Genomic DNA, 208,381 nt, shown 5'->3' on the forward strand with positions numbered 1-208,381 from the left:
CCATCTCGTCGATTTCGTTCTCGATGTCTTCTTGGAAGATGGACGGCAGGACGATGGCCGCGGCGCCGCAATCTTCCAGCTTTCGCACATTGCCGATGTCGAGGGCCAGCGGCGAGGCGGAGACCACCAGGGGATTCTTGAGGGTCAGGCCGAGATAGCGGGTGGACATATCCATGGAGCGATCCTCTCATTCGTCGGTCATGCGCCGACCATTTCATAAGGCTAACTTGGGCGCGCCCGACAGGCAAGTCGCCCTGCATCGACAAGCACCAACTTAACCATTATGGTTGCCGCCGCCTTGGCACGGATAGAGCAAGTCCTATGACCGCATCGGCCCGTCGCCACCTTTGGCTGGCCCTCAGTCCGCATGGCTTCGGACATGCCGCCATGACCTCGCCGGTCATTGCCGCCCTGCGCCGACGCTGTCCCGATCTCCGCCTGACCATTCAGACCGGGGCCATTATGGCGCCCGAGTTCCTGCGCAGCCGCTATGGCGATGATTTCACCCTGGTGGCGGATATCCCCGATTTCGGTCTGCGCATGCGGTCCTCGGTGGAGATCGATCTGGATGCCTCGGCGGAGGGGTACCGGCGCCTGCACGCCCATTGGCCCGAGGTGGTCGAGCGCGAGGCCGAACGGCTGCGCCGGGCCGCCCCCGATTTGGTCCTGGCCAATATCCCTTATGTCACCGTCGCCGCCGCCGCCCTGGCCGGTATTCCGGTGGTGGCGATGAGTTCGCTGCAATGGGCCGATATGTATCGCCATTACCTCTCAGACCGGCCGGAGGCGGCGACCATCCTCGGCCAGATGGTGGAGGCCTATGACAGCGCCGACCTCTTCTTGCGGGTGACGCCCGCCATGGAGATGCCAAGCCTTGCCCGCATTCGTGATATCGGTCCGGTGGGAGTCTGCGGCCAGAACCGCAGGAACGAGGTTGGCCGTGCTCTGGGCTGCAGTGCTGACCGGCGGGTGGGGTTGATCGCCTTTGGCGGCATCGACCACGAATTTAACCTTGGACGCTTTCCCAAATTGGCGGGATGGAGTTGGCTGACCACCCTGGACAGTCCCGAAGATCGGGGTGATATCCGGCCGTGGCGTGCCGCCGGGATGGCGTATGTCGACATGGCGGCTTCGGTGGATGTGATTATCACCAAGCCGGGTTACGGTACCTTCGTCGAGGCCGCCATGGCCGGAATTCCGGTGCTCTATCTGGAACGGGAGGATTGGCCGGAATGCCCCCATTTGGACGACTGGTTGAAATCCAATGGCCGCGCCCTGGCGGTGACGGAGGCCGATTTGGTGGGCTCACGCCTCGAGGAACAACTGCGAAAGTTGTTTTCATTGAAAAAACAAGATGTTGCCTTGCCCCGGGGAAATGAAGAAGCGGCAAGCCTTTTGGCGGCTATGCTGGATGACCGCGCCATGATCTGCGAACGCAGTTGAAAAATCGGAAATTTGTCACGACGGGGTATCGAAATCCGTTCACGGAATTATTATCTCTGTGACGTCGGTTGGCCGTGCCGTGGTACGCGACCGCTGAGGCGCCGCTGGTCAACTCCTCTTCCGGCGGCTGCCGATCCAGACTAAGCGGGGCGGCTTTTCGTGCGACAGAGCTGCTCCGCTTTTCTTGTGTTTTCAGGGGGATAGAGGATGGATCGCAGTCTGATCTACATTGCCGCGCCTGACCGAGACGCCGCCTTGGCCCTGGCCCGCGCCCTGGTGGAGGCCCGTCTGGTGGCCTGCGCCAATGTGATGGACGGCGCCACCTCGCTGTACTGGTGGGACGGCAAGATCGCCGAGGACTCCGAAGTGGTGATGATCTGCAAGACCAGGACGGCTCTGGTCGAGGCGGTGGTCGCCAAGGTCAAGGAACTGCATTCCTATGACTGCCCCTGCGTGGTGGCCCTGCCCATAACCGGCGGAAATCCGGCGTTTCTGGACTGGATCGGGGCGGAATGTCTTCCAGGCAAGAATTTTAGCCACAGATAAACACAGATGAATTTCTTATCTGTGTCCCGCGTAGCGGGAATCTGTGTTCATCTGTGGCCGACTTTCGTCCTATCCGCCTGAATGTCCATTGGCCTTAAATGCTCGCCATTCCCGCGAAAGCGGGCATGACGGACTGATTTTCACCTCGGCAGCCAGACCGAGGCCATGGCCTGGGCGGCGATGCCTTCCTTGCGGCCGGTGAAGCCGAGTCCCTCGGTGGTGGTGGCCTTGACGCTGATCCGGTCCTGGGAAATCCCCAGGATTTCCGCCAGCTTGGCCGTCATGGCGGCGCGCTGGGGGCCGACCTTGGGGCGCTCGCAGATGATGGTGACATCCGCATTGACGATGCGGCCGCCCTTGGCGGCCACCAAGGCGGCGGCATGGGCCAGGAAGCGCCAGGATTCCAAGCCCTTCCACCGCATGTCGGTGGGCGGGAAGTGATGGCCGATATCGCCGGCGCAGATGGCGCCCAGAATGGCGTCGGTCAAGGCGTGCAGCGCCACGTCGGCGTCGGAATGGCCCTTCAGCTTGCGGTCGTGGGGCACCAGGATGCCGCACAGCCAGCAGCCATTGCCCTCCTCGAAGGCATGCACATCGAAACCGCTTGCGGTGCGGACCTCGCCTGCGCCCTCGAACAGGCGGCGCGCCCGCTCAAGATCGGCGGCGGTGGTCAGCTTGACGTTGTCCTCGGCGCCCGCCACCAGGGCCACGGCGAATCCCGCCCGTTCGGCCACGGCGGCATCGTCCGTCAGTTCCTCGCCGATCACCGCCTGATGGGCGGCCAGGATATCGGCGTAGCGGAAGCCCTGGGGAGTCTGGGCGCGGAACAATTCGGTGCGGTCCACCGTATCGGCCACGAAGCCCTTGGCGCCTTTCTTCAGGGTGTCGGCCACCGGCACCACCGGCAGGGCGGCGGCGTGAGTGTCCAGGGCGGCGACCACTCGGCCGATGGTTCCGGCATCGATGAAGGGCCGTGCCCCGTCATGGATCAGCACCTTGGACACACCGAGCTCGGCCAGACTTTCCAGCCCGAGCCGGACGCTGTCCTGGCGCGAGGCGCCGCCGGGCACCGGCTCCAGGATGGGCAGACCGGCGGCGGCGATGTCGTAAAGCTGGCGGTCGTCGGGATGGATGACGGCGCGCACCGCGTCCACTTCGGGATTGGTGGCGAAGGCGGCCAGGGTATGGCGCAGTACCATGCGGCCGGCGAGGTCGTGGTACTGCTTGGGCAGGTCGCCGCCGAACCTGCGCCCGCGTCCCGCCGCCACCACCAACGCCACCGTCTTGCCCATGATCCGTCTCCGCCTTGCAAAGAGGGGCAGACTATGAGGGATGGCGGCATAGCTCAACCTCTTTGCGTTGCGGCAAAGGGTGGTATAGTCGCGCCATGTCGATGCTGGTTCTCAATTTGATGGTCCTTGCGGCGCTGCTTCCGGCGGCGGCGGCGTGCCTGCGGTCCGACGCCGCCCGGGACAGCGCCTTCTGGGCGACTCTTGTCTTGGCGGTGATGGGGCCTTGCGCCGTGGCACTGTCCCTGGTGGGTGGCGAGTGGCAGACCAGCCTGTCGGCGGCGCTGTGGATCAGCATCGCCGCCAGCCTCCTCCTGTTCGCCCTGCTATCCGCCATTGCCGTCCAGGCCTGGCGATTGACGCCCCTGCTGATGCCGTTTCTCGCCGTGTTGGGGCTGCTTGCCGCGCTGGTCCATGAGGTGGAGGCGCCGCGTCCCCTGTCGGGCATCGCGCCCGCCGCGTGGCTGGACCTGCATATCGTGGTATCGGTGCTGACCTATGCCTTGCTGACCCTGGCGGCGGTTGCGTCGCTAGGGGCCTTCCTGCAGGAGCGTTCGCTCAAGCGCAAGCGGCCGACCCGGCTCAGCCGCATGCTGCCCAGCGTCGCCGACGGCGAACATCTGGCGGGACGCCTGCTGATGGCCAGCGAGGCGGTCCTGGGGCTCGGACTGGTGAGCGGCATGGCCACCCAGTATTTCGAGTCCGGCAGCCTGCTGGTGTTCGGCCACAAGACGCTGCTGTCCCTCGTGGCCTTCGGCCTGATCGGGGTGTTGCTGATCGGTCACCGGGTCTGCGGCGTGCGCGGCCGCATGGCGGCGCGGGTGGTCTTGGCCTCCTATCTGCTGCTGACCCTGGCCTATCCCGGCGTGAAATTCGTCACGCAAGTGCTGCTTTCCTAATCTGCATTATCCTTTAGCAGCATTGGACCTTGCGCAGATGGCCGTCTGCATAATAAATAAGCACCCATGAGTGCAATTCGACGGCAATCGCTCCAAATTGGTCCGGTCACCCTGGACAATCCGGTTATCCTGGCCCCCATGGCCGGAGTCACCGACATGCCCAATCGTCGGCTGGTCAAGCGCATGGGGGCGGGCATGGTGGTCTCGGAGATGATCGCCAGCCAGGCCATGATCCGCCAGAACCGCCAGACCATGAAGATGGCGTCCCATACGCCGGAGGAATTTCCCATGGCGGTGCAGTTGGCCGGCTGCGAGCCCGAGGTGATGGCCGAGGCCGCCCGGCTGAACCAGGATCTGGGCGCCGCCATCATCGATATCAATATGGGCTGCCCGGTCAAGAAGGTGGCGCTGAAGGGCGAGGCCGGCTCGGCGCTGATGCGCAACGAAAATTTGGCGGCCCGCATCATGAGCGCCGTGGTCAAGGCCGTGGATATTCCGGTCACCCTGAAGATGCGCACCGGCTGGGATCAGACCAGCCGCAACGCCCCCAGTCTGGCCAAGGTCGCCGAGGATTGCGGCATTCGCATGGTAACCGTCCACGGCCGCACCCGCAGCCAGATGTATACCGGCTCGGCGGATTGGAGCTTCATCGGCGAGGTCAAGCGCGCCGTCTCCATTCCTGTCATCGGCAATGGCGACGTGGAAGGCATCGACGACGCCCAGCGCATGCTTGAACTGTCGGGCGCCGACGGGGTGATGATCGGAAGGGGCACCTATGGCCGCCCCTGGCTGCTGGGGCAAGTGGCCCATTTCCTCGCCACCGGAGAGCGGCTGGCCGATCCGACCCTGGCCCGGCAATTCCAGATCCTGCTGGAACATTTCGAGGAGATGCTGGTTCATTACGGCTCCGTCGCCGGGGTCCGCAACGCCCGCAAGCACATCGCCTGGTATTCCAAGGGACTGCCCGGCTCGGCCGAGTTCCGCGCCCGCATCAATGGCTTGGCTGAGGCCGAGGCGGTGCGCGCCGCCATCATCGGCTTTTACGAGCCTTTGCTGCAAAAGGATGCCGCCTGATGGCCCTGGCAGCGGTTCGCGCCGGAACGACCTTCGATCCTGGACTGGTGCTGGGCGCCATGGGCGCCGCCGTCATCGCCATCGACCGCGACAACGTCATCCGCTATGCCAATGGCGGAGCGGAGCAGATGTTTTCCTGCGGTGCCAACCATCTGTGCGGTCATCCCACCACCGAATTCCTGCCGCCGGACTCGCCGGTCCTGGCTTTGCTGGAACAAGCCCGTGGCAACGCCATCTCGGTCGCCGAGCATGGCATCGTCCTCGATACGCCGCGCACCGGCCATCGCACCGTCACCGTTCAGGTCTCGCCCATCGTCGAGATGCCCGGCAGTGTGGTGGTCAGCCTGCATGAGCAGTCCATCGCCCTTAAGATCGGCGCCCAATTGACCAGCCGCAACGCGGCGCGCTCGGTGACCGCCATGGCTTCCATCCTGGCCCACGAGGTCAAGAACCCGCTGTCGGGCATTCGCGGCGCCGCCCAGTTGCTGGAGCAGAACGCCAACGAGGACGACAGCATCCTGACCCGGCTGATCTGCGACGAGGCCGACCGCATCGTCGCCCTGGTGGACCGCATGGAAGCCTTTTCCGACAAGCCGACGGTGGTGCGCCAATCGGTGAACATCCACCGGGTGCTGGAGCATGTTCGGCGCATCGCCGAGGCGGGGTTCGCCCGCAATCTGCGGATCATCGAAAGCTACGACCCATCGCTGCCGGAAGTGCTGGGCGACCGGGACCAATTGATCCAGGTGTTTCTCAACCTGATCAAGAACGCCGCCGAGGCCGTGCCGGAGGAGGGGGGCGAGATCATCCTGTCCACCGGCTATCAGCACGGAATCCGCCTGGCGCTGCCCGGCAGCGACGCCAGAAGGCATCTGCCGCTGGTGGTCAGTATCCAAGACAACGGCCCGGGCATTCCCAATGACTTGCGGCCCAATCTGTTCGACGCCTTCGTCACCACCAAGACGACGGGCACCGGTTTGGGGCTGGCCCTGGTGGCCAAGATCGTGGGTGACCACGGCGGCGTGATAGAATTCGACAGCGTGCCTCGGCGGACCATCTTCCGCGTCATGCTGCCGATGGTTCAGGATGGGGACGTATGACCACCACCATGACGACCACCGCCACCATCCTGGTGGCCGACGATGATCGCGGTATCCGTACCGTTCTGGCTCAGGCCTTGGGGCGCGCGGGCTACGAGGTACGAACCACCGGCAATGCCTCGACGTTGTGGCGCTGGGTGTCCGAGGGCGACGGCGATCTGGTGATCACCGACGTGGTGATGCCCGACGAAAGCGGTCTCGACCTGCTGCCGCGCATGAAGAAGATCCGCCCCGACCTGCGCATCATCGTCATGAGCGCCCAGAACACCCTGCTGACGGCGGTCAAGGCCACCCAGCGCGGGGCGTTCGAGTATCTGCCCAAGCCGTTCGATCTCAAGGAACTGGTCAATGTGGTGGGGCGCGCCTTGTCGTCGCCCAAGGCGCAGCCCTCCGACACCGCTGTCGCCGATGACGAGGAAAAGCTGCCGCTGATCGGCCGCTCCGCCGCCATGCAGGAGATCTACCGCACCCTGGCGCGCCTGATGGGCACCGACCTGTCGGTGATGATCACCGGCGAGTCCGGCACCGGCAAGGAACTGGTGGCCCGCGCCCTGCACGATTACGGCAAGCGCCGCAACGGGCCGTTCGTCGCCATCAACATGGCGGCCATTCCCCGTGAACTGATCGAAAGCGAGCTGTTCGGCCACGAAAAGGGCGCCTTTACCGGCGCCACCCAGCGGGCGTCGGGCCGGTTCGAGCAGGCCGAGGGCGGCACCTTGTTCCTCGATGAAATCGGCGACATGCCGCCCGAGGCGCAAACCCGGCTGCTGCGGGTTCTCCAAGAGGGTGAATACACCACCGTCGGCGGCCGCACACCCATCCGCGCCAATGTGCGCATCATCGCCGCCACCCACCGCGATCTCACCCAGCTGATCCGCCAGGGCATGTTCCGCGAGGATCTGTTCTACCGGCTCAACGTGGTGCCCATCCGCCTGCCGCCGCTGCGCGAACGTTCCGAGGACGTGCCGGAACTGGTGCGGCACTTCCTGACCCTGGCCAATGCCGAGGGCCTGCCCGCCAAGACCATCGACGCCCAGGCCATGGAGCGGCTGAAGAAGCATCGCTGGCCCGGCAATGTGCGCGAGCTGGAGAATCTGGTGCGGCGCCTGGCGGCGTTGTATTCCCAGGAAGTCATCGGCATCGACGTCATCGAGGGTGAATTGGTAGGTGGCGCGCCCATGGCCGACGCCATCGGCGGCGGCGTCGAGGGCGAGGGGCTGTCGGCCACGGTGGAACGCCATCTGCGCGACTATTTCGGCAATCATGGCGACGGATTGCCGCCGGCCGGGGTCTATGACCGGGTGCTGCGCGAAGTGGAGAAGCCGTTGGTCACCATCGCGCTCGAAGCCACGCGCGGCAATCAGATCAAGGCGGCCCACCTGCTGGGCGTCAATCGCAATACGCTGCGCAAGAAGATCAAGGATCTGGATATCCAGATCAGCCGTGGCTTGAAGTAGTCATGGCGGCCGGGCGCCATCAGACCGCCATCCGGTTGCGGCTTTGGGCCCGCCGGGTCGATTTGCCTCGGATTTTGGCCTATGGGCTGACTTTCGCGGCGGTTCCCTCGGTCATTGCCACCGTCTGGGCCATGGGGGTGGGCGGCGGCGGCGCTCCAGACCCCCGCACGGTGCTCGGTCTGCTGTTGCTCGATTGCGTCCTGCTGCTGGCCCTGGGCGGCGTGGTGGCCTATCGGGTGCTGGGCGTGCTGAAGGCGCGTCGCCAGGGATCGTCGGGGTCCAAGCTTCATCTGCGCTTCATCATGCTGTTCGCCCTGGTGGCGGTAACGCCCTCGGCGCTGATGTCGGTGGGATCGGCCGCCTTCTTCCGCTACGGCGTCGAAAGCTGGTTCTCCGACAAGGTGCGCACCGCCTTGCAGGCCTCGTTGGAAGTGGCGCACGCCTATCTGGAAGAGCACAAGCAGATCATCGGCGGCGATGCCCTGGCCATGGCCAATGACATCAACCGCGAGGGCGGCATGCTGTTGCGCTCGCCGCAGGCCTTCGCCCAGTTCGTGGGAACCCAGGCGGCCATCCGGGGCCTGTCCGAGGCCATCGTCTTTGATTCGCGGGGCACCATCCTGGCTCGCTCGGGCCTGATTTTCGCCGTCGAAGCCAATATCGACCAGATTCCCCAATGGGCCTATGACAAGGCGCGCGGCGGTGATGTGGCGGTCATGACGGGCCAGGGCGGTGATGATCGGGTTCGCGCCCTGGTCATGCTGCCGGGGCTGTTCGGCGAGACTTTCTTGTATGTGGGCCGCTTCGTCGATCCCAAGGTTCTCGGCCATATGGAGCAGACCTCGGCGGCGGTGGCCCAGTACGAGCGGCTGGAGGGCCGTCGTTCCGGGCTGGAGACGGCGTTCTCCCTGGTCTTCGCCGTGGTCGCCCTGCTGCTGGTGCTGACCTCGGTCTGGGTCGGCCTGTCCATGGCGACCCGGCTGGCAACCCCCATCGCCCGGCTGATCGACGCCGCCGAGCGGGTGCGTTCCGGTGATCTTGACGCCCGTGTCGCCGAGGATGCCGCCGACGAGGTGGGCGTGCTCAGTCGCGCCTTCAATCGCATGACCCATCAGTTGGGCAGCCAGCGCGCCGAGTTGATGGAGGCCAATCGCGAGTTGGACGAACGCCGCCGCTTCACCGAGACCGTGCTGGCCGGCGTGTCGGCGGGCGTCATCGGCCTGGATCGGGAGGGACGCATCCATTTGCCCAACCGTTCCGCCAGCGAATTGGTCGGCCGCGCCCTGGACGATTCCATCGGGTCCGATCTGCGCGGCGTGCTGCCGGAACTGGCCGAGGCGCTGGACGAGGTGGTTCGCCGCCCCGACCGTCTGGTCCAGCGCGAGGTGCGGCTGGAAATACCGGGCAGAAGCGCGCGCATTCTGTTGGTGCGGGTCGCGGGCGAGCACCTGGACGGCGAGGTGATCGGCTATGTGGTCACCTTCGACGACATCACCGAACTGGTCTCGGCGCAGCGCAAGGCGGCCTGGGCCGACGTGGCGCGGCGTATCGCCCACGAGATCAAGAATCCGCTGACCCCCATCCAGCTATCGGCCGAGCGCCTGAAGCGCAAATACCTCAAGGAAATCCACAGCGACCCCGAAACCTATGTGAAGCTGATCGAGACCATCGTGCGCCAGGTCGAGGATATCGGTCGCATGGTCGATGAATTCTCGTCCTTCGCCCGCATGCCCGCGCCGCAGATGAAACCGGCCGACCTGGCCGATATCTGCCGCCAGGCGGTATTTCTTCAGCGCACCGGCGCGCCCGACATCCAGTTCGTCTCCACCATTCCCGACAACCCGGTTGTCACCGTTTGCGACGGCCGCCTGATCGGCCAGGCGCTGACCAATCTGCTGAAGAACGCGGTGGAAGGTATTCAGGGCCGCGACGCCCCCGATGCCCCGGCCGGGCGGATCACCTTGATCCTGACCGCCCATGCCGACCGCACGGTGGTCGAGGTGGAGGACAACGGCAAGGGATTGCCGAAGGAAAACCGCGAGCGCCTGACCGAACCCTATGTCACCACCCGGGCCAAGGGCACCGGATTAGGTCTTGCCATCGTCAAGAAGATCATGGAAGACCATGGCGGTGATCTGTATCTTGAGGACGCGCCTGAGGGCGGCGCGAGGGTCGGGCTGATCTTCCCCGCGGCCGAGCCGCCCCTCCAGGCCTCCGACAAAGCGACGGAAATCCATGGCGCATGACATCCTGATCGTCGACGACGAAGGCGACATCCGCGCTCTTATCGCGGGCATCCTCGAAGACGAAGGCCACAATACCCGCGAGGCCGCCAATGCGGACGAGGCGTTGGAGGGGATTCGCGCCCGTCGGCCCAGCCTTGTCATTCAAGATATCTGGCTGCAAGGCTCACGCCTCGACGGTCTCGGCATCCTGGACGCCATCAAACTGGATCACCCGGAAGTGCCGGTGGTGATGATTTCCGGTCACGGCACCGTCGAGACGGCGGTCCAGGCCATCAAGCAGGGCGCCTACGACTTCATCGAAAAGCCCTTCAAGGCAGACCGCCTGCTGTTGGTGGTGGAACGCGCCATCGAGGCTGCCCGCCTGCGCCGCGAGAACGAGGATCTGAAACTGCGGGCGGGCGCGGCCGCCGAGATGATCGGTGCCTCCTCGGCCATCGCCCAGGCGCGCCAGTCCATCGACAAGGTGGCGCCCACCAATTCCCGCGTGCTGATCACCGGACCGGCGGGATCGGGCAAGGAAGTGGTCGCGCGGCTCATTCACGCCCGGTCGCGCCGCGCCGATGGGCCGTTCGTGGTGCTGAACTGCGCCGCCATGCATCCCGACCGCATGGAGATCGAACTGTTCGGCACCGAACACGGGCTGGACGGTCCCGATACGGCCCGCAAGATCGGCACCTTCGAGCAAGCCCATGGCGGCACCTTGCTGCTGGACGAGGTCGCCGACATGCCGATCGAGACCCAAGGCAAGATCGTGCGCGTCCTGCAAGACCAGATGTTCGAGCGGGTCGGGGGCGGCAAGCGGGTCGAGGTGGATGTGCGTGTCATCGCGACAACCAATCGCGATCTTCAGACCGAAATGGCGTCGGGACATTTCCGCGAGGATCTGTTCTACCGCCTCAACGTGGTACCGGTGAAGGTGCCGTCGTTGCGTGACCGCAAGGAGGACATTCCCGCCCTGACCAGGCAGTTCATGCAACTGGCCGCCACGGTGGCAGGCGTGCAGCCGCGCCCGATCTCCGAGGACGCCCTGGCGGCGTTGCAGGCCTATGATTGGCCGGGCAATGTGCGCCAGTTGCGCAACGTCGTCGATTGGCTGCTGATCATGGCGCCCGGCGATTCCCGCGAAGCGGTCCGGGCCGACATGCTGCCCTCCGAGATCGGCGCCATCACGCCCGCGGTTTTGCGCTGGGAGAAATCCAGCGAGATCATGACATTGCCGCTGCGCGAAGCCCGCGAGCTGTTCGAGCGGGAATATCTGCTGGCCCAGGTGAATCGTTTCGCAGGCAACATCTCACGCACCGCCGCCTTCGTCGGCATGGAGCGCTCGGCGCTTCATCGCAAGCTGAAGCTGCTGGGCGTCAACACGGACGAAAAGAAATGAAAGTCATCGTCTGCGGCGCAGGCCAGGTCGGCTTCAACATCGCCCATTATCTGGCGGGCGAGAACAACGACGTCACCGTCATCGACCAGCGTCCCGACCTGATCCGCAAGATCAGCGACACCCTGGATGTCCAGGTCGTCCAGGGCTTCGCCTCGCATCCCGCCGTGCTGGAACAGGCCGGTGCCGCCGATGCCGACATGCTGATCGCGGTGACCGCCGCCGACGAGGTCAACATGATCGCCTGTCAGGTGGCCCATTCCCTGTTCAACGTACCGACCAAGATCGCCCGCATCCGCTCGCAAAGCTATCTCGCCCCCATCTGGTCCAACCTGTTTACCCGTGAACATCTGCCCATCGACGTGATCATCAGCCCGGAAATCGAGGTGGCCCGCGCCATCTGCCGCCGCCTGGAGGTTCCCGGCGCCATCGACGTCATTCCGCTGGCCAATGACAAGGTCCGCCTGATTGGGGTGCGCTGCACCGAGGAATGCCCGCTGATCAACACGCCGTTGCGGCAATTGACGGTGCTGTTCCCGGACTTGGCCATCGTCATCATCGGCATCGTGCGCGACGGCAAGGCGCTGGTCCCCACCGGCGAGGACATGATGCAAGAGGGCGACGAGGTCTATTTCGTCGTCGATACGAGCCATGTGGATCGGGCGCTGGCGGCGTTCGGCCGCGAGGACAAGGAAGCCCGCCGGATTATCGTGTTCGGTGGCGGCAATATCGGCCTGTTCCTGGCCCAGCAATTGGAAGCGGCGCATCCGGGCACCTCCATCAAGGTGATCGAGACCAACAAGGAGCGCGCCGAATTCATCGCCAAGACCCTGAACCGTACCGTTGTCTTGAACGGCGACGTGCTGGACCCGGAAATCCTGGAAGAGGCTTCGGTATCGGCGGCGGAAGCGGTGGTCGCGGTCACCAATGACGACGAGACCAATATCCTGGCGGGCCTTCTGGCCAAGCGCTATGGCTGCCGCCGTGCCCTGACCCTGATCAACAAAGGAACCTATAGCGCCCTGATGGGGCCATTGGGCATCGACGTGGTGATTTCGCCCCGTGCCATTACGGTTTCCAACATCCTCCAGCATGTGCGGCGCGGCCGCATCCACGGTGTCCATTCCCTGCACGAGGGATTCGGCGAGCTGATCGAGGCCGATGCGCTGGAAACCTCGTCGCTGGTGGGCAAGCCGCTGCGCGAGGTCAAGCTGCCCACCGGCGTCCTGATCGGCGCCGTCGTCCATAACGGCCAGGTCATCAGCCCGCGGGGCAGCACGGTGGTTCAGGCCGGTGACCGTGTCATCCTGTTCGCCACCGCCGAGGCGGTGAAGAAGGTGGAAAAGATGTTCTCGGTCCGGCTTGAGTATTTCTAAAATTAATTTTAGCCATAGATGAACACAAATAAGCACAGATACGCTCTGGATTCGGATCGTCATCCCGATCAAAAGCGAGGGATTTCCGTTTGGGCTATTGATGCCGGTTCTGAGCGGTCACGTCCGCATAAGGAATAAATATGATTGATCAATTTATCTGTGTTTATCTGTGTTCATCTGTGGCCCATGACTCATCGGTGTCGCCGTGACGAAACTTCCCCGGCCGCGCGCCGTCATCTTCGACTGGGACAATACGCTGGTGGATTCCTGGGAGTGCATCCGGGAATCCTATAACCGCACCTTCCGTCATTTCGGCATGCCCGACTGGAGCATGGAAGAGACCCAGGCCCGCGTCGCCGCCTCCATGCGCGATTCCTTTCCCGCCATGTTCGGCGAACGCTGGCCCGAGGCGAGGGATGTCTTCACCGCCAGTTTCGAGGCCATCCATCTCGACCATCTGCACCCGCTGCCCGGCGCCGACGACATGCTGCAAGGCTTGAAGTCCGCCGGCCTCACCCTGGCGGTGGTCAGCAACAAGCGCGGCTCGTTCCTGCGCAAGGAAGCGGAGTTGATCGGTTGGGCGCCGCTGTTCTCCCGTCTGGTGGGCGCCGACGATGCCGAGGCCGACAAGCCCGACGCCGCTCCGGTGCGCATGGCCTTGGAGGGAAGCGGAATTTCCCCCAGCGCCGAGGTCTGGTTCGTGGGCGATTCGCCCATCGACATCCTGTGTGCCGTCAACGCCGGATGCACCCCCGTGCTGATGCGGCCGCATCCCCCATACGAAGGTGAGTTCGCCCATTCTCCCCGCCGATTCCTGCCGTCTTGCAGGGATTTGGCCGATCTGGTCCGCGAACTATAGGTTCCAATCCGGTCATTTTGGTGATAACGAATCGGGTTCATCGGGGAGGAAGCTTGCTTTCCCCCTAAAAACAATATGGACCAATAAGAACGGATTCCCCCCATGTCCGCAGAAAAGTCCCAAAATGTGCAGGATGTGTTTCTCAACTTCATCCGCAAGAACAAGACTCCCGTCACGGTCTTTCTGGTCAACGGCGTCAAACTTCAGGGCATCGTCACTTGGTTTGACAATTTCTCGGTGCTGCTGCGCCGGGACGGGCACACGCAATTGGTGTATAAGCACGCCATCTCCACGGTGATGCCGTCCACCCCCATTTCGCTTTTCGAGCCGCCCATCAAGGAAAACGGCGAAGAGTAAAGTGGTAGGGTCCAGCCCATCGGGCTCGCCTCGACAACGCGCCATGGTCGTTCATCCCGTCCTCAAGACGGGTGACGGCCTGCGCGCGCCTGATGCCCGCCTTGCGGAAGCCGTCGGCCTCGCCCAAGCCATCGATCTGGACATCATCGCTGCCGAGGCGGTCAATGTCGCCAAGCGCCGCCCCGCCACCCTGCTGGGCAAGGGGGCGGTGGAGCGTCTGGCCGAGGAGATCGAGGCCAAGGAGATCGGCCTTGCCGTGGTGGACGGTCATTTGTCGCCGGTCCAGCAGCGCAATCTGGAAAAAGCCTGGGGGTGCAAGGTCATCGACCGCACCGGCCTGATCCTGGAAATCTTCGGGGCGCGGGCACGCACCCGCGAAGGCACGCTTCAGGTGGAACTGGCGGCGCTCAGCTATCAGCGCTCGCGGCTGGTGCGGTCCTGGACCCATTTGGAGCGTCAGAGGGGCGGTTTCGGCTTCCTGGGCGGTCCCGGCGAGACCCAGATCGAGGCCGACCGCCGCATGATCGGCGAGCGCATCGTCAAGCTGGAACGCGAGTTGGAAGAGGTCAAGCGGACCCGTGACCTTCACCGCAAGGCGCGGCGTCGGGTGCCTTATCCCATCGTGGCCCTGGTGGGCTACACCAATGCCGGCAAGTCCAGCCTGTTCAACACCATCACCAAATCCGATGTGATGGCCAAGGATATGCTGTTCGCCACCTTGGACCCGACCATGCGCGATTTGATCCTTCCGTCGGGGCGCAAGGTCATCCTGTCCGACACGGTGGGGTTCGTCTCCGATCTTCCGCACGAACTGGTCGCCGCCTTCCGCGCTACCCTGGAAGAGGTGTTGGAAGCCGATATCGTGGTCCATGTGCGCGACGTCTCCCATCCCGACAGCGAGGCCCAGGCCGCCGACGTGGAAACCGTTCTGAAGGAATTGGGCCTCGCCGAGGTGGTGGATCGCGGTCTGGTGGAGGCGCTCAACAAGATCGATCTGCTGGATGAGGCGCGCCGTGCCGAGGTGATCAATCAGGTCAAGCGGCGGCCCGACCGTCTGGCGCTGTCGGCCCTGACCGGCGAGGGCGTGCCGGAATTGCTGGCCGAACTGGACCGGCGGCTGGGAACGGGGCGCGAGGTTCTGGACGTCTCGCTGGACCTGTCCGATGGTGCCGCCATTTCCTGGCTTTATCGCCATGGCGAGGTGGTGGCACGGCGCGACGACCAATCTCACGCTTTCATGCGCGTTCGGCTTGACGCCGCCGATATCAAACGCTTCCATCAACGCCAGGCAGACGGACGAGGTGGCGCATGAGCAAGAGTTTCGACCCGGAACGCGTCGCCGCCATTATTCGCGAGACGGCGGAGTCCGAAATTCTGCCGCGCTTCGGCCATCTCGCCGAAGGCCAGATCCGCGAGAAGAAGCCGGGCCAGTTGGTCACAGAGGCCGATACCGAGGCCGAAAAGGTGCTGTCGCGCCGACTCATGGAGTTGCTGCCGGGTTCGCTGGTGGTGGGCGAGGAGGGGGTCGACGCCGACCCGATCCTGCTTCATCGCCTGGACATTCCGGGAACCGTCTGGGTGATCGATCCGGTGGACGGCACCGGCAATTTCGCCAAGGCCAATCCGCGCTTCGCAGTCATCATCGCATTGGTGAAGGACGGAGTAACCACCGCCGGTTGGATTTACGATCCGGTCACTGGCCGCATGATCGCGGCGGAACAAGGCGGCGGCGCTTGGCTTGGGGGCCAACGCCTATCGGTGCTGCCATCGGTGCCGCTTGACCAGATGGATGGCTCGGTCAAGCGCTCGGCCCATATGGCGTCCAGGGTTCGCAAAGTCGGCCGCAGGGGCAGCGCCGCCCACGATTATATGGATCTGGTAACGGGTGTTCTGCACTTCGCCCATTTCAGCAAGCTGATGCCTTGGGATCACGCCGCGGGCGTGCTGATTCACGCCGAGGCCGGAGGCTACGGCCGGTTGATGACCGATCGACCCTACCGGCCGGTGGCGTCGAGGGATGGCTTGCTGCTGGCAACCGGCGAGGGCTCGTGGCGCTCGCTGAAGGCTATTATTTCTCAGGAATAGATCTGGCTGGTGGCCTTGGGGGAGGATGGGGATGGCCTGGTTCCATTGGGGCCGATCACCGAACCGGTGAACAGGCGGAATCCCAGGGATGCCGCCCGCTTCACTTCCTGCGAGATCGTGGAATTCCACAGGCACAGATGGTAGCCCAATCCCTGGACTTCATGGGTGGTCACGGTAAACAGGGCCAGGATCGCCGACGGGGTCAATCCCGCCAGCATCATCTGTGCCTCGTTGAGGCAGAGAAACGAAGCGCCACAATCGCGGAGGAACTTGGCGGTCTCGATGTCGGGCATGGTCTGCACCGCCACCTGCGCCTTTGCCGCCTTTATCGCGCTTATGACGTTTCGCAGCCGAGGATGCCCGATGGAACCAACCGGGCCGCATAATTCCACCACCAATTTGCCATTGCCGCCAGCGGTGATATGGCCGATTTCCTCGGTGATCCGGGCTTCATCGGTCATGGAATAGTCGTTGATCAACTGAGGCAGGAAGAGCGGCGCCTGAAGATGCCCGGCGCGCAGGGCCGCGCCCTGCAAGATTCGGTTGGCATCGGCGGCCAAAGGATCATTGGCGCCCCCGAACAGGGCGGCGGTTCCGAAAATGTCATGTTTGTTGAAATGGCGATGGATCCGGAGGCGATTGCCGATAACCATCTGTTCCTTGGCGTCCCAAATCGGTTGAAAGACCGCGTTCAAGCGGATTCCCGATTCGGTGGCATGGCAGGAAAGCACGGCTTCCATGGTCTCGGTGGACGTGGCGGCCTCGCGTGAGCGCAGGCGGGACAGAGGCAGCAGTTGGACCGTGACATCCAAGGCGGCGTCGTCTTTGCCGAAAAGCCGTTCCCTGATCTCGCGGGCGATGGCATTGGCCTTAACCATGCCCTCCGCTTCATTCAGCTTTGGAAACAAGAGCATGTATTGCCCTGGGTCCAATTGGAGGCAAGCATCCTCGTTGGATAGCCGGGATCGGAGAATGCGTTCGGCCAGAATCAATATCTTCGGAAGGCGGGATTGCCAGACGGCCTCATCGTTCCCGTGGTCGATGGTGACCAGATGCAATTTGCCGAACGACCCGGAATCGCCACTCTTGACCAGGGCATCCACCAGGCCTTCGAATCGAGCGCGTTCGTTGAGATTGGTGGTGCTCGGCATCATCGCGTTCTAGATATCTCCATCAGTCCAGGGGGGGGCTTCGTCATTGCTGGGACCGGTTTAGGAGGGGCATGGGACCAGTCCGCACGGTGCTACTCCATGTTGGAGCCGCAATTCGGGCCGATATTCGCGCTGCGCGTTCTGGTGCCGGGGATTTGGTCAAGGTGACAGGCCACCTGATCCCGTTTCCTCGTGATGGCCGCCTCGGATCGTTCCAGGGTTTTGAACTGGCGGAGGAGGTCGATAATGCGGTGCAAGGCTGACATGGTTTCGGACTGGATTTGCGCCATGTCTTTATGCATCTGGCGAATTTCGGCAAGGACGGATTGATGAATGTCATAATCAGCCGACTAGGTTGCGGTACCTATGTAGCTAACCATACAATAGTAATGCTGATATTGCAAAAGATATATATGCCTGCCGCGTACATCATTTGCCGCGGTTGCGATATAAACCTATTAATTCGTTTGTGGTGCCATGAAGAATACACCTAGACGCGATGTTTTTGCCTTGATTCTATTTCGGTGCTGTGGGTTTCCGCCATTCTGGCGGCGCGGGTGTCTCGCCCGCCTGCGGATCGCTTCAAATGACGAGTGGTATCAAAACCTCAGACGTCCCGATGCACCGCGAAGGCGGCGGAGGCCTGGCAGACCGGCATCAATTCGATGCGATTGATATTCACATGGGCGGGCAGGGAGGCGGCCCAGTAGACAGCCTCGGCGATATCCTCGGAGGTCAGGGGCGTGGTGCCCTCGTAGACCTTGGCGGCCTTCTCGGCGTCGCCCTGGAAGCGGACCAGGGAGAATTCGCTGCTGCCGCACATGCCGGGCTCGATATTGGTGACGCGCACCTTGGTCTTGACCAGATCGGCGATCAGGTTGAGGGAGAACTGGGTGACGGCGGCCTTGGTGGCGCCGTACATATTGCCGCCGGGATAGGGATAGGTTCCGGCCACCGAGCTGATATTGACCACATGGCCGCGATTGCGTTCCACCATGCCGGGCAGCACGGCACGGGTCATATACATCAATCCCTTGAGATTGGTGTCGATCATGGTCTCCCAGTCGTCCAGGGAGGCATTCTGGGCGGGCTCCAACCCCAAGGCGAGGCCCGCATTGTTGACCAGCAGATCGATCTTCTTGAATTCATTCGGTAAATTGTCGATGAATGACGTGGCGGCGGTACGGTCGCGCACGTCCAGCGGGCCCGCGTAAGCCGGGGTTGTCAGTTCCGCCTTCAAGGCGTCGAGACGATCCTGGCGACGGCCGCAGATCACCAGACGGGCGCCGTCGCGGGCGAAGCGGCGGGCGATGGCTTGGCCGAAACCGGCGGTGGCGCCGGTGACCAGAACGGTGCGATCAGTCCACATGGCTAGTTGCTTTCAGACGCGCGGGCATTGAGCGGGCGGCCGGGGTCATCCTCGCGCAGCATGACCAGATGGGGCATGGGCGAGAGCGGATTCTCGACCTTCCAGATATAGACCTTGGCCTTGCCGAAGGGGCGGACCTCGGTGGCGTTGTGCTCCACCACGTTGGCGTCGGTGGTGATGCGGAACTCGCCTTCCATGTTCAGGCCCATCTCGGCCATGATCTGGGCATCGGAGGGCTTCATGGCATTGGCGTGGATGGCGATGGCGCCGTTTTCCATGGAACGCATGGCCAGCAGGCGGGCGTCGCGACGCAACAGGGCGATCAGCTGGACCCGCTCCAACCGGCCGGTCCGTTCGTATTCCACCGTGAACCGCCCGCGACCTCGGCTGTCGATCTTGCGCACGGCGATGTCGCGCGACAGATCCTTTTTGATATTGGCGATCTTCTCCGGCTCGTTCTCCGGGGTGATCTTGCCCTTGCGATAGTCGTCCAGGATGGGCGCCCATAGCAGGTCGCCCTTGAAGGTCAGCGAATAGTCGCCGTATTTGGACAGCCGCAGTTCGCTCTTGAACTTGTCGGGGATATAGCACGACGACAGCAGCAAGACCGCCGCCAGCACGCCCACCCGCTTCAACCAATCACCGATCACCGGACCCTCCGGACTTCTCCAGTACCTTGGCAGCCTGCCACAGCGCTTCCATTTCGTCGAGCGACGCGCGTTCCGGCGAGCGCCCCTGGGCCTTCAATTCGGTCTCGATATGGCCGAAGCGGCGTTCGAACTTGGCGTTGGCGCGCTTCAAGGCCCGTTCGGGGTCGATGTCGAGCTTGCGCGCCAGATTGACGCAGACGAACAGCACGTCGCCCATCTCGTCCTCCAGCCGGTCGTGGGGGGCTCCGGTCTTGATCTCGTGGGCGATTTCAGCGGCTTCCTCGGCCAGCTTGTCCAGGATAGTGACCGCCTCGGCCCAGTCGAAGCCCACGCGGGCGGCGCGCTTTTGCAGCTTCAAGGCCCGTGTCATGGGGGGCAGGGTGCGGGCGATTCCGGCCAAAACGCCCGGCGCTTCCTCCGACTTGGCGGTGCGCTCGCGGGCCTTGGTCTCTTCCCAGGCGATGGTTTGACCGGCACTGTCGCGGCCGTCGGGCTGCCCGAACACATGGGGATGACGGCGGATCATCTTGTCGGCGATGGCTTCGGCGATGGCGTCGAAATCGAAATCGCCGTTTTCCTTGGCCATCTGGGCGTAGAACACAACCTGAAACAGCAGGTCGCCCAATTCGTCCTTCAGGGCGGGCATGTCGCCTTGATCGATGGCCTCGGCCACCTCATAGGCTTCCTCGATGGTATAGGGGGCGATGGTGGCGAAGCTCTGCTCCAAGTCCCAGGGACACCCGGCCTTGGGATCGCGCAGACGTGCCATGATATCCAGCAGCCGGTCGATGGAACGCATCTCAGGCTTCAGGCTTGGCTTCGGCGGCGAAGTCGGCGCCGCGTCCCCAGGGATCGTCCATCATCAGCCGGGGGCTCATGGCGGCGTAGGTGGCGGTGATCTCCTCGAAGGGCACATCGGTGAAGCTGCCCCTTTGGTGGACATATTCCATGTGGCGGCGGTCATGGGCATCGAATTCGTGGAACACTGAATCCGTCTTGCCGTCCCATTCCAGCGGATGGACGCCGAATTTCTCGCACAGCTTCAGATTGAAGGCGGGCGTCGCCTTGACCCAGCGCCCATCCAGCCAGACCTCGGCGAAGGAGTGCCAGCACAGCACGTCGCCGCCGTTGACCTCCAACAGCTTGGGCGTGGCGAGGTGGTTGCGCACATCGGCGAAGCCGAGGCGGGCGGGAATGCCCACCGCCCGCAAACAGGCGGCCAGCAGCGCCGCCTTGGGAATGCAAAAGCCGCTGCCCTTGGCAAGCACGTCCTTGGCCGAATAGCTTTCCGGCGCGTTGAACCGCACATAAGGATCGTAGAGCACCTGATCGCGCACCGCGTAATAGACCCTTATCGCGGTATCGCGGGGATCGGTACCGCCCTCGGCCGCCTTTCTGGCGAAAGCGATGATGGCGGGGTCGTCGCTTTGCACGAAGCGGGCGGGGGCCAGGGTGGCGGGGTCGACGGTCATGATGCTCCCATCTGCGGTCAGCTCTCCGCGCAGGATATATGAAAAAAGAGGCGGCTTCCGTCAGGAAACCGCCTCCTTCATTCAAAATCCCTCGATCAGCCCAGATTGGCTTCCACGAAGGCCCAATTCACCAGATTGTCCAGGAAGCACTGGACGAAATCGGGGCGGCGGTTCTGCCAGTCGAGGTAATAGGCGTGTTCCCACACATCGACGGTCAGCAGCGCCTTCTGGCCGTGGGCCATGGGCAGGTCGGCATTGGCGGTCTTGGTGATCTTCAGCTTGCCGCCGTCTTCCACCAGCCAAGCCCAGCCCGAGCCGAACTGGGTGACGGCGGCATTCTTGAAGTCTTCCTTGAACTTGTCGAAGCCGCCCAGATCGGATTCGATCTTGGCCAGCAGCTTAGGCCCAGGCTTGCCGCCGCCGCCCGCCTTCAGGCAGTTCCAGAAGAAGGTGTGGTTCCACACCTGGGCGGCATTGTTGAAGATACCCTGCTTGGCGGGCAGATCGGCGGCCGCGATCTTGATCACCTCTTCCAGCGACTTGGACGCCAGATCACTGTCCTTGGTCAGGTTGTTGAGGTTGGTCACATAGGCGGCGTGATGCTTGCCGTGGTGAAACTCGAAGGTCTTGGCGGAAATGTGGGGCTCCAGCGCGGTGGGCGCGAAGGGCAGGGGCGGAAGCTCGAAAGCCATGGGATCACCTCTATCTGGTCAAGGGGTTCTGAGGGGTATTGGAAAATCTCTAAACGATTGCCTGAAACATATGGCGTCACCGCCTCGATGTGAAGGCCCTATCTGGCGAAAGACAGTTGCTTTCTTCCCAAGGCGAGGCGCGCCGCCTCCAGACCGCTGGCGATGGCGGCCTCGATGGTGCAGGGCCAGGGCGAGGCCAGCCAGTCGCCCGCCAGCAGCAGATTGGGGTGCTGGGTCAAAGGGCCGGGGCGCTTGGCGATGGTGGCGCGATCATGGGCCAAGGTGGCGCGGCGCTCCTTCATGATGCGAAAGCACGGCGGCGCCGAGGGTGCCATTCCCAAGGCACGGGCGGCTTCATCCCACAATTGGGCGGCGATGTCGTCGTTGGAACGCTCGGCCAGGGCATCGGCGGCCGATACCGTCACCGACAGCACGTCGCCACGGGCGAACAGCCAATGTCCGGCGGCATGGACCAGCCCCAGGAAATGGGAGTCCCCGGGCAGCACAACCGGGTGGTCGAGGCGGAAATGGGCGTTGACGATGGGGCGCGTCGCCATCTCGTCCACCGATCCGGGCAGGACCGAGGCCAAGGCCCAGGGCGGCAGCGCCAGAATGACCTTGTCGTCGGGACCAAGCGCGATGTCGCCGTCGTCGAAGCTCAGCCTCTGGGGCGATGCCTTGATCAGGCGACGGCGGAACCGGACCTCGGCACTGAACATGCCCAGTGTCGCCAGGGCTGGCGCCACCAGTGCCGCCGACAGGCCCAGCGGAAAGGTCCAGGGGATCAGGGCGCTGGCGCCGCCCAGCAGGGCGCGGCGCATGGTCCAGGCGAACATGCGGGCCGAGGCTTCCTCGGGGGCGGTGTTCATGATGGCTTCGCACATGGGTTGCCAAAAGCGGGTGAAGGACCGCGCTTGGCCTAATCGGCTGGTCACCGTCTCATGCTTGCCGGTCCAGGGCAGGCCGAGCGCGCGCAGGATCTCGCCGATCCCGGCGGGAAGCCGCTGGGGCGTCACCATCCAGCGGGCGCCGGTGGCGATGTCGACGAACGGAAAGCACGGCGAGGCGGGAACCATGGCTTCCAAGCCGCCGGTGGCCTGGGCATAGGCCAGGGCGGTGCGGTTGGCGCCCAGCACCAGATGGCTGCCGTTGTCGATGACCCGGTCCAGCCTTTCGTCACGGAACGAACGGCAGCGGCCACCCGCATGGCCCGCCGCTTCGTGCAGCACCACCTTTTGTCCCGCCTTGGCGGCGGCGACGGCGGCGGCCAAGCCGGCAAGCCCGGCTCCGACGATGTGCAAGGTGCCGCTCACGCCATCAAGCCGTGATAGAGCCCGGTGACCAGGATCAGGGCGGAATCCATGCCGGTCAGTTTGACCCGCTCGGCCAGCGGGTCGCCGGTCCGCAGGCGTCGCGACAGGCGTTCCGCCACCTGGAAGGTCATGGCGGCCTGGATGCGCATGCGGGTGTCCTGGATCATGGCGGACAGGGGACGGGCCAGTTCGATCAACCCGTCGGTGGCGTCCAGGGTCCGGTCGATCACCTGGCGCAGTTCCGGGCGCAGGGCGGAGGCCTCCAGCACGTCATTGGTCAAGCCCACGGCCAGCATCCAGTCGCGGGGGATGTAGACCCGGCGCAATTGGGCGTAGTCCTTGCCGCAATCCTGCAAGTGATTGAGGACTTGAAGGGCGGCGCACAAAGCGTCCGACGGCAGGAAGGTGTCGTGGGATTCGCCGTGCAGATCCAGCAGGAAGCGTCCGACCGGCGCCGCCGAATAGCGGCAATAGGTCATCAAATCGCCCCAGTCCTCGCAATAGTCGCGCACGGCATCGCGGCGAAAGGCGTGCAGCAACTGCGAGGCATGCTCGATCATGGCGGGGGCCTCAAGGACTTCATGCCGATAGGCGAGGGCCAGTTCCAGTCCGGGCGAAGACGTGTCCCGGCCATGCAGGGCGGCGTCCAGGGCATCCAGTCCGGCGACCTTGTCTTCCGCCGACAGGGAAGGCGAATCGGCGATATCGTCGGCATGCCGCGCAAAGTGGTAATAGGCCATGATGGTGGCGCGCTTTGACGCGGGAAGCAGCAGGGAGGCGACGGGAAAGTTCTCCTCGGTGGCCTTCTTGCTCGGAGCATGGTGGGCGACGGCGCGGGACAAAACGGCTCCTATGTCATGGCGCGGGGAGGCGAGGGGCCATATATATGCCATGGTCGGAACCGGAGAAACAGAAGCTTGATGGCCCAAACGCCCAACTTGTCCCACTGCGCCGGGCTGGTGCGCGACTTTGATCGCGACCGCTTCATGACCGCCTTGTTCGCGCCGCCCGACCGGCGTGAAGCCTTGATGGCGCTTTATGCCTTTAACGTGGAGATCGCCCGCATCCGCGAAAGCGTGCGCGAACCCATGGCCGGGCTGATTCGATTGCAGTGGTGGCGCGACACCTTCACGGCGGCCGAGCAGGGGCGCAAGATCGACCGCCACCCGGTGGCTTTGCCGCTGGTCGAGACCATCCGTGAGAGAGGGCTATCGTTCGACGCCCTGGAGACGATCTTGACGGCCCGCGAGGTCGATCTTGAATCATTCGGACCTGGGGATCTCGCGGCGGTCGAGTCCTATGCGGAAAACACCTCAGGCATCTTATCCCGATTGGCGCTCGGCATTCTTGGAAGCGAGGACGATGGCGCCCTCCGTGCCGCCCATCTGGTGGGAACGGCCTGGGCATTGATTGGGCAGGCCAGGGCGGTTCCGTTTCATCTGTCAATGGGTCGGTTGACGCTGCCGGAAGACGTGTTGGTTGGTGCCAAGAGCAGCGGTGCGGAGATGCTTGCCGGACAAGCGCCACCCTCCGCCATTGCTGCCGGGGTGAAGGCGCTTGGGGAGCGAGCGGCCGAACTTCTTGGCGCCGCAAGGCGATTGCCGGTGGCTCGAGAAGCGCTGCCAGGCTTGCTTTTGGGTATTCTTGCCGATTGTCACTTGGCTGTGCTTCGCCGTTGTGGTTGGAATCCCTTCGATCCCAGGGTATCCCTGCCGCGCCATCGTCCGTTGCGGCTGGCATGGGCGCGGTGGCGGGGGCGCTTTTAGGCAGGCCATTCCTGGATGTTCGGATATCGTAATGACACGTTGCGTTTTCGCAATGAGATTCCGGTGGGTGCGGCGTCAACTCTAGATGACACTCCATAGTGACTCTATGGTTGAGAAATGCGCCTCGAAAAATTGACATCCGAACCAAAATCGGTAAAGTGGTACCGAAATAAGCCTTATCAAACAATCGAGGCGGAAACAGGGGCGGCTGCTTGCATAGGCGGTTGCGCAATGCTCTTCACGACAGGTGGCCAATGGCGTCCGCGAAGGAAAAGGAAGAGGTTCTTCAACGGTTTGCCAGCGAAGCGGGCGGATTGGGCATCCAGGTGGTCGAGGTCATCGGCAAGGTCGAGGATGTCTCGCGCCATGTGGGACGCCAGTCGGAATTGATGGGGACCATCGAGCAGCGCATGGCCGCGTTGGACCACGAGACCAGCAATATCGTGGTGACCGCCGGCCGCAGCCATGCCCTGTCCGAGGAGGCGGTTTCCGCCATGGGCGCCTCCAAGCAGGAGATCGCCCGCTCGCTGGGCGACATCAATCAGCTGACCGAGATGGTGGTCGCCGGTATGGGCCGCATCGCCACCTTGCAAACGGCCCTGCAGCAGGTGGGACGGGTGGCGGCCTCCATCGAGGCCATCGCACGCTCCACCAATATGCTGGCGCTCAACGCCACCATCGAGGCGGTGCGTGCCGGTGAATCCGGCCGGGGCTTCGCCGTGGTCGCCAGCGAGGTCAAGGAGCTGGCGCGCCAGACCGCCGACAGCACCGCCGAGATCCGCCGCACCCTGGACGCCCTGCAATCCGTCGCCGTCAGCCTTGCCCAGGACAACGAGGCCAGCGCCGCCCGCGCACGGGTGGTCAATGACAGCACCGCGACCATCGGCACCCATGTGGATGACATCCGCGATATCGTGGAGCGCATCGCCACCGACCTGCGCTCGGTCTCCGTCGAGGCCGAGGCCGTCAACACCGATGGCGGCAACCTGCTGACCGCCGTCAGGGAGGCGACCTCCGGCATCGCGGTTTCGGCGGGAAACCTGGAAACCGCCAAGGGTTTCCTGAATTCCATGCGTCAGTCGGGCGAGCGGCTGATCGCCATCACCTTCGATTCCGGCTGCGACACGCCCGACATTCCCTTCGCCGAGGAAGCCTTGCGGCTGGCCTCCGCCGTCAGTGCCGCCTTCAATGATGCGATCGACAAAGGGGCAATCACGCTGGCCGATCTGTTCGACGAGGATTACCGCGCCATCGCCGCTACCGATCCCGTCCAGCACATGACCCGGTTCACCGCCTTCACCGATCAAGCCTGTCAGGCGATCCTGGACGGGGCGCTGGGCTTCAACGCGCGGGTGGTGTTCTGCTGCCTGACCGACCGCAACGCCTATATCCCGACCCACAACACCAAATTCTCCCAGGCACCGGGAAACGATCCCCAGTGGAATGCCTCCCATTGCCGCAACCGCCGCATCTTCGACGACAAGGTGGGAATCGCCGCCGCCCGCAATACCGACCGGCTGTGGCCCCAGGTGTATTGCCGCGACATGGGTGGCGGCGAGACGGCGGTGCTGATGGACGTATCGTCACCGGTGTTCTGTAAGGGACGCCATTGGGGCGCGGTTCGCCTGGGCTACAAGACCGACTTGGCCGCCTATGGCGCCTCCGATCGCGGCACCGCCGACGAGGCCATGGCCATGGTCGAGCAGGCGGGAGCGCACTATGTCGCCCAAGGCCGCGACAGCCTGTTGGCGGCCGTGGTCGACAAGGCCGGACCGTTCAACCGGAAGGATCTCTACGTCATCGTTCAGGACCGCGACGTCCGGGTTTTGGCCCATGGCCGCAATCCCAATCTGAACGGCGCCGACGGCAACAGTCTGAAGGACGCCAACGGCAAGCAATTCGCCCGCGACATGGTCGTATTGGCGCGCGAGAAGGGGGCGGGGTGGGTGGATTATGTCTGGGCCAACCCGGCCACCAAGGTGCTGGAAAACAAGTCTTGCTACGTCAAGCTTTTCGACGATCTGGTCATGTGCGTCGGCATCTATCGGGTCTGAGCCGCCAGTAGGGCGGCATCACCGCCCAAGGCGGCGGTATTGATGCTGACGCAGTGTTCGGTGGCGTAGCGCGACAGGCTGTTGGGTCCACCGGCCTTCGGCCCCGTTCCCGATAATCCCCGACCACCGAAAGGTTGCGAGCCCACCACGGCGCCGATCATGGATCGGTTGACATAGACATTGCCGACCCGTGTTCGTGCCAAGATATGGTTGATGGTGGCGTCGACGCGGCTGTGAATGCCCAGCGTCAGTCCATAGCCGGTGGCGTTGACGGCATCAATGGCGGCGTCCAATTGATCGCTCCGCCAGGGCGCCACATGAAGGATGGGGCCGAAGACCTCGCTTTCGGGCATGGTCAATTCGGCTATTTCATAGGCACGCGGCGCGAAGAACAGCCCGCCTTCGCCACCCGGCGCCCGCGCCACCAACCGTGCATGCCCGTCCAGCCGTCGCGCATGGGCGTGGAGGCGCTCAATCGCCTCGCCATCGATCACCGGCCCCACATCCGTGGATAGCAGTGCCGGATTTCCCACCACCACTTCCCGCAGGGCGCCCGCCAGCATGGGTTCCAGCTTGACCCAGGCCTCGCGCTGAATCAGCAGGGCGCGCAGCGCCGAGCAGCGCTGTCCGGCGGAGCGGAAGGCGCTTTCCATCACGTCGATCAGCACCTGATCGGGCTGGGCGGAGCTGTCGACGATCATGGCGTTGATGCCGCCGGTCTCGGCGATCAGCGGCACGATGGGGCCATCCTTGGCCGCCAGGGCACGATGGATGCGGCGCGCCGTCGCGGTGGAGCCGGTGAAGGCGACGCCCGCCACGTCGGGATGCTCCACCAGGACAGCCCCCGTGTCCGGCCCACCGATGCAGAGGTGAAGCACATCCCTCGGCACTCCCGCCCGGTACAGCAAACGCACCGCCTCTGCCGCCATGCGCGGAGTCTGCTGCGCCGGTTTGGCCACCACGCAATTGCCGCAGGCCAAGGCGGCGGCAACTTGGCCGGTGAAGATGGCCAAGGGAAAGTTCCATGGCGAGATGCAGACGAAGACACCGCGCCCATGCAGGGTCAGCAGATTCCGCTCGCCCACCGGACCCGGCAATGGGGTGGCGGCGCCCAACAGGCGGCGGGATTCGGCGGCGTAGAAGCGCAGGAAGTCCACCGCTTCGCGGACCTCCGCCAAGGCATCGGTGATGGTCTTGCCCGCCTCGACGATGGCCAGATGCATCAGGGCGGCCCGGTGTTCCTCGAACAGGTCGGCGGCCCGCTCCAGCAGGACGGCGCGCGCATCGGCGCCAATTCCATCCCAGGCGGGAAAGGCCGCCAGGGCCTGGGCGATGGCTTGCGTCGGCGGATCGGAAGCGGGAAGAGGGGGAAGGGGCCGATTGCCGAGGGACTGGTCGAGGGCCATCAGCTCCGCCGGATCGGCCAGATCGAGCCCGGCGGAATTGCGGCGGCCGGGAAACAGATCGCGGGGCAGCGGAATGGCGCCGCCCCTGGGCAGATCGTCCAGCGGGTCGCTCACCAGCCGCTCCACCGGCAGCGAGGCATCGGACAGCCGATTGACGAAGGAGGTGTTGGCGCCGTTTTCCAGCAGACGCCGCACCAGATAGGGCAGCAAATCCTCGTGGCTGCCCACCGGAGCGTAGGTCCGGCAGGAATGCATGGGAACCAGGTGGTGATACAGAGCCTCGCCCATGCCGTGCAGGCGCTGGAACTCCCAATCCTTGCGTTCTCCCGCCATCTCCATCACGGCGGCCATGGTATGGGCGTTGTGGGTGGCGAATTGGGGGTAAAAGGCGTCGGGGGCCGCCAGCAGGTCGGCGGCGCAGGCCAGATAGGAAATGTCGGTGGCGGCCTTGGTGGTGAAGACCGGATAGCCGGACAGGCCGCGCTCCTGCGCCCGCTTGATCTCGCTGTCCCAATAGGCGCCCTTGACGAGGCGCACCATCAGCCTTCGACTGGTCGAGCGCGCCTGGTCGGCCAGCCAGGCGATCAGCACCCGCGCCCGCTTTTGATAGGCCTGCACCGCGAGGCCGAAGCCCTCCCAGCCCGACAGGGCAGGGTCGGCCAGCACGGCGGCGATGATATCCAACGACAGATCAAGCCGGTCGGCTTCCTCCGCATCCACCGTCAACCCGATATTGACGGAGCGGGCGAGGTGGCACAGCTCCAGCAGGCGCGGCGTCAGTTCGGCCAGGACGCGGTCGCGCTGCGCCATCTCGTAGCGCGGATGCAGGGCCGACAGCTTGACCGAAATGCCCGGCCCCAGGAGGGGGCCGCGACCGGCCGAGACGTGGCCGACCCGAGCGATGGCGTCGGCATAGGCCCCGGCGTAGTGCCGCGCCGCGTCTTCCGTGCGGGCCGCCTCGCCCAGCATGTCGAAGGAGTGGCGGTATCCCTTGGCCTCCCAGCCCTCAGCGGTCGCCAAGGCTTCGTCCATGGCGCGGCCCATGACGAACTGACGCCCCAGAACGCCCATGGCGGAGATCAGGGCACGGCGCACCATCGCGTCGCCCAGGCGGCCGACCAGGGACCGAGCGGCGTTGACGGGGCTGTCATGATCGAGGCGAACCAGCCCCGCCCCGAACATCAGCGCCCAGGTGGATGCGTTGACGAAGGCCGAGGGACTATGCCCGAGGTGATCCTCCCAATGGGCCGAGCCGATCTTGTCCTTGATCAGCAAATCCTGGGTGCCGCTGTCGGGAATGCGCAGCAGCGCTTCCGCCAGACACATCAGCGTGACGCCTTCCGGCGTGGAGAGGCGATATTCGGCCAGGAAGCCATCGAGGTCGAGCAGATGCGGATGGTGGTGGCGGGCTGTTTCCGCCAATTCCCGTGCGGTGGACAGGACGCGGGCGCGCTGATCGGCGGTAAGCGGGACCGCCCGCGCCAACACTCTCACCAGGGATGGTTCGTCCGCCGCCTTCATCTGGCGAATGGCGGTCCGTCCCGGATCCCTGGCGAAAGCGGAGGCTAGGATCATTCAACCTCGCGAAAGATGTCCTATTCGGTCTTGCAGGTTTTGAAGCCCAGCAGGGTATAGGCCGGGCACCAGCCCATCAGCGCGGTCAGCAGCGGCACCACGCCGATCCAGGCCCACCACCCGAGCATGCCGGTGGCGGCCAGGACGATCAGCGCGAGGCCGACGACGATACGGGCGATGCGGTCGATGCCGCCGACATTCTTGCTCATGATAGGGCTCTCCTCTTGGGATATGGCGATTGCGTGAGCGCATTAAAGCCATCCCAAGGCGCCTGCGTCCGTGATCAAGTCACAAAGGCCCGGCGACGCCGACCAGGGCTGCATGATTCAGGACTTTCAAGGAACCACGGGACAATTCCACCAAGCCGCGCCGCTCGAAATCCTTGAGTTGGCGACTGACCACCTCGCGGGCGGTGCCCAATTCCACCGCGATTTCCTGATGGGTGGCCTTGATGGCGGTGTCTGCCTCGGCGCGCGATGAAAGCCAACCGGCCAGACGGGCGTCGATGCGACCGAAAGCGACCTCCTCGATCAGCATCAGAAGATCGGAAATGCGCACCGCGAAGGCGGAAAACACGAAATCGCGAAAGGTTTCGGACTTGGCGAGCAGGGATTTGAAGGTGGAAGACGGCAGGATGATCAGGTCCACCGGGGTTTCAGCAATCCCTTCCGCGCCGTAATTCTCGTTGGCGATCAGGCAATTGGTGGTCAGGACGCAGGACTGGCCGCGCTCGACCCGGTAAAGCACGATCTCGCGGCCGCCTTCCGACAGCTTGTGGACGCGGATGGAGCCGTTGACCACCAGGACGTAGTTGGAGCATTCGGCGCCATCGCGGAACATGACGGTTCCGGCCGGGACCGACATGGGCCGGGCGGCTTGGCGGAACGCCCGCGCCGAATCGGAGTCCAAGTTGGCCAGGCCGGGAAAGGCGGCAAGACCATCCTCGGCCATCAGACGGCATCCACCGCGCAGGACAGGTTCAATTCGCCCGCCGTATTGGCGATGGTGGCGAGGCAGGCATCCACCCGCGCCGGGATGGAGACGGAAAAACGGGTGACATAGACGCCTTGTTCCGGGATGCGTTGGGCGTCCATGCGCACGATATTGGCCTGGAACTGGCCGAACACCTCGGACAGTCGCGCGACAAGGCCGGGGCGGTCGCCACCCGAGACCACGATGCGGTGGGTGATGCGCCCCAGCGGGCCGTGGCTGGCATCGAGGCCGAAGGGTTGGACAGAGATGCGGGCACCGCTCAATTCGGGAAGCGCGGCCAGATCGGCCGCCACCTCGGCCGCTTCCGTGTCCTTGGGGATGTCGCAGACCGAGGTGAATTCCGCCCCGGCGCCCAGCATGGCGAAGCTGGTGTCGCCCAGATTGGCGCCGATCTCGAACAGCCGCCCGGCGATGGCCGCCACCAGACCGGTGCGATCGGGACAGAACACGGAAATAAGCACGGTGGACATGGCGGCCTCGTTGTCTGGAACTCTCGGAACGCCATCATGGGCCAGCCGCGCCGGTTTGTTAACCCTGAGAGATGAGTCTATACTCCGCGCCATGAAACGAGGCCTCATCATGGTGGGAATCGCCCTGGGCGCGGCGGCTTTGGCCGGTGGCTGGATATGGCTGCGGGCCAAGTCCAGCGGCATCGACTATACGGATTCGGCCCAGGTGGCGCAGGGAAAGGCGCTTTATCTGACCCATTGCGCCTCCTGCCACGGCGAGCAGTTGCAGGGCGAGCCCGATTGGCAGACCAGGAAGCCCACCGGCGAACTGCCTGCGCCGCCCCATGATTCCAGCGGACATACCTGGCACCACCCGGAACAACAGTTGTTCGCCATCATCAAGCACGGCATGGCGCGTTTCGCGCCGCCGGGTTACAAGACCGCCATGCCGTCCTTCGTCGGCGTGATGACGGATGCGGAGATCCGGTCAGTGCTGGCCTACATTGAATCCACCTGGCCGCCGGAAATCCATCAGCGGCGCGCCGCCCTGGACAAACGCTAGACGGAAGAGGTTCCCTTGGCAGCCAAGATCAAGATCGGCAATTACGGCTATACCTGCCAGCCGCGCTGGGGATTCGGGCGACCCAGCCATCCCCGCCTGACCGAGATCATCTTCCGTCACCGGGCCGAGTATTCCCGCCAGATCGACCGGTTCGTCGAATTGGCCGATCTGTTCGCCGCCATTCCCATGCAGGCCGAGGAAGACGCGCCGACGCCGCGCTGGGTCAATCCCTGGTTCACCGCCCTGGACGCCATCGCGCTCACCGGCATGCTGGTGCGCCACGATCCCCGCCTGATCATCGAGATCGGGTCCGGCAATTCCACCAAATTCGCCAGCCACGCCATCACCACAAGGCGGCTGCGCACCAAGATCGTTTCCATCGACCCGGAACCCAGGGCCGAGGTGGACGCCCTGTGCGACGAGGTGATCCGGGCGCCCGCCGAATTCGTCGACCCGGCGGTGTTCTCCCGTCTGAAACCGGGCGATATCCTGTTCATCGACAGTTCGCACCGCAGCCTGGAAAATTCCGACGTCACCACTTTGTTCCTTGAAGTCCTGCCGGAATTGCCGCCCGGCGTCATCGTCCATGTGCACGATGTCTATCTGCCCTATGACTATCCGCCCCAGTCCGAAGGCCTGATGTATAACGAGCAGTATCTGTTGGCGGCCCTGCTGTTGGGCGAGGGCAAGTGGCTGGAACCGTCCTTCCCCAATTACGCGGTGATCCAGGATCCGCAACTGTCGGCCAAGCTTGATCCCATCTGGCGGGCCTTGGGCACCAATGCCTTTCCTGCGCCGAGCAATTCGTTCTGGCTTAACATCAAGAAGCATCGCTAACGCGTTATATTGTCTGCCTTCTTTCCGGACGCATGGCGTGCCCAGATCTGGTCGTAAGCCTGTTCGAGATCGCGAGCGAACCGGGTGGGATCGAATCCCGGCGCGGTGGGCAGCAGGCTCGACAGTCTTGCGCGAAGCTCCGACAAACACCCCCGGTCACGCCCCAATTGGCTTGCCAGGGCCAGGAATTCATCCGGGGTGTTCATCACCAGCTCGGGCAGCCCGACGGCATGCAGCAGCGACGCCGCCACCCGCGAGGCCAAACGCTCGCCCGCCACGGTGATCAGCGGCACCCCCATGCGCAGCGCGTCGGCGGCGGTGGTGTGGGCGCCGCAGACCAGGGCGTCCAGGAACAGGTCGGCGGCGGGAATGCGGGCCAGATGGTCGGGCCGTGGCAGCATGGGCGCCCAGATCAGGCGGGCGGGGTCGATTCCCGCCGTCTCGGCCGCCTGTTCGAGCCGTGCCTTGGCGGCGGGCGGCGGCGCCAACTGCCACAGCACCGAGCCGGGCACCGCGTTCAGAACTTGCATCCACAGCATGAAGCTGGCGCGGTCCAACTTGCGGTGGCCGTTGAAGGAGCAGAACACCACCGCATCCTCGGGCAGGCCGAGGTTCCGGCGGTCGGGCCGCGCCGTAATCGGGGTCCAGGCCAGATTGGCCTGATAGCTATGGGGCAGGCGGATCAGTTTTTCCGAAAAATGCCCTTCGTGGGAATCGGGCACCAGGATCTTGTCCACGATGGCATAGTCCAGCCAAGGGGCGCCGGAACTGGCGGCGAGACCCAGCCATACCGCCTGGATCGGGGCGGGCCGCAGTGCCGCGATGCCGGGCCGGGCGTGGCGGGTGAACACCGACATGTCCACCAGGATATGGACGCCGTCGGCGGCGATCCTGGCGGCGGCGGCGCGGTCGCCCATGGATGACAGATCGACGAAAGCATCGCAATCGCGGGCCAGTCTGTCTCGCCAGTCCGACCCGTCGTCGGGGCCGACCGAATAGGCCATGGGTCGCACCTTTGCCCGATCGTGGCGGCCGAAGACATCGCCCGCCAGATGCATGGTCGCGTGTTCGCGAAAGTCGGGCGACAGATAGCCCACCACCAGAGGCGGCGGCGCCTTGGCCTGGGGACGGAGGACCGGACGCGGCTGTCCGGGTACCCGGAAGGCGGCTTCGGCCGTGGCGATGCGGCGCAGTTCAGCCCCGGTGAAGGGATAGAAGATGGCGTCCTGGGTGGCGACCGCCAGTTGGCGGCGTTCGGCGGCGGCGGCGAGACCGGCGCGGATCTGGGTGAACAGGGCCTCCTCGGCCTCCCAGTCGGCGGTCTCGCGATAGGCGCGCAGCAGGTGGCCCTTGGGCGGCGCCAGATTGGGATCGATGCCAAGGGCCTGCTTCAATCTTTCGATGGCCTCGTCGTGGCGGCCCAGGCGCAACAGGGTCTGGCCCAGCATGGCCTGAAGCTCGGCCACCTTGGGATGCAGGCGGACGGCGATTTCCAGGGCGGGCAGGGCGGTCTCGGGCTGCCCGGCGGCCAGCAGCTGGCAGAGATTGAGATGTCCGCCCACCACGCCGGGCGCCACTTGGGTGAGGCGTTGGAAGGCGCCAGCGGCCTCGGCCGTGCGATTGAGGACGCGGTAGGCATTGCCCAGCGCCAGCAGGCTTTCGGCGTCGTTTCCGGCGGCAAGACTCTCCAGGATGGGCAAGGCCTCGTCGGGACGGTCCAACGCCAAAAGCCCCTTGGCCTTGCTGAACAGCGACGGCTGATGGCGCGGATCGGTCGCCAGTATTCGGTCGAGATGGGGCAGCGCCTCGGCGTGGCGGCCCGCCATCAGCATGAACAGCGCCAGATTGTAGCGGATGGCCACCGAGGACGGCGCCGCCTTGACCAGACCCTCCAGGATGGCGATGGCGGGCTTCAGCTTGCCTGCCTGGGCCAGCTTGATCGCCTTCGCCATGTCTTGATCGGTGTTCATCCCGCCTTTGTCGCCGAGGCCAGGGGTTGTTTCAAGGCGGAAACACATGGGAGGGTCTGGGAATCACCCGCCAGGCGTTTGATCTCTTCTCGAACCAATGATGGCGGATGGTGTGGAAGATGTCGCCGCTCCAGCCCTGAATGCCCACTTCCATGTGGTCACCGTCCAGCCGCACCAGGCAATAGCCGTTGGAATCCTCGCGCAATCGGGTGGAGCAGGCGGTGGTGGCCTGGACCAGCACCAGGGAATGTCCGTGGGGGCCGTTGATCAGCTCCACATGGGCGTGGTGGACATGGCCGGTCAGCACCAGATCGATGCCGTGATCCAGCAAGGCTTCATAGGGATGGCCGCTGGCGGCGGTGGCGGGCGGGTGGTGCATGAACACCACGCGGGAGGCCTCGGCGGGCGCCTGGTCCAGCGTCGTCTCCAGATGCTCCAGATGGGCATCCTTCAGCGCGCCGGATTTCCAGCGCAGGCTCCGCGTGCTGTCCAGGCCGATGGCCACCACCTCGTCGTCGCTCCACACAGGCATCTCGTCATGGCCGGGCAGGTTGCGGTGAAACTTGGCGCGCGGCCGGAAGATGCGCGCCAGCGGCCGGTAAAGCGGGTAGAGATCGTGGTTGCCCGGAACCACCAGGGACGGCGCCGGAACGTGGGCGAGAAAGGCCCTTGCCTCGGCGAATTGGTGGGATCTGGCCCGCTGGGTCAGGTCGCCTGAAATGATCACCAGATCGGGCCGGTGCCGGTGCAGATCGTTGAGCAGGGCATTGACCACCTTGGCATCGGTGCGGCCGAAATGAAGATCCGAGAGATGGGCGATGGTTTTCATGCCGGGGTTCCGCCCTTCGGCATCAGCACCCTCAACGCTTTGGGCCGCGCCTTGAACACCAGGGGCGAGGCCATCACCGTCACTTCGCCGTCCAATGACACCATCATGCGGTGCTTTTCGCTGGTGACGCGGACTTCCTTGGCGATGAAGGTCTGGATGCGGCGGCTGCCCCGCCAATGGCCGAGAACGGTTTCGGCCATCAGCCACAGCAGCGACAGCCGAGTGCTGCAGGCGGCCACATGGATGACCAGGGTGCCGGCATCCAGGGATTCGCGGGACAACGGCGGCGTCTCGTCGCGCCAAGGATTGTTGGTGATGAACAGCATGGGAGTGGTGACCGCCCTTGGACCGTCCTTGAGGTCCAGCACCACGTCGACCATGGGATAGCGGCGCAAGGCGCGGAGCGCGGCCAATGCCATGGCCCGCCATTTGCGCATGCCGTCCCGTTGCAGGTGGTCCCGGCGGCGCACGAACCAGGGGTGCATGCCCAGCGAGGCCCAGATGGCGAAGGGCAGGCCGTTGACCTCGGCGAGGTCGATCTCGGTGGCGGAGAAGTCGAGACATCGGGCCGCCTCGATGGGATCGGCGGGCAGGCCCAGATCGCGGGCGAACAGATTCAGGGTTCCCATGGGCAGGATGCCGAGCGGCTTGTCGCGACCCAATCCCGCCACCACGGCGGTCAGGATGGTGCCATCGCCGCCACCGACCACCACGGCGTCCAGATCCTGGCGGCTGGCCAGAACCGAGAGGGTACGGGCAAGGAGGCGGCGGCCGACCAGATGGGTTTCCGTTTGATGGCCCGATTGGCAAAGGGCGTCGGCGACGGCGGTTGCCGTGGCCTCGGGCGATGCGGCGCGGAAACGACCGGACGAGCGATTGATGACGAGGGCGAGGCGCATGGCATGACAGCAGCGCGGAATGGCCGCCGCTGTCAAGGACGAGTCAATCCTTGGACGGAAAGACCGGCAGGGTGAAGGAAAAGGTCGAGCCCTGCCCGATATCGGACTGGACCCAGATGCGGCCGCCATGGCGCTCGACGATGCGTTTGCACAGGGCCAGGCCGATGCCGGTGCCCTCGTAGCTTTGGGCGCCGTGCAGTCGCTGGAACATCACGAAGATCTTGTCCTTGTACTCGGGATCGATACCGATCCCGTTATCGGCGACGCTGATGACCCAATCCTTTCCGTCCACGACGGCATTGATACGGATTTTCGGCGACTGTCCTGCCTTGTGATATTTGATGGAATTGGCGATCAGGTTTTCGAACAGGCAAACCATCTGGCGCCGGTCGGCCTCGACCATGGGCAATGGAACCGCATCCACCGTGGCGCCGCTATCCGAAATGGTTTGCTTCATATTGGTCAGGGTTTGGGTCAGAACCTCGTCGAGCGCGGTGGGCGCCAGCGGTTCACCTTGTACCGTCACCCGGGAATAGGCCAGCACGTCCTGGATTTGGTCGTGCATGCGCTTGGCGCCGTTGACGATGAAGGTCATGTATTCCTCGGACTGGACGTCCAAGATATCGCGGCAATGCTGTTGCAGCAGTTGGACGAAGCTGGTCACCGTGCGCAGCGGCTCTTGCAGGTCATGGGAGGCGATATAGGCGAATTGCTCCAGATCGGAGTTGGATGCCGCCAATTGTCGCGCTTTTCGCTCGCTTTCCACCTGCAATTCCGTCAGGTGGCGGGTGCGGTCGGCCACCTGGCTTTCCAGCACGGCGGCTTGTTCCAAGAGACGCGCCGCCAGAACGGCCCGGAGATGCTCGCGCCGGTCCGACAGGGTGGCCAGCCAATACAGCGCGATCGCCAGGATGAGCACCGCAGCGGCAAGCGAGGACGTCTCCGTCCTGAACTTGGCATATGCGGTGTGTTCCGTGATGCCGACCGTGGCCACCAACGGATAATTGCCCAGGGTCCGGTAGCCGACGATCTTGGCATTGCCGTCCGCCACCGACACGAAGCGGGCGACCCCGGATGGCGCATTGGCAAGGTACTTGGTGAACAGCTGGCTGGCCGCGACCGAGCGACCGAACGAGCCGTATTGATCGGGCAGACGTGCCAGGAAGATGCCGTCGCGGCGGATCACGGAAATTCCGCCGCCGTCCTCGATCAGGAGGGATTCCATCGACTTGACCAGATAGAGCGGATCAATTCCGACGGCGACCATTCCCTTGAACTGGCCTCTGGCGTCGACGATTGCTCGCGACAACGGGATGATCTGGCGGCCGTCCAGCCGGTCGGTGATGGGATCGCCGATAATCAGCTTATCGGCGCCATGACCGGCCCGATGGGCGCGGAAATGCTGGCGGTCGGCAACGTCGATGGCGGTTCCCACCAAGCCGGTGGCGGACAGTCCCGGACCGGCGGTAAGGCCATCATGTCTCGCCACGATCAGATTGCGGGCCTCGGGAAAGGCGACAAGGCGGCTTTGAAACCAATTCAGCAAGGCGGGCTCGGGCCAGCGGTCCGGATCAATGCGCTGGCTTGCTTCCGCCAGCAGATTGTCGATGCTGCGAAAACTGGCCTCGGTCTGAAATTCCAGCGTCTTGGTCAGGGTGGCGACCAGAGCCTCGGCGGCGGCGTCATCGTCCTTCCAGCTTATCCATGTATGCCAAGCGGCCAGGACGATCATGAGCGCGATCAGGGCAAGGCTCGCCCTGCGGGCGGTGGTGCGCTCTCGCGGCAATTGGGCGATCGGTTGCTGACGTGGATCGGAAGGCAAGGCGGGGGGAGCTCCGGACGGCACCATACCGGGGTACCATGTTTGACGGCGAAATCAACCATTATCCCGGTTCTGGAAAGCTTGTTCAGCCCGAGCGCAAGGTGCGCACCGCGGCGTCGCGTTCGAATAGATAGAGCAGGATGCGCAGGGCTTCACCTCGCCGTCCCTTCAGATCGGGATCACGATCCAAGATTAGTCTTGCGTCGTCGCGGGCGGCGGCCAGCAGTTCGCCGTGCAGGGAAAGGTCCGCCAGGCGGAATTCGGGCAGGCCGCTTTGGCGGGTGCCCAGCATCTCGCCGCCGCCGCGCAGCCGCAGGTCTTCCTCGGCGATCCTGAAACCGTCCTCGGTGGCGCGCATGATCTCGAGACGCGCCTTGGCCACCTCGCCCAAGGGATGGCCGTAGAGCAGCAGGCAGCGCGACGCCTTGTCGCCGCGACCCACCCGCCCGCGCAACTGATGCAACTGGGCGAGTCCGAAGCGCTCGGCGTGCTCGATGACCATGACGGTGGCCTCTGGCACATCGACGCCCACCTCGATGACGGTGGTGGCGACCAGGATCTGGAATTCTCCGGCGGCGAATTTCTCCATCACCGCGTCCTTGGCGGTGGGCTTCATGCGGCCGTGGACAAGGCCGACCCGCTCGCCGAACTGCTGGGACAGGTCGCGGTGGCGTTCCTCGGCGGCGGCGAGGTCCGAGGTCTCCGATTCCTCCACCAGGGGACAGACCCAATAGACGCGGGCGCCGCCGTCAACAGCGCGCCCCACGGCGGCGGCCACCTCGTCGAGGCGGGCCAGCGGCACGACGCGGGTATCCACCGGCTGGCGGCCGGGCGGCTTCTCGTCCAGGCGGGAAACGTCCATGTCGCCATAGGCGGTCAGCAGCAAGGTGCGGGGAATGGGGGTGGCGGTCATCACCAGCATGTCCACCGCGACGCCCTTGGCCGCCAGTTCCAGGCGCTGATGCACCCCGAAGCGGTGCTGTTCGTCGATCACCGCCAGGGCGAGATCCTTGAAGGCGACATCCTCCTGGAACAGGGCATGGGTGCCCAGCAGGAGATCGACCTCGCCCGCCGCCAGGGCCTGGAGAATGCGCTCGCGGGGTTTGCCCTTGTCGCGGCCGGTCAGCAGGGCGAGGCGGATGCCGGCCGCCTCGGCCAGGGGCGAGATGGTGGCGAAGTGCTGGCGGGCCAGGATTTCGGTGGGCGCCATCATGGCGGCCTGGGCGCCGGTCTCCACCGCCGTCAGCATGGCCAGCAAGGCGACGACGGTCTTGCCGCTGCCCACATCGCCTTGGAGCAGCCGCAGCATGCGGGATTCGGTGGCCATGTCGGCGTCGATCTCGGCCAGCGAGCGGCTCTGGGCGCCGGTCAGGGTGAAGGGCAGGGCGCCCAGCGCCTTGGCCCGCAGATGCCCATCTCCGACCAGGGCGCGACCTTTCAGGCGGCGCATCTGGGCGCGCACCATGGCGAGGGCCAGCTGATTGGCCAGCAATTCGTCGAAGGCGAGGCGGCGGCGGGCAGGCGTGTCCTGGGTGGCGGCCCATTCGTCGACGGGACTGTGCAGGCTGTCCAGGGCTTGGTGCCAACTGGGCCAGTTCTGGCGGTCCAGCCAGGCGGCGTCCTGCCATTCCGGCAAGTCCGGTGCCTTGGCCAGCGCCGCCCTGATGGATTTGGTCACCAGCCGCCCGGTCAGCCCGGCGGTCAGGGGATAGACCGGCTCCACCGTCATCACCTCGGCCAATTGTTCCACCGGCACGATGTGGTCGGGATGGGTGATCTGGATCTCGTTGTTGAAATGCTCCACCACGCCGCTGATCACGCGGGTCTCGCCCACCGGCAACTGCTTGCGCAGCCAGTCCTCGCGGCCGTGGAAGAACACCAGATGGAGAAAGCCAGTCTCGTCCGACAGCCGCACCCGATAGGGCCGCTTGGGGCTGTCGGAGGGGTAATGGGCATCCACCTCGACCACCAGTGTCGCCACCTTGCCGTCGGGAGCATCGGCGACCTTGGGGCAGTAACGGCGGTCGATGACGCCTGACGGCAGGTGCCACAGCAGGTCCACTACCTTGGCCCCGGCCAGCTTTTCGTAGAGCGGCGCCATGCGCGGTCCTACCCCCGGCAAGGCGGTGACCGGCGCGAACAACGGATTCAGGCAATCTGGACGCATGGGAAAGGCTGACAGGAGGGAAACGAGGGGCTATATCCTAAGCCTCTCCGAAACGGACGCAATGGCCTATGGACAGCTCTCACTTCAAGCGCGTGATGCATCGGGCCCATTACATGGGCTCCAATGAGAACGACATCCTGTTCGGCGGCTTCGCCGAGCGCTATCTCGCCACCCTGACGCCCGAGCAATTGGGCCGCTTCGAGGCCTTGCTGGCCGAGAACGACACCGACCTGTTCAATTGGGTCACCGGCAAGCAGGACGTGCCGCCCCAGTGGGACGACGAGGTCATGGCCATGATCAAGTCCTTCGTCCAGACGGAAGCCGCACGCCGTTGAGCGAACTGAAGACCCTTCTCTCCCAGCCGGGACGCATCACCGTCGCCGGATCGCCGGAGGGGCGCGACGCGCTGCTGGCCGCCGATCTGGCGCGGGAAAGCGGCGACCTGCTGTTCGTCGCCCGCGATGACGGCCGCATGGCGCGCATGGCCGAGGCGGTGGCCTTCTTCGCCCCCGACCTGGACATCATCGAGTTTCCCGCCTGGGACTGCGTGCCCTATGACCGGGTGTCGCCCAATGTGGATGTGGTGGCGCGCCGGGTGGATGCCCTGGCCCGGCTGGCGGACGGCGGCCGAAATGGTCCCCGGCTGGTGCTGACCACCGTCGCCGCCCTGGCCCAGCGGGTGCCGCCGCGCGAGGCCTTGGCGCGGGCCACCCTGACCGCCAAGGCGGGGGCGCGGCTGTCCATCGAGAAGCTGGTGGCCTTCCTGGGCGCCAGCGGCTATGTGCGGGCCGACACGGTGATGGAGCCGGGTGAATTCGCGGTGCGCGGCGGCATCGTCGATCTGTTCCCGCCCGGCGCCGCCGAGCCCATGCGGCTCGACTTCTTCGGCGACGAGATCGAAGCGGTGCGCAGCTTCGACCCCATGACCCAACGGACCACCGGCAAGGTGGAGGGCTTCGCCTGCCGTCCGGTCAGCGAGGTCGGGCTCGACGAGGCCTCGGTGGCGCATTTCCGCGCCGCCTATCGCGAGATGTTCGGCGCCGTCCAAGGCTCTGATCCGCTGTACGAGAGCATTTCGGCGGGGATCAAGTTCACCGGCATGGAGCATTGGCTGCCGTTGTTCCATGACGGGCTCGACACCTTGTTCGCCTATCTGCCCGAGGCAGCGGTCATTCTGGATCATCAGACCGACGAGGCTCTGACCGCCCGTCATGCCGTGGTGCTGGAATACTACGACGCCCGCGTCTCCATGACCGGGTCCGGTCTGGCCGAGTCCGGCATGGTCTATCACCCGGTGGCGCCGCCAAAGCTCTATCTGGAACGTGACGAATGGGACCGCCTGCTGGCGGTGCGCCCGGTGGCGCAACTGTCGCCGTTCGACAAGGTGGACGGTGTCAGCCGGGCGGTTGACGCCGGAGGCCGGTTGGGCCGCGACTTCTCCGACATCCGGGCGCGGCCGGGGGTGAATCTCTACGACGCCCTGCGCGAGCATGCGGAGGCCGAGACCAAGGCGGGGCGCCGGGTGGTGGTGGCCGCCTGGACCAATGGCTCGCGGGATCGCCTCGCCGGGCTGATGAAGGATCACAAGCTCAAGGGCGTCGAGACGCCGGAGACCTGGGCCGAGGTCCAGACCCTGCCCAAGGGGGCGGTGGCGCTGGTGGTGCTGGGGCTCGACCACGGCTTCGTCGCGCCCGATCTGGCGGTGATCACCGAGCAGGACATCCTGGGCGACCGGCTGGCGCGCCCTGCCCGCAAGAAGAAGAAAGGCGCCCAGTTCATCGCCGAGGCCTCCGCCCTGTCGGAAGGCGATCTGGTGGTGCATGTGGAGCACGGCATCGGCCGTTACGACGGCTTGGTGACGCTCCAGGTGGGCGGCGCCCCCCATGACTGCCTGCGGGTGATCTATGACGGCGGCGACAAGCTGTTCGTGCCGGTGGAGAATATCGACGTCCTGACCCGTTTCGGCTCGGAGCAGTCGGGAGTGTCGCTGGACAAGCTGGGCGGAGCGGCGTGGCAGGCCCGAAAGGCCAAGCTGAAGAAGCGCATCCGCGACATCGCCGACCAGTTGATCGGCATCGCCGCCCAGCGCCAGTTGCGCCAGGGCGAGACGCTGGTCCCGGCGGAAGGCCTCTACGACGAATTCTGCGCCCGCTTCCCCTGGGCCGAGACCGATGACCAACTGCGCGCCATCGAGGACTGCATCGCCGATCTGGGCTCGGGGCGGCCCATGGACCGGCTGATCTGCGGCGATGTGGGCTTCGGCAAGACCGAAGTCGCCCTGCGGGCCGCCTTCGTCGCCGCCCTGCAAGGCTTGCAGGTGGCGGTGGTGGTGCCGACGACGCTGCTGTCGCGCCAGCATTTCCGCACCTTCACCGAGCGGTTCAAGGGCCTGCCGGTGCGGGTCGAGCAGTTGTCTCGCCTTGTAACGGCGAAGCATGCCTCCGAGGTCAAGGCGGGCGTCGCCGATGGCTCGGTGGACATCGTGGTTGGTACCCACGCCGTGCTGGCCAAGGGGATGAGCTTCAAGCGCCTCGGCCTCCTGATCATCGACGAGGAGCAGCATTTCGGCGTCGCCCATAAGGAGCGGCTGAAACAGCTGAAATCCGATGTCCATGTGCTGACGCTTACCGCCACCCCCATTCCCCGCACGCTGCAAATGGCGTTGTCCGGCGTCAAGGAGATGAGCGTCATCGCCACGCCGCCGGTGGATCGCCTTGCGGTGCGCACCTTCGTGATGCCCTATGACCCGGTGGTCTTGCGGGAATCCATCCTGCGCGAGCGCTATCGCGGCGGACAGGTGTTCTATGTCTGTCCGCGTCTGGCCGATATCGACCGGGTGGCGGAACGGCTGGCCAAGCTGGTGCCCGAGGTCAAGACCGCCGTCGCCCATGGCAGGCTGGCGCCCGCCGATCTGGAAGAGGTGATGGTGGCCTTCGGCGACAAGCAGTACGACGTGCTGCTGTCCACCAACATCATCGAATCCGGCCTGGACATGCCCAGCGTCAACACCCTGATCATTCATCGCGCCGACATGTTCGGCCTGGGGCAGCTCTATCAGCTGCGCGGTCGGGTCGGGCGCGGCAAGACACGGGGCTACGCCTATTTCACCCTTCCCAACGACAAGCTGCTGTCCAAGGCGGCGGAAAAGCGCCTTCAGGTCATGCAGGCGCTGGATACGCTGGGGGCGGGGTTCCAGCTGGCCAGCCACGATCTCGATATCCGTGGCGCGGGCAATCTGTTGGGCGAGGAGCAGTCGGGCCATATCCGCGAGGTGGGTATCGAGCTGTACCAGCAATTGCTGGAAGAAGCCGTCGCCGCCGCCAAGGGGGGCGCGGGCGTCGAGGCGACGGAGGAATGGTCGCCGCAGATCACCATCGGAACGCCGGTGCTGATCCCCGAGACCTATGTGGCCGATCTGTCGGTGCGCCTGGGACTCTATCGCCGCATCGCCGCCCTGGACGATCAGGCCGAGATCGAAGCCCTGGCCGCCGAGATGATCGACCGGTTCGGCAAGTTGCCAGTCGAGGTTCAGAACCTTCTGGAAGTCGTTGCGATCAAAGCACTTTGTAAACAGGCTGGTATCGAGAAAGTGGATTCCGGCCCCAAGGGCGCGGTGGTCACCTTCCGGGGCAATGTCTTCGCCAATCCGGTCGGCCTGGTGCAGTTCATCAGCCGGGCAGGGGGCTCGTGCAAGCTGCGGCCGGACCACAAGCTGGTGTTCCTGCGCGCCTGGGAAGACCCCAAGCAGAGGGTTGTCGGCTTGCGGAACGTGGTCGGCAAAATGGCGGAATTGGCTTTGGCCTGAAAAAGGAGTATAGCCGCAGGCCTGTTTTCTTAGGAACCACCATGAAATACCCTCAGCCTCCCTCGGTCGTGTCCCTCGACGAAATCCTTCCCGACGAGCCCCTGTTGATGATGGGGGCCGGTCCGGTGCCGATTCCGGCCAAGGTGGCTTTCGCCAATTCCCTGGTCATCAATCACCTGGGCGACACCATGAACCGGGTGGTGGAGCAGGTGAAGACCATGGGCCGCTACGTCTTCCAGACCGAATCCGGCCATGTGATGGGCGTCGCCGGTCCGGCCTCGGCCGCCATGGAAATGGCCATCGCCAATCTGGTGGAGCCGGGCGCCAAGGTGCTGTCCATTTGCAACGGGCTGTTCAGTTCGCGACTGGCCGAGATGGCCGGGCGCGTGGGCGGCGAGGTGATCCGCTTCGATGTGGCCGAGAAGCAGAGCGCCAGCCCCGCCCAGGTGGAAGCGCTCCTCAAGGCGGGCGGCTTCAGCGTGCTGACCGTGGTCCAGGGCGAGACCTCCAATACGGTGTGGAACCGCGATCTGGTGGAGATCTGTCGGCTGGGCAAGCAATACGGCTGTCTCAACATCGTCGATGCCGTCTGCACCCTGTCCACCATGGAAATGGAAATGGACGGATGGGGCGTCGATGCCATCATCACCGGTGGCCAGAAAGGCCTGTCCTCCATTCCCGGCGTGTCGCTGATCGCTTTTTCCGAGGATGCGTGGCGCCATATCGAGAAGCGCAACGCCCCCATGGCCCATTGGTGCCTGGACGCCCGGCTGGCCGATAATTTCTGGAACAAGCACGCCTATCACTACACGGCGCCGGTCTCGGGCATCCTGGCCCTGCACGAGGCGCTGCGGCTGATCTGCGACGAGACCCTGCCCAACCGCTTCCGCCGCCATGCCGTCTGTTCGGCGGCCCTGCAGGGCGGCATCGAGGCCATGGGCCTGGACCTGCTGATCCCGGCCGCGTCGCGCCTGCCCTCGGTGGTCGGCATCACTGTTCCCGACGGCGTTTCCGCCGATAAGGTCCGCCATGTGATGAGCCAGGTCCACAAGGTGGAGATCTCCGGCGCCTTCGGTCTCAACATCCTGCGCATCGGCCAGATGGGCGAGCAAAGTCGCACCCACAACCTGTTCCGCACCCTGCACGCGCTCGGCACCTCCATGCGCGTCTCGGGCGGCAAGGTGGACCTTCCGGCCGGCATGGCGGAGCTGGAGCGGGTTCTGGCGCGGGGGTAGGACCATGCGGCCGGGACGGCCGCACTCCATAAATCGAGACGGCCGGGACGGCCGCGCGCTCCATAAATCAAGGAGCGCGGGCGTCTCGCCCGCTTCCGGTATTCAGAAAATCGGCTTGTCGCCAAAGACCAGACTGATATCGCCCGGCAGGATGGCCCGGTCGCGGCCCGACCGCTTGGCCTCGTACATGCGCTGATCGGCCAGCTCGATCAATTGCGGCCAATCATGGGCGTTGTCGTCGCCCCGTTCGGCGACGCCGATGGAGGCGGTCAAGGGCGCGCCGTCGGGGCGGACGCCGAAACCGGCCGCGCGCAGGCGCTCTATGGTGATCTTGGCGCCTTCGGTGTTGGTGTCGGTCAGGATGGCGACGAATTCCTCGCCGCCCCAGCGCACCAGCACATCGCCGCGCCGCAAGCCTTCCCGCAGCTTGTCGGCCAGATTGCGAAGCGCCTTGTCGCCTTCCTCGTGACCGAAGGTGTCATTGATGGACTTGAACTTGTCCAGGTCGAAGAAGGCCACCGACAAGGCGGTGTTGCGCATGGCGGCAAGCCTGAACTGCAAGTCCAGCGCCTCGCCGCCGGACCGCCGTGTATAGGCGCCGGTCAGCGGATCAATCATGGCGCGGTTCACCAGGGCGGTGATGTAGTGCAACTGGCTCATACCGGAGAACATGGCCACGCCCATCACCAGCACCATCAGCCATATCATGGGGCCATGCTGGTCAAGCGACAGCGTTTCGCCGCCCATGACGAGGCCGAGGACCGCGAAAAAGAAAGCCGGGGCCGAGAACACCAGAACCTCGAAGGCGGTCAGCGGGAAGATGGCCAGACCGGCCAGCACGATATTGGGCATCAGGGCATAAAGCTTGGTGACCAGCAGGGCGGTGCCGGTGACATGCAGGGCGGCGGTGATCTCGATGGACAGAATGTAGAAGACCGGCGGCACCAGCAGCATGGCCATCAGCATGGCGTCGGCCTGGAGGCGGGTCTTGGTCATCTGCCACGGCCATGACAGCAGGAAGAAGATGATGCCCGAGCCCAAGCGCAAGGTGGTCATCATGGCCCATTCGGGCCAGGGAAAGACGAACCAGTCGATGATCGACCACAGCGGCACCATCACCGCGAAAATGGCGGCCACCAATTGAATGCGGGAAATGATCACCGAGGCGGCATGGCGGCGGATATGGGGCGAGTGGCGCAACGGCACCAGCAGGTCGAAGAACTGCCCCCAGGTGATCTTGATGGGGGCGAACAGATGGGAGGCGAAGGAGCGCCAGCCCTTAGGCTGGTCCTGGTCATCGGAGATGATGTCCGGTTGTATTTGTCCGAGTTGGTTCATCGCCGAGCTCCATCGATCCGAGACCGACCATGTTAGTCCGCCCCCAATGACCGGGAAAAATAGTAAAATTACCAATTTTTTACAATGGATATTGCCCGGTTCCGAAATTAGAACAGTCCTAGATTATCGGACTATCAATCCTTTGGCTTATGTAACTGGTCTGGTCCTACCAAATTTGACCTAACTCAAATTGGGCTGTATGTTCAGCGATTCGATTGCCTGAGTGCCAACCGATGAACAGAGTGACCGCCGATATGCCGCCCAAACCGCTTTCCGTCATCCATCAGGGATTGGCGGAACGGCTTCTCTCCATTCATGGCGATATCAAGGACGACGACGGGCTGGCGGCGCTCAGCCGGGTCGCCATCGCCCTGTATGACGAACGCACCGACATCCTGAAGACCTTCATTCATTCCAGCGAAGGCATCAGCCCGCTGGATCATTCCTCGGCCACCCTGGCGAATCTCCCAACCTTGAAGCATCTCGCGGAGACCGGCGAGCGCCGGGTCATCAACGATCTGGAGGCGGTGGCCGCCACCGGGCAAGAGCACGCGGCTCGGCTGGTGTCGTTCGGCTACCGCGCCAGTTTCACCCTGCCCATCCGCTCCAAGGATTGGTTCTTCGGATTCCTCTTCCTCAATTCCATGGAGAAGGATTTTTTCACGCCACAGGTGGTGCACCGGCTGCGGCCCTATGCGGAGCTGATCGCCCAAGTGGTGATGCGCGAGTTGGATCTGGTGCGCATGATGCAGTCGGCGGTTCGGATCATCCGGCAGGTCTCAACGGTGCGCGACGAGGAAACCGGCGCCCATCTGGCGCGCATGGCGCGCTACGCCCGGCTGATCGCCATCAAGCTGGCCGATCGCCATCAATTGTCCGACGAGTTCATCGAATATCTCTTCCAATTCACGCCTTTGCACGATGTGGGGAAGATCTCGGTTCCCGATAACATCTTGTTCAAGCCGGGCAAGCTCGATCCCCACGAATACGAGATCATGAAGGGCCATGTGGGCAGGGGGCTCGAAATCATCGACCTCATGGCCGATGATTTCGGCATGCAGTCCATGGCCTATTTCAGCGTCTTGCGGAACGTCATCGCCTATCACCACGAGGCGCTTGACGGCAGCGGCTATCCCCATGGGCTGCGAGGCCGCGAAATCCCGTTGGAAGCCCGCATCGCCGCTGTGGCCGACGTGTTCGACGCCTTGACCTCCGACCGGCCGTATAAGAAGGCTTGGAGCAATCAGGCCGCCATCGACCTGTTGGTGGACCAATCGGGCACCAAGTTCGATCCCGATTGCGTCGCCGCCCTGATTCAATGTGAGGCCGAGATCGCCGAGATCCAGTCCCGCTTCGAGGAAACGGTGTTCGATTGAGGCTGCTGCTCGTCTTCCTGATGCTTGCCGTCGCGGGCAATCAATCCCTGGCCGCCGAAGTCATCGGGGGACCGGCGGCGGGCTGTCTGCGGGGGGGGCAGGCGCTGGCGTTGGATAGCGCCGATTATCAGGTTCTGCGGCAATCGCGGCAGCGGTTTTGGGGGCATCCCGCCACCGTGCGGCTGGTTCAATCCCTGGCGGCCGCCAATGCGGCGGACGGGCAGGGGACGCTGCTGATCGCCGACATGGCCCAGGCCAGGGGCGGCCCCATGCCGTCTGGCCATGCCAGCCACCAGAACGGCCTTGACGTGGATATCTGGTTCCGGCTGGCGGCGCGGCCGCTGGCCAAGGCGGATTTGGACGCTCCAAGGCCGTTACCCATGGTGCGGGTCGGCGGCGTTACCGAGCATTGGAGCGAGGCGCAGGCGCGTCTGCTGGAACGGGCCGCCCGGACGCCCGAGGTGGACCGCATCTTCGTCAACCCGGTGATCAAGCAGGCCATGTGCCGACGGGCCAAGGACGGCGAGCGCGATTGGCTGGGCAAGCTGCGGCCCTGGTGGGGCCATGATGAACATTTCCACGTTCGCATGGTTTGTCCCGCCGACAGTCCCGACTGCGAGGGCCAGAAGCCGTTTCCCGAAGGCGACGGCTGCGGCGCCGAGCTTGACTCCTGGATGGCCAAGCCCACATTCCCGGCACCGCCGGAACGTCCCCATGTCCAGGTCCGGCCCATGCCTGAGGCCTGTGTCGCGCTTCTTGGGACGAAACCGTAACTTCGCTTGCAAATTCGCGCGCAAAGGCGTAAGAACCCGCCACCAATCCACACGCGGGATCGCGGCGGCGGCATGTCTGTGTCGTCTGTTCGCTCCGGTGTCAGGCCCAGCCTGACGACTCCCGCGGAGGTTCAACCGGAGAAGCAAAGGATTTTTCCGATGGCTCTGCCCACGTTCTCTATGCGTCAGCTCGTCGAAGCCGGCGTCCATTTCGGTCACAACACCCGCCGCTGGAACCCGAAGATGTCGTCGTACCTCTTCGGCATCCGCAATGGCATCCACATCATCGACCTGCAGCAGAGCGTGCCCATGCTGCACCGTGCCATGCAGGCCGTGCGCGACGTGACCGCAGGCGGCGGCCGCGTTCTGTTCGTCGGCACCAAGCATCAGGCGTCGTCCATCGTTGCCGAAAGCGCTCGCCGTTGCGGCCAGTACTTCGTCAACCACCGCTGGCTCGGCGGCATGCTGACCAACTGGAAGACCATCTCCAACTCCATCAAGCGGCTGCGCGAGCTGGACGAGCAGCTGCTCTCCGGCGCCCTGGCCGGCCTGACCAAGAAGGAACAGCTGGTCCTGCAGCGCGAGCGCGACAAGCTCGAGCGCGCCCTGGGCGGCATCAAGGAGATGGGCGGCCTGCCCGACATCCTGTTCATCATCGACACCAACAAGGAACAGCTGGCGGTTCAGGAAGCCAACAAGCTGGGCATTCCGGTGGTGGCGATCATCGACTCCAATTCCGATCCGGCCGGCATCACCTATCCGGTGCCCGGCAATGACGACGCCATCCGCGCCATCCAGACCTATTGCGATCTGATGGCCGGCTCCGTGCTGGACGGCATCTCCGCCGAGATCACCCGCAGCGGCGGCGACGTCGGCGCGGCCGCCGAAGCCCCGGTCGAGCAGATCCCCGAGGTTGTCGAGGCCGCCGCCGAAGAGGCACCCGCCGCTTCGGTCTAAGCCGTTCTTGTGAAGAAGAATGGCGGCGACACACCATCGCCGCCATTCACTTGATTGCCCCTCGCCGGGCGCGCCCGTTCGGGCGCTTGGCCGCCGCCTCGATGGCGGCTACAAACCGGCGAACGAGGCGTTCACCGGTTTGACAATACCACTGTTTCCAAGGGCTCGACACGCGAGCCCAAGTCCGAGAGAGGAAGACCAATGGCCGAGATTACCGCTTCGCTGGTCAAGGAACTGCGCGAGAAGACTGGCGCAGGCATGATGGATTGCAAGAAGGCGCTGGGCGAGACCGCTGGCGACATCGAAGCCGCCATCGACTGGCTGCGCACCAAGGGCCTTGCCGCCGCCGCCAAGAAGGCCGGCCGCGTCGCCGCCGAGGGTCTGGTGGCCGTCGCCACCGCAGGCACCAAGGGTGTCGCCGTCGAAGTCAATGCCGAGACCGATTTCGTCGCCCGCAACGAGCAGTTCCAGGGCTTCGTCGCCGCCGTCGCCACCGTGGCGCTGACCAAGGGCAGCGATGCCGAGGCCATCAAATCCGCCGAATGCCCCGGCGCGGGCAAGTCGGTGGCCGACCAGCTGACCGCCCTGATCGCCACCATCGGCGAGAACATGAACTTCCGCCGCGCCGTTCGCCTGGAAGTGCCCAACGGCGTCGTCGCCTCCTATGTCCACTCGTCCATCGCGGCGGGCCTGGGCAAGATCGGCTGCCTGGTGGCGCTGGAATCCACCGGCGATCAGGCCCGTCTGGCCGAACTGGGCAAGCAGATCGCCATGCATGTGGCGGCCGCCAATCCGCTGTTCCTTAATCCCACCCAGGTGGACACCGCCGCCCTGGAGCGCGAGAAGGCCGTTCTGACCGAGCAGGCCCAGGCTTCCGGCAAGCCCCCCGCCGTCATCGAGAAGATGGTGGAAGGCCGCATCCGCAAGTACTACGAGGAAGTCTGCCTGAGCGAGCAGATCTTCGTCATCGATCAGGAGAACAAGATCTCCAAGGTGCTCGATACCGTCGGCAAGGAAATCGGCGCGCCGATCAAGCTGGCCGGTTTCGCCCGTTTCGCCCTGGGCGAAGGAATCGAGAAGGAAGAGAAGGACTTCGCCGCCGAGGTGGCCGCCCAGCTGGGCCGCTGATCGACGACAGGGTCAGGGGCCGCTCGCCGTCTCGGCGGGCGGCCCTTTGCTTTTTACCCCCCACAAGGGGCGCGACAGGCGGGCGGAATGGTGTATGATCGCCGCCGCTCGGGCCGTGAAACATCGGCACGGAACAGCACCGCCATCACCAGACCTGAGGGAGCCCATGGCTCACGTCGCCAAATTCCGCCGCGTTCTCCTCAAGATTTCCGGCGAAGGCCTGATGGGAACCCGTGAATACGGTCTCGATCCCGCCACGGTGGAACGCATCGCCCGCGAGGTTAAGTCGGTCCGTGACCTCGGCGTCGAGGTCTGCGTCGTCATCGGCGGCGGCAACATCTTCCGTGGCGTCTCCGGCGCTTCCAGCGGGATGGAGCGCGCCGCGGCGGACAACATGGGCATGCTGGCCACCGTCATCAACGCTTTGTCGGTCCAGAACGCCCTGGAACGGGTCGGCTGCGAGACCCGGGTGCAGTCCGCCATCGTCATGCCGACGGTGTGCGAGGCCTTCATCCGTCGCCGCGCCATCCGCCATCTGGAAAAGGGCAGGGTGGTGATCTTCGCCGCCGGGACCGGCAATCCGTTCTTCACCACCGATACCGCCGCCGCGCTGCGCGCAGTGGAAATGGGCTGTGGCGCCCTGCTGAAGGCGACCCAGGTGGACGGCGTCTATTCCGCCGATCCGAAGAAGGTCAAGGATGCGGTGCGCTACGACCATCTGACCTTCAACGACGTCATCGCCCGTGATCTCGCCGTCATGGACACCTCGGCCATCGCGCTGTGCCGCGAGAACAAGGTTCCCATCGTGGTGTTCGACCTGCACCGTCCGGGGGCTTTCGCCGAGGTGGTGTCGGGCCAGGGATTGTTCACCATCATCAGCAACGACTAAAAAGGGGAGTTGATCGTGTCCGCTCCGACCAACTGGGGTGACCTCAAGAAGGACGTCACCCGCCGCATGGACAGTGCCTTAGAGGTGCTGAAGAAGGAATTCTCCGGCCTGCGCTCCGGCCGTGCCTCCGTCAATCTGTTGGACCCGGTGGTGGTCGAGGCCTATGGCCAGACCATGCCGCTGTCCCAATGCGGCACCGTCGGCGTGCCAGAGCCGCGCATGTTGACCGTGCAGGTGTGGGACAAGAGCCAGGTGAAGGCGGTCGAAAAGGCCATCGCCAATGCCGGTCTCGGGCTTAATCCCCAAGCCGACGGCCAGATGATCCGGGTGCCGATTCCCGCGCTGAACGAGGAGCGCCGCAAGGAATTGCAGAAGGTGGCCGGTAAGTACTCGGAACAGGCCCGTGTCTCGGTGCGCAATGTGCGGCGCGACGGCATGGACTCCTTGAAGAAGATGGAAAAGGACGGCCACATCTCCGAGGACGAGATCAAGAAGCACGAAAAAGAGATCCAGCAGATCACCGACGACATCATCAAGAAGATCGACGAGCATCTGGCTCACAAAGAAAAAGAAATCATGCAGGTCTAGAAGGCAGGATGGAACCCGTACCGTCTCACGCCGCGCCGCCGCCGCCGCCCGCCCATATCGCCATCATCATGGATGGCAATGGACGCTGGGCCAAGGCGCGTGGGCTGCCCCGCACCGCCGGTCACAAGCGGGGCGCCGAATCGGTGCGCCGCACCGTCGAGGCGGCGCGCGAGATGGGGGTTTCCTATCTGACCTTGTATGGCTTCTCGTCGGAGAACTGGAAGCGTCCGGCGGGCGAAGTCACCGACCTGATGGGACTGTTGCGCCTTTATCTTCGCAACGAGGTCAATCATCTGCATAAGAACGGCATCCGCCTCAAGGTGATCGGCGACCGCGAACGCCTGGGGCCGGACATCGTCCGGCTGATCGAGGATGCCGAAGCCAAGACCGCCGCCAACTCCGCACTGACCCTGGTGTTGGCGCTGTCCTACGGTGGACGTCAGGAGATGGTGGAAGCCGCGCGTCGGGTAGCGGCGGATGTGGCGGCGGGACGGCTCTCTCCGGATGCCATCGATGAGGACGTGGTCGGGAGCCGCCTCTTCACCGCTGGCATTCCTGATCCCGACCTGATCATCCGCACCAGCGGCGAGAAGCGCATCAGCAATTTCCTATTGTGGCAGGGCGCTTACGCCGAACTGGTGTTCATCGAAACCCTGTGGCCCGAGTTCGGGCGCGCGGAATTGGAAAGCGCCATCCAGGAGTTCCACGGCCGCGACCGCCGCTACGGAGCCACCCGGTGATCATAGCGTGCTGAAAACTCGCGTCATTTCCGCCGTGGTCATGGCGCCGCCCGCCTTGCTGGCGGCCTGGATGGGGGGCTATGCCTTCGCGGTGCTGGTGGCCGTGGCCGCCGCGCTGATGTGCTGGGAATGGCATGGCATGCTGACCAAGGGCTTCGGCCCTTCCGGGCGTTTGGCCGCCGTCGCCTGCTTCCTGGCGGCGCTGTTGGCTGTAAGCCAGCCGCATGCCGCCGTGGTGATGGTGGCAATATGCGCGGCCATGGCGGCCTTGCTGGCCAAGCCTGAACAAGATGGGCGCCTTTGGGCCGGGCTTGGCGCGCTCTATGTGGGATTGCCGTCGGTGGCGCTGGTTTGGCTCCGCGAAGACCCCGCCATGGGTGCCGCCGTGGTATGGTGGCTCTTGCTGATGGTATGGGCGACGGATATCGGCGCCTACGCCTTCGGGCGGATGATCGGCGGACCGTTGCTATTGCCCGCTGTCAGCCCTAAGAAGACTTGGGCGGGCCTGGTGGGCGGCATGATCTGTTCCGCCCTGGTCGGTCTTGGAGTGGCGGCCGTGTTCGGGCTACCCGCCGTCTTTACCGTGGCGCTTCTCAGCGCGCTGGGGGCGGTGGTGGCTCAGGTCGGCGACTTGTTCGAGTCCTGGGTCAAGCGCCGTTGCGGCGTCAAGGATTCGAGCTCTATCATTCCTGGCCATGGCGGCGTGCTTGATCGCGTCGACGGCCTGTTGTCCGCCGCCTTTGTGGTGGCGGCCATGACCTTGGCGAGCGGCCAGTCGGTTTTGGCCTGGTAAGGTTGACGAGCCAATGAACATGTTCATTGGAGAGAAGTTGCGGGCGAGGCTTAGGCAGCGCCACATGGCGCGGGAGCCAAGGGATTCAGAGAATCCCGCCCGGTGATTGAGGGACGGCAGGCGAGCCACGGGAGTGGATCGCCGTCAAGATAGAGGAAATGCGATGAGCGCAAGGCGGGGCGTCACCATTCTGGGATCGACCGGGTCGATCGGGTGCAACACGGTGGAATTGATCGAGGCGCGGCCCGATCTGTACCGGGTCGAGGCGCTGGTGGCCAATTCACGGGTGGACATCCTGGCCGATCAGGCCCGCCGCCTGAAGGCCAAGCTGGCCGTTGTCGCCGACGAGGCGGCTTATCCGGCCTTGAAGGAAGCGCTGGCCGGTAGTGGCATCGAGGCCGCCGCTGGCGCCCGATCCGTCGTCGCCGCCGCCGAGTTGCCGGCCGACTGGGTCATGGCCGCCATCGTCGGCGCCGCCGGTCTGGCCCCCACCTTGGCCGCCGTGCGCCGTGGCGCCGTGGTCGGGCTGGCCAACAAGGAATGTCTCGTCTGCGCCGGTCAGTTGATGATGGCCGAGGTGCAAAAGCACAAGGCCACCTTGCTGCCGGTGGATTCCGAGCACTCCGCCATCTTCCAGGTGTTCGAGTTCGACCAGCACGACAAGATCGAGAAGATCATCCTGACCGCCTCGGGCGGCCCGTTCCGCACCAAAAGCCGCGAGTTCATGGCCGATGTGACGCCGGAACAGGCGGTGGCCCATCCCAACTGGTCCATGGGCGCCAAGATCTCGGTGGATTCCGCGTCCATGTTCAACAAGGGGCTGGAACTGATCGAGGCCCATCACCTGTTCGACATGCCCGAAGACAAGATCGATATCGTCGTCCATCCCCAGTCGGTAATTCATTCGCTGGTGGCCTATGTGGATGGCTCGGTTCTGGCTCAGTTGGGCTCGCCCGACATGCGTACGCCCATCGCCTATGCCCTGGGCTGGCCCAACCGCATCGAGGCCCCGGCGCCCAAGCTGGATCTGGCCGCCATCGCCACCCTGACCTTCGAGCAGCCCGATCCCGTGCGCTTTCCGTCGCTGCGTCTGGCGCGTGAGTCGTTGCGGGCGGGCGGTTCGGCGGCGGCGGTGATGAATGCCGCCAACGAAGTGGCCGTGGCGGCCTTCCTGGGTCGCAAGATCGGCTTCCTCGACATCGCCCGCGTGGTGGAAAAGACCCTGGAGCGCGTCCCCCACGAAGAGATCAACTCCATTGACGACGTACTGGCCAAGGATGCCGAGGCCCGCGCCTTCGCCTCGGGTCTGATCGAGGACAAGGCCTGATCATGGATTTACCCACGCTGCTCAATAGCGTCATCCACGGCGTTTGGTATTACGTGATCATTTTCCTGGCCATCCTGACGGTGGTGGTGTTCATCCACGAGATGGGCCATTTCCTGGTGGCCCGCTGGAATGGAATCCGGGTGGACGTCTTTTCCATCGGCTTCGGCCCCGAGATCTGGGGCTGGACCGATCCGTCCACCGGGACAAGATGGAAGTTCAGCGCGGTGCCGCTGGGTGGCTATGTGAAATTCTTCGGTGACGCCGACGCCGCGTCCGCCCTTCCCGACGACCGCGAGATGACGGACGAGGAAAAGGCGGTGGCGTTCCAGCACAAGCGCGTCGGCCAGCGCGCCGCCGTGGTGTTCGCCGGTCCCGCCGCCAACTTCATCTTCGCCATCATCGGTTTGGCGGCCATGTTCATGTTGTTGGGTCAACAGGTCACCGAACCGGTGGTCGGCATGGTCAATCCCGGTTCAGCGGCCGATGCCGCCGGTTTGAAGGCGGGCGACCGCATCACCGCCATCAACGGCGCGGGCGTCGAGCGATTCCAAGACATTCAGCGCATCGTTCGCATCGAGATCGAGCATCCGCTTGACCTGGCGGTCTTGCGCGCGGGCGCGACGCTGTCCATTACCGCCAAACCCCGCGTCATCCAGCGCAAGGGCGTGTTCGGCGACATGGAGAAGGTGCCGGTCCTGGGCATCACCGCCGATTCCACCAAGACCACGGTCATCAATCACGGTCCCATCTCCGCCATGGCGGAATCGCTGCGCGAGACCGAAGGCATGGTGCGCTCGACCTTCATCGGCATCGGCCAGATGATCAATGGCACCCGCGATACCGACGAATTGGGTGGCCCCATCAGGATTGCCAAGGGGGCGGCCGAAGCCGCGCAATTGGGAATGGCCAGCGTGGTGTTCTATACAATCTTGCTGTCGCTGAATCTTGGTCTGATCAATCTTTTCCCAATTCCAGTCCTAGACGGCGGGCATCTTCTCTTTTACGCTTTTGAAGCCATCCTTGGCCGTCCACTCGGTGAGCGGGCGCAAGAATATGGTTTCCGAATCGGGCTGTTTCTGGTATTGGCCTTGATGGTATTCGCCACGAGAAACGACATCGTCTCGTTACCGATTTGGGAAGTGGTGAAACGGCTGTTTTCGTGACCCGAGTCCGCGATTCGGCGCTGCGGACTCGAAGGGGGGCTTCGATGGGTTTCTTGCGGTGGACCGGTCTGCTGGTTGGGGCCGTTATCATGGTCACCCTGCTGGCTGTCGGAGCTCCTGCCGGAGCCCAGGAGGGCGGTCGCATCCGCTCCATTTCGATCCAGGGCACCCAGCGCATCGAGATCGAGACCGTCAAGTCCTACATGGCCATCACCGAGGGCGATGTCTACGACGCCGACCGTGTCAATCGGTCGTTGAAGGCGCTGTTCAACACCGGCCTTTTCGCCGACGTGGCCATTCGTCGCGAGGGCGATCAGCTGGTGGTCCGGCTGGTGGAAAACCCCATCATCAACCGCATCGCCTTCGAGGGCAATCGGCGCATCAAGGACGAGCAACTGAATACCGAGGTGCAGCTGCGCCCGCGCACGGTCTATACCCGGACCAAGGTGCAGACGGACGTCAAGCGCATCCTCGAGCTTTATCGCCGCAGCGGGCGCTTTGCCGCCACCGTCGAGCCCAAGCTCATTCAGTTGGAGCAGAACCGCGTCGATCTGGTCTATGAGATCAGCGAAGGCCAGCCCACCTATGTGCGGCGCATCTCCTTCGTCGGCAATCATCGCTATGACGAGGATCGGCTGCGCGAAGTGCTTCAAACCAAGGAAGAGCGCTGGTATCGCTTCCTGTCCTCCGACGACACCTACGATCCAGACCGCGTCACCTATGATCGCGAACTGCTTCGCCGCTTCTATCTGAAGCGCGGCTTCGCCGATTTCCGGGTGGGGTCCGCCATCGCCGAATTGACGCCCAATCGGGAAGGCTTCTTCATCACCTATACCATCGACGAAGGTGAGCGTTATCGCTTCGGCGATTCGACGATTTCGGCCAGCCTGAAGGATCTCAAGACCGAGGAACTCAAGCCATTGGTGGTGAGTGAACCGGGCGATTGGTATAACGCCGATCAGGTGGAAGACATCGTCCAGAAGCTGACTGACGCAGTGGGAACCAAGGGCTATGCCTTCGTCGACATCAAGCCGCAGGTCAATCGCAACCGCGAGACCAAGATCGTCGATGTCACCTATGAAATTCAGGAAGGCCCGCGGGTCTTCGTCGAACGTATCGACATTACGGGCAATGTCCGCACCCTGGACAAGGTCATCCGCCGCGAATTCCGGCTGGTGGAGGGCGACGCCTTCAATTCCGCCAAACTGCGCCGGTCGCGGCAGCGGTTGAAGGATCTTAATTTCTTTGAAAAGGCCGAAGTCACCAATGTGCCGTCGGAAACGGCTCCGGACCGCACCATCATCAAGGTGGATGTCCAGGAGAAGTCCACCGGCGAATTGACCTTCGGTGTCGGCTGGTCCAGCCAGATCGGTCCCATGATGGAAGCCGCGATCCGTGAACGCAATCTGCTTGGACGCGGACAGGATCTACGCCTGAGCGGCATGATCGGCCTGCGCCGGACGTCCGTGGATTTGTCCTTCACCGAACCGTATTTCCTGGATCGCGAACTGGCCGCGGGCTTCGATGTCTTTGCCATCGATCGGACGCTCCAGCAGCAAAGTTCCTACAACTCCATATCCTTGGGTGGCGACCTTCGCATCGGTTACATGCTGACCGACAATATGCGTCAGGACTGGAAATACACGCTGAAGCGCGACGAGGTTAAAGGTGTCAACTCGACATCCATCTATGTCATCGATCAGATCGGGACCAGTGTGACCTCGTCGGTGTTCCAGATGCTGACCTATGATCGGCGCGACAGCCGAATCGAGCCCACCGAAGGCTATTTCGTTCGTGGCTCGACGGAATTCGCGGGCCTTGGCGGTACCGTCCACTTCCTTCGTGGCGGTGCCCAGGCTGGGCAATACTACACCTTGGCCGAACGCATCGTTCTGGGGCTGACCGGTTCTGGCAGCTATGTTTACGGGCTTGGCGAGCGCGTGCGCATCACCGACCGCGTGTATGCCGGCGGCGACAGCTTGCGTGGCTTCGCGACCGGTGGTGTCAGCCCCCGTGATAAGAATACCGGTGATGCCATTGGCGGTGTCTGGATGACCACGGGTTCGGCTCAGGTCAAGTTCCCCATCGGTTTGCCCGAGGAGTTTGGTGTGCTGGGCGAGGTGTTCACCGATGTCGGTGCCGTCGGGCCGACCGATGTGGCCAATGCAAGCGGTGTCGATCAGGCGAGCTCCCTGCGAGCCTCCGTCGGTTTCGGCGCTTCATGGAAATCGCCCATGGGCCCGGTTTCCGTGGATCTTGGCTTTCCGCTCATGAAGGAAAGCTTCGACAAGACCGAAATGTTCAAGTTCAATTTGGGAACGAAGTTCTAGTCAAGCGCACATCATTGGAATGGCCGTGCCAGCCACGCCTAATCGGTATGGATGAACCAGGAATGACACTCCGCTCCCTCGCTAGGCAGATCGCGGTCGTGACCGTATTCTTGGCGGCTGCGTTTATCGGCCCGGACGCCTTCGCGCAAAAACGTGCGGTGCCGCCGGTGGTGGTGATCATCGTCGATGTGCCCCAAATTCAGCGGGATTCCCTGGCCGGTAAGGCGCTGATGAGCCAGCGCGATAAGTACCAGCAGAATTTTCAATCGGATTTCAATGCGGCGCGTCTGCAGTTGCAGTCCGCCGATCAGGAATTGGCCAAGCAAAAGGGAACCGTTGCCCAGGAAGCCTATGATCAGAAGGCCAAGGCGCTGGAACAGCAAGTGGTCGCTTTTCAGCGCCGAACCCAGGTTGCGGTGCGGGCGCTGGAGAAATCCACCGAGACCGCGGCCGCCGAGTTGATGAATGCGATCCTGACCATCACGGGCGAAGTCGCCAGTGAGATGGGCGCGAATCTGGTGGTTCCGAAGCAGCAGGTCGTGCTGCATGAACCCAGCATGGACGTGACCTCTCTGGTGATCGAACGGCTCAATCACAAGCTACCGTCTGTCAACTTTCCCGCGCCAGTGGTTGACGAGCCGGGGCTGCCGTCTCAGAGCACTGCAAAACCAGGTAAGAAGTAAGCATGGCCGATCCAAGATTTTTCACGGTCGCGGGACCGTTCACCCTTGCCGCTCTCGCGGAAATTTCCAAGGCGACGCCATCGGATGGCGCCGACCAGGCTGCTTCCTATCAGGATGTGGCGCCGCTCGAGGTCGCTGGGCCGGGCGAGGTCTCCTTCCTGGATAACAAGAAGTATGTCGCCGCTTTCCAGGCGAGCCGGGCCGGCCTGTGCGTGGTCGCGCCGGAGATGGCGGATAAGGCGCCGCCCGGCATGGCGCTGCTGCTGTCCTCTGATCCCTATCGGGCCTATGCCCGTATCGCCCAGGCTTTTTATCCGTCCGTGGCGCCCGAGGCTTGGATCGCGCCGACCGCTTGGGTCGATGCCTCGGCCAAGCTGGGACAGGGATGTCGCGTCGAGCCGGGTGCGGTGATTGGCGCCGGTGCCGAAATCGGCGATCGCTGCCGGATTGGCGCCAATGTGGTGATCGGGCCAGGGGTCGTCTTGGGCGAGGACTGCATTCTCGGCGCCAACGCCACCATTTCCCATGCCTTGGTGGGACGCAGGGTCAACATCTATCCCGGCGCCCGCATCGGCCAGGACGGCTTCGGCTTCGCCATGGGCGCGGAAGGTCACCTGAAGGTGCCGCAGTTGGGTCGCGTGGTCATCGGCAATGGCGTCGAGATCGGCGCGAACACCACCATCGACCGTGGCGCAGGACCGGATACCGTCATCGGCGACGGCTGCATGATAGACAATCTGGTCCAAATTGGGCACAACGTCCAATTGGGACGCGGTTGCGTGATCGTGGCTCAAGTGGGCATCTCGGGATCGACCCGGTTGGGCGATTTCGCCGCTGCCGGTGGACAGGCGGGAATCACCGGCCATCTGAAGATCGGCGCGGGCGCCCGCATCGCCGCCCAGGCCGGCGTCATGCGCGACATCCCGCCGGGCGAAACCGTCGGTGGCGCTCCGGCGGTGCCCATGGCGGACTGGCTGCGCCAAAGCGCGCTTTTGGCCAAGATGGGCCGCAAGAAGACCTGAACAGAGCGGCGGGGGAAGCCTCGCCCGACACCTTGAGATCAAAGTACAGGATCGTCATATGGACAACGCCACCTCCGACCAAGGCAAGGTCATCGACATCAACCGGATCATCCAGATGATTCCGCATCGCTATCCATTCCTCATGGTGGATCGGGTGGTCGATGTGGTGGCCAACGAAAGCGCGGTCGGCATCAAGAACGTGACCATCAACGAGCCGTTCTTTCAGGGCCACTTTCCCTCGCGTCCGGTGTTTCCCGGCGTGCTGATCATCGAATCCATGGCCCAGACCGCCGCCGTCCTGGTGGTGGAAACCTTGGGGCAATCGGCCGAGGGCAAGCTGGTCTATTTCATGTCGGTGGAGAACTGCCGTTTCCGCAAGCCGGTGGGACCGGGCGACCAGTTGCACATCCATGTGCACAAGGAGCGCAGTCGCGGCAATGTGTGGAAATTCCGCGGCGAAGCCAAGGTCGACGGCGTCCTTGTCGCCGAGGCGACCTATGCCGCCATGATTTTGGACGAATAGGGCATGACCGACATTCATCCCACTGCCGTCATCGATCCCAAGGCGAACATCGCCGCTTCCGCCGTCATCGGGCCATTTTGCGTGGTCGGTCCCGATGTGGAACTGGGCGAGTCCGTCGAATTGCTGTCCCATGTGGTCGTCGCCGGACGCACCAAGATCGGCGAGGGCACCCGCATCTTTCCCTTCGCCTCCATCGGGCATCGGCCGCAAGACCTGAAATATCACGGCGAGCCCTCTACCCTGGAGGTTGGCCGCAACAACCAGATCCGCGAGCATGTCACCATGAACCCCGGCACCGAAGGGGGCGGCATGATCACCAAGGTCGGTGACAACTGCCTGTTCATGGCCAGCGCCCATGTGGCCCATGACTGCGTGCTGGGCGACAATGTCATCATGGCCAACAACGCCACCCTGGCGGGCCACGTCACCGTGGGCGAGTTCGCCTTCCTGGGCGGGTTGTCGGCGGTGCACCAATTCGTGCGCATCGGCCGCCACGCCATGATCGGCGGCATGTCGGGTGTCGAGGCCGACGTCATTCCCTTCGGCACCGTGATCGGCAATCGTGCTTATCTCAACGGGTTGAATATCGTGGGTTTGAAGCGCCGAGGTTTTTCCCGCGACGACATCCACACCCTGCGCAACGCCTATCGCCTGCTGTTCGCGCCGGAAGGCACGCTTCAGGAGCGGTTGGCCGACGTGGAAGAGCAGTTCACCGGGAATGCGGCGGTCATGGAAATCGTCGAATTCATCCGCTCGGATTCCTCGCGCTCGCTCAGCACCCCGAAATTTACCGGCGATGGGGCCTAAACTCGGCATCGTGGCGGGCGGTGGCGAGCTTCCAGGGCTCGTGGCCGACGCCTGCCGGGCCCAGGGCCGTGACTTCCATTTTCTTGCCTTGCGCGGCCATGCCGATCCCAAGGTGATCGGCGACGGCCCCGCCGACTGGATTCGCCTGGGCGAGGCGGGAACCGGTTTCGAACGGCTGCGCCAGGCCGGTGTCGCCGACGTGGTCATGATCGGCCCGGTTCGCCGCCCCACCATTTCGGAACTGGCCCCCGATCTGCGCACCGCCCGGTTCTTCGCCAGGGTGGGGCTCAAGGCGCTGGGCGACGACGGCTTGCTGCGGGCGGTGGCGGCCGAGTTGGAGCACGAAGGATTCCGCGTCGTCGGCGTCCATGAGGTACTGGCCGATTGCCTGGCGGTGGCCGGGGCTTATGGCCAACTCTCTCCCGATGCCCAGGCCGAGGCCGATATCGCCCGTGGCGTCGAGGTGGCCAAGGGGTTGGGCGCCCTGGATGTGGGGCAAGCCGTGGTGGTGCAGCAGGGGCTGGTCCTCGGGGTGGAAGCCATCGAGGGTACCGACCGGCTGTTGGCCCGCTGCGGCGAACTGGCCCGTGACGGCGTCGGCGGTGTTCTGGTCAAGCTTCGCAAGCCCGGCCAGGACCGCCGCATTGATCTTCCCACTATGGGAACCGCCACCTTGGCCGCCGCCAAACAGGCGGGCTTGCGCGGAATCGCGGTGGAGGCGGGGGGCGCCCTGGTGCTGGGCCGCGAGGCGGTCGCGGTTGAGGCCAACCGGCTGGGACTGTTCGTGATCGGCATCGAGATCGTAGCATGACCGCGCCACGGCTGATCTACATCATCGCCGGTGAGCCCTCGGGGGATTTGCTGGGCGGACGGCTGATGGCCGCCTTGAAGGCGCGAACCGGTGGGCAGATTCGTTTTGCCGGTATCGGCGGCGAGGCCATGCGGGCCGAAGGTCTCGACAGCCTGTTTCCCATGACCGAATTGTCGGTCATGGGGTTGGTCGAGGTGCTGCCGAGGCTGCCCAATATCCTCCGCCGCATCAAACTAACTCTTTCCGATATCGAAACGAAGCGGCCGGATGCCGTCCTGACCATTGATTCCTGGGGCTTTACCGGCCGTATTCATGGGGGGCTCAAGAAGCGCGGCTCGACCATCCCCCGCATCCACTACGTGGCCCCCATGGTCTGGGCCTGGAAGTCGGGACGCACCAAAACCCTGGCCCGGGTGCTGGATCTCCTGCTGACCCTGCTGCCCAACGAGCCGGAATGGTTCGAGAAGGAGGGCCTGCGGTCGGTCCATGTGGGCCATCCGGTGATCGAGGGCGGGGCGGGGAAGGGCGATGGCGCCGCTTTCCGCGCCCGCCACGGCATCAAGCCCGATGCCAAGGTTCTGTGCGTGCTGCCGGGCAGCCGTCATTCCGAGACCGGCAAGCTGCTGGGGCCGTTCGGCGAGACCTTGGCCCTACTGGCCCGCGCCCATCCGGGGCTGGTGGCGGTGGTGCCCACGGTGGAGACCGTGGCCGATGAGGTCGAGGCCGCGTCGCGGTCCTGGCCGCTTCCCGCCATGGTCATTCGCGGCGGCGCCGAGAAGCATGACGCTTTCGCCGCCTGCGACGTTGCCCTGGCGGCTTCGGGAACCGTGGCGCTGGAACTGGCCATGGCCGGGCTTCCCGCCGTGATCACCTATAAGGTTTCCCGGCTGTCGGCCTTCATCGCCACCCGCTTCCTCGGGCTCAGCCTGAAATTCGTCACCCTGGTCAATATCCTGGTGGACGCGCCGGTCATGCCGGAACTGTTGCAGGACCAATGCCGCCCCGACCGGCTGGCGGCCGCCGTCACCCATCTGCTCGAAGACGAAGACGCCCGCCAGTCACAGGTGGCGGGGGCGCGCCGCGCCTTGGAAAAGCTGGGTCTCGGCGGCGAAAGCCCGTCCTTGCGCGCCGCCGACACCGTTTTGGACTTTATCGGAGGACGATCATGAGCGATTGGCGCTTGCTCCACACCATGATCCGGGTGGGCAACCTGGACCGATCCATCGACTTCTACACCAAGCTGCTGGGCATGAAGCTGTTGCGCCGCCAGGATTATCCCGAGGGCCGCTTCACCCTGGCCTTCGTCGGCTATGGCGACGAGGCGGAGCATACGGTGATCGAGCTGACCCATAATTGGGATACCGCCAGTTATGAACTGGGTGGCGGCTTCGGCCATCTCGCCCTCGGCGTGCCCGATATCTACGGCGCCTGTGAGAAGATGGCGGCATCGGGCGCCAGTATCACTCGCCCGCCCGGCCCCATGAAGCACGGCAAGACGGTGATAGCCTTCGTGGAAGACCCCGACGGCTACAAAATCGAACTTATCGAGAAGAAATAAGGTCCAGCCAGGGCGTCAGGGCCTCACGGGCGCGGTCGGCATACAGCTTCTTGCGATCACGGCCCTTGATCTTGCGGCCTTTCTCGTCGCGCTCGGGCGGCGGTGGGAACAGGCCGAAATTGATGTTCATGGGCTGGTAGGTCTCGGCGTCGCCGCCGCCGGTCACATGGGCCAGCAGGGCGCCCAGCGCCGTGGTCAGGGGCGGGGCGGCCAGTTCGCCCCCCAAGGCCTCGGCCGCCGCGAACAAACCGGCCAGCAGGCCGATGGCGGCGCTCTCCACATAGCCCTCGCAGCCGGTGACCTGACCGGCGAGGCGCAGGCGGGGCTGGGCCTTGAGGCGAAGGCTGCCGTCGAGGACGCGGGGGCCGTTGACGAAGGTGTTGCGGTGCAGGCCGCCCAAGCGGGCGAATTCGGCGTTTTCCAGGCCCGGAATGGCGCGGAAGACTCGCATCTGGTCGCCATGGCGCAGCTTGGTCTGAAAGCCCACCAGATTGTACAGAGTGCCCAGCGCGTTATCCTGGCGCAGTTGCACCACCGCGAAGGGCTTAGGGCCGTGCGGGCTGGTCAGTCCCACCGGCTTCATGGGGCCATAGGCCAGGGTGTCCTTACCGCGCGACGCCATGACCTCGATGGGCAGGCAGCCCTCGAAATAGGGCGTGTCCTTTTCCCAATCGTGGAACTCCACCTTGTCGCCCTCGATCAGGGCATCGATGAAGGCGTAATACTGTTCCCGCGTCAGCGGACAATTGATGTAGTCGGAGCCGGTCCCCTTATCGTAGCGCGACTGGAACCATGCCTTGGAGAAGTCGATGCTCTCCTTGGTGACGATGGGGGCGATGGCATCGAAGAAGGCCAGCGAGTCCTCGCCGGTCAGCCCGCGCAGCCCCTCGGCCATGGCGGGCGAGGTCAGGGGGCCGGTGGCGATGATCACGCTGTCCCAGTCGGCGGGCGGCAGACCGGGCACTTCTTCCCGTGCGATGGTGACCAGGGGATGGCCCTGCAACGCCGCCTGGATACCGGCGGAAAAGCCGTCGCGATCCACCGCCAGGGCGCCACCCGCCGGAACCTTGTGAATATCTGCCTGGGCCAGGATCAGGGAACCGGAACGGCGCATTTCCTCGTGCAGCAGCCCGACAGCGTTGTAATCGGCATCGTCGGAGCGCAGAGAGTTGGAACAGACCAGCTCGGCCAGCCCATCGGTTTGATGGGCCGGTGTCGGCCGCACCGGGCGCATTTCGTGGAGAATGACGGAAAGACCGGCCCGGGCGAGTTGCCAAGCAGCCTCGCATCCGGCCAATCCGCCGCCGATGACATGGACGGTCTTGCTCATGCCCCGTCACATAGACGGTCCGGCCGTGGCTGTCCAGTATGGGCTTAGTATTTTGGCGAAACCGCCAACTGGGTCAGCCAGCCGACCGAGCCACCGGTCGCCGATGCGATCGAGGTATTGCCGGTGGCGGCCTTCTTCTTGACGCCTTCCACATCGGTGCCTTTCTTGCTGTCGGGCAGGTCCATGGGACCGAAGGCATAGGTGGCGAAGGCGCTGGACGGCCCCGAAGCCGCCTTGCGGGTCGAATGGCTGGCCGGATTGTCCTTGCGGTTCAGCAGGATGTGCGACGACGCGCCGGAAAGTGCTTCCATAACGAAATCTCCGATGGAGAGTGGCTGCCCTCAACTCTGCATGCGCCATGCCAACTGCGAATTCGCGGCTTTCCGCCGTTCCAGCCCATGGCCAGGCGGCAAAAGCTGCCGGGTCGCCATGCGCGCAAGGACATTCCTTCCCGGCTCCCGATGGGGTATAAGCACGCCGCCACACTCCTTTCGGATGGGAAAGAGACTACCCCATGGCCAAGCTTTATTTCGTTGTCGGCGGCGAATACGCCGATACTTCGTTCTCCGTCATCGCCCCCGGTCATTCGGAGGAGCGTTTCGGTCCCTTTGATGAACGGGAAGCCCATATTTGCTGGCGTGCCCTCACCGGCAAGTCGGTGGACAACGCCATGGTGCGGTATTTCATCCGCGCCGGAGAAGACGCGGCTGAGGAAACTTGGTACGTGGTCGGCGGCGAATACTCCGACACAACTTTCCAAGAGATCGCGCCCGGTCGCACCAAGCAGGTGGTCGGCCCGTTCAGCCGTAAGGAAGCGCTGGACAAGTGGCGGGAACTGACCGGCAAGACGGTGGACAACGCCCTGGCCCGGTTCGATCTGTGCACCGGCGAGGAACTGAAGCGTCAGGGTCTTTAAACCCTTACAAAGTACCGGTGATTGCGGTATTCGTTGTAAGCATTCTAATTTTGACGGGAGATCATCCGTGTCGCACTACCCCAACAAGTATCATGCCTTCGTCTGTGGCCAGCGCCGTCCCGACGGGCATCCGCGCGGCTGCTGCACCAGCAAGGGCGGCGGCGCTCCGCTGTTCGAGCGTCTGGCCGGGAAGGTCAGTGAATTGAACCTCTGGGAGCAGGGTGTCAGCGTCGCGACCGCCAGCTGCCTCGGCTTTTGCAAGGCTGGTCCCTTGATGGTCGTCTATCCCGAGGGCATCTGGTACAAGCCCGAGAACGTGGCCGATATCGACGAGATCGTTCAATCGCACTTCGCCAATCACAAGCCGGTCGAGCGGCTGATGGTCACTCCCGGCAAGTGATGCCGTTCAGATCTTGGACGTGGTCAGCATGTCCTTGATCAGACCGAAGAAAATCCTGGGCTCGGCGGCGCCTTCGTAACGCCAGCCCAGGTGCGCGCCACAGGCACGGCAGGCGGCCAGCCGCCATAAATATCCCGAAAACCATGTGAACACCCCCGACGCCGCGCCGTCGGCCGCCGCCCCCGTGGCGTCGCGGAAGCATAGGATACGGAATAACAGTCCGGCGGGATTGAAGACCACATGCTCGTGGTCGCCGTTCATGCGCATTTCCCAGGTGCCACGGGTCACCAATGAATGGCACCGGCTACAGTAATAATCAATATCATCGCGCCAAGGCGTCGTGGTGACTTCTGACTTGGTGGCATCACGGGGCATTTCGTTTGTCGTCACTCGTGCATGTCAGCGCTGGCTTGGGTCGCAACATCGTTTTGATTAGGTTCACCTGATCGAAGGTATAAGCCGCTTATCCCATTACCTTTTTTACATTCATATGCCGCTAATTTAATGTCGCATTAAATATAGGGCATTCGAGGCGAGGACGGCATGTATCAGGACGACGCCAGCGCCATAGACCGGCTTACCGCGCTGCTGGACGATGAAGCGCAGGGGCTGCCTTTCGACGTGGAAGAGGCGGCTCGCCTTGCCCAGGAAGTTGCCCGAATCATTCCCGAGGTCTCGCCCTATATGCGGCGCATCGCCGAGCGGCTGAAGGCTCGCCAGGGCAGGACCAGGGCGGCCTAGTCCGTCCGCTGGATGAGATGATAGCCGAACGGTGTCTCCACCACGCCGCTGGTTTCACCCGGCTCCAACTTGAAGGCGGCCATATCGAATTCCGGCACCATGGCACCCTTGGGAAAGAAGCCCAGATCGCCGCCATCCTCGGACGAGGGGCAGTCGGAATATTGGCGGGCCATCGCGCCGAAATCGGCGCCTTCCCTGATTTCCTCCATGATCTCGGAAATGGCGGACAGCGCTTCCTCCTTGGTGCGGCTGGCCTGCGAACGCATGGAGCCCTTGTACATCAGCAGGATATGGGCGGCGCGGATCTGGTCGGACATGGAACGGCTCCGAAGGAGGGAAGGGAAGGTTCACTCTAGGCCGAACGGCGGGCCTTCGCCAATTCATGAATCAGGATGGCGGCGGTGGCCGCCACGTTCAAGGACTGGATGCGGCCAGTGCCCATGATGGTGGCGATCTCGTCGCAGGCGGCCAGGGTGGCAGGCGGCAGACCGCTTTCCTCATTCCCCAGAATCATGGCGATGGGCTTGGCCGACGGAGCTAGACAGTCGGTCAAGGGGCGACCGGCGCCCAGGGCGGTGCCGACAATTCTGTGGGAATCCCTCAGCCGTTTCAAAGCCGGAATAAGTTTCGGGGTGTGAAAGACCTCGATCCATTCCAGTCCGCCCTCGGAGACCCGGAAGGCGGCTTCCGACGGCAGGGCCTGGGCGGGATTGTCCGAGACGATCAGCCGCTCCATGCCGAAGAAGGCCATGGTCCGGGCGATGGCGCCCAGATTGTGCGGATTGCCGACGCCGTCGAGGATCAGCAGCGGCGCGCCCGATTTGGCCCATAGCCGCGCCTCGGCCGGATCGAACACGGCCAGCGGCTTGGGTTTCGCCACCACCACGATGCCGCCGTGCAATTGGGTGCCCGCGATCTTGCTGAGTTCATCGGTGGGCACCAGCCGGTAGGGCTTGTGCTGCTTGGCCATCAGGGTGCAGAACCCCCCGACCAGCGGCTTCATGCGGTCGTCGTAGAACAGGCGTTCGGCCCGGCGGGGATCGTGCTCGAACAGCGCCTTGACCGCCGGCAGGCCGGTGATGCGGTCGGTGTCGTCCTTCGGGGGCTTCTTGTGTGGAGCCGGGGCTCGTGCCATGACAGGGCCTAATCTTCAGTGTGGAGAGTGTTGTGCCTCGGCTGATCCTGTTCAACAAGCCTTATGACGTGCTGACCCAGTTCACCGACCGCGAAGGCGGACGCGCGACCCTGAAGCAGTTCATCGACGTGCCCGGGGTCTATGCCGCCGGACGGCTGGACCGGGATTCGGAAGGGCTGCTGGTGTTGACCGATTCCGGGCCGCTGATCAAGCGTATCAGCGATCCCCGCGCCAGGCTGCCCAAGACCTATTGGGCCCAGGTGGAGGGTAGCCCCACCGAGGAGGCCTTGGACCGCCTGAGGCACGGCGTGACGCTGAACGATGGGCCAACGGCGCCCGCCCAGGCATGTTTGATGGAGGAACCGGCCGATCTTTGGCCGCGCCATCCGCCCATCCGTTATCGCGCCGCCATTCCCACCGCCTGGATTCAGCTGATCATCACCGAAGGCCGCAACCGCCAGGTCCGGCGCATGACCGCCGCCGTTGGCTTCCCAACCCTGCGGCTTGTTCGCTGGGCGGTGGGGGAGTGGACCCTGAACGGGCTGAACCCTGGCCAGTGGCGAGACGAAACACCCTAAGCCGCGCTACCGCCCAATTGAGGCGGGGTCCGGGTACAAATCATCAGGCGGTTCCAGGCGTTGATTTCGGCGACCGCGAATGAAAGATCGGCCACTTCCTTTTGTGTGAAATGGCGACGCATCTCGTCATATACATCGTCGGCGACATCGCCCTTGCACAGATGTGTCAAGGCTTCCGCCCAGTCCAGGGCCGCGCGTTCCTTCGGGCTGTAGATCGGCGCCTCGCGCCATGCGGCGAGAAGGTGCAATTGGTCCTCGGTTACCCCATGCTTTCGCGCCAATGGAACATGCATGGCGATACAGAAGGCGCATCCGTTAAGCTGCGATACGCGCATCTTGACCAATTCCAGCAGGCCCAGCGATATCCCGCTGTTTTGCACGTAAGCGTGCACCCCCAGCATGGCCTTATAGCCCTCGGGAGCGACGATGGTCAGGTCGAGACGTTGGTCCATTGCTTGGTCCTCTAAGTGGGTATCGAGTTGGTAAGGGCGGAGGCACTCTAATCCGTGTCGCTGCCACCGCGACGGCTTGATGTACGCCCCTCCAGCCACTGGGCGATCTGGCGGGGGAACTCTGCCGGAGCCTTGACGGCCACCTGCGCCGCGAGCTCCGCCAACGAATGGCGGGCCAATTCGTCCTTCATGCGCTTTTCCGCCATCAGCATGATGGCGTTGATGGAGCAAACGCCGCTGGTGGCCCAGTCCGGCGCCCCGGCATTGAAAACGGCGCAGCGTTCGCGAATTTCTCGACATTCAAAGAGCCGCTTATCTCCGTCGATGGCTTCGACCACATCCAGGAAGGTGATTTCATCGGCCGGGCGGGCCAGGGCGAAGCCTCCACGCACTCCCTCGGTGGCCTGGACGAGGCCTGCCTTGGACAATTTGGTGAAAAGCTTGGCGAGATAGTCGGAGGGAACGCCCTGAAGCTGGGCGAGATCGCGGACGCTTGGGGCCGGTGTCTGACGTTCCGATCCGGTCAGATACAACAGGCAGTGCAGGCCATACTCAACTCCGACACTGACGAACGACACGGGAAACTCCGATGTATTGGATCGTAGTTACTGAGCCTAGGGCGCCCGCCGTGAAGAGGCAAGGAGATTCGCCCCCATGACAAAAATCGACAGTGTCCAGAAATCATGATTTCGCCCCAATTCCATCCCGAATGCCGCCATGATCGCCCCCTAGGCTGTTTCCCGGTTCAAACAACGGGGAAAGCCCAGATCATGTCGAGCACCAGCGTTACCACCGCCTCACAGCCGTCGGAGCAAGAGAAGAAGGCCCTGGCCGTCAAGGAGGCCATCGAGGCCTTGCGCCAGCGCCGGGCGCAGATCGCCGCCTATATCTGAGCTACCAATCGCGCAGTACGATATTGGCGACATCGGCGACGCAGACCGTCCGCATGACACCCGGGCGGTCTGGCGACAGCGGACAGACGGTGAAATCGCCGTAGGCGGCCTTGGAGCAGGGCATTGCCGAGAACATCGTCTCGTCCAGCCAATGGGGAAGAATCTTCTCGCCACCGTGTTTGGCGTCGGCATCGGCGACGCCAAGCACGCGCTTGGTGCCGATGACCCACAGCCGGGCATTGGGAATTCCGGTGCAGGTGGTCAGGCGGGCATGGACCGTGACGCAGTCGCCGACCCGCAGGGCACTCCGCAGGCAGGCGCCGGACCGATCATCGGCGTGAAGCGGTGAGGCAAGGGTCAGAAAACCGATCGTGGTGGCGATGGCTCGCCAGGTCACGGCGCTAGCGCTTCGGTTCCCAGGTGACTTCGGCGCGGCGGTTGCGCTGTTCCTTGACGTTGTTCTTGGTGGGAACCGCCAGCTTTTCCTTGCCGAAACCGACCATATCGACGGTCACGCCGTCCACGCCCAATTTCCTGAGCTGATCGGCCACCGCCTTGGCGCGTTTTTCCGACAGGCCCTTGTTGTAGGGCTTGCCGCCCACCGTATCGGTGAAGCCGTGAATATGGATGACCGTCGGCTTGGCCGCCTTCAGAGCCGGGGCGGCCTCATACAAGGTTTGCATGGCGGCGGCATTGATGTCGGACTTGTTGTAATCGAAAAAGACCACCAGCGGCTGGGGCAGAGACGGGGCCTCGACCACCGGAGCGGGCGGCTTCAATTTGGGTTCGGTATCCAGGAAGACGTTCTTGCAACCGGGATCGTTCTCGCGCTCCCACTCTTCCTCGATCCAGCAATCCAGCGACACCTGGGCCTTGGCGGCCAGGGCGGGAACCCGCTCGCGGGCGCCCTTGTCGAAATCGTCCATCAAGGTGGCGCGGGCCGCCGACAGTTCCGGGAGATTTTCCACCGGCACGTCCCACTTGGCGGGATCTTCCGGCGGCACCACCTCGCCCGAGGCGGCGCGAACCGACTTGCGGGCATAGACCACCGCGTGACGCCACTCGTACTCGTCGAGGGCTTCGTGGCGGGTGGCCTCCTTGTATTCGTCGGCGAGAGCCTTGGTGAACGGCGTGCCCACCGTGGGGCTGGGGGCGGCCAACACATCTTGCACCTCGACCACCTCGAACGGGGTGGCGCAGGCGGAGACGGCGGCAAGGGCCACCAGGGCGGTCAGGACACGGACGATCTTCATGGCAGGTCTCGTCAAGCAATGGGCGACCCGATCCGGTCAAGGCTCAGGCACCATTCCAATCTTGCAAGACGAAACACAATTGTCCAGAAAAATACTTCACGCCGTTTGGCGCATGGAAAGTAAGTGGCAGGAAGGAGTCAGACTAGACTTAAATCACCGTCTTAAATGCATCGGATTCGCTTCGTGATAAAATCGCTTAAAAACAATGCGCTACCCGCTCTTCCTAGGTTTCTTCGCCAACATGGAAGAAAGGTAATGGCCGGTATAACTGTCTTTCACCCGGGCCACGTCTTCCGGCGTTCCCGCCGCAACAATGCGGCCGCCGCCGTCGCCACCCTCGGGGCCGAGATCGATGATCCAGTCGGCGGTCTTGATGACTTCCAGATTGTGTTCGATCACCAGGACGGTGTTGCCGGACTCCACCAGCGCCTGAATCACTTCCAGGAGTTTGCGCACATCCTCGAAATGCAGGCCGGTGGTGGGTTCGTCGAGGATATACAGGGTGCGGCCGGTGGCGCGGCGCGACAGTTCCTTGGCCAGCTTGACCCGCTGGGCCTCGCCGCCCGACAAGGTGGTGGCCTGCTGGCCGAGATGGATGTAGTCCAGCCCCACCCGTTGCAGGGTGATCATCTTGTCGCGGATGGCGGGAACCGCCTTGAAGAAGTCGGCCGCCTCCTCGACGGTCATGTCGAGAACATCGGCTATGTTCTTGCCGCGAAAGGTTATTTCCAGGGTTTCGCGGTTGTAGCGCTTGCCCTTGCAGACATCGCACTGGACATAGACGTCGGGCAGGAAGTGCATTTCGATCTTGATGACGCCGTCGCCCTGGCAGGCCTCGCAGCGGCCGCCTTTGACGTTGAAGGAGAATCGGCCGGGCTTGTAGCCGCGCACCTTGGACTCGGGAAGCTCGGTGAACCAGTCACGGATAGGGGTGAAGGCGCCGGTATAGGTGGCGGGATTGGAGCGCGGCGTGCGGCCGATGGGGCTTTGATCAATGTCGATGATCTTGTCCAGATGCTCGACGCCGTCCATGCGGTCGAACGGGCTGGGCTGCTCGCGGGCGCCCATCAAACGCCGCGCCAGGGCCTTGTAGAGGGTTTCGATCACCAGGGTGGACTTGCCGCCGCCCGACACGCCGGTCACGCAGGTCAGCGTCCCCAGCGGGATCTTGACGGTGACGTCCTTGAGATTGTTGCCGCTGGCGCCCGCCAGGGTCAGCTTGGTGCCGCTGCCCTTGCGCCGCTTGGCGGGCACCGGGATCTGGTCCAGGCCCACCAGATAGCGGCCGGTGGAACTGGCGGGATCGGCCATGACCTGGTCGGGGGTTCCCTGCGAGACCACGGCGCCGCCGTGAATACCGGCGCCCGGCCCCATGTCGATCAGGTAATCGGCGGTACGGATGGCGTCCTCGTCGTGTTCCACCACGATGACGGTATTGCCGATGTCGCGCAGCCGCTTCAGCGTCGCCAGCAGGCGGTCGTTGTCGCGCTGGTGCAGGCCGATGGAGGGCTCGTCCAGCACGTAGAGCACGCCGGTCAGGCCCGAGCCGATCTGGCTGGCCAGCCGGATGCGCTGGCTTTCGCCGCCCGATAGAGACCCGGAACCACGCGAGAGCGTCAGGTAGTCGAGGCCGACATCCACCAGGAAGCCCAGGCGGTCGTTGATCTCGCGCAGGATGCGCCTTGCGATTTCCTGATCCTTGGGCCGCAGATGCCGGTTCAGATCGGCGAACCAGTCGCGCGCCTTCAAGATGGAGACATCGGCCGCCTCGGTGATGTGCAGGCCGCGGATCTTGACCGCCAGGGCCTCGGGCTTGAGCCGGGCGCCGCCGCAGGCCTCGCAGGGGGCGGCGCCCTGGAAGCGGGACAGTTCTTCGCGCACATAGGAGGAATCGGTTTCGCGGAAGCGGCGCGCCATGTTGGGGATGACGCCTTCGAAGCTCTTCTCGGTGTGATAGCCGCGAAAGCCGTCCTCATAGGCGATGCGGATTTCCTCATTGCCCGAACCATGCAGGATCACGTCGCGCACATGCTGGGGCAGGGCGCTCCAGGTCTTGTCCAGGTTGAATTTATAGTGCTCGGCGAGGCCTTGCAGGGTCTGGATGTAATACTGCGAGGTGGAGCCCGCCCAGGGCGCGATGGCGCCTTCGCGCAAGGAAATCTCTGGGTTCGGCACGACCAGTTCGGGATCGAAATAAAGCTTTATGCCCAGTCCGTCGCAAGACGGGCAGGCGCCGAACGGGTTGTTGAACGAGAACAGGCGCGGTTCGATCTCCTCGATGGTGAAGCCGGATACCGGGCAGGCGAATTTGGCGGAGAACACCGTGCGCTCGCCGTTATCGGCATTCTCGGCGATGCACAGACCGTCGGCGAGGGACAGCGCCGTCTCGATGGAATCGGCCAGACGATTCCCCAGGCCGGGCTTCACCACCAGCCGGTCCACCACCACCTCGATATCGTGCTTCTTCTTCTTGTCGAGGGTGGGAACCTCGTCGATCTCGTAGAGGGTGCCGTCCACCTTGACCCGCTGGAAGCCCTTCTTTTGCAATTCCACCAGATCCTTGCGGTACTCGCCCTTGCGGCCGCGCACGAAGGGGGCCAGCAGGTAGAGCCTTGTTCCCTCCGCCATGCACTCGACCCGGTCCACCATCTGGCTGACCGTCTGGCTTTCGATGGGCAGGCCGGTGGCGGGGGAATGGGGAACGCCGACCCGCGCCCACAGCAGGCGCATATAGTCGTAGATCTCGGTGACGGTGCCCACGGTGGAGCGGGGGTTCTTCGACGTGGTCTTCTGCTCGATGGAGATGGCGGGGCTCAGGCCCTCGATGCTCTCCACATCGGGCTTTTGCATCAGTTCGAGGAATTGCCTTGCATAGGCCGACAGGGATTCCACATAGCGGCGCTGCCCCTCGGCATAGATGGTGTCGAAGGCCAGCGACGATTTGCCCGATCCAGACAAACCGGTGATGACCACCAGCTTGTCGCGGGGAATGTCGATGTCGATGTTCTTCAGGTTGTGCTCGCGGGCGCCACGCACCCGGATAAAGCCGCTCATGGGGGAAGGTTCCTCATCACCGCGTTCAGGCGGCGGATGTTAGAAGCTTTCGAGAGGCGGATAAAGCCCTCAGGCCCCTTCGCTGATGGGTTCGGCATGGACGACCACCCGCGCGATACCGGGAACCGTGTCGCGCAGCCGATGTTCCAGCCGCGCCGTCGCCTGATGGGCTTGGCCGATGGGGACATCGTCGGGGAACAGGCAGTGGAACGAGACGTAAAGGCCGTCCTCGCGTTCCTGAACCTCGAGATGGTGAACCTTGTCCACCAATCCGTCCGCCAGCCCGGCCAGCGCGGCGCGGATTTCCGCTTGGCGATGCCCGGCGGGCTGAGCGTCCGTGAAGACTTCCTTGCGGCGCGGGTCGATGTGGCTGTCGATGGTGACCTCGGCCCCCAGCTCCGCCTTCAGCTCGTCTTCCAGGGTGGTGGCGATGGCGTGGGCGGCGGCGATGGTCAGGCTCTCATCCACCTCCAGGTCGAAGCTGACATGGGGATGGCCGTCCATGGCGGCGACGCCCACATGGTGGACGGCAAGCCCCCGGGTGGCGGCAAGGCCCCGGACGGTCTCGGTGATGCTTTCATCGTCCAGGGTCAGGGGCTCGGCGATGACCATGGGCTGAACCTCGGGCAAGTCGCTTTTCAACCGCTCGATCACGGCGCGCCGCAAGGCTTCCACCTGTTCCAGATGCATGGTGCGGCCGACCTTGACCACCACTTCGGCGAAGACGGTGGGGCCGGCGGGGCGGGCGCGCACCGCGTCCACCCGCGCCACGCCGGGAACCTTGGCGGCGACCTCCTCGACCCGTTCGGCGATGCCTTGGGGCGCGGCATCCACCAGCACGTCGATGGTTCGACTGCCCAGGCGCCAGCCCGCCAGGACCACGAAAGCAGCGACGCCGAGGGCCGCCACCGCGTCGCCCTTGGGCCAGCCCAACCAAACCAGCCCAAGCCCGATCAGCACCGCCGTGGAGCTGAGGATGTCCGAGGAGAAGTGCAGGGCGTCGGCTTCCAGCGCCTGGCTGCCGGTTTCCTTGGCGACCTTGGACAAGGCGCGGGAGCGTCCTATGTCGATGATGATGGAAGCGACGATGACTCCTACCGACCACCAGGTGGTTTCCACCTCGACGGCGGGCGCCATCAGCCGGGTGACGGCTTCCTTGACGATCCAGGCGGCCGTGACGAACAGCAGGCCGGTCTCGATCAGGGCGGAGACGCTTTCCACCTTGCCGTGGCCGTAGGGATGGCGCTCGTCGGCGGGTTGGTCGCCGATGCGCACGGCGAACCAGGTCAGAATGGCGGCGCCCATGTCCAGCAGGGAGTGGGCCGCCTCCGACAGCACGCCGAGGCTTCCCGTCATCAAGCCGACCGCCAGCTTCATGACCGTCATGGCGGCGCTGGCGAATACCGAGCTAAGAGCGACGGCGCTTTTGCGGTCATCGGACATGTCTGGGCGGCTCCATAAGAAATGCATCGTCATTCGTATAGCAAGGGGGGGCTTTATGAAAGGCGAGACAAAATCTAGATGACGAATATCTGCCGCAAATACCTTTGACAATCAATTGCATGTATCCGCATGGGCGCACCGCCACTTCAGGAGCTTTTCCATTCGAAAACCTTATTGCGCCGTCTCGGCCAGATGGCTATGCTGCGGCCGTCATTGGGGAGTAGCCGCCCTCGGGTTCAGAGGGGGATGCGTCAACACAATTGGGACCACCTTCAACGGGAGGCGGCCCATGGCGCATCAAGGAAAGTGGCGAGACCTTTGGCTGGCGTCCCTCGACATTGGGGTCGGGCGGGACACCAGGCCATTGGTTCAATTGCCCGATCCCCCAGGATGATCTTCATGGAAGCGGTTCTGATTTCCCTTGCGGTGGTGGCCGCCGCCGAGATTGGCGACAAGACTCAACTCCTGGCCTTGCTGCTGGCCGCCAAGTTCCGCAAGCCGGTGCCGGTGGTGGCCGGAATCTTCGTCGCCACTCTCTTGAACCATGGCATCGCCGCCGGAGTCGGGGTGGCGGTGGCCCAATGGATGGGGCCGGAGATACTGCGCTGGATCATCGGCCTGTCCTTCCTGGGCATGGCGGCATGGACCCTGGTTCCCGACAAGATGGACGACGACCCCAGGATGTGGGAGCGGGCGGGGGCCTTCGTCGCCACCACCGTCTCATTCTTCCTGGTGGAAATCGGCGACAAGACCCAGGTGGCGACGGTGGCCTTGGGGGCTCGCTTCGGCGATATGGTGTCCGTCACCATGGGAACCACCCTGGGAATGCTGATCGCCGACGTTCCGGCGGTGTTCATCGGCGGCGCCATGGCGGATCGCCTGCCGCTGCGTTTGGTGCGCACCGTCGCCGCGGCGTTGTTCGCCATTCTCGGTGTTCTGGCCCTGATGGGATACGGCGGCGACCTGATGTAGAAAAAGGCCTCCTCCAAGGGAAGAGGCCTTTTGATTTCAATCCTTTGGACGGCGAAACTCAGAACGGGATTTCGTCGTCCATGTCGGCGGGCGGTTCCCAGCCCTGACCGCCGCCACCGCCACCGCCGCCACCACCGCTTTGGCGACCGCCGCCGCCGCCGCCCTGGCGACCACCATCGTCATAGCCGCCGCCACCACCGCCGCCGCCGTCACGGCCGCCCAGCAGGGTGAGTTCGCCCTTGAAGCGGCCGATCACCACCTCGGTGGAGTATTTCTCCTGGCCCGATTGGTCGGTCCATTTGCGGGTTTGCAGCGCGCCTTCAACATAGACCGAGCTGCCTTTCTTCAAATAGCGCTCGGCGATGTCGGCCAGATTGGGATTGAAGATGACGACCCGGTGCCACTCGGTCTTTTCCTTGCGCTCGCCAGAGGCGCGGTCCTTCCAGGATTCCGAGGTGGCGATGTTGAGATTGACGATCTTGGACCCGTCCTGCGAGGTGCGAACCTCGGGATCGCGGCCCAGATTGCCCAAAAGAATGACCTTGTTGACGCTGCCGGCCATGGCGCTGTGGCTCCCCTTGAAAATGCAGGGGCGGATGGTACTGCATGAGGTGCGCGGGTGAAAGAGACTAATGCTTGGCCTTGGACGGCGAGGCGGGCAGCAGTCGGCCCAGCAGCGATGCCAGCGCTTTCACATAGGCGGCGGCGCCCGTGCGGTGCATGCGCAGATTGATCTCGCCGCCCTTGACGAGGCGAAAGCCCAGGGTGAGGAACTCCTCGTCGGCCTCGGGGCGCACCGTCCATTTCTCCACCTGGATGGAAGGCGCCGGGGGGCGCGCCGAGGCCGGTTCGCCATCGGCCAAGCGCCCGGCCTGTTCCAGCCAGGACGACAGGATGGCCAGTTGGTCCAGCGGTAGGGTGACCACGGTTTCCTCGCCGGATTCGTCGAGCAGGACAACCCGGACGCCGTCTCCGGTATCGGAGGTCCGGGCGGACAGAACCTGCTGGGCGGCGATGATTCTCTTCATTCCAATGGCCCCCTTGGTCACCTTGGCATTATGCCACACCCACACGGTTGTCGCACTGCACGATATCTGGTAGCGTGCGCCACCGTGGCACTCCAGCCACCCCAAACTCTGGTTTCCTTTAGAAAACCGACGGGAAGAATTCGTTGACCACGCCGCCTGCGTCGCCACAGTTCGATATCACTCCGGTCACCATCGAAGACGAGATGAAGCGCTCCTATCTCGATTACGCCATGAGCGTGATCGTGAGCCGGGCGCTCCCCGATGTCCGCGATGGGTTGAAGCCGGTTCATCGCCGTATCCTCTTCGCCATGAAGGAAGCGGGATACGACTATAACAAGCCGTTCCGCAAATCGGCGCGCATCGTCGGCGATGTCATGGGTAAGTATCACCCCCATGGCGATTCCTCGATCTATGACGCCATGGTGCGCATGGCGCAGAACTTCTCCATGCGCCTCATGCTCATCGACGGGCAGGGCAATTTCGGCTCCATGGACGGCGATCCGCCAGCCGCCATGCGCTACACCGAGGCCCGATTGGCCCGCTCCGGCCATGCCCTGATCGAGGATATCGACAAGGATACCGTCGATTTCCAGGCCAATTACGACGAATCCACCCACGAGCCGGTGGTGCTGCCCGCCCGCTTTCCCAATCTGCTGGTCAATGGCGCGGGCGGCATCGCCGTCGGCATGGCCACCAACATCCCGCCCCATAATCTGGGCGAGGTGATCGACGCCTGCTGCGCCTATATCGACAACCCGGATGTGACGGTCGAACAGCTGATGGAGCTTGTTCCCGGCCCGGATTTCCCGACGGGCGGCACCATTCTCGGCCGTTCCGGCATCCGCGCCGCCCAGACCACCGGGCGCGGCTCGGTGGTCATGCGCGGCCGCGTCCATATGGAGGAAGTCCGTAAGGACCGCGAAGCCATCGTGGTCACCGAGATTCCCTATCAGGTCAACAAGTCGCGCATGCTCGAGCAGATCGCCGAACTGGTGCGCGACAAGAAGATCGAGGGCATTTCCGACCTGCGCGACGAATCCGATCGCGACGGCGTGCGGGTGGTGATCGAGATCAAGCGCGACGCCATCGCCGACGTGGTACTGGCCCAGCTCTACAAGTTCACCCCGCTGCAGACCAGCTTCGGCGTCAATTCGCTGGCGCTGAACGGCGGGCGTCCCATGATGATGACGCTGCGCGACATCGTCGCCGCCTTCATCGCCTTCCGCGAGGAGGTGATCACCCGGCGCACCATCTTCGAACTGGGCAAGGCCCGCGACCGCGCCCATATCCTGGCCGGTCTCGCCATCGCCGTGGCCAATATCGACGAGGTCATCCGCCTGATCCGCGCCGCCCCCGATCCCGGTACCGCCCGCGAGCAACTGATGGGGCGCGCTTGGCCGGTGGGCGATGTGGGGCCGCTGATCGATCTGATCGACGAACCCGGACGCGGCATCGTCGATGGCAAGTATTCGCTGTCCGAGCTTCAGGCCAAGGCGATCCTGGATCTGCGCCTGCACCGTCTGACCGGCTTGGAGCGCGACAAGATCGGCGACGAGCTGCGCGAGATCGGCCACCAGATCGAGGAATACCTGCGCATCCTGTCGTCGCGGCCGCGCCTGTTCGAGGTGATGAAGGGCGAGTTGCTGGAAATCCGCGAGCAGTTCGCCACGCCGCGCCGCACCACCATCGAGGAAAACGAGTTCGAAGCCGATATCGAGGACCTGATCGCCCGCGAGGACATGGTGGTGACGGTGACCAATACCGGCTACATCAAGCGCGTCCCCCTGTCTGCCTATCGTGCCCAGCGGCGCGGCGGCAAGGGCCGGTCCGGCATGAACATCAAGCAAGAGGATTTCCTCAACCAGGTGTTCGTGACCAGCACCCATACGCCGGTGCTGTTCTTCTCGTCCACCGGTATCGCCTACAAGCTGAAGGTCTACCGCCTGCCCTTGGGCAACCCCCAGGCGCGCGGCAAGGCCATGGTCAATATCCTGCCGCTGGATGAAGGCGAAACCATCTCCACCGTCATGCCGCTGCCCGAGGATGAAAGCACCTGGGGCGACCTGCATGTGGTGTTCACCACCTCGTCGGGCGATGTGCGACGCAATCTGCTGTCCGACTTCACCGAGGTGCGCGCCAACGGCAAGATCGCCATGAAGCTGGGCGAGGGTGAACGCCTGATCGCGGTGCAGACCTGTTCCGAGGCCGACGACATGCTGCTGGCCACCCGCATGGGCAAGGCCATCCGCTTCCCGGTCCCCGAGGTCCGCGTCTTCAAGGGCCGCGATTCCACCGGCGTGCGCGGCGTCCGGCTGGAGGCGAGCGACGAAGTCATCTCCATGTCCATCCTGCGCCATGTGAACTACGATTCCGAAACCCGCGACTCCTATCTGCGCGGCGATATGCCCGCCGACCAGATCGAGAAGATGGCGGCGGAAGAGCAATACATCCTGACCGTGACCGAGAACGGCTTCGGCAAGCGCACCTCGTCCTACGAGTATCGCATCACCGGCCGCGGTGGCCAGGGCATCGCCAATATCGACATGACCGACAAGACCGGCCCGGTGGTGGCCTCGTTCCCGGTCGATCACGAAGACGAAATCATGCTGGTGAGCGACGGCGGCAAGCTGATCCGCATGCCGGTGGATGATATCCGCATCGTCGGACGCCGCACCCAGGGCGTGACCCTGCTGCGCACCGCCGAGGGGGAACGCGTGGTATCGGCCGCGAGGCTGTGCGACATCGCCGGCAATTCCGATGACGGCGAGGATTCCGACGAAGGAGCGGAGGATGCACCCGAGAGTTTGGCGGGAGGCGAGGATGCCTAAGCGCGTCGGCCTTTATCCCGGTACCTTCGATCCGGTCACCAATGGCCATCTCGACATCGTCGCCCGCGCCGCCCGCGCGGTCGATCACCTGATCGTCGCGGTGGCTGGCAATGCCGGTAAGGGACCGCTGTTCACCCTGGCGGAACGCCTCGAAATGGCCGAGGCCGAGATGGCCGACCTTGCGCGCAATATCGGCGCCAGCATCGAGGTTCGCTCCTTCGACACGCTTCTGGTGGATTTCACCGCCCAATGCGGCGCCAATCTGATCGTGCGCGGCCTGCGTGCCGTCTCGGATTTCGAATACGAATTCCAGATGGCCGGCATGAACGCCCGGCTGTCGCCCGAAATCGAAACCATCTTCCTGATGGCGTCGGAGCGCTGCCAGTTCATCTCGTCGCGCTTCGTCAAGGAGATCGGCCGTCTCGGCGGCGATATTTCCCAGTTCGTCAGCCCACGGGTGAAGGGCAAGCTGGACGAGAAGTTCGGTTCGTAAGAAACCGCCAAGAGCAATGGAGGACCGCGTGGACGCCGAAAACACCCTGTACCTGGACCTGAAGGACGGCCGCGTCGTCATCGAGCTGCGCCCCGACCTTGCGCCCAATCATGTGGCGCGGATCAAGGAACTGGCACGCGAGAAGTTCTATGACGGCCTGAAATTCCATCGGGTGATCCCCGACTTCATGGCGCAGACGGGCTGCCCCAAAGGCACCGGCACCGGCGGTTCCGGCAAGAACCTCAAGGCCGAGTTCTCCAAGGAAAAGCATGTGCGCGGCACCTGCTCCATGGCGCGCGCCGCCAGCCCGGATTCCGCCGATTCGCAATTCTTCATCTGCTTCGGCGACACCCCGCATCTCGATCGTCAATACACGGTCTGGGGCTTGGTCACCGAAGGCATGGACTTCGTGGATTCCATCAAGAAGGGCGCCGGTCGCGGCGGTTCGGTGGACAGTCCCGATTGCATCGTCCGCCTGCGCGTCGCCGCCGATTCCGAGGATTGATCCGCCATGACCACTCTGTTCAAGCGCATTGCCATCGCTGCCGCCGCCCTGCTGTTGGCCGCCCTGCAACCGGCCCAGGCCGCCAGCCCCGAGGATACCTGGGTGCTGGAACTGTCGTCGGGCAAGGTGGTGATCGAGTTCCGCCCCGATCTCGCCCCCAAGCATGTGGAGCGCATCAAGGAACTGACCCGCAAGGGCTTCTATGACGGCACCCCGTTCCATCGCGTCATCGACGGCTTCATGGCCCAGGGCGGCGATCCCACCGGCACCGGCACCGGCGGCTCGGGCACCAAGATCCGCGCCGAATTCACCGGCGAGCCTTTCGTGCGTGGCGTGGTCGGCATGGCGCGTTCCGCCAGCCCCGATTCCGCCGATTCCCAGTTCTTCATCATGCTGGGCTCGGCCCCCAGCCTGGACGGCAAGTATACCGCCTTCGGCCGGGTGGTCGAGGGCATGGAATTGGTCGATCGGATCAAGAAGGGCGACTCCAGCGAAAACGGCATCGTCTCCAAGCCCGACAGGCTGATCCGCGCTCAAATCCTGGCCGACGCCAAGAAGTAGATCCCGCATTGACGAGGGGCGTTCGCCTGCCTATGGTGAGCGCCCTTCTCAAAAGGGCCCGTAGCTCAGTTGGTAGAGCAAGCGACTTTTAATCGAGAGGTCCCGGGTTCGAGTCCCGGCGGGCCCACCACTCTCGTCTCGATACCGCAAGGGGTTGACGCCATGTCAGCCCCTTTGTCATGTCTGCCCCTTCGTTACATCTGGCCCGGCTTGGAGACGACGAAGGCCGTCAAGACCTGGACGGGGGATTCCACCGCGCCGATCAGGTCCTGGGCGATGGCGATCACCTCAAGGCCGTATTCGGCACCCTTGCCCGTCAGCTTTTCATAGAAGTCGAGATTCCAGCCGTTGGCCAGCATCTGCAATTGCTGCGCCTTGGAATGGGGTGCCGAGGCGTTGACCTGAAAGCCGAACGGTTCAAAGAAAATACAGGTGACGCTGCCCTTGATCGCCGCGATGGCCTTGAAGATATCCGTGTTGAACGGCTGGCTGTAAATCATTGTCGCGGCTGAAAAAAGCAGGATGTTCCCATAAGCATCCAGGTTGGGAAGGACCGGATCGCGCAGGTCGAAGGCGGCGGTCTCGAACTGAAGTTCGGGCTCCAAGCGCGCCAGCCGCGCCGCCAAGGCGAGGCCGGAGCGGGAATAGTCGCAGGCGATATAGCGTGCGGTCTTCGTCGCCCCGGCCAGCCACATGTCGAAGATCTGGCGGCCATATCCGGCCCCCAGCTCGATGACGCAATCCATCTCCTTGGACATGCGGGCCAGCAGCCGGTCGCGCCGGAAGTCGAGAAGGGCGGGGGCGCGAATGGAGGTTCCGGCGACGATCAACTGGTCGTTGATTTCCAGGGTGGAAATGGCATCCGGCGGCGGCGGTCCCTCCACATAAAAGCTGGTGGCGCCGTCGCTCTTCATCTGGTGATGGCGTTCGTAGTCATCGAACCGGGCCTGGACGCGGGCGAGGGAATGCTCCTCGGCCAGTATTTCGTCAAATACCTTGGTTCTGGCAGTCCAGAAGAGGTCATAACGCGTGGCCCAATCCTGCATATCCGTCCTCTTTCGCCCTACGTCCGTCCGATCATGGCCACCATGATACGTTCCGCCCGCTCGGTCCAGGTATGTCCGGCCTCGTAGGCGGGAAGGGCGGCGGCGGCCATGGCTCGGGCCTGATCGCCGCCCAAGGCGATCTCGACCAGGTCTCCCACCTGTCGGGGGTCATCGTAAAACAGGATCGACTCCCCGTGAACGAAGTCCTCCGCCAGGAACGAGGACCGGTTGGTGACCACGGCGCAGCCCGCCGCCATTCCGTACCAAATCCGCTCATGGGATCCGGCGGGAAATTTCTGGGTGACGTTAATGACCACCTTGGCACGGTGCATCAAGTCGCGCCCCTGGAAGAACGACCGATCGAAACCATGCAGGATGGCACCGTCGGGCATTTGCTCCACCAAATCGTCCGGCACATAGCCGACGACGTGAATACGCGCCGCTCGGATGGACCGCAGGGCGGCGAGCCGGGCGAGACGTTGCGATTCATTGGTGGCGAGATCGAGCAAGGGCTTGATTTCCAGCGGATCAAGTCGACCGAACTCGGCGAGGACGGCCGAAAACGGATCGGTGCAGGATAGGGCGATGCCTCGCCCGATCTCTACGGCGCGGGCCTCCATGGGCGTTCGAGGAATCGCTTCACCGAGCAAATTGCCCACGAACAGGACATCAATGTCCCTGGGTGAAGCCGCGATGACGTCCGGCGGTGGCCCGCCATGGGGAATAAAGACGGCGGGAGCCCTTAGGTAATCTCCGATCCGACAATGCTCCCGATCGATAAGGCCAAGCACCGTCCGAGCGCCGGGGGCCAGCAGGCGCGGATGACTGACCGGGTGATCGACGATCAGCGAAAGTTTCGGAAAATCGCCGGTATCGATCTTGGCATTGATATCGACGGCGAAGGATCCGCTTTGTCGAATGACGGCAGGATCCAAGGCCAAAGGCGTGCGGCCGTCGAGCATGGTCAGCAGGCAGGGCTGTTCCAGGTCGCGAAACCCCTGGGCAAGATCCCTCAAGAACTGGTTTACGGTATCGGCGCTGTCCGCATGGCCGAACAGCAGAACGGTTCCGGGCACTGGCGCTCTCCATGGACCGGCGTGGGGACGTAAGCTTAACAGGCCGCATTACCATGCGCGAGCGCGGGCTTTTGCCTGCGAACCGGTGTTAATCCCATCTTCACGCGTAACTGCTACTCTATAACGAAGCTCAATCCCCATGGTGGGGACGCGCTGCCGTCAGAATGACGGAGGTTGCCATGATCCCGCGTCTCATGCTCGCTGCTGTCGCCGCATATCTCGCCGTTGAAGGCTATTCCGTCCTGACGGCCCCACCCGGCCTTATCCGTGAAGCGCTGGAGAAACTTCTGGCCCGAGAACTGGCGGATTCGGAAAGCGCGCATTGCTGATTTGCCTTGGATGAACCCCCGACCTATGATCATCGGCCTATGCATTATGCGGCTGGGTGATGGCTGATTTTTCCGGATTTGATACGCCTCATGACGAAGGGGCCATTTGGCGGGACAGTCTTCGGGACTGTTCAATCTTTACCTCCCATCTCTATGACAATTGCGTCGGTGCTTATCACGCCTTCGACGGATTGCCGAAGCTGGTGGAGGGATTGCGCCTGCTATCCATCAATGCCGGTCTGGTGTCGGCGCGCGCCGGTGATTACGGCAGATCCGTCCGGGTTTTGACCAATTTCGCCACGGAATCCGTAACCCGACTCCAGCAGGCGCTGCCGCGCATGCTGATGCTGAAGCGCGACACCTACGAGATTTCTGGCGGAATCATGCGCGCCATCAACGATATCGACAAGATCGAGGCCGCCGGTACCTTGATCCTGCGGGGGCAGGGCGGGCAATCGGCGGCACTTACCGCCATGGGTCGCGCTTGGCGTGTTCGGATTCGCGCCATCGGTGATGCCGCCAATGGGCTGCGGCGCACCAATGATCAGTTCGCCGCCATGGTGAAACTGGCCCGAGAGGTCATGCTTCAGACCGAACTCATCGCCGCCAATATCGCCATCGAAGCCACCGATGCCGGGCCATGGGAGGTCGAATTGACAACCATCGCCGATACCATTCGGGCACAGATGGAGGATTTGCGGCGCATGGTGGACGAGGCCGGGCGCAATTTGCGAAACGCCACCGAAACAATCGTCGCGCTGGCGAGTCTGGGCAGCCGCGGGCAATAGGGAAGGGACTGTCTGAGCCATGAAATGCACCGAGCTTTGGGCACAAGGCGACCACCGCTGGCTGGCTTTCGCCGATGACCCCGCCAAGCCGGACAACGTGATCGACACCAACCAACTGGTGGTGGTCGGCGCGCAGGGCTGCATGCTGATGGATCCCGGCGGCGTCGAGGTGTTCCCCGCCATGGTCGCGGCGGTTACCCAGGAAGTGTCGGTGGATCATATCCGGCATCTGTTTCTCAGCCATCAAGACCCCGATGTATCCTCGGCGCTGCCGCTGTGGCGGCAGGTCTGTCCGTCCGACTTGACGACTCATGTCTCGTGGATGTGGACAGGATTCGTCAGCCATTTCGACCGGGCCGCCACCTTCGATGCCATTCCCGACGAAGGTTGCGAAATCGAAATATCGCCCGAGCTGCGAGTCCGGGTGCTGCCCGCCCATTACCTTCATTCGCCTGGGAACTTTTCCATTTACGACCCGGCGGCCAAGATCCTGTTTTCCGGCGATATCGGCGCCGCCCTGGTGCCCAGGGACAAGCGCACCAGCATCTTCGTGGAGGATTTCACCGGCCATATTCAGTATATGGAGGCGTTCCACCGGCGCTGGATGGGATCACCGGCCGCCCGCGACAAATGGGTCGCCATGATCCGCCGACTCGACGTGGATATTCTCGCCCCCCAGCACGGCTTGCTGTTTCGGGGGCCGGATGTGGGAAAGTTTCTCGATTGGCTGGCGGAGTTGCCCCTTGGCAGCGGTCTTGACTCCTTCGACGTGGCGATCGCCAAGCTGGATTGACATTTGACGCCGTCAACCGCACTGTCAACGCAGTGTTGACGGGGGCGACGTGGATCTCTTCGAGCAAATAAGCGAGGACCGCCAGGACAAGGCGCTGGATCGCCTTGAAACCATGCTGGCGCTTTACGAGGCCGAAAGCGAGATCGAACAGGATCTGGCCCTGGAACGGGCCACGGCCTATTGCGAACGTGAATGGGGCAGCTACGCCGCCGGGCTCGATGGTCTGGCCACCCGCACCGAAGCGCGCGGGGCGGGGGCGGTCGAAACCGCCATGACCTCGCTACGGCTGCGGGAGGAAGGCGACACCCCCGGCTCCATCATCCAGGCCATGCGCCAACAACGACGACGCGAGCGCGGCCTACTGGGGGAGCGCGAGGCGGTGATCGCGCTCTATGGCGGGGAGGAAGCGGTGGCATCCCCCACGCCGTTCGAAACCATCTTCATCGCCGCCTGCGCGTCCCTGGCGGAGGAGGGGGCGCAAACTGACCCCTTCGCTCCCTTGGCCGGTTGGCAGTTGCCCTGGCATCCCCTGCCGGACACTCTGGCGGTGGCGGTCACCACCGCTTTTCCCCTGCCCGGGACGGTGGTCGCGGCCCGCGCGGAATGCCTGAAATGGGAGGAACGGCTGCGACATCTGGAACTGTTGTTTCAGTGTCCCGGATCGGGAACGCTGCCGACCGCCTGCGCCGCCCGCCGCAAGCTGGTCGAGGATCTGTGGCGTCGTGACGTGAACGCGGCCAGTTTGGACGATTTTTCGGCGAGGCTGGATTATTGGGCCGAACGAGGCGGCGATGACGGAGGAGGATACGCGGTTCTTCTTCGCGATTTCGCCGCCATGGCCCATGGACTGTCGGCGAAGAGCTCGCGCGAAAGCACCAAGGACCGGGCGCGACGCCTGAAGTCGGAGCATCCCGAATGGTCGCTGGCCACCATCGGCAAGCAGCTCGGCATATCCCGCCAAGCCGTTCATAAGCACCTAAAGGGCTTCAACACAGCGGTATGACCGGTTGGCGTCCGTGGATTTGATCTGTATGGTGCTTAAATCCGCCCTCTGATACCGGATTACAGGTCTAGTACAACGGGTCGCCAAGGGGGCGGCGGTATGGACAATTCCATGGAAGTGAGGCTCTGAGCCATGGCCCGTAAGCCCTTGCCCCGCCACGTCATCGGCGCGATCAGCGTCGCCATCGGATTTTTCGGCGGCATCGCCTTGCTGCTGATCCTGCCGCAGAAATTCGGGGTTTCGCCCAAGCTGACTGGTTTCATCGCCCTGGGGGTGTGGATCGCCTCCACCTGGGTGTTCTGGACCGGCGGCAAGGAGAAGCCGGCCGCCAAGGATGAGACACCGCCCCCGCAAGCCGGATGACCGCCATGCGCAACCATGCCTGGACCGCCGCCATGCCGGGAGTCTTCGTGCTGTTGTGGAGCACCGGCTTCATCGGCGCCAAATTCGGGCTTCCCTATGCCGAGCCTTTCACCTTCCTGGTGGTGCGCTTCGTTGTGGTAGTGGTGCTTCTCGGCGCCATGGTCGCCGCAAGCAAGGCCGCGTGGCCCCGCGACCTCAAGTTGGTCGGGCATCTGGCCGTATCCGGGCTGCTGGTCCACGCCATCTATCTGGGCGGCGTATTCGGCGCCATCCGCCTCGGCGTTCCCGCCGGACTGGTGGCCTTGGTGGCGGGGTTGCAGCCGCTGCTGACCGCCGCCGTGGTGGGGCCCCTGCTGGGCGAGCATGTGGGGTGGCGGCAATGGCTGGGTCTGGGCCTGGGGTTGATCGGTGTCGCCATGGTGCTGTCGACCCGCCTGACGGGGGTCAGCTTCGACGGCTTCGGCTGGGACGGCATGGCTTTCGCCATCGCCGCCTTGCTGGGCATCACCGCCGGAACCCTCTATCAAAAACGTTTTTGTACCGGAATGGATTTGCGGACCGGGACTCTGATCCAGTACCTGGCGGCCCTTGCGGTCTCGCTTCCGGTTGCCATGACGTTCGAAACCATGGAAATCCGCTGGGCCATGCCGTTCGTTCTGGCCCTGGGTTGGCTGGTGCTGGTGCTGTCGCTGGGCGCCATCAGCCTGCTGATGACCCTGATCCGCCTGGGCGAGGCGGCCAAGGTCGCCAGCTTCTTCTATCTGGTGCCGCCCATGACGGCGATCCTGGCCTTCCTGCTGTTCGGCGAGGCCCTGACGCCGCTGGCCCTGGCCGGAATGGCGGCGACGGCGGTGGGAGTCGCCCTGGTGGTGCGGGCGAAGGCTTAGCGTTCCGTCATGTAATCCATCAGACGGCGCAGGAAGGTTTCGCACTGGGCGACCTGATCCAGGGTGATGAACTCGTCCGGCTTGTGAGCCTGCTGGATGCTGCCGGGGCCGCAGACCACGGCGGGGACGCCTGCGCGTTGGAACAGCCCCGCCTCGGTGGTGAAGGCGACCTTGCTGGTGTCGTTGTTGCCGGTCAGCGCGCAGACCAGGGCGACCGCCTCGTGGTCCGGGCTCATATTGAGACCGGCGGTGCTGTTGTGCTCGTCCAGCATGATGCCGGAATCGGGGGAGACCTCCAGCATCTCGGGCACCAGATCCTGGGCCCAGCCGCGCATCTCCGCCATCAGTTCTTCCGGGTCGTGATCGGGAAGATTGCGGATCTCGAATTCGAAATCGCAGACCTTGGGCACGATGTTCAAGGCGGTACCGCCGCGAATGGTCCCGGTGTGGATGGTGGTATAAGGGGGCTGGTAGCCGGGATCGAAGGGTCCGCTCTCGCGAATGCGTCGTTGCAGTCCACGCAGGCGCGACACCAGTTCGGCGGCGATCTCCACCGCGTTGACGCCCTTGTGATTGAGGGCGGAATGGCATTCGTGGCCTTCCACGTGGCAGCGCACGCTCTTTTTTCCCTTATGGCCGATCACCGCCTTCATCTCGGTGGGTTCGCCGACGATGCACAGGCGAGGGGGGATGGCGAGATGGCCCAGATCGTCGATCAGGCGCCGCACGCCGACGCAACCGATTTCCTCGTCGTAGGAAAAAGCGAAGTGAACCGGCATGGACAGCCGCCGCGCCGCGAATTCGGGGGCAAGCGCCAAGCAGACGGCAATAAAACTCTTCATGTCCGAGGTGCCACGGCCGAACAGCTTGCCGTCGCGTCGTGTCACCGCGAATGGGTCGGAAGTCCAGTCCTGGCCGTCCACCGGCACCACGTCGGTATGGCCCGACAAGACGATGCCGGGACGGTCGGACGGCCCGATGGTGGCGAATAGATTCGCCTTTTGGCGCGCATCATCCCAGGTCAGGTGAATTTCCGCTCCAAGTTGCGACAAAACGTCGGATGCGAATTCAGTTAACATTAAATTAGACTTGTAGCTCGTAGTATCGAACGCCACTAAATGTTCGATCATGTCGATGCTGGAAAAGCGTTGTGCCGCCGCATGGTTTTTCAAGGACGTATTCTCGCTGGTGATGGTCGCCGGTCGCACTCCTCGGGGAAGCCGCCGAGAATTGGACCATGCCGCCATTCTAAGTCTGGAAGACGGTGCGACGCCAGGATATCCGCCGCGTCTACCCAGATTGGGCTATGGCCCCGGCCATCGGAGGACGGTATTCTGTCGCTATCGCAGATTTTTGGGGATGGGCGGTTTGTCAAGGTTCGGAAAGGGAGCGTGGGTTCGATCGCCCGCGACGCTTTGGCATGAGTGATACAGGCGAGGGGCGGGCGGAAGGCGCCAAGACGCAAACCATCAGCATCGCCTCTCTCTCCACTTTGAAGGGCAACTTGTTCGACCTCACCATGGGGTCGTTGTTTCTCAATATCCTGGGCCTGGCGCTTCCCATGGCGCTGTTGCAGGTTTACGACCGCATTCTGCCCAACAAGTCGGTCGGCACCATGGTTCTGCTGATGGGCGGCGTTCTTGGCGCGCTGATGCTTGAATCCACCCTCAACTTCTGCCGCTCCTATATCACCGGCTGGGTCGGCGCCAAGTTCGAGCACAAGGCGGGTTGCACCGCCCTGGATCATCTGGTGATGGCGGGCATCGACGATTTCGAGAAGGACGGTTCCGGCGCCCATCTGGAACGCATGGGAGCGCTGCCGACGGTCCGCGAATTCTATGCGGGCCAGGCCATGCTGACCCTGCTGGATCTCCCCTTCGCCGTATTGTATCTCAGCCTTGTCGCCATGATGGGCGGATGGCTGGTGCTGGTTCCCATCGCCTTGCTGGTAGCCTTCGCGGTGACCGCCATCGCCATCGGCACCCAATTGCGCGGGTCGCTGCAAAAGCGCATGGTCGCCGACGACCGCCGCTTCAATTTCATCATCGAGGTGCTGGGCGGCATTCACAGTGTCAAGGCTTTCTCCATGGAAGCCCAGATGGTGCGCCGTTACGAGCGTCTCCAGGAAGCCTGCGCCGAGGGCGCCTACCGGGTTGCACTGCACAGTTCCACCGCAATGGGCGTTTCGTCCTTCTTTTCCCAGGCCACCACCATCTGCGTCGCCATGGTCGGCGCCCTGGTGGTGATGGACGGCGATATGACCACTGGCGGTCTGGCGGCCTGCTCCATGTTGGCCGGTCGCGCCATGAGCCCGCTGCAAAAGGCCCTGGGCGTATGGACTCGATTCCAGTCCTTCATGCTGGCGCGCCATCGCCTGACCGAATTGTTCACCCTGCGGCCGGAAGCGCCGAAGGGCTTGCCCAAGGTCGGTCAGATCAAGGGCGCCCTGGAATTGGAGGGCGCCAGCTTCCGCTATGGCGAGAAGCTGCCCTTTATCATCAAGGACGCCAATATCGCCATTCGGGAGGGCGAGTGCATCGCCATCTCGGCCGGCAATGGCGCAGGCAAGACCACCTTGCTCACTCTCTTGCAGGGAACCCTGCGTCCCACCGTGGGACGGCTTCTGGTGGACGGCGTGCCTGCCTCTGATTTCGAGCCGCAAAGCATGCGCGACCAGATCGCCTATCTGCCGCAGGCAGGCGAGCTGTTCCAGGGCACCATCCTTCAAAACCTCACCATGTTCCGTAAGGAATTCGATGACGTGGCGGTGGAAACCGCCGGTCTGCTGGGCCTGGACGAGGTGGTGGCCACCATGGCGCTTGGCTTCGATACCCCGGTGGGCGACGGCGCCTATGATTCGCTGCCACGCGGCATCAAGCAGCGCATCGCCATCGCCCGTTCGCTGGTGAACAATCCGCGGGTGGTTCTGTTCGACGAAGCCAATACCGCCGTGGATACCACCGGCGACAATTTCCTGCGCGTCTGGTTGGAGCGGGCCAAGGGCAAGCGTACCTTGGTGCTGGTGACCGCCCGCCCAAGCTTGGCCAAGATGGCGGATCGGGTGTTCGATCTGAATGCCGGTGTCCTGACCCCCAAGGCGCCGCGCGAGGATCGCGGTGGCGCCGCGCCCCAGACAAGCATGCCGCCGGGGCTGCTTCCCCAGGGAGGTCCGGCATGAATAAGGCGCTCGCCACCTCCAGCACGCCGTCCAAGCCCAACCAAAGGGCTATCGAGCAATACGAACAGCAACTGGCGCAAAACGCCTTGGGCGGGTTCTCGGCCGCGTCCGATCTGGCCGCCTGTCTGCTGCCGCTGCTGAAATCGCTGGGCTGGAAGGGCGATCCCCGCCATGTGGCGGAATCACTGCCGCATTTCGCCAATGACCTGGATCTGACCGGGTTGCGCAATGTAATGGCGACGCTCAACTTTTCCAGTCGTCCGGAAAAGCTGGCGCTGGAGACGATCGATTCCCGCCTGCTGCCTTGCCTGTTCCTGCCCGATGACCTGCCCGCCATGGTCATCAAGTCCATCACCGACGAAGGCGAGGCCGAAGTGTTCGACAGCGCCGAGGGCGCCAGCCGCACGGTCGATCTCAGCACCTATAAGGGAACCGCGTATTTCTTTACCAATTTGGGCGGCGATGCCGCGGCCGCCAAACCGGCCAGCTGGTTCAAAAGCGTGTTGGAACGCTTCCGTCCGCTGTATTGGCAGGCTTTCTTCGTCACGCTGATCTTGAATGTGTTCTCCCTGTCGACACCGCTGTTCGTCATGTCGGTCTACGACAAGGTGATCGGCGCCTCTTCGCTGTCCATGCTCGCCGCGCTTTCCATCGGCGTGACGGTTGCCTTGATCGCCGACGCGGTATTGCGTGAAGTGCGCGCCCGCGTGCTGGCCTTCGTCGGCGCTCGGCTCGACAACATCATGGGCAACAATATCTTCCAGCATATCCTGGCATTGCCGCCGGGCTTCACCGAGCGCGCCACCATCGGCGCCCAGGTGGCCCGCATCAAGGACTTCGAGTCGGTCCGGGAGTTCTTCACCGGCCCGTTGGCCACCGTTTTCATGGAATTGCCTTTCGCCTTTTTCTATTTCGCCGTCATCGCCATGCTGGGCGGCGTTATCGCCATCGTCCCCATGATCGCCACCGTTATTTTCCTGATCGGCGGCTATCTGGTGATGCCCATCGTGCGCAAGAATGTGGGCATCGCGTCGCGGGCCGCATCGCGCCGCCAGGAATTCATGGTCGAGACCCTGGGCAAGATGCGCGCCGTCAAACTGGCCTCGGCGGAACATACCTGGGTCAAGCGCTATCGCGAGATGTCGGCACGGGCGGCCTATGGCGGTTTCAAGAACGGCCTTTTCGCCGCCATGATCAGCACATTGTCCAATATTCTCATCATCTCGTCGGGCTTGGCCACCATCTCGGTGGGCGTCCTCGGCGTTATCGACGGGGCCTTGACCATCGGCGGCCTGATCGCCGCCATGATGCTGGTGTGGCGGGTGTTGTCGCCCATTCAGACCGGCTTCACCATGATCCAGCGGGTCGAGCAGGTGAGGGGGTCCATCCGTCAGATCGACGGCTTGATGGGCATCAAGCCCGAACGCGACCCAAAGGCCATTGTCGCACCGCTGAAGAATGTGAAGGGCAGGGTGGTCTTTTCCCGCGTTTCGTTGCGCTACACCAACGAGGCTGATCCGGCTTTGGTCGGCGTCTCGTTCGAGGTGGAGCCGGGCGAGGTGGTCTGCGTCACCGGGCGCAATGGCTCGGGCAAGTCCACGGTCATCAAGCTGTTGCTGGGCCTATACGCGCCGCAGGCCGGCAATATCAAGATCGATGCCGCCGACATTCGCCAGATCGACCCCATCGAGTTGCGGCATATGATTTCCTATGTGCCCCAGGTTTGCAATTTGTTCTTCGGCTCGGTGGCCCAAAATCTGCGTCTCGCCAACCCCACGGCCACGGACGCCGATATCCGCTGGGCCTGCGACCAAGCCGATGTATGGGATGAAATCGCCGAACTGCCGCGTGGTCTCGAGACGCGGATTGGCGAAGGTGCCGCCGACCATCTCCCCACCAGTTTCATCCAGAAGCTGTCGCTGGCACGCGGCTATCTGAAGCGCAGCCCGATCATGCTGTTCGACGAACCCGTCAACGGCCTGGATTTCGAAGGCGACCGCACCTTCATGCAGGCCGTGGAGAATTTCCGCGGCCAGTCGACCATCTTCATGGTGACCCACCGTCCCAGCCATCTCCGCATCGCCGACCGAATCTTGGTGTTCGACGGCGGCTATCTGCGACTCGCCGGTCCCGCCGAAGAGGTGAGGGCACGCATACCCCCGGATCTGATATGAGCAATAGCCAAAGCCTCGCCAATATTCCCAATCCGGAAAACCTGCCGCAACCCGTGGCGGCCAAGCCGGCCATCAAGATGTCATCGCGCCAGTCGCGCCATTTGGCCCAGGCCGTGGTTCTGGAGGAAAGCGGAACCTCGGCCCTGGTGCGCTTCACCATGATGGTCGCCAGCGCCACCACCTTAGCCTTCGTCATTTGGGCTGCTTTCACCGATGTACCGGAAATCGCATCGGCGGAGGGCCAAGTGATTCCCAGCGGACAGGTGCAGTCCATTCAACATCTGGAAGGCGGCATCGTTCAGGAAATCGTAGTCAAGGAAGCCGAAGTCGTCGAGGCTGGCCAGATCATCCTGAAGCTTAATCCCGCCCAGGCCATCTCCGACTTGGAACAGACTCGCGCCCGCGAAGCCACTTTGCTGATCAAGGCGGAACGGCTGCGCTCCTTCGCCGAGGAACGCAAGCCCGACTTCAGTTCCATGCCGGCCGGCTATGACCGTTTGGTCGCTGACAATACGGCAATTTTCAACAGTCAAAATCAGGCCCGTGACACCGCCCGATCGGTCATCAGCTCCCAAGTCGATCAGAAGCGATCCGACCTGCGCCTATTGCAAAGCCAGGAACAGTCGCTGCGCGAGCAAATGGGGCCGTTGCAGGAAGAGATGACCATGCGCCAGGAACTGGTCGCCAAGGGTCTCGTCTCCCGCGTGGTCTATCTCGATACCAAGCGCGAATTATCGCGGGTCCAGGGCGAAGTCGCCCGCCTGGTGGGACAGGAAGTCACCGCCAGGGGTGCCCTGATGGAAGTGGAAAACCGCCTGATCGACAGCAACTCGGCGCTGCAAAAGCAAACCATGGACGAGCTGGGCGTCACCGTGAACGAATTGGCCCAGGTGCAGGAGAGCATCGGCCGTCTCGAAGACCGCGTCAAACGGCTCGACGTCATCTCGCCGGTTCGCGGCATCGTCAAGGGATTGGCGGTCAAGAACCAAGGCGCCGTCATCCAGCCGGGCGGGCAGGTTTGCGACGTGGTTCCCATCGAGGAAGAGATGAAGATCGACGCCAAAATCAACACCAAGGATGTCGGCCATTTGAAGGTCGGCCAGCCGGTGAAGGTCAAGGTCACCACCTACGACTTCGCCCGTTATGGCGCGGTTGAGGGGACGCTGACCAAGATCTCGGCGTCCAGCTTCACCGACGAAAAGGGCAATCCTTATTTCAAGGGGGTCATCGCGCTCCACAATAATTTTGTCGGCAAGGTCTCGGGCCGCTACATGGTGCAGCCCGGCATGTCGGTCACGGCGGAAATCATCACCGGCGACAAGACCCTGCTGCAATACATGCTCAAGCCGATCTTTACCCAGATCCAACAGAGCTTCCATGAGAGATAAGGACGTGACCGAGGCCGCTTCGCTGATCCCCAAGCCGGGGATCAGCGGACGCCTGCGGGCCTATTTCTTCGCTGGCATCCTGGTGTCGGCGCCCATCTCCATCACGTTCTACATCGCCTGGAAATTCATCAGCTTCGTCGATGGCCAGATATCGCCTCTGATACCGCCATCGCTCAATCCTCAGGATTGGGCGCTTCCCGGTTTCGGGCTGGTGATCGCGGTGGTGGGGCTGACCTTGATCGGCGCGGTGACCGCCAATTTCGTCGGACGCCTCGTGGTCCGGCTTTCCGAGGCCATACTGGACAGAATGCCGGTCATCCGGGGCATCTATTCGGCCATCAAGCAGATTTTTCATACGGTGCTGGGCCAAAAGGCGGATGCCTTCCGCGAGGTCGTACTGATCGAATATCCCAGGGCAGGGGCCTGGACGCTGGGTTTCATCACCGGCGCAACCGGCGGCGAAGTCCGGGCCTGCTTCGACGAAGAGATGGTCAACGTCTTCGTCCCAACCACGCCCAATCCCACCTCTGGCTTTCTCCTGTTCGTGCCCAGGACGCAGGTGAGGGTGCTCGACATGGGAGTCGAGGACGGCATCAAGATGGTGGTATCGCTGGGAGTGCTGTCGCCGCAAATGGACCAAACGGCCCCTTGAAGGCAGCCTATTTGGTGGCGATGGTGGGCAGGTCTTCTTCGAGAATACTGATATTCAGCGAATAGGACACTTCGCCTTCGTCATCGTCGCGATGAAGCACGCCAATGAACTCGCCGGCGATGGAAACCTCGATGGGGGCGCCACGCTTCTTCGGCGCTTCGATCTTGATTTTGGCGTTGCCGAAGGTGGCCCGCAGATAGGCCTCGACCCTGGCAATTTCAATGGGGGTCATATGTGCACCGGAACAGACGATGGAAACGGGGAGTTGGGATAGAGAGACGTCGGCGGCATGACTGCCGCCGACGTCACAGACGCCTTAGAGCGCCTTCAGATTGACCGCGGAGGTCTTGCCCTTGCGCGGGTCACGCTCTTCTTCGAACGACACCTTCTGGCCGTCCTTCAAGCCGCTCATCCCAGCGCGCTCGACGGCGGAGATGTGGACGAAAACGTCGGCGCCGCCGTTATCGGGAGCGATGAAGCCGTAACCCTTGGTGCTGTTGAACCATTTGACAGTGCCGTTCGGCATTTGATGTCTCCAATCATGAGCAAAGCCCGGCGTACAAGCACACCGAGCATCAAGTGCCGAGCGATTCTGGTCGTTTCGAAAGGCAGGTTTGATCGAGGCACTGTCGTCTGTTCTGTCGCCAAAGGCAAGCAAAAGAAGAGGCGGGGCGCCGCTTAGCAGGATGGCGCGAATGCTTGCCCTAGTTCTTCCGAACACCCTTGCACCCGAATGTCGCATAATGTATATTATGGCGACAAGCCATAACCTGTTAGGAAACCTCGATAATCATGCCGTCATAGGCCGGCTCCACCCACGGCGGCAGTGTCCGGCACAATGTCTGATAATCCAAACGGGTTCCCATATGGGTAAGGATCGCCCGGCGCGGCCTTACTCTTTCGATCCACTCCAATGCTTTTTCCACATGGGCATGGGTGGCGTGCGGATAGTCCACCAGACAGCCGATCACCCATACTTCGACGCCTTCCAGACTCTTAAAGGACTCTTCTGGAATTTCGACCACATCGGTGCTGTAGGCGAAATTGCCGAATCGCAGGCCGAGGGTTCGGGAATAGCCGTGATCCTGATCGAACGGCACCACGGGGATATCGCCGATACGAAACGCTCCATCGATCACATTGGCGGTCAGGAGCGGCCGATAGACGATTTCGCCGATGCTTTCCATGGGTTCAAAGGCGTAGCCGAACCGCTGACGCGCCGTTTCCAGAACTTCCGCCTTGGCCCAAACCGGCAGCCATTGCCGCGTCACGCGGTTGATTTCGCGCAGATCATCGATGCCGTGCAGATGGTCGGCATGATCATGGGTATAAATCAGGCCATCGATGATGCGTATTCCGGCATCAAGTAGCTGGTCGCGAAGGTCGGGCGTGGAATCCACCAGAATGCGGGTATCGCCGTCCTCCACCAAAATGGAGGACCGCCGCCGCTGATTGCGCGGCTCATTGGGATCGCAGGCGCCCCATCCCATGGAAATGCCGGGAACCCCAGAGGCTCCGCCGCATCCCAGGATGGTCACCTTCACCGAGGCACCTTACTGAACAGGCGGTGGAAATTGGCGGTGGTGGCGCGTTCCAATTCACCCAGGGGCACATTCTTGACGGCGGCCAGTCGCGCGGCCGTATGGGCCACATAGGCGGGCTCGTTGCGCTTGCCCCGAAACGGAATGGGCGCCAGATAGGGCGCGTCGGTCTCCACCAGCAGCCGATCCAACGGAACCCCGGCCAGTGTCTCGCGCAACGCATCGGCGGTCTTGAAGGTCATGATGCCGGATGCGGAGATGAACATGCCTAATTTCACCGCGATATCAGCGAATTGCAGGCCAGAACTGAAGCAGTGCACCAGGCCGGTGAAGGCCCCCTTCCCCATCTCTTCCGTCAAAATGGAAGCGGTATCGTCGTCGGCGTCGCGGGTATGGACGATGACCGGCAAGCCGGTCCGGCGGGCCGCCTCGATATGAATACGGAAGGAGTCACGCTGGCGGTCGCGTGGGCTCTTATCATAGAAATAGTCCAGCCCAGTCTCGCCCAGCCCCACGACCTTGGGGTGTGACGCCAAGCGCACCAGGGTTTCCACATCGGCGAAAGGCGCCACGCCCGCCTCGTGTGGGTGGACGCCGACGGTGCAGTAGACGTTGGAAAAGCGCTCGGCCACCGTCAGAACCTGCTCATGCCGGGTGATATGGGTGCCGATGGACAGCAATACCCCAACCCCCGCCTGTTCGGCGCGTCCCACCACGCCGTCGAGATCATCGGCGAAATCGGGAAAATCAAGGTGGCAGTGGCTGTCGACCAGCATTTAGGCGGGACTCTCTTCGACGAAACGCGGAAACACTCCCTGCGGCGACGGCAAGGCCGTTCCGCTTCCCAAGGCACCGACCGGACCGAAGCTGGCGAAGCTGCGCTGGTTGTCGGGAACCGCCAGTTGCTCAAGGATCCGTGCCGATGATGTGGGCATGAAGGGCTGGGTCAGCAAGGCGAGACAGCGGATGGTCTCGGCCAGGGTCCACAGCACCGTGCCCATGCGGGCGGGATCGGTCTTCTTCAGCGCCCACGGCGCCTGCTTGTCCACATAGCCGTTGGCGGCACGCACCACCACCCAGACGGCCTCGATGGCATCGTGGTAGAGCTGGCGATCCATGGCGGCGCGCAGCTTGTCCAGCAGGCCGTAGGCGGGGTCCAGCATCTCGCGGTCGTCATCGGTGGCGGGGCCGCGTTCCGGCACCACACCGCCGCAATTCTTGCCGATCATGGACAGAACCCGCTGGACCAGATTGCCGTAATCGTTGGCCAGTTCGCTGTTCATGCGGCCGATCATGGCGCGATGGCTGAAATCGCCGTCATTGCCGAATGGCACTTCGCGCAGCAGGAAATAGCGCACCTGATCCAGGCCGTAGGTCTCGATCAGGCTCAGCGGGTCGATGACATTGCCCAGGGACTTGGAAATCTTCTGGCCCTCGTTGGTCCACCAGCCATGGGCGAACACCCGCTTGGGCGGAGGCAGATCGGCGGCCATCAGGAAGGCGGGCCAGTAGACGGCGTGGAAGCGGACGATGTCCTTGCCCACCATATGGATGACGTTGGGCCAATAGCGTGCGAAGTCCCCCGAAGTGTCGGGATAGCCCAGCGCGGTGATGTAGTTGGTCAGGGCGTCAAGCCACACATACATGATGTGGGCGTCGTCGCCGGGCACCGGAATGCCCCATTTGAAGCTGGTGCGCGACACCGACAGGTCTTGCAGGCCACCCTTGACGAAGCTCATCACCTCGTTGCGGCGCGAATTGGGGCCGACGCAATCGGGATTGTCCTCGTACCATTTCAAAAGGCGGTCCTGCCAGGCAGACAGGCGGAAGAAGTAGCTGGGCTCCTTGACCCATTCCACCGGCGCCCCGGTCGGCGCCAGCTTGGTCTCGCCCGGCCCCTTGATCAACTCGTCCTCGGCGTAGAAGGCCTCGTCGCGCACCGAATACCAGCCCTCATAGGCGCCAAGATAGATGTCGCCCTTCTCCACCAGCTTGTTCCACAGCGCCTGACAGGCGGCCAGGTGGCGGGGCTCGGTGGTGCGGATGAAATCGTCGTTGGTGCAGCCCAGGATGCGGGCCAGTTCGCGGAAATTGCCCGAATTCTGATCGGCCAGCACCAGCGGCGTCATCCCCGCTGTTTCGGCGGACTTCTCCACTTTCTGGCCATGCTCGTCAGTGCCGGTGAGGAATTTGACGTCGAAGCCGTCCAGCCGCTTGAAGCGGGCCAGCACATCGCAGGCCAGCGTCGTATAGGCGTGGCCGATATGGGGCTTGTCGTTGACGTAATAGATGGGCGTGGTGACGAAGAAGGTGTTGGCTCCGCTCATGGCGTGCTCCTTGTTGGTCTTGCCTGTGCCTCGCGGATCAGCGGCGGGCCAGCCTCTCCACCGACAGGAAAGCGCCGAGCACCGCCTGCTTGCGGTCCAGGTGGACCGCCTCGGCGCGGGCGAACAGGGTGCTGATCTTTTCCCACACCTCCAGCCAATGTTCAAGGCTGGCCGCCGTCAACAGGCGCCCGATCAGGGCCGCCTCGCCCGGCACCACCTCGGTCATCCCCCTGCCCTGGCGGCCACCGGCGCGGACCAGACGGGCAAGCCACCACACCAACAGTTCGGCGACGGTGCGGAACGAAGCATCGTTTTCCGGCCGCGCCACCCGGTCGCCAAAGGCATGCAGGGCGGGAATATCCAGTCGCGGCAAGCCGTTCAACAGGCCCACGACCTCGCGATACAACTCTAACCCGCCTTCATCGGCCAGGGCCAGCGCCTTGCCGATGCTGCCCTCGGCCAGCCGGGCCAGCGCCGCCACATCCGCCTGCGCCATCTCGGGACGATGATGCACCAGCAGGTCGGTGACGGCGGTTTCCGCCAGGGGCTGCATCAGCAGGCGGCGACAGCGCGACCGGATGGTGGGCAGCAACCGGCTGGGAGAGTGGGAAATCAATATGATCAAGGCGTTACGCGGCGGCTCTTCCAGAACCTTCAGCACCGCGTTGGCGGCGTTGCGGTTCATCTCGTCGGCGGAATCGATGATCACCATGCGCCAGTTGGCGTCGGCGGTCTGGTGGAACAGATCGTTGATCTTGCGCACGTCGTCGATGACGATCTCGGAGCGCAGCTTGGCTTTCTTGTCGTCGGTCCAGCCGCGCTCCACCACTTTCAGGTCGCGATGGCCCTGCGAGGACACCTGGTGCACCACCGGGTGGGAACGCCCGATCTCCAGGCTGTCCGGCGGACCGCCGAACAGGCCCCCACCCTCACCGCCACCGGCCAGCACGAAACGGGCGAAACGGTAGGCCAGCGTCGCCTTGCCGATGCCCTTGGGGCCGCAGAACAGCCAGGCATGGGCCAGCTTGCCCGAGTTCCAGGCATCCAGCAGCGCCTTCTCGGCCGGGCCGTGGCCGAACAGTTCGGCGGTATCGCGGGGATGCGGCGTGTCCGTCATAACAGGCGCCTGAAGGGGTTTCTGCGCCCGGATTTCAGCCACGGATGAACACAGATAGACACAGATGGATTTGTGATCTGTGTCCCGCGAAGCGAGGATCTGTGTTCATCTGTGGCCATTTTCATGGTGTTGGAAGCCGGGCTCTAACCGTCGCCAGAATGTCCTTATGGACCTCCGCCTGGGTGCGGGCGGCGTCGATGACGGCGCAGCGCATGGGATTGCTCGCCGCGATGCCGAGGAAGCCCTGGCGCAGGCGCTGGTGAAAGCCGAGCCCCATGCGTTCGTAGCGATCCTCGCCGCCGCCGCGAATCCCCGCCCGTTCCAGCCCCTTCTCCACCGGCATGTCCAGCACCAGGGTCAGGTCAGGGGCGAAATGTCCCACCGCCACCCGGTACAGGCTGGCGATCACATCGGGGTCGAGACCGTGGCCGAAGCCCTGATAGGCCAAGGTGGAATCGGCGAAACGGTCCGAGATCACCCAATGGCCGCGCTCCAAGGCGGGCCAGATGGTCCTGACCAGATGATCGCGCCGCGCCGCGAAGTGCAGCAGCGCCTCGGTCACCCCATCCCAGCGCTCCACCTCGCCCGAAACCAGCAAGGCGCGGATCGCCTCCGCCCCAACCGAGCCGCCGGGTTCACGGGTGGTCACCACCATCAGGCCGTCCTCGCGCAAGGAGTCGGCCAACAGACGCAGTTGAGTGGACTTGCCCGTCCCCTCGCCGCCTTCGAAGGTGATGAACCGTCCCCGTGCCGGTCCGCTGCTCATGGGCTACTTCTTCGCTCCCCAGATGATGCGGCGGATGGCGGCGGAAACGCGACCGCCAAAGCCCAGCTTTTCCACATTGCCGACGGCGACCAGTGGCATTTCCACCGGGGCCATGCCCGGCGCGGTCACCACGATCTTGCCCAATTCGGCGCCCGCCTTGATGGGGGCGGGCAACGGACCGGTGAACACGGTGGAGACCTTCATGTCGAGGCGGTTACGCCGTTGCATGGAGACTTCCAGGTCGCCCTTGGCGGCCAGCGCCACGGTCTCGGCCTCGCCCAGCCAGACCTCGGCATCGGGAACCACCACCTCGCCCGCCTTGAACAGCGGATAGGTCTCCCACTCGCGGAACGCCCATTCGGCCAGCCGTTGGGCTTCCTCGCCCCGCTCCTTCATGGAGGACATGCCGTTCAACACGATGATGATGCGCCGGGCGCCCCGCTTGATGGAGGCGGTCAGGCCATAGCCAGCCTCCTCGGTATGGCCGGTCTTGAGGCCATCGGCGCCGGGCGTATTGTAGAGCAGCGGGTTGCGGTTGCCCTGCTTGATGCCGTTGAAGGTGAATTCCATCTGGCTGAACAGCGGGTAATAGTCAGGAAAATCACCGATCAGGTGGCGCGCCAGCACCGACAGATCGCGGGCGGTCATCACGTGGCCGGGCTCGGGCCAGCCGCTGGCATTCTTGAAGACGCTCTTGGTCAGGCCCAATTGGCGCGACTTGCGGGTCTCTTCCTCGGCAAAGGCTTCCTCGCTGCCGGAATGGGCTTCGGCCAGCACCGAGCAAGCGTCGTTGCCCGACTGGATCACCACCCCTTTCAGCAATTCGTCCACCGAGGCGGTGGAATTGATGGGCAGGAACATCAACGAACCGCCGGACTTGTAGTGCTTCTTCCAGGCGGTTTCGCTGACCGGCAGTCGGTCGCCTGGCTTCCAAGCGCCGGACTTGAGCTTGTCGAAGACCATGTAAACGGTCATCAGCTTGCTCATGGAGCTCGGCACCATCAGCTCGTCGGCATTCTTCTCCATCAGCACCGCGCCGCTGGCGAAATCGATGATGACGGCCTGTTTGGCGGCGGTCTCGATCGTCTGCGCCAGAACGGGCTGGCCGAGGCCGAGCGCGACGGCGATAACGGCTGCCACAGTGGAACGATGGAGAATCTTGGAGATCATCAACGTCTTCGACCTGCTTAAGTTGAAAGGAATAAACTTCAATCGACCACCACGCGGGCGTCTTGGGTTCCGGCCGCCATGACCGCATCGAGCATGCGGTCGGCGTCCTCGACGCTTTGCAGCGGTCCAAGTCGGACGCGGAAGACCGGCTTGCCTTGCACATTGGCCTGGCTCACCTGCGCCTTGCCGACCGAGGTCAGACGGGCGGCCAGCCGGTTGGCGTTGTCGTGGCGCGAAAATGAACCGGCCTGGACATAGAGATGGGTGGTGCGCACGGGAACCGATTTGATCTCTTGCGCCGCCAGCTCGCGTTCCACCGCCTCCACCGTCAGCCCACGCTGCGGCTTGCCCGGATCAGAGGAGGCCAGTTCGGGCGTCGAGGTCTGGGACTTGGCGCCGGGAGGCGGCGGCAGGCTTTCGGCCTGGACCGAGCCGCGTGGAGCCGCCTGGGCGACTTTCGGCTCGTTGCCCGCGGCATCCGGCTTTATCTTGCCTGCCAGGGCGCGGCTTTCCTCGCTCAGGATCTGGACCCGGACCTTGGCGGTACCCTTGCCCTCCATGCCCAGCAATTGGGCCGAACGACGCGACAGATCCAGAATGCGGCCGTTGACGAAAGGGCCGCGATCATTGATGCGGACGATGATGGACCGTCCGTTCTCCAGATTGGTGACGCGGGCGACGCTGGGCATCTGCAAGGTCTTGTGGGCGGCCGACACCGCGTTCTGATCGAAGGTCTCGCCATTGGCGGTCAGCTTGGCGTGGAAATCGGGGCCATACCAGGACGCGATACCGGTCTCGTCATAGGCAAAGTCTTCCTGGGGGTAATACCATATCCCCGCCACCTGATAGGGCTTGCCGACCTTGTAGTTGGAGGAAGCCGAGGCCGAGGGCGGTGGCGACTCACCTCCCATGGCCGACTTGGCGCCATGGGCGAACAGATTGAGCTCGGAACAACCGGCCAGCATGGTACCGCTTAGCAGCAGCATGGCCAATCGGCCCCCCCGCGACGCCATTCCCATCATCTAGTCGTCTCCATGGCTCAACCACCGAACATGTAGTCTACTTGCCGCCGATGCGGTCCGCAAGATGGCCGACCGCCAGGGCGAAGAAGGTGGACCTGTTCCATTTCATGATGGTACGGAAATTGTCGTAGACCAGGAAAGGCGGCCCCTTCCCCGCTTCCGCCAGAACGATGGAGCCCGACAGATCCTTGACCGGCAGCGGCTTGCCGTCGTTCCCCTTGACGCCGAGGGCATTCCATTCCGCCAGCGACTTGCGGGTGTCGAGGCCGACCAGCTTGGCGTCGAACCCCTTGGGCAGCTTTACCGAGCGTCCCCAGGTCTGGTCGCCGCGCCAACCTTCCGAGGACAGGTAATTGGCCGCCGAGGCCAGGGCGTCGGCGCGATTGGTCCAGATGTTGCGCTTGCCGTCGCCGTCCCAATCCACCGCGAATTTCAGGAAGGTGGAGGGCATGAACTGGCATTGCCCCATGGCGCCCGCCCAGGATCCGATCATGGCCGACGGCGCGATATGACCCTGATCGAGAATGGTCAGTGCGTTCATCAGCTCGCCACGGAAAAATTTCGTGCGCCGCCCGTCATAAGCCAGGGTCGCCAGCGAGGAAATGACCGACATGCCGCCGGTATTCTTGCCGAACCCGGTCTCGATGCCCCACAGCGCCACCACGAAACGCGGCTGCACCCCGAAGCGTTGTTCGATCTCGGTCAACAGGGCGCGGTTCTCCGCCAGCTTGCGCCGTCCCTCCTCCACCCGCGACGGGGTGACGATGCGCCCCAGATACTCGTCGAAGCTGAGGGTGAATTCGGGCTGCTTACGGTCCAGCTCGATGACGCGGTCGATGTGCTGAACCCCGCTCAGGGCGGCGTCCAGCGTCTCGGCGCGCAGGCCCTTGTCCAGGGCCTCGGCGCGAACGCCGGTCAGGAAGGCGGAGAAACCGTCATTGGCGGCATCGGTCTGCGCCGCCGCCGTCGGCTCCTCGGCGGAAGCAGCGCAACCGGACAAGACCAGACAGCAGGCCGCCAAACCGACCAACGCCCAAGATTTCGTCACCCCAGCCATGGCCAATGCCCCAAATATGGTGTTCGCTGGGAAAGTTGTGCCACATTCCGCCCTGTCAGGGCAACCGCTGCCTCATCCCGACGAGCCAATGGCGAGGAGTTGCGGCCAAGGGCCGACGCGCCTCGTGGCGCGGGAGCCAAGGAATTCGGAGAATTCCGCCCGGCGATTGAGGGGCGAAAGAAACTACGGATGGGGCATGATCGCTTGGTGGCGGTAAGCCGCATAAACAAGGTCGTCATTCCCGCGAAAGCGGGAATCCATGCCGCAACCGGCGTGGCGTTGGGTAGGACAGACTCTTCATTTCCACCATGGATCCCCGCTTTCGCGGGGATGACGAGAGACGTGAAGGAGTAGCCACTTCACGCTATTACCCTGCTCATGGATGGGGCAGGAGTTCGTCTGTCCAGCCGGACAGCCGGTACCCGATCAGCCCCATGGCCTCGTGGGCCAGGGTCTGCATACCGCCCAAACCGGCGACGATGCTGAACCGCAGATCGGACCATGCGACCTCGCCCCTGCCGGTGGTTCGGTAATCCACCGGATAGGCGACCACCGGCCAGCCGACGGCGCGGAAGCAGCCCACCGAGCGGGCCATATGAAAGGCCGAGGTAATCAGCAGCCAGGTCTCGCCCGGCTTCGGGGCGGCGATCTCCTTGCTGAAAACCGCGTTCTCTCGGGTATTGCGTGATTGACTTTCGAAGATCACCCGCCCGGCATCAAAGCCGATTTGTTCATAAAATTCCTTGACGTATGATGCTTCCTTAAACTCCTGCTCAAGGACGGATCCCGAGCCGCCGGTGAAGATCAGCCGGGCATCGGGATAGCGCTTCGCCAGTGGAATCAGCGCGGTCATGCGGGCGGCGGCGCTGTTGATGGAAGGCTGCCCCCGGGCGGCGCTGATGGCCGGATTGAGGCCGCCACCCAGCACGATGATGCCGTCCACATGATCGGGCAGCGGGCGCGGCGGGGGAAACCGGTTCTCCCAGGCCTCCACCATCGGCTGCTCCACCGGAAACACCGCGAGGGCGGTGACCACCGCGAAGCTTCCCACCAGCAGTCGACGTCCCCAAACGCGCGCCCGCCGAATCAGCAACAGCAGACCGCCCATGCCGACGGCGAGATAGAACAGGGTGAACGGATCGGTCAGGACGCCGACCAGTTTGGACAGGATGAACATCCCCACTCCGCCATGGGTTGGTTTCGCAAAGGCTGGATTGGCCGCCGGGCGCCATCATATGCTAAGTCCAGTATAACGTCGCCCTTGATGGTCAAGACCGCATGGAAGCCCTTCTCGCCGCCGCCATCGAACGCCATCGGCGCGGCCTCGTCGCCGAGGCCGAGGCCGAATATCGTCGCATCATCGCGGCCCATCCCGGCTTCGCGGAAGCGCATAACGCCCTCGGCATCGCCCTCCAGCAACAGGCGCGCCCGGCGGACGCGGTTGCCTGCTTTCGTCGCGCCGTTGAATTGAAGCCGGATTACGTTGCCGCCTTCGGCAATCTGGGGGCCGCCTTGCTCGCCCTGGGACAGCGGCGAGATGCGATCGCGGCGCTGGACGCGGCTCTGGTGCTGGACCCGGCCAATGCGGAAGCCCATTACAACCGGGCCTGCGCCGCCCAGGAAGACGGCGCCCTGGACCGGGCGGCGGAGGGGTATGGCCGCGCCGTCGCGCTCAACCCCAATCATGCGGGGGCCTTCAACAATCTCGGCATGACCTTGCGGGCGCTGGGGCGGCTAACCGAATCCCTGGCGGCTTACGAGCGGGCGACGACCCTGGCCCCGGCCAATCCCTTGATCCGCTATGGTTTCGCCCAGGCCCTGCTGGAAGCGGGAGATTTCCAGCGCGGATGGCGCGAACACGAATACCGCTTCGCCGCCGGAATCGCCCATAAGCGTCACCAGCAATATCCCCGCTGGATGGGCGAGGATATTGCCGGAAGGACGATCCTGGTCTGGGCGGAACAGGGATTGGGCGACACCATTCAATTCTGCCGCCATGCGTCCATGCTGGCCAAGCGCGGTGTCCAGGTGGTGCTGGAGGTCCAGCCGCCGCTGGAACGGCTGTGCCGCGGTCTTGCCGGTGTGACGGTGGCGGCGCGCGGCGATCCCCTCCCCCCCTTCGAGCTTCAGGCTCCGCTCATGAGCCTGCCCCTGCTGATGGAGGCCGAGCCCTTTGCCGCCGGTCCCTATCTTGGCGCGGGAAAGGACTGGACCGGGCGGTTTGGCGAACCGTCCGGACGCCGCGTCGCCCTGGTCTGGGCGGGAAGCCCGACCCACAAGGACGACCACAACCGGTCGCTGCCGCCCGATGCCTTGCGGGGCCTGCTGACAATTCCCGACGTGGCGTTCTATTGCTTCCAACTGGGGCAGGCGCCGGACCTGCCCGGCTTACGGAACTTGCCGGGCCCTATTGGGGATTTCGCCGACACCGCTGGCGCCTTGCTCGAAATGGATCTGTTGATCTCGGTGGACACGGCGGTCCTGCATCTGGCGGGCGCCCTGGGACGTCCCGCCTGGGCGCTGTTGCCCTACGCGCCCGACTGGCGCTGGCAGCAAAGCCGCGACGACAGCCCATGGTATCCGAGTCTACGCCTGTTCCGGCAAAGCCGCCGCCAGGATTGGGACTCGGTGCTGGACCGCGTGGCGATGGCGTTACAATAGGCTTTCCAAATGCTCGGCCAGTTTGGTCAAGGCACTGGACAGCAGGCGATGGTCATGGGCATCGACCACCACCGCCATGACGGATGCCGCTTCCTCGCCCAACAGGCCAACGGCCAGCATGGCGGCCAAGAAGCCATCGGCATCGAGGGCTTCCTTGGCGGGGCGGAAGGCGCGGTTGCGGCCGCCCTTGGATTCCTGGTCCAGCACCTCGGCCATGGCCTCGTCCGCGGGCAGCTTGCGGTGGATTCGGAATGCCAGCGCCTTGAGCACCCGAATCTTATCGTCCTCGTCAAGATCGGTGCCCTTGGCCATCACGCTGTCTCGCTTCCTGCAAATATGGCGGCGATCTCCGCCGGTGTGAGCAATCGCCACTCGCCCGGGGCCAAATCGCCGAGCCCCAAACCGCCGATGGCGACCCGCCGCAGTCCCTCCACATGGTTGCCAACGGCGGCGAACATGCGCTTGACCTGATGGTATCGTCCCTCGACGATGGTGATATGAGCGCTTTGCGGTCCGATTTCCACCAGTTTCGCTGGCGCCAGTGGCGTGGTCTCGGAGCGGAGCATCAAGGTTCCGGCGGCGAAGATCGCCGCCTCCTCGCCACTCAACGGCCGAGCCAGGGCAACTTGGTAAGTCTTGGGAACGTGGGAGCGTGGCGCGGTGATCCGGTGCGACAGCGCCCCGTCATCGGTCATCAGCAACAAGCCGGTGCTGTCGCGATCCAATCGCCCGACCGGCGCGACCAGCGGCGTGCGGTGGGCAAAGCGCGGCGGCAGCAGTTCGTAAACCACCCGGCCGGGGTCGGAGGTGGAACAGGTGAAGCCGTCGGGCTTGTTCAGCATCAGGACCAGCCCACCCGGCGGGTCCAACGCCTCGCCGTCCAGCCGAATGAGGGCATGGTCCACACGGGCGTCGTCCTTGAGAACATTGCCCTCGGCATCGGTCAGCCTTCCGTCGCGGACCATGCGACGCACCTCTTTCTGGCTGCCATAGCCGAGATTGGCGATCAGCCTTACCAGCCGCATGATGGCTCACCGGTCATGACGGTTGCTCGACAGATAGACCTTGAACCCGTCCTTCTGGGTCAGCAGGGTCACCTCGCGGAAGCGGCGCCGCAGGTCCGCCTCGTAAGGCAGCGTCTGGTTGGCGACCAGCAGGAATTTGCCACGCCGCCGAATGGATCGCCAGGCGCTGGTGATGAAGGCTTTGCCCATGGCGGGATCGGCCTTGCGGCCTTCATGGAACGGCGGATTGGCGATGATCCAGTCATAGGGCGCCACCTCGGGCAGACCGGCGCAGACATCCAGCCAATGGAAACTGGCCTTGTCAGCGTCGGCGGGGGCCAGCGCGGCCATATTGGTTCCCGCATCCTCAAGGGCGAGCGCCTCGGCCTCGTAAAGGTCGATTCCGGTGACGGCGGGGAAGCGCCGCAACAGGTCCACCGACAGATAGCCCCAGCCCGCCCCCAAATCGGCCACCCTCCCGGCCATACCCTCGGGGAAGCACTCCGCCAAAACCGCCGAGCCGCGATCCACATGGCCCGAGCTGAAACAGCCGGAACGGGCCACGAATCCGCTGTCTCCCACCGCCATTGCGCCGCCCGCCGCCAGCCACTCGGTCAGAATCGGCGGCATGTCTCCGTCACGATGGAACCAGAAGACTCGGGCCTGATGCTTGGACATCTGGCCGTCGAGACCGAAGACACGCTCGACCTCGCGTTCGATGCTGGCGCCTCCCAACGCCTTGGCGCCGCAGCACACCAACACGCCGCCCGGCTCCAGCAGCGTCCAGGCACGGGCGATATTGGCCAGGGTCTCCGCCTTGTGTTTGGTGATCAGGCACAATCCCATGGGAAAGGCGCCGTCCAGGCGTTGGGCGACCCGGAACCCGGCCTTGCTCAGCGCATCGGCGGCGGGTTTGAAGCTTTGTTCGCAGAGCAACCGCCCCCGCCATTCCGGGCCGAGCCCGTCGCCGCTTTCGGCGCGCATGAGAAAAGCGCGCTCCGGCAAGGGCAGCAGCCCCTTATCGAACGGCAGCAGCAGGGCTTTGATGTGTTCAGGCTGATCCATGGCGGCAGGGTGTAACACGCCCGTTCACTCTAGCCAATTGCCTTGGTCTGGACTAAAAGAACCCCATGGATGGGTGGCAGAGTGGTCTATTGCACCGGTCTTGAAAACCGGAGGGGCGCAAGCCTCCGTGGGTTCGAATCCTACCCCATCCGCCATAGCCCGTGCTTTGTCGGCCTTTTCGGCGATGAGCCATGCGCCGGAAAGGCTTGCGGAGGGATTGACCTCGGTGGCAGGGTCCAAATTGGAATTTTTCCAAGGGCTGGAGGCTCATGGATACGTGCATCCCGACCACAGCGGTGAATGAAAGCGATTTCGGCGGCTATCGGTCGCTGTTCGAGAATGCCGTCGAAGGGATCTATCGAACCACGCCCGACGGCCGCTATCTCGACGCCAATCCCGCCCTGGCCCGCATCTACGGCTATGACAGCCCAGAAGAACTGATCGCCGGTCTGACGGATATCGCTCGCGACCTTTACGTCAACTCGGTTGACCGCGCTCTTTTCAAGGAAGTCCTCGAGCGTGATTCGGTGGTGCGCAATTTCGAGGCGCGGGTTTACAACAAGGATCGCCGGATCATCTGGATCTCGGAAAATGCCCGCGCGGTCAGGAATTCCGCAGGCCAGGTCGTCTGTTACGAGGGAACCGTCCAAGACATCAGCGAGCGCAAACGCTCGGAAGAATCCCTGCGGTTGGCGGCCGCCGTGTTCGAGACCGTCGGCGAAGCCATCGTCGTCACCGATTCCAATCAGAACATCCTGGCCGTCAACGCGGCTTTCGAACGCATGACCGATTGGACCGCCGCCGAGGTGGTCGCCAAGCCCTGCGATATTTTCGCAACCGAAATGATCGGCTTTGCCGAGATCGCAGAGATCTGGCGATTGGCGGCAAGCGGCGGCCTGTGGTCGGGAGAAACCTGGATTAGCCGTAAGGATTCCGACCCATTCCCGGCCGCGCTCGCCATGTCCGCCATCCCCGGCGAAGACAGCAAGGCCGACCGCTTCGTCTTGCTGCTGCGCGACATCACCAGCCGCCGACGCGACGAGCAGCGCATCAAATTTCACGCCTGCCATGACAGCCTGACCAAGCTTGTCAACCGCCGCACGGTCATGGAGAGCCTTGCAGAATCCATGATTCGCGCTGAACGCAACGGTCAGCGGCTCGCGGTTCTCTATCTGGATGTCAACCGTTTCAAGGATATCAACGACAGCTTCGGCCATGGCGTGGGCGACGATCTGTTGCGTCAGGTGGCCCGGCGGCTGAAGGCTTGTGTTCGGGCCAGCGATATCATCGGCCGCCTGGGCGGCGACGAATTCGTCATCGTCTTGCCCAGCGTCGCCGATCGCGGCACCGCCGAGGTCTGCGTCAACAAGGTGACCTATGCGTTCACCGAGCCCTTCACCATCAATGAATTGGAACTCTATTCGTCGAGCAGCATCGGGGTGGCTTTGTACCCCGACGACGCCGACACAGCCGAGACACTGCTGTCACGCGCCGATGCCGCCATGTACCACGCCAAGCGCAACGGCCTTCATTTTTCCTTCTTCGACATCGACATGGACCGTCAAGCGGCAGACCGCGTCAATTTAGAGAACGATCTGCGCCACGCCTTGGCCACGAAGCAGTTTCAACTGGCCTATCAGCCCAAGGTCGATGTGGGCCAGCGTCGCATCATCGGCGCGGAGGCGCTCATCCGTTGGCGTCACCCCGAACGGGGAGCGGTGTCTCCCGCGGTCTTCATTCCTGTCGCCGAGAGGGCCGGCCTGATCGGGGCCATCGATGATTGGGTTCTCAGCGAAGCCTGCTCGCAAATCGGCCGTTGGCGAGAACGCGGTCTCGATCTTCCTGCCATCAGTGTCAACATTTCCCCCGCCCAGTTCCATGATGGACGCCTGACGGATAAGGTCAGGGCCGGTTTGGACACGTCCGGCTTGGACCCGACCATGCTGGAATTGGAGATCACCGAAACCATGATGGCCAGCGACGTGGACCGCGCCATCGAGATTTTGGGGCAACTGACCGCCATGGGAGTCAAGGTGTCCCTGGACGATTTTGGCACCGGCTATTCCTCCTTGGCCTATCTCAAGCTGTTTCCGGTCTCGACCTTGAAGATCGATCGAACCTTCGTGGATGACCTTCCCGACGACGTCAAGGATGGCGCCATTATTTCCTCGATTATCGCGCTGGCGGAAAATCTGGGCTTCGCCGTCATTGCCGAGGGCGTCGAGACTCCGGCCCAGGCGAGATTCCTCCGGGAACGCGGGTGTACAGCCATGCAGGGGTTTCTGTTCAGTCGTCCGCTGGACGGCGAGCAATTCGCCCGATTGCTGGAAACCGGGATCGACGTGCTGGAGAGCTTTGGGCCGTGACGCAAGGCCGTCATGCCGACCGTTAGCGCTTCGAGTGACAGCCCTTCTCCGGCGGAATAACCGCCAGACCGAGACGGACCGGATCCTGGAAGACCGGACCATGATAGCCGAGAACAACCTCTGGCAGAGTGGTGATGGGGCCGAAACGCTGCTCCATGGCGGCAATTCCGGGAAACCAGTCCATGGGCTCACCGGCCTTGGGCGGATCCTGATGGTCGATATCGCGGTAACGACCGCTAAGATCCATATCCCACACGATGACCGCGCCGCTGGCCCGCACCTTGGCGTCGGATAGCCACGGGGCCATATAGGGATCGGCTTCCGTGTAAACCCGTGGCCGATCCGCCGATTTATAGGCAGCGGTCCCCGCCAGCCAGCTATCCCCCACCAGGACCGGAACCGGCCCATCGCAGACCTGCGCCCAGGCATCGGTCACCTTGGCGGCGAGAAGCTTGGCGGGGAAGCGCGCCCACTTTGATTCCTCGACCACAGGCGTGACCCCGATGAAGATCAACAGGTAGGTGGTTGCCATGGCGACCGCCAACCCACTGGACCACGCGAGAAACCGGCCCACCTGCATATGCCCCGGCGCGGAATAAACCCAGCGCATCAGAACCAGCGGCAAGGTCAGAAAGAACGTCGTCGCCCATTCCAGCCGCATCTCGCCCCCCGTCACGGCCGAGAGCAGCAGTACCAGCCCGACGGGACCGAAGGTCGCCAGCAACAAGAAGCCGTCCTGACTGGACATGGCGCGTCGGCGCAACTTCGGCAGCCCAAGGGCGCCGAGCATGACGATCATCGCGGAGACGGACATGCCGACCATGCCGCTCAGGGCATCCAATGGATTGAGAATATGCCGCGAGAAAAAGCTGCTGGCGGCATCGGCAAGACCGGCACCGTCGCGGAAATAGCGCAGTGGCGCCAGATCATTGGCAACGACCCAATAGATATGGGGAGCGGCGACCAGAAAACACAGCCCAACCGCAAGCCATGCGCGCGGCATCAGCAGCAAGGCCCGGTGACGCGGCGTCCACACGACATGGATCAGGAACAGGAACGGCAGGATCAGAATGGTGTATTTGGACAAAATGCCGATGCCGATGGAAAGGCCCAGCAGCGGCCAAGCCCAGGCCCGACGCTCCTCGACGGCCAGATAGCCGAACAGGATGGTCAGGCACCACGGCAGCATCAGAATGATGTTGTGGTCGAAATGGGGAACGATGAAGCTGTAAAAGCCGAAGGCGGGCAGCGCCACCACCGAGATCAGGGCGGCATCGGGGCAAACATAGCGACGGGCCAGATGATGGATGGCGGCGAAGGACGCCAACATGATGGACGCGCTGAGGGCATAGATGGCGACATCATGTCGGCCGAACAGGAAGATGACGATTTCCGTCAGCCACGCGATCAGCGGCGGATGCTTGAAATAGCCCGCCTGCCACTCCTGGCCCCAATAAATGATCTGGATGGTGTCGCGCCCCAGGCTGGTATTGGCCGCCGAAGGCAAAAGGGTCCAGGTGAGGCCGTAGACAACGAATACCAGAGCATAAACCGCCTTTCGCTGAAGCAGCGGCAACCCCCTCGCAACTATCGCTGGAAATCCACCCTGGGTATTCAATTTCTACTTACCAAGCGATTCGAAAAACGGATGGGGCGCAGCCCAATCGAGGTCAACATAGTCAAATTTGGTCAAGATGAAAAGAAAATCCGTCGATGGGCTGTATCTGAGTCGACTAAAAATCACAATCTGTTGACTTTCCAAGATTTCAGCCGAGCCGTTCTGCCAAATCTGTCAATGACATTGGTCGTCCCAACAAAAACCCTTGGACGATGTCGCAGTCGCAGGCCCGCAGGAAATCCAGCTGTTCGGCGGTTTCAACACCTTCGGCCACGGTTTCCAGCCCAAGACCGTGGGCCATGGTCACGATGGTCTCCACCAACCGAGCCGCGTTGGGGTCGCGCACCGCGCCAACCACGAAGGACCGGTCGATTTTCAACGTGTCGAAGGGATAACGCTGAAGATAGCCCAACGACGAATAACCGGTCCCGAAATCGTCGATGGAGAGCCGAACGCCCAGATCACAGAGTTGCCGCAGGGTCTCCCCCACTTCCGGACTATCGTCCATCAGGACGCTTTCGGTAATTTCCAATTCCAATTGTTCCGGCGACAGCTTTGCCTCCGTCAACTGGCGGCACACCCAATCACCGAAGGCGCCACCGCGCAACTGGCGCGGCGAGACATTGATGGCGACGCGAAACCCCTTCGGATGCCGCGAGAACAGATGGGCGGATTCCTGGCAGGCGGTGGTGATCACCCAGTCGCCGATTTCGCCGATCAGCCCGACCTCCTCGGCCAGAGGAATGAAACTCCCCGGCGGAATGATGAGGTCAGGCGGCCGACGCCAGCGGACCAGCGCTTCCATTCCCACCGGACAATCGGTCCGCAAGTCGTAGAGCGGCTGATAATCCAGCCGAAGTTCGCCCCGCCCGGCGGCCCCGCGCAGTTGGCTTTCCATGGCCAAGCGCGCCTGTGCTTTCTCGTTGATCTCGCGGGTAAAGAACTGGTAGCGGCCCCGCCCCTGCTCCTTGGCCTTGTACATGGACAGTTCCGCATTGCGCAGCAGCACCTGCCCCTCGTTTCCATCGGCCGGAAAGATGCCGATGCCGATGCTGGCCGAGACGAAATGGTCCTGCCCCGCGATGCCGAAGGGGGGCGTGAAGGTATCGACCACCCGGTCGGCCACTTTCTGGACGGATACGCCGTCCTCGACGCCGGGGAGAATGATCACGAATTCATCACCGCCCATGCGGGCCAGGGTGTCGCCCTCCCGCACGCATTCCGTCAATCTGGCGGCGGCATCCTTCAGCAATTGATCACCGGCGGCATGGCCCAGCAGATCGTTGACGTTCTTGAACCGATCGAGATCGATATAGATCAGAGCCGTCATGGTTTCCCGACGATGGGCCACCGCCAATCCCTGCTCCAAGCGGTCGAGCATCAATAGTCGATTGGGAAGTCCGGTCAGATCATCGTAATTGGCCTGGCGCAAAAGCCGTTCCTCATAGCTGCGGCGCGCCGTGATGTCCTCCTTGACCGCCACGAAATTGGTGATGACTCCATTGCCATCCTCCAGCGGCGACAAGGTGGCGTATTCCCAGAACAATTGGCCGTCGCGGCGCTGATTGCAGAATTCGCCCCGCCATTCCTGACCGGCCCGGATATTGGCCCACATGGCCTTGTAGGTTTCCTCGCCGGCATCCTTGCGATGAATGAAGTCTATGGGGCGACCGATGGCCTCGGCGGCGGGATAGCCGGTCGCCTTGACGAATTTAGGATTGACGTAGCCGATGATCCCTTCCCGGTCGGTAATGACCACGGAAACCGGGCTTTGCTCGATGGCCAGGGACAGCACCCGCACCCGCTCCTCGGCGTCGCGGCGCTGCGCTCGTTCATGGCAGTCGCGAATCTCGCGCTCGATGGCGGGAACAAGGCGCGCCAAACTGGCCTTGTCGAGAAAATCGTGGGCCCCCCGCTTCAGCAGGATCACCGCGTCCTCGGCCCGGACCACGCCGGACATGATGATGAAGGGAATGTCGCGTCCGCTCTCTTGCAGGGTCGCCAACGACGCCTCGGCGCTGAATCGCGGAAGATGATAGTCGCTGAGGACAAGATCCCACACGGTCGGCGACGCCAGGGCCGCCCTCATCTCGTCGGCGGTCTCGACACGCCGGACGGACGGCGTGAAGCCGCCCCGCAGCAGTTCCAGCTCCAACAATTCCGCGTCGTCGGGCGAGTCTTCGACCAGCAGGACTTGCAGGGGTTTTCCCATGATAAAAGTCCTCAGGCTGGCGGCGCGACGTTGGTGACAAGCCAATAGTGTTCGAGCTGCTTCACCATTTGGGCGAAGTCCGCGTAGCCGACCGGCTTGCGGATATAGCTGTTCACGCCGCGGTCATAGCCCCCAATGATGTCGTTTTGATCATCGGAGGTGGTCAGGATGACCACCGGAACACGCTTGGTCTCGGGCCGCTCGCGCAACCGGCGCAGAACCTCAAGGCCGCCGATGCCCGGCAGTTGGAGATCAAGCAGCACCAGGGCCGGTAGCTCCCGCGACGGCTTTACGGCATGACGGCCCGTGGCGAACAGGTAGTCCAGCGCCTCCTCCCCATCGCGAACGACGGTGATGTCTGGCGACATGGCGCTGCCACGAAAGGCGTGCAGCGCCAATTCCACATCGTCTTCGTTGTCTTCGACCAGCAGTACGTGGGGATTCTTACTCATCAAACACCTCTTGTCATTCCGGCGCCCGGACATTGGTCAAGACCCAATAGCGTTCCAACTGGGCGACCATGGCGCTAAACGCCGCGAAACCCGTGGGCTTATGCACAAAGCTGTTCGCCCCGAGATCGTAGCCCGCCATGATGTCGGTGGCGCGATCAGAGCCTGTCAAGATGACGACGGGAATTCTCCGCGTCTTCGGTTCTTGCCGCATGGCGCGCAATACGTCCAACCCACCCATTCCGGGCAAGGCGAGGTCCAGGATGACCACCACCGGACGGTCGGCGGCGTCGCGCCCGGCATGGCGTCCGGTGGCGAACAGATATTCCAAGGCCTCTTCGCCGTCGGCGACCACCACGAGGTCGGAATGCAGCCGAGTGGCATCGTTGGCCCTGAGGATCAAATCGGCATCGTCGCGATTGTCTTCAACCAGAAGAATCTTAGGATTTGCCATCGGCGACGCCTCCCTCCCACAAGGTGAAGCGGAAGACGGCTCCCTTGCCGATGGCGCCCTCGGCCCAGATGCGTCCGCCGTGACGGGCAAGAATGCGCAAGACCGTGGCCAGTCCGATTCCGGTTCCCTCGAATTCCTCGGCCCGGTGCAACCGCGAGAATGGCATGAACAAGCGGTCGAGATAATTCATGTCAAAACCCGCGCCATTGTCGCGCACCACATAGACCAACCGCCCCTCCGCCATCTCGGTTCCAAAGGAAATGGTGGCCGACTTGTTATGGCGGGAATATTTCCAGGCATTTCCCAGCAAGTTTTCCAGCACGGCATCCATCAGCCGCCGGTCACCCTTGGTCATCAAATCGGGCGCGATTTCAATGGAAACAGAGCGTTGCGGGTCTTTCTCCCGCAATCGGGAAGCGACCTTGTGGGCGATGTCCGACAGGTTGATGGGTTCAACCGTCAACTCGCTACGAGTCGAGCGGGACAATTGGAGAAAGCTGTCGATCATCTCGGCCATGTCGCGGGCGCCTGCCCGAATACGGGTCAGATAGTGACCGAATCGCTCGTCCAGCGAGCCTGAATATTCCGTATCGAGAATCTGCCCGAATCCCTCGATCCGCCGCAGCGGCGCCCGCAGATCATGCGATACCGAATAGGTGAACGCGTCCAGCTCCTTGTTGCTGGCTTCCAATTCGGCGGTGCGCTGGCGCACGCGCTGCTCCAACTCGGCATTAAGACGCGTGACCTCCTCCTCCGCCTTGCGACGGGCGGCGATGTCTTCCTCCAACTCCGCATTGACGTCGCGCAGTTGGTGATAAGCCTCGCGAAGCCCCGACGACATGGAGTTGAAGGCGCCGACCATGCGGTCAAGCTCATCTTCCTTGGAGGGCCTGTGCCGGGTCAGCGCCAATGGCTGGGTCACGTTGAGGTTGAACCGGCCGACATAGCCGGCGATGGCGATCAGGTGACGGGTGACGAGTCGATAGACGATATAGAGAATGAACATGGACACCAGGAAGGTTTTCACTCCCTGGCTGATCAGGATGACGACCGCCTTGTCCACCAGACGGTTGTAAACACCGGTCAGCGTCGCTTCCATGTAAAGAACGCCGATGGTCTGCTCTGTGGAGCGATCCTTGGAATCCGCATAGACGATTGGAAATTCCTGGGTCAGGACGGGGCCGACGCCCCTCTCGCCCACCGAAACCATGACGCGGCGCTTCAGCGAGCGGCCGACTTCACGGACTTCAAGGTATTGCATGTCCGGAAGACGCTTGATCCCCTCGATCTGCAATTGAAGTTGATCGGTATCGAGGCTCCACATGGCGCCGCCAAGGCTGCCGAGATTGGCGTTTTCCACATCGCCGAAACGATCCCGGATCTCTTGGATCTGGCCGCGGTAATCCACGTAAAGCTCGAAAACGGTCGTGGCCAGGGTGACGGCGGTGCTGAACATAAAGATGGCGGCCAGCAGGCGCAGGCCGATGCCATGGACAAGAGGCGATGCGCGCGATCCGCCACCGTCCATCTCCGCCGCTTCATTCGGTTCGTCCTGTCGGACGCCACCCCTGTCGGTTTGGCTCATCAACGCCCTCCTCACCCTACAGTACATCGGTCATGGACAGTGGTGAAGCCGTTTAGGGTGCTTGATGCTCATATGAACGAATGCCTGCCCCTTTGTTATTCGAGTGATTTCGCGTGTTGCGTTGGGCGCCTCCATTGCCAGGTTGATGAACCATATCAATTACGTCCATTACGAGCTGCGTACTTATGGAATAGCGCGCATTGCATGCCGTATTGTCAGGGGATGCTTCCCCAACTCCTTCCATCCATGGAGCCAAAGACAATGCTGGTTTTTGAAGACTTCGGCACGGCAAGCCCCAAGCTGCCTCCCTCGCATCCATCCTCTTCCATTGCCGATCAGGTCCGGGGCGTGGTCGGTTTGTGGGACGCCACGCCGTCCGGCTTGGCCGGTGTGGCCGAACGCTTCCTGAGCCTGACCGGCCAGATGAAGGAACAGGTCGGGCTTGCCCCAGGCCTGGCGGTGGAGCAGGCGGCGGAACTGATCCGAGTTCTGGCGTCTCCCCCGATCCAAGAGCCCGGAACACCGCGGACGAAAGCCGAGGAGGAGAAGATCAAGCTCGGCTCGCCCTTTATCGGCTCCATTGGCGCGGGAGACATTGCCGCCACCATGGCCGAGCTATATGGCCGACTCGGCTCGCGCCCCCAGGTGGTGATGGAGGAGACGGGGCGGTATCTTGCTCAATGGGGCCGCCTTCTCTCTGGCAAATCGGACCTAAGTCCGCCAAAGGGGGATCGGCGCTTCGACGATCCCGCCTGGCGGGAGAATCCAATCTATCGCCTGTCGCTTCAGGCTTATCTGGCCTGGAGCACCGCCATCGACCGCTTGGTGGACAAGGCTGGCGCCGACCATCGCACCACGGAACGCATGCGCTATGTGGCGTCACTCTTCACCGAGGCCCTGGCCCCCAACAACGCCTTGATCTGCAACCCCTCGGCCATGAAGCGGTTGCTGGAGACCGGCGGCGGCAGTTTGGTCGAGGGCATGCGCAACCTCATTCGCGATGTCGCCACCAAGAACGCTACTCCCGCCCAGGTGGACAAATCGGCCTTCCAGGTGGGCGAGACCCTGGCGGCCACTCCGGGCGCGGTGGTGTTCCGCAACGAAATCCTCGAACTGATCCAATACGCCCCGACCACCGCCGAGGTTCACGCCGTTCCCATCATGATGGTTCCGCCCGTGGTCAATAAATTCTACATGATGGACATGGCCCCCGGCCGCAGCCTGATCGAATTCATGGTGGGGCGCGGTGTTCAGGTCTACATGATCAGTTGGCGCAATCCGAAGCCCGAACATGGCCACTGGGACTTGGACACCTATGTGGCAGCCATGATGGAAGCGGTCGACGCCATTCGCGACATCGCCGCAAGTCCCGAGATCAACACCTTTACCATCTGCACCGGCGCGGTGCCGCTGGTGTCGCTGCTGGGCCATCTGGCGGCCAAGAGAAACCCGGTGGTCCGTTCCACCACCATGGTCGTCTCGGTGGTGGACAGCAACGAAGGCCGCTCGCTGGGACTGTTCGCCACCCCCGCCACCATCCGCGACGCCAAGCGCAAGTCTGCCGAATCCGGTGTGCTGAGCGGCGAGGAGATGGCCAAGGTGTTCACTTGGATGCGGGCCAAGGATCTTGTCTGGAACTACTGGGTCAACAATTACCTGCTCGGCAAACAGCCGCCAGCCCTGGACATCCTTTATTGGAACAACGATCCCATTCGTTTGACGGCCGCCTTGCACGCCCAGTTGCTGGACATTTATTCCCAGGATCTTCTGGTCAAGCCGGGCGCCATGACCATCCTGGGCACGCCCATCGATCTGGCGGACATCCGTCACGACACCTATGTGGTGGGCGGCATCACCGATCATATCAGCGTGTGGAAGGGTGTTTACAACTCCGCCCGCAAGTTCGGTGGCACCATGGATTTCGTTTTGCACTCCAGCGGCCACGTCCAGTCCGTCATCAATCCGCCGGGAACCCCCAAGGCCAAGTATTGGAGCAATGATCACACGCCGGATTCCCCCGAGGAATGGCTGGCCTCGGCACGGATCAACTCGGATTCCTGGTGGCGGCACTGGGTGGAGTGGCTGGGCCGCCGATCAGGCGAAAGGCTCCCTGCCCCACCCATGCTGGGCAATGATCGCTACCCGGCAGGGGCGCAGGCCCCGGGCCCCTATGTGCGAGAGCCCTAGGAAGGGGAGTTTTTAGACCGGATTTAGCCGGCCTCCTTGGCGCGGGTGGAATAGGTCGGCCACTGCCGGGCCACCACCTCGCCATCGGAGGCGAAGGCGTGGCAACTGTCGATCAGTTCGGGCCGTCCGGAACGGTCGCCCCGCTCGGCCCTCAGAACCGGATAGATGGTTTGAAACGCCGTCGTCGCCATGGCGCCCAGCAGGTCGCAAACATGGGTGCAGCCGTGAACGCCGCCGAATTTATGACGCAGCTGCTTCATGAAACCGGTGCCGAGATTCAGTCCGACCACGTCGGCAAACGCGGATGCGATATTTCCGCACATTGGAAAAGGAGAGTAATCGATCACTGCCTCCGCTGATTGAACAGTCATATCATCGGAGACCACAATTCGTGCGCGAATATCGTGTATCGGTTCCCCGGCGGGTATATGATGGCGATACAGCCCCCTGAGGTCATAGGCCTTCACGTCCAGTAAATTGCCTTCAATCTCCCACAAACCATCATCCCTGCTATATCCATCGATCGTGATTGTGCGAGTGTGGATTGGCCTTCTTGCACCGGCGCTGCTAAGTGGCATCGAGTAGCACTCCATCATGTAATATATTCGATAACGAGTATTGCCGTCACGGCGAAACCCTTAAAAGCACACATCGCCCAAAAGGTCAAATAGTTGAGGACGGAAGTTAGATCAGTTAGGATGTATTCAAGGATGGAGCAGGGCCGAATTAGGAATTAGGCGGCACATCTCCCACGTTAGCCAAACGCCCAAACACAATGAATAGTATAAAAAACGTACTTCAGGAGGGGCATTTGATGTTTAGAGGCAGGCTTTCGGGACTCTATTTGGCCTTGGCGGGGGGTGTTGCCGTATTGGCGACCCCGGCAATTGCCACTGCTCAACCCGCGTCCAAGTCGGCAGTGCGGGAGTTGGAATACGCCTATCCCGACCAATCCGTCTGGACCACCAAGATCGACGAGCGCGGCGACCCAGAAAATCCGCTGCTGAGACTGGCGGCCGTGATGTTCGAGAAGGCCGGGATTCCCTGGCATGGCAAACGCTATCCAGCCGCCCGCATGTTCAATTACCTGAGCGACGGCACCGCCGAATTCTCCATGCTGGTGGACGCGCCGGTGTTGAAGGAATGCTGCCTGATGGGCAAGGCACCGGTAGCCGCCACCGAGTTGCGAGTCTACCGCATGTCCGGCAAGCCCATGATCAAGTCCAAGGAGGATCTTGTCGGCAAGAAGGTTATCACCATACGCGGCTATAGTTACGGCGGATTGCTGAACTTCCTGTCCGATCCGGTCAATGCCGTCACCAACAACACCGCCATCAAACACGAGGCGGCTTTCGCCATGTTGGAGGCGGGCCGTGGCGATTATCTTCTCGATTATACCGGCCCCGCCGTGGAAGTTCTCACCGGGCGCCCCATTACCGGGGTGCAATACGATGTCTTGTCCAAACTGGAAGTGTACCTCGTTCTGGCCAAGTCCTATCCCAATGCCGCGGCGGTATTGAGCCGCCTCGAATCCATCGTCCAATCGCTCAACAAGGAGGAAATCCTCGGCGTTCCCCTGCACTGAACGGGATTCCCCCTTAAGAAGATGCTCAATCCGTATTATGCTGGGGTATTGACGCTCTTGCGCGAGGCCTAGGTCGAATGATTCGTCTGGCTGATGTCTTAATCGCTCATACCGACACCACCGCCGCCGAGGCTTTTGCGTCACGGCTTTCCCACAACGGCTATCACGCCGTTATCGCAGAGAGCTTGGATCAGGCCATTGGCGCCGTCCGTAGCGGTCACTTGGATCTGATCATCATCGGCCGAACCGCCATGGCCCCGGTGGCGTTTGCCGATGCGTTTCGGAGCCAGCCCGACTGCGCCGATATCCCCATCGTCTTCGCCGCGACCACCGTGGATGCTGGCATGGTTCAAGATGCCCTGGCCGCAGGCATCGACGACGTCATCACCTGGACCTGCGACGACGTCGAGTTGTTCGCCCGATTGCGGCCCCTGGTGCGCCTGGCCACCATGCACGCCGAACTGGACCAACGCGACCTTGTGGCCAGAGCCATGGGGGTTATGGCCGCCCCTTCGGCGGGGCAAGCCGATGCCGCCCACCCGTCCATTCTGGTGGTTGGAAATGACGCGGACGGAATGGCCGCCATTTTCCAGGACATCGCCCGAATCGTCTCGACCCAGAATCTGTATGACGCGGAAGGACTGCTGGAGAAGCAGAATTTCGACGCCGCCATCCTATGCGCCGGGGGCGAAGGCGCGGCGTTTCTCGCTTTCTCCTCGCAAGTGCGTAACAATCCACGCCTGTTCAATCTTCCCCTGGTGATGGTTCTCGAAAAACCCGAGACGATGCCCGCGGCCTATCGCCACGGAGTCAGCCGGGCAATTGTCCGCCCCATCGCGCTCGATCTGTTCCGGGCCTCGGTGATGACCCTGGTCCGGCGCCAGCAGTTGCGCTGGGCCATTCGCTCGGCCTTGGTGGACAGCCTGAAAGGCCCGACCAAGGATGATCTGACCGGACTATACGGCCGCGACTTCCTTGATCGCTATCTGGAGTCCCGGCTGAATATCGCGCTCACGCACCAGCGTCATTTGGCGGTCGTGTTCTTCGCCATCCCCAATATCGACGGGGTCCGTTCCCAGTTCGGAGACGACGCCGCCCAGCACCTGACTCAGCAACTGGGCCAATGGATCGCCGGATTGCTGCGGGCCGAGGATGTGACCGCCGTCTACGGCAAGAACGAATTCTGCGTCGTCCTCCCCGATACTCCGCTGATCGAGGCCGAAGTGGTGATGCATCGCATCGCAGGAGTTCTGGCCTATACGGATTTCGCCGTCCGCGAGGTCTATCAACCGATCAAGGTTTGGGTTCAGGTCGGCTGCACCGACGCCAGATCTGGCGATACCCTTGACGGTCTCGTCGCCCGCGCGCGCGCCAAGATGGACTGAAACCATGCGCATTGAATACGTGTTCGATACCGTCTGCCCCTGGTGCTATGTGGGCAAGCGCCGGTTCGAGAAAGCCTTGGCGTTGCGCCCGGATGTGCGCGCGGCCATCCATTGGCGGCCGTTCCTGCTGAACCCGGACCTGCCGCCCGAAGGCATCGACCGCCAAGTCTATCTGGACCGTAAGTTCGGCGGTGGTGCCAGGGTGCAGCGGGTCCATGCCGCCGTATCCGCCGCCGGTCTGGCCGAGGGAATCGACTTCAGGTTCGATCTGATCGAGAAGACGCCCAATACACTGAATTCCCATCGTCTGATCCGCCATGCCGCAGGCAGGGGATGCGAGGGCGAGGTGGTGGAAGGTCTCTATCGCGCCTATTTCGTCGAGGGTCGCGATATCGGAGATATCCAGGTCTTGGCCCAGATCGCCACCCAAGCCGGATTACCGACCAACGAGACCCGGGAGTTCCTGGAATCCGACATCGATGGAGCGGTCGTGCTCAACGACAACGCCCGCGCCCATCGGCTGGGTGTCAACGGTGTCCCGTGCCTGATCGTCGATGGTGTCTATGCCCTTGCCGGTGCCCAGGAACCGGAAATCCTGCTGCGTCTGATCGATATCGTGCGCGAATCGGAAACCGAAGCCGCCTTCAGCCCTAACTGAGATTACACCGCGATCAGGGCCGCCGCGACCCGACGATCCTCGGCCAGAAGGACGTTGAAGGTGCGGCAGGCGGCGCCGGTGTCCATGACCTCCAGCTTCACCCCAGCCCCCCGCAGGAAGGCGCGCAATTCGCGCGACGGCGGCACCAGGGTCGCACCGCAGCCCAGCAAAAGAAGTTCAGGCGCGGCCTCGACAACGGGCGCCAGCGAGGCTTCCGTCACCTCCGACAGATCCCCGACGGACCAGGACAGCGTCCGGTCGGGAAACACCAACACGGAGCCTTCCCAGCGCACCGCGCTGATGGTGAAGCCATGATCGCCATAGCCCTTGATAAGCTGGCGGCCGGCGGGAATGACCGGGGTGATGTCCATCAGGGGGCCGGTTCGGCGGCTTCCTCGTCCAAGGCCCTATCCTTGCCCGTCCGCAGATTGAAATAGACCAGCATGGGCATGGCTACATAAACCGAGGAATAGGTGCCGATGATCAGGCCCCACAGCATGGCCACCGAGAAGCCGTGCAGCACCTCGCCGCCAAAGAACAGCAGCGCCAGCACGGTGACGAACACCGTCGACACCGTCAGGATGGTCCGGGCCAGGGTCTCGTTGATGGACAGGTTGAGCAGATCGTACAGCGACATGGTCTTGTACTTGCGCAGATTCTCGCGCACCCGGTCGTATTCCACCACCGTGTCGTTCACTGAATAGCCCGCGATGGTCAAGACGGCCGCCACCGTGGTCAGGTTGAACTCCATGCCGGTGATGGCGAACAGTCCGAAGGTGGTGATGACGTCGTGGAAAGTGGAGATCAGGGCGCCGACGCCGAACTGCCATTCGAAGCGGAACCAGACGTAAAGCGCGATGGCCAGCAGCGACAACAGCACCGCCAGCACGCCGTCACGCACCAGTTCGCCGCCCACCTTGGGGCCGACGATCTCGACGCGGCGATAGGTGAATCCCTCGCCCAGCGTGGCCTTGACCTTGCCCAATGCCGCCATCTGCAGCTTCTCGTCGCCGTCCTGGCGCTGGACCCGGATCATGACGTCGCGGCCGCTGGTGCCGAATTCCTGCAGGGACACTTCGCCCAGGCCCAGATTGCCCAAGGCCTGGCGCATGGTGTGCAAATCGGCCGGCCCGGTGGTGGACTGCGCCTCGATCAGGATGCCACCGGCGAAATCGATGCCGAAGTTGAAGCCCTTGACGGCAATGGCGGTCAGCGAGCCGACGATCAGAATCGCGGTGATGCCGAAGGCGATCAGGCGATGGCGGATGAAGTCGTAATTGGTGCCGTGGGGCAGGATGCGGTCGATCAGTCTCATCTTTGCGGATCCTTAGGCCAGCGGCAGCGTCTTGAGGCGGCGCCACGATACCCAGCTGAACACCAGGATACGGTTGACCAGAACCGCGGTGTAGAGCGAGGCGAGCAGGCCCAGCGACAGGGTCACGGCAAAGCCGCGCACCGGACCGGTGCCGAACTGGAACAGCAGGGCGCCCGCCACCAGGGTGGTGACATGGGCATCGAAGATGGTGGCGAAGGCGCGGTCGTAACCGGCCTGCATGGCCGACATGACGGTCCTGCCATTCCTCTGTTCCTCGCGCATGCGCTCGTAGATCAGCACGTTGGCATCAACCGCCATGCCCATGGTCAGCACGATACCGGCAATGCCCGGAAGCGTCAGGGTGGCGCCCAGGAAGGACAAGGAGGCCAGCAGCAGGATCAGGTTCAGTACCATGGCCAGATCGGCCAACAGCCCCAGCGTGCCGTAGATCACCACCATCAGGACCACCACCAGCACAAGGCCAAGCAGGCTGGCGATGGCACCGGCCTTGATGGAATCGGCGCCGAGATCGGGACCGACGGTGCGTTCCTCCAGCACTTGCAACGGCGCGGGCAGGGCACCGGCACGCAGCAGAAGGGACAGATCCTGGGCCTGCTGAACGGTGAAACTGCCCGAAATGATGCCTGAGCCGCCCAGGATAGGCTCGTTGATGCGCGGCGCGCTGATGACCTTGTCGTCCAGCACGATGGCGAGGAACTTGCCCGAGGCATCGCGGGTGGTGTCGCCGAATTTCTTGGCGCCAGCAGCGTTGAAGCGGAACCCGACCACCGGCCGACCATCGGCATAGGTGGCCTTGGAATCAACCAACATGTCGCCGCCCACCTCGATGCGCTTCCTGACCACATAGCTTTCCGGCATGCCGCGCTCGCGCTCGGCCGAGGGCAGCACCATGGAGCCGGGCGGAACCCGGCCCTTCAGGGCATCCTCGGTCGACGTGCTGTCGTCCAGCAGATGGAAGGTCAGCTTGGCGGTCTTGCCCAGCAGCGACTTGATACGGTCGGGATCCTTGACGCCGGGCAATTGGACGACGATGCGGTCCTCGCCCTGGCGTTGGATGGAGGGTTCGCGGGTTCCCAATTCGTCGATGCGGCGACGAACGATTTCCAGCGACTGCTCCACCGCTGACTGCTTGCGGCGCTTGACCGCGACTTCTGAGTATTTGAGGGACAGCAGACCGTCCTCGCGCACCTCCAGGGCGGCGTCGGGGTCCAGCTTGCGCAGGAACTCCTTGGCCTTGTCGCGGTCTTCCGCCTCGATGACGCGGACAGTGACCTGATCACCCTTGGCGCCGAGATCGGAGTATTTGATCTTTTCCTTGCGCAGATTGGTGCGCACGGTTTCCACCAGCGAGGTCAACTGCTCGCGCACCACGTAGACGGTGTCCACTTCCAGCAGCAGATAGGAACCGCCCTGGAGGTCGAGCCCAAGGCTGACCGGCTGCAGCCATGACGGCAACCGATCAGATTGTTCACGGGATAGGAGATTGGGCGCCGCGAAGGTGATCCCGAGCAAGCTCGTGAACACCACCAAGGCGATCTTCCACTTGGGAAAGTGACTCATGTCCCGGCCTGCGCTGGTTGGGGGGAAACCGTTCCGCCGATCACTTTTCGGCGGTCTTGTCGTCTTCGGCCTTGCCGGACTTTTCGTCCTTGGCTGCCTTGTCGTCCTTGCTCGCGGCCACCGGCTCGGTCTTGGACAGAACTTCGGTCAGGGTGGAGCGGATGACCCGCACCCGCACGCCCTCGGCGATTTCCAGAACAACTTCGGTGTCGCTGACCATCTTGTAGACGGTGCCGACGATGCCGCCAGCGGTCACGACACGGTCGCCGCGACGCAGTTGGTTCAGCATCTCCTTGTGAGTCTTCATGCGCTTTTGCTGGGGACGGATCAGAAGAAAGTAGAAGACCACGAAGATCAGAACCAGCGGCAGAAACTGTTCGAGGGCGCCGAAGGTACCACCGGAAGCGGCGGCGGCCTGGGCGTAAGCGGGCGACACGAACATCACTGTCTCCTTGGGCAAAAAATCGTTGCCGGAATATAGCGGTCAAACGCCGCGATGCAAACGCCAAGTGGGTTTTTTCGCAAAACCTTGATCCAACATACCGAGATGATAGGCTCACCCCTCCGCCGTCCTGATCGGAAGCCAGAGATGATCCCAGCCGATGCCGTCCAGGCCCTCAACCGAATTGCCGACGCTCTCGATCGTCTGGCGCCAAAGCCCCTCGCGGCGACAGATCTGTCGTCGGCCGATGCCTTCGTCTGGCACGCCGATCCCGACCGGCTGGAACCCATCCTGGCCGTCAATCGGGTTGACATCCAGTTGCTCCAGGGCATCGAGCGTCAGCGTGAGCAGCTGCTTCTGAACACCAGGCGTTTCGCCGACGGGCTACCCGCCAACAACGCCCTGCTATGGGGCGCCAGGGGGACCGGCAAGAGCTCGCTGGTCAAGGCGGTGCACGCCACAATGAACGCCGAGCGCCCGCGTTCCTTGGCGTTGGTGGAAATCCATCGCGAGGACATACCCTCCCTGCCCCGCTGCCTGAAGCTTCTCAAGGAAAGCGGACGGCGCGCCATCCTGTTCTGCGACGACTTGTCCTTCGACCAGCAGGACGACGCCTATAAATCGCTGAAAGCGGTGCTGGAAGGCGGTATCGAGGGCCGCCCCGACAATGTGGTGTTCTACGCCACCTCCAACCGCCGCCATTTGATGGCCCGCGACATGATCGACAACGAACGTTCCACCGCCATCAATCCCGGCGAGGCGGTCGAGGAAAAAGTGTCGCTGTCCGACCGCTTCGGCCTGTGGCTGGGCTTCCACCATGTGGCCCAGGATACCTTCTTCGCCATCGTCGAAGGCTATGTCGCCCATTACGGCCTGCCCATCGCCACCGAGGATCTCCACCGCGAGGCCAATGAATGGGCGGTGACACGAGGCTCGCGCTCCGGCCGCGTGGCCTGGCAATTCATCCAGGATCTGGCTGGACGCCTGGGGAAGACGCTCTGAACTCGTTCAAACCGGCGACGTTGTCTTCGAGATAATCGGTGGGATTGACCGCTTCGGTTCCGCGCCGGATCTCGAAATGCAATTGCGGCGCGGTGACGCTGCCCGACGATCCGACGGTGGCGATGACTTGCCCGCGCTTGACCTGATCGCCGCGCTTGACCTTAAGCTGGTCGTTATGGGCATAGGCGGTCATCCAGTTATCCGCATGCTTGATCAGCAGCAAATTGCCGAATCCCTTCAACTCATTGCCCACATAGGCGACGGTTCCATTCTCGGCCGCCTTGACCGGCGTTCCCCTGGCGGCGGCGATGTTGATTCCGTCATTATGCTGGCCCCGGCCCGGCAAGGGGCCGAATTCCGCCAACACTTCCCCCTTCAGCGGCCAAAGGAAGGTGCTGCCCCCGCGCGGTGGTGGCGCGGCCATCGGCGGCGGCGGCTGGTGAGATGGCGGCTGAGCCATGACCGTTTGCTGCTGTGGCGCCATTGCGGCGTCGGTCGAAGTCCGCCCCTGATTGGGCGACGTCACCGTCAGGCTTGTGGCACTGTTGCCCGAGGGTAGTCGTTGTGCCGCCGTGGACTGGGGAGTGGAAGCGCCGGGGATAGTCAGCCGCTCGCCCACATGCAGCACATAGGGTGCCTTCTTGTTGTTGGTGGCGGCGAAGGTGTTGAAGTCCACCTTGAAGCGCCGCGCCAGCACGGACAGGGTATCGCCCCGCTGGACCACATAGTCCGACCCGCCGCCAGGCAACCGCAGCGCCGTGCCGGGAACCAGGGTATAGGGCGGCTGTAGTCCATTGGCTTCGATCAGCTCGCGGACCGACAGGCTATAGCGCCTTGCGATGGAATAGACCGTGTCGCCGGCATAGACGGTCACGGTGGCGGGTCGCTGGACCTGCATGGGACCGGCGCCCTGCCCCACCGGCACCTTGGAGTCCCAACTGGGCTGGCAGGCGGCAAGCAGGCCGACGCCCAATAGGACAGCTATATGATGTGTGGCGAACCTCATGCGCGCCACTATAGCCATTCCGTGTGGTGGGGGGCAATCAACTTGCCTGTCATCCCGAGCGCAGGCGAGGGATCTCCGCTTGGACTGTCGGTGCCGATTCTGAAATGCCGGATCAGGACGAGATCCCACCTAGAACCAATCGATATTCAGGCGGATAGGCCAAGACATGGGCCACAGATGAGCACAGATTCCCGCTGCGCGGGTCACAGATAAGGAAATACCTCAATTCATTTGAGTTTATCTGTGTTCATCTGTGGCTAAAATTCCTGACGGACAGACGTTCCGGCCCGATTTCAGCCGAATTCCCTGAATGTCGATACCGCCTATTCCTCTGGCAGACCTTCGACCAGGGGAACGAAGCGAACCGGCAAGAATGGGTGGATATCGATGCCGTCGGCGGTCTTGGTGACCCGCACCAGTTCCTGGTCCTGTCCGCCCACATCGCCCAGTGGCAGCACCATGATGCCGTCGGGCTTCAACTGGTCCACCAGGGCGGGCGGAATGTCGGGCGCGGCGGCCGTCACCATGATGCGGTCGAACGGCGCCTGTTCCGGCCAGCCGCGCGAGCCGTCGCCCATGCGCGCCGTGATGTTGTGCAGCCGCAATTGCTTGAAGCGCGCTTCCGCCTGGGCGAGCAGCGGCTTGTGGCGCTCCACCGTGTAGAGCCTGCGGCACAACTGGGCGAGCACGGCGGCCTGATAGCCCGAGCCGGTCCCCACTTCCAGCACCTTCATGCGCTCGCCCACGTCCAGCGCCTGGGTCATCAGCGCCACCACCAGCGGCTGGCTGACGGTCTGGCCGCAATCGATGGGCAAGGCGGTGTTCTCATAGGCCTGATCGAGGAAAGGTCCGGCGATGAACAGCTCGCGGGGGATGCGCTCAATGGCGGACAGGGTTCGGGTATCGGCGACTCCCATGCGCCGCAACTCCATCAGCAAACGGATGATGCGGGGTTCCGACGGGCTCATGAGAAGACGGAGGCCAAGGCGGCCATGGTCTCGCGGTGGGTAAGGTCGAAGCACAGCGGCGTGATGGAAACGGCGCCGCGACAGACCGCCTCGATATCGGTGCCGGGGGTGGAGCGCTCCTCCGCCCGCTGGGCGCCGATCCACACATAGGGTTCGCCACGGGGGTCGGCGCGTTCCATGATGTTGTCGCCCAGCTTGCGCTTGCCCTGACGGGTGACCTCGATCCCGGTGACGTGGGAATGAACGACGTCGGGGAAGTTGACGTTCATCAGCACGTTGCGGCTCCACCCCCGCGCCATCAGCCTGCGGATGATATCGGGCGCCCAATGCTCCGCCGTGGCCCATTTCACCGGATGGGGGTGATTGATGTATTGGGACAGGGCGATGGCGGGAATTCCCAGGATGGTGGCCTCCATGGCCGCCGCGACGGTGCCGGAATAGGTCACGTCCTCGCCCAGATTGGAGCCCCGATTGATGCCGGAGAGCACCAGATCAGGCTTCTTGCCCGTCATCACATGGTTGACGCCCAGCAGCACCGCGTCGGTGGGGGTTCCATCCACCGCGAAGCGCCGCCGCGATAACTGGCGCACCCTCAGCGGCCGCCGGATGGTCAGGGAATGACCGGCGGCGCTCTGCTCGTGCTCGGGGGCGACCACCCAGACATCCTTGGAGATGGTCCGCGCGATGCCCTCCAACACCTTGATGCCCGGCGCGTTGATGCCGTCATCATTGGAAATCAGGATGCGCAGATTGGACAGGTCGGCGACGGGCGGAAACGTCATCTCAGCCGATGACCTCCACCCCGCCCATATAGGGACGCAGGACCGAGGGAACCTCGATGGAGCCGTCGGCCCGCTGATAGTTCTCCATCACCGCGATCAGGGCGCGCCCCACCGCGAGGCCGGAGCCGTTGAGGGTATGGACGAAGCGCGTCCCCTTCTCGCCTTCGGACTTGAAGCGGGCCTTCATGCGCCGGGCCTGGAAATCGCCGCAATTGGACACCGAGGAAATCTCGCGGAACCGCTGCTGCCCGGGCAGCCAGACCTCGATGTCATGGGTCTTGCGGGCCGAGAACCCCATGTCGCCGGTGCACAGCACGATCACCCGATAGGCCAGACCCAGCTTTTGCAGCACGGTCTCGGCGCATTGGGTCATGCGCGCGTGTTCCTCGTCGGACCGGTCGGGATGGGCGATGGAGACCATTTCCACCTTGTGGAACTGGTGCTGGCGGATCATGCCGCGGGTATCCTTGCCCGCCGCGCCCGCTTCCGAGCGGAAACAGGGGGTGAGTGCCGTCATGCGGATGGGCAGCTGCTTTTCGTCGACGATCTCGTCGCCCAGCAGATTGGTCAGCGGCACCTCGGCGGTGGGGATCAGCCAATGGCCGGTATTGGTCTTGAACAGATCCTCGCCGAACTTGGGCAATTGGCCGGTGCCGAAGGCGGCGCCATCCTTGACCATCAGCGGCGGGTCGATCTCGGTATAGCCGTGCTCGTCGGTCTGCAGGTCCAGCATGAACTGGCCGATGGCGCGCTGCAGCCGGGCCAGCTGGCCCTTCAGCACCACGAAGCGGGCGCCCGACAGCTTGGCGGCGCCGTCGAAATCCATCAGGCCCAGCTGGGCGCCGAGGACATCGTGATCCAGCGCGGGGAAATCGAAGCTTTTCGGCGTGCCCCAGACGCGGAGTTCCACATTGGCGCTCTCGTCGGGGCCTTCGGGAACATCCTCGGCGGGCAGATTGGGAATGGAGGCCAGGATGGCCTCGATCTCGACGCCCAACGCCTTGTCCTCTTCCTCCACCGCCGGGATGCGTTCCTTCAATCCGGCGACCTCGTCCATCAGGGCGGAGGCGTCGCCGCCGCTCTTCTTGAGGGCGCCGATCTGCTTGGAGGCGTCGTTGCGGCGCGCCTGCATCTCCTGGAAGGCGGTCTGGGCGGCGCGGCGGCGCGCATCCAGGTCCAGGATCTGGGCGGCACGGGGTTCCAGCCCGCGACGGCTCAGGCCGGCGTCGAATCCGTCCGGGTTGTCGCGAATGGACTTGAGGTCATGCATGGGAGAGCCTGCTACTTATTGAAATCGGTTTCGTCCACCGTCTCGTCCTCGACGGCCTCGTCCTCGTCCATGGCTTCGGCCCGTTTCTTCTCGGCCCAGCGCGACGAAATGATGGAGGCTTCGTAAAGGAAGACCATGGGAATGGCCAGCGAGCACTGGCTGACGATATCGGGCGGCGTCACCACGGCGGCGAAGATGAAATTGCCGACGATGGCGAAGCGGCGTTTCTCGGCCAGCCCCTGGGCCGTCACCAGACCGACGCGGGCCAGCAGGGTCAGCAGCACCGGCATCTGGAAGGCCAGGCCAAAAGCCATGATCAGCGTCATGATCAGCGACAGCGACTCGTTGACCTTGGCCTCCAATTGGATGGGAAGCTGGCCCGGCGCGGGCATCAGACTCTCGAAGCTGAGCAGATAGGTGTAGACCCCCGGCAGCACGATGAAATAGACCAGCGCCGCCCCGGCGGTGAACAGCACCGGCGTCGCCAGCAGGAAGGGCAGGAAGGCCTGCTTCTCGTGCTTGTAGAGGCCCGGCGCGATGAAGGCCCACAGCTGACCGCCCCAGACCGGAAAGCACATGGCCGAGGCGGCGAAGGCGGACACCTTCATGAAGGTGAAGAAGGCCTCGGTGGGCGCGGTGTAGATCAGGCGGCGATTGCCGCCCTTGGCCAGGGCCGCCTTGGAATAGGGCTCCAGCAGGAATTCATAGATCACGTCGGAGAAGTAATAGCAGATGCCGAATGCGATCACGAAGGCCAGCGCCGACCAGATCAGCCGCTGGCGCAGCTCGATCAGGTGTTCCAGCAAGGGCATGGTCTTGTCTTCGGCGGAATCGCTCACGATAAGGCCCTAGGGTTCCGGCGGGCGCGACGGCGGCGCATCGGCTGGTATGGCGGCAGGCGCGGCGGGCGCCTCGGTTCCGGCAAGATCGAGGGCGGGGACATCCATGGCCTTGGCCATCTCGCCGGTGGGATCGATGGTCTTTTCGATTTCCTGGCGCAGCAGATTGGGCTCGGCCACCTTGGCGACCTGCTTCTTCAAGTCGTCCAGCTCGGACTCGCGGGCCATGTCGTCGATGCCGCGCTGGAATTCGGACGCCATCTCACGCGCCTTCCTGGTCCAGCGCCCCATTTGGCGCAGGACGACCGGCAGATCCTTGGGTCCGATGACGATCAGGCTGACCACGGCGATCAGCGCCATTTCGTCCCAGCCGATGTCGAACATCCGGCTACTCCCGAGACGCGGGCCTGAAGAGGTGCAGAACAATCACCCGGGCGACCGATCCGCTCACGGTTTGGCGGCGGTGTCGTGCGGCGCGGCGGGCTTCGCCTGCTCGCCCTCGATCACGCGAGCTTGCGGCGCTGGCGACGGTGCAGCCGGGGCAGCCGTCTGGGCCGACTCGTCCTCGTCCTTCAGACCGTGCTTGAACGCCTTCACGCCCTTGGCCATGTCGCCCATAAGCTTGGGAATCTTGTTCGCGCCGAACAGCAGCAGCACGATGATGAGGACGATGAGCCAATGACCGATACTCCAGGTACCCATGCCGAACCACTCCCTAGCGACCTTATGTCGGCGAGCCAAGGCATTGGCTCGCCTATTGTCCCTCAAGCGCCGGGCGCCCACATCCGTGGGCTTGTCTTTCGCGCCACGCGGCGCGCCGACCCTTGGCCGCCACTCCTCGCCAACGCATTCCTGCCTTGGCTCGTCGAGAACGCGCCCCGTTCCCGGCCCGGCGGCGGATCATCGCAAAAGAAGCGGCACTCCGCAATGGGCCGCAGCCTCAATCGCCGAAATAGAGTTCGCGACGCTTCGGTTCGGGTTCGCCGTTGACGATCTTGCCCACCGAGGCGATGACGTCGGTCACGGTGAATGGCACCTGGATGATCTGGGCGGCCCCGGCACTCTTGGATTTCGCCATGGCCTGGGTGTCGCCCTTGTGCACCAGCATGGCCACCGGCGTCATGACCTTGTGGCTGCGCAGGTGATGCATGCAGGCAAAGCCGTCCAGCGGTTCCATGGCGAATTCGCAAAAGATCAGCTCGGGCTTGAACTCGGGCACCCGCTGAAGCATTTCATGGGCCGGACCATGGACGGTGGCCCCCGCCCCCACCTGCTTCAAGGCCGACACCAGCAATTCGCGGGTCAGCTGGCGCTCGACGATCAGCATCAATTTGGCGCCCTTGAGCAGGTTCTTGTCACCCGGAAGCATATGTCTTCTCCCTACTGTCCAATTCCCAGCACGTCCTCGTCGTCCAGCAGGTCCAACTGCTGGTCCTCTTCCTCGAAGCCGGTATCCACCAGCCGGTCCCCCTCCACCGCCCGGTTGCCGTAGGCTCCGGCGGCGGCGCGGGAATCCAGCAGGCCCGCAGCCTCCAACTCCTTGACCCCCGGTAGGTCGTCCAGCGACGCCAGGCCGAAATGATCAAGGAAGCCCTCGGCCGTTCCCCAGGTCAAGGGCCGCCCCGGCGTGCGGCGGCGTCCCTTTGGGGTGACCCAGCCAGCGGCGAACAGGGTGTCCAAGGTACCCTTGGACAGGGCCACGCCGCGAATTTCCTCGATATCGGCCCGCGTCACCGGCTGATGATAAGCGATGATGGCCAAAGTCTCCACCGCCGCCCGCGATAATTTTCGCTCCAGGGTGCGTTCAACCTTCAGGGCCTCGGCCAATTCCGGCGCCGTGCGGAAGGCCCAGCCATTGCCGCGCCGGACCAGATTGAATCCGCGCGTGGCGTAATGGGCCTCCAACTCCGACAGCAGTTGCGCCAGATCGACGCCCTCGGGCAGCCGTTCCGCCATGCTCCGCTCGCTGACCGGCTCGGCCGACGCGAAGACAAGCGCCTCGATCAGGCGCAGATGGTGCGGGTCAATCATCGCCCAGCCCTCGGGAGCCAAGTCCCGCCTTCACATAGATGGGGGAATAGGCGGCGCCGTCCTGGCGCAGCGACAGACGGCCCTGCTTGGTCAGTTCCAGGGCCGCCACGAAAGTCGACGCCATGGCCGACTTGATCTTGAGCGGATCGCCGCCCACCGGAGGCAGAAAGGCCATCAGCACCGACCAATCGGGCAGGCGGCCCAGCCCCAGCATGCTCTCCAGCCGGGCCAGCGCGTCTTCCACCGTCCACAGGTCGGGCGCCTCCACCGTCAGGGTCTGGACCGAATGCCGGACCACATGGTCGGCATAGGTTTTCAATAGCTCGTAGAGGTCCAGATCGAAGATGGAACGGCTGACCACCTCCATGTCCTCGGGGGCGCCACGGGCGAAGACATCCCGTCCCCGCAATGGCCGCCGGAACAGAGCTTCGCCCGCATCGCGCATGGCTTGCAGCCGCCGCAGCCGATAGGCCAGGGCGGCGGCCATTTCGGCGGGCGACAATTCCTCCTCGGCCACCGGCTCGGGATCAGGCAGCAGCAGCCGCGACTTGAGATAGGCCAGCCAAGCCGCCATCACCAGATATTCAGCGGCGAGGTCCAATTGAGTCCCGCCAAGCCTTTCAATGAAATCAATGTATTGGTCGGCGAGCTTGAGAATGGAGATCTGGGCCAGATCCACCTTCTGGTCGCGGGCAAGTTGCAGCAGAACGTCCAGCGGGCCTTCCCAGCCGTCCAGGTCCAGCAGCAGGCGCTCGCCCATGGGGCGCCCCGCCCGCTCCGAATCGGCCTCGAAGGCGTCCATCTGCATTATTGGAGAATCTCCACCATCCTGCGGCCAAGATACTCCACCGGCCCGCTGACCAGCCACTGGAAGATATCCAACTGCATGTGAAGCTTTTGCCCCAGGATCGGCAGGATGAACAAGGCCGCCAGCAGGATCAGGATACCGGCCTTTTCCAGCCGCGCCACTCGCCACGCCAGATGACGCGGCAGGATGCCGACCAGGACGCGGCCGCCGTCCAGCGGCGGGATGGGGATCATGTTGAACACCGCCAGCAACAGATTGAAATAGATGGCGTTGTCGAGATTGAGCAGCATCCAGCCCTGAATTTCCCGGGGCATCAGCGGCAGACCGTATATGGCGACCAGGACGGAAATGACCGCCAAAGCCACGTTCATCCCCGGCCCCGCCGCCGCCACCACGATCATCCCCAGCCGTTGCGGCCGCAGATTATTGAAGTTCACCGGCACCGGCTTGGCCCAGCCGAACATGACGCCGCCGAATGCCAGCAGCAGGCCCGGCAGGATGACGGTGCCGAACGGGTCCACATGGCGCAACGGATTGAGCGAGATGCGGCCCATGCGCTTGGCGGTGTCGTCGCCCATCATATGGGCGGCATAGCCGTGGGCGGCCTCGTGCAACGTCACCGCGAAGATCAGGGGCAAGGCCCAGATGGTGACACCGTAGATCAGGCCACCGATCTCGCCCATCACGTCACCTGGGACAACAATTGGTTCACCCGCGCTTCCATGCTGGCGGGATCGAAGGCGGTGGGACGCCGCTTCATGGCCTCGGCCCGATCCAGACGGCGAAGCGCCTGATCGCCGAGCGGCCGCACCGCCGAGGCGATGGCCTGCATTTCCGCCATGTCGCCGTTGCAATGAAGCACAACGTCGCAACCGGCGTCCAGCGAGGCCCGCGTGCGCTCCTCGAAGCTGCCGCCCAGCGCCTTCATGGACAAATCATCGGAGACCAGGATTCCGTCGAAATTCAGGGCGCCGCGAATGATGTCGCCGATCACCTTGGCCGAGGTGGTGGCCGGATGCCGGGAATCCAACGCCGTATAGACCACATGGGCGGTCATGGCCCAGGGGGCGTGGCAAAGGGCTCTGAACGGCGGGAAGTCCCGCGCTTCCAACTCCGCCATCGAGGCCTCGACCACCGGCAGGGCGTGATGGCTGTCCACCATGGCCCGTCCATGGCCGGGAATATGCTTGATGACCGGCAGCACCGCCTCGTCCAGCAATCCTTCCATGACCTGAACGGCGAGATCGGCCACCATATCGGGCGAGCGGCCATAGGCACGGTCGCCGATGACGTCATGGGCCCCCACGATGGGAACATCGAGCACCGGAGCGCAGTCCACATCGATGCCGAGATCGCGAAGTTCGCGCCCGATCAGGCGGAAATTGAGGCGAAGCGCCTCGCGGGCCGCCGCCCGGTCATGCGCGGCCAATTTGGCGAAGGGCTCGCCGGGGGGCGCCTTGCGCCAATGGGGCGGCTTCAGGCGTTGGACCCGGCCGCCTTCCTGGTCGATCAGCACCGGCGCGTCGGGACGGCCGACGCAGGCCCGCATGTCGGAAACCAGGGCGCGGACCTGATCCGGGCTTTCGATATTGCGGGCGAACAGGATGAAGCCCAGCGGATGAACGCGAGCGAAGAAACGGCGTTCCTCGTCGCTCAGCGCCGGACCGGCGCAGCCGAAGATGACGGCGGCGGAAGGCTGATTATTTGCGGGCAACGATGCACCCCTGATTGCGGTGGGCCAGTTCGGCGCAGATTTGGCGGGCGGACTGTTCGGTCAGCGGCGCGGCGCGGACACGCCAGAACACGCCCTTGCCTTCCAGTTCCACGCGGACGATATCGGAATGCAGGGCGCCCAGCAGGTCGGCATTGCCCTTTTGGATGCGCGTCCATTCCTTTTCGGCCAGATCCTGGGCGCGTACCGCTCCCAACTGGATGACATAGTCGCCGAAGGCGGTGGATTTGGCTGGGGCGACCGGTGCCGCCACCGATGGCGGCGCGGTGGGCGCGCTGGCCACTTGGGCGGGCGTGATGACCTGTTCCGAGGCGGCGGGCCGGGCCTGAACCGGCTGATAGGCCGGAGCGGGCGGCGCCTCCATGGGCTGGCTCGCCACCTTGGCCGCCGGGGCGGGCTTGGGATTGGGCGGCTCGTTCGGCTTTGCGGCCACCGGCGCGGTCGGGCGCTGCGGCTGGGCCGGAGCCACCTGGACCGGAGCGGGCATGGGAGACGGCTCGGGCGGCGGGGCGACGCGCGGCGGCGCCTTGGGCGCCTCTGCCTGGGGCAGCAGCCGTTCCACCTTGGGTTCGCTGTCGGCGCCTTGCTCCATGCGCTCGTAGACCAGCTTGTCCTGATTGGGCACCTGCATGCCGCCGCGATCATCGGGCTTGGGGCGGATCTTGATGGGCTTGTCGTCGGCCTTGATGACCGGAACGCCAAGGCCACCACCCTTGCGGCCGCCGAGGAAGTGCAGGCCGGCCGCGACGATGGCGCCCACCGCCACCACCGCCACCGCTATGGTGACGATGGAGCGCAGTCGGTGCCCGGCGCGCGCCTGGCGGGAATCCGCGTCGGCGTCGAAGCGCTCGGGGATGATATCCATGATATCGCGATCAAAATCGTCGCTGGGACGCATAGCCATGTCAGCGCATCTCCTCCATGGGCTCCACACCGAAAATCGCCAGCCCCGACGCGATCACCGCCACCACCGCCCGCAGCAGCGCCAAGCGCGCCAGCGAGATATCGCGATCATCCTCGATCAGGAAGCGCAGCCGGGCCTCGTCCTTGCCCTTGTTCCACAATCCATGGAACGCCGCCGCCAGTTCGTAGAGATAGAACGCGACGCGGTGGGGTTCGTGCGCCTCGGCGGCAGTCTCCACCAGACGCGGCCACCCGGCCAGATGCTTGATCACCCCAAGCTCGGCCGGATCGCTCAAACGCCCCAGCACCGATGGATCGGGAGATGCGACGAATTCGGTCCAGTCGGGCCAGATCTCGGTGGCATGACGCATCACCGAATGGCAGCGGGCATGGGCGTATTGAACATAGAACACCGGATTGTCGCGGCTTTGCTCCAGCACCTTGTCCAGATCGAAGTCGAGATGGGCGTCGTTCTTGCGGGTCAGCATGATGAAGCGGACCACGTCCTTACCCACCGCTTCCACCAGATCGGCCAGGGTGACGAAAGTCCCTGCCCGCTTGCTCATCTTGTAGGGCTGACCGCCCTTCAGCAGGTTGACCATCTGGCACAGCTTGACGTCGAGATCGGCCTCACCGCCGCTGACCGCCTTGACGGCGGCCTGCATGCGTTTGACATAGCCGCCGTGATCGGCGCCCCAGACGTCGATCATGGCGTTGAAGCCACGCTGGTACTTGTCCAGGTGATAGGCGATGTCGGAGGCAAAATAGGTCCACGAGCCGTCCGACTTCTTCAAGGGGCGGTCCACGTCATCGCCGAACTGAGTCGCCCGGAACAGGGTCTGCGGCCGCGCCTCCCAGTCGTCGGGCAGCTTGCCCTTGGGGGGCTCCAGCACGCCTTCATAGATCAGCCCCTTGGAGTCGAGGAAGTCCAGGGCGGCCTGCACCTTGCCCGCCGCCACCAGCCCGCGCTCGGAGACGAAGACGTCGTGACGGACGCCAAGACCGGCCAGATCGTTCTTGATCATGTCCAGCATGGCGTCCACCGCGAAGGCGCGGAAGGGCAGCAGCCACTCGGACTCCGATTGATCCTTGAATTTCGCGCCGTGAAGACGCGCCAGGTTTTCGCCGGCAGGCTTCAGATATTCCCCCGGATAGAGGCCTTCGGGAATCTCGCCGATATTCTCGCCCAGGGCTTCCCGATAGCGCAAATGCACCGAGCGAGCCAGCACGTCCACCTGCGCCCCGGCGTCGTTGACATAGTATTCGCGGGTGACGTCGAAACCGGCCTTGGCCAGCAACGAGGCCAGGGCATCGCCGGTCACGGCGCCGCGAGCGTGGCCGATATGCATGGGACCGGTGGGATTGGCCGAGACATATTCCACATTGATGCGCTTGCCCTGCCCCACCTGGGACGCCCCATAGGCCTCACCGTCGCGCAGGATGTCGGTCAGACGCTCGACCCAGAAGCCGTCGGCCAGCCGCATGTTGATGAAGCCGGGCCCCGCCACCTCGACGGCGGTCACCGCCGGATGGGCCTTCAGTTTCTCGGCGATCTTTTCGGCCAGATCACGCGGCTTCATGCCGACAGCCTTGCACAGGACCATGGCGGCATTGGTGGCGACATCGCCATGGGCCGCCTCGCGGGGCGGCTCGGCGGTGACCTTGGAGCACTCCTGGCCGGGCACGACACTGGCCACGGCGGCGATGATTTCAGATCGGAAATAACTGAACAAATTCATATCATTGCGACTTCTTCTTAAGGCTTTTCCTGCATATCGAACAACCGGCGGTGCTCGTCCAGCGCGAAGCGGTCGGTCATGCCGGCGATGTAATCCGCCACCACGCGGGCGGTCTTGGTGGTGCCCTTGCCGTCGGCGAGGCGACGCCATTCCGGCGGCAGGCATTCCGGCTCGGCGAACAGCAGCCGAAACAGATCCTTCACCACCCGGCGTCCCTTGCTGGTCATGCGATTGACCGTGAAGTGACGATACATGTTGGTGAACAGGAACTGACGCAAGGCGGCATCATTGGCCCGCATCTCGTCGGAAAACGCAACCAGGGGACGGCCCAGGCGGCGCACATCCTCGGCGCTTCGCGGGTTGAACTGGGCGATGCGGCGCTGGGTCTCGGCGGTCAGATCCAGGATCATGATGCCGATCATGCGCCGCACCACTTCGTGGATGCGCAGCGAGACGTCGGCATCGGGATAATCCTGGGTCACCTTGCGAAACAGCGGCCCCACCAGCGGCACATCGGCCAGATCATCGATGGTGAACAGCCCGGCCCGCAAGCCGTCGTCGATATCGTGGTTGTTGTAGGCGATGTCGTCGGACAGAGCGGCCACCTGGGCCTCGGCACCCGCGAAGGAGTCCAGATCAAGGTCGTGAAGTTGGGCATATTCCGCGATGGCGCCGGGCAGCGGCCGGTCCTTCCGGACCGCCAACGGCCCGGTGAGCGGTCCGTTATGCTTGACGAGGCCTTCCAGGGTTTCCCAGGTCAGGTTGAGGCCCTCGAACTCCACATAGCGGCGTTCCAGCTTGGTGACGATGCGCAAGGACTGGGCGTTGTGGTCGAAGCCGCCGAATTCGGCCAGCACTTCTTGCAACGCGTCCTCGCCCGCATGGCCGAACGGGGTGTGGCCCAGATCATGGGCAAGAGCCAGGGCCTCGGACAGATCCTCGTCCAGCCCAAGCACCCGGCTGATGGACCGCGCGATCTGCGAGACTTCCAGCGAATGGGTCAGCCGGGTACGGAAATTCTCGCCCTCGTGATAGACGAAGACCTGGGTCTTGTATTGCAGGCGGCGGAAGGCGGCGGAATGGATGATGCGGTCGCGGTCGCGCTGGAACGGCGAGCGGGTCGGACTGTCCGCCTCGCCATGCAGCCGCCCGCGCGATTCCTCGGGCCTGCTGGCATAGCAGGCCAAGGTGCGGGCACAAGATTCGGTGGTCGCGATCATGCCAGGGACACTACAAGCCGACGGGCCGCAGTGCAACCACCCAACCACGCATCACCCCGCCGCCATGACGCCATCGGCCAATCGAGTCAGATTGCGTCCGTCGTTCTTGGCGTGATACAGCGCGTTGTCGGCACGATGCAGCAGGGCTTGGATATCTTCTTGCCCGCCGAGCGCGGCGACTCCGATGCTCACCGTGATGGGCACCGACTCCAAATCGCCCCACCCAAGACTTTCCACGGCAAACGTCACCCGCAGACGTTCGGCCACGGCCATGGCCATCTCCACCGAGCTGCGCGGCAGCAGGGCAACGAATTCCTCTCCGCCCATGCGGGCGAAGACGTCTTCTTGCCGCAGCAACCGCAGCGCCAGAGCGGTAAAGCGCCGCAGCACCTCGTCGCCGACGGCATGGCCGAAGCGATCATTGATCTGTTTGAAAAGGTCGATATCCATCATCAAGACCGAAAGCGGCTCGCCGCTGCGACGGAGCTGGGCGACTTCATGATCGGCCATCATGAAGAAGGCTCGGCGATTGAACACCCCCGTGAGAGGGTCTCTGCTCACCTGCTCGTTCAGATCCATCTGTAGTCGCTCGCCCGCCATCAACACCATGCACAACGTCACCGCCAGACTCATGCAAAGCCACCACAGCAAGGCGAGGACCGGCGGCGTGCCGGTGGGCATCAGCCCCGCGGGCGGCTCCTCCTGCAAAAGGGTTAGACCCCGCGCCAAGAATGCCGCCGCGTTGGCGCCGTAGACCCAAGCGGTGATCCGCATGGCGACGTGGCGCTGGGTCGCGCTCAAGAACAGCTCCCGCGCGATAATGAAGGATATCGTCATCACCAGGAACGAATTGACGGCGGAGCGAGCGATCAGAGTGGCTTCCGCGCCAAAAACCAAGGCAGGCACAACCGCCGCCGTCGCCAAAACCGTCAAGACCGGACGACTCAACGGAGCCTTGCCGAGAAAGAGGCGAAAACCGTTCCAGGCAAAGCCATAGCCGACCACGATCAGGGTTTGCGCCACGGATAGCCCGGTTGGGCCGAAGATTTGGCCGCGCGTCGCCATCAGCATGAAGCTGACCGCCCCCATGACGGCGGCCCAAACCCAATGAACAAGGCCAGGAATGGCTGGATGAAGTCGCCACAAGATGGTTCGGGCGGCGGCTGAAAAGCCGGACGCCACCGCCACGGCGACCACCAATGTTTGAACATCAAGTTGCATCTGAGCCTTGGGAACCCTGAGACAAAGCGGAAAGGACACTAACAGGGCATGGTTAATTTCCAATGACCGAGCCCGCCAACCGGGGCTTGAAATACGCACTCGCATACCTAAATTGCGCCTAGCCCCCTTCCCCCGGAGATGGGCGGAATGGTATCGTCACTCTAATCCGCCCGATTACAGTTCAGAGGACCACCATGACCGAGACAGAACACAATTACGCCGCGCGGGTCGGCGTCACGGAAAGCGCCGCCGATCGGGTTCAGACCCTGATCCGGATGGAAGGCAAGCCCAACATGATGCTTCGCGTCGGCGTTTCCGGCGGCGGCTGCTCGGGCTTTCAATACGGCATCACGCTCGATGACAAGATCGGCGACGACGACCGGGTGTTCGAGGATCACGGCATCCGCCTGGTGGTCGATCAGACCTCATTGGATCTGCTGGACGGTTCCATGGTGGATTACGTGGAGGATCTGGTCGGCGCCTCGTTCCAGATTAAGAATCCCAACGCGTCGTCGACCTGCGGCTGCGGCAGCTCCTTCTCGGTCTGACGCCCGCTACCAACCGGGACAGCGGCTCATGACCAGCCGGTAATTGGCCGTGGTGTCGATGGCGGCGTTCCGGGATTTCAGCTCCGCCTTGTAGCCGTCCACGGTCGGCTGCAAGGCGCGCAGCAGGCGCTCATTGATGTCGCGTTTCATTTGGTTGGGATCGGTGGTGCCCAGCATCGGGCGTTCCCGGGATGCCGCCTCGCCCAGTGCCGCTTGAAGACGAGGCGCCCAACGCTGGAAGGTCTCTCGGGCAATGGCCACATGCTCGTCCTCGTGCTGGCGGATCTTGGCGTAATTGCAGCCGCCGGGCGGATATTCCGACGCGATGTGGACGACGATATCCTTTAGCCGCCAATGTCCATCCACCCGCCCCAGCCCCTGGCAACGGCGCCCTCCCCCCATATCCACCGACCAAATCTGCGTCGTGACCTTGCCCTCCACTTCCGACTGGGTCAGGCCGATAACGTTATTGCCCGCCGTCCCCTTGGAATGGGCGAGCGCATTGACCTGGACGCGGCTGAGTTCGCCGCTGTAAACCGGAATCCCCATGCTCGTGGACAGCGCCACCTTGCGCTCTGGCACGAAGATGCCCGCCGGGGGGCACGATTCGGCCCAGGCCGATGCCGTTAAGATCACGGCCGCGCAGACGACCTCAAGGCTTCGCCGGATGACGCATCGGCAAAGTGAAATAGAATATGCTGCCCTCGCCAAAGACCGATTCAACCCAAATCCGTCCGCCATGGCGCTCGACGATCTTCTTTGCGACGGCAAGGCCGATGCCGGTTCCATCGTATTCATCCCTGAGATGCAATCGCTGGAAGATAACGAAGATTCGATCAAAATGCTCCGATCGGATACCGATTCCGTTGTCTTGAACCGAAAATATCCAATTGGTGCCAGCTTGCTTCGCCGAGACGTGAATTTGCGGGCTGATGCCGTCGGCACGGTACTTGATCGCATTGCCGATCAGGTTCTGGAACAGGCTGACCAGTTGAGAATCGTCCGCGTCGATGGTGGGCATTTCATCGATCGTCACCGTGGCCGAGGCGGCATCCATGGCGCCGCTCAGATTCGACAGGGCGGTCTTGAGCGCTTGGGTCGCATCGACGGGCAGGAATTGCTGACCATGGGTGCTGACCCTGGAATAGGCCAGGAGGTCGCTAATCAGGCGATGCATCCGTCGCGCCCCGTCGACGGCGAAATTGATGTATTCGTCGGCATCCTCTCCCATCTTGGCGCCGAATTTTCGCTGTAGAAGTTGCAGGAAGCTGGTCACCGTTCGCAGCGGCTCTTGGAGATCGTGCGAGGCCACATAGGCGAATTGCTCCAATTCGGCGTTGGAGCGCTCCAGCGCCTCGGCGCGGTTGGCCAATTCCTCCTCGGCCGCCTTGCGCTCGGTGATGTCGCGCAGGATCGCGGTGAAGAACGGCACCCCATCCATCTCCCAGCGCGACAGCGTGAGTTCCGCCGGAAAGACCTCGCCGTCGCGCCGCAGCCCCTCGAACAGGGTCGGAAGTCCGAGGATGGTGCCATGGCCGCTTTCCACCACCCGCCGTATCCCGGAATTATGCCGCCCCCGATAGGCTTCCGGCATCAGCATGGTCACGTCGCGTCCGACAATCTCGACCTCGGCATATCCAAATATGGCCTCGGCCCCCCGGTTCCACGACACGATATTCCCCAAGCCGTTGATGGAGATGATGGCATCCGCCGCCGACAACGTGACCGAACGATAGCGCAGCTCGGATTCCCGGATACGCCGTTCCGCCTTCTTTTGCATGGTGATGTCGTGAATGCTCCACCGCGAACCGATGGAGAGCCCCGAATCGGAAAAGATGGGTTGAAAGCTGGCAAGCGCCCATTTGACGGTGCCGTTGCGGCAGATCAAACGAAACTCGACATCGGTCTGAAAGTCGTCCGACAGCGCCGCCGCCCGCAAGGCCGACATCCTGGCGCGGTCACCCTCGTGAACCATGGGCAGCGGGTAGTCGGTCATCTCGAGACATTGTCGCGGCGAGTACCCCGCCAGCCGTTCCACCGCCGGATTGACCCATTGCAGCCGACCCGTTTTATCGAGCCAGGATTCCCAGTCATAGGTATAGTCGGCGATGGCGCGAAACCGCTCCTCCTTCTCGCGCAATTCCGACCGGCTTTTGTCCAACTGGGCATGCTGCGCCCGCAAGATGGTATCGGCGCGACGAACGACGAAGAACAAGATGGCGTAGAGCGCGGCAAAGCCGATGATAACCACGGCGCTCAATCGCAAGGTGGCCCGATCAAGCCGCTCCATGGTGGGGGAGACATCGGAATTCAGTTCCAGAACCCCAACGACGGCATCGGTGTCGGCCTTGATGGGCCAATAGCTGGTGACAACCCAACGGTCGTCCAAATTGCCCCGTGCGCTTGCCATGCTCCTGTAGAAATGAACGGCGCCGAACGAGCGGTTGCTCCGCCCCGCTTCAGCAATGTCGCGGCTATGCGGATCGAAAAGCCCCACTTCCTCGCGCAGGGTCGAATAGACCACCTTGCCATCCAGGGTATGCACCCTCACCTTCAGGATCGGCAAGCCCTGGGTCAGACTTTCGAAGGCCAGATCCAGGGCGCGGAGTTCCCCACGCTTGCGCATGATCTCGGGCGACATCTCGGCCGTCGACTGGAAAAAGGGCGAGAATTGCCGCCAGAAAGAGTTCGCGAAGGAAGCCGCCAGCCGGGCATTCTCTTCCTGGGCGAGCCCGACATGCTCTTCCAATTGATCGTTGCGATAAAGCAGGACGAAACAGACAGCCATCACCGACAGAACAGCCGCGCTGGTCAGCGAGAAATATCGAAGAAGCCTGAACATACCGCGACGCCCACCATAACCCGGGCGCACAGTCCCATCATCGGTTTCCGCGTTCAAGGCGAAACTTGCCGACGAAGGCGGATTTCATTCCATCTTGGCCTAATTCATATACCATTAGGATAATGGGTTGCGGAGCCATATCAGCAATGAATACGAGAATAGCAACGTGGAACGTAAATTCAATACGCGCACGACTGCCCAATGTGATGGACTGGCTGGCCTCGTCGCATCCCGATATTCTTCTCTTGCAGGAGATCAAGTGTCAGGACGCCGATTTTCCCCTGCTTGAATTGGAAAGCAGCGGCTATCGAGTTCTTGTCCATGGCCAGAAAAGCTATAACGGCGTCGCCATCTTGTCGAAGCGCGCGGCCGAGGATGTGAGGCGGGGCCTTCCTGGTGACGACACCGACCCTCAAGCCCGCTACCTGGAGGCCACCATCGACGGAATCAGGGTGGCATCCCTCTATTTACCCAACGGCAATCCGTCACCGGGCGAGAAATTCGACTACAAGCTTGCCTGGATGCGCAGGCTGGTGACCCATGCCCGCACCTTGCTGTCCACGGAGATGCCGGTGGTCCTGGGGGGCGACTACAATGTCTGCCCCACCGACGACGACGTCTACAATCCCGCCGCGTGGCAAATGGACGCGCTGTGCCGTCCGGAAACCCGGTCGCTGTTTCGCGAGATGCTGAATCTCGGCCTGACCGAGGCTTTCCGATCGCTGCACGCCGAAAAGGGACGCTACAGCTTCTGGGATTATCAGGCCGGCGCCTGGCAACGCGACGAAGGCTTGCGCATCGACCACCTGCTGCTGTCGCCCCAGGCCGCCGACCGCTTGGTGGCCTGCGACATCGACAAGGCTCCACGCGGCAGGGAAAAGGCCAGCGATCACACGCCGGTGTGGATCGAGCTCAGGTGAACGGCGTCGTGGTGGAGCGGCCATAGGCATTGCCGCCCACCACGCATTCGGGCGCGATTGATGCCCGCGCCTCCAAAAGTGCTTGGACAATGCGCGGATCGCTCACCCCATAGGGTGGTGCCAAGACGACGTCGGGGCAGGCTTCCTCGAACACCGTGCGGTAGAGGCCGCCCATCATGGCCGTCCTGCCGGCCATCAGCATATTGCAGGCGTTCTTCACCACCTGGCGGTCGTGATCGCCGCCCATATGCAACGAGGTGACCAGCATGACCGATATGGCATGCAGCACGTCGTAGCGAACATGGGCGATGAAGACTTCCAGATGCCGGGGAGTCAACCCAAGACCGTCGCGCTCGGACACCCGGATGAGGCCCCCCAGCAACAGGCTGAAGAACTCGGGAACCCCCCACTCCATTCCCAGCCCCACCGAGGCCAGCGCCTCCAGGGGTGAAAAGGCGGGATGACCGGCGACAAGGCGCTGGATCAGCACGTTGTCGGCCACTTCGGGGATCATGGGAACGTCCTGCGCCTCGGCGGGAATTCCCAGACCGTCGAACAATTGGCGATACATCACCATATGGGTCTTGGACGCCAGCAAACGACCAAGCTCGGGGTAATCGTCGAGGCCATGGCTGCCGACGCCGTATTCGTCCGCCACCAGTTGGGCCAGGGCGATCTGGGTCAATTCGGATAGGCGTTGCCCCCTATGACTGCCAGACAGGGCCGACAGGCCGTGAAAGCGGCCGATGGCGAGGGCGACGCATTGCCGCGTGTTCTTGATCTGATTGAAATACTGGGTGGCGAAGACCTTTACCTGAGCGGGGGTGATGCGTCCTTCGAATACCCGCAGGAAGAACGGATGCAGCCAGACCGGATGGGCCATGACATGACGGTGGAGATCCAGGAACAAGTCGTGAAGGCGGGTCTGATCGGCGGCCCCCAGGGCATTGAGATCGGACAGAGTCTCGCGCAGGCCGGAGCCTGGCGCCGACAACCCCGACAGCACCTGGACGAAATCACGGCGCTGATTGTCGATGAAGGCGGCCAATACCGCCGCCCCGTCCCGGCGCAACAGGTCCGGCAGCGGATGGATGTCAGCCGGGACCGATCCGTGTTCGTCGATCAGCACGCGTCAGCCTCTCTTCACGGCAAGACGTGACAGGCAGATCAGCAATCCCCGCGCCGTCACCGGCTTTTCCATGAACTCGTCGGCACCCGCCAGCAAGGCGAGGTCGCGATTGACCAATCGTTCATGACCCGACAGCATCAGAATCGGCATGGCGGCTAGTTCCGGCGGTCCCTGGCGGACCCATTTCACCAGATCGAGACCGCTTTCCGCGCCCACATGCCAGTCGGAGATCAGAAGATCCACCGGACGGCCCACCAAGGCGCTCTTGGCCGTGGCGATGTCATGGGTGACGGCGATTCGATCAATACCGGCGCTCCCCAGGATGGTGACGAGCACCTCGGAGAAGTTGACGTTGTCGTCGACCACCAGAATGCTCAGGCTGCGAAGTTCCCGTGTGCGTCCTTCGCTCGCCCGCGTCACCTTGTCGCCGGCCGCCTTGGCACCTTCGTTTCCCACCACCCAGGCGCGATAGTTCATATCGGTGGTGCAGATATGATTGACCAACCAGTCATTGAGGAACCGCAGGCATTCGCGCGCCCGCACCGAAGTCCGATTCTCCTCGTAACGCTCCTTAAGATCGGCGACCTGTTGGCTGAAACCGGCGTGGGTGCGTTGGTGCAGGTCCAATTGCGGGCAGCGGCTCGCCCGCATCATGCCTTCCTCGCGGGCGAAATGCTGCGCGGCGTAATCCTGAAGCGAGCCGAGAACGCTGTAGACCGCCACATACTCTTCGCGGTCGCCGATGGAGCGTTGCAACAGATTGATCAGACCGATCAGGGTCTTATGGTCCGCGTCGAGCATCGGCACGCCGACGCTCATGCTTTCGCTCCAGGTGATGGTCATGATCTAGGATTCGATCCTCGATACGTCGCGCACGGCGCCCCTGGCCGCGCTGGTGGTCATGGCGGCATAGGCCCTGAGCGCCGCCGACACCTGGCGGTCGCGCCCGATCGGCTTCCAGGCCAGCTTGCCCTTGGCCAGCATGGCTTGGCGACGCGTCTCCAGTTCGGCCTCGGAAACCCGAATGGCGATCTTGCGGGTGGGGATGTCGATATCGATGATGTCACCGGTCTGGACCAGACCGATGGCGCCGCCCTCGGCGGCTTCCGGCGAGACATGGCCGATGGACAGACCCGAGGTGCCGCCCGAGAAGCGGCCATCGGTGATCAGGGCGCATTCCTTGCCCAGGCCCATGCTCTTCAGATAGCTGGTGGGATAGAGCATCTCCTGCATGCCGGGGCCGCCCTTGGGGCCTTCATAGCGCACGATCACCACGTCGCCCGCCTTGACGTCGCCGCCCAGGATCTTGGCCACCGCCTCGTCCTGGCTTTCGCAGATCACCGCCGGGCCGGAAAAGGTCAGATTCTTGTCGTCGACACCCGCCGTCTTCACGATGCAGCCGTCCTCGGCCAGATTGCCGAACAGAACCGCCAGCCCGCCGTCCTTGGAAAAGGCATTGTCAACCGAACGGATGACGCCCTTGGCGCGGTCGGCGTCCAGCGAGTCCCACCGCTTGGCCTGGCTGAACGCCTCGGTGGTGCGCACGCCGCCCGGCGCCGCCTTGTAGAAGTTTTGCACGGCGGGGTCGTTGGTGCGGCTGATATCCCATTTGTCCAGGGCTTCGGCCAAGCTGCGGGAATGAACGGTGCCGCAGTCGCGGTTGATCAGCCCCCCCCGATCCAGTTGCCCCAGAATACCCACGATACCACCGGCCCGGTGCACGTCCTCGATATGGACGTCGGGGACGTTGGGAGCCACCTTGCACAGACAGGGCACCCGGCGCGACAGGCGGTCGATGTCGCTCATGCCGAACGCGACCCCGGCCTCCTCGGCGGCCGCCAGCAGATGCAGCACGGTATTGGTCGAGCCGCCCATGGCGATATCCAGCGTCATGGCGTTCTCGAAGGCGCGTTTGGTGGCGATGGAGCGCGGCAGGACCGAGGAATCGTCGCCCTCATAGGCGCGCCGCGCCAGATCGACGATGCGGCGACCGGCCTCCAGGAACAGTTCCTTGCGGTCGGCATGGGTGGCGACCACGGTGCCGTTGCCGGGCAGACCCAGCCCCAGGGCCTCGATCAGGCAATTCATGGAATTGGCGGTGAACATGCCCGAGCACGAGCCGCAAGTGGGACAGCTTTCCCGCTCATAGGCCAAGGCCTCCTCGTCGGAGACAGACTTGTCGGCGCCCTTGATCATGGCGTCGATCAGATCCACCGCGTGGGTCTCGCCCTTCACGGTGACCTTGCCGGCCTCCATGGGGCCGCCGGAGATGAAGATGGTGGGGATGTTGAGACGCAGACTCGCCATCAGCATGCCGGGCGTGATCTTGTCGCAATTGGAGATGCAAACGATGGCATCGGCGCAATGGGCATTGACCATGTATTCCACCGAATCGGCGATCAGCTCGCGACTGGGTAGTGAATACAGCATGCCGGAATGACCCATGGCGATGCCGTCATCGATGGCGATGGTATCGAACTCCTTGGCGACGCCGCCCGCCTTCTCGATCTCGCGCGCCACCATCTGGCCCAGATCCTTCAGGTGCACATGGCCGGGCACGAACTGGGTGAAGGAATTGGCGATGGCGATGATGGGCTTGCCGAAATCCGCGTCCGTCATGCCGGTGGCGCGCCACAGGCCGCGGGCGCCGGACATGTTGCGGCCATGGGTGGAGGTGCGGGAACGGTATGCGGGCATCGTGGTCTAACCTCTGATCTTCTCGGGATGTGCAATGCCAAGCCGCTCGGCTTCGGCGTCGAAGGCTTCTCTATAGATGGGAAAGGCGCGGGTCTTCGTCACGGTCTCGCCGGTACGCGAATGAATATATTGGGCGCGTTCCAGCAAGGGATGGGCGGCCTTATCGGCGCAGGCGTCGCCTTCGGCGATCAAAGCCTTGATCTGGGCGGTCAGGCCGGCCACGTGGCAGGCGTCGATATCGGCCTCGGCGTGAAGATCCTCGATCTCCGCCTTCAGATCCTCGATCTCCGCCTTCAGGGCCTCGTTCTCGGCTTGCAAGTCGTCCTGTTCCATATCGGTCATTCCCTCAGGCTCCCAGCAAGGTCGGCAAATCGGTCAGGGTGGCAACGGTGGATTGGGTTCCTCGTGGCGGGCTATCGGGCCGAATTCCGTCGCGATTGATCCAAACGGTTTGAAATCCCGCCAGCGCGCCGCCGTTAATGTCCCAGGTGTTGCCTGAAATGAAGCATACTTCTTGGGGGGCGACGCCGAAATGGTCCATCACCATTTTATAGACCGCTGGGTTGGGCTTGAACACCCCTGCCGCCGCCGCCGACAGCACCACATCCAGAACCGGTTCCAATTCCCCAGCGGCAGCCCCGGCCGCAAGCATGGCCTGGGTGCCGTTGGATAGGATGGCGTTGGCGAAGCCCGCTTGGCGCAGCCGCAGCAAGGTGGGCTTGGCATCGGCGTATAGGCGCGGACATAGCCAGGATTCCATGAGACGGGCGCGCAATCCGCGATCGTCGAAGCCGAAGGCCGTCATGGTCTCGTCCAGCGCCTCGTCGGTCACGCGCCAGAAGTCAGCGGCCGCTTGATGGCGACCTGGCAACCAACTGATCTCCAATTGCCGCCGACGCCAATGCTTGAACAGGGCATCGGCCTTGTCGCCCAGATCAGCGCGAAACAGCTCGGCCATGGTCGAAACATCGAACACCGTGCCATAGGCGTCGAAAACGCAGACCTTGACACTGCCTGCCGCGATCATTGCCCCGCCTCGGCGGTGCGCCGCGCCCAGCGGCGCAGATCGGCCTCCAGATGGGGGCCGGCGGGCTTGCCCAGGCGGCGGCGATAGACGGCGACGCTTTCCATCACTCGTTGGACATAGTTGCGGGTCTCGCTGAATGGAATCTGTTCGATCCAGTCGATAACGTCCACATTGGGGTCTCTGGGGTCGCCGTATTCGCGGATCCACTTGCGCGCCCGTCCCGGACCGGCGTTATAGGAGGCCAGGGCCAGGATATAGGATCCCTGAAAGTCGCCGATCAGACTGCTGAGATAGGCCGAGCCGACCGCCACATTGAACTGCGGATCATCGAGCTTGTCGGGATGGAATTTCAGCCGGATCGCCTTGGCGATCTTCGAGGCGGTTGACGGCAGCAACTGCATCAATCCCCTTGCCCCGGCGGGCGATTCGATATCGGCGGTAAAGCCGCTTTCCTGACGGATCAGGGCCAGGATGAGGGCCTTTTCCGCTTGGCTTTCGTCGGTATCGACATTCAACAGCGGCCACCCCGCGTCAACCAGGGTGACGCCCTCGCGGTCGGACCGGCGGGCGACGGTCAAGGCGAGATCGTCGCGGCCGCTGCGGCTGGCCATCTTGGCCACCATGGAGCGCTCTCCCGGCGTCTGGACGATATCGTTGAGCCGGATGAAGAAGGCGCGCAACTGGCTGTCGTCGCCAAGTTCCATCAGCAACCTGGCCCCCGCCACCACATCGCGGCTCTCGAAGCGGGAGGTGTCCTCCGCCGTGGGGGCCGGATCATCGGGCAGCGGCCAATGGTGGTTGCCAAGACGCGAGGCGCCCAACTGACCGTAATAGGTGGTAGAATAGCGCGCCGCCCGCGTGAACCAGTCGCGCGCCTTGGGATCCTTGCCCGCCTCGCTGGCCCGCCCGGCCCAATAGGCCGCCCTCGCCCGCGAGATGGGATGGCTGGCCCAATCGTAGAGCCGCGAGAAATGCATGGTGGCGGTATCGCGATCGTCAAGGAAACGCAGCGCGATCCAACCGGCCAGGAATTCGGCGTCCACATATTGGCTGCCGCCTTCCAACCCATGGTCGGCGGCGGTCTGGTAGGCCCGCGACACATGGCCCTTTTGCAGGGCGCGGCGCGCCAGGATGGCGCGTTCCTGCCACCACAGATCCGGCCGAATCTTGTTGCGCGACGGATGCCGCAGCAAATCGATGGCCTCGTCATCCAAATCCTTCTGACGGCGCCAGCGCACCCGTTCATAGATCAGGCCGGGATCGTCGCGCAGGGCGGCGGGAACCGCGTTGATCAGCGGCTCGGGATTGGCCTTGCCGCTTTGCAGGGCGAGGCGGGCCTGGGCCAGGGAGCGATGGCCAGCGTCCACTTTCAAGATCATGCGGGCAACCGAGGTTTCCTGGCGGTCCCACAACAGTCGGTCCAACCGTCCCCAATGATCCTCATAGCGCAGATGATCGCCGAACAGGTTGAGATATTGGCGTTCCTGCAACGCCCCGAAGCTGAGAGTGACCCAGGTGTCGCGGATTACCTTGACGGCCTGCTCGGTCCGCCCGGCCGCCAGCAAGGCGCGGGCATAGGCGCCTCCCCCGTCGGCGGTGGTGGGCGCGTGGTGATCGAACCAAGCCAGGACATCGGAAGTCGGCGTGGCGGCGGTGATGGATTCCTCGGCCCGCTTGGTCATCTGGCTCATCAGCGGCCAGTCGGGATTGGCGTCGATGAAGGCGGTCAACTGGGCGAAATTGGCATCGGAGCGGCCCGAGACATAGGCCATCCAGGTGACCAGCAGCGGCGCCACCTTGACCCGTGACTGACGGGCCAGCCGCGCGGCCTCATCGAAATGATCCTTCTTGGCGGCGGCCACGGCTTGGCGGGCCAGTCCGACATCACCTGATATCGCCTGCGCTCGACCATCGACCGGACAAACCGTCAGGACACCGACGGCGACGAGAATAGCGGCGAGAAAAACCTTCACGGGGCAAGACCTGACTTGGCAACGAACCGGGCGGCCATCTTAATGGGGCAATCGCCTTGCTTTCAAGCCGAACCGGGCCGGATTCGACGCATAACCGGCGCTCGGGTCATGCGGCCATCTTGCGGGCGAAACCAGTTGCGGCTAATGTCCCTGCTCTTTTTCGCAATCTGGTCTTGGATAGCAGCCATGTTCAAGGGATCGATCACCGCCCTCATCACCCCCTTTTCCAACGGAAAGGTGGACGAGAAGGCGTTCCAGGATCTCGTCTCCTGGCAGATCGCCGAGGGCACCCATGCCCTGGTGCCCTGCGGCACCACCGGTGAATCACCCACATTGTCCCATGCCGAGCATCATCGGGTGGTGGAACTGTGCATCGAGGCGGCCAAGGGCAAGGTTCCCGTGATCGCCGGTGCCGGTTCCAACTCCACCGACGAGGCCATCGACCTGTCGCGCCACGCCAAGAAGGCCGGTGCCGCCGCCGTCCTGGTGGTCGCCCCCTATTACAACAAGCCGACCCAGGAAGGCCTGTTCCGCCATTACGAGGCCATTGCCACCTCGGTGGACATTCCGATCATCGTCTACAACATCCCCGGACGCTCGGTGGTCGATATCAGCATCGAGACGTTCCAGCGCCTCGCCGCCCTGCCCAATATCGTCGGCGTCAAGGACGCCACCGGCGATCTGGCCCGGCCGCTGCGCGCCCGCGTGGCGCTTGGTTCGACCTTCTGCCAATTGTCGGGCGAGGACGCCACCGCCATTCCGTTCAACGCCCAGGGTGGCGTCGGCTGCATCTCGGTGACCTCCAACATCGCCCCCAAGCTGTGCGCCCAGATGCAGAACGCCTGGGCCGCCGGTGATCTGAAGACCTGCGCCGCGCTGAACGAAAAGCTGATGCCGCTGCACGACGCCCTGTTCTGCGAGACTAGCCCGGCCCCGGTGAAATACGCCGCCAGCCTGCTGGGCAAGGCGTCGCCGGACGTCCGCCTGCCGCTGGTTCCCGCCTCCGATAATGCCCGCAAGCGGGTCGAGGTCGCCATGAAGGCGGCCGGCCTGATCTGATGGGTCTGATCTGATGGTTTTGCCGGGCCACATCGCCGCCCAGAACCGCCGGGCCCGGCACGACTATTTCATCGTCAGCGAGGTGGAGGCCGGTATCATGCTGGTCGGCACCGAGATCAAGTCGCTGCGCGCCGGCAAGGGCAATATCAACGAAGCCTTTGCCGGCCCCATGCAGGGCGAGCTTTACCTGTTCAACGCCTATATCCCCGAATACCAGTCCAAGATGCCGTTCCCGCACGAGACGCGCAGGCCACGCAAGCTGCTGCTGCATCGACGGGAAATGGCGCGCCTGATGATGTCCATCGCCAAGGACGGTATGACCGTGGTGCCGCTGGACATCCATTTCGCCAATCGCGGCTTCGCCAAGGTGCTGCTCGGCCTCGCCAAGGGCAAGAAGCTGCACGACAAGCGCGAAGCCATCAAGGAACGAGACTGGAATCGCGACAAGGCCCGCCTGATGCGCGACAAGGGGTAAGCGCGGCTGGGGTTAAAACGCGTCTGGGGCTGAATTTCGCCGTCACGCGCCCCATCTGTGATGGCGAAGGCCATTTGGGACGGTACTCCATGAACGACACGCCGAAGGACAAACTGATCGCCGCCAAGGAGCGATGGGCGCGCGATGGGCGCGGTCTGACCGGGGAAAAGGCTTCGCCCGCCCATCGGCGCCTTCCCCCCGGCCAGCGTGAAACCGCCGACTTTCCGGTGCTCGACCTGGGCGAGGCGCCGAACATGCTTCCCCGCGACTGGTCCATGACGGTGGGCGGACAGGTTGACAATCCCATCCGCTGGGATTGGGCCGCCTTCATGGCGCAACCCCAGACCGAGATCGTCACCGACATTCATTGCGTGACCACCTGGTCGCGCTACGACAATCGCTGGACCGGGGTGTCGGCGCGGCATCTGCTGTCGCTGGTGCGCCCCCGCCCCACCGCTAAATTCCTGCTGCTGCGCAGCTATGACGGCTATACCACCAATCTGCCGCTGGCCCGCTTCGCCGATGACGACGTTCTGCTGGCCCATTCCTGGCAGGGCGAACCGCTGAGCCGCGAGCACGGCGGACCGGTACGGGCCGTGGTGCCCAAGCTGTATTTCTGGAAAAGCGCCAAATGGCTGCGCCACATCACCTTTTCCGACCGCGATACCGCCGGATATTGGGAATTACGTGGCTATCACGACGAAGGCGATCCGTGGCGAGAGCAACGCTATAAATAGGGTCACGCCGAACTCCCCGCTTCGCATGGAGTCTTTGCGATCACATCCCGACTGGGCAAGGTAACCGTCACCGTCGTGCCTTTTCCCTTGGCGCTGACGATGTCCAGTTGTCCGCCGTGAAGTTCCGTGAAGGCGCGCACCAAGGGCAGGCCGAGGCCAGCACCTTCGTAACGACGCCCAAGACCGCTGTCCACTTGGCGGAATGGCTCCATGGCCACAAGAATTTCGTCGTCGCTCATCCCGATGCCGGTATCGCGAACCATGAATTTGACCGCCTCGCCGTCCGTTCCGACGTCCAAGATCACCTCGCCGCCGGGAGGAGTGAACTTCACTGAGTTACCGAGCAGGTTGACAAGAATCTGAAGTAGGCGGCGGCGATCAGCCCTAATGGTTGACGGGCAATGCTGAAGATTGGCCCGAAGTTTCAGCCCGCCTGTTTCGGCTCGGCTCTCGACAATGCGGATCGCGGCGCCGGACACCTCGACGGGGTCGACCTCGGTGATTTGAAACTCCAATTGTCCCGCCTCGATGCGCGAGATATCGAGAATATCATTGATGACGTCCAGCAAGTGGCGACCGGAGGCGAGGATATCTTCCGCATAAGCCTTGTATCGCCGGTCCCCAAGCTGCCCGAACATTTCCGCCGCCATGACCTCGGAAAACCCGATGACGGCGTTCAGCGGCGTCCGCAATTCATGGCTGACATTGGCGAGAAATTCCGTCTTGGAGCGGTTGGCGTATTGCGCCGCTTCGATTGCGGCAACAAGCTCGCGCTTGGCTCGGACATGCTCGTGTATTTCGCCTTCCAGAGCCTCGGTCCTTTGCTGAACGCGGCGCTCCAGATTTTCATTTACAATATGCAACAAACGTTCGGCGGCGACACGCCCGGTAACATCGGCGCCATAGAGATTGACCACGCCAGCCCCCGGCAGCGGCACAAGGTAAAGCGTCAATACCCGTTCACCGATGGTGACCTCCACCTCTCGGCGTTCGCCGCTGGCGAGGACTTCGGCGAATACCGAGGCCCATTTGGGCGGCAGCCTCTGCCCGACCGCCGTGGCCCAGAATTGAAGAAGCCTTTCGCTGGCGGGATTGGAATGCGTAACCACCCCGCTATGATCGACGCGCAACACCGGATGCGGATTTTGCGAGGGAAATTGGACAAAGGTGTCCATGGCCTCCTTGGCCCGCCCCTCGGCGGTGACGTCGCGGACGAGAACAAGCCCGGCATCCACCTGCGGCGCCACCATGACCTCGAATATCCGTTCATTGTCCAAAGGCCCCACATGGATGAGGGACTCGCCGCGTATCTTGGCACGAATGAACACCTCGAGCCCGTCGGCAACCTCCATGAAGGACCGCATGACGGAATTCTCCGCCGCCGGACCATCCGGTCCGATGCGAATAACGCCGATCCCCATTTCCTCGGTGACGGCCTGAAGCAGCTTCAGCCTTTCATTCTCGGTTTCCAGCGCCATCTGTTCGGTCAGCAAGCGAGTCTTTTGGAGCTCTTGGCGATGGAGCGCCGACCTCGAACGCTCGACTTCCCCTGCCAGATGGGCAACGGCGGCCTCCAATTCGTCCAATTCATCGCCGCCAACCGGGACAAGCCCGGCATTGCCGAACACGCGCTCGGCAATGCGGGAGATCCGGCGCCGAGACTTGCGAATTCGCCACGAGACATAGACTCCACCAACAATGAACAGCGACGCCGCCGCCGCCGATAGTACCGTGCGGTGACGCCGCTCCAATTCCACATAGGGCTCGGCCAAGGCGGCATGGCGCTCGCCCCGGCTGAGAATGCTAGATAGTGCGACCTGCGGCGCCCCCTCCCCCGAGGCCGCCAATAAATGTGGTGGACTGACCAGGAAATCGTCCATCCGTCGGCCGATCCTGTCCCCCAGCGGCAGCTGCGCCGGATTTGAGGTCGCGAGAATGCGCCCGCTGCCGACTTCGGACAGCGTGACGGCGAAGCCTCGATCCAAAAAGCTGCCCAAGGTGGACTTGATGAATTTCGAGTTGACCAAGGAAACCAGAACCAGTCGGCCGTCATTGGCCCCCAAAATATCGGCGGAGGACATCATCATCGGCTGGCCAGAGACCACCGGAATGTTTCCCTTCACGCCAGGACGAGACCCAGAAACCTCGGCCGCCATGTCAGGGGTAAGAACAACGGAGGGGTCCAACCGCCAAGACCTGACGATGGTTCCATTCCTCTTCGTCAGGAAAACAAAATCCACCGGAGGAAAGCTGCGCCGTTCCATCAAACCGCTGAGCCAGGACGGCTCGCCGTCGGTGATCGAGATATTTGGTCCGCGCCAGGGCTCAAGGGATTCCCGACGGGCACCTTCTGATTGGGCAAGCAACGCCGAAAAGGTCTGATGGGCATGCAGCAACTGCTCTACCCGCAAGGTATCGCGGGCTGCTTTCTGCTCTAACCGCTCGATCAACTGGTAATCGACCAAAGCCCCCAATTCGCGGTTATGAAGGCCGTCGAGCCCAAACCACAAAATGGAATACAGCACCATGCCGCCCAATAGCAAACGCAGGGCTATGCTTGGCTTTCTCCGCATTAGACGTGCCATTAATGTTGCCATGGCAGGCTAAATCCATCTTGTCGCGGCGACGACACACATCAAGCCGCCATCATTCTCATGGGAGGAAAGGCTAGGGCCGACTACCACAAAAGAATAGGGTTGACTATACATTCGTAGAAACAGTTATCATCTATTCACCGGCAATGCGGAATATTGCAATTCTGATAGGGAATTGACTCTATATCCTCAACGCCTCCGTGAAAACAGGTATTACAGAGTGAGAGACTTACTGTCGCTCCAGGTATCGAAACGTTCACCTGCCCCTTGAGCCCCACCAGCGGCATGCTACTCTGCCGCCTAGCTCGAATGAATGAGGGCAAACATGTCATTCCGCCGTGATGGCATCACCGTATTCCACCCCGCCACGATCCTATCCACATGGTTCGGGGTCGGATTGCTGCCCAAGGCGCCGGGAACCTGGGGGTCGGTCGCCGCCCTGCCCTTCGCCTGGTTCTTGGCCGATTTTGGCGGCTGGCCGGTCTTGGCGGCCGCCAGCCTGGTCTGCTTCTTCGTCGGCTGGTGGTCTTCTGCTGTCTATGTGGCGCGGACCAATGCCGCCGATCCCTCGGAAGTGGTGATCGACGAGGTTGCCGGACAATGGCTGGTGCTCTGCGCCGCTCCGCTGGATCCGGCCGCTTATCTCGTGGGGTTGGCGCTGTTCCGTCTGTTCGACGTTTGGAAGCCCTGGCCGGTCAGTTGGGCCGACACCTCCGTGGGCGGCGGATTGGGTGTCATGCTCGACGACGTCATCGCCGCCCTGTACGGTTTGGTGGGTATGGCGATCTTCATTCGGGTCTGGTCGTGAGCATGGATTTGATGGACAAGGCCTTGGCCGTCTTGGCCGCCTATGGGCAGGCAGGATTGATGATCGCGACAGCGGAATCCTGCACCGGTGGCATGGTGGCGGCGGCCCTGACCGCCATTCCGGGGTCGTCCGACGTGGTCGATCGCGGCTTCGTCACCTATTCCAACCAAGCCAAACACGAGATGCTGGGCGTTCCCGAGAGCCTTATCGCTTGCCACGGCGCGGTCAGCGAAGAAGTCGCCCGCGCCATGGCGGAAGGCGCCCTGAGCCATTCCCGCGCCCATGCCGCCGTGGCCATTACCGGCATCGCCGGTCCCGGTGGCGGAGCCAAGGACAAGCCGGTCGGCCTGGTCCATTTCGCGGTGGCTCATAAGGATTCACCCACTCGACATGCCTGCCGGATTTTCGCCGGAGACCGCGAAGACGTCAGGATGGCGGCAACGCTGATGGCGCTGACCTTGCTTTTGCCGCCACCAGCGACCTGAGGATGGCAAGCGGCACGGTCGGAGCATCGGAAACGATCTGTATTCCGTCCCGGCTCAACAGGGCGTAGGGGAACATCCCCGATGCGCCATAGCCGAGATGCAGCCGCCACCCCGGCAAGGCCGCCGTCACCAGGGCGCGGCAATCCTCCACCGAGGCGCTATAGGCATGGGGCGATTGGCCGAACAGCGCGGCCAAGTCCCGGTCCAGTTCCTCGTCCGATCCGCTGGCCAGCCAAAGCCGTCGATTGAGATCCGCCCACTCCGCTGCCCACTCCTCTGCCATAACGGCCCGGCTCCTGTGATAGAGTTTCTTTTCCACTATAGCAGAAGGACATGGTCATGGCTGTTGCGCGTACCGGCGGCGAATTGCTGGCCGATGCCTTGATCGGCCATGGCGCCGATACCGTAACCTGTGTGCCGGGCGAGAGCTTTCTGCCGTTTCTCGATGCCGCCTGGGATCGGCGCGACAGATTGCGGATCCTGGCCTTCCGGCACGAAGGCGGCGCAGCCTACGCCGCCGAGGCCGACGGCAAGCTCACCGGCCGTCCCGGCGTGTGTTTCGTGGGACGGGGGCCGGGAGCCGCGCAAGCGGCGGTCGGGGTCCATACCGCATTCCAGGACTCCACCCCCATGGTGTTGCTGATCGGTCAGGTGGACCGTCCCAACCGGGGCCGCGAAGCCTTTCAGGAGGTGGATCTGCGCCAGATGTTCACTCCACTGGCCAAGCGAGTGGAGGAAATCGACAGCGCCGCCCGCCTGCCCGAGGCGGTGGCCCGCGCCTTCGCTGCCGCACGGGGCGGCAGGCCGGGGCCGGTCGTTCTGATTTTCCCCGAGGACGTTTTGGCGGAAAAAGTTAAGGCCGAGGACGTGGGGCCATTGCCCATCGCCCTGCCCCATCCCGGTCCCTGCCGCATGGATGCCCTGGTTGAAATGCTGGGCAAGGCCAAGCGGCCGCTGGCTGTGGTGGGTGGCGGCGGCTGGTGTCGCGAAGCTGGCGAATTGATGGAGAAATTCGCCGAGGCGTGGCGTATTCCCGTGGCCGCCGCATTCCGCCGCCAGGACATCATCGACAATCAATCGCCGGTCTATGCCGGGGAGCTGGGCTTTTCCGTGGCGCCCAGCCTCGCCAAGCGTGTGCGCGACGCCGATCTTCTGCTCGCGGTGGGTACCCGGCTGGGCGAGATCGACACCAGCGGCTATACCCTGGTGCATTCCCCCAACCCGACCCAGAATTTGGTTCACGTCTTTCCGGAAGCCGAGGAGATCGGCCGGGTCTATCATCCCGGCCTCGCCATCGTCGCGGCCATGCTTCCCTTTGCGCGGCGTGTCGCCGCGCTGGCGCCACCCCAGGACTGTGCCTGGGCCGATTGGACCGAGGCGGTTCGGGAGGATCACCTCGCCAACCGGGTGCCGAGCCCCTGCCCCGGCCCCCTGGATATGGGCAAGGTGATGGCGGAGTTGGAAAAGCACCTGTCCGACAACGCCATCATCTGCACGGGGGCTGGAAACTACACCGGCTGGCCGCAGCGGTTTCACCGGTTTCGCCGCTATGGAACCCAATTGGCCCCGGCCAACGGGTCCATGGGCTATGGCCTGCCCGCGGCGCTGGCCGCCAAGGTCCGTCATCCCGAACGCATGGTCGTCGCCTTCGCGGGCGACGGCTGCTTCCTGATGACGGCACAGGAATTGGCCACCGCCAAACTGCATGGGCTATGTCCGATCGTCATCGTCGTCGACAACGGCATGTACGGCACCATCCGCATGCATCAGGAAGCCAGCCATCCCGGCCGCAGCCTGGCGACGGATCTGGCCAATCCCGATTTCGCCGCCCTGGCGCGGTCCTACGGCGCCTGGGCCGCGACGGTAGAGCGCACCGAGGATTTCGCCCCGGCCCTCCAGCAAGCCCTGGAAGCGGGTCGGTTGGCGTTGCTGCATTTGAAGCTGGACCCCGAGGCCATCACCACGCGGACGACCTTGTCGGCCATCCGTGATCGCCAGCGTCCGTGAGAATCAGGCGTCGCCAGCGAAGCGGAAATTATTCTTGCCCGTGCGCTTGACCGCATACATGGCCGCATCGGCCAGCTTGATTAGGCCGGGGCCATCCTCGGCATCGTCCGGGAACATGGCGATGCCGATGGACCCCTGGATATGGGCGATTCCGCCTTCCAGCTCGTAGGGCTGGCCCAGTTGATCGAGAATCTTTCCGGCGACGATGGTCGGTTCGGTCCGACCGCTGACGCCTTGGAGAATGACGACGAACTCGTCGCCCGCCAGCCGCGCCAATGTATCGCTACTGCGCACGCACTCCGACAGGCGAACGGCGGTCCGTTGCAGCAAGACGTCGCCGGCGGCATGGCCCAAGGTGTCATTCACCGCCTTGAATCCGTCCAGGTCCAGGAACATCAGGGCAAATCCCTTGGCCTCGCGACGGCTTTGACGGACCGCCTGGTTGAGTCGGTCCATGAACAGGGACCGGTTGGGCAGGCCGGTAAGCGAGTCATAATTGGCCTGACGCCAGACGCGCTCTTCGTCTTCCTTGCGGTGGGTGATGTCGGTGAACACCGCCACGTAATGGCTGACATTGCCGCCGCTGTCCCTGATCACGCTGATGGACAGCCACTCGGCGAAGAATTCCCCCGACTTCCGCCGGTTCCACACCTCGCCTGACCAGCGCCCCAGACGCTTCAACTGAGACCACATGGCTCCGTAGAATTCGTCATCGTGACGGCCGGAATGAAGGAAACCGGGGTTTTGTCCGAGAACTTCTTCGCGGGAATATTCGGTAATGGTCGAGAAAGCGGGATTAACGAACACGATCTGATTTTCGGCATCGGTGATCACCACGCCTTCGCCGACGGTTTCCAATACCTTGGAGGCCAGCATGATCTGCTGCTCGGCGGCCTTGCGCTCGGTGATGTCGTAGATCCATGCCAGATTGACAGGCTCTTGTTGCATCTCGGTGCCATGAATGGACAACAAGCTCCAGAACGGTTTGCCGTCCTTGCGTCTGAATTCCACCTCGGCGTCGTCGATATGGCCGCTGGCACGCAAGGTCGCCAGCACGGCGCGGCGTTGCGAATCGTCCACATAATGATCGCGGGCATAAGAGCCGATGAACTCTTGCTTGTTCATGCCCAAAATATCGGTGAAGCGTCGATTGGCGAAGATGATTCGGCCGTCGTCCCGCCGCGACACCGAGACTCCGACCGGGCTGTCGTCCAGGATATGCCAAAGCCGCTCCTCGCTTCGGCGCAGTTCCTCGGCGACCCGATAGCGTTCCAAGATGTCGGCGCGCAGCCGCTCCATCATGGGGTGGAACACGCCGAAAGCCGACAGCAGCAGCATGCCCAGCATCAGACCAAGCGAAACGCCCTGGAGAATGAGCAATTGGCGCGACTTTTCCTCGCTCTCGCTTTGAAAGCGCGCCGTCAGCTCATCGAGCTTCGCAAGAAGCGGACCGGCCGCCGCGGAAGAGATGTCACGTAATACAGGATCACTTCCCGCGATCATCCCGCCGCGATTAAGCAAGGAGCGAGATCGCGCGATGAAGGTCCGCATATCCGCGTCCAGATGCCATTCCGGTGACTGGAAAACCTCGAGAATGGCCCGCGACGGTGGCGAGCCGACGTTCATTAGCTGTCTGTGGCGGGAATCCAACTGATCCAAGGCCTGTGTCAGCATGGTCAGAATTTCGGCGGGGCGCTCGCCGTCCAGCGCCGACAATCGATTGACGCCAAAGCCGATGCGTTCCACCAGCATGCGCTGGCGTCCCGCGATATTGATGTGTTCTCCGCTGCCCTTCGTCTCGGAAATCAGTTGTGCCAATCCGATGAAGGACAGAATGGCGAGAAAGCCCAGCACCGCCAGCACGGCGATGTAGCGGATCGACAGCTCCCTCGTGACTCTTTCGCCGAGGTCGGCCATTGCCATTTCGCTTCCATCTGCCCTCCCCCCCAAGGGTGGGCGAACAATGATCTAGGCGCCGGACAGGCGTTCCAGCGCCTCCTTCAACTTATCCTTGGCGGCCGCCCATTCCAAGCGGCGCTCGTGCTGTTCCGCGACCACTTCGGGGCGAGCCTTGGCGACGAAGTCGGCGTTGGACAGCTTTTTGTCCACCTTGGCGATCTCGCCGTCCAGCCGGTCGACTTCCTTGGTGAGGCGGGCACGTTCCTTGTCCACGTCGATAACACCGCCCAGCGGCATGATCAGCGTCGCCTCGTCCACCACCATCTGGGCGGCGCCATGGGACGAGGCCTGGGCGATGCGCTCGGCGGCGGGCTTGACGTCAAAAGCCGACAGGCGGGCCAATCGCGTGATCAGATCGGCGTGGGTCGAAGCCCAGCCGTTCTTCTCGGTGGCCAATCCGCTGACCAGCAGGTCCACCTGGGCTCCGGGCGGCACGTTCATCTCGGAGCGCACGGCCCGCACGGTGGAGATCATGCGGACCACCCAGTCCATCTCCGCCTCGGTGGCGGCGTCCTGCAAGCCGGTCAGAACCGGCCAGGGACGCAGCATCAGGGAGCCGTCGCGGGTAGCGGTCTGGCTCCACAATTCCTCGGTGATGAACGGCATCAGCGGATGCAGGATGTGCAGGATCTGGTCCAGCACCCAGGCGGCGGTGGCGCGGGTTTCGGCCTTGGCGGCCTCGTCGGCGCCGTTGAAGATGGGCTTGGCGAATTCCAGGTACCAGTCGCAGAACGCGCCCCAGACGAATTGATAGGCGCCGCCCGCCGCCGCGTCATAGCGGTAGTTTTCGATGGCCGAACCCACCTTGTCGGCGGTTTCGGCGGTCTTGGCGACGATCCAGCGGTTGACCGTCTCCTTGACCGATTTGGGGTCGAAGCCAACCACCGGATGGCATTCGTTCATCTGACAGAACCGCGCCGCGTTCCAAAGCTTGGTGGCGAAGTTGCGGTAGCCCTCGACCCGGCCTTCCGCCAGCTTGACGTCCCTGCCCTGGGCCGCCAGGGCCGACAGGGTGAAGCGCAGCGCGTCGCAACCGTATTTGTCGATCAGGTCCAGCGGATCGATGATATTGCCCTTGGATTTGGACATCTTCTGGCCCTTCTCGTCGCGGACCAGGGCGTGGATGTAGATGTCCTTGAAGGGCACGTCGCCCATGAAGTGGATGCCCATCATCATCATGCGGGCGACCCAGAAGAAGATGATGTCGAAGCCGGTGACCAGCACGTCGCCGGGATAATAGCGCGCCAGTTCGGGCGTCTGTTCCGGCCAGCCCAGGGTGGAGAACGGCCACAGCGCAGAGCTGAACCAGGTATCCAGCACGTCGGCGTCGCGGACAAGGTCCACATCCTTGCCGTAATGGGCCTTGGCGGCGACCCAGGCTTCGTCTTCGGTCTCTTCCACGAAGAAGGCGCCGTCGGGGCCGTACCACGCGGGAACCTGATGGCCCCACCAGATCTGACGCGAGATGCACCAGGGCTGGATATTGCGCATCCATTCGAAATAGGTGTTTTCCCAATGCTTGGGCACGAAGCGGGTCTTGCCGCTCTCCACCGCCTCGATGGCTGGCTTGGCCAGGGTCGCCGCATCGACGAACCACTGGTCGGTCAGCCAGGGCTCGATGACCACGCCGGACCGGTCGCCATAGGGAACCATGTGGGTGTGGGGCTCGATCTTATCCAGCAGGCCCAGTTCCTCGAACGCGGCCACCACCTTCTTGCGGGCGTCGTAGCGGTCGAGACCGCGATAGTCTTGCGGCACCGCCTCATTGGTCCGCGCGTCGCGGTCGAAGATGTTGAGCAGCGGCAGGTCGTGGCGGGTGCCCACCTGGAAGTCGTTGAAGTCATGGGCCGGGGTGATCTTGACGGCGCCGGTTCCCTTGGTGGGGTCGGAATACTCGTCGGCGACGATGGGGATCAGGCGGTCGCAGATGGGCAGACGCACTTGTCTTCCCACCAGGGCGGTGAAGCGCTCGTCCTCGGGATGCACCGCCACGGCCGAATCGCCCAGCATGGTCTCGGGCCGGGTGGTCGCCACGGTAATATATGTGTTTTCAAGGCCTTCCACGGGATACTTGAAGTGCCACATATGGCCCTTCACCTCACGCTGCTCCACCTCCAGATCGGAAATGGCGGTGTGCAGTTTGGGATCCCAGTTGACCAGACGCTTGGCGCGATAGATCAATCCCTGGCGATTCAGGGTGACGAAGACCTTGCGGACGGCGGCGCTGAGGCCCTCGTCCATGGTGAAGCGCTCCTTGGCCCAATCGGGCGAGGCGCCGAGGCGGCGGAGCTGGCGGGTAATAGTCCCACCGGATTCCGCCTTCCACTCCCAGACCCGCTCCATGAATTTGTCGCGCCCCAGGTCGTGGCGGGTGACCTTTTGCGCTTCCAATTGACGTTCCACCACCATCTGGGTGGCGATGCCGGCATGGTCGGTGCCCGGCTGCCACAGCGCGTCGTGCCCGCTCATGCGGCGATAGCGGATCAGCACGTCCTGAAGGGTGAAGGTCAGCGCATGGCCCATATGGAGGCTGCCGGTCACGTTGGGCGGCGGCATCATGATGGTGTAGGGCTGCTTGTTCGAACCGGTATGGGCGGCGAAGGCGCCGGAATTTTCCCATTGCTCGTAGTGCTTCGGCTCGACCTCGGCGGGACGGTATGTCTTATCCAGCATGGCGATTGGCTTGCGCTTTTTCCTGGGGTGAAAACGAAGAGGGGGGTGAAAACGAAGAGGGCGGCTCGGTGCGCCGAACCGCCCTCATATCACGATACGGCCAAGACTAGTAGTCTTCGGACCGGTTTACCATTCGCTCGATCTCTTTCTTGACGATGCGCTCGATCATGTAGGGCAGGTTCTGATCGAGCCATTCCTTGAGGATCGGACGCAGCAATTCGTTGACCAGATCCTCCAGGGTCACGGCGCTGTTGCCGAGGCCGAAGGACTTCTGGCGCACGATCTCGCGGGCCAGATTGGACAGAAGGGACGCGCCGTGGTCGATATTGGGCGGACTCATCAGCGAGTCGTCGTCCGGCGGACGCTGGCGGCGCGGCGGCGGCGGCTCGTAAACGGGCGCCATCACCACCGGCGGCGGCTCGGGTTCAAAATCGCCGAGATCGGCCTTGAAATCGTTGATGTCGAAGGCGGGCTCGGGTTCCGAGTCCTCTTCCATCACCATGTCCTCGGTCAGTTCGAGAACATCGTCGTCCATCTCCGGTTCGGGTTCCGGGATGGGCTCGGGTTCAGGCTCGGGTTCAGGCGCCGGAGCCGGGGCGTCGAACATGGAGTCGATGTCATCCTGAGCGAAGGTCTGAGATGGTTCCGGTTCCGGTTCCGGCTCAGGCATGGGTTCCGGCTCGGGCATGGGCTCGGGTTCAGGCTCGGGCGGCGGTGCCTCGGGAGCCTTCGGCTTATCCTCGACCTCATCCTCGGACAAAATCCGCCGGATAGAGGCAAGGATATCCTCCATTGATGGTTCTTGCTGGGCCTTGTCTTCGCTCATGTCACGGCTTCTGTCTGCCTGCGCCCGAAAAGGGACCTGCCGCAATAGTGACCCACGGCCGGTAACAAATGGTTAAAATTCGACGAGCTACCAAGAGAAACTTGAACCAACCATCGGATTGGCATCAAGGCACCTTTATTTCTACTCGTATCCATTCTCCGTGTCGATGCCGTTCCCGATCCATTTCCCACTGACATCGTCATAGTGCTTGGCCGGATCGTAAATGGACACCGGAAGATTAAGTCCCTGGGCCGTCATCTGTCCCATGGCCGACTTCACCTGGTAGGCGCCGGCCAGAACGTCGCGCTGCGCCTTGGTAAGATTGACGCGAGCATCGAACAACTCCTGCTCGGCGTTCAAGACGTCGAGCACGGTCCGCGATCCGACTTTCGATTCCTCGCGCACACCGGCCAAGGCCAATTCGGACGCCTTGATCTGCGTTTCATAGGCCTTTGCCTGTGCCTGAGCCGCCTGGAGGCTTTCCCAGGCCTTGGTGGCGGTCTCCAGCGCATCGCGCCGCGCCTGATCGGATTCGATACGGCGCTGACCGGCGGTGTGCTTGGAAGCGCGCACACGGGCATAGGTGCCGCCCCCCTCGTAAAGAGGAACAGATAGATTCAACAAGACTTCGCGAGCGATGGTCTCGGACTTGACCGTCGTCGTTTGCAGCGTGCGGGTGATGTCGCCGCTGAGAGATAGAGTGGGCAGAAGCTCACCGAACACCAGATCGACACCGTCGCGAGCAGCGGCATGGGCGAAATCGGCGGCGACCACGTTGGGGTTCTGCCCCAGGGCCACTGTCTTCAACTCGTCGAGACTGGCCGGCAATTGCGGCGGCATGCCGGGCTGCTTGGGGCTGATGGGCGCATGGCCGACGGTATTGACGTAATTGGCCACGGTGCTTTGCAGATTTCCCGCAGCGGCGACGCGGTCGGCCGTGGCCTTGGACAGCCGCGCCTCGGCTTGGCTGACATCGGTCCGGGTAATTTCACCCACCTTGAAGCGTTCCTGGGTCGCCTCCAGCTGCCTGCGCAGAACCTCCTCATTATTGATACTGAGCTTCAGCACATCCTCGTCACGCACCACCGTCAGATAGGCGGTGGCGGCGGCCAGCAGCACCGACTGCTCGGTGGCGGCCAGCAGCGCCCGCTCCGACAATACCGTATTGTCGGCCTGCGAGGTGGCGGCCAGGGTCCGGCCACCGCGAAACAATGGCTGGGTGATGGTCAGCGCCCCGGTCTTGGGGGTACGCAGAGAATCATAGCGGGTCAGTGAATTGCTTGAATAGCTGCCGCGACCGATGGAACCGGTCAGCGACACCGTGGGGCGCCAGTTGGACAGCGCCTGCGGCACGGCTTCGTCGCTGGAACGCACGCGGGCGCGCCGGGCCAAAAGGTTGGGATTGGTGGAATAAGCCGACGACAGCACGTCTTCGAGCGATTCCGCCCAGGCAGCCTCGGCTCCGCACAAACCGACCATGACCGCACCGGCCAGCACGATGCTCGCCTTCCTCATCTGACACCTCTTGGGCAAAATGGAGCCCCCATCCCTGGCATGAAAATCCTCGTGGAGGAACATTAGCTTCCCATGGCCGAAGATCAAGGACTATTCCTGGCTCGGCATCCGGGCGATTGGGCGGTCGCGTCCCAAGTCTGGCGCCCGAAAAAAACAATGCGCCGCGCCCCTCAACAGCGGCTTGACCACCTTCGCGTCTACGCGTATAAGCACGGTCCTCACGTCGGCCCCCGGCCGATCGGGCCGGTTAGGCCGGGTGGCAGAGTGGCTATGCAGCGGACTGCAAATCCGCGTACGTCGGTTCAATTCCGGCCTCGGCCTCCACCGTACCCGAGCTGGGGAGACGTGAAGACGACTTGAATTTCTCGGTCCACCGCACCGCTTGGGGGGATCGATGATCCGGGGTAGCTCAGCGGTAGAGCAGCCGGCTGTTAACCGGCTGGTCGGGGGTTCGAATCCCTCCCCCGGAGCCAGATAGCCGCAGAAACCTTAGGTTTCTGCGGCTTTTTCTTTTCTTACCAGCCAATTTACCCGCCAACCGCCCTGCCCTCATCTATCCGTCACATTGAGGCTATATGGTTCATCAAGGCCGGTTCCAATTTTATTCTGGCGTGGCCGACACACTCTTCCAGAAGACGGCGCCGTACCGCTCCCAAACCTTGTGGCTATCCTTGGGATAGATGTTCAGATCATCAATAAGCAGGTTCAGCAGCGCCACGATCTGACTTGTCTGGGCCAAAGCCGTTTCCAGGTCGCCCCACTTCAAAGGAGACACTGCCACGCCGGATCGTTCAAGCTTGGTCACCACGACAGGGTGAGCAATCTTGTGCCGCCAATTGGTGACCGCCCCAACCAACTCAATGAAGCTATCTTGGGCGGCCAGCGAATAGAGCTCCCGGAATGTCTGTTTCGTCCTCGTGACCATCTCGGCGGCTTGCCGTCTGGCAAGACGCTCCAATGAATTTTGTATATGTGGATCGCGCGCGTCGTCGCGGACCTTGGCCATTTCAGTAGGGAGTTCCATCATGCCCTGGTGGCGCCGGGACAGCGTCGCCTTGATATGGGGATATCGCCTCAGGGCGCAAAGAGCGTTCGGGATGGATAGGGCGTCCTTCGAGCTGTCCCACAGGCGACAAAGGGACATCACACCAGCCTGATGAAGAGCGTTGCGTATCATTTCCAGGCCATGTGCAGAGAAGGTCTTATTGAACCGCTTCAGGTACTCCTGGTCATATACCGGAATTCGGAGCATCTCGACGTAACCAATGGCCAGCGAGTGGTTCTCGTTGATGAGTTCCATCGCTCGAACAATTTGATCCCAGGTCCAGACCGCCTTTGGCTTCTTCGCCACCGTCATCCCCCTCTCCATAATTCCTTCCGCGAATGGTTGCACATTCGGCCGCATTCGCCAAAACTAGCCGGTGCAATTCGGGGGGATCAGACCAAGACCCTAACGGTGATGGGCGGCAGCAGCCGCCTGAGTGACATTGCCCGCGCCAACCATGGCGGCGGCAGAGCAGGAAGGCAAACGCGCAACAATGGCCCTCAAGAAATCTGAGCTCTATTCCTCGCTCTGGTCGAGCTGCGATGAACTGCGCGGCGGCATGGACGCCAGCCAGTACAAGAACTACGTCCTGGTCCTGCTGTTCATCAAATACGTCAGTGACAAGTACGCCGGGGTGCCCTACGCCCCGGTCACAGTGCCCGAGGGGGCCAGCTTCAAGGACATGGTGGCCCTGAAGGGCGCTCCCGACATCGGCGACCAGATCAACAAGAAGATCATCGCCCCCTTGGCCAATGCCAACAAGCTCTCCGACATGCCGGACTTCAACGACACCGGCAAGCTGGGGTCCGGCAAGGAGATGGTGGACCGCCTCACCAATCTGATCGGCATCTTCGAGAACAAGGCTCTGGATTTCTCCAAGCACCGGGCCGAGGACGATGACCTTCTGGGCGACGCCTACGAATACCTGATGCGGCACTTCGCCACCGAGAGCGGCAAGAGCAAGGGCCAGTTCTACACCCCCGCCGAGGTCAGCCGCGTCATGGCGCAGATCATCGGCATCAAGGGGGCCAAGACCAGCGCCGCCACCACGGTCTATGATCCCACCTGCGGCTCGGGCTCGCTGCTGTTGAAGGTGGGCGACGAGGCCGGAACCGCCGTCACCCTGTACGGGCAGGAAAAGGACGAGGCCACCAGCGGCCTCGCCCGCATGAACATGATCCTGCACAACAACCCCACCGCTCTGATCGTCCAGGGCAACACTCTGGCCGATCCCAAGTTCAAGGACGGCGACGCGCTGAAGACCTTCGACTACGCGGTCGCCAATCCCCCGTTCTCGGATAAACGCTGGAGCACCGGCATCGATCCGTTGCACGATCCCCACCAGCGGTTCGCGCCCTTCGGAACCCCACCCGCCAAGCAGGGCGATTACGCCTATCTGCTCCACATCGTTCGGTCGCTGAAGAGCACCGGCAAGGGGGCCTGCATTCTGCCCCACGGCGTGCTGTTCCGGGGTAATGCCGAGGCCGATATCCGCCGCGCCCTGATCCGCAAGGGCTATATCAAGGGCATCATCGGCCTGCCCACCAATCTGTTTTACGGCACCGGCATCCCCGCCTGCATCATCGTCATCGACAAGGAAGACGCCCAGGCCCGCAAGGGCATCTTCATGATCGACGCCAGCGGCGGCTTCAAGAAGGACGGCGCCAAGAACCGGCTGCGCGATCAGGACATCCACAGGATCGTGGACACCTTTATCAATTTACGCGACGAGCCCTGCTATGCCCGCATGGTGGGGCTGGACGAGATCGAGAAGAACGATTTCAACCTGAACCTGCCGCGCTATATCGACAGCCAGACCCCAGAGGACAGGCAGGACATCGACGCGCACCTGAACGGCGGCATCCCCGTTGCCGACGTGGACGCCCTGGCCCCTTATTGGCAGGTCTGCCCCGATTTGCGCGCCGCCCTGTTTTCGCCCAACCGCCCCGGTTACCTGGATTTGGCGGTCGAGAAGGCGGCCATCAAGACCGCGATTTATGACCACCCTCAGTTCAGCACCTTTGTGGCAAGGATGAACGCCCATTTCGATCAATGGCGGACCAAGGCGGCGGCACGGCTGAAGGCGCTGGAGGCGGGCTTTTACCCCAAGGAATTGATCGCCGAACTGGCCGAGGATTTGCTGACCCATTACAGCGGCAAGCCCCTGATCGATGCCTATGACGTTTATCAGCACCTGATGGATTACTGGGCAGAAACCATGCAAGACGATTGCTACCAGATCGCCGCCGATGGCTGGAAAGCAGTGCCCTATCGCATCATCGAGACGGACAAGAAGGGAAAGGAAAAGGACAAGGGGTGGACCTGCGACCTGATCCCCAAGCCGCTGATCGTCGCTCGCTATTACCCCCAGGATCAGGCCGCCATCGACACCCTGTCGGCGGAGTTGGACGACATCAGTGCCAAGCTGGCCGAGATGGAGGAGGAGCACGGGGGCGAGGACGGCCTGTTCTCGGACCTGGACAAGATCAACAAGGCCAATGTCGCGGCGCGGCTGAAGGAGATCAAGGGCGACAAGGAATCCAAGGACGAAGCCGAGGCCCTGAAGGCGTGGCTGGACGCCAATGTCCAGGAAACCGCGATGAAAAAGCGCCTGAAGGAAGCTGAGGCCGAACTGGACGACAAGGCCCTGGGCCATTACCCCAAACTGACCGAGGCCGAGATCAAAACCCTGGCGGTGGGCGACAAATGGCTGGCCGCCCTGGACGCCGCCATCCACGGGGAAATGGACCGCCTGAGCCAGCGCCTGACCCAGCGGGTCAAGGAACTAGCCGAACGCTATGAGGCCCCGTTGCCGCGCATGGTCGAAAAGGTGACGGCTTTGGAAGCCAAGGTGAACGCGCACCTGAAGAAGATGGGGCTCACATGGGCGTGAAAGCTGGGTTCAAGCAGACCGAGTTTGGCGTTATTCCCGAGGATTGGCGTGTTTCTGGACTTGATTCTGTTGCCAATATCATCGATCCGCAGCCAGATCATAGAACGCCACAGGCATTATCCGGCGGCGAACCCTATATAGGGATTAGTGATTTTACTAGTGACGATTCTGTCAATTGGGAAGGAAGTCGGAAAATCATCCGATCTGCTGTAGACAAGCAGCAATCTCGTTTCCGGATACAATCTGGCGACATCATTTTTGGGAAAATCGGCACAATTGGACTGCCAAAATTTCTCCCAATAACACCATTTCGCTATGCATTGAGTGCAAATATTCTACTTATTAAGCCAAATGTAGATCATTTTTTTGTAATGGCATGGCTAAAGTCAAGATTTGTTCAGGAGATGGTTGGCAGGGAGCTGCACAGCACCTCACAAGCCGCATTCGGCATCCAAAAGATGCGGGCATTGCTAATTCCGCAGCCACCCGAGCTTGAACAAAAAGCCATCGCCGAAGCTCTGAGCGATGCCGATGCGCTGATCGCCTCCCTGGAACAGCTTTTGGCCAAGAAGCGCCACATCAAGCAGGGCGCCATGCAGGACTTACTGACGGGGCAAAAGCGCCTGCCGGGCTTTGGTGGGGAGTGGGTGGCGCAGACGCTCGAAAGTCTGTTCAATTTTAGCGGTGGGTTTACGGCATCGCGTGACCAACTTTCATCCGATGGCCACTGTTATCTGCACTACGGTGACATCCACACCTCACATAAGAACTTCATCAGCATCCGCGCCGAACAGGCGGATATCCCCAAGTTGGACGTGCCTTTAAAAGCGGTGTCGGCTGGTTCATTGCTGGCCGATGGCGACGTCGTTTTTGTCGATGCTTCCGAAGATGACGAAGGCGTCAGCAAGCACATTGTGGTCATCAATCCCGATGCAGCCCCGTACATATCAGGCCTGCACACCATCGTCGCCAAACCAAAGACGGCGCTATTGGAAAAGGAATACCTACGACACTGCTTCCAGACCCAGGCGGTAAAGACGCAATTTCGGTTTTACGCGGTGGGCACCAAGGTCTTGGGGGTTAGCAAAACCAACATCGCCAAGATTGTTCTGCCAGTTCCAGACAAGGATGAACAATCCGCCATCGCCGCCATCCTCTCCGACATGGATGCCGAAATCGCCACCCTGGAAGCCAAGCTCGCCAAGGCCCGCCAGATCAAGCAGGGCATGATGCAGAATCTGCTGACCGGAAGGATACGCCTGATATGAAGAGCTATTACCGGATCATGCTGGGCCGAAAGAGCGTTCATGCAGCGGAATGTTTGGCGGGCGGGTTCATCGGCGCGGACTGCGACATTAACCAAGATTTGACGGGCCATCTGCCCGAAGAATGGCGGCAATTCAATCAGGCTTTTATTCCGACCTTTTTGCGAAACCGCCCAGATAAAAGCAAGATCGCCGCCGGTCTGGCCTGCGGCGCGTTGTGGACCATCGCCAAGGGCATCAAACAGGGCGAGATCGTGCTGTGCCCAGACGGCACCGGTGTGTACCGGGTGGCCGAAGTAATCGGCGACTACACCTATGCCCCCGGTCAGGTCCTGCCCCATCGCCGGTCGGTGAAGTGGCTGCCCACCAGCATCGTCCGCGACGCCATGAGCGAGGCCTTGCGCAATTCAACCGGCTCAATCGGGACGGTCAGCACCATCACCGACCACCATGCCGAGATCGAGAAGTTCCTGGCCGAGGGCCAAGCTGCCACCACAACGACCATCGTCGCCTCCGACCCGGTGGTGGAAGACCCCGTGGCCTTCGCCATGGAAAAGCACCTGGAGGCCTTCCTGGTGGCCAATTGGGGCCAGACCGACCTGGCCAAGGATTTCGCCATCTACGAGGAAGAGGGCGAGCCGGTGGGGCAGCAATACGCCACCGATGCCGGTCCCATCGACATCCTGGCCATCAGCAAGGACAAGAAGCGCCTGCTGGTGGTGGAGCTCAAGCGGGGCCGGGCCTCGGACGTGGTGGTGGGGCAAATCCTGCGCTACATGGGCTATGTGAAGGAACAGATTGCCGAACCGGACCAGATGGTCGAGGGCGTGATTATCGCCCTGGATGATGACAAAAAGTTGCGTTGGGCGCTGGCCGCAGTACCATCCATCTCATTCTACCGTTACCAGATCAGCTTCAAGCTGGTGAAGGGATGAGATGAGCGATATCAGCGCGCCGGAGAAAGCGACCCAAAAGCGGGTCATCGCCCTGTTCCAGAAGGATCTGGGTTACCGCTATCTCGGCGACTGGTCCGGCCGTCCCGGCAACAGCAATATCGACGAGGGCATCCTCTCCGACTGGCTGACGAAAAGCGGCTACACCCCGGCTCAGATCGGCGCCGCGATCCACAAGCTGCGCGCCGAGGCGAACAATCACAATCGCGGTCTCTACAGCAACAACCAAGCCGTCTATTCCTTGCTGCGTTACGGCGTGCCGGTGAAGACCGAGGCAGGCAAGGTCACCGAGACCGTCCACCTCGTCAACTGGCGACAGCCGGACAAGAACGACTTCGCCATCGCCGAGGAGGTGACCCTGAAGGGACCGCTGGAGCGGCGGCCCGACATCGTCCTCTACGTCAACGGCATCGCCATTGGCGTACTGGAGCTGAAGAACAGCCGGAAATCCATCGGCGACGGCATCCGCCAGAACCTGTCCAACCAGCAGCCTGAATTCAATGCGTGGTTCTTCGCCACGGTGCAGTTCGTTTTCGCGGGCAACGACTCCGAGGGGCTGCAATACGGCACCATCGGCACGCCTGAAAAGTACTTCCTGAAGTGGAAAGAGGACGAGGCCGACGACGACGGCTACAAGCTGGATAAGTACCTCCGCAAGATGTGCCGCAAGGACCGCCTGATCGAGATCATGCACGACTTCGTGCTGTTCGACGGCGGCGTCAAGAAGCTGCCCCGCGTCCACCAATACTTCGGCATCAAGGAAGCCCAGAACCATGTCCGCGACCGCAAGGGCGGCATCATCTGGCACACCCAGGGCAGCGGCAAGAGCATCGTCATGGTGCTGCTGGCCAAATGGATCTTGGAGAACAACCCCAACGCCCGCGTCGCCATCATCACCGACCGGGACGAGTTGGATAAGCAGATCGAACGGGTCTTCACCGAGGCCGGTGTCGCCATCAAGCGCACCAGCAGTGGCCGTGACCTGATGTCCCAGCTTGGCCAAGCGATGCCCCGGCTGCTGTGCTCGCTGGTCCACAAGTTCGGCCGCAAGGATGTGGACGACTTCGATGCCTTCATCAAGGAGTTGGAGGCGCAGCCCAGTCAGACGGTGGGCGAGATATTCGTCTTCGTGGACGAGTGCCATCGGACCCAGAGCGGAAAGCTGCACCGGGTGATGAAGGCGATGATGCCCAACGCGGTGTTCATCGGCTTTTCCGGCACTCCCCTGCTGAAGACGGACAAGCAGACCAGCCTGGAGGTCTTCGGCGGCTACATCCACACCTACAAGTTCAGCGAGGCGGTGGAGGATGAAGTGGTCCTCGACCTGATCTACGAGGCCCGCGACATCGACCAGCGCCTCGGCTCCGAGGCCAAGATTGACGCTTGGTTCGAGGCAAAAACCAAGGCGCTGAACGACTGGCAGAAGGAGGAGTTGAAGAAGCAGTGGGGCACCATGCAGAACGTGCTCAGCTCCAAGGGCCGCATGGACAAGGTGGTGGCGGACATCGTCTTCGACTTCAGCGTGAAGCCGCGTCTGTCCAACGAGCGGGGCAACGCCATCCTGGTGGCGTCTTCCATCTACGAGGCCTGCAAGTACTTCACCTTGTTCCAGAAATCGCCCTTCAAGGGCAAGTGCGCCGTTGTGACCTCCTACAACCCCATGGCCAAGGACGTGACGCTGGAGGAGACCGGGGCCAACACCGAGACCGACAAGCAGTTCATCTTCAACACCTACACCGAACTGCTGAAGGACGTCGAAGCCAAGCCGGGAATGAACAAGACCGAGACCTACGAGGAGTGGGCCAAGGCCCTGTTCACCAAGCAACCGGCGAACATGAAGCTGCTGGTGGTGGTGGACAAGCTGCTGACCGGCTTCGATGCGCCGTCCTGCACCTATCTCTACATCGACAAGTCCATGCAGGACCACGGCTTGTTCCAAGCCATCTGCCGGACCAATCGGCTGGATGGAGACGACAAGGATTTCGGCTACATCGTCGATTACAAGGACCTGTTCAAGAAGGTCGAGAACGCCATCGCGGTCTACACCTCCGAACTGGATCACAGTGCCGGTGGTGCCGATCCCGAGGTGTTGTTGCAAGACCGTCTGACCAAAGGGCGGGAGCGGCTGGACAACGTCCTTGAGGCACTGGCTCTCCTGTGCGAGCCGGTGGAGCCGCCCAAGGGCACGCTGGAGCATATTCACTACTTCTGCGGCAACACCGAGATTCCCTCAGACTTGAAGGAGCGGGAGCCGCAGCGGGCCGCCCTCTACAAGACGACGGTGTCGTTGGTCCGGGCCTACGCCAACATCTCCGACGAGTTGGAGGCTGCGGGTTACAGCTCGGACGATATCACCCGGATCAAGCAGCAGATCGAGCACTACCTGAACCTGCGGGAGGTCATCCGCAAAGCCAGTGGCGAGTCCCTCGATTTGAAGGCCTACGAGGCCGACATGCGCCACCTCATCGATACCTATATCGAGGCCGAGGAGCCCCGCAAGATTTCACCCTTCGACAACATGGGCTTGCTGGAGCTAATCGTCAAAACCGGCATCGCCAACGCCATCGACGAACAGCTCGGCGGCATGAAGGGCAACACCAGCGCCATCGCCGAATGCATCGAGAACAATGTCCGCAGCAAGATCATCAAGGATCACCTGACCGATCCTGCCTATTTTGAGAAGATGTCAGAGCTGCTGGACGAGCTCATCGCGGCGCGCAAGGCCAAAGCCCTCGATTACGAGGAGTACCTGAAGCAGATCGCGGACTTGGCCAAGAAAGTGGAGGTGGGGCTGGCCCCTGATACCCCGGAGAAATTGGACACTTCCGGCAAGCGGGCTTTGTGGAACAACCTGGGTCAGGACGAGGCGAAGGCCCTGAAGGTGGATGCCGCCGTGCGGGACGTTCGCCCGGATGGTTGGCGCGGGGTCGAAGCCCGCGAGCGCGTGATCAAGCAGGCCCTCTACGCTATCCTGGGTGATGTCGGCGAGGTGGAGCGCATCTTCCTCGTCATCAGTGCCCAGAGCGAATATTAATGGCCCATCAGATCGACCTTGGCGGCATCACGGCAGACGTGGTGTTCAAGGACATTAAGAACGTTCACCTCAGCGTCAACCCTCCGACCGGACGGGTCCGCATCTCCGCCCCGTTGCGGATGAACCTCGACACCGTCCGGGTCTTTGCCATCTCCAAACTCGGCTGGATCAAGCAGCACCAGCAGAAGATGCTGGATCAGGATCGGGAGCCTCCTCGGGAATTCCTCGACCGGGAGAGCCACTATGTCTGGGGCAAGCGCTACCTGCTGACCTTGAAGGAGGCCGATGCCGCCCCGTCCGTGGAGCTCCGGCACTCCCGAATCGTGCTGACGGTTCGCTCAGGGGCCGATGCCCTGGCCAAGTTCGAGGTTATCGATGGATGGTACCGCGGTCTGCTGAAGAGCGCCGTGCCGCCTCTTATCGCCAAGTGGGAACCGCTCATGGGCGTTACGGTCAGCCGGTTCTTCGTCCAGAGAATGAAGACCAAGTGGGGAAGTTGTAGCCCCCCCACCCGGAGCATCCGGCTGAACACCGACCTCGCCAAGAAGCCCCGTGATTGTCTGGAATACATCGTGGTGCATGAGATGGCTCACTTGCTGGAGCCGACCCACAACGCCCGCTTCGTGGCGCTGATGGATCAGTTCATACCCAAGTGGCAGTTTCATCGGGAGATGCTGAACAGGCTGCCGGTGCGCCACGAGAGTTGGGGGTACTGAGGCCAGGGTCAGTTCGGCAAGCGGGTCTCGTTAGCGGCCAAGACCATCCATCCGGCCAGTATCGCCAGCAACGCCTTCATAACCATGCCCTTACCGTCGCGGGATCAAATCCACTCCATGAGCCGCTGAAAATCGCATTGTTAAAAGAGTCAGCAGATTCAACGAAGCCCAGCATATGGGCCAGAGGGAATGCAATCGCCATCTTGCAGGCCAACATGGGCATTTTGTTGCGACGGTCCAGACGACGCACCACGGCCTGAGCCCAATTAAACGGCAATGCAAATTCAGGGTTATCGGACAGCCATCGGAAGATGGTCTTCATATCCTTCGCATCAGCCGGTGGGAGGGGCGTCTTTGGGTGGTGAACGCCGATAATGTCGGCAAGGTTGCCTTCCAGATCAATCCGGGTCATCGCACATACTCCCTACGAATTTTTCGGCCACCCGCGAGCCTGATCTTGACCCGTTCACCAGCAAGGCATTCAAGGTTCCAGACCTCATCGACGCTGAGCCCCAGGTAGCGCCGAGACCACTCATTCTCGATCATTTTGGCCGTCCAGTATGATTCGCTGGTGCCGGAGCCCGCCGCGAGCAGACGGAGCTTCTCAGCCTGCTCAGGGGTTACATAAGATATTTTTGAAATTCTTCGCGCCATTTCATTTTCCACCACAAGCGTTATCGCTTACGACATCACGCTATCACTTATCACAATAGCTAACAATAAATTATTAAAATTGATACAACGTCATTATTACTAGTAACTTACTTTCAAATCTTCAGCCGACGTCATTAACGTCATATGCGGCGACGAGCCTATCCGGGGTCGCCGGTCTTCTCGTCCCTGCCATCGGTTCCGTGTTCCCTCCGGCAGTCCCCGTCTTCGGCAAATCCGTACCCGGCCACGGGTGGCCTCGGTGGTGGGGTGGTGGGGGGTGGCGTTCAGGTGGCGCGGGCTCCGTCCAAGCGGAGCAACAAACGGCGCACGGTTGTGGCCGTCCATTCCGAGCCGCCGGGTGAAGCGATGCCATGTTCAGCCAGCGCCTGCGCGAGGCCCCGTAAGGTGGTGATGCCTGCGGCTCTTGCATCGTCGATATAAACCCGAAGGTCTTCGGCACAATCTTGGGCGCGGCGCTGGCGAGCCTCGACGGCGGCAGACTGACCAGCGCCGGGAACAAGGTGATGACCGGCGTGTCGGTCCCACTGACCATCGCGAGCGACCTTGGCCTTGAGTGCCGCCTTGGTCCTCTCGCTGATTAGACCGGCCTCCAGCTCGGCGACAGACGCCATTTGCTGAAGCATAAAGCGACCAGCCGCACCGACTAGTATCTGAGGGAGATCGCAAAAAACAACGTCCACGCCACTGTCGATAATACCCATGAGGAACGAGCTATTACGGGCAAGACGATCAATCTTGGCTATGATTAACGTGGCTTTCTTCACTCGACAGGCTGCCAGAGCCCTTGAAAGTTCCGGCCTGTTATTCTTCTTTCCGCTCTCGACCTCGACGAACTCCCCCAGCAGTGACCAGCGACCACCGTTCAGATAGTTCTGAACAGCGGCGCGTTGCCCCTCAAGACCGAGGCCACTCTGGCCCTGCTTGACGGTGCTCACCCTGATGTAAGAGAGATATCGACCTTCGGGCATCACCTTCTCCCTGTTGCACTTCATCGCTACCGACGTAGCCATGAAGTGTTACACCACCATGCGGTGGATCATGGGAAAGCATAGGCTGATGATGGCGGATAGTTAATAAGTAACTCTTCGGATTGACAGGACTAAAATCGGCACGACCGGAACTGATTAAGAAAATATAAGAATAAAACGAAAGTCAATTGGAAGGTGTTCACGCTATTTATGTCAACATGTTTATATACTAACGTGCAGACCGCCCTGTATGTCAGGGTATTATTTGTGATTTTTGATTGCAAGCACATAGTTTTATTTAATCACTAACCAGCCCCTTCGGCTGGGGCAAGCCGAGGGCATGAAAAGGGCAAGTTTAGGGCATCAGGAAGCTTGGATTTCTGCGGGTTAGGGCAAGTAGGGCAAGTTTTTTATATGACCTAGAAAATATTTTCTCTCATACAGCACACCGAAAAAAGCGCCGACAGCCCACCAACCCGGAAAAATTTGCCCTACTTGCCCTAACCCGCAGAACGCCTGGGTTTCTCCTTCCCTGATCGTGCCCTAAACGTGCCCCACGCCGTGCCCCAATTGCCCCACGCCGAGAAAGTACCACTCCCCGGCGGTCTTCTTGGCGACGACGCCTTTGCGTTCGAGGTCACCCGCGAATTGTTGGAGCGTGGCATGGCCGTACCCCATGTCAGAGCACCAGAACCGATAGAGCTGATAGAGGGCGCTGCGCTTCACCTTAGCCCCGTCCTCGCGGGTGCAGTGGTCGGCCAGGAAACACCCCACCCGGTCCATCTCGGCGGCGTACTTGTCCCTCGCCTCCATGACCTTCTTCGGAGGTGACAACCGCACCCGCTGCCACTCCAGGCAGCCAGCAATGGCCCAATTCAGGATGCCCGCAAGTTCGGCCATGAGCTTCGGGACCAGTTCGGGATCACGCTGGTCTTCGGGAATGACGTGGTCGAATTTCCAGAGATGGAGGCGTTGGACGAAAGCGTAATCCGCACCATCAAACTTCGGCAGTGGGTTTGTGGCGATCACCAGCTTGAGAATTGGGTAAAATTCAACTTGGTTCTCGTGGCAAAGGCGTCCATTGATCCGGTCGTCACCGACGAGGCCCTTAAGCATCTCGGTGTTGAAGGTTGCCGCCTTGTCGATCTCGGAAAAGGTGCCCAGCCTAGCGCCCATGATGGCAACAAGCTCGGGCGTCGGACCGGTGCTATAACCCGGACCAGTGGCCAGCATGACCTTGCGCGAGACCGCAACCGCGTAATCGTCCACCAGCGCCCGGACAATCTTCAAGAACACCGACTTTCCGTTACGCCCGGCCCCCGTCAGCAGGAAGAACACCTGTTCGCGGTTGTGTCCGGTCAGGATGTAGCCGACACAGCGGCGCACATAGGCCACCATCTCGACATCACCTTGGAACCACTCGTTGAGGCACCGTTCCCACGTCGGGCAGCGAGCATCAGGGTCGAACATGATGCCCACCATCTTGGATACCAGATCCTCGCGCTGCACCGGCCTCAACATGCCGGAGGTCAAGTCCACCACCCCGTTGGCGAGGTTCAGCAGCCAGGGGTTGGCATCCAGCTCGACCGGGTTGATGCTCATCACCAATTCAGTCTTGGAAATTTTCAAGATGGCGTCGTGGCGGCCCGCCGCCTGGAACTTGCGGGCCGCCTTCACCAGCTTGCCGCGCAACTCACCATCTTGCACCGACTGCGCCCGGTGCTCCATCGCCCTGGTGAACACCCGCACGGCCCGTTCAACGCCACCGTCATCACGCCCCCAGTGGTTGCCGTTCCAACTCCACCAGACGCCACCGCCATAGCGATGGTCCCGGTGAAACATCTTGGCGAACTCCTCTGCAGCGTCCTGGTCGGTGACGATCACCGCACCCCGGTTACACGCCCATGCCGCAATGTCCCGTACCTCGCCCTCAGGCAAGGGCGGCTGGCACCGCTCCAGGTTCTCGGTCAGCAGAATTTGAAACAAAACATCGGCATCATAGTGAAGCGACGCGAGTTGCGCGGCCCGACTGACCAAGGGGTTATGCTTCCCCCCCGCCCCCATGGTTGTTGGCAACTCGAACCGGCCAGAGTTTTCGTGCGGCACCCCCAGCGCCTCCCGCAACTTCGCCTCGAAGTCGTCGGGAAGGTCGGGAAACTGTCCGCCCCCCTCCATATACCCCGCAAGTTCCATGTTGGCGGTGTACACCCTGCCGGTGTCCGGGTGGATCGACGGCGGAAGCACCACCTGCCGACCCAGGCTCAGCAGCTCGCAGATTGTCCCGCCCTTCTCGTCGCGGATCTGAAAGGTCTTTTCGCCCTTGTAGCGGTAGAGCCCAACCCAGCCCTTCGCCCCGACCCGCCGCCAGGGCGAGGCCGGGGCCACCGTCTCGATAATCTTGACCAGCTCGCCATTGACCGTATCCACATCGAAAGCGACCAGCCCACTCGCGGGACCACAGGCCAATCCGATGTTTCCACCGGCATGGTGGGTCATCCAGGCCACGAACTCGTCATCATCGGCGAGCACGTTGCAGAACCGGGACCAGTCCAACAGGGCGGGCTTCTTCTGCTTCGGCCAGAGAGGAAGCACGGACAGTCCAGCAGCACGCAGACGAGGCGCTGTATCGGCGAAAATACCACGAGGCCCTGGACTAGCATCATTGGCGGGTTGCGAAGTAACTCCTCCTCCGTTATTGTAGTCCTCACCCCCATTTACCTTGATCTCCTCACCGTCCCCCAGGTTCGCACCCTGGGGGCGGGCGTCTTCGGCGTCAGGCCGCGTCAACATGGCGCACCTCCGGAAATTCGCTGGCGGGAATCAGGTATTGCCGCCCGACCAGCCGGGCCTTGAGCCGACCGGCCTTAATTTGGGATTCGATGCAGTCGCGTCCACAACGGAGCAGATACGCGGCTTCACGGATATTGTAATAGATCGCCCCGGCGGGCGGAGGTTCGTAACGACGGTTTGCCATGGCGGGCCTTTCCGGGCCGCAACAGCACACGCTGAGGGGCCCACAGGGGCCACCCGTGACGCCTCTTCTCGGGGTGGAGGAGTTGCTCGCCGCTAGTCCCCGTGGCGGACGGGGCCTCGCTGGTGCTATCGCCCATCGCGTCGGCCCGGCACGAACCGGACCCCATGGGCGACGGTCTCACCTGCATCGGTACCGAACGAACCGGACTACCGCAGGTCTCCCATCTCAACGGCACTCGCCGCTGCCGAGGCACTTGCTGCGCCTCCCGCCCCGGTCTCCTCTTGGCAATCATGGTGGAGTCTAGGACGTGGGAATGAGTCTACGCAGGTAATGGCGGATAATCCATGGCAATTTACTCAAGGTCCCGGACGTTCGCACCAGTCCGCCCAATCCTGCATCAACCGCCGCCGCTTCTCGAAAAGGTCACCGCGCCGGTAGGCGGCTTCGGCGGCGTTGCGGATCGAATGGGCCAGCGCCATCTCGACCACATGGTTCGGCGTGCTCGTCTCCTCGGCGGCCCAATCACGGAAGGTAGACCGGAAGCCGTGGGGCGTGATTTCGGTGCGGTTCATCCTCCGCAACAATACCAAGAAAGCCATGTTTGACAGCGGCTTATCCGGCTTTCCACCCGGCAAAACCCAAGTGTCTGAAATCCGATCACCGTGAAGCTGACGCAGGATGTCAACCGCCCGAGTTGACAGTGGCACCCGATGCTCGCGGTCGATCTTCATCCGCTCGGGCGGGATGGTCCAGGTGGCTCCATCCAGGTCGAATTCCGACCACCGAGCTTCCAACACCTCGGACGTTCTTGCAGCCGTCAGGATCAGCAGTTCCAGACCACGGGCGGCAAGTGCCTCCCGCCCCCTCAAATCGGCCATGAACGCGCCAACCTCGGAATAGGACATAGCCGGGTGGTGCTGAATCCTGGTCACCTTGCTCTGAGCCGGTAGCAGGTGGTCGAGATGACCTTTCCATCGGGCCGGGTTCTCACCAGAGCGGAGCCCCTGAACCCTGGCCCAATCAAGAATGTTCTCGACCCTCATGCGAACCCGTGAGGCCGTCTCAGACTTCGGCTTGGTCCCTTCCCCGCCCAGCCACAGCGGGCGCAACACGTCCATCACGGCGGCGGTGTCCACGTCCTCCACCAGCCAATCACCAAAGACCGGAAAGGCGTAGGTGGTCAGGGTGTTCCGCCACAGCTTGGCGAGCCTCGGGTTTTTCCAGCCCGGCTCTTGATCGGTGATGTAGGCTTCGGCAGCCTGCCGGAAGGTCCGTTTCTTGGCTTCCGCGACCTTGAGCACCTTGGCGGCCTCCTCCCGGTGGTCCAAGGGATCAATCCCCGCCGCCACCAGCGCACGGGCGGTGGCGACCTTCTGACGAGCTGTAGCGAGGCTGACCGTGGGGTAGCCTCCGAGCCCCATTTGCCGCCGCCTGCCCCTGAGCATGAACCGGAAAACCCAGTTCCGCGAGCCTCCCGCCGCCACCTGAATTTCCAGGCCGCCGCCGTCGCTGTAGCTGCCGACGTCGAGAAGGGATTTGACCATCTTGTCGGTCAACTTGTTCAGAGCGCGGCTCATGTTGTCCTCGGGGATCGATTGGCTGGTAAACGAGTGAAACTTACACCTTTACCCGCCAAATTCCTACCCGCCAATTTACCCGCCAACCGCTTGCGGCTTAAGCCGGATTAAGCCGGATGATGCCGGAAACCCTTGTATTACAGCCATTCATGAGAGGCGCTGATTTTCTCGATTTTGCGGATTGAGCCGGACAAAAGCGGGTATACTACTAATCCCTCCCCCGGAGCCAGATTAGGCCGGAAACCAATGGTTTCCGGCCTTTTTCCTTGCCTTACCCGATCAGGCCGTCCAACGGCTTGATGGCCGCGCTGTCGGGGAAGACGATCGAGTCCAGGCTCGGCGTGGACAGATGCAAGTGATCGCGCAACACGGCCTTGAACACGCTCCGCCCATCCAGGGTGGGGCGCAGGTCGCGGCCGTCAAGCAGTCGCGAGGTATCGAGACCGGGCCAGTCGGCGATGACCCGCCCGCCCTTGACCGCCCCCCCGGCCAGGAACATGGCGCCGCCGGTACCGTGATCGGTGCCGCTGGTGCCGTTCATGGCGACGGTGCGGCCGAATTCGCTGGCCGCCACCACGACGGTCTTGGCCCAGGCGGTGCCCATGCTCTTGGCCAATGCCGCGATGCCATCGGCCAGTTGGGCCAGCGGTTGGGCCATGCGATTGGCCTGACCGGTATGGGTATCCCAGCCGCCAAGCTCCATCACCGCCACCCGAGGACCGCCCGGCGCCGTGAGTAAGCGCCCCGCAGCCATGGCGAGATCGGGAAAGGCGGTTGATTTTTTCTTGGGCTGCTCCTCGCCCATGGTCTTGTCGTCGCCATCCACCAGTCCAGCGATGAAGGCCTCCATCTGCACGCCGTCCTCGAAAGCGGCGGAAAACAACGGATCATCGGCATAGAGCGCGCTCAATGCCCGGATCTGCTCGGGCGGCAAGCCCGGCATCGGCGACGGCGACCACGAGGACGGCGCCGCCGCGCCGCGCAGGATAAGGGGAACCGCCTGGGCCACGGCCAAGGCCTCGCCTCGTCCACCGTCCGCCACGGCGCGACCCAGCCAGCCGTCACCGGTCGCATGGGCCTTGACCCCGCCTCCTTCCAACACATCCTGACCGTCGAAATGAGAGCGGTTGCGATAGGGCGACGCGACGGCATGAACCACCGCCAATTCCTTGCGCCGCCACAACGGTTCCAGCCCCACCAAGGCCGGATGCAGGCCGAAGAAGCCGTCCAGGTCCAGGGCACCGCCCTCGCCGCCCCGCCCAAGCGCCAAGGCGCCTCGGGCCGCCCCGTAGGATGGGTCGCCCAAGGGCGGAACCGCGTGCAGACCGTCCATGCCGCCGCGCAAAATGATGACCACCAGCCAGCGATCACCCGGCAAACCGGCAAGTCCCTGTCCGGGGAAGGAGAGCGCGGCCGCCCCGGCGGCGGCCAGAAAGGCGCGACGGTTCAGCATGGAATCATCTCCTTTGAAACTCGCGCGAGGCCAGTAGCAGGAACAGGGAGTCTGCCCCCTTGGCGTCAGTCATGGCCTGGCGCGTCCGCGGTCCCGCCATGATGACCTGATCGGCCACGGCCGCCGTCCCGCCAACCCGGCGCGCCATGCGCCCAGAGACCGCACGTGCCCATTCCAGCCGCAGCATCAATGCCTCGGGCGCGATCCAGGCTTCGGCTCGATCGGACCAGCCAGCGGGAGACGCGGCGCCCCACGGCGGCTGTCCCAGAATGGCCAGGGATTGAACCAGTCGCCGGTCGCCCTCCTCGTTCCTCTCCCAATCTCCCAACGCCTTCAAGGTGGCGACCACGAGGTCGTCGGGCGAACGGATCTTGGCAAGGGGCTTGGCCCATGGCTCGCCGCGCAAGGCCAGTACCCGCGATAGCTCCTTAAGATCGCCATCGGATTGGATGAACGTGCCCGCCAGCGCGTCCACCAGGGAGGCGGGCGGCTCGTCTCCCGCGAAATGTCTGGCCAGTTTGACGGCGATGAACCGGGCGGTGGAGGGGTGTCGCGACAGCATGGCGAGAGCCTCTTCGCCCTCCCCTTCTCCACCGTCGAAGCTCCGCCCCAGCAGGTGCTTGCGCCCTGGTTCGTGCATGCGGGCGACAAAGCGGAACTCTCCCCTGGCGGGATCGACGGTCCAGCCGGTGAGAATGCGGGCCAGGCTTTCCACGTCGCCCTGGTCATAGCCGCCATCGACGCCAAGCGTATGGAGTTCCAGCATCTCGCGGGCCAAATTCTCGTTCAGCCCCCGGCTCCGTTTCTGCCCGGCGACCGAATTGGGACCGATGGATTGGGCATTATCCAGGTAGCCGAGCATCACGGGATGCCGCGCCACCGCCCTCAACATGTCAAGAAAGCGTCCGGTCACATGGGGGCGGATGGCCTCGCGCTCGAACGCGCCGACGGCAGGAGCGATCTGGGCCCGCTTGGTGGAAACAGTGAAGTGATTGCTCCAAAAGCGCACCAAGCGCTCCACGAAAGGCGCTTGACTGGCGGCGGCGGCACGGGTGCGGGCGGCGGCCTCGGCGATGAAGGCGCGCCGCAATTCGCCCTTGCCCGCGTCCTTGTCGTCCTTACGCTCCCGCTTAAGCTCCGCCAGCCGAGTCAGCAATCGTGCCGCCGAGTCGAACCCGGATATTTCCGCCGACACCGATGATTGTGCATCCAGTTGGGCAATGACCCAACCGCGCGGGTCCGAGGCCATGACGGCCGCCTCGCCGGGAGCGGCGCCCATGCCGAAGCGGCAGAGCGCGAGAAGAGCTTGTTCCTTTGACATAGGGAAACAAGTAGCAGGGAATTAGGGCGAATGTTAGGCGAGCGGCGAAACGGCTACTTGTACAATCCCACATAGACGATGACGTTACGCGACGCCACGTTCTTCACGAAGGTCAGCTTGGGCTGGATTTTGTTGGTGGCGGGATTGAGCCAGTGGTATTCCACCCAGCCCTCGCCGCTCTCCCTGGCGGTCTTGATGATGTCTTGGACCAGCAGCTTGCCTTCGGCATCCTTCACGTTGAGAACGGATTTTCCTTCGTTCTTTGGATTGGGAGGGTAGATCAGCCAAGTTCCGTTGTAGTCGATGACGTTGACGTAAATTTCGCCATACTTGAAATCGCCATCCTGGTGGAAGCGGTCACGGGCGGGATCAAGTCCGGACGCTTCGACCACAGCCGCCGCCTTCAGCGTCAAATCCTTGACGCCGTCCTGGGTCGGCTTGTCCATGGCGAAACCGGGCCGTGCCAAGCCGACGAAAAGCATCACCGCCATCAAGACCGCCCGTATCATTGTCTTCTCCCCCTTACACAAAGCCTAATTCCACCAAGGTGGCGGTAAGCCGATCCCGCGACATGGGCTTGGACAGCACGGTGTCGAAGCCACCGCGTCTAAGCTCGGCCACTTCTTCCGGCATGGCATGGGCCGTATAGGCCACCACCTTGACCGCCTCGCCGCCCAGCTTTTCGTCGCGAATGCGGCGGCAGACCTCCTGGCCGCTCATTCCCGGCATGCTGACATCGAGTAAGATAAGTTCGACCGCGTTGCCCGCCAGATACGTCAAGGCCGCATCGCCGCAATCCGCCTCGGCCACGTCCCAACCGCCCTTGCTCAGCAGCCGGGTCGCCAGGATTCGATTGACGTCGTTGTCATCGACCACAAGCGCCTTTTTCATGCCCCCTCCGTCGTCCCGACCGGCCCATTCGCCTTGGCCCGATGTCCTGCCAAGGGCAGGGTGAATGTGAACGTGGTTCCCGTCCCCACCGTCGAGGTGACACCGATCCGGCCGCCCAGCAATTCCACCAGATGGGAGGCCAGGGTCAGGCCCAATCCGGTGCCGCTATGGGAGCGGGTCAGGAAGGAATCCACCTGACGGAACTTCTCGAAGATGGCGCCCAGCATGTCTTCCGGTATACCGGGTCCGGTATCATCGATACTGAACCGGACGAAGTCGCCATCGACAGCCACGCGCAGCCTGATCTGCCCCTGTTCGGTGAACTTGACCGCGTTGCTGAGCAGGTTATGTAAAATCTGGCGTAACCGCAACGGGTCGGTTTCCAGGCTTTCCGGCAGATCGGGGGCCAATTCCGAGATGAAGGCTACTCCTTTGCCCGCGGTGACGGGCTGATGCACCGACGATACCTCGGTCACCAGCGCGGCCAGGGGCACGGTCTGGATGCTCATGGTCATGGCTCCCGCCTCGATCTTGGCGATATCGAGGATGGAGTTGACCAGTTCCAGCAAATGGCGGCTGCTGCGTTCGATGATATCGGCATTTTCGCGGGTTTCGTCGTCGGCCGCCTCGTCGCGAATCAACTCGGAAAAGCCGATGATGCCGTTCAACGGCGTGCGCAGTTCATGGCTCATATTGGCGAGGAATTCGCTTTTCATGCGGCTGGCTTCCTCGGCCCGGTGCTTGGCGTCCTGAAGGGTGAGGATCGAGCCCTGGACACTGTCGGCCATTCGATTGAGCGATTCGGTCAACAGCGCCATCTCGTCATTGCCATGCACCGGGAGGCGATGAGCCAAGTCACCTTCGTGGAAGCGCTTGATTCCAGCCGCCATCGCGGTGATGCGCAAGGTCAGGAACGACGCCATCCATACCGCGATTCCGACCACGACGAAGGTCATCAGGATGGTGGAAACCGAAAGCTGGCGCGCCATATCCTGGACCTGGGTGGAAATCAGCGCCATGACGCTGTCCAGATTGGCCTGCAATTCCAGATCGCGCTGCGCCATCAATTGGTCGGTATCGCTTTTGGCCTTGGTGGCGGCGGCGTGGAAGTCGTCCACGTTGGCGCCGATGGTCACGAAGCCGAAGCCGCGCGGCGACTTGGCATAGGGGCCGGTGTAATAGGGAATGGTGGCCGCCGTGGTCAGCTTCCACAAGCCGCTCCAGAATATGTCGAAGGATCCTGACCCGCCCTGGCTGGTCAAATCCATCCAGCCCGTGCATTGCGGCGCGTGGTTGAGGTAGCGGCAGTCCAGGCCAAGATTGCCGGACTTGACCAGTTCCACCGCCCCTTTCTTCTTCAGCGACTGCTCGAGGAATGTCGGCGCCGTGGCAAGGAACTCGGTGATGGGCTTGCCGCTGTCCTTCCAGGACTTATAGAGCTCCGCATCCAGCCACGGAATCGCAGGCTCGCCGGTCTGCGGATCATAGCCCGTGATGAAATAATGGCGGGGATGAACGATGGAACGCCCCTTGTAGTCCCAGATGAAGGCGTAATTACCCGAAGCGGCGTCGGGAATGGGCGAATAGCGGTCACTGGTGGGCAGGATATGGTCGGTGAATTCCATCAGGTGATCGTGATCCATGGCCAGGGTCACCCAGCCGACGATGCGCCCGCCCCGCTCCACCGGAGTGGCCCAGCGCACCAATCCCTGAAAGCGCCGCCCCACCGGATTCTCGGTCCCGGCGAACGCCGCCTTTTCCGGCTCGAAAGCGATCTTCTTGGCCTCGGCCGTCTTGGGGGTGAAAGGCCCGATCAAGGTTGTCGGAACATAGGCGCCGATGACGTCGGAGACATAAATCTCGCCCGGCTTAAGCGCCTTTAGCGCCTCGAAATAGGTTTCCGCCTTGATGAAGGTGTTTTCCCGCTTGGAGACATCGCGCAATTGCGGCGACATCAGTGGCGAGGTCGTGACCTTTACCTGCTCGTGGCCATCCAGGCCAACGAAGGTCATCTCAAGGAACAGCGGCTTTTCCTGAATATTGCCCACGTCACTGGGCGGCCGGTAATTGAAGTTCTTGCGGTTGTCCTCGATGCTCGCCTGCACCCTTGGCAAGTCGTAGCGTGGCGTCGCTTCCGGCCCCGGCACCCAGGATGCGCCATCGGGAGACAACACCCAGGGGAAGTGCCGCTCCACCGGCCGCTTGCGCTCGGCGAGAAACTGGGCGTAGCTCTCTTGGGTCTGGACCAATTGAGCGGCGGACCGCACGTCCTTGTCGCGATCATAAAGAAAGAGCGCCACCGAACGGGCGGTGTCGGTGGTCAGGCGCTCCAGCGCTTCCCTGGCGCCGTCGTCCAAAGCCTTGATGGCGGAATTGGTGGTGGTGTTGGCCACGGCTTCGGCGGTTTCACGCATATTGCGCGTCATTCCCACCACGTTCTCCGACACGCGATCGGCCAGCCAGTTCTGGCCCCGCCATGCGAAAGCCGCCAAAACCAGGAGCGGAATGACCTTGATCACCACGAAGATCAAAATAAGCTTTGCCCGAATGCCAAAGCTTTGTTGAACTTTCAATTCGACCATCGCCAAGTGTCCTTTGGTCCACGATCCGCAAATGTTTGCCAAGCCACCGCTTTCCAGCGAGGCCACTGTCCTACAGATATAGCTCAGATACACCAAACGTATAAATGCGGTTTTTGACCCATATGAATGAAGGATAAATGCCCACACTCCAAGTCAGATCAAGCCGTGGAATTGCACATTGTCTGTCGGCGGCAGTTCTGTGCTACGCGGCGATGGCTGGCCCTGCCAATGCCAGCGAGGAGGTTGTCACCATCGACTCGCGCCCCGGGGTGACCGAAAGCCTGTTGATCATTCACCCCGCCACCAAGCCGTTGGCCAGTGTTCTGCTCTATGTGGGCGGCGGCGGCGGCCTCGGTCTGCGGCCGGACCACCCTTCCGGCAAGCGCGGCGCTAATTTTCTGTTTCGCACCGCGGACCAGTTTGCCGCGAATGGCTTCCTGGTGGCGATCATCGATACGCCCTCAGACAGCGCGACCGCCCTATGGAATCGCCGCACCCGAGAAGATCACGCCTTGGATGCCGCCGCCGCCATTGCCCTGCTGCGCCGCATGGCCGATGCCCCTGTCTGGGCCATCGGGACCAGCATGGGCACTTTGTCGGCCGCCAATGCCGCCGCCCGTCTGCAAGCGGACGGCCCCGACGGAATTGTCCTGACGTCCAGCGTCACGGAGATGTCCCGCAACACCGCTGAAACCGTCCTCAGTGTCGATCTAGAGGCGATTCGCGTGCCGCTGCTGGTCGTCAACCATGCGGCTGACACCTGCGCGGCGTCACCGCCGCGCAGGGGGCGGACAATCCTCGACGGGGCCATCAACGCCCCCCGCAAGGAACTCCTCAGCTTCGACGGCGGCAAGCCCCGCGAAAGTGACGCCTGCGAACCCTTTGCCCCACATGGTTATTTCGGCATCGAGGACGAGGTGGTCGGCGCCATCGCCCAATGGATCAAAGTGGATTCGAGACCGCGTCCGCAGCGATAAAATATTTGCATAGCCAGCGGTCCGAAGCGGCACGATGTGGATTGCCCCGACGACCGGTCCCCCTTACACTGCCCCATCCTCAGTGCCGGAGCTTCCAATGTCCGACCAAGACCGCATCATCGAATTGACCGCCGCCCTCGCCGACGTCGTGTCCCGCAAGGTGGAGGAGATCAAGAAGGTCACCGGCACCACCCGCATTCTCGCCCTCAACGCCTTGATCGAGGCGGCGCGGGCCGGTGAGGCGGGCAAGGGCTTTGCCGTCGTGGCAGGCGAGGTCAAGCATGTGTCGGAAAGCATTGACGGCATCACCCAGTCGCTGGAAGCCGAAATGGGCGCCGCGGTGGAGGAGCTCAGCCGCTTGGCGACCAATATGCGGGCCGAAGCCATCGCCGAATAGACCCGGTCATGCGTCTTAGGCCCGCCCTCATCCTCGCTGCCACCCTGGCCTTCATCCAGCCCGCCTTCGCGGGACTCGACGAGGGCATGGCGGCGTTCAAACGGCAGGACTGGACCTCGGCTGCCAAGGAATTCCGCCCGCTGTCCGAGCAGGGAAACGCCACGGCGCAGGCGCGTCTGGGCTATATCCTGTTCCAGGGACTGCTGGGCAGCCGCGACGATGTGGAGGCGCTGCGCCTGATCAATGCCGCCGCCAATGCCGGCGAGGCTTTCGCCCAATACACTCTCGGCAATGCCTATTTCTTCGGTCGCGGCGTTCCGAAGACCCCCGCCACCGCCCTGGTTTGGTACGGCCGCGCCGCCGATCAGGACAATCCGGAAAGCCTGCATGCCCTGGGTGAAATTCATTTCAACGGGCTCGGCATCGGCAAGGACGAATCCAAGGGCGTCGAGTATTACCGCCGCGCCGCCGATCTCGGCGTGCCCGCCAGCCTGGAAAAGCTGGCCGAGCTGAGCTGGAATGGCCGGTCCATGCCCACCGACCGGGTCAAGGCGGTGGACTATGCCCGCAAGGCCGCCCAGGCCCGTCGCCCCATCGGGCAATTCATTCTGGGTGTCGCCCTGCTGACCGGCGAAGGCGTCGAGAAGAATCCCTCCGAGTCGATGACATGGTTCCGCCGGGCCGCCGAACAGGGGCACCCTCAGTCGCAGCACAATCTGGGTGTCGGCCTGGTGACCGGCACCGGTGTTCTGAAGAACCTTTCGGAAGGCTATTTCTGGCTTGCCGTCGGAGCCGAGCGCGCCCCGGCCAATCTCAAGGCAGGATACGAGAAGGAACGTGACCAATTCGGCGCCAAGCTCCCTCCCGCCGAGTTGGAGCAGCTCCGCGCCAAGGTCGTCGCCTGGAAGCCACCTCAGACCGGCGCCATCGCCGCCGTCGGCGGACAACAGCAGCCTGCCGCCGCGCCTGCCGTCGCGCCCGCGCCCGCGCCCACGCAGTCGGGACCGACCACCAAAGTGGTACCGCCGGAACAATCGGCGCAGCGCTCCGGCACCTCCAGCGGCACCGGCTTCCTGGTTTCCAAGGATGGAATGATCCTGACCAACGCCCATGTGGTGGAACAGTGCCGGACCATTACGGTCAAGCCGCCCGAAGGCCCGGCCTTCGTCGCCGCCCTGGCGGCCAAGGATGCCGGCGATGATCTGGCCCTGCTCAAGTCGCCCCTGCGCCTCTCCGAGACGGTTCGTTTTCGCGAAGACAAGCCCTTGCGCAAGGGTGACGACGTCGTGGTGATCGGCTATCCGCTGTCGTCGCTGCTGTCACGCGAGACCAATATCACCGCCGGGACCATCAGCGCCTTGGCGGGAATCAACGGTGATGCCCGCCATTACCAGCTGACCGCCCCGGTCCAAAAGGGCAATTCCGGCGGCCCGCTGGTGGACATCAGCGGCAATGTGGTCGGCATCGTCTCGTCCAAGCTCAACGCCATGAAAATCGCCAACCAGACCGGCGACATTCCTCAGAATGTGAATTTCGCCATCAAATCCGATCTGGCCCGCAAGTTCCTGGAACGCTATTCGGTCGCCTACGAGACCAGCCCTTCGGCAACCCCCATGTCCGTGGCCGATATCGGTGAGCGCATCAGCCGCGTCACCGTCTTTATCCAATGCAAAGTGAATTGATCAGCGGGCTTGCAGCCTGAGATCCTGGGCGCCGTCGCGGGACTTGGCGCGCAGCGGTCGCTTGCGTTCGGCGTCAAGCTCGACGCTCATATCCTTCTTATAGGTCCAATCGGACCCAAGCGCCTCGTCCACCACCAAGCCTAGCGCCGCCACGCCGCCGGTGGCCATCAACAGGGCGGAATTGGCCCAAATCCAGCCGCTGCTCGCCGCATTCAGGCTGCTGACGGTGCGCCGGAAACCGGGGGCATCGCAGGCCACCGTCACCGGGGCGGCGGAATGGGGAATGTCGATGGTCGTCGGGGTTTCGATCACGGCGCTAAAGCCGTCTCGCCCCGTCAACTCGCAGCGGGCGTGCTCGGGATTGGTTCGAATCTGCACCTCGGAACGGGTCGGATTGAACATGGACGCGCAGGCGGCCAGGGTCGTTCCCATGGCAAGGCCGGAGAGGGCGCGAATCAGGCGATGGCTGCTCAGGAGACCGCCCCCGCTTGAGAGGCGGCGGAAAAAGTGCGCAGGCGCCGCTGATGCAGTTCCAACAGCTTCCAACGCACCACGGGGATGTCGCGCACCACCGCGCCCGGCACCTTCAGCAATTCGGTCCGAATACTGGCGACCAGGGTTCCGGCGGCGGGGGTGCCGAACAGCACCTCGGACTCATTGAACGGCTCGCCGGTCCCGCAATATTCCACCACGGCGCCGTCGATGCTGCGTTCCAGCAGGCCATCGCGAACCAAATAGATGAAATCCTCGCCGGAGGTATCGATCTCCTCGCCCGATGCCAGATAATAGGGTTCCGACGACTCGACGATGCGCACCTCGGTCAGATTGGACAGGCTTTCGCCGAACAGCCAAGTGTGATTGAAGAAATTGCGCAGCACCGACAACTGGCCGATCCGCTCGGTCATCTCATTCCGCTCGACGAAACTGCGATAGAGCGCCGAGGGAATGCGCAGCGCCTTGACAAAGCTGAGCGCCCGGAAGGTTTCCAGCGACGGCTCGCCGGACAGGGCGTAGGACTCGCCGACCATGGCACCGGCCGACAAGGTGGCGTTGTGGTCGCTGTCGGACTCGATGGTCTCGACCAATCCAGTCAGGATCAGGTGGATATCGTCGCAATTGGCGCCTTCGCGCAGCAAGATGCTTTCCGGGTTGAAGGTCACCACCGGATGATTGAGAAGGATGCGGATCTGATGTTCCGGCACGCCGAGGAAATACGCCGCCAGATAGCCGTGGGCGGCGCGCAGGCGATATTCCTGATGGGCCGGAATCAGCGCATCCACCGTCCCGAACGGCGCGCCTGACCCGATGGTCTTTTGCGCCCGGCTGAGCGGCAGCGCGGTATGGGACAAGATGATCTTACCCGAGGAATCGTCGCGGAAATCATCGGCGCAGCCGTGAATGAGCCCGCCGCCGATATCCAGTTTCTTGATGTCGGCGGGAACCAGGTAATCGGCGCGCACCTGCATCATCAACTCGCTGCTGATGCCGTGGCGGGTCTCGTCGTCGTCCACCATCTGGCCCAGCACATCCATGGACACGATATCGGCCATATGGGCGTAGGAGCGATAGCCCTCTTCCCATGGCGTGCGGAAGTGAAACACCGTCGTCTCCACCGGATGGGGCGAGAAGATGGGCATCACTTCAAGACCTTCGATATCGTTCCACACCCCGAGTTCAAGATCACAGATCTCGAAATACTCGCCGAAGGAATCCTCGGACAGCGCGGTCAACGCCGCCAGCTTCTTCGCCACCGACGAGCGCACCGAGGGAACCGCGAAGTAGCGTATCCGATGATCGGCGCGGAACAGCGTGGTCAAGCCGCAGAAGTGGTCATCGTGGCAATGGGTGTGAAAGATGCCTTCCACCTCTTGGACGCCAATGCCCAGCGCTTGCAGGGCACCGTGAATATTGGGGCCCGCGTCGATCAAATAGACCTTGCCCTGAAACATCATGATGGAGGACATGGCGGCCCGCTCAGGATCCCAGCCGTCGCCCTCGCCGGAATGGATCACCGAGAAATAGCCGCGCTCCAGGTCATGGTAACCGAGATGGTAGGGGGTCTCGTAGGTGCGCCCGTTGCCGAGATTGAGATCCACCACGGCGGTTTCGCCGTCATAGGCGAACTCGAAAACGTTCAGTTCCAGGCGCCGCACCGTCACGCCGCCGGGCAGGATGGCCGGACCATCGCCGATGACGCAGGTATCGAGCAGGTCGCGGGGCGAGCGGATGGCGCCGAAGGCGAAGCGCAACTTCATGCGCATCCATTCCTGGGCCATTTCCCGCGACACGCCCGCCGCCATCATCTCTTCTTCCGACAGCAATCCGTAATTGCCGCGCAGGACGTATTCCAGTTGCGCTTCCACCTGCTGGGCCAGTCCCATGATCAAGGGCTTGCGGCTGCTGCAGTTGGGGTGGCCGGGAATGATCATTCCCTGGCGATACAGCATCTGGAGAATGGGAAATTCCGACAGATTGCAGAAGGCGCCGTTCTGCAGGGAGACGTCGGACAGCAGGATGACGTTGGGGCCGGTCTCGAAGGTGACCCCGGCCCGCTCGGTGGGATGAATCAGGCCACGTTTGATCAGGTGCTTGACGCTGTCCGCCGGACAGCCGCACAACACCCTAAGATCGGCTTCTGCGACCTCGACCCAGCAAATACCGGAAGAGACCGGAACCACACGCATACGGCTGCCCGAGATCGGCTTACTCTTAGGAACGGAACTGGTCTGACGTCCCGATCCCGCCATCACCCACCGACCATGAAGAATGCCGACCAGATATAGGGCATGCTCCACTGCGAATTTCTGAGCATTTCCAACTGCGCCTCCCGCAAAGCGTCATGGGGAGTCTTGCCCGCCAGAAGCCTTTTGTAAAGGGCCGCCATCAAAGTCTGCGTTCCGGCATCGCTGACTTCCCACAGGGAAGACACCACCGATTGGGCCCCCGCCTCTTGGAAAGCGCGCCTTAGGCCATAGACGCCCTCACCCTCGTGGATTTCACCAAGACCTGTTTCGCAGGCCGAAAGTATGGCAAGGCGCGTGCCGGTCAAATCAAGGCTAAGAACTTCCAGCGCGGTCAGCACACCGTCGTTGTCGGTATCGATTTCGCCGAGGACGGCGGCGTTGGAATTGATGCCTGCGAAAGCCAAACCGGCACGCAGCAGCGGATTGTCGCCCGGCGGCGGGAATTGGAAATCACTGGACCGCTGAAGCTTCAACAGCCGCTTGCGCAGGGTGTCGTCGGACTTGAGGAAGAAGCCGTGGGTGGCGATGTGCAGCACCTCGGGCGGCTCGGACATGTCACGCAGCACCCGTTCCTGGGCGTCGGCCTTGGAATGGATGGTGGTGGGCTTGCCCTGGCCTTCCACCGTCTTTTGGATCAGTTGGCCTTCCTTCTCGGCGCCGGGCAGCGGATCGAATTTCAGGCCGCGCATGCCCGACATGCCGCGCACCGCGTTTTGGACGTCGGAACCGGCCGAGCGCGAGCGGGCCTTTTCCAGCACCGCCTTGCCCACCACCTCGTCGGTGTTGTAGTCGGGACCGGCATTGATCATATAGCCGCCCTTGGCCGCCTTGATGGTGGACGGCAGCAGATCGCGGGTCGAGGTCAGTACGTGGAGGTCGACGCGCTCGATCAGATATTTGCGGCTGGGCTCCACCATGGCGCTGATGGGCAGGATGTTGAGATTGCCGTCGGGCACCAGATAGACCTTGGTCGACGACTTGACCAACCGTTCCAGCGGCTGCCACACCAGCTTGTAGACCGACTGGCCCACGTCCAGCAGATCATCGATCTCGATCTCTTCGCTCTGGATATCGGTGCGATATTTGATGATGGCGTTGTCGATGGCGGCAAGCCCGTCATACTTGACCAGTCCAAAGACCGGGGTATCGCCGTCCTTGCGCAGCACGCCGGCCACCAGCCGCGACTTGCCTTCCTCGCCATAGATGAAGAAATCCACCAGCACGGCATTGGCGGGCAGCGCCTTGACCAATTCATCCATGCCCACGGGGGTGGTGGACTGCTGGAAGCGGACGCTGGACCGGCCCAGCGCGCCTTGCAGGGTGTTGATACGCTCTTCCAGACCGTTGATGACCTCGACGTGGTTGTCCTTGGTCTCCTCGGTGGGGCCGGACAGGGTCAGGGCCGCCAGCCGCTTGCGAACCTCGCCCAGTTCCTCGGTCAGTTTGGTCAGTTCGGGATCGCGCGACAGGCGGGTGACCTGCTGGATCTCGGAGGCCACCTTGAGCAGGATGCCCTTGCGGTTGAGGCTGACCTCCAGCAGGGCCTTGCCCGCCGTGGCCTCGTCCAGCTTGGTCAAGGCCGCGATATAGGCCGCCAGTTCCGGCTGATGCAGCCGGACATAGCCTTCGCGGGCATTGTCGCCGGTCACGTAAAGCACCCGGTTGAGGAACTCGGTGCGACGGAGGAAGGTGGTCTTGCGAACCTCGGCGGCGCCCTTGACGTCGGCCTTGTCCTCCAGCACACCGGCCAGGGTGTTGAGCGTCTCGAAGGTGTAGGGATGGGCCGGACCCAGAACCTTCTCGTCCAGGGCCAGGGTGGCGCGCAACAGCGCCTCGGCCTCCTTCAGCTTCTTCTGGCTACGATACAGCGCCGCCATGTCGTGCATGGAGCGCAGGGTATCGATGTGCTTTTCGCCCAGCACCGCCTTGCGCGCCGCCAGGGCCTGATTGAACAGCGGTTCCGCTTCGTTCAGCTTGCCCAGCTTGTGGGTGGCGCGGGCCAGATTGTTCAGGGCCTTCAAGGTGTTCTGATGACGCGGGCCATAGGCCTTGGACCAGGCCTCGTGGACCTGCTTGAACATGGCGGCGGCGCGGTCGTACTCGCCCTTCAGCATGTAGAGATAGGCGAGGTTGTTGGTGCTGGCGATGGTGTCGGGATGCTTCGGCCCGATGGTCTTGGAAAACACCGTGATGACGCTTTGGTACAGCGGCTCGGCCTTGTCGAACACGCCCTGGCTCTCATAGAGCAGCGCCAGATTGTTCATGGTGGTCATGGTGGCGGGATGGGTCTCGCCATTGGCCTTGCGGCTGCCGTCCATGGCGGCGCGCAGGTAAGGCTCGGCCCGTTCGTAGATGCCTTCCTTTTCCAGGATCTCGCCCAGATTGTTCTCGGCGATGACGGTGGAACCGTGATCGGGGCCCAGCACCTTCAGATAGCCCTCCAGCGCCTGCTGGAAGGTCTTTTCCGCCTCCATCAGGCGGCCTTGCTTGCGATAGATGCTGGCCAGCGACGACAGTGCCGCCAGGGTATTGGGGTGCGCCGCGCCGAGACGGACGGTCTGCTGCTGCAGCACCTCCTTGGCCATGGCCTCGGCCTTGTCGTATTCGCCGCGATCGTCGAGCACATCGGCGAGGTCGCCCTTGGCCGAAAGCTGGGTCGCCACGTCGTTGGCGGCCCCGGCATCGCGAACGACGGCTTCCAGCACCGTCTGCGCCTCTTCCAGTCGGCCCTGGCGATGATAGACGGTGCCCGCGTCCAAGCGGGTATTGAGCCCCAACGGATCACTGGGCGCCAGGGCCAGCTTCTGGATGGCCAGGGCCTTGTCGTAGAGCGCCGCCGAGGCGTTGTATTCCCCCTGGACCCGCTTCAGCGCGCCTTGCTGGGCGAGACAGCGGGAATATTCACCATGGGCCTCGCCATAGACCTTGCGCGAGGCGGCGCAGGTGGCGTCGAGGAGCTTTTCGCTATCCTTGACCTTGCTGGCATTGAGCTGGGCGCGGGAAAGCGCCAATTGCAGGGTCAGGGTGGTGGGATGCTCGGCGCCGAGGCCGGTGGCCGAGGATTTGGCCGCCGCCTGATAGGTCTTGGACGCGGCGTCGTACTTGGCTTGCGACTGCTGATGGGCGGCCAGGGCCTGGGCCACTTTCAAGGTTTCGGGGTGGCCCTCGCCCAGCGAGGCCTGGGACAGCTTCAGCGCCAGTTGGAAACTGGTCTCGGCGGCATCACTCATGCCGGCCAATTGCTGCAAGGCGCCGAGATCGGTGGCGCTGATGATGGTGGCGAGATGGGTGTCACCCAGATTGTCGCGAGCGATGCTCAACGCCTGAGCGGCTTCTTCCAAAGCCTTGGGCAGATCGCCGCCGCCAGCAGACGCGATCGCTTGCTGATGGGCACGGTTCCACAGCATGGCGGCGCGTTGCTTGGCCTGGGGAACCGCCGAGGCGGCCTGCTGCTTCTCGGCGACCCAAGCGGGCGCCACGTCGCGCAGCTTGGAGATTTCCGCGTCCAGGCGCATGACCTCGTCGGCCTTGCCCGCCTGCAGGGCCTGCGCCGCCTTGGCGATCATGTCGTCCGCAGTTTGCGCCGATACCGGCGTCGCCAGCAGCAGTGTCGCCACCAGCGCCGATCCGAACGTCCTGACGCCAAGTCGTGCCATCATCGAAGCTCTCCCAAAAGCCCGCTACCCCGTGGGCAGGCCACCGATTACGACTTCTCCTTGTGGGTATAGACGCCGTCCCAATCTGCGCCCGGCGGCTCTTCCCTGAAGTGCTCGATACGATCCAGATAGACCTTGTAGATAACCCGCTCCGGCTCTTCCGCCGCCAACATCTGGAACGTCGCCGAGGCGCCGTCCCATCTTTGCTCGCGAAACAGCGCCAGGGCGCCGTGATGATGGGAGATGCGCGCCAGGGTCTCGTTGTCGATCTCGCCGTCGAAGCCCAATGGTTCATAGAGGCGAACCGGCTCGTTCTTGCCCTTGACGCGGACCATGTCCAGCTCGCGGCTGATCAGGCCCGGCACCGCTGCCTGGGTGAACTCGCTGATCATCAGGTTGACGCCGTATTGCTTAGTCAGGCTTTCGATTCGCGAGCCCAGGTTGACGGCATCGCCCAGCACCGTATAGGCCATGCGGAAGTCGGATCCCATGTTGCCCACATTCATGATGCCGGTGTTCAGCCCGATGCCCACCTTGATGGGCTTCCAGCCGCGCCGGATGAAGTCTTCCTTCAGGTCTTCCATGGTGGTGACCATCTTCAAGGCGGCCTGGATGGCGTGCTTGGCATGGTCGGGGTCGTGCAGCGGCGCCCCCCAGAAGGCCATGATGGCATCACCCATGTATTTGTCGATGGTGCCGCGATAATCATGAATGACATGGGTCATGGGGCTGAGGAAGGCGTTCATCAGCACCGTCAGCTCCTGCGGCGCCAGGCCTTCGGAAATGGTGGTGAAGCCGCGCACGTCCGAGAACAGCACCGTCATCTCGCGGGATTCGCCGCCCACCTGCACCGACTGGCCGGTCTTGTTCATCTCGGCCACCAGTTCGGGCGGAATATATTGCCCGAAGGTCTTGGCGATCTGCTGCTTCTGATTACGCTCGATCAGATACTGGCGGAACTCGATCAGCAGATAGCTGATGATGATGGCCAGCACCACATAGGAGGTGGGCAAAACCTGCCCCGCCTTGATGTAGAGCCCGGTGGACAGGGCGAAGAAGCCGCCGCCCAGGGCGATGACGCAAAGACCGCGCGGCATGGGCTTGGTCAGCGTCAGCGTCAGCACCAGCATGATCATCATGACCACAAGGGCGGAAGCGGCGGCGGTGCCGGGACCGACGGCGCGCAACGGCGCGCCCTTGAGGATGGAGCTGACGCTGTCGGCGATGATCTCGACCCCGTAGACCATGCCGACGGGGGTATCGAACCAGTCGTGGGACACCTCGGAGGTATCACCGAGGATGACGATCTTGTCCTTCACCCAGAATTCCAGCTCGGAACGCTCGTTTTCGTTCAATCCGGCGATATCGAGGAATTCCAGCGCCCCAATACCGGCCGACTGGCTGAGAAACCGGGTTCCGGTGGGCAGCGGCGGGAAATCGATATAGAGCAGATTGTTGTGATCCAGCGGCACCCGCAGCCCGCCCAGCACCAGGGTATTGCCCTCCAGGCGAGGATCGACGCCAAGGAACAGGGCGGCGGCCCGCACCGCGAAGGGCCATCCGCCCTTCTCGCCCGTCAGCTCGGGATAAACCTTCAGACGGGACAGGGTGGTCACAAGCTTGCTGTTGGATTGGATGTTCGTATAGGCGCTGGCGGAAGCCTGATCCAGCATCTCGGTCGGGTAGTTGATCTTGACGAACTTGCCGTCGCGGAACTCGCCCTGGGCCACCAGGATGGTGTTTCCCGCGTCCTTCAAGGCCTTGGCCAGGGCCGGATCCTCGTTATAGGAGCTGGGGAAGTCCATCAGCATATCGACGGCGACAACCTTGGCCCCCAATTCCTTGAGATTGGTGACGATGGTTCCGATATCGGTGCGCCGCAGCGGGAAGCTCTTATAGGCCTTGAAGAAGGGCTCGTCGACGTTAACGACCACCACTTCGGACGCCACCGCCAGGGTCTTGGCATCGCCATAGGCCAGACGCAGTTGATGCCGGAAGGACAGCGTCTGGTCCTCCAGCAGGGCAAACCACTCGAAATGTTGGGCGGGGATGGCGACCAGGAACAGCAGAATGGTCAGAATAATATCGTAACGTTTGGACAGACCACTCATGGCGCCCCCCGGAAAGGCGAAGGGCGCCCCCCGTTGCCGGAGGGCGCCCGATGCAGATTAATTGGCGTTGAGCTTGTCGTTGTAGACCAGGGCTTCCTTCTGCTTCAGCTCGACCAGCTTCAGCTCGTTATAGGCCCGGATCAGCAACGGCCGCATCTCGTTGTCGTCCTTGTTCTCGTCGAAATACTTGCGATAGAGATCCATGGCTCCGACGGTCACGCCCTTCTCGTCCAACAGGTTGGCCGCCGAGAAGTCGTCCTTGGCATTGATGGCGCGGATCTTGGCGATGGAGTCGGACAGAGCCTTGTCCTCGGCCGCCGACAGCCAAATGATGCTGCCTTCCTTGTCCGCCTCGGTCACCTTGGCCGAGCCGTTCATGACGGCGACGGTGAAGGCGTGCTTGCCGGGGCTGAGTTCGGGAACCTTGAAGCGGACCAAGTCCTCGTCGGTGCCCGCAACCGTATGGGCGACACCGTCGATGGTCAGCACGAAGCTGTGCTGCTTGCCGAAGCTTTGCCACGCCAATTCGGGATAGCTGCCCGACAGGGTGATCTGCTGGACCACGCGCAGCTTGATGGCGGTTTCCTTGTTCACCGACCGGCGCACGGTGGTATACCGCTGGGCCTCGGCGAAGCGGTTGCCGAGACCGGCCACCAGATCGCCCGAGGCCGCCTCGGGAGCCGACAGCTTGCCGCTGACGACCTTCAGCGCCGTACCGGCCACTTCGATCTGGCTGCCCGACGCGATGGTCTGGGCCATGTTGGTGGCTTGATCGACCAGCTTGCCAGAGCCATCTGCCCCGGTGCGGATCATGTCACCGGCGAAAAGATACTTATTGCGGTTGACGGGCTTCCAGCTTGCGCCATCGCGCGAGTGCTCGACCGTGCCGCTCACCTGCATCAGCAGCGAGACGGGCGGATCGGCGGCCAATGCCCCGGTCGGAGCCTGGATCAGCAACAGCCCCATCGCAAAAAACAACGCAGCGAACAGTTTGGTCTTCATCATGGCCTCCTTAGCCGACTTCTTGGACTGTATCACAAAGATCCATCCTCGATAATCGGGCCTGGACATTAGATTCCAGAGTAACTCGACGCCCTATCCGCCCCTCAGCGCGCGGAAAACATCCGGAAGCGCCGCTCGTCCTCCAGTGCACCGCTCATCATGGTCGGAGTCAAGACCAGACAACGGTCTTCCCCCATTTTGGCCCTTTCGGCCAGACAGGTATCGATGGCGCGGCGCTCGCTCAATCCGGCGATCAGGCCGCGATAGCGTACCAGTCCGTCCCGGGGCTTGATCACCACAAGCGGCGAGCCGCCACCCAGGCGGCCCGCCATTTCGCGATGGACCGTGGCCAGGGCGCGTTGCACCTTGGCGCGGTCGGTGCCGAATGCCACTTCCAGGCCCCAACCGGCGGGGGGCGCGCGGTTGGTGGAACCGTGCGCCCATTCCCCACCGGATCTCAGGCCGCAAGCGGCGGCGGAAAGATCGGGCGGGGCCTCGGTCGTGTTGGGCAAGGACGCCAGCGGCCTCGCCGCCACGGCTCCATCGCGCAAGGCCGCGTCCATGGCAGAGCGCACCACCGCCTGCCGTTGGGCGGAACTGCCTGCTCCCATGATCACCGCCACCGCTCGGTGGCCGCCCCGCCGGGCCAGGGCCACAAGATTGTAGCCCGCCGGACAGGTGAAGCCGGTCTTCATCCCCTCGGCGCCGGAAAAATTGGCGAGAAAGCCGTTGACCGTGGGATAACTGCGCCCCTTCCAACTGGTCTCCAGGCTGGAGAACAGAGCCCGGTGGGACGGAAAATCCCGCAAGATGGCCAAGGCGAGGATGGCCATGTCGCGCGGTGTCGTGACATGGCCCGCCGCCGTCATGCCGGTGGCGTTCCGAAAGCTGGATGAACCCATCCCCAAGCGCCGGGCCTCGGCGGTCATGCGCTCGGCGAAGGCGGATTCGCTGCCCGCGATGTGCTCGGCCACCGCCACCGCCGCGTCGTTGCCCGAGCGCACGATCATGGCCTTCAAAGCCGCGCCCAACGTGATGACATCGCCCTTGCGCAAGCCCAGCACCGAGCCCCCCTGCCCGGCCGCCCGCTCGGAGACGGTGATGGGAGACTCCCATTTGGCCTGTCCCGCCTCCAGGGCACGGAACGCCACATAGGCGCTCATCAGCTTGGTCAGCGAGGCGGGGTGATGGGGTTGGCCGCCGCCGTGATCGGAAATCACCGAGCCGGTGGCGGCATCGACGGTCAGGATCGCGGGCGCCGTTTCTGTGGCCGCCCGCGCCGAACCGGCGCAGCCAAACGCAAGCAACACAGCGCAAAGCCAAGGGCAAAGGAAAGAGGCGGGACGGAACATTCCCATAAGATTGTCCCACGGACCAAAGAGTGCAAGCCTCTTAACCGCCGGTAAAGGCTGGTGGCGCAAACTATAATGACAATGAGACGCTTCACGCGCCTGCTGAAAAAGGGTTAATTAGAAAGAGGCGGAGCCAAGAATTCGCCGGGGGAAGCGGGATGGCATCGGACGTGAACATTCAGACCACGCCCAAGGAAGGCGAGCCGGGGCGGCCGCGCCAGCCCAGTTTCATGCGCCGTTTCATCGTTCTGGCCGGTCCCTACTGGAATTCCAACGAGAAATGGACGGTGCGCGGGCTGGTGGCCCTGTTGCTGCTGCTGACCATCGCCCAGGTGCTGATCCCCATCATGATCAATCTGTGGAGCGCCAGTCTGTTCGACGCGCTGGAACAGAAATCCATCGAGCGCTTCTTCACCCAGATCTTCCAGATCTGCGTCATCTTGCTGGTCGCCGTGACCATCAACGGCACCCATCTCAAGATCAAGCGGCGCATTCAGTTGGGTTGGCGCCGCTGGTTGACCCGCCGCATGCAGGACAACTGGATGGCCACCGGCCACCATTACCAGCTACTGCATATGCCCGGCGATCACGATAACCCCGACGGCCGCATCGCCGAGGATATCCGCAATACCACCGAAGCAGCCCTCGACCTCGCCCATTCCCTGGTCTATTGCGGCTTGCTGCTGGGCAGCTTCATCCAGATTCTGTGGACCCTGTCAGGCGATTTGTCGTTCATGGTCGGTGGGGTGGACATCCCCATTCCGGGCCATATGGTCTGGGTGGCGCTGATCTACGCCTCCGCCGCCTCGTCCCTGGCCATGCTGGTGGGCCGCCCGCTGGTGCGCGCCACCGACAAGCGCCAGACCGCCGAGGCCAATTTCCGCTTTGGCCTGGTGCGCGCCCGCGAGAATTCTGAGGCCATCGCCCTGTTGCACGGCGAAGTGGGCGAGCGCCGCCGCTTCTCGGAACTGTTCCGTGGCATCGAGGGCGCCTGGAACCGCCAGACCACCGGACTGACCCGATTGGTGGTGTTCACCTCGGGCTATTCGGTGTTTTCCACCGCCTTTCCCGTCCTGATCGCGGCACCGCGTTATATCGCGGGCATCACCACCTTGGGCCAGTTGATGCAGACGGCCCAGGCCTTCCAGCAATTGTCCCAGGCGCTGTCATGGCCGGTGGACAATATGCAGCGGGTCGCCGAATGGCGCGCCTCGGTGGAGCGGGTTCTCGCCCTGCACGAAGCCCTGGCCGCCCTGAAGGAGGACACCACCCGTCCCGACGCCCATACCATCGTGGTGCAGAAATCCACCATGCCGACGCTCTGCTTCCACGACCTGACCATCGCCAACGCCGACGGCGCCGTGGTGCTGGAAGGCTTCAGCGCCGAAATCGATTCGGGCGAGCATGTGCTGATCGGAGGCGACCCTGGCGCGGCGGTCAAGCTGTTCAAGGTTGTCGCGGGGCTGTGGCCCTGGGGCAAGGGTACGGTGGGCCTGCCTTGCGACGCCACTTTGTTCTTCATGCCGCAACGCCCCTATATGCCGGTGGGTACGCTGCGCGGCGTGCTCGCCTATCCCTCGGCCATTGAATGCTTCGCCGACGAGGCGCTGGCCGCCGCCCTGGACAATGTTGGGCTCGGACATCTGACCGAGCGGCTGGGCCAGACCGACGCCTGGGAACAGATCCTGACCGCCGGCGAGCAGCAGCGCCTGGGCTTCGCCCGCCTACTTCTGCACCGCCCCAAATGGGTGTTCCTGCAAGAATCCACCGACGCCATGGACCCCGAGGGCGAAAAGCGGATGATGCAGTTGCTGAACGACGAGTTCCCCAACGCGACTATCCTGACCGTGGGTTTCCACGCCGATCTGGAACCCTATCACCAGCGCAAGCTGACCCTGACCCCCAGCCCGGACGGCCTGATCCTGATCCGCGAAAGCCGCAAGGCCTGGGAACAGCCCAAGCGCTCGGTCAACTGGGGCGGCCGCCTGTTCAGCACCCTGCTGCGGCGTAACGAGCGCCGGGCCATGATCTCGGGCATGTGGAAACGCGGCGACTGGCGGAATTAGAGTCGGTCAGAGTTTGGTGGAATCGGTTTTTCCTTTTCGTCACCCTCGGGCCGTGACCCACGGCTGTCCGGTTTAAATCGACGTGGTTTCATCGAGCGCCTGAGTCTTCCTGTGTTTGAAGCCGTCATCTTGGGTATGGCACTCGAAAGCCGATTCACCACCAAGGCACCAAGGACACCAAGAGGGCGGAGCAAACGGCCAAGCTTCACTCTTTCGTCATGGCCGGGCGTGTCCCGGCCATCCACGCGGTTCCGCTTGAATGCCTTTTAAGCCGATAATCCAGACGGATGGGCGTGGATGCCCGTGACAAGCACGGGCATGACGGAAAGTAAGAAACCGTGTGGCCTCTTGGTGTCCTTGGTGTCCTTGGTGCCTTGGTGGTGATTCCGTTTCGAGTCCCATGCCGAAGAGAGGACGCTTCCACATAAATCAGACGGACACTAGGTTCCGCCATGCTCGCCGCGAATGAAGCCGCGATACCATTTGCCGGAATTC

Annotated in this window: 190 protein-coding genes, 4 tRNA genes, 1 pseudogene and 1 riboswitch (1 of these 196 only partly in view); of the genes and pseudogenes, 86 read left to right on the forward strand and 109 right to left on the reverse strand. The window is 63.1% G+C overall.

What is annotated here, in order from left to right; translation table 11 throughout:
- On the reverse strand, positions 1 to 175 hold the 5' end (the start) of the coding sequence (locus CU669_RS07490) for a dihydroorotate dehydrogenase-like protein (RefSeq protein ID WP_112143270.1). It extends 815 nt beyond the left edge of the window; only the first 175 of its 990 coding nucleotides appear in the window; it begins with the start codon at positions 173 to 175; the stop codon falls past the left edge of the window.
- A gap of 146 nt (positions 176 to 321) precedes the next feature.
- Between CU669_RS07490 and CU669_RS07495 the strand changes: the two genes are divergently transcribed.
- Both CU669_RS07495 and cutA read left to right on the forward strand, forming a co-directional pair.
- Positions 322 to 1,443, forward strand: coding sequence for a glycosyltransferase family protein (locus tag CU669_RS07495; protein ID WP_112143272.1), 1,122 nt, complete (start codon positions 322 to 324; stop codon positions 1,441 to 1,443).
- 207 nt (positions 1,444 to 1,650) lie between these two features.
- Positions 1,651 to 1,989: a divalent-cation tolerance protein CutA gene (gene cutA / locus CU669_RS07500; protein WP_112143274.1), complete on the forward strand. Its 339-nt coding sequence runs from the start codon at positions 1,651 to 1,653 to the stop codon at positions 1,987 to 1,989.
- A 140-nt stretch (positions 1,990 to 2,129) separates the two neighbouring features.
- Here the strand turns inward: cutA and CU669_RS07505 are convergent, their stop codons facing one another.
- The gene (locus CU669_RS07505) at positions 2,130 to 3,281 is read right to left on the reverse strand and encodes a bifunctional 2-C-methyl-D-erythritol 4-phosphate cytidylyltransferase/2-C-methyl-D-erythritol 2,4-cyclodiphosphate synthase (RefSeq protein ID WP_112143276.1); all 1,152 of its coding nucleotides are present in this window, start codon (positions 3,279 to 3,281) and stop codon (positions 2,130 to 2,132) included.
- A 95-nt stretch (positions 3,282 to 3,376) separates the two neighbouring features.
- Between CU669_RS07505 and CU669_RS07510 the strand changes: the two genes are divergently transcribed.
- The 11 genes from CU669_RS07510 to CU669_RS07560 all read left to right on the forward strand — a co-directional run bounded on the left by CU669_RS07510 (position 3,377) and on the right by CU669_RS07560 (position 16,109).
- On the forward strand, positions 3,377 to 4,177 hold the full coding sequence (locus CU669_RS07510; protein ID WP_112143278.1) for a cytochrome C assembly family protein: 801 nt from the start codon (positions 3,377 to 3,379) through the stop codon (positions 4,175 to 4,177).
- A gap of 66 nt (positions 4,178 to 4,243) precedes the next feature.
- Positions 4,244 to 5,251 carry a tRNA dihydrouridine synthase DusB gene (gene dusB, locus CU669_RS07515; protein ID WP_112143280.1) on the forward strand — a complete coding sequence of 336 codons (1,008 nt, stop codon included), beginning with the start codon at positions 4,244 to 4,246 and terminating at the stop codon, positions 5,249 to 5,251.
- Positions 5,251 to 6,351 carry a two-component system sensor histidine kinase NtrB gene (locus tag CU669_RS07520; RefSeq protein ID WP_112143282.1) on the forward strand — a complete coding sequence of 367 codons (1,101 nt, stop codon included), beginning with the start codon at positions 5,251 to 5,253 and terminating at the stop codon, positions 6,349 to 6,351. The genes dusB and CU669_RS07520 overlap by 1 nt, the downstream gene beginning before the upstream one ends.
- Positions 6,348 to 7,808 carry a nitrogen regulation protein NR(I) gene (gene ntrC, locus CU669_RS07525; protein WP_192884591.1) on the forward strand — a complete coding sequence of 487 codons (1,461 nt, stop codon included), beginning with the start codon at positions 6,348 to 6,350 and terminating at the stop codon, positions 7,806 to 7,808. Before CU669_RS07520 ends, ntrC begins: the two co-directional genes overlap by 4 nt.
- A 2-nt stretch (positions 7,809 to 7,810) precedes the next feature.
- Positions 7,811 to 10,054 carry a sensor histidine kinase NtrY-like gene (locus tag CU669_RS07530; RefSeq protein WP_112143284.1) on the forward strand — a complete coding sequence of 748 codons (2,244 nt, stop codon included), beginning with the start codon at positions 7,811 to 7,813 and terminating at the stop codon, positions 10,052 to 10,054.
- Positions 10,044 to 11,435, forward strand: coding sequence for a nitrogen assimilation response regulator NtrX (gene ntrX, locus CU669_RS07535; protein WP_112143286.1), 1,392 nt, complete (start codon positions 10,044 to 10,046; stop codon positions 11,433 to 11,435). Before CU669_RS07530 ends, ntrX begins: the two co-directional genes overlap by 11 nt.
- Positions 11,432 to 12,808 (forward strand): Trk system potassium transporter TrkA, encoded by a 1,377-nt coding sequence (gene trkA, locus CU669_RS07540; RefSeq protein ID WP_112143288.1) that lies wholly within the window; start codon positions 11,432 to 11,434, stop codon positions 12,806 to 12,808. The genes ntrX and trkA overlap by 4 nt, the downstream gene beginning before the upstream one ends.
- A gap of 205 nt (positions 12,809 to 13,013) precedes the next feature.
- The gene (locus CU669_RS07545) at positions 13,014 to 13,667 is read left to right on the forward strand and encodes an HAD family hydrolase (RefSeq protein WP_112143290.1); all 654 of its coding nucleotides are present in this window, start codon (positions 13,014 to 13,016) and stop codon (positions 13,665 to 13,667) included.
- Positions 13,668 to 13,769: 102 nt separating this feature from the next.
- Positions 13,770 to 14,024, forward strand: a complete 255-nt coding sequence (gene hfq, locus CU669_RS07550) for an RNA chaperone Hfq (protein WP_112143292.1) — start codon at positions 13,770 to 13,772, stop codon at positions 14,022 to 14,024.
- Between the two features lie 43 nt (positions 14,025 to 14,067).
- Positions 14,068 to 15,336: a GTPase HflX gene (hflX, locus tag CU669_RS07555; protein WP_112143294.1), complete on the forward strand. Its 1,269-nt coding sequence runs from the start codon at positions 14,068 to 14,070 to the stop codon at positions 15,334 to 15,336.
- Positions 15,333 to 16,109 carry an inositol monophosphatase family protein gene (locus tag CU669_RS07560; RefSeq protein ID WP_112143296.1) on the forward strand — a complete coding sequence of 259 codons (777 nt, stop codon included), beginning with the start codon at positions 15,333 to 15,335 and terminating at the stop codon, positions 16,107 to 16,109. The genes hflX and CU669_RS07560 overlap by 4 nt, the downstream gene beginning before the upstream one ends.
- Here the strand turns inward: CU669_RS07560 and CU669_RS07565 are convergent.
- The 9 genes from CU669_RS07565 to hpnC form a co-directional block, all read right to left on the reverse strand.
- The gene (locus tag CU669_RS07565) at positions 16,100 to 17,263 is read right to left on the reverse strand and encodes a hypothetical protein (RefSeq protein WP_112143298.1); all 1,164 of its coding nucleotides are present in this window, start codon (positions 17,261 to 17,263) and stop codon (positions 16,100 to 16,102) included. The two genes, CU669_RS07560 and CU669_RS07565, sit on opposite strands and share 10 nt — an antisense overlap.
- Before the next feature lie 89 nt (positions 17,264 to 17,352).
- The gene (locus CU669_RS07570; protein ID WP_161539610.1) at positions 17,353 to 17,550 is read right to left on the reverse strand and encodes a hypothetical protein; all 198 of its coding nucleotides are present in this window, start codon (positions 17,548 to 17,550) and stop codon (positions 17,353 to 17,355) included.
- A gap of 317 nt (positions 17,551 to 17,867) precedes the next feature.
- Positions 17,868 to 18,629, reverse strand: coding sequence for an SDR family oxidoreductase (locus CU669_RS07575; RefSeq protein ID WP_112143302.1), 762 nt, complete (start codon positions 18,627 to 18,629; stop codon positions 17,868 to 17,870).
- A 2-nt stretch (positions 18,630 to 18,631) separates the two neighbouring features.
- Complete coding sequence (locus CU669_RS07580) at positions 18,632 to 19,279, reverse strand: hypothetical protein (protein WP_112143304.1); 648 nt, start codon at positions 19,277 to 19,279, stop codon at positions 18,632 to 18,634.
- The gene (gene mazG / locus CU669_RS07585; RefSeq protein WP_112143306.1) at positions 19,269 to 20,078 is read right to left on the reverse strand and encodes a nucleoside triphosphate pyrophosphohydrolase; all 810 of its coding nucleotides are present in this window, start codon (positions 20,076 to 20,078) and stop codon (positions 19,269 to 19,271) included. Before mazG ends, CU669_RS07580 begins: the two co-directional genes overlap by 11 nt.
- Position 20,079: 1 nt before the next feature.
- Entirely contained in the window at positions 20,080 to 20,751 is a 672-nt protein-coding gene (locus CU669_RS07590) for a transglutaminase-like domain-containing protein (RefSeq protein WP_112143308.1), read from the reverse strand.
- A 95-nt stretch (positions 20,752 to 20,846) separates the two neighbouring features.
- Positions 20,847 to 21,443 (reverse strand): superoxide dismutase, encoded by a 597-nt coding sequence (locus tag CU669_RS07595; protein WP_112143310.1) that lies wholly within the window; start codon positions 21,441 to 21,443, stop codon positions 20,847 to 20,849.
- A 98-nt stretch (positions 21,444 to 21,541) separates the two neighbouring features.
- A complete protein-coding gene (locus tag CU669_RS07600; RefSeq protein WP_112143312.1) occupies positions 21,542 to 22,756 on the reverse strand; it encodes a hydroxysqualene dehydroxylase in 1,215 nt (404 codons plus the stop codon).
- On the reverse strand, positions 22,753 to 23,598 hold the full coding sequence (hpnC, locus tag CU669_RS07605) for a squalene synthase HpnC (protein ID WP_239988592.1): 846 nt from the start codon (positions 23,596 to 23,598) through the stop codon (positions 22,753 to 22,755). Before hpnC ends, CU669_RS07600 begins: the two co-directional genes overlap by 4 nt.
- On the opposite strand from hpnC, the gene CU669_RS07610 reads away from it, so the two are divergent.
- Both CU669_RS07610 and CU669_RS07615 read left to right on the forward strand, forming a co-directional pair.
- Positions 23,575 to 24,522, forward strand: a complete 948-nt coding sequence (locus CU669_RS07610; RefSeq protein WP_239988593.1) for a phytoene/squalene synthase family protein — start codon at positions 23,575 to 23,577, stop codon at positions 24,520 to 24,522. The genes hpnC and CU669_RS07610 overlap by 24 nt on opposite strands.
- A 254-nt stretch (positions 24,523 to 24,776) precedes the next feature.
- Positions 24,777 to 26,576, forward strand: coding sequence for a methyl-accepting chemotaxis protein (locus CU669_RS07615; protein ID WP_112143318.1), 1,800 nt, complete (start codon positions 24,777 to 24,779; stop codon positions 26,574 to 26,576).
- Here CU669_RS07615 and CU669_RS07620 read toward each other — a convergent pair.
- From CU669_RS07620 to CU669_RS07635, 4 genes are all read right to left on the reverse strand, one after another.
- The gene (locus CU669_RS07620; RefSeq protein ID WP_112143320.1) at positions 26,564 to 29,557 is read right to left on the reverse strand and encodes an L-glutamate gamma-semialdehyde dehydrogenase; all 2,994 of its coding nucleotides are present in this window, start codon (positions 29,555 to 29,557) and stop codon (positions 26,564 to 26,566) included. The genes CU669_RS07615 and CU669_RS07620 overlap by 13 nt on opposite strands.
- A gap of 20 nt (positions 29,558 to 29,577) precedes the next feature.
- Positions 29,578 to 29,766: a YgaP family membrane protein gene (locus CU669_RS07625; RefSeq protein WP_112143322.1), complete on the reverse strand. Its 189-nt coding sequence runs from the start codon at positions 29,764 to 29,766 to the stop codon at positions 29,578 to 29,580.
- A 79-nt stretch (positions 29,767 to 29,845) separates the two neighbouring features.
- Positions 29,846 to 30,508 (reverse strand): Crp/Fnr family transcriptional regulator, encoded by a 663-nt coding sequence (locus CU669_RS07630; protein ID WP_112143324.1) that lies wholly within the window; start codon positions 30,506 to 30,508, stop codon positions 29,846 to 29,848.
- A complete protein-coding gene (locus CU669_RS07635; RefSeq protein WP_112143326.1) occupies positions 30,508 to 31,020 on the reverse strand; it encodes a glycine cleavage system protein R in 513 nt (170 codons plus the stop codon). The genes CU669_RS07630 and CU669_RS07635 overlap by 1 nt, the downstream gene beginning before the upstream one ends.
- Before the next feature lie 109 nt (positions 31,021 to 31,129).
- Between CU669_RS07635 and CU669_RS07640 the strand changes: the two genes are divergently transcribed.
- Both CU669_RS07640 and CU669_RS07645 read left to right on the forward strand, forming a co-directional pair.
- Positions 31,130 to 31,561, forward strand: coding sequence for a c-type cytochrome (locus CU669_RS07640; RefSeq protein ID WP_112143656.1), 432 nt, complete (start codon positions 31,130 to 31,132; stop codon positions 31,559 to 31,561).
- Between the two features lie 15 nt (positions 31,562 to 31,576).
- The gene (locus tag CU669_RS07645) at positions 31,577 to 32,398 is read left to right on the forward strand and encodes a class I SAM-dependent methyltransferase (protein ID WP_112143327.1); all 822 of its coding nucleotides are present in this window, start codon (positions 31,577 to 31,579) and stop codon (positions 32,396 to 32,398) included.
- Here the strand turns inward: CU669_RS07645 and CU669_RS07650 are convergent.
- From CU669_RS07650 to recG, 5 genes are all read right to left on the reverse strand, one after another.
- Positions 32,395 to 34,368: an O-linked N-acetylglucosamine transferase, SPINDLY family protein gene (locus tag CU669_RS07650; RefSeq protein WP_112143329.1), complete on the reverse strand. Its 1,974-nt coding sequence runs from the start codon at positions 34,366 to 34,368 to the stop codon at positions 32,395 to 32,397. The genes CU669_RS07645 and CU669_RS07650 overlap by 4 nt on opposite strands.
- Before the next feature lie 31 nt (positions 34,369 to 34,399).
- A complete protein-coding gene (locus CU669_RS07655) occupies positions 34,400 to 35,197 on the reverse strand; it encodes a metallophosphoesterase family protein (RefSeq protein ID WP_112143331.1) in 798 nt (265 codons plus the stop codon).
- The gene (gene mamU, locus CU669_RS07660; RefSeq protein ID WP_239988594.1) at positions 35,194 to 36,132 is read right to left on the reverse strand and encodes a lipid kinase MamU; all 939 of its coding nucleotides are present in this window, start codon (positions 36,130 to 36,132) and stop codon (positions 35,194 to 35,196) included. Before mamU ends, CU669_RS07655 begins: the two co-directional genes overlap by 4 nt.
- A 7-nt stretch (positions 36,133 to 36,139) precedes the next feature.
- Positions 36,140 to 37,918 carry a sensor histidine kinase gene (locus CU669_RS07665; RefSeq protein ID WP_161539611.1) on the reverse strand — a complete coding sequence of 593 codons (1,779 nt, stop codon included), beginning with the start codon at positions 37,916 to 37,918 and terminating at the stop codon, positions 36,140 to 36,142.
- Positions 37,919 to 38,003: 85 nt separating this feature from the next.
- Entirely contained in the window at positions 38,004 to 40,085 is a 2,082-nt protein-coding gene (recG, locus tag CU669_RS07670; protein ID WP_112143337.1) for an ATP-dependent DNA helicase RecG, read from the reverse strand.
- Between the two features lie 68 nt (positions 40,086 to 40,153).
- On the opposite strand from recG, the gene CU669_RS07675 reads away from it, so the two are divergent.
- From CU669_RS07675 to CU669_RS07685, 3 genes are read left to right on the forward strand one after another with little or no spacing between them, the layout of a single operon-like run.
- Positions 40,154 to 40,420, forward strand: a complete 267-nt coding sequence (locus tag CU669_RS07675; RefSeq protein ID WP_239988595.1) for a succinate dehydrogenase assembly factor 2 — start codon at positions 40,154 to 40,156, stop codon at positions 40,418 to 40,420.
- Positions 40,417 to 43,890: a transcription-repair coupling factor gene (gene mfd / locus CU669_RS07680; RefSeq protein WP_205119394.1), complete on the forward strand. Its 3,474-nt coding sequence runs from the start codon at positions 40,417 to 40,419 to the stop codon at positions 43,888 to 43,890. The genes CU669_RS07675 and mfd overlap by 4 nt, the downstream gene beginning before the upstream one ends.
- A gap of 41 nt (positions 43,891 to 43,931) precedes the next feature.
- Positions 43,932 to 45,125: a pyridoxal-phosphate-dependent aminotransferase family protein gene (locus CU669_RS07685; RefSeq protein WP_112143339.1), complete on the forward strand. Its 1,194-nt coding sequence runs from the start codon at positions 43,932 to 43,934 to the stop codon at positions 45,123 to 45,125.
- Between the two features lie 102 nt (positions 45,126 to 45,227).
- On the opposite strand, the gene CU669_RS07690 is transcribed toward CU669_RS07685, so the two are convergent.
- Complete coding sequence (locus CU669_RS07690) at positions 45,228 to 46,463, reverse strand: GGDEF domain-containing protein (protein WP_112143341.1); 1,236 nt, start codon at positions 46,461 to 46,463, stop codon at positions 45,228 to 45,230.
- A 233-nt stretch (positions 46,464 to 46,696) separates the two neighbouring features.
- On the opposite strand from CU669_RS07690, the gene CU669_RS07695 reads away from it, so the two are divergent.
- The 18 genes from CU669_RS07695 (at position 46,697) to gloA (ending at position 63,931) form a co-directional block, all read left to right on the forward strand.
- Positions 46,697 to 47,839 (forward strand): HD-GYP domain-containing protein, encoded by a 1,143-nt coding sequence (locus CU669_RS07695; RefSeq protein ID WP_239988596.1) that lies wholly within the window; start codon positions 46,697 to 46,699, stop codon positions 47,837 to 47,839.
- Positions 47,836 to 48,612, forward strand: a complete 777-nt coding sequence (mepA, locus tag CU669_RS07700) for a penicillin-insensitive murein endopeptidase (protein ID WP_239988597.1) — start codon at positions 47,836 to 47,838, stop codon at positions 48,610 to 48,612. Before CU669_RS07695 ends, mepA begins: the two co-directional genes overlap by 4 nt.
- A gap of 159 nt (positions 48,613 to 48,771) precedes the next feature.
- Positions 48,772 to 49,569, forward strand: a complete 798-nt coding sequence (gene rpsB / locus CU669_RS07705; RefSeq protein WP_112143343.1) for a 30S ribosomal protein S2 — start codon at positions 48,772 to 48,774, stop codon at positions 49,567 to 49,569.
- A gap of 201 nt (positions 49,570 to 49,770) precedes the next feature.
- The gene (gene tsf, locus CU669_RS07710) at positions 49,771 to 50,697 is read left to right on the forward strand and encodes a translation elongation factor Ts (protein WP_112143345.1); all 927 of its coding nucleotides are present in this window, start codon (positions 49,771 to 49,773) and stop codon (positions 50,695 to 50,697) included.
- Positions 50,698 to 50,863: 166 nt separating this feature from the next.
- On the forward strand, positions 50,864 to 51,586 hold the full coding sequence (gene pyrH, locus CU669_RS07715; protein ID WP_112143347.1) for a UMP kinase: 723 nt from the start codon (positions 50,864 to 50,866) through the stop codon (positions 51,584 to 51,586).
- Positions 51,587 to 51,601: 15 nt separating this feature from the next.
- Positions 51,602 to 52,174 (forward strand): ribosome recycling factor, encoded by a 573-nt coding sequence (frr, locus tag CU669_RS07720; protein WP_112143666.1) that lies wholly within the window; start codon positions 51,602 to 51,604, stop codon positions 52,172 to 52,174.
- A gap of 8 nt (positions 52,175 to 52,182) precedes the next feature.
- Positions 52,183 to 52,914, forward strand: coding sequence for an isoprenyl transferase (locus CU669_RS07725; RefSeq protein WP_112143349.1), 732 nt, complete (start codon positions 52,183 to 52,185; stop codon positions 52,912 to 52,914).
- A gap of 7 nt (positions 52,915 to 52,921) precedes the next feature.
- The gene (locus CU669_RS07730) at positions 52,922 to 53,707 is read left to right on the forward strand and encodes a phosphatidate cytidylyltransferase (protein WP_112143351.1); all 786 of its coding nucleotides are present in this window, start codon (positions 52,922 to 52,924) and stop codon (positions 53,705 to 53,707) included.
- A 163-nt stretch (positions 53,708 to 53,870) separates the two neighbouring features.
- Positions 53,871 to 55,034 (forward strand): 1-deoxy-D-xylulose-5-phosphate reductoisomerase, encoded by a 1,164-nt coding sequence (locus tag CU669_RS07735; RefSeq protein ID WP_112143353.1) that lies wholly within the window; start codon positions 53,871 to 53,873, stop codon positions 55,032 to 55,034.
- A gap of 2 nt (positions 55,035 to 55,036) precedes the next feature.
- Positions 55,037 to 56,197: an RIP metalloprotease RseP gene (gene rseP / locus CU669_RS07740; protein WP_112143355.1), complete on the forward strand. Its 1,161-nt coding sequence runs from the start codon at positions 55,037 to 55,039 to the stop codon at positions 56,195 to 56,197.
- Positions 56,198 to 56,241: 44 nt separating this feature from the next.
- The gene (gene bamA, locus CU669_RS07745; protein WP_112143357.1) at positions 56,242 to 58,527 is read left to right on the forward strand and encodes an outer membrane protein assembly factor BamA; all 2,286 of its coding nucleotides are present in this window, start codon (positions 56,242 to 56,244) and stop codon (positions 58,525 to 58,527) included.
- A gap of 62 nt (positions 58,528 to 58,589) precedes the next feature.
- On the forward strand, positions 58,590 to 59,210 hold the full coding sequence (locus CU669_RS07750) for an OmpH family outer membrane protein (protein ID WP_239988598.1): 621 nt from the start codon (positions 58,590 to 58,592) through the stop codon (positions 59,208 to 59,210).
- 2 nt (positions 59,211 to 59,212) lie between these two features.
- Positions 59,213 to 60,232, forward strand: a complete 1,020-nt coding sequence (gene lpxD, locus CU669_RS07755; RefSeq protein WP_112143361.1) for a UDP-3-O-(3-hydroxymyristoyl)glucosamine N-acyltransferase — start codon at positions 59,213 to 59,215, stop codon at positions 60,230 to 60,232.
- A gap of 58 nt (positions 60,233 to 60,290) precedes the next feature.
- Entirely contained in the window at positions 60,291 to 60,755 is a 465-nt protein-coding gene (gene fabZ, locus CU669_RS07760; RefSeq protein WP_112143363.1) for a 3-hydroxyacyl-ACP dehydratase FabZ, read from the forward strand.
- A 3-nt stretch (positions 60,756 to 60,758) separates the two neighbouring features.
- Entirely contained in the window at positions 60,759 to 61,562 is an 804-nt protein-coding gene (gene lpxA / locus CU669_RS07765) for an acyl-ACP--UDP-N-acetylglucosamine O-acyltransferase (protein ID WP_112143365.1), read from the forward strand.
- Positions 61,552 to 62,373, forward strand: coding sequence for an LpxI family protein (locus CU669_RS07770; protein ID WP_112143367.1), 822 nt, complete (start codon positions 61,552 to 61,554; stop codon positions 62,371 to 62,373). The genes lpxA and CU669_RS07770 overlap by 11 nt, the downstream gene beginning before the upstream one ends.
- Entirely contained in the window at positions 62,370 to 63,542 is a 1,173-nt protein-coding gene (gene lpxB, locus CU669_RS07775; RefSeq protein ID WP_112143369.1) for a lipid-A-disaccharide synthase, read from the forward strand. The genes CU669_RS07770 and lpxB overlap by 4 nt, the downstream gene beginning before the upstream one ends.
- A complete protein-coding gene (gloA, locus tag CU669_RS07780) occupies positions 63,539 to 63,931 on the forward strand; it encodes a lactoylglutathione lyase (protein WP_112143371.1) in 393 nt (130 codons plus the stop codon). The genes lpxB and gloA overlap by 4 nt, the downstream gene beginning before the upstream one ends.
- On the opposite strand, the gene trmFO is transcribed toward gloA, so the two are convergent.
- Together trmFO and CU669_RS07790 are read right to left on the reverse strand one after the other, a co-directional pair.
- Positions 63,915 to 65,261: a methylenetetrahydrofolate--tRNA-(uracil(54)-C(5))-methyltransferase (FADH(2)-oxidizing) TrmFO gene (gene trmFO / locus CU669_RS07785; protein ID WP_112143373.1), complete on the reverse strand. Its 1,347-nt coding sequence runs from the start codon at positions 65,259 to 65,261 to the stop codon at positions 63,915 to 63,917. The two genes, gloA and trmFO, sit on opposite strands and share 17 nt — an antisense overlap.
- 44 nt (positions 65,262 to 65,305) lie before the next feature.
- Positions 65,306 to 65,572, reverse strand: coding sequence for a hypothetical protein (locus CU669_RS07790; RefSeq protein ID WP_112143375.1), 267 nt, complete (start codon positions 65,570 to 65,572; stop codon positions 65,306 to 65,308).
- A 203-nt stretch (positions 65,573 to 65,775) separates the two neighbouring features.
- On the opposite strand from CU669_RS07790, the gene CU669_RS07795 reads away from it, so the two are divergent.
- Positions 65,776 to 66,177: a DUF4170 domain-containing protein gene (locus CU669_RS07795; RefSeq protein ID WP_112143377.1), complete on the forward strand. Its 402-nt coding sequence runs from the start codon at positions 65,776 to 65,778 to the stop codon at positions 66,175 to 66,177.
- Between the two features lie 67 nt (positions 66,178 to 66,244).
- Positions 66,245 to 66,577 carry a (2Fe-2S) ferredoxin domain-containing protein gene (locus CU669_RS07800; RefSeq protein WP_112143379.1) on the forward strand — a complete coding sequence of 111 codons (333 nt, stop codon included), beginning with the start codon at positions 66,245 to 66,247 and terminating at the stop codon, positions 66,575 to 66,577.
- A 6-nt stretch (positions 66,578 to 66,583) separates the two neighbouring features.
- Here the strand turns inward: CU669_RS07800 and CU669_RS07805 are convergent, their stop codons facing one another.
- Complete coding sequence (locus CU669_RS07805) at positions 66,584 to 66,838, reverse strand: cereblon family protein (RefSeq protein ID WP_239988599.1); 255 nt, start codon at positions 66,836 to 66,838, stop codon at positions 66,584 to 66,586.
- A gap of 282 nt (positions 66,839 to 67,120) precedes the next feature.
- Between CU669_RS07805 and CU669_RS07810 the strand changes: the two genes are divergently transcribed.
- A complete protein-coding gene (locus tag CU669_RS07810) occupies positions 67,121 to 67,318 on the forward strand; it encodes a hypothetical protein (RefSeq protein WP_112143383.1) in 198 nt (65 codons plus the stop codon).
- On the opposite strand, the pseudogene CU669_RS07815 reads toward CU669_RS07810, so the two are convergent.
- Positions 67,315 to 67,638: pseudogene (locus CU669_RS07815) on the reverse strand (peptidylprolyl isomerase); the annotation flags it as partial. The gene CU669_RS07810 and the pseudogene CU669_RS07815 overlap by 4 nt on opposite strands.
- A gap of 32 nt (positions 67,639 to 67,670) precedes the next feature.
- Positions 67,671 to 68,453 (reverse strand): TrmH family RNA methyltransferase, encoded by a 783-nt coding sequence (locus tag CU669_RS07820; RefSeq protein WP_112143387.1) that lies wholly within the window; start codon positions 68,451 to 68,453, stop codon positions 67,671 to 67,673.
- 32 nt (positions 68,454 to 68,485) lie between these two features.
- Between CU669_RS07820 and CU669_RS07825 the strand changes: the two genes are divergently transcribed.
- Positions 68,486 to 69,031: a pseudouridine synthase gene (locus CU669_RS07825; RefSeq protein ID WP_112143389.1), complete on the forward strand. Its 546-nt coding sequence runs from the start codon at positions 68,486 to 68,488 to the stop codon at positions 69,029 to 69,031.
- Here the strand turns inward: CU669_RS07825 and CU669_RS07830 are convergent.
- Positions 69,028 to 69,483, reverse strand: a complete 456-nt coding sequence (locus tag CU669_RS07830; protein WP_112143391.1) for a carboxymuconolactone decarboxylase family protein — start codon at positions 69,481 to 69,483, stop codon at positions 69,028 to 69,030. The genes CU669_RS07825 and CU669_RS07830 overlap by 4 nt on opposite strands.
- A gap of 47 nt (positions 69,484 to 69,530) precedes the next feature.
- Entirely contained in the window at positions 69,531 to 70,061 is a 531-nt protein-coding gene (locus tag CU669_RS07835; protein ID WP_112143393.1) for an RrF2 family transcriptional regulator, read from the reverse strand.
- Positions 70,062 to 70,253: 192 nt separating this feature from the next.
- Here CU669_RS07835 and CU669_RS22000 point away from each other — a divergent pair, with 192 nt between their 5' ends.
- Positions 70,254 to 70,376: a hypothetical protein gene (locus tag CU669_RS22000; protein WP_275667808.1), complete on the forward strand. Its 123-nt coding sequence runs from the start codon at positions 70,254 to 70,256 to the stop codon at positions 70,374 to 70,376.
- A gap of 1 nt (position 70,377) precedes the next feature.
- On the opposite strand, the gene CU669_RS07840 is transcribed toward CU669_RS22000, so the two are convergent.
- From CU669_RS07840 to CU669_RS07855, 4 genes are all read right to left on the reverse strand, one after another.
- Positions 70,378 to 70,773, reverse strand: a complete 396-nt coding sequence (locus CU669_RS07840; RefSeq protein WP_112143395.1) for a hypothetical protein — start codon at positions 70,771 to 70,773, stop codon at positions 70,378 to 70,380.
- 4 nt (positions 70,774 to 70,777) lie between these two features.
- Entirely contained in the window at positions 70,778 to 71,629 is an 852-nt protein-coding gene (locus CU669_RS07845) for an OmpA family protein (protein WP_112143397.1), read from the reverse strand.
- 210 nt (positions 71,630 to 71,839) lie between these two features.
- Positions 71,840 to 74,683 (reverse strand): excinuclease ABC subunit UvrA, encoded by a 2,844-nt coding sequence (gene uvrA / locus CU669_RS07850; RefSeq protein WP_112143399.1) that lies wholly within the window; start codon positions 74,681 to 74,683, stop codon positions 71,840 to 71,842.
- Positions 74,684 to 74,752: 69 nt separating this feature from the next.
- Positions 74,753 to 76,126 (reverse strand): cation diffusion facilitator family transporter, encoded by a 1,374-nt coding sequence (locus CU669_RS07855; protein WP_161539612.1) that lies wholly within the window; start codon positions 76,124 to 76,126, stop codon positions 74,753 to 74,755.
- Between the two features lie 203 nt (positions 76,127 to 76,329).
- Positions 76,330 to 76,513: riboswitch (yybP-ykoY riboswitch) on the forward strand.
- Positions 76,514 to 76,525: 12 nt separating this feature from the next.
- Between CU669_RS07855 and CU669_RS07860 the strand changes: the two genes are divergently transcribed.
- The gene (locus CU669_RS07860) at positions 76,526 to 77,098 is read left to right on the forward strand and encodes a TMEM165/GDT1 family protein (RefSeq protein WP_112143668.1); all 573 of its coding nucleotides are present in this window, start codon (positions 76,526 to 76,528) and stop codon (positions 77,096 to 77,098) included.
- A gap of 58 nt (positions 77,099 to 77,156) precedes the next feature.
- Here CU669_RS07860 and ssb read toward each other — a convergent pair whose 3' ends face one another.
- Both ssb and CU669_RS07870 read right to left on the reverse strand, forming a co-directional pair.
- On the reverse strand, positions 77,157 to 77,660 hold the full coding sequence (gene ssb, locus CU669_RS07865) for a single-stranded DNA-binding protein (RefSeq protein WP_112143403.1): 504 nt from the start codon (positions 77,658 to 77,660) through the stop codon (positions 77,157 to 77,159).
- Positions 77,661 to 77,727: 67 nt separating this feature from the next.
- Positions 77,728 to 78,126: a hypothetical protein gene (locus CU669_RS07870; protein ID WP_112143670.1), complete on the reverse strand. Its 399-nt coding sequence runs from the start codon at positions 78,124 to 78,126 to the stop codon at positions 77,728 to 77,730.
- 143 nt (positions 78,127 to 78,269) lie between these two features.
- On the opposite strand from CU669_RS07870, the gene gyrA reads away from it, so the two are divergent.
- The 5 genes from gyrA (at position 78,270) to CU669_RS07895 (ending at position 82,643) form a co-directional block, all read left to right on the forward strand.
- Positions 78,270 to 80,954, forward strand: coding sequence for a DNA gyrase subunit A (gene gyrA / locus CU669_RS07875; protein ID WP_112143405.1), 2,685 nt, complete (start codon positions 78,270 to 78,272; stop codon positions 80,952 to 80,954).
- Positions 80,947 to 81,447 carry a pantetheine-phosphate adenylyltransferase gene (gene coaD / locus CU669_RS07880; protein WP_112143407.1) on the forward strand — a complete coding sequence of 167 codons (501 nt, stop codon included), beginning with the start codon at positions 80,947 to 80,949 and terminating at the stop codon, positions 81,445 to 81,447. The genes gyrA and coaD overlap by 8 nt, the downstream gene beginning before the upstream one ends.
- A 28-nt stretch (positions 81,448 to 81,475) precedes the next feature.
- On the forward strand, positions 81,476 to 81,952 hold the full coding sequence (locus CU669_RS07885; protein WP_112143672.1) for a peptidylprolyl isomerase: 477 nt from the start codon (positions 81,476 to 81,478) through the stop codon (positions 81,950 to 81,952).
- Positions 81,953 to 81,967: 15 nt separating this feature from the next.
- Positions 81,968 to 82,513: a peptidylprolyl isomerase gene (locus CU669_RS07890; RefSeq protein WP_112143674.1), complete on the forward strand. Its 546-nt coding sequence runs from the start codon at positions 81,968 to 81,970 to the stop codon at positions 82,511 to 82,513.
- A gap of 54 nt (positions 82,514 to 82,567) precedes the next feature.
- Positions 82,568 to 82,643 (forward strand) — tRNA-Lys (locus CU669_RS07895).
- A 64-nt stretch (positions 82,644 to 82,707) separates the two neighbouring features.
- Here the strand turns inward: CU669_RS07895 and CU669_RS07900 are convergent.
- On the reverse strand, positions 82,708 to 83,559 hold the full coding sequence (locus CU669_RS07900; protein ID WP_112143409.1) for a hypothetical protein: 852 nt from the start codon (positions 83,557 to 83,559) through the stop codon (positions 82,708 to 82,710).
- Between the two features lie 17 nt (positions 83,560 to 83,576).
- Positions 83,577 to 84,635 (reverse strand): glycosyltransferase family protein, encoded by a 1,059-nt coding sequence (locus tag CU669_RS07905; RefSeq protein WP_112143411.1) that lies wholly within the window; start codon positions 84,633 to 84,635, stop codon positions 83,577 to 83,579.
- A gap of 179 nt (positions 84,636 to 84,814) precedes the next feature.
- Between CU669_RS07905 and CU669_RS21345 the strand changes: the two genes are divergently transcribed.
- The 6 genes from CU669_RS21345 (at position 84,815) to CU669_RS07935 (ending at position 88,798) form a co-directional block, all read left to right on the forward strand.
- Complete coding sequence (locus tag CU669_RS21345) at positions 84,815 to 84,964, forward strand: hypothetical protein (protein WP_161539613.1); 150 nt, start codon at positions 84,815 to 84,817, stop codon at positions 84,962 to 84,964.
- A 59-nt stretch (positions 84,965 to 85,023) separates the two neighbouring features.
- On the forward strand, positions 85,024 to 85,752 hold the full coding sequence (locus tag CU669_RS07915; protein ID WP_146747696.1) for a hypothetical protein: 729 nt from the start codon (positions 85,024 to 85,026) through the stop codon (positions 85,750 to 85,752).
- Between the two features lie 19 nt (positions 85,753 to 85,771).
- A complete protein-coding gene (locus CU669_RS07920; protein WP_112143417.1) occupies positions 85,772 to 86,545 on the forward strand; it encodes an oxygen-binding di-iron domain-containing protein in 774 nt (257 codons plus the stop codon).
- A gap of 49 nt (positions 86,546 to 86,594) precedes the next feature.
- Complete coding sequence (locus tag CU669_RS07925; RefSeq protein WP_112143419.1) at positions 86,595 to 87,548, forward strand: HTH domain-containing protein; 954 nt, start codon at positions 86,595 to 86,597, stop codon at positions 87,546 to 87,548.
- Positions 87,549 to 87,680: 132 nt separating this feature from the next.
- Entirely contained in the window at positions 87,681 to 87,911 is a 231-nt protein-coding gene (locus CU669_RS07930) for a hypothetical protein (RefSeq protein ID WP_112143421.1), read from the forward strand.
- Positions 87,908 to 88,798 (forward strand): DMT family transporter, encoded by an 891-nt coding sequence (locus CU669_RS07935; protein ID WP_205119396.1) that lies wholly within the window; start codon positions 87,908 to 87,910, stop codon positions 88,796 to 88,798. The genes CU669_RS07930 and CU669_RS07935 overlap by 4 nt, the downstream gene beginning before the upstream one ends.
- On the opposite strand, the gene argE is transcribed toward CU669_RS07935, so the two are convergent.
- Positions 88,795 to 90,045, reverse strand: coding sequence for an acetylornithine deacetylase (gene argE, locus CU669_RS07940; RefSeq protein ID WP_112143423.1), 1,251 nt, complete (start codon positions 90,043 to 90,045; stop codon positions 88,795 to 88,797). The genes CU669_RS07935 and argE overlap by 4 nt on opposite strands.
- 173 nt (positions 90,046 to 90,218) lie before the next feature.
- Between argE and CU669_RS07945 the strand changes: the two genes are divergently transcribed.
- The 4 genes from CU669_RS07945 to CU669_RS07960 are packed head-to-tail and all read left to right on the forward strand — an operon-like array spanning position 90,219 to position 96,190.
- On the forward strand, positions 90,219 to 91,976 hold the full coding sequence (locus CU669_RS07945) for a peptidase domain-containing ABC transporter (protein WP_112143425.1): 1,758 nt from the start codon (positions 90,219 to 90,221) through the stop codon (positions 91,974 to 91,976).
- On the forward strand, positions 91,973 to 94,150 hold the full coding sequence (locus tag CU669_RS07950; RefSeq protein WP_112143427.1) for a peptidase domain-containing ABC transporter: 2,178 nt from the start codon (positions 91,973 to 91,975) through the stop codon (positions 94,148 to 94,150). The genes CU669_RS07945 and CU669_RS07950 overlap by 4 nt, the downstream gene beginning before the upstream one ends.
- On the forward strand, positions 94,147 to 95,538 hold the full coding sequence (locus CU669_RS07955) for an HlyD family type I secretion periplasmic adaptor subunit (protein WP_112143429.1): 1,392 nt from the start codon (positions 94,147 to 94,149) through the stop codon (positions 95,536 to 95,538). The genes CU669_RS07950 and CU669_RS07955 overlap by 4 nt, the downstream gene beginning before the upstream one ends.
- The gene (locus CU669_RS07960) at positions 95,528 to 96,190 is read left to right on the forward strand and encodes a DUF502 domain-containing protein (RefSeq protein ID WP_112143430.1); all 663 of its coding nucleotides are present in this window, start codon (positions 95,528 to 95,530) and stop codon (positions 96,188 to 96,190) included. Before CU669_RS07955 ends, CU669_RS07960 begins: the two co-directional genes overlap by 11 nt.
- A gap of 7 nt (positions 96,191 to 96,197) precedes the next feature.
- Here the strand turns inward: CU669_RS07960 and CU669_RS07965 are convergent, their stop codons facing one another.
- From CU669_RS07965 to CU669_RS08015, 11 genes are all read right to left on the reverse strand, one after another.
- Positions 96,198 to 96,422, reverse strand: coding sequence for a DUF3126 family protein (locus CU669_RS07965; protein ID WP_112143432.1), 225 nt, complete (start codon positions 96,420 to 96,422; stop codon positions 96,198 to 96,200).
- An 84-nt stretch (positions 96,423 to 96,506) separates the two neighbouring features.
- A complete protein-coding gene (locus tag CU669_RS07970) occupies positions 96,507 to 96,716 on the reverse strand; it encodes a cold-shock protein (RefSeq protein WP_112143434.1) in 210 nt (69 codons plus the stop codon).
- Positions 96,717 to 96,963: 247 nt separating this feature from the next.
- Entirely contained in the window at positions 96,964 to 97,734 is a 771-nt protein-coding gene (locus CU669_RS07975) for an MBL fold metallo-hydrolase (protein WP_112143436.1), read from the reverse strand.
- Positions 97,731 to 98,507, reverse strand: a complete 777-nt coding sequence (locus CU669_RS07980; RefSeq protein WP_112143438.1) for a TatD family hydrolase — start codon at positions 98,505 to 98,507, stop codon at positions 97,731 to 97,733. The genes CU669_RS07975 and CU669_RS07980 overlap by 4 nt, the downstream gene beginning before the upstream one ends.
- Positions 98,508 to 100,058, reverse strand: coding sequence for a methionine--tRNA ligase (gene metG, locus CU669_RS07985; protein ID WP_112143440.1), 1,551 nt, complete (start codon positions 100,056 to 100,058; stop codon positions 98,508 to 98,510). It lies immediately after the preceding gene.
- 37 nt (positions 100,059 to 100,095) lie between these two features.
- Positions 100,096 to 101,175 (reverse strand): DNA polymerase III subunit delta', encoded by a 1,080-nt coding sequence (locus tag CU669_RS07990; protein WP_112143442.1) that lies wholly within the window; start codon positions 101,173 to 101,175, stop codon positions 100,096 to 100,098.
- Positions 101,176 to 101,296: 121 nt separating this feature from the next.
- A complete protein-coding gene (tmk, locus tag CU669_RS07995; RefSeq protein ID WP_112143444.1) occupies positions 101,297 to 101,941 on the reverse strand; it encodes a dTMP kinase in 645 nt (214 codons plus the stop codon).
- Between the two features lie 3 nt (positions 101,942 to 101,944).
- The gene (locus CU669_RS08000; RefSeq protein WP_112143446.1) at positions 101,945 to 103,111 is read right to left on the reverse strand and encodes a D-alanyl-D-alanine carboxypeptidase family protein; all 1,167 of its coding nucleotides are present in this window, start codon (positions 103,109 to 103,111) and stop codon (positions 101,945 to 101,947) included.
- 38 nt (positions 103,112 to 103,149) lie between these two features.
- A complete protein-coding gene (locus CU669_RS08005; RefSeq protein ID WP_239988600.1) occupies positions 103,150 to 104,097 on the reverse strand; it encodes a septal ring lytic transglycosylase RlpA family protein in 948 nt (315 codons plus the stop codon).
- A 73-nt stretch (positions 104,098 to 104,170) separates the two neighbouring features.
- Positions 104,171 to 105,190, reverse strand: a complete 1,020-nt coding sequence (locus CU669_RS08010) for a lytic murein transglycosylase (protein WP_112143448.1) — start codon at positions 105,188 to 105,190, stop codon at positions 104,171 to 104,173.
- A gap of 376 nt (positions 105,191 to 105,566) precedes the next feature.
- Positions 105,567 to 106,367, reverse strand: coding sequence for a YdcF family protein (locus tag CU669_RS08015; RefSeq protein WP_112143450.1), 801 nt, complete (start codon positions 106,365 to 106,367; stop codon positions 105,567 to 105,569).
- Positions 106,368 to 106,468: 101 nt separating this feature from the next.
- Between CU669_RS08015 and CU669_RS08020 the strand changes: the two genes are divergently transcribed.
- Positions 106,469 to 107,851: a tetratricopeptide repeat protein gene (locus tag CU669_RS08020; RefSeq protein WP_112143452.1), complete on the forward strand. Its 1,383-nt coding sequence runs from the start codon at positions 106,469 to 106,471 to the stop codon at positions 107,849 to 107,851.
- Here CU669_RS08020 and CU669_RS08025 read toward each other — a convergent pair.
- Genes CU669_RS08025 through CU669_RS08035 form a run of 3 tightly spaced genes read right to left on the reverse strand, consistent with a single transcriptional unit; the run spans position 107,843 to position 109,938 of the window.
- Positions 107,843 to 108,163, reverse strand: coding sequence for a hypothetical protein (locus tag CU669_RS08025; RefSeq protein ID WP_112143454.1), 321 nt, complete (start codon positions 108,161 to 108,163; stop codon positions 107,843 to 107,845). The genes CU669_RS08020 and CU669_RS08025 overlap by 9 nt on opposite strands.
- Complete coding sequence (locus CU669_RS08030; RefSeq protein WP_112143456.1) at positions 108,163 to 108,876, reverse strand: pseudouridine synthase; 714 nt, start codon at positions 108,874 to 108,876, stop codon at positions 108,163 to 108,165. Before CU669_RS08030 ends, CU669_RS08025 begins: the two co-directional genes overlap by 1 nt.
- Before the next feature lie 6 nt (positions 108,877 to 108,882).
- Positions 108,883 to 109,938, reverse strand: a complete 1,056-nt coding sequence (locus CU669_RS08035; protein WP_239988601.1) for a class I SAM-dependent methyltransferase — start codon at positions 109,936 to 109,938, stop codon at positions 108,883 to 108,885.
- A 49-nt stretch (positions 109,939 to 109,987) separates the two neighbouring features.
- Between CU669_RS08035 and CU669_RS08040 the strand changes: the two genes are divergently transcribed.
- Together CU669_RS08040 and CU669_RS08045 are read left to right on the forward strand one after the other, a co-directional pair.
- A tRNA-Ser gene (locus CU669_RS08040) sits at positions 109,988 to 110,075 on the forward strand.
- A 114-nt stretch (positions 110,076 to 110,189) separates the two neighbouring features.
- Positions 110,190 to 112,286 (forward strand): putative bifunctional diguanylate cyclase/phosphodiesterase, encoded by a 2,097-nt coding sequence (locus tag CU669_RS08045; RefSeq protein WP_112143458.1) that lies wholly within the window; start codon positions 110,190 to 110,192, stop codon positions 112,284 to 112,286.
- Between the two features lie 22 nt (positions 112,287 to 112,308).
- Here the strand turns inward: CU669_RS08045 and CU669_RS08050 are convergent, their stop codons facing one another.
- From CU669_RS08050 to CU669_RS08070, 5 genes are all read right to left on the reverse strand, one after another.
- Positions 112,309 to 113,862 carry a glycosyltransferase family 39 protein gene (locus tag CU669_RS08050; RefSeq protein WP_239988602.1) on the reverse strand — a complete coding sequence of 518 codons (1,554 nt, stop codon included), beginning with the start codon at positions 113,860 to 113,862 and terminating at the stop codon, positions 112,309 to 112,311.
- Positions 113,863 to 114,052: 190 nt separating this feature from the next.
- Positions 114,053 to 116,116, reverse strand: a complete 2,064-nt coding sequence (locus tag CU669_RS08055; protein WP_112143460.1) for a putative bifunctional diguanylate cyclase/phosphodiesterase — start codon at positions 116,114 to 116,116, stop codon at positions 114,053 to 114,055.
- An 11-nt stretch (positions 116,117 to 116,127) separates the two neighbouring features.
- A complete protein-coding gene (locus tag CU669_RS08060; protein ID WP_112143462.1) occupies positions 116,128 to 116,568 on the reverse strand; it encodes a response regulator in 441 nt (146 codons plus the stop codon).
- A 13-nt stretch (positions 116,569 to 116,581) separates the two neighbouring features.
- The gene (locus CU669_RS08065; RefSeq protein WP_112143464.1) at positions 116,582 to 117,019 is read right to left on the reverse strand and encodes a response regulator; all 438 of its coding nucleotides are present in this window, start codon (positions 117,017 to 117,019) and stop codon (positions 116,582 to 116,584) included.
- Positions 117,006 to 118,604, reverse strand: coding sequence for a sensor histidine kinase (locus CU669_RS08070; protein WP_161539614.1), 1,599 nt, complete (start codon positions 118,602 to 118,604; stop codon positions 117,006 to 117,008). Before CU669_RS08070 ends, CU669_RS08065 begins: the two co-directional genes overlap by 14 nt.
- A gap of 261 nt (positions 118,605 to 118,865) precedes the next feature.
- Here CU669_RS08070 and CU669_RS08075 point away from each other — a divergent pair, with 261 nt between their 5' ends.
- Positions 118,866 to 120,791 (forward strand): alpha/beta fold hydrolase, encoded by a 1,926-nt coding sequence (locus CU669_RS08075; protein WP_205119397.1) that lies wholly within the window; start codon positions 118,866 to 118,868, stop codon positions 120,789 to 120,791.
- A gap of 23 nt (positions 120,792 to 120,814) precedes the next feature.
- Here CU669_RS08075 and CU669_RS08080 read toward each other — a convergent pair whose 3' ends face one another.
- Positions 120,815 to 121,387 carry a DUF2889 domain-containing protein gene (locus CU669_RS08080; protein WP_112143468.1) on the reverse strand — a complete coding sequence of 191 codons (573 nt, stop codon included), beginning with the start codon at positions 121,385 to 121,387 and terminating at the stop codon, positions 120,815 to 120,817.
- Between the two features lie 275 nt (positions 121,388 to 121,662).
- Between CU669_RS08080 and CU669_RS08085 the strand changes: the two genes are divergently transcribed.
- The 3 genes from CU669_RS08085 (at position 121,663) to CU669_RS08095 (ending at position 124,419) form a co-directional block, all read left to right on the forward strand.
- The gene (locus CU669_RS08085; RefSeq protein WP_239988603.1) at positions 121,663 to 122,376 is read left to right on the forward strand and encodes an amino acid ABC transporter; all 714 of its coding nucleotides are present in this window, start codon (positions 121,663 to 121,665) and stop codon (positions 122,374 to 122,376) included.
- Between the two features lie 77 nt (positions 122,377 to 122,453).
- The gene (locus CU669_RS08090) at positions 122,454 to 123,761 is read left to right on the forward strand and encodes a diguanylate cyclase domain-containing protein (protein WP_112143472.1); all 1,308 of its coding nucleotides are present in this window, start codon (positions 122,454 to 122,456) and stop codon (positions 123,759 to 123,761) included.
- A 4-nt stretch (positions 123,762 to 123,765) separates the two neighbouring features.
- Positions 123,766 to 124,419, forward strand: coding sequence for a DsbA family oxidoreductase (locus CU669_RS08095; protein ID WP_112143474.1), 654 nt, complete (start codon positions 123,766 to 123,768; stop codon positions 124,417 to 124,419).
- Between the two features lie 2 nt (positions 124,420 to 124,421).
- Here the strand turns inward: CU669_RS08095 and CU669_RS08100 are convergent, their stop codons facing one another.
- From CU669_RS08100 to yajC, 4 genes are read right to left on the reverse strand one after another with little or no spacing between them, the layout of a single operon-like run.
- The gene (locus CU669_RS08100; RefSeq protein ID WP_112143476.1) at positions 124,422 to 124,790 is read right to left on the reverse strand and encodes an Mth938-like domain-containing protein; all 369 of its coding nucleotides are present in this window, start codon (positions 124,788 to 124,790) and stop codon (positions 124,422 to 124,424) included.
- Positions 124,790 to 125,734 carry a protein translocase subunit SecF gene (gene secF / locus CU669_RS08105; protein WP_112143478.1) on the reverse strand — a complete coding sequence of 315 codons (945 nt, stop codon included), beginning with the start codon at positions 125,732 to 125,734 and terminating at the stop codon, positions 124,790 to 124,792. Before secF ends, CU669_RS08100 begins: the two co-directional genes overlap by 1 nt.
- A gap of 12 nt (positions 125,735 to 125,746) precedes the next feature.
- Positions 125,747 to 127,315, reverse strand: a complete 1,569-nt coding sequence (gene secD, locus CU669_RS08110) for a protein translocase subunit SecD (RefSeq protein WP_112143480.1) — start codon at positions 127,313 to 127,315, stop codon at positions 125,747 to 125,749.
- A gap of 40 nt (positions 127,316 to 127,355) precedes the next feature.
- Positions 127,356 to 127,757, reverse strand: coding sequence for a preprotein translocase subunit YajC (gene yajC / locus CU669_RS08115; RefSeq protein WP_112143482.1), 402 nt, complete (start codon positions 127,755 to 127,757; stop codon positions 127,356 to 127,358).
- Positions 127,758 to 127,904: 147 nt separating this feature from the next.
- On the opposite strand from yajC, the gene CU669_RS08120 reads away from it, so the two are divergent.
- On the forward strand, positions 127,905 to 128,759 hold the full coding sequence (locus CU669_RS08120) for an ATP-binding protein (protein ID WP_112143484.1): 855 nt from the start codon (positions 127,905 to 127,907) through the stop codon (positions 128,757 to 128,759).
- On the opposite strand, the gene CU669_RS08125 is transcribed toward CU669_RS08120, so the two are convergent.
- The 16 genes from CU669_RS08125 to CU669_RS08200 form a co-directional block, all read right to left on the reverse strand.
- Positions 128,719 to 129,765 carry a peptidoglycan DD-metalloendopeptidase family protein gene (locus CU669_RS08125; protein WP_192884593.1) on the reverse strand — a complete coding sequence of 349 codons (1,047 nt, stop codon included), beginning with the start codon at positions 129,763 to 129,765 and terminating at the stop codon, positions 128,719 to 128,721. The two genes, CU669_RS08120 and CU669_RS08125, sit on opposite strands and share 41 nt — an antisense overlap.
- A 323-nt stretch (positions 129,766 to 130,088) precedes the next feature.
- Positions 130,089 to 130,733, reverse strand: coding sequence for a protein-L-isoaspartate(D-aspartate) O-methyltransferase (locus CU669_RS08130; protein WP_112143488.1), 645 nt, complete (start codon positions 130,731 to 130,733; stop codon positions 130,089 to 130,091).
- Positions 130,730 to 131,515: a 5'/3'-nucleotidase SurE gene (surE, locus tag CU669_RS08135; protein WP_112143490.1), complete on the reverse strand. Its 786-nt coding sequence runs from the start codon at positions 131,513 to 131,515 to the stop codon at positions 130,730 to 130,732. Before surE ends, CU669_RS08130 begins: the two co-directional genes overlap by 4 nt.
- Before the next feature lies 1 nt (position 131,516).
- Complete coding sequence (gene serS, locus CU669_RS08140) at positions 131,517 to 132,785, reverse strand: serine--tRNA ligase (protein ID WP_112143492.1); 1,269 nt, start codon at positions 132,783 to 132,785, stop codon at positions 131,517 to 131,519.
- An 11-nt stretch (positions 132,786 to 132,796) separates the two neighbouring features.
- Positions 132,797 to 133,624 carry a twin-arginine translocase subunit TatC gene (gene tatC, locus CU669_RS08145; RefSeq protein ID WP_112143494.1) on the reverse strand — a complete coding sequence of 276 codons (828 nt, stop codon included), beginning with the start codon at positions 133,622 to 133,624 and terminating at the stop codon, positions 132,797 to 132,799.
- A gap of 9 nt (positions 133,625 to 133,633) precedes the next feature.
- The gene (gene tatB, locus CU669_RS08150; protein WP_112143496.1) at positions 133,634 to 134,008 is read right to left on the reverse strand and encodes a Sec-independent protein translocase protein TatB; all 375 of its coding nucleotides are present in this window, start codon (positions 134,006 to 134,008) and stop codon (positions 133,634 to 133,636) included.
- A gap of 63 nt (positions 134,009 to 134,071) precedes the next feature.
- Positions 134,072 to 134,326, reverse strand: a complete 255-nt coding sequence (locus CU669_RS08155) for a twin-arginine translocase TatA/TatE family subunit (protein ID WP_112143498.1) — start codon at positions 134,324 to 134,326, stop codon at positions 134,072 to 134,074.
- A gap of 238 nt (positions 134,327 to 134,564) precedes the next feature.
- Positions 134,565 to 134,993, reverse strand: coding sequence for a response regulator (locus CU669_RS08160; RefSeq protein WP_112143500.1), 429 nt, complete (start codon positions 134,991 to 134,993; stop codon positions 134,565 to 134,567).
- 11 nt (positions 134,994 to 135,004) lie between these two features.
- The gene (gene scpB / locus CU669_RS08165; protein ID WP_112143502.1) at positions 135,005 to 135,655 is read right to left on the reverse strand and encodes an SMC-Scp complex subunit ScpB; all 651 of its coding nucleotides are present in this window, start codon (positions 135,653 to 135,655) and stop codon (positions 135,005 to 135,007) included.
- Positions 135,648 to 136,463 (reverse strand): segregation and condensation protein A, encoded by an 816-nt coding sequence (locus tag CU669_RS08170; protein WP_239988604.1) that lies wholly within the window; start codon positions 136,461 to 136,463, stop codon positions 135,648 to 135,650. The genes scpB and CU669_RS08170 overlap by 8 nt, the downstream gene beginning before the upstream one ends.
- Complete coding sequence (locus CU669_RS08175; RefSeq protein ID WP_192884594.1) at positions 136,463 to 137,146, reverse strand: site-2 protease family protein; 684 nt, start codon at positions 137,144 to 137,146, stop codon at positions 136,463 to 136,465. Before CU669_RS08175 ends, CU669_RS08170 begins: the two co-directional genes overlap by 1 nt.
- Entirely contained in the window at positions 137,146 to 138,177 is a 1,032-nt protein-coding gene (gene nagZ / locus CU669_RS08180) for a beta-N-acetylhexosaminidase (RefSeq protein WP_112143506.1), read from the reverse strand. Before nagZ ends, CU669_RS08175 begins: the two co-directional genes overlap by 1 nt.
- The gene (locus CU669_RS08185) at positions 138,164 to 139,099 is read right to left on the reverse strand and encodes an SPOR domain-containing protein (protein WP_112143508.1); all 936 of its coding nucleotides are present in this window, start codon (positions 139,097 to 139,099) and stop codon (positions 138,164 to 138,166) included. The genes nagZ and CU669_RS08185 overlap by 14 nt, the downstream gene beginning before the upstream one ends.
- Before the next feature lies 1 nt (position 139,100).
- On the reverse strand, positions 139,101 to 140,837 hold the full coding sequence (gene argS, locus CU669_RS08190) for an arginine--tRNA ligase (RefSeq protein WP_112143510.1): 1,737 nt from the start codon (positions 140,835 to 140,837) through the stop codon (positions 139,101 to 139,103).
- Between the two features lie 17 nt (positions 140,838 to 140,854).
- Complete coding sequence (locus CU669_RS08195) at positions 140,855 to 142,057, reverse strand: deoxyguanosinetriphosphate triphosphohydrolase (RefSeq protein WP_112143512.1); 1,203 nt, start codon at positions 142,055 to 142,057, stop codon at positions 140,855 to 140,857.
- 51 nt (positions 142,058 to 142,108) lie between these two features.
- Positions 142,109 to 143,278, reverse strand: a complete 1,170-nt coding sequence (locus CU669_RS08200; protein WP_161539616.1) for a GGDEF domain-containing protein — start codon at positions 143,276 to 143,278, stop codon at positions 142,109 to 142,111.
- Positions 143,279 to 143,472: 194 nt separating this feature from the next.
- On the opposite strand from CU669_RS08200, the gene erpA reads away from it, so the two are divergent.
- On the forward strand, positions 143,473 to 143,826 hold the full coding sequence (erpA, locus tag CU669_RS08205; RefSeq protein WP_112143516.1) for an iron-sulfur cluster insertion protein ErpA: 354 nt from the start codon (positions 143,473 to 143,475) through the stop codon (positions 143,824 to 143,826).
- Between the two features lie 6 nt (positions 143,827 to 143,832).
- Here erpA and CU669_RS08210 read toward each other — a convergent pair whose 3' ends face one another.
- Complete coding sequence (locus CU669_RS08210; RefSeq protein WP_146747697.1) at positions 143,833 to 144,408, reverse strand: hypothetical protein; 576 nt, start codon at positions 144,406 to 144,408, stop codon at positions 143,833 to 143,835.
- A gap of 70 nt (positions 144,409 to 144,478) precedes the next feature.
- Positions 144,479 to 146,668 (reverse strand): sensor histidine kinase, encoded by a 2,190-nt coding sequence (locus tag CU669_RS08215; protein WP_112143520.1) that lies wholly within the window; start codon positions 146,666 to 146,668, stop codon positions 144,479 to 144,481.
- Positions 146,669 to 146,814: 146 nt separating this feature from the next.
- Here CU669_RS08215 and xth point away from each other — a divergent pair, with 146 nt between their 5' ends.
- On the forward strand, positions 146,815 to 147,588 hold the full coding sequence (xth, locus tag CU669_RS08220; RefSeq protein ID WP_112143522.1) for an exodeoxyribonuclease III: 774 nt from the start codon (positions 146,815 to 146,817) through the stop codon (positions 147,586 to 147,588).
- Here xth and CU669_RS08225 read toward each other — a convergent pair.
- From CU669_RS08225 to CU669_RS08250, 6 genes are read right to left on the reverse strand one after another with little or no spacing between them, the layout of a single operon-like run.
- The gene (locus CU669_RS08225; RefSeq protein ID WP_112143524.1) at positions 147,581 to 148,717 is read right to left on the reverse strand and encodes an iron-containing redox enzyme family protein; all 1,137 of its coding nucleotides are present in this window, start codon (positions 148,715 to 148,717) and stop codon (positions 147,581 to 147,583) included. The two genes, xth and CU669_RS08225, sit on opposite strands and share 8 nt — an antisense overlap.
- Positions 148,718 to 148,720: 3 nt before the next feature.
- Positions 148,721 to 149,560, reverse strand: a complete 840-nt coding sequence (locus CU669_RS08230; protein ID WP_146747698.1) for a bacteriohemerythrin — start codon at positions 149,558 to 149,560, stop codon at positions 148,721 to 148,723.
- Between the two features lie 3 nt (positions 149,561 to 149,563).
- Positions 149,564 to 151,414: a dihydroxy-acid dehydratase gene (gene ilvD / locus CU669_RS08235; RefSeq protein WP_112143526.1), complete on the reverse strand. Its 1,851-nt coding sequence runs from the start codon at positions 151,412 to 151,414 to the stop codon at positions 149,564 to 149,566.
- Positions 151,415 to 151,420: 6 nt separating this feature from the next.
- Positions 151,421 to 151,756 carry a hypothetical protein gene (locus CU669_RS08240; RefSeq protein ID WP_112143528.1) on the reverse strand — a complete coding sequence of 112 codons (336 nt, stop codon included), beginning with the start codon at positions 151,754 to 151,756 and terminating at the stop codon, positions 151,421 to 151,423.
- 4 nt (positions 151,757 to 151,760) lie between these two features.
- Entirely contained in the window at positions 151,761 to 152,441 is a 681-nt protein-coding gene (locus CU669_RS08245) for a haloacid dehalogenase type II (protein WP_112143530.1), read from the reverse strand.
- Positions 152,438 to 154,414 carry a lytic transglycosylase domain-containing protein gene (locus tag CU669_RS08250; protein WP_112143532.1) on the reverse strand — a complete coding sequence of 659 codons (1,977 nt, stop codon included), beginning with the start codon at positions 154,412 to 154,414 and terminating at the stop codon, positions 152,438 to 152,440. The genes CU669_RS08245 and CU669_RS08250 overlap by 4 nt, the downstream gene beginning before the upstream one ends.
- A gap of 186 nt (positions 154,415 to 154,600) precedes the next feature.
- Here CU669_RS08250 and dapA point away from each other — a divergent pair, with 186 nt between their 5' ends.
- From dapA to CU669_RS08265, 3 genes are all read left to right on the forward strand, one after another.
- Positions 154,601 to 155,473, forward strand: a complete 873-nt coding sequence (dapA, locus tag CU669_RS08255; protein ID WP_112143533.1) for a 4-hydroxy-tetrahydrodipicolinate synthase — start codon at positions 154,601 to 154,603, stop codon at positions 155,471 to 155,473.
- Between the two features lie 13 nt (positions 155,474 to 155,486).
- The gene (smpB, locus tag CU669_RS08260; protein ID WP_112143535.1) at positions 155,487 to 155,948 is read left to right on the forward strand and encodes an SsrA-binding protein SmpB; all 462 of its coding nucleotides are present in this window, start codon (positions 155,487 to 155,489) and stop codon (positions 155,946 to 155,948) included.
- Between the two features lie 89 nt (positions 155,949 to 156,037).
- A complete protein-coding gene (locus tag CU669_RS08265) occupies positions 156,038 to 156,685 on the forward strand; it encodes a sulfite oxidase-like oxidoreductase (RefSeq protein WP_112143537.1) in 648 nt (215 codons plus the stop codon).
- 2 nt (positions 156,686 to 156,687) lie between these two features.
- Here the strand turns inward: CU669_RS08265 and CU669_RS08270 are convergent, their stop codons facing one another.
- Positions 156,688 to 159,258 carry a sensor histidine kinase gene (locus CU669_RS08270; RefSeq protein WP_112143539.1) on the reverse strand — a complete coding sequence of 857 codons (2,571 nt, stop codon included), beginning with the start codon at positions 159,256 to 159,258 and terminating at the stop codon, positions 156,688 to 156,690.
- A gap of 346 nt (positions 159,259 to 159,604) precedes the next feature.
- On the opposite strand from CU669_RS08270, the gene CU669_RS08275 reads away from it, so the two are divergent.
- Both CU669_RS08275 and CU669_RS08280 read left to right on the forward strand, forming a co-directional pair.
- A complete protein-coding gene (locus CU669_RS08275) occupies positions 159,605 to 160,087 on the forward strand; it encodes a phosphatidylglycerophosphatase A family protein (protein ID WP_112143541.1) in 483 nt (160 codons plus the stop codon).
- A 2-nt stretch (positions 160,088 to 160,089) separates the two neighbouring features.
- The gene (locus tag CU669_RS08280; RefSeq protein ID WP_112143543.1) at positions 160,090 to 160,572 is read left to right on the forward strand and encodes a CinA family protein; all 483 of its coding nucleotides are present in this window, start codon (positions 160,090 to 160,092) and stop codon (positions 160,570 to 160,572) included.
- On the opposite strand, the gene CU669_RS08285 is transcribed toward CU669_RS08280, so the two are convergent.
- Positions 160,514 to 160,855 carry a hypothetical protein gene (locus CU669_RS08285; protein ID WP_112143690.1) on the reverse strand — a complete coding sequence of 114 codons (342 nt, stop codon included), beginning with the start codon at positions 160,853 to 160,855 and terminating at the stop codon, positions 160,514 to 160,516. The genes CU669_RS08280 and CU669_RS08285 overlap by 59 nt on opposite strands.
- A 56-nt stretch (positions 160,856 to 160,911) precedes the next feature.
- Between CU669_RS08285 and CU669_RS08290 the strand changes: the two genes are divergently transcribed.
- The gene (locus CU669_RS08290; protein WP_205119398.1) at positions 160,912 to 162,579 is read left to right on the forward strand and encodes a thiamine pyrophosphate-binding protein; all 1,668 of its coding nucleotides are present in this window, start codon (positions 160,912 to 160,914) and stop codon (positions 162,577 to 162,579) included.
- Positions 162,580 to 162,582: 3 nt separating this feature from the next.
- Here the strand turns inward: CU669_RS08290 and CU669_RS08295 are convergent, their stop codons facing one another.
- The 4 genes from CU669_RS08295 to CU669_RS08310 form a co-directional block, all read right to left on the reverse strand.
- On the reverse strand, positions 162,583 to 164,502 hold the full coding sequence (locus CU669_RS08295) for a diguanylate cyclase domain-containing protein (protein WP_239988605.1): 1,920 nt from the start codon (positions 164,500 to 164,502) through the stop codon (positions 162,583 to 162,585).
- 45 nt (positions 164,503 to 164,547) lie between these two features.
- Positions 164,548 to 167,211, reverse strand: a complete 2,664-nt coding sequence (locus CU669_RS08300) for a valine--tRNA ligase (RefSeq protein WP_192884595.1) — start codon at positions 167,209 to 167,211, stop codon at positions 164,548 to 164,550.
- 106 nt (positions 167,212 to 167,317) lie between these two features.
- Entirely contained in the window at positions 167,318 to 168,037 is a 720-nt protein-coding gene (locus CU669_RS08305; protein WP_239988606.1) for a DUF2497 domain-containing protein, read from the reverse strand.
- A gap of 141 nt (positions 168,038 to 168,178) precedes the next feature.
- On the reverse strand, positions 168,179 to 169,552 hold the full coding sequence (locus tag CU669_RS08310) for a TolC family outer membrane protein (RefSeq protein ID WP_112143551.1): 1,374 nt from the start codon (positions 169,550 to 169,552) through the stop codon (positions 168,179 to 168,181).
- 250 nt (positions 169,553 to 169,802) lie between these two features.
- Here CU669_RS08310 and CU669_RS08315 point away from each other — a divergent pair.
- Positions 169,803 to 169,876: transfer RNA gene (locus tag CU669_RS08315), tRNA-Cys, on the forward strand.
- Between the two features lie 74 nt (positions 169,877 to 169,950).
- Positions 169,951 to 170,025: transfer RNA gene (locus CU669_RS08320), tRNA-Asn, on the forward strand.
- Between the two features lie 128 nt (positions 170,026 to 170,153).
- Here the strand turns inward: CU669_RS08320 and CU669_RS08325 are convergent.
- Positions 170,154 to 170,909 carry an AbiU2 domain-containing protein gene (locus tag CU669_RS08325; protein ID WP_146747699.1) on the reverse strand — a complete coding sequence of 252 codons (756 nt, stop codon included), beginning with the start codon at positions 170,907 to 170,909 and terminating at the stop codon, positions 170,154 to 170,156.
- Positions 170,910 to 171,090: 181 nt separating this feature from the next.
- Between CU669_RS08325 and CU669_RS08330 the strand changes: the two genes are divergently transcribed.
- The 5 genes from CU669_RS08330 to CU669_RS08350 are packed head-to-tail and all read left to right on the forward strand — an operon-like array spanning position 171,091 to position 179,458.
- The gene (locus CU669_RS08330) at positions 171,091 to 173,490 is read left to right on the forward strand and encodes a type I restriction-modification system subunit M (RefSeq protein ID WP_112143554.1); all 2,400 of its coding nucleotides are present in this window, start codon (positions 171,091 to 171,093) and stop codon (positions 173,488 to 173,490) included.
- Positions 173,481 to 174,758: a restriction endonuclease subunit S gene (locus CU669_RS08335; RefSeq protein ID WP_112143556.1), complete on the forward strand. Its 1,278-nt coding sequence runs from the start codon at positions 173,481 to 173,483 to the stop codon at positions 174,756 to 174,758. The genes CU669_RS08330 and CU669_RS08335 overlap by 10 nt, the downstream gene beginning before the upstream one ends.
- Positions 174,755 to 175,690, forward strand: a complete 936-nt coding sequence (locus tag CU669_RS08340; protein ID WP_112143558.1) for an endonuclease NucS domain-containing protein — start codon at positions 174,755 to 174,757, stop codon at positions 175,688 to 175,690. Before CU669_RS08335 ends, CU669_RS08340 begins: the two co-directional genes overlap by 4 nt.
- Before the next feature lies 1 nt (position 175,691).
- Entirely contained in the window at positions 175,692 to 178,742 is a 3,051-nt protein-coding gene (locus tag CU669_RS08345) for a type I restriction endonuclease subunit R (protein ID WP_112143560.1), read from the forward strand.
- Positions 178,742 to 179,458, forward strand: coding sequence for a M48 family metallopeptidase (locus tag CU669_RS08350; RefSeq protein WP_112143562.1), 717 nt, complete (start codon positions 178,742 to 178,744; stop codon positions 179,456 to 179,458). Before CU669_RS08345 ends, CU669_RS08350 begins: the two co-directional genes overlap by 1 nt.
- Before the next feature lie 76 nt (positions 179,459 to 179,534).
- Here CU669_RS08350 and CU669_RS08355 read toward each other — a convergent pair whose 3' ends face one another.
- From CU669_RS08355 to CU669_RS08405, 11 genes are all read right to left on the reverse strand, one after another.
- Positions 179,535 to 179,870 carry a hypothetical protein gene (locus CU669_RS08355; RefSeq protein ID WP_112143564.1) on the reverse strand — a complete coding sequence of 112 codons (336 nt, stop codon included), beginning with the start codon at positions 179,868 to 179,870 and terminating at the stop codon, positions 179,535 to 179,537.
- Positions 179,867 to 180,112 (reverse strand): hypothetical protein, encoded by a 246-nt coding sequence (locus CU669_RS08360; RefSeq protein ID WP_112143566.1) that lies wholly within the window; start codon positions 180,110 to 180,112, stop codon positions 179,867 to 179,869. The genes CU669_RS08355 and CU669_RS08360 overlap by 4 nt, the downstream gene beginning before the upstream one ends.
- 284 nt (positions 180,113 to 180,396) lie before the next feature.
- Positions 180,397 to 181,101, reverse strand: coding sequence for a recombinase family protein (locus CU669_RS08365; protein ID WP_112143694.1), 705 nt, complete (start codon positions 181,099 to 181,101; stop codon positions 180,397 to 180,399).
- 543 nt (positions 181,102 to 181,644) lie between these two features.
- Positions 181,645 to 183,891, reverse strand: coding sequence for a phage/plasmid primase, P4 family (locus tag CU669_RS08370; protein WP_112143568.1), 2,247 nt, complete (start codon positions 183,889 to 183,891; stop codon positions 181,645 to 181,647).
- On the reverse strand, positions 183,875 to 184,075 hold the full coding sequence (locus CU669_RS08375) for an excisionase family DNA-binding protein (protein WP_112143570.1): 201 nt from the start codon (positions 184,073 to 184,075) through the stop codon (positions 183,875 to 183,877). Before CU669_RS08375 ends, CU669_RS08370 begins: the two co-directional genes overlap by 17 nt.
- A gap of 356 nt (positions 184,076 to 184,431) precedes the next feature.
- The gene (locus CU669_RS08380) at positions 184,432 to 185,652 is read right to left on the reverse strand and encodes a tyrosine-type recombinase/integrase (protein WP_112143572.1); all 1,221 of its coding nucleotides are present in this window, start codon (positions 185,650 to 185,652) and stop codon (positions 184,432 to 184,434) included.
- A gap of 271 nt (positions 185,653 to 185,923) precedes the next feature.
- Positions 185,924 to 187,105 carry a DUF1501 domain-containing protein gene (locus CU669_RS08385; protein WP_112143574.1) on the reverse strand — a complete coding sequence of 394 codons (1,182 nt, stop codon included), beginning with the start codon at positions 187,103 to 187,105 and terminating at the stop codon, positions 185,924 to 185,926.
- 4 nt (positions 187,106 to 187,109) lie between these two features.
- Positions 187,110 to 188,426 carry a DUF1800 domain-containing protein gene (locus CU669_RS08390; RefSeq protein WP_112143576.1) on the reverse strand — a complete coding sequence of 439 codons (1,317 nt, stop codon included), beginning with the start codon at positions 188,424 to 188,426 and terminating at the stop codon, positions 187,110 to 187,112.
- A gap of 53 nt (positions 188,427 to 188,479) precedes the next feature.
- Complete coding sequence (locus CU669_RS08395; protein WP_112143578.1) at positions 188,480 to 188,935, reverse strand: cache domain-containing protein; 456 nt, start codon at positions 188,933 to 188,935, stop codon at positions 188,480 to 188,482.
- 13 nt (positions 188,936 to 188,948) lie between these two features.
- Positions 188,949 to 189,317 (reverse strand): response regulator, encoded by a 369-nt coding sequence (locus tag CU669_RS08400; RefSeq protein WP_112143580.1) that lies wholly within the window; start codon positions 189,315 to 189,317, stop codon positions 188,949 to 188,951.
- Entirely contained in the window at positions 189,314 to 191,899 is a 2,586-nt protein-coding gene (locus tag CU669_RS08405; RefSeq protein ID WP_112143582.1) for a sensor histidine kinase, read from the reverse strand. The genes CU669_RS08400 and CU669_RS08405 overlap by 4 nt, the downstream gene beginning before the upstream one ends.
- Before the next feature lie 212 nt (positions 191,900 to 192,111).
- Here CU669_RS08405 and CU669_RS08410 point away from each other — a divergent pair, with 212 nt between their 5' ends.
- The 3 genes from CU669_RS08410 to CU669_RS08420 all read left to right on the forward strand — a co-directional run bounded on the left by CU669_RS08410 (position 192,112) and on the right by CU669_RS08420 (position 194,955).
- On the forward strand, positions 192,112 to 192,876 hold the full coding sequence (locus tag CU669_RS08410) for an alpha/beta fold hydrolase (RefSeq protein ID WP_112143584.1): 765 nt from the start codon (positions 192,112 to 192,114) through the stop codon (positions 192,874 to 192,876).
- A gap of 97 nt (positions 192,877 to 192,973) precedes the next feature.
- Positions 192,974 to 193,273: a methyl-accepting chemotaxis protein gene (locus CU669_RS22005; protein ID WP_112143586.1), complete on the forward strand. Its 300-nt coding sequence runs from the start codon at positions 192,974 to 192,976 to the stop codon at positions 193,271 to 193,273.
- 8 nt (positions 193,274 to 193,281) lie between these two features.
- Positions 193,282 to 194,955, forward strand: a complete 1,674-nt coding sequence (locus tag CU669_RS08420; protein ID WP_112143588.1) for a trypsin-like peptidase domain-containing protein — start codon at positions 193,282 to 193,284, stop codon at positions 194,953 to 194,955.
- On the opposite strand, the gene CU669_RS08425 is transcribed toward CU669_RS08420, so the two are convergent.
- From CU669_RS08425 to CU669_RS08450, 6 genes are all read right to left on the reverse strand, one after another.
- The gene (locus CU669_RS08425; protein ID WP_112143590.1) at positions 194,956 to 195,387 is read right to left on the reverse strand and encodes a hypothetical protein; all 432 of its coding nucleotides are present in this window, start codon (positions 195,385 to 195,387) and stop codon (positions 194,956 to 194,958) included. It abuts the gene before it with no gap.
- 38 nt (positions 195,388 to 195,425) lie between these two features.
- Complete coding sequence (locus CU669_RS08430) at positions 195,426 to 197,639, reverse strand: cyclic nucleotide-binding domain-containing protein (protein ID WP_239988607.1); 2,214 nt, start codon at positions 197,637 to 197,639, stop codon at positions 195,426 to 195,428.
- A gap of 62 nt (positions 197,640 to 197,701) precedes the next feature.
- Positions 197,702 to 201,358, reverse strand: a complete 3,657-nt coding sequence (locus CU669_RS08435) for a CHAT domain-containing tetratricopeptide repeat protein (protein ID WP_112143594.1) — start codon at positions 201,356 to 201,358, stop codon at positions 197,702 to 197,704.
- Positions 201,359 to 201,402: 44 nt separating this feature from the next.
- A complete protein-coding gene (locus tag CU669_RS08440; protein WP_112143596.1) occupies positions 201,403 to 203,466 on the reverse strand; it encodes an adenylate/guanylate cyclase domain-containing protein in 2,064 nt (687 codons plus the stop codon).
- 57 nt (positions 203,467 to 203,523) lie between these two features.
- Entirely contained in the window at positions 203,524 to 204,471 is a 948-nt protein-coding gene (locus CU669_RS08445; RefSeq protein ID WP_239988608.1) for a DUF7354 domain-containing protein, read from the reverse strand.
- 101 nt (positions 204,472 to 204,572) lie between these two features.
- The gene (locus tag CU669_RS08450; RefSeq protein ID WP_239988609.1) at positions 204,573 to 205,778 is read right to left on the reverse strand and encodes a D-alanyl-D-alanine carboxypeptidase family protein; all 1,206 of its coding nucleotides are present in this window, start codon (positions 205,776 to 205,778) and stop codon (positions 204,573 to 204,575) included.
- Positions 205,779 to 205,978: 200 nt separating this feature from the next.
- Here CU669_RS08450 and CU669_RS08455 point away from each other — a divergent pair, with 200 nt between their 5' ends.
- A complete protein-coding gene (locus CU669_RS08455) occupies positions 205,979 to 207,886 on the forward strand; it encodes an ABC transporter ATP-binding protein/permease (protein ID WP_112143600.1) in 1,908 nt (635 codons plus the stop codon).
- The last annotated feature ends 495 nt before the right edge of the window (positions 207,887 to 208,381 follow it).

It is taken from the genome of Paramagnetospirillum kuznetsovii, assembly GCF_003284725.1.
Taxonomy (GTDB): Bacteria; Pseudomonadota; Alphaproteobacteria; order Rhodospirillales; family Magnetospirillaceae; genus Phaeospirillum; species Phaeospirillum kuznetsovii.

Bases quoted from the DNA above. Each gene is read 5' to 3' on its own strand.
- CU669_RS07830 (WP_112143391.1), bottom strand. From the start codon at position 69,483: ATGGACCAACGTCTCGACCTGACCATCGTCGCTCCCGAGGGCTATAAG.
- dapA (WP_112143533.1), top strand. From the start codon at position 154,601: ATGTTCAAGGGATCGATCACCGCCCTCATCACCCCCTTTTCCAACGGA.
- CU669_RS07790 (WP_112143375.1), bottom strand. From the start codon at position 65,572: ATGGAAGCACTTTCCGGCGCGTCGTCGCACATCCTGCTGAACCGCAAG.
- CU669_RS08285 (WP_112143690.1), bottom strand. From the start codon at position 160,855: ATGGCAGAGGAGTGGGCAGCGGAGTGGGCGGATCTCAATCGACGGCTT.
- CU669_RS08375 (WP_112143570.1), bottom strand. From the start codon at position 184,075: ATGGCAAACCGTCGTTACGAACCTCCGCCCGCCGGGGCGATCTATTAC.
- CU669_RS07565 (WP_112143298.1), bottom strand. From the start codon at position 17,263: ATGATGCCGAGCACCACCAATCTCAACGAACGCGCTCGATTCGAAGGC.
- ilvD (WP_112143526.1), bottom strand. From the start codon at position 151,414: ATGCCCGCATACCGTTCCCGCACCTCCACCCATGGCCGCAACATGTCC.
- CU669_RS07690 (WP_112143341.1), bottom strand. From the start codon at position 46,463: ATGAACCAACTCGGACAAATACAACCGGACATCATCTCCGATGACCAG.
- CU669_RS08010 (WP_112143448.1), bottom strand. From the start codon at position 105,190: ATGGCTGGGGTGACGAAATCTTGGGCGTTGGTCGGTTTGGCGGCCTGC.
- CU669_RS08265 (WP_112143537.1), top strand. From the start codon at position 156,038: ATGAACGACACGCCGAAGGACAAACTGATCGCCGCCAAGGAGCGATGG.
- CU669_RS07860 (WP_112143668.1), top strand. From the start codon at position 76,526: ATGGAAGCGGTTCTGATTTCCCTTGCGGTGGTGGCCGCCGCCGAGATT.
- CU669_RS08355 (WP_112143564.1), bottom strand. From the start codon at position 179,870: ATGACCCGGATTGATCTGGAAGGCAACCTTGCCGACATTATCGGCGTT.
- CU669_RS21345 (WP_161539613.1), top strand. From the start codon at position 84,815: ATGATCCCGCGTCTCATGCTCGCTGCTGTCGCCGCATATCTCGCCGTT.
- CU669_RS08335 (WP_112143556.1), top strand. From the start codon at position 173,481: ATGGGCGTGAAAGCTGGGTTCAAGCAGACCGAGTTTGGCGTTATTCCC.
- CU669_RS07520 (WP_112143282.1), top strand. From the start codon at position 5,251: ATGGCCCTGGCAGCGGTTCGCGCCGGAACGACCTTCGATCCTGGACTG.
- CU669_RS07900 (WP_112143409.1), bottom strand. From the start codon at position 83,559: ATGCAGGATTGGGCCACGCGTTATGACCTCTTCTGGACTGCCAGAACC.
- CU669_RS07725 (WP_112143349.1), top strand. From the start codon at position 52,183: ATGGAACCCGTACCGTCTCACGCCGCGCCGCCGCCGCCGCCCGCCCAT.
- lpxB (WP_112143369.1), top strand. From the start codon at position 62,370: ATGACCGCGCCACGGCTGATCTACATCATCGCCGGTGAGCCCTCGGGG.
- CU669_RS08280 (WP_112143543.1), top strand. From the start codon at position 160,090: ATGGATTTGATGGACAAGGCCTTGGCCGTCTTGGCCGCCTATGGGCAG.
- CU669_RS08290 (WP_205119398.1), top strand. From the start codon at position 160,912: ATGGCTGTTGCGCGTACCGGCGGCGAATTGCTGGCCGATGCCTTGATC.
- CU669_RS08055 (WP_112143460.1), bottom strand. From the start codon at position 116,116: ATGGGAAAACCCCTGCAAGTCCTGCTGGTCGAAGACTCGCCCGACGAC.
- tatB (WP_112143496.1), bottom strand. From the start codon at position 134,008: ATGTTCGACATCGGCTGGGACGAAATGGCGCTGATCGCCGTGGTCAGC.
- hflX (WP_112143294.1), top strand. From the start codon at position 14,068: ATGGTCGTTCATCCCGTCCTCAAGACGGGTGACGGCCTGCGCGCGCCT.
- CU669_RS07845 (WP_112143397.1), bottom strand. From the start codon at position 71,629: ATGAAGATCGTCCGTGTCCTGACCGCCCTGGTGGCCCTTGCCGCCGTC.
- CU669_RS08080 (WP_112143468.1), bottom strand. From the start codon at position 121,387: ATGATGGAGTGCTACTCGATGCCACTTAGCAGCGCCGGTGCAAGAAGG.
- argS (WP_112143510.1), bottom strand. From the start codon at position 140,837: ATGAATTTGTTCAGTTATTTCCGATCTGAAATCATCGCCGCCGTGGCC.
- lpxA (WP_112143365.1), top strand. From the start codon at position 60,759: ATGACCGACATTCATCCCACTGCCGTCATCGATCCCAAGGCGAACATC.
- CU669_RS08425 (WP_112143590.1), bottom strand. From the start codon at position 195,387: ATGGGAACGACCCTGGCCGCCTGCGCGTCCATGTTCAATCCGACCCGT.
- CU669_RS08000 (WP_112143446.1), bottom strand. From the start codon at position 103,111: ATGATCTCCAAGATTCTCCATCGTTCCACTGTGGCAGCCGTTATCGCC.
- uvrA (WP_112143399.1), bottom strand. From the start codon at position 74,683: ATGAGCGGCTTTATCCGGGTGCGTGGCGCCCGCGAGCACAACCTGAAG.
- CU669_RS07510 (WP_112143278.1), top strand. From the start codon at position 3,377: ATGTCGATGCTGGTTCTCAATTTGATGGTCCTTGCGGCGCTGCTTCCG.
- dusB (WP_112143280.1), top strand. From the start codon at position 4,244: ATGAGTGCAATTCGACGGCAATCGCTCCAAATTGGTCCGGTCACCCTG.
- CU669_RS07870 (WP_112143670.1), bottom strand. From the start codon at position 78,126: ATGAAGAGAATCATCGCCGCCCAGCAGGTTCTGTCCGCCCGGACCTCC.
- CU669_RS08160 (WP_112143500.1), bottom strand. From the start codon at position 134,993: ATGCTTCCGGGTGACAAGAACCTGCTCAAGGGCGCCAAATTGATGCTG.
- erpA (WP_112143516.1), top strand. From the start codon at position 143,473: ATGACCGAGACAGAACACAATTACGCCGCGCGGGTCGGCGTCACGGAA.
- CU669_RS08100 (WP_112143476.1), bottom strand. From the start codon at position 124,790: ATGGACATCACCCCGGTCATTCCCGCCGGCCGCCAGCTTATCAAGGGC.
- CU669_RS07855 (WP_161539612.1), bottom strand. From the start codon at position 76,126: ATGTCCGATGACCGCAAAAGCGCCGTCGCTCTTAGCTCGGTATTCGCC.
- CU669_RS08405 (WP_112143582.1), bottom strand. From the start codon at position 191,899: ATGGTCGAATTGAAAGTTCAACAAAGCTTTGGCATTCGGGCAAAGCTT.
- CU669_RS08440 (WP_112143596.1), bottom strand. From the start codon at position 203,466: ATGAGTGGTCTGTCCAAACGTTACGATATTATTCTGACCATTCTGCTG.
- CU669_RS07560 (WP_112143296.1), top strand. From the start codon at position 15,333: ATGAGCAAGAGTTTCGACCCGGAACGCGTCGCCGCCATTATTCGCGAG.
- CU669_RS08330 (WP_112143554.1), top strand. From the start codon at position 171,091: ATGGCCCTCAAGAAATCTGAGCTCTATTCCTCGCTCTGGTCGAGCTGC.
- CU669_RS07570 (WP_161539610.1), bottom strand. From the start codon at position 17,550: ATGGCGCAAATCCAGTCCGAAACCATGTCAGCCTTGCACCGCATTATC.
- secF (WP_112143478.1), bottom strand. From the start codon at position 125,734: ATGAGACTGATCGACCGCATCCTGCCCCACGGCACCAATTACGACTTC.
- CU669_RS08240 (WP_112143528.1), bottom strand. From the start codon at position 151,756: ATGACCGATATGGAACAGGACGACTTGCAAGCCGAGAACGAGGCCCTG.
- CU669_RS07615 (WP_112143318.1), top strand. From the start codon at position 24,777: ATGGCGTCCGCGAAGGAAAAGGAAGAGGTTCTTCAACGGTTTGCCAGC.
- CU669_RS08395 (WP_112143578.1), bottom strand. From the start codon at position 188,935: ATGATACGGGCGGTCTTGATGGCGGTGATGCTTTTCGTCGGCTTGGCA.
- CU669_RS08420 (WP_112143588.1), top strand. From the start codon at position 193,282: ATGCGTCTTAGGCCCGCCCTCATCCTCGCTGCCACCCTGGCCTTCATC.
- trmFO (WP_112143373.1), bottom strand. From the start codon at position 65,261: ATGAGCAAGACCGTCCATGTCATCGGCGGCGGATTGGCCGGATGCGAG.
- CU669_RS07685 (WP_112143339.1), top strand. From the start codon at position 43,932: ATGAAATACCCTCAGCCTCCCTCGGTCGTGTCCCTCGACGAAATCCTT.
- CU669_RS07810 (WP_112143383.1), top strand. From the start codon at position 67,121: ATGTATCAGGACGACGCCAGCGCCATAGACCGGCTTACCGCGCTGCTG.
- CU669_RS07945 (WP_112143425.1), top strand. From the start codon at position 90,219: ATGAGTGATACAGGCGAGGGGCGGGCGGAAGGCGCCAAGACGCAAACC.
- CU669_RS08275 (WP_112143541.1), top strand. From the start codon at position 159,605: ATGTCATTCCGCCGTGATGGCATCACCGTATTCCACCCCGCCACGATC.
- CU669_RS08030 (WP_112143456.1), bottom strand. From the start codon at position 108,876: ATGCGGCTGGTAAGGCTGATCGCCAATCTCGGCTATGGCAGCCAGAAA.
- lpxD (WP_112143361.1), top strand. From the start codon at position 59,213: ATGGCCGATCCAAGATTTTTCACGGTCGCGGGACCGTTCACCCTTGCC.
- CU669_RS08390 (WP_112143576.1), bottom strand. From the start codon at position 188,426: ATGTCAAAGGAACAAGCTCTTCTCGCGCTCTGCCGCTTCGGCATGGGC.
- coaD (WP_112143407.1), top strand. From the start codon at position 80,947: ATGCCTAAGCGCGTCGGCCTTTATCCCGGTACCTTCGATCCGGTCACC.
- CU669_RS08350 (WP_112143562.1), top strand. From the start codon at position 178,742: ATGGCCCATCAGATCGACCTTGGCGGCATCACGGCAGACGTGGTGTTC.
- ntrX (WP_112143286.1), top strand. From the start codon at position 10,044: ATGGCGCATGACATCCTGATCGTCGACGACGAAGGCGACATCCGCGCT.
- tmk (WP_112143444.1), bottom strand. From the start codon at position 101,941: ATGAGCAGCGGACCGGCACGGGGACGGTTCATCACCTTCGAAGGCGGC.
- CU669_RS07915 (WP_146747696.1), top strand. From the start codon at position 85,024: ATGGCTGATTTTTCCGGATTTGATACGCCTCATGACGAAGGGGCCATT.
- tsf (WP_112143345.1), top strand. From the start codon at position 49,771: ATGGCCGAGATTACCGCTTCGCTGGTCAAGGAACTGCGCGAGAAGACT.
- CU669_RS07620 (WP_112143320.1), bottom strand. From the start codon at position 29,557: ATGATCCTAGCCTCCGCTTTCGCCAGGGATCCGGGACGGACCGCCATT.
- CU669_RS07805 (WP_239988599.1), bottom strand. From the start codon at position 66,838: ATGAACGGCGACCACGAGCATGTGGTCTTCAATCCCGCCGGACTGTTA.
- CU669_RS08200 (WP_161539616.1), bottom strand. From the start codon at position 143,278: ATGCAACTTGATGTTCAAACATTGGTGGTCGCCGTGGCGGTGGCGTCC.
- CU669_RS08230 (WP_146747698.1), bottom strand. From the start codon at position 149,560: ATGACCATCACCTGGAGCGAAAGCATGAGCGTCGGCGTGCCGATGCTC.
- CU669_RS08300 (WP_192884595.1), bottom strand. From the start codon at position 167,211: ATGCTGGATAAGACATACCGTCCCGCCGAGGTCGAGCCGAAGCACTAC.
- smpB (WP_112143535.1), top strand. From the start codon at position 155,487: ATGGTTTTGCCGGGCCACATCGCCGCCCAGAACCGCCGGGCCCGGCAC.
- CU669_RS08185 (WP_112143508.1), bottom strand. From the start codon at position 139,099: ATGGCTATGCGTCCCAGCGACGATTTTGATCGCGATATCATGGATATC.
- CU669_RS08015 (WP_112143450.1), bottom strand. From the start codon at position 106,367: ATGTTCATCCTGTCCAAACTGGTCGGCGTCCTGACCGATCCGTTCACC.
- CU669_RS22005 (WP_112143586.1), top strand. From the start codon at position 192,974: ATGTCCGACCAAGACCGCATCATCGAATTGACCGCCGCCCTCGCCGAC.
- cutA (WP_112143274.1), top strand. From the start codon at position 1,651: ATGGATCGCAGTCTGATCTACATTGCCGCGCCTGACCGAGACGCCGCC.
- CU669_RS07935 (WP_205119396.1), top strand. From the start codon at position 87,908: ATGACCGCCATGCGCAACCATGCCTGGACCGCCGCCATGCCGGGAGTC.
- CU669_RS08245 (WP_112143530.1), bottom strand. From the start codon at position 152,441: ATGATCGCGGCAGGCAGTGTCAAGGTCTGCGTTTTCGACGCCTATGGC.
- rseP (WP_112143355.1), top strand. From the start codon at position 55,037: ATGGATTTACCCACGCTGCTCAATAGCGTCATCCACGGCGTTTGGTAT.
- CU669_RS08020 (WP_112143452.1), top strand. From the start codon at position 106,469: ATGGAAGCCCTTCTCGCCGCCGCCATCGAACGCCATCGGCGCGGCCTC.
- CU669_RS07820 (WP_112143387.1), bottom strand. From the start codon at position 68,453: ATGGCACGAGCCCCGGCTCCACACAAGAAGCCCCCGAAGGACGACACC.
- CU669_RS07770 (WP_112143367.1), top strand. From the start codon at position 61,552: ATGGGGCCTAAACTCGGCATCGTGGCGGGCGGTGGCGAGCTTCCAGGG.
- CU669_RS08325 (WP_146747699.1), bottom strand. From the start codon at position 170,909: ATGACGGTGGCGAAGAAGCCAAAGGCGGTCTGGACCTGGGATCAAATT.
- metG (WP_112143440.1), bottom strand. From the start codon at position 100,058: ATGAGCGGAGCCAACACCTTCTTCGTCACCACGCCCATCTATTACGTC.
- CU669_RS08060 (WP_112143462.1), bottom strand. From the start codon at position 116,568: ATGAGTAAGAATCCCCACGTACTGCTGGTCGAAGACAACGAAGACGAT.
- CU669_RS08445 (WP_239988608.1), bottom strand. From the start codon at position 204,471: ATGATGAAGACCAAACTGTTCGCTGCGTTGTTTTTTGCGATGGGGCTG.
- CU669_RS07625 (WP_112143322.1), bottom strand. From the start codon at position 29,766: ATGAGCAAGAATGTCGGCGGCATCGACCGCATCGCCCGTATCGTCGTC.
- fabZ (WP_112143363.1), top strand. From the start codon at position 60,291: ATGGACAACGCCACCTCCGACCAAGGCAAGGTCATCGACATCAACCGG.
- rpsB (WP_112143343.1), top strand. From the start codon at position 48,772: ATGGCTCTGCCCACGTTCTCTATGCGTCAGCTCGTCGAAGCCGGCGTC.
- CU669_RS07675 (WP_239988595.1), top strand. From the start codon at position 40,154: ATGGACAGCTCTCACTTCAAGCGCGTGATGCATCGGGCCCATTACATG.
- CU669_RS07595 (WP_112143310.1), bottom strand. From the start codon at position 21,443: ATGGCTTTCGAGCTTCCGCCCCTGCCCTTCGCGCCCACCGCGCTGGAG.
- CU669_RS08435 (WP_112143594.1), bottom strand. From the start codon at position 201,358: ATGATGGCACGACTTGGCGTCAGGACGTTCGGATCGGCGCTGGTGGCG.
- CU669_RS08380 (WP_112143572.1), bottom strand. From the start codon at position 185,652: ATGAGCCGCGCTCTGAACAAGTTGACCGACAAGATGGTCAAATCCCTT.
- CU669_RS08365 (WP_112143694.1), bottom strand. From the start codon at position 181,101: ATGCCCGAAGGTCGATATCTCTCTTACATCAGGGTGAGCACCGTCAAG.
- CU669_RS08120 (WP_112143484.1), top strand. From the start codon at position 127,905: ATGATCCCAGCCGATGCCGTCCAGGCCCTCAACCGAATTGCCGACGCT.
- CU669_RS08455 (WP_112143600.1), top strand. From the start codon at position 205,979: ATGGCATCGGACGTGAACATTCAGACCACGCCCAAGGAAGGCGAGCCG.
- CU669_RS08385 (WP_112143574.1), bottom strand. From the start codon at position 187,105: ATGCTGAACCGTCGCGCCTTTCTGGCCGCCGCCGGGGCGGCCGCGCTC.
- CU669_RS07920 (WP_112143417.1), top strand. From the start codon at position 85,772: ATGAAATGCACCGAGCTTTGGGCACAAGGCGACCACCGCTGGCTGGCT.
- scpB (WP_112143502.1), bottom strand. From the start codon at position 135,655: ATGATTGACCCGCACCATCTGCGCCTGATCGAGGCGCTTGTCTTCGCG.
- CU669_RS08025 (WP_112143454.1), bottom strand. From the start codon at position 108,163: ATGGCCAAGGGCACCGATCTTGACGAGGACGATAAGATTCGGGTGCTC.
- CU669_RS07795 (WP_112143377.1), top strand. From the start codon at position 65,776: ATGGCCAAGCTTTATTTCGTTGTCGGCGGCGAATACGCCGATACTTCG.
- recG (WP_112143337.1), bottom strand. From the start codon at position 40,085: ATGCGTCCAGATTGCCTGAATCCGTTGTTCGCGCCGGTCACCGCCTTG.
- CU669_RS08370 (WP_112143568.1), bottom strand. From the start codon at position 183,891: ATGTTGACGCGGCCTGACGCCGAAGACGCCCGCCCCCAGGGTGCGAAC.
- CU669_RS07530 (WP_112143284.1), top strand. From the start codon at position 7,811: ATGGCGGCCGGGCGCCATCAGACCGCCATCCGGTTGCGGCTTTGGGCC.
- CU669_RS07495 (WP_112143272.1), top strand. From the start codon at position 322: ATGACCGCATCGGCCCGTCGCCACCTTTGGCTGGCCCTCAGTCCGCAT.
- CU669_RS08090 (WP_112143472.1), top strand. From the start codon at position 122,454: ATGATTCGTCTGGCTGATGTCTTAATCGCTCATACCGACACCACCGCC.
- CU669_RS08095 (WP_112143474.1), top strand. From the start codon at position 123,766: ATGCGCATTGAATACGTGTTCGATACCGTCTGCCCCTGGTGCTATGTG.
- CU669_RS07930 (WP_112143421.1), top strand. From the start codon at position 87,681: ATGGCCCGTAAGCCCTTGCCCCGCCACGTCATCGGCGCGATCAGCGTC.
- CU669_RS08045 (WP_112143458.1), top strand. From the start codon at position 110,190: ATGGATACGTGCATCCCGACCACAGCGGTGAATGAAAGCGATTTCGGC.
- CU669_RS07590 (WP_112143308.1), bottom strand. From the start codon at position 20,751: ATGACCGTCGACCCCGCCACCCTGGCCCCCGCCCGCTTCGTGCAAAGC.
- CU669_RS08270 (WP_112143539.1), bottom strand. From the start codon at position 159,258: ATGCGGAGAAAGCCAAGCATAGCCCTGCGTTTGCTATTGGGCGGCATG.
- secD (WP_112143480.1), bottom strand. From the start codon at position 127,315: ATGAGTCACTTTCCCAAGTGGAAGATCGCCTTGGTGGTGTTCACGAGC.
- CU669_RS08175 (WP_192884594.1), bottom strand. From the start codon at position 137,146: ATGGGCGAGATCGGTGGCCTGATCTACGGTGTCACCATCTGGGCCTTG.
- CU669_RS07505 (WP_112143276.1), bottom strand. From the start codon at position 3,281: ATGGGCAAGACGGTGGCGTTGGTGGTGGCGGCGGGACGCGGGCGCAGG.
- CU669_RS07610 (WP_239988593.1), top strand. From the start codon at position 23,575: ATGGTGGGCGACGGCGCGGGACAAAACGGCTCCTATGTCATGGCGCGG.
- CU669_RS07960 (WP_112143430.1), top strand. From the start codon at position 95,528: ATGAGAGATAAGGACGTGACCGAGGCCGCTTCGCTGATCCCCAAGCCG.
- CU669_RS08410 (WP_112143584.1), top strand. From the start codon at position 192,112: ATGGCTGGCCCTGCCAATGCCAGCGAGGAGGTTGTCACCATCGACTCG.
- CU669_RS08005 (WP_239988600.1), bottom strand. From the start codon at position 104,097: ATGCTGCTGCTAAGCGGTACCATGCTGGCCGGTTGTTCCGAGCTCAAT.
- CU669_RS07650 (WP_112143329.1), bottom strand. From the start codon at position 34,368: ATGAACACCGATCAAGACATGGCGAAGGCGATCAAGCTGGCCCAGGCA.
- CU669_RS07695 (WP_239988596.1), top strand. From the start codon at position 46,697: ATGAACAGAGTGACCGCCGATATGCCGCCCAAACCGCTTTCCGTCATC.
- CU669_RS08345 (WP_112143560.1), top strand. From the start codon at position 175,692: ATGAGCGATATCAGCGCGCCGGAGAAAGCGACCCAAAAGCGGGTCATC.
- trkA (WP_112143288.1), top strand. From the start codon at position 11,432: ATGAAAGTCATCGTCTGCGGCGCAGGCCAGGTCGGCTTCAACATCGCC.
- ntrC (WP_192884591.1), top strand. From the start codon at position 6,348: ATGACCACCACCATGACGACCACCGCCACCATCCTGGTGGCCGACGAT.
- CU669_RS08170 (WP_239988604.1), bottom strand. From the start codon at position 136,463: ATGCAGATGGACGCCTTCGAGGCCGATTCGGAGCGGGCGGGGCGCCCC.
- surE (WP_112143490.1), bottom strand. From the start codon at position 131,515: ATGACGTTTCCGCCCGTCGCCGACCTGTCCAATCTGCGCATCCTGATT.
- xth (WP_112143522.1), top strand. From the start codon at position 146,815: ATGAATACGAGAATAGCAACGTGGAACGTAAATTCAATACGCGCACGA.
- CU669_RS08125 (WP_192884593.1), bottom strand. From the start codon at position 129,765: ATGAGGTTCGCCACACATCATATAGCTGTCCTATTGGGCGTCGGCCTG.
- CU669_RS08215 (WP_112143520.1), bottom strand. From the start codon at position 146,668: ATGTTCAGGCTTCTTCGATATTTCTCGCTGACCAGCGCGGCTGTTCTG.
- CU669_RS07750 (WP_239988598.1), top strand. From the start codon at position 58,590: ATGACACTCCGCTCCCTCGCTAGGCAGATCGCGGTCGTGACCGTATTC.
- CU669_RS07970 (WP_112143434.1), bottom strand. From the start codon at position 96,716: ATGCCGAACGGCACTGTCAAATGGTTCAACAGCACCAAGGGTTACGGC.
- CU669_RS07990 (WP_112143442.1), bottom strand. From the start codon at position 101,175: ATGACGGACACGCCGCATCCCCGCGATACCGCCGAACTGTTCGGCCAC.
- yajC (WP_112143482.1), bottom strand. From the start codon at position 127,757: ATGTTCGTGTCGCCCGCTTACGCCCAGGCCGCCGCCGCTTCCGGTGGT.
- CU669_RS07980 (WP_112143438.1), bottom strand. From the start codon at position 98,507: ATGCTGGTCGACAGCCACTGCCACCTTGATTTTCCCGATTTCGCCGAT.
- CU669_RS08340 (WP_112143558.1), top strand. From the start codon at position 174,755: ATGAAGAGCTATTACCGGATCATGCTGGGCCGAAAGAGCGTTCATGCA.
- CU669_RS08400 (WP_112143580.1), bottom strand. From the start codon at position 189,317: ATGAAAAAGGCGCTTGTGGTCGATGACAACGACGTCAATCGAATCCTG.
- CU669_RS08295 (WP_239988605.1), bottom strand. From the start codon at position 164,502: ATGGCAATGGCCGACCTCGGCGAAAGAGTCACGAGGGAGCTGTCGATC.
- CU669_RS07575 (WP_112143302.1), bottom strand. From the start codon at position 18,629: ATGTGGACTGATCGCACCGTTCTGGTCACCGGCGCCACCGCCGGTTTC.
- CU669_RS07965 (WP_112143432.1), bottom strand. From the start codon at position 96,422: ATGACCCCCATTGAAATTGCCAGGGTCGAGGCCTATCTGCGGGCCACC.
- CU669_RS07735 (WP_112143353.1), top strand. From the start codon at position 53,871: ATGAGCGCAAGGCGGGGCGTCACCATTCTGGGATCGACCGGGTCGATC.
- bamA (WP_112143357.1), top strand. From the start codon at position 56,242: ATGGGTTTCTTGCGGTGGACCGGTCTGCTGGTTGGGGCCGTTATCATG.
- CU669_RS08305 (WP_239988606.1), bottom strand. From the start codon at position 168,037: ATGAGCGAAGACAAGGCCCAGCAAGAACCATCAATGGAGGATATCCTT.
- CU669_RS07955 (WP_112143429.1), top strand. From the start codon at position 94,147: ATGAGCAATAGCCAAAGCCTCGCCAATATTCCCAATCCGGAAAACCTG.
- CU669_RS08360 (WP_112143566.1), bottom strand. From the start codon at position 180,112: ATGGCGCGAAGAATTTCAAAAATATCTTATGTAACCCCTGAGCAGGCT.
- argE (WP_112143423.1), bottom strand. From the start codon at position 90,045: ATGGCGGCATGGTCCAATTCTCGGCGGCTTCCCCGAGGAGTGCGACCG.
- CU669_RS08310 (WP_112143551.1), bottom strand. From the start codon at position 169,552: ATGAGGAAGGCGAGCATCGTGCTGGCCGGTGCGGTCATGGTCGGTTTG.
- ssb (WP_112143403.1), bottom strand. From the start codon at position 77,660: ATGGCCGGCAGCGTCAACAAGGTCATTCTTTTGGGCAATCTGGGCCGC.
- CU669_RS08075 (WP_205119397.1), top strand. From the start codon at position 118,866: ATGCTGGTTTTTGAAGACTTCGGCACGGCAAGCCCCAAGCTGCCTCCC.
- CU669_RS22000 (WP_275667808.1), top strand. From the start codon at position 70,254: ATGTCGAGCACCAGCGTTACCACCGCCTCACAGCCGTCGGAGCAAGAG.
- gloA (WP_112143371.1), top strand. From the start codon at position 63,539: ATGAGCGATTGGCGCTTGCTCCACACCATGATCCGGGTGGGCAACCTG.
- CU669_RS07950 (WP_112143427.1), top strand. From the start codon at position 91,973: ATGAATAAGGCGCTCGCCACCTCCAGCACGCCGTCCAAGCCCAACCAA.
- CU669_RS07655 (WP_112143331.1), bottom strand. From the start codon at position 35,197: ATGAAAACCATCGCCCATCTCTCGGATCTTCATTTCGGCCGCACCGAT.
- CU669_RS08155 (WP_112143498.1), bottom strand. From the start codon at position 134,326: ATGGGTACCTGGAGTATCGGTCATTGGCTCATCGTCCTCATCATCGTG.
- serS (WP_112143492.1), bottom strand. From the start codon at position 132,785: ATGCATGACCTCAAGTCCATTCGCGACAACCCGGACGGATTCGACGCC.
- CU669_RS08065 (WP_112143464.1), bottom strand. From the start codon at position 117,019: ATGGCAAATCCTAAGATTCTTCTGGTTGAAGACAATCGCGACGATGCC.
- CU669_RS07630 (WP_112143324.1), bottom strand. From the start codon at position 30,508: ATGGCCGAGGATGGTCTTGCCGCCTTTCCCGGCCTGGCCAACTTGGAC.
- CU669_RS08195 (WP_112143512.1), bottom strand. From the start codon at position 142,057: ATGATCGCGACCACCGAATCTTGTGCCCGCACCTTGGCCTGCTATGCC.
- CU669_RS07635 (WP_112143326.1), bottom strand. From the start codon at position 31,020: ATGTCCACCGTGCTTATTTCCGTGTTCTGTCCCGATCGCACCGGTCTG.
- CU669_RS08430 (WP_239988607.1), bottom strand. From the start codon at position 197,639: ATGCGTGTGGTTCCGGTCTCTTCCGGTATTTGCTGGGTCGAGGTCGCA.
- hfq (WP_112143292.1), top strand. From the start codon at position 13,770: ATGTCCGCAGAAAAGTCCCAAAATGTGCAGGATGTGTTTCTCAACTTC.
- CU669_RS07640 (WP_112143656.1), top strand. From the start codon at position 31,130: ATGGTGGGAATCGCCCTGGGCGCGGCGGCTTTGGCCGGTGGCTGGATA.
- mazG (WP_112143306.1), bottom strand. From the start codon at position 20,078: ATGCGTTCCATCGACCGGCTGCTGGATATCATGGCACGTCTGCGCGAT.
- CU669_RS08070 (WP_161539614.1), bottom strand. From the start codon at position 118,604: ATGAGCCAAACCGACAGGGGTGGCGTCCGACAGGACGAACCGAATGAA.
- CU669_RS08130 (WP_112143488.1), bottom strand. From the start codon at position 130,733: ATGAGCCCGTCGGAACCCCGCATCATCCGTTTGCTGATGGAGTTGCGG.
- pyrH (WP_112143347.1), top strand. From the start codon at position 50,864: ATGGCTCACGTCGCCAAATTCCGCCGCGTTCTCCTCAAGATTTCCGGC.